This is a genomic window from Candidatus Pedobacter colombiensis (genome assembly GCA_029202485.1).
GTDB classification, from domain to species: Bacteria; Bacteroidota; Bacteroidia; order Sphingobacteriales; family Sphingobacteriaceae; genus Pedobacter; species Pedobacter colombiensis.
In genome coordinates this window covers 2,133,846-2,364,531 of record CP119313.1, presented here as the reverse complement: position 1 = coordinate 2,364,531, position 230,686 = coordinate 2,133,846, and the positions used below count along the sequence as shown (strand labels likewise).

Below are 230,686 nucleotides of genomic sequence, written 5' to 3'. Positions count from 1 at the left end.
AGCGAGTATAAAAATCACTATTAATGAGCTTGTATAAGGGATAGCCTTGATTTGAGCGACCTTTTTGAACAGAATATCAATAACGCCGAAACCTATGAAGACAAAAATTGGATACAACCAATTTAACCCTTCATTTTTCTGTACCGTCTTTTTATATAACGTGAAAAATATAGCGATAAAACCAACTGATAGTCCGGCTATTTTTAAAATGCTGAAATGCTCATTAAATAGAAAATATGCCGCTAAAAGTGGAATAAACAGCGATAGGCGTTGCGCTATATCAGTTTTTACTATTCCAATACTTCTTACTGATCCTGCCAAAAATAAGAACACTACCGGTAATAATACACCCAGAGCAATATAAATGGAATCTATTGGTGCAGATACCAAATCAGTTAAACTTGGCTTGTAGAAGATCAGACTTAAAACTATGGCAAATAGATAGTTCCAGGTTACGGCTTGGGTGATGTTGATTTTGTAACGTTTTGCGAGCTTTAATAATACGGCGACTGTAACACTACAGCAAATACTGAACAGGAGAAATATCATGAATGGTTGTTTAGAAAGATCGTTAATTTATCATTATTAAGCGTGAACTGATCGGCAATGTAGCCATTAATTTGTGGAGCTGGAATACCTGCTGACCAGATTTTGTTTGCACTCAAAATCCGGGCTTCATCCCATAGGTTTGCATCGATAAATTGATGAAGAATATTTGCTCCACCTTCGATAATAACTGATTGAATGTCCATAAGATACAGCTGAAAGGCTATTTTTTGAGGCAGATAATACTGCATATCTTCCATTTGTATATAGTGAATATTATCCTGCACTTCGGTTTTATGTTCATTAAATATAACCGTTTTGGCAAGTTTGTTATAAATGTGATTGCTTTGGGGAACTTGAAGATTGCGGTCTATTAAGATGCGTAAAGGGTTTTTACCTTCCCATTCTCTGGCGTTTAGCTGTGGGTTATCGGCAATTGCGGTCCGTTTTCCAATAAGAACAGCATCTTCTTCGGTACGCCACTTGTGTACAAGTGTTTTAGCCATAGGGCCACTTATCCATTCCTGGGCGCCATTTTTTGGTGCAAAGTAACCATCAGCAGTTTGTGCCCATTTTAAAATGACATATGGTCTCTGTTTGCGAATACGTGTAAAGAAGCGTCGGTTTAACTTGCTACATTCGGCCTCTAAAATACCCGTCACCACTTCAATGCCTGCATTTTTAAGTTTTTGGATCCCCTTGCCATCTACATCTTCAAATGGATCTTTATTACCTATAACAACCTTTTTAAGTTGGTGCTTGACCAACAGATCAGCGCAAGGAGGAGTTTTTCCAAAATGGGCACAAGGTTCGAGACTTACATAAGCTGTAGCATTAGCCAACAGCCTCGCTGCTTGATCTCCATACGCTTCAATAACGGACTTAATCGCATTGACTTCAGCATGTGCCTCCCCAAATTTTCCGTGATAACCTTCGCCAATGATCTTTCCATCGCTAACAATCACACAACCAACAAGCGGGTTTGGGCTTACGCTACCCATGCCCATGCTAGCTAGTTCCAGGCACCTTTGCATATATAACTCATCCGTCATTGAAGCAAAAGTAAGGTATATTGTTTGATTTAATTACTTTTGTGTGGTATGAATTTAAAAGAACTGCTGCAACATTTTACAATAGAACTACAGGACATTTATGGTGCTGAGGAGGTTTCATCCATCTTTTACATCACAACTGATCATATTTCTGGATTTAGTAGAGCCGTTACCATACTTAAGGGAGCTGAACTGCTTTCTGAACAGCAAGAGTCAGCTTATTTAAAGGTTTTAGCTAGATTAAAAACAGGAAAACCAATACAATACATACTTGAAGAGACCGTGTTTTATGGTCTGCCTTTTAAAGTGACTCCGGCAGTATTAATACCAAGGCCTGAAACAGAGGAACTGGTTGAATGGGTAATTGAAAGTAGCGCACTTGCAGAGGTTACAGGTTCTAGTCTACGCATAATAGATATTGGAACTGGGAGTGGCTGTATTGCTGTTTCTTTAAAAAAGTACCTTCCTCTTAGTGAAGTTTCTGCATTAGACGTATCTAAAGAGGCAATTGAAGTAGCTTCGGGTAATGCATCTTTAAATCAAGTAGATGTTAATTTCATTGAAGCCGATATACGTGAATTTAGTACCAGGCAAAAGTTCGATGTGATCGTTAGTAATCCTCCTTATATTACCGAGAAGGAAGAGGAGCAAATGCATCATAATGTATTGGATCATGAGCCACATATGGCTTTATTTGTACCTAACGAAAAGCCGCTGCTATTTTATGAAGCCATTGCAGATTTTGCCTCGGTATCGTTGAGTGATATGGGTTTGTTATTCTTTGAGATTAATGAGCATTATGGTAAGGAAATGATTGATATGCTTAGGTCTAAATCTTTTATTAACATTGAATTAAAAAAAGATATGCAGGGTAAAGACAGAATGATAAAGTGTCAGCGAGCGATTGCGCTTTAAGTTCTTGGATGAAATTCTGTAATTATACCTCTTAGATAATCTCTATCCAAATGGGTGTAGATTTCTGTAGTTGTAATGCTGGAATGGCCTAACATTTCCTGGATAGCTCTTAAATCTGCTCCACCTTCTATCAGATGCGTAGCAAAGGAATGGCGGAAGGTGTGTGGACTGATGCTTTTTTTTAATCCAGACTTTTCTGCAAGTGATTTAATAATACTAAAGACAGAAATACGTGATAGACGTGTACCGCCTCGATTTAAAAAGATATAATCTTCAAAGCCTTTTTTAATTGGAATATGTACTCTCGTTTCATGAAGGTAAATATTGATGTATTTTAGAGCCATCTTCCCTATGGGTACTAAACGCTCTTTATTTCCTTTTCCTGTAACACGTATAAACTCATTCTCTTCAAATACATCAGATATTTTAAGATTAATCAGCTCAGATACCCTTAATCCACATCCATATAGGGTTTCAAGAATGGCTTTATTTCGCATTCCATCAGGTTTTGACGCATCTATCACCTCAATCATAGCATTAATTTCGCGAATATCGATGGTGTCTGGTAAATGACGCGTTAGTCTTGGCGTTTCCAGCTGTGAAGAAGGGTCGGTAGCAATAACCTCTTCCAGCATCAGAAAACTAAAAAAAGATTTTAATCCGGATACTACCCGCGCCTGTGTACTGGCCAGCATACCTAAATCATTAATCCAGGATATGAAAAGCTTTAACTCAGCAGCACTAATGTCTTTTACCTGTGGAGTTTGACCTATAGATTCAAAATATTGAAATAGCTTATTTAAATCTCCAAGATAAGCCTCAATTGAATTTCCGGAAAGGGAACGCTCCAATTTGAGGTAGTTACGATAGGATTGCAGGTAGGGGTTATTAATCACAAAAAAAATTTTATACTCTTAGTTTTTAAGGCTAAGTTTGAAATGATGAAGATACAAATTATTAATGGCCCAAATTTAAACCTTTTAGGACTTCGTGAACCCGGTATTTACGGTAACCAGAGTTTTGATGAATATATTAAAACGCTGCGCGATATGTACAGCATTATTGAAATAGACTATTTTCAAAGTAATGTAGAAGGTGAGCTGATTAATAAATTGCATGAGGTTGGTTTTACTTATGATGGCATTGTGATTAATGCAGGTGGATACACGCATACCTCTGTAGCTATTGCTGATTCGATTGCAGCCATTAAAACTCCTGTGATTGAGGTTCATATATCCAACATTTATGCACGCGAAGAATACCGTCATGTATCGCTTACGGGCAAAAATTGCAAGGGGGTTTTAACAGGTTTTGGTATGGATGGTTATCGTTTAGCTATTGAAAGCTTACTAAAACAGTAATTACAACTGGCTAAAAAACCTGATCTTTTTAATAAAATAGGCCCATATAATGCTGGAAGGGTAGAGTCCGGTATGCTTTAAAAAAGGTATTTGATGATGACCGCGCTTTGCACCATTTTGTTGTAAATCGCATAAGAAATGATAATGCGCTCTATTTATTGCCCATGCAAATTCTGTTTTGCCTTGCAATAAAAAATGTATCCAGGCCACAAAATCTAAGCACATCCTAATAAAGATCCTAAAGTATGCATCACTTATGGGTAGGTTCTTTTGCATTAGAACCAGATTGTTCCTAAAATTAAGGTAGGCTTTATGAGGATTAGCCGCATCTAAGGTGCCACCACCAACATGGTAAACTTCGGCTGCAGGACAATAAATAACTTTATAGCCAAGGTTTTTTAAACGCCAGCAAAGGTCAATCTCCTCCATGTGGGCAAAGAAATCATGATCTAATCCGCCAACTTCTTTCCAGTATTTGCTTTTAATAAACAAGGCTGCTCCGCTGGCCCAAAAAACCTCTACTTGGTCATCATATTGGTTTGTATCACGCTCTATAGTGTCAAATATACGCCCTCTGCAAAAAGGGAAGCCATGCAAATCAAGGTATCCTCCGGCTGCACCGGCATATTCAAACTGAGTTTTATCTTTTTGCCATTTAATTTTAGGCTGTGCAGCAGCTATTTTATCATCCATTTCCATGGCATCAATAACCGGCTGAATCCAGTTCTCAGGTACTTCGACATCGGAATTTAATAGCACGTAATAATCGGCTTCAATTTGATCCAATATTTTACCATAGCCTTCAGCAAAACCGTAATTATGATCGTTAACAATCACTTTAACATCAGGGTAATTTGTCGTTACGAAGGCAATAGAAGCATCAGTGGAGGCGTTATCGCCCACTATAAGCTTTAAATTTGGGTAAACCGATTTTACTATACTGGGTAAAAACTGCTCTAGCAACGCCTTACCATTCCAATTTAAAATTACTACTGCTACACTTGGTATTGTCATTATTCTGCGTTAACTGGTTTGTGTTTCCATCGCCTGTGGCTCCAAAGCCAATAAGCGGGTTCTTCATTAAGAATATCTTCTAATAAGGCAAATTGTAGATTTGTGATTTCATATTCCCTGGTTGCCTTAGGATTAAGACATAACGGAATGCAATCTACTTCGTAATAGCCTCTTTTAATTACTTTAGTTTTAAAATAGAATATAGGCCTGTTGGTTTGTAATGCAATTTTTTCCAATCCCAATAATACAGGTGTTGGCTGATTCATAAAATTGATCCAGTAATGGGCCTCACTGCCTACAGGAGTTTGATCGCCGGCAAAACAAAACATGGTAGGCTCATTTCTAACTGCCGCCAATGATCTTAGTGTCTGACGCATAGAAATAAACTTGTTGCCATATTGGGTACGGATTTTGTAAAACCAGGCATCGAACACCTTATTGCTTAATGGCTTATAAATCACATACTCTGGTTTCGATAATTCAATCCCTAAAGCCAGCATACATAGTTCCCAATTACCATAATGCCCAGTACAAGCTAGCACACTTTCACCTTTATTAAAATATTCCTCAATTTGGTCGAGGTTATTAAATTTTACACGTTTTTTTAGTTCTGAACGGGAGATAGAGCCCATTTTAACGACCTCGACAATAAGATTAATCAGGTACCTAAAATACTTTTTTTCTATGTGCAGGATCTCTGCTTCTGATTTCTCCGGAAAAGCCTTGGAAAGGTTCTCATGAACAACTTGTTTACGGTAAGGATATATATAATAGATGATATAATACCCTAAAGTTGCAAGTGGATATAGCAGCGAAAGGGGCAGAAGGGATAAAAAGTTCAAAAAAAATATTCCTATATAAGAAAAGCTTTTTTTTATCATTAATTTGGCGAATTGAGAATGCAAACATAAAATATCAGATGCAAAGTTCAGCTATATTCCCTCTTTTTTATCTTCCACCAGTTGGCTACTTCTCTGGTTTGAAAGACTTTGATTACAATTTTTTAATAGAGAAAGAAGAGCATTTCCCCAAGCAAACGTATAGAAATCGTACTAGAATATACTCACCCAATGGCCATTTGGATTTAATAATCCCTGTAATCAAGGGTTCAAAGGTTCATACTAAGATTAAAGATGTTAAAATTAGTAATGATTTTAACTGGCAAAGGCTACATTGGAAGAGCTTTGAGAGCTGTTATAGAAACTCAGCTTACTTCGAATTTTATGAAGATGAGTTTTCGAAGTTTTACCATCATAAATTCGAATACTTGTTTGATTTTAACCTTGAGTTATTACAGTGGTTATTTAAGCAACTTAAAAAGGAACCTACGATTGGCTTTACTACCGAATACGTAAAAGAAATAGACCCTGCGTTGGATTTCAGGGCAAAAATCCATTTTAAAAATACCATAAATGATAGTGATTTTAAGCCTTATTTCCAGGTTTTTGATGATAGAGAGGGCTTTAAACCAAACTTAAGTATTGTTGACCTGTTGTTTAATCAAGGTCCGCAAACCAAATCATATCTGTGATGTATGAGTAAATCAGCAAAGCACAAGCGTAAACGTAAGAATTACTCCTTACGAATGGCCGGTTCTAGTCCGGGTATTGTATATATTGATGAGCAAGCTTTAAAGCCAATTATTATCTTTCATACCTATAATGATTATACCTATGAAGTTAAGGAATTGGATAATATTGAAAATCTATCAAGGGTAATTACCAATAGTGAGTTTAATTATTGGATAGAAATTAAAGGCTTAGGATCTTTGGATTTGTTTGAAACCTTGAATAATGATTTTGGAATCAATAGATTGATTTTGGAAGACATTACGACTCCAAATCAAAGACCAAAGCTGGAAGAATACGGTAAATACGATTTTGCAATTAGCAGAATGCTTCATTTTGATGAACAAAAGAATATGGATAATGACCAGGTTTCTTTTATTTTAATGCAAAATACATTGTTTACATTTCAAGAGGGCTATAAAGATTGTTTAGATCCGGTTCGTGCGAGGCTGATCGCAGGGAAAGGAAACATCCGAATTGCAGGCAGCAGCTATTTGATGTATGCAATAATGGATATCATTATTGATACTTATTTTGTGATATTGGGTGCATGGGGGGAAGAACTGGACCTTATAGAGGATCGGTTATTTGATAAACCAGATAGAAGTGTGATGTATGACACCCAACGGGTTAAACGAAATTTGATTAATGTAAGAAGGGTAGTTTGGCCAGAAAGAGATAAATTGAGTGACATACTGAGAAGCGACAGTCTGCTCATCCCTGATCAGACTAAAATGTATATCCGTGATGCTTATGATCATTGCATACAAATTATCGATATGGTAGAGTCATTGAAAGAGATTTCGGCCAGTAATATTGATATGTATCTGTCCATCATCAGCAATAGAATGAATGAGATTATGAAGGTGCTAACCATTATTTCATCTATTTTTATCCCTTTAACTTTTATTGCCGGTATCTATGGGATGAACTTTGCCAGTGCTGATCCTATAACTGGAAAATTATTGCCTCAAAACATGCCAGAACTTTATAAAGAGCATGGCTATTTGTACACCATAATCGTTATGGGCCTAATCGCCATATTACAAATCATATATTTCTGGCGCAAAGGATGGTTTAAATAACAGGGTTATTCTTACATTTGCCACCTTATGCAATCTTTCGAACTCGACAAGACAGATGTATCCAGGATTAGCTACATTTTACTTTAATAAACTAAATATATGCAACCAACAAAACACAATTGGACTAAAGAAGAAATCTCGGCTATTTATCATAAGCCTTTTCTTGACTTAGTTTATGAAGCTGCAACTATACATCGTGAAAATAAAGACTATTCGGAAGTTCAGGTTAGTTCCCTGATCTCTATTAAAACAGGTGGCTGTGCAGAGGATTGTTCTTATTGCCCACAGGCAGCTCGCTATCATACGGACTTAGAAGTTCAACCGCTGATGCAGGTGAGCCAGGTCGTTACTGCTGCTGTAAAAGCAAAAGAGGGGGGAGCATCACGCTTATGTATGGGGGCTGCATGGAGAGAAGTGCGTGACAACCGCGATTTTGATCGCGTTATAGAAATGGTGAAAGCGGTAAACGAGATGGATATGGAAGTTTGCTGTACTCTAGGTATGCTTACGGAAAGTCAGGCTCAAAAGCTAGCGGATGCGGGCTTGTACGCATATAATCATAACATCGATACTTCTGAAGATGACTATAAACGTATCATTTCTACAAGGACTTATGACGACCGCTTAAATACCATTAAAAACGTACGTAAAGCAAAATTAACTGTTTGTAGTGGTGGAATTATTGGTCTGGGTGAAACAACTGAAGATAGGGTTTCTATGCTGCAGACCTTAGCCAATATGGAGGTTCATCCGGAATCTGTTCCGGTAAATGCACTTGTACCTGTAAAAGGTACACCATTAGAAGACCAACCACGTGTTCCAATATGGGATATGGTTAGGATGATTGCTACTGCGCGTATTGTAATGCCTAATTCAGTGGTGCGATTGTCTGCAGGAAGAAATGAAATGAGTACTTTGGAACAGGCGTTTTGCTTTATGGCCGGTGCGAGTTCCATATTTGCAGGTGATAAATTATTGACTACGCCAAATCCAGCTTTTGTAGATGATATGGCCATGTTTGAGTTACTGGGATTAAAAACCAGGGAAGCTTTTAAAAATGGTAGACCGGTAAATACAGTTAACAGAACTGAAGAAGCAACAGCTAATTAATAGCTGTTGTTTTTGTGGCCTTAGAATAAATTATATTTTAATTTTTTCGGATAGCTTAAAAATGTCATAGGCCACCTTTTGAATAAGATCAATTTGCTCAGCAATCATTACTTCGTCCTTTTGATTCTCTATTGATTCGCTAATATTTCTTCTGATTAAAGGAACATTGCTGGTTATCCCCTTATTGGCCTGAAGATTCTCTATAGCCATATTTAATAGGTAATTCGTATTTTGAATGACTGGCTTAAGTGTATCAAAATCAGAAACAACAAAAGCATGTTCTTTCTTATATAAGGAAAGGGTAGCTATATAAGAGGAGAGGTGATGATTTAAAGCAGTAAACTGATGGATTTCGGCCATGGATACCTGTTTACTTTTAGGCTCTGAGAACATACGTTGGAAAAGTGAAGCTAAATTGGCTGTTGTTACGTACACTTCTTTACGGGCAACCTTGTAATTGGTAAGATTTTGAACGCCATTTGTATACAAGAAAACTACTTCTTCAAAATACTTCATATTAGCTTTTAATGTGTCCAGCATTGCTTCTTTAAGCTTTTCATATTCCCAATAAGGGAATAAGGAATAACTGGCCAGTAAGGCAATCCCCGAACCAATAAGCGTATCATAAATACGTTCACGTGCTATGGATAAACTTCCCATCCCTAAAAAATCAAACAACACCAGGATATAGGGAGTCATGAACAGCACACTTACTACATAATTTTTACGTTGAAAGCTATAAGCACCAATCATACAGAAAAGCAGAATAACAAATAAGGTATTTTTATCATGAATATAAAGGAGTATACCCATTCCAATAAATGCACCGACAACGGTTCCTATGATACGCTCGTAATTTCGTTTTTTAGTTAGACTAAAGCCGGGTTTAGAAATTACCAATATGGTAAGCAATATCCAATAACTATGAGAAAATCCTAATAACTTAGCGATAATAAAACCAATAAGCATTACCGTAGCAACACGAAGCGAATGCCTGAAAGTAGATGAACTAAAAGTAATATTATCAAAGAATAACTCAGGATCTAAACTTTGCCTGGTTACAAATTTTTCTACTTCTATTTCTCTGGGCTTTAAATTTTTCTTTTCTTTCTTATTGAAATAGCTATTAATTGTCTTAACCCGCGAAAGAATATTTTCGATATTGACTTCTATGTTTTTTAGCGCAATGATGCCCAATGTATTATACTTGCCTTCAGTATTGTTACTTTCGAGTTGGATAATCTCATTTCTTAATGTTTCTACATCTTCAATAAGGGTGGTTGGTAGGCTAGGAATACCACCTGTTTTTAATGAAAAAGCGATATCATCCAGTTCATCTGCTATTTTTATAATTACGGATTCATAATGCTTTAAAATACCTGTAGAGTCGAACTGTTCATGCAGTTGTTTGTAATTGTAATAGGTTGACATGACTTGCTCAAATAGGTCAACCATATCCACAAACACTAATAGTAAAAACCTTCCTTCAGGTGTAGATTCCCTTACAATTTCCCTGGTTTTAAACAGCACCTCTCGTACATCATCTTGTTTTTCATGTACAAGCACCTGAAGCTGCAGTAAATCAGCATAATTGTCATCATAATCGATATTTTTATGATAAAATTTAGCTTTTGCCCTTAAGAAAAGACTTACTTCATGAATGGAATCACTTAAAGTTTGCTGCACAATGCGATAGGGGCGGATCCTATAAAAAAAATAACTCAAGAGGGTATACCAGATGCTACCAATAAAGATAAGTGCCGATGAAAATAACACCTCTTTCCAGGGCCTAATGTCGTCGATACTTAAAACCATGATGAGTAAAACCGCGGTACCAATAGATGCAGCCCTTAATCCATACAAGAAGAACATGGAGAAAACAAAGCTAAAAAGCACAACTAGAAGCCCGGTGAAATAGATATTGCTATTGGTTAGACCAACTATGATAAATGTCAAAGTGATGAGCCCTGTTGTGATCAGCATCGCATTCCTGCGGTGTATAATTGGTCCTGGTGTATCCACAACACTGGCGCATAACGCACCAAGCGAAAGTGTCATTCCGTACTGAATAAGACCAAACTGAGCGAGAATGAGCGATGGACAAAGAACGCCAAGTGTAATACGTAATCCATCAGCAAAATAAGTACTTAGCAAAAAATCATGAATACTTCTGACGGGGCGATTTAACATACTGCAAATTTATAATTAATGCATACAACTACTTGACCTTTGTTGGTAGTAATATCAGCATTTTTTAGATTTAATTAATTTAAAAGACAAAAAATATTTGCAGCACAAGAGGGTTTAACATAAAATACTACTTAACATAATATTAATTATATAACTTATTTATAAGAGAAGTAGTATATCTAGAATTGCCTCACTTTAGAGACTTAGAACTCTTCAAGCTTACCTTTAAGCTCCTGAACTTTATCTAATCTATTTTTACGTGTATAGATGTCAATTAGTAGTTGCACGGTAGCTTTATCATTTTGATTGACTTCGTGCGCCTGAAGCAATGCGATTTCCGCTCGATTGATATATGACTTGAATTTCTGAATGTTTTCCGCTTTTCCGGATTTAAGTGATTCATTTGCGGAATTTATATAAACCAATCCTAATTGATACAAGGCGTCAAAATAATTCTCATCAATTGCCAACGCCTTATTGTATGCTAATTCTGCAGTGCTATTGTTCGCTTTATTCTGTTGCAGGTAGCCATACAGAAAATAAAGTAGTTTATTATTCGACTCTACTTTGAGAGTTGATTCAATCACACGAATGGCTTCCGCAAATTTTTCATCATCCAGCAGCAGATTGATGTAATCATTGGTTAGAAAAACATTATAAGGATTTACTTTTATGCCATCTTCAAGCGCACGTATAGCTAACTCATGTTCAAATTTTGAAGTATAAATATTGGCCATGTTCTGGAAAACGATTGGATTTTTAATGCCATTTTCCTTTGCCCGTTTAAAATATGCCAAAGCATTATCGAAATACTGAATGTTTTGAGCAGACAAGGCTGTATTTACAGCTAAAGTTGTATCTTTTGGCAAAAAATCACTTACCTCTTTAAGCAACTCATAAGCTGTAGCATAATCACCATTTGCAAAGGCAGCACCACCTTTTTTTTGTTTTCTAATATTGATGTTGTATGCAGCGGCCGCAATTAACCGATAATTCGCCTGAAACTTATCGAGTCTTCTGGCAGAATCTATAGCTTGTGCAGCTAGTGTATAATATCGATCTGCATTTCCCTCATCATTATCAATTATGGAAACGTAAGCGCTTAAATATGCTTTTAATGCCCATGTTTCTGGCCATTTCTTTGTCTTTTTGTCATTTTGAGCAGCATCTGCAGCTTTAACCCCCTCTCCTAGTATACTTAACTGCTTTTTAGCATCCTGCTTAGCATTAATAGCAACTTGCAGTTTACCAACACTGTTACGTGCGATTTGAAGCTGACTTTTTTGGGCAAAAGCAACATTACAACTTATAGAAACGAGAAATACGCTATAAACAAAAGATATCTTACTCATACAAAACATGTTCTTGCTACAAACTTATAAAAAAAAAAGAGGGATAAAAATTACCCCTCTTTTTACTTTAATTATTGCTATTAAATTATTTCTTCAACGCTTCTAATCTTTTGTTGATCGCTTCATAGTTAACCTTGTCATCTTTAAACAGATAAATGATTTTCAGATTCTCCAGTGCATTCGCATTCTTAGGATCTAATTCTAAAGCTGCTTTATAATAAGGAATTGACAAATCAATGAACTTTGTCATCTTAACGCCCATTTCATTAAATTCTTTAGTTTTCTTAACGTCTAAAGCATTTCTTTGCGTTTGGATAGCTAAAGCTTGTTTATAATAGGTATCACCCATTAAATATTGATAAGTCGGGTTTTTAGGATCTTTAGCAATTAGCTTTTGAAGCATTTCCTGAGATTTTGCAATGTCACCTTTTTTAATGTAAAGATCTGTCTCCAGGCCGATAAAATAAGAATCGTCAGGGTATTTTGCTGCTGCTTCTTTTAGAAGGGCCAATCCACCAACACTATCTTTAAGTTTATCAAAAGTAACGTTAATGATCTCAGAATATAATATTTTAGAATCAGGATAGTGCAAGTCTATCGCTTTTTTAAAATTTCTAATCACTTCCGGATAGTTCTGTATTTCTTTAGCAGTTACACCTGCATTGACATACATACTTGTATCATTTGGATTTTTAGTAGTGATTTCGTTAAAGGCTTCCAGTGCTTCAGCAAAGTCTTTCTTTTTGTAAGCAAAGATCGCTCTGTTTCTAATTGCGTTCTCTACATTCACTTTTGCTTGCTCAATATTATCTTTTTCAGAACCTTTTTTATCCAGCTCTTTAGCTTTTGCAATCGACTCTTCAGCTATTTTCTGTTTGGCTTTAGCATTCTTTAAATCAACAGAGTCTATCAAAGCGATCCTTGAGGCAAATAATGCTCTATAAGACCATGCATCAGGTAAATCTTTAGACTTCTCATTCGCTACAGCCAGATCAGCATGAGCCAATCCGCCATTAAGCGCTTTTAAATGGTCCGCTAAGGTTTTGCCTGTAGTTAAGCCTAAAAGATTCCATGCTTTTTTAGCCTCACTAATTTCACTTTTTTGAGCGTTTGCAAATGAGGCAACACCTACAAACAGAATACTTAAAAGTACCTTTTTCATTTTATACTATTTATGTTCAACAATTATTCTTTTTTGTTATTCTTCTTCTTCAGCGGTGGTATCATCAGCATCTCCCCCCTCTTCTTCATCATTCTCAGGAGTATCATCAGTAACTTCATCTTCAGGTTCACCTTCACCTGCCGACTCACCATCTAACACAACATAACTTTCGGTTTCTTCCACTTCCTCGTCTTCATGCTCAATTCTGGCTACAGAAGCAATTTCGTCGTTACCTTTCAGGTTAATCAAACGCACACCTTGAGTTGCACGACCCATTACCCTTAATTCACTTACCACAATTCTGATTACAATACCTGATTTATTGATAATCATTAAATCATCAGCATCAGTAACATTCTTAATGGCAACCAGGTTTCCTGTTTTCTCAGTAACGTTAATAGTTTTAACACCTTTACCACCTCTATTGGTAACGCGATAATCTTCAATGTCCGTACGTTTACCGTAACCTTTTTCCGAAACGACCAATACGGTTGCTCCCGGATCATCCACGGCGATCATACCAACTACTTCATCTTTTTCATGAGCAAGGGTTACACCACGTACACCGGTAGCGGTTCTACCCATTGGTCTAACTTTCTCCTCATTGAAACGAATAGCTCTTCCTGAACGTAAAGCCATTACAATTTCGCTTGAACCTGTAGTTAAGCTTGCTTCTAATAACTGATCACCTTCGTTGATGTTAATTGCATTGATACCATTTACCCTAGGTCTCGAATAAGCCTCTAACGAGGTTTTCTTAATCGTTCCTTTTTTAGTACACATGATGATGTAATTGTTTTCCAGATACTCCTGATCTTTTAAATTCTTAACCTTAATAAAGGCCTTGATTTTTTCTTCTTTAGGAATATTAATGATGTTCTGGATTGCTCTTCCCTTACTTAGTCTCGATCCTTCAGGGATTTCGTAAACCCTTAACCAGAAACAACGACCAGTTTCAGTAAAGAATAACATATAGTTATGGTTAGAAGCAATTAATAAATGCTCTATAAAGTCTTCATTCCTTGAATCACTTCCTTTAGAGCCTTTACCACCTCTACCTTGAGTACGATATTCTGTAGCTGGAGTACGTTTAATATAGCCTTCATGAGAAATGGTAATCACTACCTCTTCATCCTCGATAAAGTCTTCCATGCTCATATCTTCTGCCGAGTGAACAATAGTTGTTCTACGTTCATCGCCATACTTATCTTTCATTTCGGTCAGTTCATCTTTGATGATCTGCATACGTTTACCCTCATCAGCTAAGATAGACTGCAAGTATTCGATAAGTTTCATCAATTCATTGTATTCATCTTTGATCTTATCACGCTCCAGACCTGTTAACCTACGAAGGGTCATATCAAGGATCGCTCTTGCTTGAATATCAGATAAGCCGAATTTTTCCATTAAACCTAGTCTGGCTTCTTCAGGCGTTTCAGAGCTACGGATCAGTTTAATTACCTCATCCAGGTGATCCAATGCAATCAGTAACCCTTCTAATATGTGTGCACGCTTATTAGCTTCAGCAAGTTCAAATTTAGTTCTACGAACCACGACCTCATGTCTGTGCTCCACAAAATAATGGATCAGATCTTTCAGGTTTAATAACTGTGGTCTGCCCTTTACAAGTGCAATGTTATTTACACTAAATGAGGTTTGTAATGCTGTTTGTTTAAACAAGTTGTTTAAAACAATCGAAGCGTTCGCATCACGTTTAATTTCATAAACGATACGGATACCATCTTTATTAGACTCATCCTTGATGTTTGATATACCTTCAATCTTTTTCTCACCAACCAATTCAGCGGTACGCTCAATCATCATCGCTTTATTTACCTGATAAGGTATTTCAGTTACGATAATAGTTTCGCGATCTTTAGTAGCTTCAATTTCAGCTTTAGCACGCATTACAATACGGCCTCTTCCGGTCTCAAATGCTTCCTGAACACCTGTATAACCATAAATGATGGCTCCTGTTGGGAAATCAGGCGCTTTAATATGTTTCATCAATTCGGCTACAGTGATTTCATTGTTATCTATATAGGCTATTGTCGCATTGATCGTCTCTGTGATGTTATGAGGTGGCATATTTGTTGCCATACCTACCGCAATACCTGATGAACCATTAATTAACAGGTTTGGAACTTTCGAAGGAAGCACAGTAGGCTCCTGCAATGAATCATCAAAGTTTAGTTGAAAATCAACGGTATCTTTATTGATGTCAGCAAGCATCTCTTCAGCTATCTTGTGGAAACGCGCCTCAGTATAACGCATTGCAGCTGGAGAGTCACCATCAATTGAACCATAGTTTCCTTGTCCTTCAACCATTAAATAACGTAAACTCCAATCCTGAGCCATCCTTACCATGGTATTGTATACAGACGAATCACCATGTGGGTGATACTTACCTAGTACCTCACCAACAATACGTGCAGATTTTTTATATGGTTTATTGTTTGCTAATCCCAGATCAAGCATCCCGTATAACACACGGCGGTGTACCGGTTTCAATCCATCTCTCACATCAGGCAAAGCCCTTGATACGATAACTGACATTGAATAATCAATGTAAGCGGATCTCATTTGCTCGTCAATATCGATTCTAATTATTTTGTCGTTTTCTTGATTTTCTAAATCTTCTGCCATAAATATTAATGTTCCTTAAGAACGATTTAAAGGTCGTATTCTTATAACCTTGCGAATCTAATAAAAAATGCGCCATAAAGGCGCATTGTGGAAAAATTTTAACGTATAAATCGAGGCTCTATTTGGCCGTTAAGCCCACACAATTCCCTTTTTAAGTTTACTTAGCGTATCTGCTTCTGGGCTGCCCGAAATCGGCTGGTGATTATAGATCCATTTTGCCATTGGAGGCAAGCTCATCAGAATAGATTCTATCCGTCCATTGGTTTCCAGGCCAAATTTAGTACCAGAATCATAAACCAAATTGAACTCAGCATATCTGCTCCTACGCAAATATTGCCATTCCTGTTGCTCAGGTGTATATTGCTGATCACGGTTTCTTTCGATTAATTCTGTATAAGCCGGAATAAACGTATTTCCCACGGCTTCAGAGAAAGTCAGTAACTGATCGAAAGACAAACCTGTATTTTCAGGCTTCAGTCTATCATAAAAAATACCGCCAACGCCCCTGGTTTCATCCCTATGTTTAATAAAGAAATAATCATCAGCATTGGTTTTAAATTTTGGATAAAATGTAGGGTCGAACTGATCGCAGGTTTGCTTTAAAAGATGATGAAAGTACCTTACATCAGTATCAATCACATAATGAGGAGTTAAATCTATACCGCCGCCAAACCAACGGGTCTGCTCATCCATTTCGAAATAACGAATATTCATGTGAATGATCGGTACGAACGGATTAGATGGATGCATTACAATAGAAACACCCGTAGCAAAAAACTCATCATTTTCTACTTTAAATGCCTTTTTAACTGTATCAGGTAGTTTTCCATGTACTGCAGAAAAATTGACACCACCCTTTTCAATTACATTTCCATGTTGCATGATTCGGGTTCTGCCACCACCACCACCTTCCCGGTTCCATATCTCCTCTTCAAATTTTGCCTTTCCATCAGCCAGTTCTAAACTGCTGCAAATCTCATCCTGAATTTTTTGATAGGCCGCTACTACTTGATCTTTAAACATCATTTCAATAAAGCTAAGCTCAAAGTTAACCTTAATAAAAGCTCATCTTCCCTAAAAAATACAGATAGTACATTGTTTTGACACTATACCAGGCGTTAATTACATCCGGCAAATTGCTTTTAAATAAAAAAAGAGGTGAAATCTTTTTTTGATTTACCTCTTTTTTCCCTCGTTTAACGTTTATTTCCTAATGCGCTGGTGGCATTGTTGTAGTGTCTGGCATAGTTTTCATCGTATCCGTCATATTTGTTGTATCAACTGCAGGAGTGATATTTGTGTCAACTTTAAGACTGTCAGAATCACCTGATACACTCTTTGTAGAATTGCATGCGGAAATTGCTAAGCCTAAAAAAATAGCAATAGCAAAGCTTAAAAATAGTTTTCTCATTTGGTTTTGTTTTAAATTCACCAACCTAACAAGTTAACCCCCTTAAAGGTTTTATTAATTTAAAAATCAGTGATGTATTTTTAACTTATCCAGGAGCTCAGGTGAAATGTTTTCAGAATAGGCCCCATAAGCATCTATAATTACCCCCTTTAAATTACCAACCTGAGAAGAAATAGCATAGATGACCGAACTATCGTCAGGGTCAGTCATACCTTCAAAGCGGTAAAACTCATCAATTTCAAATTCTTCCGGCATCAGCTGAATATCTATCGCTTTACACTCAATAAATTCGGCTGAAAGATTAAAATCATACTCATAACCTCGTTTTTCAAGGTCAGCAACTGCGGCGGTGAGGGTGTCATATATGTACATAATCCTAATTTACTAAAAAATTACGTCATCATCCTATATAAAATTTTATAGTTCAATAATCTTTCTGATATTTAAGCATCATGGTTGTATCAGAAAAAACCCTTAAGTGGGTCTTGTGTTTATACCCTCCTTTATTGTTCCAGCGTATCTGGGTTCGTAAATTTCATAAGGGCTTTCGTGGGGTTGATGTAAAGATTGCAAAAAGCGTACTGAACAAGAATTATAACGGTTCTATTTTTGGCGGTACCATTTATGCGGCCACAGATCCGTTTTACGCTTTGTTGTTTGATCAGCTCTTACAAAGGGCAGGATTTAAAGTGCGCGTCTGGCTTAAAAGCGCTTCCATCCAGTATTTAAAACCGGGCAGAGGCAGCTTATATTTTACGATTACAGTTACAGATGATATGTTGAATGAGGCTATAGAGACCTTAAATACCTATGGTAAATTTGTGAAGGCTTACCCGATGGAAGTTACAAATGCACAAGGAGAGCTTTGTGCCACAGTAATGAATGAGGTTTATGTAAGAAGTTTACATCAGGGTGAAGAGCCACGTATCGCTTATTAATGCTTTATAAGGAGTATACAAATGAATATCAGGAAACTAATTTTACAAGGTGAGGGTACGACGTTAGATTTTAAGAAAACAATCACCAGCAATGAAAAGATAGCTAAAAGCCTGGTGGCATTTGCCAATAATAAAGGCGGACAACTGTTGATAGGCGTTGCTGATGACGGTAGCATAAAGGGTGTGAAATCTGAAGACGAGGAGCGCTATATGATTACCAAGTCTGCGCACCAGTTCTGCAAACCGGCTATTGAACCTGAATTTGAGGAAGTGCATGTTGATGGGAAGCTAGTGCTTGTTGTAAACATTGCGCGAAGCGAGACCAAGCCACATTACGCACTTGATGAGCATAAAAAATGGTGGGTATATTACCGCGTAAAAGACAAGAGTTTACTAGCCAGTAAAATCATTGTGGATGTGATTAAAAAGAGTAATGACACTTCGGGGCAACTGATTACCTATACTGAACAAGAAAGGAAACTTTTTGAATACCTTGCGGAAAAAGGCCGGATCACTTTGAAAGAATTTAGCAAACTGACCCGAAGCTCATACAGACAGGCCCAAAAGATCCTGGTTAGTTTAATTCTAAGTGGCGTAATCAGACCTCATTCCTCTGAAAAAGAAGAATATTTCACTACAATTTAAGAGGTGCCATGTCATATTAAACTCATTTCATAATGGCCAATATTATTTTAAACGTTTTAAAGTAGGATTCCAAAATAAACTCTGCCTGAGGGTCGTTAATTCAGCATAAAAAGCCGACTTTTGCCAAAATGTTGAAGAGCTTATACACAAGGTACAAACCTTATTATTCTGATAATTTACGTCTTGCTATGCCAATTGTAGTGTCTCAGTTGGGGCATACATTGGTGCATTTGGCCGATAGTGTGATTGTTGGACATTTTGCAGGAACCATTCAGCTCGCCGCGGTATCTCTGGTAAACAGTTTGTTTATGCTCATTTTGGTTTTGGGACTGGGGATTTCGTACGGACTAACACCTCTGGTTGCACAGGAAAATGGTCGTAAAAATTACGACGAATGTGGTAAACTGCTATCCAATAGTTTGATCATAAACATCCTGACTTCTATATTGCTCTATATTTTTGTGCACTTCGGCACTTTGCTGGCCATTGATCATATAGGTCAATCACCGGAAGTAGTTGCTTATGCGAAGCCTTATCTGGGTTATCTGGCTATATCTATAGTTCCATTAATGATATTCCAGACATTTAAGCAGTTTGCCGAAGGACTTGGTTTTACAAAACAAGCCATGTTCGTTTCCATTTGGGGAAATCTCCTCAATGTTATTTTGGGTGTAATTTTTGTAAAAGGTATGTTTGGTATTGCACCGATGGGTGTTAAGGGTGTTGGATTAAGTACTTTAGTTGATCGTACCTTAATGGCTATCGTGATGTCGATTTATGTACTTCGGTCGAAGTATTTTAAAGAATATACGAGAAGTTTCCGTCTCGGGTTGATAGATAAAGTAAGGAGCCTGAAGATTGCAAAAATCGGTGCTCCTGTTGCTTTACAATACTCATTTGAAATCAGCGCTTTTAGTGGTGCTGCAATATTAATAGGAACCATTGGAGCTGTAGAACAAGCTGCACATCAAGTGGCAATTAATCTGGCCTCTACAACCTATATGATGGCCAGTGGCATTGCTTCTGCTGCTACCATAAAAACCGGAAACAACTTTGGTAAGAAAAACTTTTCAGACCTTAGAAACTCTGCCATTGCCAGTTATCATGTCATATTGGTATTCATGAGCGTTACAGCACTATTGTTTATTTTGGCCAATAACATCTTACCCTACATTTATACCGAAGATATGGCTGTAATAAATATAGCGGCACAGCTCCTGATTATTGCCGGTTTCTTTCAATTATTTGATGGTACGCAGGTTGTAGGTCTGGGTGTTTTAAGAGGTATTGGCGATGTGAATATCCCTACCCTGATTACCTTTATTGCCTATTGGGTTATTGGTATCCCTTTAGGATACCTGCTTGGCATCGTTTTTCATTTAGGTGTCAATGGAATATGGTATGGATTAACTTTTGGATTATTAACTGCCTCCACGCTTTTATTTATTAGATTCCAAAAAAGAACCAGAGTTTTGATTGGTTAAGAAATACCTGTTAACTTATCCCTGTCAAGCATCCGTATTATCTGGATGACTACCTGTTTAACATTTCTAAATAATGTAATCCTTCAGGCGTAAGGGATGCTGAATGTTGTACACGATCTCTTTTTATAGTGATATATCCCATTCGCTCCAGCTCTTCATAGGTTTCCTCCATCCCACCAAGTATTGAAGAGCTAACTTGTTGATCTATAATTTCCAATAGCGATTTAATATCTTCTTTTTCCATGACTTTAAATATTTGGTTATTTAAAGATAGTAAAAACTAAACTTTTATTCTCTCTATTGTCTGTGTTTTATTGGCAGTATTGATTCCTTTTAATTCTACGTATTTTACGTTTGGCAACCAGAACGATCCACCTTCTATTCTCACAAATATGCGGTCAAGTTGAATCTTCTTATTGTTTACTGTAACGTATACATGGTATTTTTTATCCTCAGCTGATTTCACCAAATACATTGGTAGCTTTTTATGCGAAACAAATCTTAGTTCATATCCGCCATCGCCAATAGCTTTAGTCTGGATACCGTAAGCAAATTTTCGTTGGATATAACTCAAATCTTCTTTCTCACCTTTTTCACCATATCTTAGCCAATATACTTTTATAGGTTCTTTTTCATTGATATCTCCATCCCCATCCACATTCAATTCACAAATAATTGTATTTGTATTGGGGTCTCTCTGTAGGTAAAAAAGCTGATTTGTTATCCCTTGTGGAGTAGGAAATTTTAATGGTGAAGGATTTCCGCTTTCAACACTTTGCGCATAAACACTCACATTTAAAAATAAAGCAATAAAAAAGCCAATGAATGATAGACTAGTGTTTGATTTTACAGATTTCATGTTCAAATTTTAATTAAGATCAAATTTAGCTCAAAAACCACCATACCTTAATGATACAGTGGTTATTTTACATTGTTCTTACCTTTATTTAATTCGCTGAATAACTGTTTATAATGTTTTTCAGTTGATATGCGTGTCTTTGTGTATGATAGATCACAAAATAGATGGCTTCCAATCGTGTAAGTTGCCCAAGTCCAGGTAATTCAAAGGTAAGGCATGTTTGGGTAAGGTCCAGATCGGCAATCGCTTTACTTACTTTACTTTTTATAGATTCCAAAGTGTTCAATAATTGTGCTTTATTGTATACTTTCATGTTGGGATTTATAAAATCAGGGGACTGCATCTTTGTGGTAAAGTCTAGAAGAATATCCTCCATCTTTTTTACCGATTGATCCGGTGCTCTATCTGTATCCTTAACAGGGCCATTTAATATGTCAGCAAAACCAGAGTTGGCCATACTAACATGTTGTGCTACCTGCCCAGGAGTCCAGCTTCCTTCAAAAGGAACTTTATTTAACTGCTGTTCATCAAAAGTTGAAATTAGCTGCTGAAATTCTGCTATTGTCCTTTCTAAATCTTTAATAATTTCATTTTTGTTCATGGCTTGATCCTTTAATGGTTTGAAAACTGTAACAATCCTATATAATTTTAGAATAAATTCACCTTGCTTCAATCATAAAAATAAGGCTAATTACGTCAAAAAAGAGGTTACTAACGACAATTGTTAATTTAATGTCATGAATTTAAAAATTCAATAGTGTATCATGTACACTATATGAGAATAACTACGTATATTTGTCCTATTAAATAATGAAACAACAGTTTCTATTTAGGTGTTTTAAATATTCCTGATAGAACTTAAAAGAGAAAACCCGTTCATACAGGTTTATATTTGGTTAGAATAGAGGAGAGCTTGGATGAGTCGCCTCTTTCTTTTTTTATAGACCTTTTGTAATGTATTAATATTTAGAATGCAGCGAATAACATTATCATTGTGAAAATGTATAAGCTATAAAAAAGGGCACATGTTAGAACAACACGCACCCAATTAACGCTTTCACCAATATATACGAAATAATGTTACATATGGTTTTTAATAAGTCAAAAAAAATGTAAAAAATAATCGCGAAGTGGATGATCCCTTGCTATTTCTCTTCTTGCCCGGCTTTAATCATTGCACCCAAAAAAGTTTCAGGAGCCTGTGCACCAGATACAGCCAGCTTTTGATCAAAAATAAAGAAAGGAACACCGGTAATTCCTAAATCCTGAGCTGTCTTCTCGTCATACCTTACTTCATCCGTAAAATCATTACTTTTAAGCATCACTTCCACTTCCAGCGCATTTAATCCACTATCCTTACCAATTTGAAGTAAAACCTCATGATCAGCAATATTTTTACCATCAGTAAAATGAGCTTTAAATAAATTTTCTTCCACCAAGTCTCCCGCCCCATTCTGTTTGGCCAGTTGAATAAGACGGTGTGCATCAAAAGAGTTAGCAATCACCGATTTGTCGAAGTTAAAAGTTAAACCAACTTCGGCTGCGCTTTGTGTAACCTGCTTATGAGTTTCTACAGCCCATTCCCTGCTCCTGCCATAGCGTTCAGCTAAATAATCATAAGCGCTTTTATCCAATAAAGTAGCAGCATGAGGGTCTAGCTCAAAGCTATGCCATTCTATCTCTACATCATCTTTGTGTTCAAACTGAGCCAATGCCATTTCAAACTTTCTCTTGCCTATGTAACAAAATGGACACCTTACATCCGACCAAATATCTACCTTCATTAATTATGTTCTATTTTGTAAATTGTAGTTTGTTTATAGCTTTCTCCAGGCCTTAAAATTGTACTTGGAAAAGCAGGAATATTAATTGCATTTGGATGATGTTGGGTCTCCACACAAAATGCCTCATAAGGATGGTAATCCTTCCCTTCCTTGCCGGCTTTCACATCCAGATATTTTGCAGTGTAAAAATGAGCTACAGGCTCGGTTGTATAAACTGACAGTTTTAGTCCACCGTTTTCTTCATAGGTTTCCGAAGCCAATGTCAATTCACCATAAGGCTTATCCAATACGTAAGTCTGGTCATACCCTTCTGTTGGATCCCAATCCTGTCCTATTGCTTTATCACCCAGAAAATCGTGCATTGTGCCTTCTACGGGAATGAGTTTTCCCGTAACCACATAATTATCATCCTGTTCCAGATAATTGCTCGCAGGCATTCTATGCACGTGCGCCGCTATAGAACCGCCCTGGGGTGCTAAATTAAAATAACTATGATGAGTAAGGTTTATCGCTGTAACCGCATCTGTAAATGCTTTAAAGTCTAAAATCAATTCATTCTCATCAGTAAGCTTAAAGGTAAGCTGTACAGTTAAATTCCCAGGGAAATTCTCCTCACCTGCAGAGCTAACATACTGAAGGGTAACAGTTGGATCAATGGTTGGCAATACTTCCCACATCTTGCGGTCGAAGCCTATATCACCCCCATGCAAGCAGTCGCCTCCTTTAGCCTGCGAAAGCTGATAAGTTACACCATCTATACTAAACCTTCCATCCTTAATACGATTTGCATAACGGCCAATTACAGCGCCTAAATAAGGATAATTATTTAAATATTCTTCGCTGGTATACTGATCTATATCATCAAAGCCCAAAACAATATCCTGCTTGTCTCCATTCTTATTGGCAAATACAAATTTATTTATAATCGCACCATAATTATATATTTTGACATAGGTGCCGTGGATGTTTGTCAGTTCTATGGCTAAAACCTCCTTTTCATCTATAAATTTTCCAGTCTCAATCAGTTTTTTTTCCATCAGAATAAATTCATGTTTTTAATGGTTGATGAGCACCCTAAGTTTTAGTCGCTTTTTTTTCTCGACTGCAAGCTCATGATGGTTCATAAATTGTATATTAGGAGCGTCTGTTATTAACAGAACAATACTATCAATACTTTAACTTAAAACAAAACCAAACTTAAAATATTACAATGAAAGCGGAATTAATTAATAAGTTCTTAGAAAAATATGGACACGAGCCAACTGCAAACTATTTTACCCCTGGTCGTGTAAATCTAATTGGAGAACATATTGATTATAATGGCGGACTCGTGATGCCTTGTGCGGTTACACTTGGAACCTGGTTAAGTCTGGCGCCAAACAACGATAATGTCATCAGATTTAAAAGTCTAAACTTCCCCGAAGAACAAGAATTTGAACTACAGTCCGGTTACACCAAAACCGGCCCCGAATGGTACAATTATCCTCTGGGTGTTTTTAATGAAATCTTAAAAAAATATGAGCTCACTACGGGGTTAGACTTGCTATTTTTTGGCAATATCCCTATTGGATCAGGACTATCTTCTTCTGCCTCTATTGAAGTGGCAATGGCTTACGCATTAAATTCTTATTTCAATTTAGGATACCAAAAGATAGAAATTCCTTTGCTTGCGCAAAAAGTTGAAAACGAATTTATTGGTGTAAACTGTGGTATTATGGATCAGTTTGCTGTTGCCTTTGGAGAAACCGATAAAGCGATTGTATTAAACTGCGATACACTTGATTATAAAATTGTTGACTGCAACCTTGGCGACTATAACCTGGCGATTGTAAATACCAACAAACCACGCAAGCTGGCTGAATCTAAATATAACGAACGAGTTGCCGAATGTCAAACAGCCTTAAAACAGTTAAATCAGGAGATTACGTTAGGTAACCTTTGCGAATTAGATGCTGAGAAATTTGCTTCATACAGTCACCTGATCACAGATCCAATTGTTTTAAAACGTGCAACCCATGTGGTTAAAGAAAATGATCGTGTTAATCTGGCGGCGAAAGCACTTAATGATGGCAACCTGGCAGAATTTGGTCGTTTAATGTATGCCTCCCATCAATCTTTAAAGGATTTATACGAGGTTACAGGTGCCGAACTGGATGCTGTAGTTGAATTCTGTTCAGACTATGAGCATGTAATTGGGGCGCGTATGACGGGTGCCGGATTTGGTGGTTGTGCCATCGCGCTACTTAAAAAAGGTCAGCAAGATGATTTTACTAAAAAACTAACTGATTTTTATGTAGATCGTATCGGTTACCCTGCAACTATTTATATCAGCGAAATTGGTAATGGTGCTTCGGTAATTTAATTTTATTTTTGCGCCATGCAGAAATTAAAATTAGATGATCTGAACCGTGTGAGTATTGAAGCATTTAAAGAGCAGGAAAAACTCCCGGTAGTTGTAGTGCTCGATAATGTACGCAGTATGCACAATATAGGTTCTGTTTTTAGAACGGGTGATGGCTTTGCCGTTGCAGGTATTTATTTATGTGGAATTACTGCACAGCCACCACACAGGGAAATAGAAAAAACGGCATTAGGTGCTACCCAATCAGTAGACTGGAAGCATTTTGACACCACACTTGACGCAGTCGCATCTTTAAGAGCAGACGGTTATATCATTATTGCTATAGAGCAGGCTGCCGGAAGCACCATGTTAAATACATTTAAACCTGCTCCTGATGCTAAATATGCTTTAATTTTTGGCAATGAAGTAAATGGGGTAAGCGACGAAGTAATGGTACAAATAGATGAATGTATTGAAATTCCTCAGTTTGGCACCAAACACTCTTTCAATATTGTAATCTCCGCAGGAATAGTACTGTGGGATTTCTTCGCTAAACTAAGGTTGTAACGCAATATTCAATAAAAAGCGCATTGGCTTTTGACCAATGCGCTAATCTAAATAACACAATCCTATTTTTATGCGTAAGGAATGCCGTCTTTTGATGGTAAACTACTGTGCCCCATTAAATATTGATCTACTTTACGAGCAGCCTCTCTACCTTCAGATATTGCCCAAACCACTAATGATTGTCCGCGACGCATGTCGCCGGCAGCAAATATCTTAGCGATATTGGTTTGATATTTACCTTCTTCAGCTTTCACATTTCCTCTGTTGTCAATTTCTACCCCTAATTTTTCAATTAAGCCTTCTTTTTGTGGATGTAAAAAACCCATAGCCAATAATACCAGCTGGCAAGGCAAACCGCGCTCTGTACCCGGTTTTTCTTTGAAATTCAAAGGACGACCACTAGCATCAATATCCCATTCTACATCAACAACTTTTACAGCTTTAAGATTTCCGTTCTCATCCTTAATAAACTCCTTAGTGTTTACTCCCCAACCCCTTTCGCAACCTTCTTCATGTGAAGAAGTTACTTTAAGCAACATCGGATAAGTCGGCCAAGGCATATTAGCTGTACGGCTTTGTGATGGCATCGGCATAATCTCAAACTGAGTTACCGATTTAGCGCCCTGACGGTTAGATGTACCAATACAATCAGATCCGGTATCACCACCACCAATTACAATTACATCTTTGCCCGTTGCCAGTATATCTTCGTCTTCAACTTTAAAGTTTTTAACTCTTTTGTTTTGTTGCTTTAAAAAGTCCATCGCAAAATGTACTCCTTTAGCATCTCTTCCTTTTACAGGAAGATCACGCGGAATGGTAGAACCACCTGCAAGAATGATCGATTGAAAATCTCTAAGCAAGGTATTCAGCTCCACATTTACACCAACATTGGAATTACATTTAAACACAATGCCTTCTTTTTCTAGCAATGCAATACGACGTTTTACTACATCTTTTTGCAATTTAAAATCAGGAATACCATAGTTTAATAAACCTCCAGGTGTATCATCACGCTCATAAACAACCACCTCATGTCCGGCTTTGTTCAATTGCGCAGCTGCCGCAAGTCCCGCAGGACCAGAGCCAATTACAGCTACTTTTTTACCTGTACGAATCAAAGGTGGTTCAGCTTTAATGTATCCTTTGGCAAACGCAGTTTCAATAATGTGTTTTTCTATTTCTTCGATAGACACAGGTGATTTGTTGATACCTAACACACATGCTGATTCACATGGCGCTGGACAAATCCTGCCTGTAAATTCAGGAAAGTTATTGGTGCTCAACAGAATAGTTGAGGCCAAATGCCAGTCTCCTTTATATACAGCTTCGTTAAACTCTGGTATTACATTGCCAAGCGGGCATCCCGACTGGCAAAATGGTACTCCACAATCCATACATCTCGCTGCCTGTGTATTTACCTGTTCAGCTTCAAAAGCTTCTACAAACTCATTATAATGTTTTAAACGAGTTTTAGCATCTTCTTTTACAGGAGCAGTTCTATCATACTCTAAAAATCCGGTTACTTTTCCCATTATTATATATTTGAATTATTAGTGATGGTCATTATTGTCTTCTTTTTTGTGATCTGGTTTTGCTTACGCTTTTACTTTTTCAGCTCTTTTTTGTAATACAGCTTTGTATTCTTTCGGGAATACTTTAATAAAGTGTGCAGATTGAGTTGCCCAATCATTTAAGATAAACTTAGCTAAATCACTATCTGTAAGCTGGATATGTCTTTTCAACAATACATTAATTCTTAGTTCATCTTGCTCATCAAGCGGATCAAGATCAACCATTTCTTTATTGCATTTGCTGGCAAAATCACCTTTGGCATTATAAACCCAGGCTACACCACCACTCATACCTGCAGCAAAGTTGCTACCGGTACCACCAATCACAAGCACTTCACCACCGGTCATGTACTCACAACCATGGTCGCCCAGTCCTTCAACTACCGCAGTAGCTCCAGAGTTTCTTACCGCAAAACGTTCACCAGCCTGTCCACGTACAAACAGCTCACCGGAAGTTGCACCATACAGTGCTACGTTACCAATAATAATGTTTTGTTCTGGTACATATTTGATTTCACTAAAAGGATAGATAGATAATCTAGCTCCTGAAAGCCCTTTGCCTACATAGTCATTCGCCTCACCCTCCAGTTGTAATGAAATTCCTTTGGTTGCAAAAGCTCCGAAACTTTGTCCTGCTGAACCTTTAAACTTAAAGTTGATGGTATCGGCAGGTAAACCCTGACTTTTGTAAATTTTAGAAACTTCATTAGAAAGCATCGTACCGATCGCACGGTTTGTGTTTTTCAGCTCAAATTCTTTATATATAGGCTCCTTACTGGCTAATGCTGGTTGCGCAGCTTTAATTAAGTCGTGATCCAATACTTCCGACAATCCATGATCTTGCTCTTCTGTTTGATATAAGCTTAAGCCATTGTCCGGAGCTTTATGTAAGATGGCAGAAAGATCAAGATCTTTTAATTTCCAGTCACTTTCTTCAATACGACGTACAGTTAGTGCGTCAGCCTGTCCAACCATTTCCGCTACTGATCTGAAACCAAGTTCAGCCATAGTTTCTCTTAACTCTTCAGCTAAGAAATAGAACAAGTTTACCACATGCTCAGGTTCACCGGTAAATAACTTCCTTAAATTAGGATCTTGTGTTGCTACTCCAACCGGGCAAGTATTTAAATGACACTTACGCATCATGATACAGCCTGATGTTACCAAAGCAGCTGTAGCCACACCCCATTCTTCAGCACCCAATAAAGTGGCAATAGCGATATCTTTACCGGTTTTCAGCTGTCCATCTGTTTGTAGTACTACCCTGCTACGCAAACGATTTTTAACCAAAGTCTGATGTGCTTCAGCTAAACCAAGTTCCCAGGGTAACCCTGCATGTTGTATAGAGGTTAATGGTGAAGCACCTGTACCACCGTCAAATCCGGATACCAGGATCACATCAGCGTGAGCTTTAGCAACACCCGCTGCAATGGTACCTACACCCGCTTTAGAAACCAACTTAACGTTGATTCTTGCTTCACGGTTGGCATTTTTCAAATCGAAGATCAGTTGAGCCAAATCTTCAATCGAATATATATCATGGTGTGGTGGCGGAGAAATCAATCCTACACCCGGCGTAGCATGACGAACCTTTCCAATCCAGTCATCCACTTTTTCACCAGGTAGTTGTCCACCCTCACCAGGTTTAGCACCCTGTGCCATTTTAATCTGCAACTCATCAGCATTGCTCAGGTAGTAACTGGTTACACCAAAACGGGCCGAAGCGATCTGTTTAATCGCGGAGCGCATAGAATCACCATTTGGCAAGAGATCATACCTCAATTCATCTTCACCACCTTCACCGGTATTGCTTTTTCCGCCAATGCGGTTCATAGCAATTGCCAGGGTTGAGTGGGCTTCGTGAGAGATCGAGCCAAAAGACATCGCCCCTGTAGCAAAACGTTTTAATATACCTTCAATCGGTTCAACTTCTTCCAATGGAACAGCAGGACGATTGTAATTAAATTCAAATAAACCTCTTATGGTAAACGCTTGATTCGTTTGTTCATTTACCAGCTTAGAATATTGCTTGTAAATACTGTAGTCCTTTTTACGGGTAGCGTTTTGTAACAAATGAATGGTCTGTGGGTTAAACAAATGCTGCTCGCCCTTACGTTTCCATTTGTAATTACCGCCAGTAGGTAATATTGGGTCAGGACGGTTAGCTAGTTTAAATACCCTATTGTGTTTAATTAAGGTTTCTTTAGCGATTTCATCCAGCCCTAATCCACCAATCCTTGACACAGCACCAGTAAAGTAGTTGTCTACTACATTTTTATGTAAGCCAAGGATTTCAAATATCTGCGCGCCATGGTAAGACTGTAAAGTAGAAATCCCCATTTTAGAGAAGATCTTCAATAAACCATTGTTGATGGCATAGATATAGTTTTGTATTAGTTTTTCAGATTTAGCTTGCAGCTCATCCTGAAAACCTGTAATGGTTTCCAAGGCTAGGTAAGGATTTACCGCTGTTGCGCCAAAACCGATTAAAGTAGCAAAATGATGCACTTCCCAAACATCACCGGCTTCAACAACAATACCTACTGCCCCTCTGTATCCTTTACGGATCAGGTGGTGATGTACTGCAGAAACAGCCAATAAAGAAGGAATAGCAGCATGTTCTGAGTCCAGTGCACGGTCCGACAATACAATTACCTGGAAGCCATCTTCAACGGCATCAACAGCATAACGACAAAGTCTTTCCAGTCCTTTTGCCAAAGCACCCGGATTACCATCTGCTCTGAAATAGGTTTGTAATGTTTTAGATTGAAATACGCCAGTATCAATACTTCTTAGCTTTTCAAGCTCATGGTTGGTTAATATTGGATGTTTAATGCCAACACAGTGACACTGCATTGCATTTTCTTCCAGAATATTTCCATTGTTGCCCATAAAGCCTGCAAGACTCATTACCACTTTTTCCCTGATCGGGTCAATTGGCGGATTGGTAACCTGGGCAAATAGCTGCTTAAAGTAAGATGATAAGTGTTGTGGTTTCTGAGAAAGGACCGCTAATGGAATATCAGTACCCATTGATCCGATTGGTTCCTTGGCATCCCTTGCCATAGGCTTCAAGATCAGGTCCACATCTTCTCTGCTATAACCGAATACCTGCTGATACCTGAATATAGATTCCTGAGATAAACCACTGAATACCAATCTTGGCTCAGGAAGCTCTTCCAGTCTGATTTGGTATTGATTAATCCAGTCGCCATAAGGCCTTCTGCTGCAAACCTGTTGTTTAATTTCCACATCACTGATGATACGGCCCTGCTCCATGTCTACAACAAACATTTTGCCAGGAGTAAGCCTGCCCTTTTCAATGATCTTACTCTGATCAAGTGCAAGTGCACCAGCCTCAGAAGCCATAATTACGTGATCATCTTCAGTAATGGCGTATCTTTGCGGACGTAAGCCGTTTCTATCCAGCGTAGCACCAATCAGGTTACCATCTGTAAAGGAAACTGCTGCTGGCCCATCCCAGGGCTCCATTAAAGTAGCATGGAATTTATAGAATGCTTGTTTCAGTTCATCCATATCTTCGTTACCATCCCATGCTTCCGGGATCAGCATCATCAATACATGCGGCAACGAACGACCTGAATGCAACAATAATTCAACTATATTATCTAAACATCCCGAATCAGAGTTCGACTCATCAATTACTGGAAGTAAAATGTTTAATTCCTCTTGTGTAAAATATGGAGATGCGAATGATTTAACACTTGCTCTAAACCAGTTCAGGTTACCCTGTAAGGTATTAATCTCACCATTATGGGCAATATATCTAAAAGGTTGCGCAAGCCTCCATGAAGGGAATGTATTGGTTGCAAAACGGGAATGCACCAATCCAAACGCCGATACCACGCGCTTATCACTCAATTCAGTAAAGTAAGATCTAACCTGCAATGAAGTAAGCTGACCTTTATATACTATGGTTCTGGAAGAAAAAGATGCGATATAAAATTCACCATTAATACCTTTTACCGTAGTGTTAATGGTTTTAGACAGGTAGTTTTTAAATACGTAAAGTTTACGTTCAAAATCTGCACCTGCTGCAATTTCATAAGGGCGTGCAATAAATACCTGCTCCATTTCAGGTTCTACAGATAAGGCCATATCGCCTATACCTTCGGTGTTGGTCAGCACCTTTCTAAAACCTAAAACTTCAAGGTTAAGCTTCTCCGCTGCCCTGTAAATAATCTCTCTACATTCTTCTCTTGCTTTTACATCTTTGGGTAAAAAAAGCATCCCTACGCCATAGTCACCAGATTCATTTAAGCTGAATCCGATCTTAAGGCATTCATCATACAGGAATTCGTGAGGTATTTGTATCATAATACCCGCACCGTCTCCAGTGTTGATTTCGGCTCCCACTGCCCCGCGGTGATCAAGATTTTCAAGAATGGTTATCGCGTCCGAAATGATTTGTTGCGACTTTCGGCCCTTAATATGAGCAACAAATCCGATGCCGCACGCATCATGTTCAAAACGCTGGTCGTATAACCCTTGGTTATCTTGTGTTAATTCCATAAGTTCCGTTTAATAATAGTTTGGTATAGTGTATTTAGGACACTAAGATACGAATAAATAATGACGAATTGTAATATTTATATATTTTTTAGGATATATACAACATATTTAAAATTAATCACATCAATATTATCATAATGATAAAATACAACGATTGAAATTGCAATATTAATAATCATGTTATTTAGAACAGATTTTCATAAGCTTGCATAAAACCGCCAGATCGCAATATTGCCTGATGCTGCTTGTGAGTATGAATTACAAAACCAGTAAACAAATTCTATCATTTTTTTTTATTCCTTCAATCTATTTATCCTCAATTGATTATGTCTTTTTTACTAAAAAAACTCAAATATTTATGATTTTTCCTTTTGTAGACTAATCTCTTTTGCTACATTTGCAGTGGGCAAGTCTTTTACGATCAGCTCCCTTTGAACTCCCCCAGGGCGGGAACGAAGCAAGGGTAGAAGGTTGTAGCGATGCGATAAAAGGTGCTTGCCCATTTTTTACTTTTTTAAATAAAGTAATTCCAAAACATTTCCCTTATTATTCAAGTTTTCTTAAAAGAGCTCAATGTAATTGCCTACTTTAGGCGAAAATATTTGATAAAATTATACGTTAACCAATTTGCTAATTTAAACAACATGAAATTTTTCATTGATACAGCTAATCTCGACCAAATAAAAGAAGCACAAGATTTAGGTGTTTTAGATGGTGTAACCACTAATCCAAGCCTTATGGCTAAGGAAGGTATTACCGGCGACGCCAATGTAATTGCCCACTATAAAGCGATCTGTGCTATTGTAGATAACAATGTAAGTGCAGAAGTTATTTCAACGACTTATGAGGAAATGATTAAGGAAGGTGAAGCTTTAGCTAAATTAGATCCTAAAATCGTTGTGAAAATTCCGATGATTAAGGATGGCGTAAAAGCAATTAAATATTTATCTTCAAAAGGAATCAGAACCAATTGTACCTTAGTATTCTCTCCTGGACAAGCTTTATTGGCTGCTAAAGCAGGAGCGTCATATGTTTCTCCGTTCTTAGGTCGTTTAGATGACATCTCTACTGATGGCTTGCAATTGATTGAAGATATCAGGCAGATATTTGACAATTACGGATATCCGACTGAAATCTTAGCGGCGTCTATCCGCGGACCATTGCATATCGTTGCTTGTGCTAAATTAGGCGCAGATGTAATTACTGCTCCTTTAGCTGCAATTACTGCATTATTGAAGCATCCTTTAACAGATAGTGGTCTAGCCGCTTTCTTAGCTGACCACGCTAAGGCTGCAGGTAAGTAATATAGTACATAAAAAAACGGGTATCATAAAAATATGATACCCGTTTTTTTATGTACTAATACTTTGTTTATTTAAGCATACCTTCTGATAAGACTTCAAATTTATCTCCAGCCAGCACTGCTTTTACCAGGTCATAATCAATCTGCTCATCAGGAGCAATCAAAATACCTTTCACTCCTGCCCCATTTGCGGCCTCCACATCACGTGGTTTATCGCCAATCATGACAGACTGCGCCGGATCAATGTTATAGGTTGCAATCGCTTCTAATAGCATTCCTGATTTGGGCTTACGGCAATTACAATCTTCAGAAACAGTTGGGTGATGCGGACAATAATAAGCATGTGTAATCAATGCGCCCTGAGCCTCAAAACTGGCGCCCAAAACTTTGTGCATTTCTGCAAGCGTAGCCTCAGTGTATCTTTTTTGTGCAATCCCCCCTTGATTGGTAATGATAATTAAAAGATACCCCTCATCATATAACCTTTTTAATGGAGCAATCTGATAGGTTAATATTTCAAAATCTTCTTGTTTGGTAATGTAATCGTTTATCTCGTGATTCAGAACGCCATCACGGTCTAGAAATATAGCTTTATTCATTTTTACTTTTGTTACTCCTGTTATAAGATTATAATAGTACTTATTTATCCCTTAAAAATGAAATATACAGCTGCAATAAGCAGCACAAATCCAATAAGATGATTGCCGGAAAGGTGAATGTTTTTAAAGAACACCATAGAAAAGATCACAAAAACAATAAGCGTGATCACCTCCTGAATTACCTTTAACTGAACTAAGGAAAAGGGTCCACCAGTTTCCGAAGAACCTATTCTGTTGGCAGGAACCTGAAAACAGTATTCAAAGAAAGCCAAGCCCCAGCTAAGCAAAATAATCACCCATATTGAAGCAGATACATGAGTACTGCCTTTACCAAAAAACTTTAAGTGCCCATACCAGGCCATGGTCATAAATGCATTAGAAAGAAAAAGCAAACCAATTGTTGCGATATATTTCATCATAAAATTCAAAAATCAACTCTGTTTCCTTACGTATTTAGTAAGAATTACAATAGTCTGTCCCTCTATCTTACCTTCAATCTGATCGGTGTTATTCTCTACCAAACGGATGTTTTTAACCACTGTGCCTAGTTTAGCGCTTAACGAAGATCCCTTTACATCTAATGTTTTAATTAAAACAACAGAGTTACCGGCTTCCAGAACAGCACCATTACAGTCTCTATGTACCTCATCTGCACTGCTGCTTTCATCTTCTAATCCTGCTTGTGCCCAGGCTAAAGTCTCATCATCTATGTACATCATCTCCAGACTTTCAGTAGCCCAGCTCTCGTCTTTTAAACGGTGTAACAAACGCCAGGTAATGACCTGCACACCTGGAACAGCACTCCAGATACTTGTTCTCAAACAGTTCAAATGTTTAACATCAAGTTCATCAGTTTTTTCTATCTGTCCTAAGCATTTATCACAAATCATAATACTGTTATCCTCAGTACGACTTGATTGAGGCAAAACCTCATATAACTTTAGAGGTGCTTCGGACTGACATAATTCACATTTGTTCTCGCTTCTTTCTAATAATTGTTGTTCCAAAATATATTCTTTTTGTTAAAAATCAAGATCGTAAAGTTACTTATTTTACCCGCTTTACACCTACTGATATCAAAACATATGCTGCTTTTTTTTGTTTAATACAATGAACAAAACGCAGCATCAAAGAAAAATGTATGAGTAAAAACGTAGCTGAACAACTGGTTGAAATGCTGGTTGACCTGGGTGTAAAAAGAGTTTACGCTGTTACAGGAGATAGTTTAAATTTCTTTAATGATGCGGTAAGAAGAAATGGAAAAATAAAATGGATACACGTAAGACATGAAGAGGTTGGTGCTTATGCCGCTGCTGCTGAAGCAGAACTTGATGGAATTGCCTGTTGCGCTGGCAGCTGTGGGCCAGGACATATTCATTTAATCAATGGTTTATACGACGCTCATCGTTCCCATGTACCTGTCATTGCTATAGCCTCAACCATAAACACAAATGAGTTCGGTATGGATTATTTCCAGGAAACCAATACCATTAAATTATTTGACGATTGCAGCTGCTACAATCAAATAGCCACCACTGCTGCACAAGCACCACGGATGTTTCAAACTGCTATCCAGCATGCTATTCACAAAAAAGGTGTTGCTGTATTTGGTTTACCAGGTGATGTTGCACAGATGCCAGCTGTAGAGAGTGAAACCGCTATGCAGGTATTTAAATGTAAACCAGTAATCAAGCCTTCGGATGAGGAATTGAGAATTTTGGCAGATTGCTTAAATAAAAACAAGAAAATAACTATTTACTGCGGAATTGGCGCCGTCGATGCCCATGATGAAGTTGTTGAATTGGCCAGGACATTGAAAGCACCTGTTGGCTTCTCTTTCCGTGGAAAGATGGGCATACAATATAACAATCCCTATGAAGTTGGCATGACTGGATTATTGGGGCAACCTTCAGCCTATCATAGCATGCACGAATCAGATGTGGTTTTACTACTCGGTACCGATTTTCCTTATCAGAATTTTATGCCTGAGAAGAACCTGATCATACAAATTGACGAAAATCCGGAACGACTAGGCAGGAGGGCAAAGTTACATATGGGTTTATGCGGCGATATCAAGGATAGCATTGCAGCACTCCTACCGCTGTTGAACGAAAAAAAAGTGGATAGCTTTTTAAAGTCTCAGCTCGATTTTTACGAAAAAGTAAAAGAACAACAGCAAACTTATGTTGATGACCATGGTACTGAAGGTAAAATCCAGCCGGAATTTGTAGCGGATACATTGAATCGTTTATGTGCCGAAGATGCCATATTTACGGTTGACACAGGCATGTGCTGCGTTTGGGGGGCGCGTTTTATACACGCCACGGGTAAAAGAAAGATGCTGGGCTCGTTCAATCATGGCTCTATGGCTAATGCCATGCCCATGGCTATTGGTGCGGCATTGGCCCGTCCCGAAAAACAAGTAATTGCACTTTGCGGAGATGGCGGACTTTCAATGCTCCTCGGTGATCTGGCAACCATAAAGCAATATAATTTGCCCATTAAAATTGTTGTATTTAACAACAGATCACTAGGAATGGTAAAGCTAGAGATGGAGGTTGATGGATTACCGGATAATGAAACAGATATGGTTAATCCGGATTTTGCTTTGCTAGCTCAGGCAATGGGTTTTAAAGGTATTACAGTTACCAAACCCGAAGATCTGGCTGCTGCCATTGCAGACGCAATCAGTGAAAGTGGTCCGGTTTTATTAAATGTTTTTACCAATCCAAATGCCCTGGCTATGCCACCAAAAGTAGAATGGAAACAGATAAAAGGCATGACAACATCTATGACGAAATTGATGCTTGGTGGTAACATGGATGAAGTATTTGACACCATTAAATCTAATTACAAACATCTGGGAGAAGTGTTATAGGTAATCAGACAAACAGGCTATTGCGACAACTGCATTTTTACATAGAATGCAGTTCCCTCATCCGCTGTACTGGTAAACCAAATATCTCCTCCTTGCTGAACAATAAAATCTTTACAGAGCACAAGACCGAGCCCTGTTCCCTTTTCATTCATCGTTCCATAACTGGAAGCAATATTTAGACTAAAAATCTCATTTTGTCGTTCCGGAGAAATTCCAATACCGTTATCTTTTATCACCAACACACAATGGCTTTTATCTACAATTGTACTTACCCAAATCTTGCCGTTTATATTGGTGAATTTTACAGCATTATTTAATAAGTTACGCACCACCAAATCAAACATATTTTTGTCAGCCAGAATAGTTGCTTTCTGATCAATATCAACAATTAGCATTATATTCTTTCTGGATGCAATCTGCTCAAACATGCGCAAAGTAGGCAATAGCTGCTCATATATAGCTATTGGTGTTAAGTTCATAGGAGCATGATGAAGCTGTTTTTTTGCCCACTCCAATAAGTTACCCAACAAGTATTGTGCATCAGATAAGGAAGTAGCCAGGTTTTGTTCTACTTCCGACCGTTCTTCGGCATTCAACTCCATTTCATTGATCAATTGAAGGTACTGCTGTAATGAATTCAATGGCGTATTCAAGTCGTGAGCAATGATGGAAAAAAGCTTATCCTTTTCCTTATTCATTGACTCCAGTTTACGTGCTTTTTCTTCTGCTCTTTCTTTTTGAGAACGATAACTTTTACGCAATTGTATAGTGCCGACAGCAATCATTGCACTAACCATAAAGTAAGTAAAAGCGATGTCAGCTAACCATTCCATTCTGCCCGAATAATGCTTCTGTATGCTATCCGGGTAAAAGTATTCGATGCTGAGTACACCAAATACCAATATTAAATTAAATACATACCAGAAGGCTAATTTCTTACGTGGAATGATAAGAAATATAAGGTACAAGCTAACCACAAATAATAGCAGTATGCTTCCTCCGGCACCATCATTATAAAAATAAGCCAACGAAGTTGCAACGTTAATTTGTATTACTGTTAATATAACAGCGAGCTTAGATTTGCCTTTATATCGACTTAGTGCATACAAGCCAATTTGAAGCAACAAAACTACAGCGGAAATTAAAGATGCATGATAAAGTGTGCTTAAAAAATTATAAATAGTGACTATAAAAACAGTAAAGATAACTGTCATCGAAATGGCATGAAATATCCGTGCTTCCAAAGAAAAGCGTTCTGCATCCCCGACCATTCGGAGCCAATTATGCTCCCATTTAAGCTTTAAATATTTAAACATCAATTATCCCTATTGACGCTCTACTTATATAAGGAAAAAGAGACGCGCCTTGAGTTACAAATTAAAGCATAAATGTTGTAAATACATTGTTGATCTGATTAATTATACTAAAAATATAGATTTAATTTGTTGTACCCTATTGTGGGTATATATTTCACATTTCTTAACAAGATTTTAAAAAAATCATAAATAAAGATAAGTATATTGTAACTACCTATTACACTAAAAATCTACCAATGTCATCAAGATCTAAATTAAAGTTTCAGCTGAGAAAAATTCGAAAATTCTTTAGCCTTTTGGGGCCGGGATTAACCACGGGTGCTGCTGATGATGATCCATCGGGTATAGCAACCTATTCTCAAACGGGTGCTCAATTCGGCTATGGTCAGCTATGGACAGCATTGTATATGCTCCCATTTATGACTGCTGTACAGGAAGCTTGCGCCAGAATAGGCCTCGTTACTGGAAAAGGCATAGCAGCAGTGGTAAAACAACATTACAATCGTAAAGTATTGTATGCTGTAGTGGGACTTGTTGTGGTGGCCAATACGATTAATATAGGTGCAGATATTGGTGCCATGGCAGCTGCTGCACAATTGTTAATGCCTGTTGATTTTGTAGTGCTGACCCTACTTTTTACAGCAATAATTTTGACATTAGAAATTTTTACCAATTACAGAGTTTATTCCAGAATATTAAAATGGCTGGCGCTTGCTTTGCTGGCTTATCCCATTACGGTGTTTATTGTGGATCAACCATGGGGTACCGTATTAAAGGCAACAGTTATACCGCATTTTGAATTTTCTTTTGATTTCCTGTTTATCATTACGGGTGTATTTGGAACTACCATCACACCTTATATGTTTTTTTGGCAGGCCTCCCAGGAAGTTGAAGAAGAAAAAGCAAAGGGACTCATCAGAGACGGAAAACCTAGAATTGGTTGGCCGCATATACATGCCATGCGGCAAGATAACAACATAGGGATGATCATTTCCGAATTTACCACCTGGTGCATCCTTTTGGTTGGAGGTACTGTTTTGCATAACAATGGTATAACTGACATCAAAAATGCGGCAGATGCGGCAAAAGCGCTTGAACCGTTGGTTCACTCCTTTCCCAATGCCGGTTATCTGGCTAAACTGATCTTTTCAATCGGCATTATTGGACTTGGTCTGCTTGCTGTGCCGGTATTGTCAGGCTCCGCAGCATATGCAGTAGCAGAAGCTTTTGATTGGAATGCCAGTTTAAATCTTAAACTTAGAAAGGCCCACGGATTTTATGGTGTAATTACCATCGCCACAATAGTTGGATTGATTATCAATTTCATAGGCATCGATCCACTAAAGGCACTGGTTTATACAGCGGTAATCAATGGCGTAGCGGCAGTCCCTTTATTATTTCTAATCGTGAAGATTGCTGCAAGTGACAAAATTATGGGCGAATACAAAAGTGGTGTGCTATCTAAAATATTACTATGGGCAACCTTTATAATTATGGGAGCTGCTGCTGTCGCATTATTCTTTACTTTATAGACTCTTGACACTGATCTATTAAAGTTTTTTAAAGAATGAAACCAGTCCTTCAGCATCTATTTTAAGTACAATGGTTTCATTACCTTTTTTAACTTCAAGAAAGTAATTGTCAGCATCATCAAACTCCTGATTATACAAAACCATGTTGGTATCATTAAACTCATTATCATCAAAAAACAGCACTTTGTCATCTATTTTATAGTCTTTGTACTTATCGTTGATATATTTCTGAGCATTCTCAGGTAAATCCGAAAAGGGTCTATAACTTGTTGTTCCAACAAGGGAATTGTCAGCATCATAAAACGCATTCATAACTTTTCCGTCTTTAGTAAAAGTAGCCCTATCGTAATTGTCCATTCTTACCCACTTGGTTACCGGTATATTTCCAAAATCAGCGGCAAACTTTTGTTTCGATTGATAACTTACTTCTTTACCCTCCAATTTCCTCAATTCCCTTTTGTCCTTCCTTTCCATAGGTTTTCCGGCCGGTCCTTCTTGCTTAAGCATTTTTATTTCTCTCTTTAAAGAATCCTCCTTATTCTGTGCGTAACCGACTGCTGTAAGAAATACTAATGCTGCTGATAAAATTAATAGCTTTTTCATAAGATATTATGTTTTAAATAAATAGGTTACCAAGTTAGCGAATTATCAAAAAAAAATGTTACAAAATCAAGTGTATATGTTGCATAATTCACACATATTCAGCGTGATGATTTAATTTTTCTATTATCCGGCTTTACCTCTATTTTGTTCGTTTTCCTTTGCGATATCATATTCCAGTTCAGGATCTATATTTTCCTGTTCTATCTTTTTCGCTTTTTCCAGCAGTTCTTCACGATGATCTAACAACCAGGCCAGCTGTTTTTTACCATAAGCCAGCCGTGTAAATAATACAAATAATACCGGCACAATAAAAATAGAAATGCAGGATGAGGCCAACATTCCACCCAATACTGTATAACCGATAGTATTGCGCGCCACAGCGCCAGCCCCTGTAGCCAGCACCAATGGCATTACACCTAAAATAAAAGCCATAGAGGTCATTATAATTGGACGTAAGCGTAACCTGACTGCATCTATGGTCGATTTCACCAATTCTTCCCCAAGATCTACCCTCACTTTAGCAAATTCAACAATCAGAATCGCATTTTTGGCAGAAAGACCGATCAAAGTAATTAAACCGATTTGTGCATATACATTATTTGTAAGCCTCGGCACTAAAGTTAGAATCAGAATGGCGCCAAAAGCACTAATCGGTACTGCAAGCATTACTGAGAAGGGAACCGTCCAGCTTTCATATAAGGCGGCCAGGAAAAGGAATACAAAAACAATGGAAAATAGAAAGATGTAAATTGTCGTTGTCCCCGCTCGGATTTCTTCATAACTCAGTCCCGAAAATTCATAGGTATATCCCCTTGGCAGCACTTTTGCAGCAGTCTCTTTCAATACTTCTATGCCCTGTCCGGTACTATAACCTGGTGGTGTTGAACCATCTACTTCTGCTGAACGGAAAATATTGAAATGTGAGATGAGTGGTGTGGTTTCTGTAGGCTCATAACTGATCAGTGTAGCTAAAGGAACCATAGATCCTGAAGAATTTCGGACGTAATATTTATCTACATTTGAAACGAACGCTCTGAAAGTTGTATCAGCCTGAACCACTACGTGATAAGTTCTGTTGTATAAAGTAAAATTATTGACAAACATGCTCCCCATGTAAGCTTGTAGCGTATTGAAAACATCAGATACATTAACACCCATTTTTTCACATTTCAATCTGTCTACAGTTAAATTAAAAGATGGTGTATGTGCCGAGTAATAACTGAAAGCTGTCGAAGTGGCTGGATTTTTATTCAATGCCGCCACAAACTTCTTTACTACAGTTTCGAATTGATGAACATCATCAGTTGTATTACCTTGCTGTATCTGCATACTAAAACCTGCAGCCTGTCCAACGCCACGAATCGGAGGTGGCGGAATCACCACTACATTGGCACCTTTTATGCCCGCAGCAGCAATACGCTTTTTCATCACCGCAATGATACCTGGGATCTGCTGACTTGCTATCTTACGGTCTTCCCAGGGTTTTAACATGCAAAAGATGGTACCATCATTAGAATTAGTCCCCGAACTCAAAATATTTAATCCTGAAAGCGCTGCATAGTGCCCCACTCCCGGAGTGGAACCAACTACTTTCATGAGTTTATTGATCAGTGCTACAGATTCTACTGTTGAAGATGCATCTGGCAGTTGGTAGGTAACGTATAAACGTCCGTCATCTTCACCAGGTATAAAACCGGATGGTTTCTGCTTAAACAAAAAAATCGCTGCAATACAAATAATCACAAGTGCCACCATCACCCAGCCAGCGTATTTTATACATTTTTCTACTCCTTTTGAATAGTGGTCTGTTATTCTGGTAAACCAACTATTAAAATAATAGAAAAGCTTATTGATATTTCTTGATTCTTTATTCACCCTGGTCGGACGTAGCAATAATGTACACAAAGCAGGTGTTAACGATAGCGCTATAAATGCTGAAAGTATTACCGAGATGGCTATAGTGAGCGCAAATTGCTGATAAAGCTTGCCAATGATACCCGGAATAAAGCCAACAGGTAAAAAAACCGCAGCAAGGATCAGTGCAATCGCCACTACCGGTCCTGAGATATCCTGCATTGCCCTATAAGTGGCTTCTTTTGGAGACATTTTTTCTTTATCGATATAATGTTGCACTGCCTCTACCACAATAATAGCATCATCCACTACGATTCCAATAGCTAAAACAAAACCAAACATCGTTAATGTATTCACCGTAAATCCCAGGGGAATAAAAAAGCAAAAGGTGGTTAAAATAGAAACTGGTATTGCCAAAATTGGAATAATGGTAGAACGCCAGTTTTGAAGAAAAAGCAAAACTACTGTTGCCACCAGGCCCAGCGCCATAAACAATGTCTTTACCACCTCTGCAATGGAAACCTTAATAATGGTGATAGACTCAAAAGGTACAGCATAATCCATATCCGCAGGAAATGATTTTTTCAATTCCTTCAATGCGGCATATATATTATCGGCCGTTTCCAAAGCATTACTACCTGGAGTTTGGTAAATCTGTAGAAAAGATGCGCGTTTTCCATCCGCAAACGAATTACTCGAGAAAGTGAATTTACCGAGTACTACCCTTGCCACATCTTTCAAATAGACCAATTGCCCTGTAGCCGGTACAGATTTAACAACTATATTTTCATATTGAGCAGGCTTATTTAACTGTCCTTCCACTAAAATACTCTGCTCCAATATTTGAGAAGATAGTTGCGGAGGTGCACCAACGGATCCAGCTGCCACATAAACATTTTGAGCATTCAATGCATTAATGATATCTTGTGGCATTAAACCATAAGCAGCCATCTTTTGCGGGTTCATCCAAACCCGCATACTAAAATTATCAGTCCGCGTATTGATGTCACCCACTCCTGGCACACGTAGCAAAGCATCTTCGATGAATACATTGGTATAGTTATCCAAAAAAGTGATATCATGCGTGTTTTTAGGTGAAAAAATAGCAACCATCAACAGCATACTTGGATTCCTTGCACGTACAGTCAATCCTAACTGGCTAACGACAGCCGGTATCGAAGGCTTTGCTATAGCCACTCTATTTTGAACATTCAAAGCGGCAATATGAATATTCGTACCCAACTTAAAGGTAACGCTAATGTTCATAGAACCGGTATTTGTATTGGTGCTTTGCATATACTCCATACCTGGAGTCCCATTTACCTGTTCTTCAATCGGCGTAGTCACAGTTTGCTCTACAGTCTGTGCATCAGCGCCGGAATACTGACCTGAAACAGATACTGTCGGCGGAGTAATATTGGGATATTGATCAACTGCAAGATTGAAAAGGCAAATCAACCCAGATATCATCAGTACAATAGATACAACGATGGCAGTTACAGGTCTCTTTATAAATGTATTAGCAATCATTCCCTGTCCGGTTTAGAAAGGTCCTTTGATTTTTTCAATTCATATTCCAACTCCGCATCAATATTTTGAGCCTCAACTTTTTCTGCCTTTTCCATCAGTTCCTTATGATGTTCCTGAAGCCATTGCAACTTTTTCTTCCCGTAAGACAAACGAGTAATGATTACAAACAATACAGGAACAATAAAAATTGCCAGAGTAGTCGCAGCAAGCATGCCTCCAAAAACAGTTAAACCTATAGTACGACGGGCAATTGCGCCCGCCCCACTCGCAAAAACCAGAGGCAATACGCCTAATATAAAGGCCATCGAAGTCATTACAATAGGACGCAAACGAAGGCTAACCGCTTCCTGTACCGATTTAAGTAATTCTTCCCCACGATCTACCCTTACCTTGGCAAATTCTACAATCAGAATTGCGTTCTTAGCTGCCAGGCCTATAAGTGTAATCAAACCAATCTGGGCATACACATTATTAGTCAGTCCTGGCACCAAAGTTAAGGCTAGTATGGCACCGAAAACACCAATTGGTACAGCCAGTAACACAGAAAACGGAACTGACCAGCTTTCATACAATGCAGCGAGAAAAAGGAACACAAAAGTAATGGAGAAAGCAAAAATATAGATCGTTGTAGAACCTGCTTTCATCTCCTCATAACTTAATCCTGAGAACTCATATGTATATCCTTGAGGGAGCACCCTATCAGCCGTTTCCTGCAATGCAGCAATCGTTTGGGGACTGCTATATCCGGGTGCAGATGCCCCGTCTATTTCGGCAGATCGAAAAATGTTAAAATGCGAGATTAACGGAGCTGTTTCTACAGAAGTGTAATTAACAAGTGTCCCTAATGGTAACATCTGTCCAGCCTGATTACGTACATAATATTTATTAACATCTGATATCATTGATCGGTAAGCAGTATCGGCCTGAACCACTACATGATAAGTCCTATTGTATGTCGTAAAATCATTGATGTACAAACTTCCCATAAATGCCTGTATAGTAGTAAATACATCACCAACATCAACCCCCAGTTTTTCACATTTCTGACGATCCACCGTCAGCTTGTAACTGGGCGTTTTAGAAGAATAAAAACTATAAGCATTGGAGATCGCAGGATTTTTATTTGCCTCTTTAACAAATTTATCCACCACCCCCTCAAATGCTTGCAGGTCATCATTTGTATTACGCTGCTCTATCTGAAAATTAAACCCGGTGGTTGCGCCTACTCCCGGGATCGGCGAAGGTTGTATCACTTCAACATTGGCATTTTTAATGCCAGCCGCCTTGATTCGTTTCTGCATTTCCACGATAATGCCCGGCACTACTTCTGTTGATTTATTCCGTTGACTCCAGGGCTTAAGTTGCACATAGATAGTACCCCCATTTGAATTGGTTGCGTTATTGATGACATTCAATCCCGATAAAGCCGCGTAGTGTCCCACCCCTGGTGTCTCTGCCACCACCTTCATCAGCTTTGTCATCACAGCCACAGACTGGCTGGTTGAAGATGCCGGGGGCAGCTGAAAAGTAACGTATAAATTGCCATCGTCCTCAGAAGGAATAAATCCTGATGGTTTATGCCGTAATAAAAAGAAAGCCCCTACGCAAATACAAACCAGGATCACAATAACAAAGCGAAATGCTTTAATGCTCTTTTGTACACCTTTAGTATAATTTGAAGTTACCCGTTCGAACCATTTATTAAACCTGACAAATAATTTGCTCAACCCCTTTGCTTTTTCATCAGGACGGGTAGGTTTTAATAATAAGGAACAAAGTGCAGGAGTAAGTGATAAGGCAATAAATGCAGAAATCATCACCGAAATGGCTATGGTAATCGCAAATTGTTGATACAGCCGCCCCACAATACCTGGAATAAATCCAACAGGAACAAATACGGCCGCCAAAATCAAAGCTATGGCAACTACGGGAGCCGAAATATCCTTCATCGCATAATAGGTCGCTTCCTTCGCCGACATTCCTTTTTTATCGATATAATTCTGGACTGCTTCTACCACAATGATGGCATCATCTACTACGATTCCAATGGCCAAAACAAAGCCAAACATGGTTAAAGTATTGATGGTAAACCCAAGTGGGATAAAGAAACTGAAGGTACCCAGGATAGATACCGGTATAGCCAATACTGGAATAAGTGTGGAACGGAAATTTTGCAGGAATAAAAATACCACTAAAGCTACCAATCCAAGCGTTAACAATAAGGTAGTAACCACATCAGTCATCGATACTTTTACCACAGTGATCGCTTCGAAAGGCACCTTGTAGGTTACGTCAGCTGGGAAAAATTGTTTCAGTTGATTTAATGCAGCATAAACGCCATTAGCAGTCTTTAATGCATTACTCCCTGGTGCCTGATAAATTAACAGGTAGGATGCCCGGTGACCATCCACAAAAGAATTACTGGAAAAAGTGAATTTGCCCAGTTCTACTCTGGCCACATCTTTGAGATAAATCAACTGATTGCTGGCGGGAACATTCTTTACAATGATATTCTCAAACTCAGATACTTTACTCAATCTGCCATTTACCAAAATTCCCAGCTCAAATGTTTGTGTATTTGCTTGTGGTGGCACACCTGCAGAACCTGCCGCAACCTGTACATTTTGCGCATTTAAAGCTGCGATCACATCAGCAGGTGTAATCGAATAAGCCGCCATTTTATCAGGATTCATCCATATACGCATACTGAAATCATCCGTAAACCGGTTGATACTGCCCACCCCTGGAACCCGTAGCAGAGCATCCTGAATAAAGATATTGGTATAATTATCCAGAAAAGTAATGTCATGAGTACCTTTCGGGGCATAAAGAGCCACCATCATCAGCATACTTGGATTTAATGCACGAACAGTGATCCCTAATCTGCTGGCAACCGGAGGAATTAAAGGGGATGCAATACTTACCCTGTTCTGAACATCTAAAGCTGCAATATCAATATTTGTCCCAATATCAAAAGTAACATTCATTGACATTAAGCCATTATTAGTGCTATTACTTTGCATGTACTCCATTCCAGGAGTACCATTAACCTGTTCCTCAATAGGAGTCGCTACAGTCTGTTCAACTGTCTGGGCATCAGCACCGGTGTATTGAGCATTCACTTGCACCACGGGTGGAGTAATATCCGGATATTGATCTATAGGCAAGTTGAGAATACAGATAATACCAATAACGACCAATACAATGGATACTACGATCGCAGTTACTGGTCTTTTGATAAATGTATTAGCGATCATATGAACATCCTATTGGTTAGTATCTTGTTTACTATGATTACCTGTAGAAATTTTTGAACCGTTATGCAAAAATTGAATTCCATCCACTACAATTTTATCCCCGGCGTTAATTCCCGACAAGACAATCACATTTGCACCGATTGTTTGTCCTATTTGTATTTTCTTTTGATAAGCCGCAAGTGCCGGGCCAGTAGCGGTGGCTCTGGTAGCTATAGTATCAATGTGGGATTTTACAGTATCCTGCTGAGCAACAAATACGAAATATTCGCCCATTTGCTCGGTGATAGCTTTGCTTGGAATAAGCATTTGTGGCTTGGTATCCAGATTATGTACTCTTACCACACAACTCATTCCCACTTTAAGTAAATTCTTTGGATTAGGAAAAATAAGCCTGACCAAAATTGATCCTGTCTGAGGATCTACCGCGCGATCAATAAAAGAAATTTTCCCTAAATGCGGATATAGCGTATCATTAGGGAGCAATAGGGTAAAGAGCGAGTCCGGACGATTTGAAGCTTTACCATATTGAATATTTTCAAAATCTACCAGCTGTTTCTCATTCAGGAGAAAATCAACTGCCATCGGATCATTGGTAGAAATCGTATTTAATATCGTTTGACCAACAGTAACCATATTTCCCAATTTCACCTGGCTAATGCCTATAGTTCCTGTATAGGGTGCAGTGATCACTGCATAATTAAGGTTTGTTTTCGCCGTCTTAACCGCTTCTTCGGCTGCCTTCACCTGACTCTGGGCTACTTGAAGTGCAATAATAGCATGATCATACAATTGCTTTGCTACCGCCTTATAATTATTCAGGTAAGTATAGCGATCCGCATCCTGTTGTGCTTGTTTTAAATTATCCACTGCCACTTTTAGATTCGCCACCTGCTGATCGTAAGCAGACTGGTATAATCTTTTATCTATTTCATAAAGTACCTGCCCTCTTTTCACTGCACTGCCATCTTTAAAAAATATACCGGTTATGTAGCCTTGCACTACAGGAAGCAGATTAACCTGATTTAGCGATTGCATCGTACCTGGATAATTGTCGTAATAAACAACTGTTTGTTTTTGTACTTCATATAAGTTAACAGCTACAGGATGAACTGGAGGAGGACTCTTCTTATGGCAAGAGAAAAAACTCATACAACTCACTAAACCTGAGATTAGTATGATTCTATTTATGAAGGTAGATTTATATGTATCCATAATACTATCAATAAGAAATATCGCCCATGGCTGTTTCAATATCTATCTTGCTCGACAATAGCTGGAACAAGGCATTTAAATAGTTTATTTCAGATGTGATCAAATTAGACTCCGCAGTTATCATATTCAAATAAGGAACAATCCCTTGTTTATACTGAAGATCTACGACAAAATAAACACGCCTCGCCATCGCTACATTTTGTTTCAATACCTTTAAGTTATACAAATTACCCTTATAATTGGCCATAGCTGTAGTATATTGAACATAGATACTGGATTTTAAACTCGTCTCATTCCAATCCAGCAGCTTTTCCTGAAGTTTAGATTTCCGTAAATTATTAACCCTAAAAAAGCCTGTAAAGACCGGGATGTTTAATGAAAATCCAAAATAAGAATTCGGATAAGCTGTTGAAAAAAGCTGACTGAAACTATTGTTTTCATATACATAGTTATAATTGTAAAATCCTGATATTGATGGCAAATAATACCATTTATAATAATTCGTTAACTTTTGTTGCAAAGCTTTTGCCGTTTGCAGTTGTTTATATTCAATACGCTTTTCGTATTTTAACTGTTTAGTCGTATCTATTTCAATACTTTTCAACATTGTTACCGTATCAGAAACGATATGAAACTGATCTTCCGGCTTGTAGCCCATTAACTGCTTTAAAAGCGCATACTGAGGGATAATATTTTCATTGGCCTGTTTAAGTTGTGCTTTAGAATTATTCAAAGAAATATTCGCCTGCTGATAATCAGTTTCATCAACTATTCCACCAACATATTGGTGATAAGCATCTGTATAGCTGCGTCCCAGCCTTAAAGTATCTTCCTTTAAAATGTTAACCTGTTCCAAGGTCAGCAATAAAGTATAAAAAGACTTGCTTAACGCAGAAACTAACTGAATCTTAGCACTATCGGTCACTTGACGTGCCTGTTCTACATATAGTTTTGTAGTGCTGGATGCATATAACAATTGAGGGGTAAATATATTCTGTGTGACGCCGGCACCGGGTATTAAAGTATTATAAACTCCTGTCTGTTCCGGGACAATTAAAGGAGGGCCAGTCGGGGCAGTATTCACTAAACTGGTGGGTAACTTAAAATAATGCGTAAAGTTTCCCGTCGCATTAACTTTGGGCCACCAATCTGCTAAATTTATAGCGTTATTAATCCTGGCAATGGTTTGACCAATTAAAGCCTGTTGCACCTGTGGCTGATGTTTTAAGCCATAATCTATACATTGCTGTAATGTAAATGAAGGACTATGATCATCAGGAGTACCTACAAGTAAATTTTGAGCATATCCAAAGGTCAGTTGTAACAGGCAAAACAAGAAAAGAGAGACCCTTAATTTGATTCGCATAGATTTAAATTAAAAGTTTGCCTATAATAACTAGGAGTTAATCCGGTAGTTTTTTTAAACTGGTTCGATAAATGAGCCACACTGCTGTAATTGAGTTGGTATGAAATTTCTTTTAAGGTATAATCTTCATACAGGAGTAATTCTTTTACCCTTTCAATCTTAAGGTTGATGATAAACTGTTTAATGGTTATTCCTTTTACCTCAGAAAATACATTGGCCAGATAGGTGTAATCATACCCCAGTTGATGGCTAATGTATTCACAGCAATTTACTCTTGGTAACATATCCGGATGATGGATTAAATTGATGATCACATTTTTTATCCGCTCTATAAGAATATTTCTCTTATCGTCTAACAGATCAAGACCTGATCCTTGTAGTTTAGCTTTAAATTCCTGACGCTGCTGCAAGGAAATGTTATCCGTCAGCTCAACAAAACCAAAATCTACAGCCGAATACTTCAACTGCATTTCTTTTAATATTTCCTCCACCACAATCCTGCACCGAAAACTAAACATGTGCTTAATATAAAACTTCATAAAGCCATTTATTTGGAAAGTGTTCTATAATTTATAGATAACCTAATGGCATTCAAATTGTTTTAACAACACTAAATTATATTAAATGTGGGTTTTAATTCAGTTCATTCAAACATTCTGAGACATAGTGTGTTTACCTATTTTACCTAACTTATTTTTTCGATCATGAAAACAAAAAGTAAAACCCCAAAAAGCATTGGGGCTGAGAAAACCAAAGCGTCACGAAGACCAAATTATTATTTTCATGCTGATGAAGATTTTCGGGAAGACCGGGACTGGAAAAAAGGCAGTTCTTTTGATGATACTACACAAAATGTCAAGAAAAAAATAGAATCCGAAAATTCAAGCAAAGTATGTTAACTTTACCCCACTATGGGGATTTTTTCTAGTATTTGTGGGTTAATAGCCCTGTCCCCTACACAAAGGAAAAAGGTATGGGAGTGAAACAAGATATAGCAGAACTTGATGACATCATTTTATTTGTCAATAGTTTTTATGGGAGAGTACAGCGAGACGAACTTATTGGGCCGGTATTTAACAATGTTATTCAAGATTGGGAGCCCCATCTTAAAAAAATGTACGCATTCTGGAATGCTGTTTTGTTTGGTGTTCCTGGATTTTCCGGAAATCCATTTGCAAGACATGCCCCTTTACCTATTGATGAAAAACACTTTGAACGCTGGCTATTATTATTCAATGATACCATAGAAAGCCTTTTTGAAGGGGAAATCGCTGAACTTACGAAGAAAAAAGCAGCAACTATGGCAGTTATGTTTATCAGCAAGCTCAATCATATGAAAGGCGGCTCAGGCAGAGTTCTTGTATAATTATTGAATCCTAATTCTGCCTTTCATTACCAAATGAATACTGCAATAATAATTTGAAGGTACTGTCACCTTCATTTTCCACGATTTTCCAGGAAGTATAGGCCTGGAAGTCCAGGCCTTTGTTTCTTCTTCAGTTACATCATGAGGCACTATATCCCGGTTAATCCAGATTATGGTATCTCCTTTATTAACGGTGATATCATCCGGAACAAATTTCATGTCTTTAATTTCCACTGTATATGTTTTTGATTTTCCAGGAGTTGAGCAACTCCAACTCAAGAATAAGCACATAAACAGGAGACAAGCATGATACCTGATCATGTTAATCTACTTAAAGTGCATCTGTACCATCTCGGCGTGAGCCAAATGAGTTTTTAACGTAGGAATAATTTTTTCCAGCAACGCTTTTAATTCAGGATTTTTAGCTGATGGAATTAACAATGTTTCTACAGTTGAAATTACCGCTTTATGATAAGCTACCTCATTATCAATATAGGCTTTATCAAATGCTTTTCCTGATTTTGAAAGCAAAACTTTTTTAGTTTTTTCAGCATCAGCCATTAATTTTTTGCTTACTGAATTGTCTTTAGGGGTTACTTTTAATTTGGTAACCAAGGCAACCGCCTGGTCAATGATCGCTTTGTGGTCAGTTGACATCGTCTCAGCAAACTTAAGAATATCTGCATTTTTAGATTTTGATTTAGCTATGGTGGCATAATTAATATCAACCTGGTTAGCCGTAACGGCAACAGAGGCTACCTCAGGATCTGTCAATTTGGGATGCTGTGCAAGTAATACGGTTGTAAACACCATTGATAGCGCCATCATAATGATGGTAATTCGAACTAGTGATTTAATCATTTTCATGTCTTTAAGTTTTAAGTTTATGGTTTGAATATTAAAGTATCCGCATTTAAAAGGGGTAACAATACTTTATAGCATAACAAAGCCAATGATCAAACTATTGTTCCTCTTTAAACAATAGTAAAGGGAGATGTGTGTGGTAAGCCAATTTTTGAGTAAGGCTGCGATGTAAAATACTCTCAAAAAAACCATAAGCTTTAGGAACTGTGATCACGAGATCGGCATTAATCTTGTCTGCAAATTCCATAATTCCGGTGGCAGTATCTTCATGGTCAGTATAATGATATTCGGGTGTTCCACCATCCCACAGTTTATGAAGATCATGGATCTCTTTAATGGTATCAGGATTAAAACGTGCGCCATCTCGATCTACATTTAAGATGAATAAAGTTGCTCCCAGCGCATCAACAAAACCTTTTATTTCGTATACCGGGGTCGACTCCGTTACCTTTTTCAAGTCGCATGCAAAAACTATCTTCTCAATTTTTTTAAAAACAGCACCAGGTGGTACAATTAATAAGGGCGCAAGACTGTCTTTCGCCAAATCTAAAGTATGGCTACCAATAAGAGCTCTTTCCAGCTTGCTCCTTCCGGTAATCCCCACAACTACAAGACCTGCACGTTGTTGCTGAACCAGCATGTTCACAGCAGCGAGCAAAGTTCTTTCATCACTCTGTATCTTTATTTCTGTTTTAGAAGATACCAGTGGCTGCAACATATTTTTAAGGTTGGTTAACTTCTCCAAACTGTCTTTCGAAGATTCAGTTACTTTTGGAATAACCGGAGCAAAGCCCGTTGGTGGCAATAATACAGCAGCATGCGAATGATACAGCATCAGGTTTGTCGTTTTCAATTGTCTGCTTAATGCCGCTGCATACATACAAGCATTCTGCGCAGCATCCGAAAAATCAGTAAGCACCAACATGTGTTCTACGCCTATAAACTTATCCAACTTTGCTTCAATCGCTGTTTGTAATTCCAGAAATCCCTGATCAGAAATCTTTCTTTCACCACGTTCGACAATCTTCCATACCCCATCCAATGTACGATTCATCATAATCGGTGAAGGTTCATTGGTTACCATTTGTATCTTAAATTGACGGTAATGATCAAATGCAGTAACAATAGCACACAATTCAAGGCTACCTGTCTTGAATATTACAGAAAATGTTTCCATTATATTATCCCTCTTTTAATGAGAATTAAATTCTCTATATCATAAAGCGCGTTATAAAAATGTGAAAGCCTTAAAAATCTAACAAGCTTTGGGTAGAGAACAAATACAGATGACAACAGTTTTATAAAAAAAAACAAACTACTTTTTTTTACAACTGTTCATACCTGTGACTAGAATAAGCTAGTTACCAAAATTGGAGGATAATAAAATGGCATTAGTAAAGTTTAATGAAAAAAACAACAGGGACCTTATGGCCCCTGGGTTTAACAACATTTTTGAATCATTTTTTAACGACTCTTTTATTTCCGATCGGTTAACTTCAAGAGTACCTGCCGTCAACATTAGTGAAACGGACGATCAATATCACATTGAACTAGCCGCTCCAGGCTTAAAAAAAGACGATTTTAAGGTTAGTCTGGACAATGACGTGCTGACTATTTCTGTAGAGAAAAAATCTGAACATACTGAAACCAATAAAAGGTATAACCGGAGAGAATATAGTTACAGCTCATTTGTACGCTCCTTTTCACTCCCGGATACAGCAGACGATGGTAAGATTGAAGCAAGCTATACCGACGGTGTGTTAACGATTAACGCAGCTAAAAGAGAAGAATCCAAAAGGAAAAGTAGGGAAATCAGTATTAAATAAATGAAACTTGCTGAGCACGTTATCCGGCAGATACATGATACGGGACCAATTTCTTTCCATGATTTTATGGAGGCCTGTTTGTATCATCCTGAAATGGGATATTATACATCAAGTCCGGAAATCATTGGAAAGAATGGTGATTTTTACACCAGCGCTACCCTTACGCCTGTATTTGGAGCAATAGTTGCAAAACAGCTTGAAGAAATGTGGGCATATATGGGTAGTACTGCTTTTACCATCGTAGAATATGGTGCAGGAACAGGCGACCTCTGCAGGTCTATCCTCGATCATTTAAAAAATAATGAAAGGATGTATAAAGAGCTGCGCTACTGCATCATTGAAAAAAGTCCCGTAATGTGTAATCAGGAGGCAAAACATTTAACTGAAAAAGTTGAATGGTACAATTCAATTCAAGAAATAAAAGAGATAAATGGTTGCGTGTTATCAAATGAACTGGTAGATAATTTTGCCATTCACCGTGTTGTTATGCAAGATGAGTTGATGGAAGTATTTGTTGATCACCAAAATGGTTTTTCGGAAACACTATATCCGGCAAGTGCTAAACTCAGAAACTATTTCTCAGAATTGAATGTAGATCTACCAAGAGGGTATTGCGCCGAAATTAATTTGCAAGCACTGGATTGGATGGCCGAAATTGCATCCGCACTAAAGAGTGGATATGTGCTTACCATTGATTATGGTTGCCAGAATTCGGAATTATACAAAGCCAGTAAAAGTCAAGGTACCCTCCTCTGCTACCACAAACATGCGGTAAATGATTCGCCCTACGATCATATCGGTGAACAGGATATGACCTGCCACATCAATTTTTCTGCCTTAGCACATTGGGGAGCAAAAAACGGATTAGAATCATGTGGACTTACCAATCAGGGATATTTTTTAATGTCTCTTGGATTTAGAGAGCAACTTATTAAATCTTTTGTTAATGAACGAGATATTTCCAAAGCAGCCTCGCAAGTTGCGGCCATAAGTAATACCCTCTTACTGGATATGGGAAGTAAATATAAAGTACTCATCCAGCAAAAAGGTATACAAGCAGAGAAACTATCCGGACTCGCCTACTGTATCTAAAGGCACAATATTATAAGAAAAGAGTATCTTAGCATAGATAAAATGCTTAACATTAAAGCTTAACAGTTATGAAAAATTCCATTTATCCTTGTCTAACCATCAGAGGTAAAATTGCTGAAGCAGCAGATTTTTATATTCAAACTTTCGGAGAAGGGAAAATCAGTCAAACCTCAGCATTTGTTGTACAAATTGAGTTGAGCGGACAAAAATTTATGTTCCTTAACGATGGTCCCTCTTCAAACCCCAATGCTGCCATTTCATTTATGGTGATCTCAGAAACACCTGAAGAAACAGAAGCATATTGGAATAAGTTGATTGAAGGTGGTAGTATATTTATGCCACTAAACAGCTATGACTGGAGTCCGAAATATGGCTGGGTACAAGACAAATATGGTATCTCCTGGCAATTATATACCGGAAGTAAAGCAGATACACCCCAAAAGTTTTGCCCAACTTTAATGTTTACTGGTGAAAATGCAGGCAAAGCTGAAAGTGCAGTAAACTACTATACACAATTGTTTCCCAACTCCAATATCCAGGGCATCATGAAATATAGTAAGGAAGATAAAGATAATGTTGATTTCGTGAAACATGCGCAATTTAAAATCAATGATTTTATTGCTATGGCCATGGATAGCTCAGCAGAGCATGGTTTTACCTTTAATGATGCCATATCATTGGTTGTAGAATGCGAAACGCAAGAAGAAATTGATAAATATTGGGACTTGTTAACCACCAGTGGAGGTAATGAAGTTGCCTGTGGCTGGTTAACCGATAAATATGGGGTAAGTTGGCAAATCATACCTAAATCGCTCGGGAAATTAGTTACTGATCCGGCCCGGAGCCAAAGGGTAATGGGTGCACTGATGAAAATGAAAAAGCTGGTGATTGCAGATCTGGAAAACGCATAATATAATACAAAACCGCATACCTTAATCTAAGAGGTATGCGGTTTCTATCAAGCTATATTATACATGATTCTCATTTCCTTCCCAGGGTTTTAATGTGCTCATCATTGTCTCATCAAGATACTTGGAATTAAAGTGTTCGTCACTGGAATTGATAAACAATACAGTCCCGCCTGAAATGTTATCGATCACTTCTTTAACCTCGGATTGTGGCACTGCGGGGCATCCCTGACTTCTACCTAATCTACCCAAGGCAGAAATGGTTTGTGGTCCAACATAATTTGCACCGTGTACCACTATTGAACGCTTTCGTGCATTGGTGTTAAAGCCCTCATCCATTCCGTCCAGTCTTAAAGAACGCCCGTGCGTTCCATTGTAAACCTCTCCGGTCACATAAAATCCCAGGCTACTTTTAAAGGACTGGCTGGCATTAGAAAAATTCACGGCCTTATCACCGCCACTACCCTGCCCATGTGCCACCCAGGTATTCAAAACCAGGGCTTTTTTATTAAGGTCTATGATCCATAAACGTTTTTCAGTACTCTTTAAGTCAAAATCTGCAATGGTAACCACAGATTTGTCTCCACCAAGCTTGCCCGAATTTCTAAGGTTATAGAAACCAGTTACGGCTCTTTCAAAAACCTCGATCCTAAGACCGCTAAGGCTCAATTTAGCACTATCATACAATTTACTAATGTAGTTGTTGTAAAGCGAATCGCTGTTTACGGTTTTAGTTGTTTGTACCGCTATTGGTTGTACCGACGCTTTTTGTTCTTCAATCCTTTTCACTGATCTCCAGCCGATTGTGGTCAGCGCCAATAAAATTACACATGGCGTCCACAACCCTAAAATGCATTTTCTCATCCTTTAGAGTTACTTCTTTAAATTTAAAAATAATATTTAAGTAAGAGGTTTATACAGATGTGGTGCTTATGGTTTAAGGTTCAACAGGAACAAATGTAAGTATTTAATTTTACGTAACTAACTATGTGTTTAACAATTACCTTAAAATGACTTAAAAATAGCAGTGGCCGTTAACAACTAATTTCTATCAATAACCTTCAAAAGGCGCTCCAGATCCTGTTCATTGTTATAAAAGTGAAAAGATATCCTTAAGCCTTCGCCACGTGGCGAAACAAGTATATTGGCATCATAAATTCTTTTTATCAATTCAATATCCGCTGGTATGTTAAATATTGTAGAATGTGAAGCCCTTTGGATTACCGCGCTGGAAAGTAAACCTCTATCCGTAAAAGCCTTTTTTGCGATTTCGCCAATAGAACGGAGTCTTTCTTCAATGAAATCAAAACCAACCTCTTCCAATAGCAAAATAGCTTGTTTCAGGCTACCAAAGTTAAGTGTATCCAAATGGCCGGGTTCGAAACAAAGCGACAGCATTTTTTTGTCATTTAAAAATGGTTCTTTAGGTAAAGGATATTTTAATCTATCCTGATATAGATATTTGTACACATTATCCTTAATTAGCATAAATCCATTGCCAAATCCACCCAGCATCCATTTATAAGCACTGCTGATGAGCACGTCCAGGCCTGACTCCTTGAAATTAAACCTTTCTGTACCGCAAAATTGAGTTCCATCACCAACAATGAGCATATCCGGATATTCATTTTTTAATCTTTTCAGGAAATCCAGATCGATTTTAATGCCATTGATATACTGTACCAGACTTATGGCTAATACTGAAGGTTTAAACGCTTCTATTTGAGCTAATATATTTTGTTCAAGGTTTTCATCCAGTGCTGCATAGGCACAACTAAATCCCCTACACTCCACAGGATAATTTACAGATGGATAATCACTTTTGATCAGTAGGAATCTATGGTCACGAGACAATCCATCTAAAAAGGTATTAAATGCAATAGAGAAATTCTGTACAAGGAAAGTGTTTTCCGAGCTGCCCTGGAAGAATCGGGCCACATGCTGCCTTAAGTCCTCAAAAAAAACGTTCTGCTGTATACGAAATTCGCTTCCTAGTTGGATAAACTCTTCATCATTGTCCCGCCTCCACTGCTGTATAGATCTTGATAAAACACCTGTAGCGGCGGTGTTAAGATAGGTATAGTTCTCTAATACGGGGAATTGTGCTGCGATGTTCATTTAACAAATGTAATAGTTGTACATTATTATTTTATTTCAAGAGATAAAAAACATAAAAGTAAAGAGGTTGTTTCTATAACGCACCGACTAAAACGGAAAAGCATCTGAAAATTCAACGTTCTAAATGAATTTCTTTTTAAATTATAATTTTAAAATCATGGAAAAAGTAATGATTTGTTTCGACATGCCTGGTGTTACGGCAGAACAGTATGACCGGGTTTGGAAAGATTTGCAGGCCGCTGGCCATGCCAATCCAAAAGGCTTATTACATCACGCTGCTGCGCCAACTCCAAATAGTTGGATGGTTGTAGATGTTTGGGAATCTGAGGCTGATTTTAAAGAGTTTGGCAAAACATTAATGCCAATTCTTGCCAAAAATGGTTTTTCAGAAGCTGAACCGGCAATAATGCCACTTCACCATATGTATAGTAGTCCACGGGTTCATGAATATGAATCAAAAATCTAAGTAAAAGCTTTAACCCTGCATGTTTTGGTAAATCAGAACATGCAGTATTTATGCTGTCTACTCACACACATATTAGCTGTTGAAACACCAGGTTATATAGTATTCATCTTATTTTGAGCCGGTTGCTCAATATAAGCCTTATTAAACAATAATTTTTAGATCCGTACATGCTTTCGTTTTGTTATATTTCCGTACTAATGGTAAAATCTGATTTAGGTTGAGATTAGCTTAGCGTAAGAAATAGAATATTCTACCACGAATTTAAGGGTATTCATGTAATAATTTTATTTTCTTATTATTTAATTAATATATTGAAATTAATCAATTGAAGATGATGACCTTTTATTTTTTTTATGAAAAAGTATCGCGCATTAGCAATAGGCTTTTCTTTTCTTTTGCTGGCATGTAGTTGCAAAAAAAAAGTCTCTGACAGCCCTGGTTTTCCACCATCTGGGCAGTATTTTTCTGTAGTTGAATCAAGACAATCAGCTGTAAACAACAAACAACTAATCATTAAGAAAATCGATCCCGATGGTAATTTGCTGATTTCGAAACCTGTGACGGAAATAATAACTATTTCTGAGGAAAACATTTTTAGAATTGCGAGCAGTTGGAATGAAATTCAAAAGCTTTTTAATGAAGGTGATAATACTTTTCTATTCGATTATGGTAATAATGTAGTTGATACAATTGTTATTAATTCAACTATAAATTTCGAAAACAATACCATTGTGTTTAATTCAGTCGAATATAACAAGTCCGTTATTCAGCCTGTACTTAGAAATAAGCCTGCACAAAATTCTAAAATATATCAATTAAAATAATCCAATCTAAAGTTATTTAACTAGGGTAAATTTAAATTAAGCTCTTATGATAAAGAAAAGCATCATTACAATACTGTTGTTGACAACAGTATTTAAGGTTGGATTGGCGGACCTGGAACACAGGTATGATGGATTTACCGTCTTTGAAATTCAGGAGACCCAATGATAATGCCCACCACCTGAGCCAGGATATTGTTATTGGCTACAGGAACAACTTCTTTCTTCTTATCATTCAGTTCTTCTGCTCCCGACACCGCATCCATGCCCGAAAATTTATTAGATACAAATGCAGGTTGCGATACAACTGCTGGTTTACCCATTTCATTATTCGTTGCAGCAGCTGCAGCGGGTGCCTGTAACAATGGGATCACTTCTTTATATGCCGGATCGAGCTTTTGTTCAGGTAGCATCATTTTACTATAGCTAGCCAATATATTCCCTGCACTTTCAGTCTCCTTCTGAGGATTCAGTGCAGCAAGGTTTACCACTACACCCGGAATACGTCCGGAACTTAGCGCCAATCCAAAATTCATCCGGTTCAGTAAAGATCCTGTATTGATCCAGTACTGCCCCCTATCAGGAAAACCAGTCGGCGCCTGGTAGTAATAAATCCGCTGCCCCATTCTTGAAATCCAGTTAAACAATTGGTAAGGTTGCTGAATATCCGCATTTATGGCCCGAACGCTACTCATAGCCAACTCAAAAGGCGATTTGGTCTTCTGTCTCAAAGCCTTTGTATCCCAGAATTCAGGCGAATTTACCATAGTAAGCAAAACCTGTCTGATATCTCCATCCTGTGTGGTAAATGTTTTGGCCATTTTCCTGATCAGACTGGCCGGAGGATTATCACTTACAAAACGTACAGCCAGTTTCCTGGAAATAAAATTAGCAGTAGAGGGATGATGAGCCAGCATCTCTAAAAGCGCAACTCCCTCTTCATAGCCACCATTTGCTTCAAAACGCTTTCCCAGCACTACCTTTTCTCCTTTATCATGTCTGGTGGGCGTAAACAAAAAGTCACCCTCATGTACAAAACCCTTAGCGGCGAGGTTGCTTTCTCCAATTTTAGCCACCAGCCCTTTCATTGCACTTCCATAACCTGTACTGCTAATCGGATAAATGGTCCAACCGGTTAGCACCCGGGCAGCCTGTGTAACATCCGATTGGGTGTAACCGCCATCAACACCAAGTGTATGCAGTTCCATCACTTCGCGGGCATAGTTTTCATTCAGTCCCGGCACATTCTTAGGTGGCTCAGCTGCCATCATCATACCCATTGCCGGCTGACTGACCGGGGCCGCCGCACCCTGACTGGTAAAATTGTCCAGGTAATAAAGCATAGCAGGAGATTTTGCTGAAGCGATCAGCAGCTGGTCAAATTTGCCAAGCGCATTTGGTCTGATCACGTCCCTTTCATAAGCAGGTATAAACTGAGCACACTCTCCTTTGGTAAAAGAAACATTAAAATGGTTGAACCAGAAATCTGACATCACTTCCTGCAACTGGTTGTTGGTATATGCAGCCCTTAAAATGTGCTGCGATATAAATTGTTTATACAAGTCCTGATCAGACTTAAGCCCTTTACTGGCCATATAAGCCTGTATCTTCTCATTATAAGCTTTTTTATCTACAGCTTTTCCGACAGAATCTTTACTGATTATGCTGTCCTTCAGCGCCATTTGCACCACTACAAAACCCGGAGGATATTCGCGCAGAACTTCAGTATTGCTCAATTGAATTGCATCATAACCGCTCAGCCTGCCGCGAAGTGCATCATCCGCCAAATTCCCTTCCAACTGTTTATTGAACCAATTTTCAAGTCCCATAGCCACCACCTCATCAACTTGTCCGGGTGTAGCCCCATAGGTAAAACGGTTTAAAAGATGTGCGGCAGCCTGCCGTTTATTTAATCCTGCATGTTTATAAGGAAAGGCAGATTTTGCTCCTGGCTGTTCCTTTTGAAAAGCAGTACAGAAAATAGTCGCGATAAACAGAAATACAAACAAACAGACAACTTTGGCAGACGTTCTCATAACAGTTTATTTTAAGTACAACGTTAAGATCGTCAAAATTTGATAAAGTTTTGAATCCAATGATTATTTATATTGATGGAACAACAACCTTAGGATTACTATAATTATCGATAAACCATTTTAATGCAGGGTTTCTGTTGGTATGCTTATAAGCAACCACCACTTCAGTGTTTACAGGTATATCTTTTAATTCGACAAATGAGACTTTCAAATGGTCGTATTGCCTTTTAAGTGAAAGTGGTAATATCGACACACCAAGCCCCGCTTCTACCAACTGTAGAATGGAATTCACATTATTCGCTTCATGCGTAATATCCGGTGTAAATTGCATTCGTTTACAAATCTCTATTAGCTTATGGTTATAATGAGGCGCAAATTCTTTATTAAAGAAAATGAACGGGCTCTTTTTTAAAAAGTCGGCCAATTCCTTATTTGTATTGAATTTTTGTTCTGAATGCGGAATGACCACTACGAAAGGATCAAAAAATAGGGTCTCCACAATTAGTTTTTCGGAAATAACAGGCGCTCTTAAAATACCTACATCTAATTTCCCTTGCTCCAAAGCTTCTATTTGGATTACAGTTGGCATTTCGAATAATCCCGTTTTTATATAAGGAAATTCTATACGCATTGCTTTTAAAATTTCGGCCAGATGAGATTGATAAACGGAACTGATATAACCAATCTTTAATTCGCCACTGATACTTAAATGAATTTGGCGAACGATATGTTTACTTTCTTCCAATTTGGCGAAAATTGTATCCACCTCATTTTTGAAATATTTCCCGGCATCTGTTAAGGTAACCTGTTTATTGTTACGTGTAAATAATTGTACCTCCAGCTCTTCTTCCAATTCTTTAATCTGGCGACTCAATGGTGGCTGAGAAATGAAGAGCCTCGTGGCTGCTTTTGTAAAATGTAATTCTTCTGCAACAGTTTTGAAATATAAAAGATGTCTGAGTTCCATATGAGCAATACCTATTAAGTATTATCAATTGACAAAATTGATATTTTTCAAATATGGTAAAAGCCATTAGTTTTGACAAACAAAATAACTAAAATATGAAAACAGCATATTCTCAAAAAGCTACTAACGAAGAGGTTAAGGTTCGGTTTGATCATGATGTTGAACGCTTTTCAAATCTTGAAGACGGACAACAAACCACCATCGACGCTCCACTTACCATGGAATTATGCACCGAGGCAGCAAAGTATATTACGCCTCATGCAAAAGAATTGCTTGATATAGGTTGTGGCGCAGGTAATTATACTTTAAAAATGCTTAGTAAAATTCCTGAATTGAATTGTACATTGAATGATTTGAGTATGCCGATGTTAATTAGAGCAAAAGAAAGGGCAGCAGAAAAAACAAATGGCAAGATAACGATCATACAAAATGATATGCGTAACCTTAATTTACCGGATAACCATTTTGATATTGTGTTGGCTGCTGCCACTTTCCACCATTTACGTACCGATGAGGATTGGGAGCTAGTTTTTACCAAAGTCTACAAAGCGCTTAAACCGGGTGGTAGCATCTGGATTTCTGACTTAATTACGCATGACTTCCAGCAGCTGAATAAGCTTTTTCAAGATAAATACAGAGCTTACCTCGAAAAGCTGGGTGGTAAGGAATACGCACAAAAAGTATTTGATTATATTGACTACGAGGATACCCCGCGTTCCTTAAATTATCAGCTTAATTTGTTAAATAAAGTAGGATTTAAAACCACGGAAGTACTGCATAAAAACTCTTGTTTCGCAGCTTTCGGTGGAATAAAGTAACATTTATAATAAGCCTGTTTTAATTAATACATCAGCAATTTCAATGGTTTTTTCTGCGGCGTTACCATTACCCATGTTAGACAAGACCATGATTGCAATTTTTTTATCTGGAAAATACATTGCCTGTGAACTGATACCAAAATCGCCGCCATCCCAAGCCCAAAATGTTCGACCATTATACTTTTCTGTATAAAGACCGAAAGCCTGGTTATTACGTCCATGCGGGAAATTAAGTTTAAGATGCATTAAATCATAAAATTCATTGCCTCCGAATTTCCTAGTGCTAAAGTTTACCTCCCATAAGGCAAAGTCATTAACAGAAGTGACAACACCACTGCCACCATAATGTGGAGAATTTCGCGGGTGCTGCAACCATCCACTCCCTTGGTTGACATGGATACCCTCTTTGTTATAGGCATCTACATATGCTTTGTTGCGCGGGTTATAAGGCGTTACCCTATTAGGGATGATTTCGGTATTATCATCATTGACAAGCGTATGCTTCATACCCAATGGTTCAAACAACTTTAGCCTCGCAAATTCAGAAAATGGCATACCGCTTACCTTTTCAACGATTTTGGTGAGCAGCATAAAATTAACATTGCAATAATCCCATTTCATTCCCGACTTAAAGCTAAGGGTATCATTCGCCAAAGAGGTTCTGATACATTCGTCAATTGTAAAATAATTAAAGGTAACCCAGGATAGACCATTCTTTCTTTGTAACCCCGGATAATCCGGAATACCGCTGGTATTGTATAATAAATGTTTAATACGGATCGTATCATTGTATTTTGCCAGTTCGGGAATAAAACGTTCGGCTGGCGTTTCCAGATCGATTTTTTTATCCATAATCAGCAGCGCAATACAAGCTGCAGTAAATTGCTTGGAGACTGATGCAATATCGAAAGCAGAGCTGCTTGTAATTGGTAAATTGTAGTCAAGGTTGGCAAGGCCATAGTTAGCTGAAAAGATCATTTTATCCCCTTTAACAATGCCAATTGCATAGCCAGGCGATTCGTTTTTATTCCACTTCTCGAAAATATTGTTTACGTCTTTTGCGAGTGATACTCGTGTTTTAACTTGTCCATAGACGGTCAAGACGCAAAATGATAAAACTAACTGCCAGCATAAAATCTTATTCATCGGTTTATTGAAAAACTAAAATACAATATAAGTTTCATTTAAAAAAAGTGAATTTTTCCTTTTATGTTTGGTTCAAAAGAAATCCGAATGAATATAGAAATACACCAAACCGGGGAAACAAGAATAGCAGAAGTTGTTTCTGATGAAACCTTGATAAAAAGCACAGAAGAAGGATTACAGCTATTGGTTGATCTGTACTATCAGGATTTCGACAAAATCATCCTTCAGGAGCAAAACATTAGCGCCGATTTTTTTGACCTGAAAAATGGTATTGCAGGAGAAATCCTTCAAAAATTCTCCAATTACAGGGTACGTCTGGCTATTGTTGGTGATTTCAGCAAATACCAGCGTAAAAGCATTAAAGACTTTATTTATGAAAGTAATAAAGGCAAACAAGTGAATTTTGTAGATAGCGCTGAAGAAGCAATTGCAAGGCTAACACAGTAATCCTATTTTAATCACAAGCCTCATCAATTTAGAAATGGTGTGCGTGCAAGTATAGGACACAGTATAAGACACTTTCATATTACTAACTGTTTGATTATTGGTAAAATCAAGGTTGACACCTGAATTAATTTACCCTTGACTTACCGTTAAGCTACCCTTGGAATACGGTTGCAATACCCCATATGGTATTGCAACCGTATTCCAAGGGTATTGTAAGGGTATTTTAGTACTTGATTTTACCTGTAATTTATCAATAGTCATACTTTTGTCATTATAAATCGTGCTATTGGGCCGATATATTTTAAGCCCTATCTTTAGTAACAAGCTCTTATATAAGTCATTAATTAATAAAATAAATTATGGCAATCACAGAAAATGGCCCAGGTGGTAACCACAAAGGTAAATTAGGTAATATTGTTTACTACATGCTCAATGGTAAAAATGTATCGCGTGAAATTGGTGTAACCACCAAACCACCTACCGAATTGCAGCTAAAATCCAGGCTAGAAACCAAATTGTCCAGTCTGCTACTGCGTCGTTTACTGGATTTTATCAATATCGGATTTGGTGTTGAGGCGATTTCGGCCAGGGACAATGCTTTTAATCAAGCTGTTAAATCCAACAAAAAGAATATCATCATGGGCACCTATCCTAATTTAAAAATTGCCTACGATCAGCTCCTGGTGAGTAAAGGACCACTTAAACCTGTCCAAAACTGTCAGGTGATGCCAACTGAAGCAGGCCTTCAGTACAACTGGGATACCAACCCTGAAATGCCCTGGCCGGAAGCTACAGATCAGGTGATGATGCTGGCTTATTTTCCGAAAAGGGAAAAGGTTTTTTATACACTTTTTGGTAACAGCAGATTATCCGGCAGTGATGTACTGGAAATTCCGCCTAGTTTACAAGGAGAATACATGGAGACCTATATATCGTTTATCGCTGCCAACAGAAAGCAACTGGCAAACAGCACTTATATGGGGAGTTTTAATTCAGACGCTCCTGAAGATTCACAATTAAAATCCTGAACATGGGTATATTAAAATCAGGGATACTAGGTGGCTTTCGCAAGAAACTAGGACCGGCAATTGGCCGCCGCCATATGGGACAGAACCTGATTTCTGCTCTACCTCATAAAAGTACGAAACCGGCAACATCAAAGCAACTTGAAACGCAAGTTAAACTCGGCTTACTGAATGGCTTTTTGAGTACGATAGACAAACTGGTCAATATCGGCTTTAACCAATACGTAAAGCATAATACCGAGGTAAATGCAGCCTTCTCTTACAATTATAAACATGCATTTGTTAAGGATGGAGAAGCATGGCTGATCAACTATCCAAAAATAATATACAGCAGAGGGCATATCGTTGCACCGGAAATGCCGCAGTTGGTAATGGAGGGAGAAAAAATAACCTTTAGGTGGTTGCCACAAAACCAATCGGCCTATTGCCAGTTTACAGATCTGGCCAGTTTTCTGGTGTATTGTCCATCAGAGGGAAGTGCCATTATTTTATTAAACGCGGTTAACAGGTACGCAAAAAGTTATACTATCGAAATACCTGCACATTACTTCAACCAAACCCTACATTGTTACATGAACTTCAATTCGGGCAATGGGAAGATAGTTGGAGATAGTGTTTATGTTGGCGTACTTTAAATAGGAAAGGATCACACAAGTGTGCCCCTCTCCTTTTCTTGTTGCAGAACCGTAATCTCTTTAACTGGAGCCTTACAATTTAAATTTAATCCCCCCATTGACAATAAATCCGTCGACAGGCGCATAAATATCCCTAAAAACAGGATTTGTAATTGATCCGGTATAAATTGTATCAAACTTTGTTTGACGAGTATCTGTTAGATTTTCAAAATTGACGAAAATGGAAAAACGTTCCCATATCTTTTCGATCATTAAGCCAGCTGTCCAATAGCTTTTTCCTACTGTTCCATCATTCAATCTTTGCTTACTAAAGTAATAAGCTTCAGCGCCAATTTTCCATTTATCTTCAATTTCGTACATGAGGATATTGTTTAGGCGGTGTTTAGAAACCAATGGATAAACTGTAGCACTATTATTGGCCTGTTGGTTAACATCTGCAAAGGTGTATCCGATAAATAGTTTGAAATCATCATAAGTAATCTTTGCATTAGTTTCCATGCCTTTGGTGTCCAATCTCCCATTTGGCTGGATATAGGCTAAATCACCCATTGTAGTCGGGGCAAGCAGTATTGGATTATTAATACGGGTGTAAAAGAACATCTGGTTGATACTAAATCCAACTTTATCGTCGAATAAGCTTGTACGGTAGTTCACATCATAATTGGCTCCATAAGAACGTTCAGCTTTTGTGTTTGCTACGTCAATTGGGAGCACATTTCTGAATTGAATACGCTCAGCATCTTCAGTGAATACACTGGGGGCTTTATATCCCAATCCACCACCTAAGCGGGTTGAGAAATGTTCATTGATTTTCCATAAAGCGGAAACCTTAGGTAAAAAGAAAAAACCATAGTCATTATGGTAATCTCCACGAATACCGGATTCAATCGTAAACTTTTCCGTTAGGTTCAAAGTGTTTTGCGCAAAAACACCGAGAGTAGTGTAGTTGTAACTTCTTAATGCAAAATCGCTATTCTTATGCTCTTTAAAATGATCAGAGAGGAGGTTAACACCTAATACCCAATCCGCTCTTTCAGCTTTATGTGAATAATTTGCTTCCGTATAGGTTGATACCTGTAAGCCTGAAAAACGATAATCGGGTAATCCAATAACACGATCATAGTAGCTTATCGAATTACGAAAAACTAACTTTTCTTTATCATTCAATTTATGGCCCAATTCTACTTGTGTACTGTACCGCTGGGTTTTGTTTTCTTCAAAGTAACTATTTGCCGCATTACCATGTCCTTTAATATATTCAAGATCGCCTCCTATTCGCTTTTCAATTGTTGTATTTAGTGCGGCCGAAAGTGTAGTACCTTCATTAAAATAGATGAATAATTTAGGATTCAATGTAAAGCGGTCAAATTTAGGAATAGCAGTTAAGCCAATACCAGATGGATCATAGGCAGTTCCATGATTATAAGCCGCATATATTGTAGCGCCCACTTTTTTAAATTTCTGTGCATAGAAACTACTCAAATCAAGTCCCAAAGCAGAAGTTCCATTCAAAAGAAAATTGAGTTGGCGTTTATCTGTTGGCTTCTTCGAGACAAGATTTACCAAGCCAGCTATAGCCCCACCACCATATAGTGTTGATGATGAACCTTTAATGACTTCTACCTGTTGTAAATCTAAAGGGGCTGTCTGGAGTAAACCCAATCCGCCTGAAAATCCTGAATACAAAGGAAATCCATCGCGAATGATTTGTGTATATTTCCCATCCAGCCCTTGAATACGGATACTGGAATTTCCACTAATTGCAGAAGTTTGTTGTGTTTGAATGCCTGTGCTTTCTGCGAGTAACATACGTATATCGCCGGGTTTCATATTACCCTTTTCTTCTAATTCTTCGCCAGATATCACTTCTATTCTGGTAGGGATATTGGCTATAGTCCTGCTACTTCTTGTTGCTGAAACCATAACTTCGTCAAGCTTTTCGCCATCTTCAGCAGTTTCAAGATTAATCTCCAATGGTACAGCTTGTACCAATGGAAAAATTAAAGTATCTGTTTCGGTTTTAAAACCAACGTAACTGAACTGGATAACCTGCTTGCCGGAGGGTATATTATTTAAGGTAACCAATCCGTCAGCACCCGAAACTGAGCCTATATTTGATCCATATATCTTTACGGTGACTCCGGGGATAATTTGTTTTGTTTTTGCGTCTTTGATGACCGCTTTATAAGTATTTTGGGCATAGACAGCAGCTGTAAAAAACAGTACTGCAATAAGCACAACTAATTTCTTCATGTTGTATTTGTAATTAAGTAATTCCAATAAAATCAGTCTAAAAGAGACTGTAATAAAAATTAACTTAATTTAGGCGGCTGCCAGATTACCGAAAAACTTTGGCTAAGTTCTATAGGAAGATAAATACTACCATGTAGAACCGGTTTTAAAACTACTGCAAAGGTAACAGCCGAACAGACATTTATTGTAAAACCGACGCACGTACCACAAACATAAAATGGTGAACAGCACTTACAGCAGTCTTTTTCATTTTCATCGCAATTCTTCTGCTTCTGCTCTTCTTGATGCCTCTTGTTACCTTCCAAAGCACAACAAGGCACTGTGGTCAGAAAAAGCACGAAAATGGATAATAGGAATGCAAATAGTTTCACGATGTAAAAGTAGGAAATTATTTAAAAATGCAATTCCGAATATTCGGCTTTTACCGCGTAACCTGAGTTAATTACACATTAGAATTTTTTAATGTGGTATAGTTTCTTTAATAGTTAACTATAAAATACTGATATTTAAACTGGCATAAAAAAACCTTTATAAATGCAATACAAAAAAATCAATAATCTGTTAGGTTGGCTTTGTTTCGTTATCGCTTCTACTACCTACATTTTAACCTTAGAGCCTTCCGTAAGTTTTTGGGATTGTGGCGAGTTCATTTCATGCGCTTATCGCTTACAGATAGCCCATCAACCCGGATATCCTGTATTTGCCATGTTAGGTAAAATGTTTTCGCTGTTGTCACTCGGTGATGAAACTAAGGTAGCTTACTTTATGAATATGGGCTCAGCAATAGCTAGTGGTGTAACCATTATGTTTTTGTTCTGGACGATAACTGCACTTGCAAAAAAGCTGCTCCTCAATAAACGCGGTGACGATGTTGATCAGTTAAATCTTATCCTGATTATGGGGTCTGGTCTGGTTGGCGCTTTGGCATTTACCTACACTGATACGTTCTGGTTTTCGGCTGTCGAAACCATCGTATTCGCCTTATCTTCCATGTGTACGGCCATTGTATTCTGGGCAATATTAAAGTGGGAAGCTGTTGCTGATGAGCCCCGGTCTGATAAGTGGCTTGTTTTCATTGCTTACATCATGGGACTGTCCATAGGTATTCATTTACTGAACTTGTTAACTATTCCGGCAATCGCAATGGTGTATTTCTTCCGAAGGAGTAAAAACATCACTGTAAAAAATGGTATTTGGGCTTTCCTAACCGGGGTTGCAATACTGGGTTTTGTACAGTATGGCATCCGGGGATATACTATAAAACTTGCTGCATATTTTGACCTTTTCTTTGTGAATTCACTTGGTTTGAGCTTTGGTACTGGTGCATTTTTCTTTATATTATTACTTGTTGCAGCGATTGTATGGGGTATTGTATATAGCATCCGAAATAAAAAACCAAAGCTTAACCTGGCGCTATTGTGTATTGCCTTCATTTATTTTGGCTATGGTTCATTTGCTTATATCCCTATCAGGGCTGCTGCAAATCCTCATTTGAATAACTCTCATCCTGATAATGCATTTACGCTATATGGTTACCTTAACCGGATCCAATACGGAGAAAATCCACTGTTAACCGGCCCATATTATGATTCGAAAATTATCGAGCAAAAAGAAGGCGACATCATTTACCGAAAAGGAAAAACACAGTATGAAAATGCCGGACGCAAGATTGAGTCGGTTTACGATCGTACTACCTTTTTACCGCGTATGTATAGTACCAGTCCACAGGATGTTCAGTTTTATAAAGCCTGGTTGCAGATTCCTGATGATAAATCTCCAAACTTTGTAGAGAACATGAAATGGATGTTTAGCTGGCAGATGAACCAAATGTATTGGCGATACTTTTTGTGGAATTTTGTGGGGCGTTATAATGACAATGATGGACAAACAGATAGTGGTGGCATTGATGGTAACTGGACAAGCGGTATCTTCGACGGTGGCAGACATCTGCCAAAATCAGTAGTTAATGGCATAACTTATACTCCATTATATGCGTTGCCATTAATTTTAGGTCTGATCGGAGTTTATTATCATATTAAGCGTAAACAGAAAGATGCCCTGGTTGTTTTCTTACTATTCTTTTTCACTGGCTTAGCTATTGTATTGTATGTTAATCAACCTTCAATACAGCCCAGGGAACGGGATTATTCGTACGTAGGTTCCTTTTATGCCTTTGCCATTTGGATAGGACTCAGTGTTATTGCCATTGCAGAGTTCGTCCGTAAATTCATTAATGCTAAAGCTGCCGCTATTGGTTCAACTGTTATTTGTCTTTTGGTGGCACCGGTAGTGTTAGCCAGTAAGGAATGGAAAGACCATGACCGATCCACTAAATGGGTAGCTCGTGATATGGCTTATGACTACCTTATTTCTTGCCCTCCAAATGCGATTTTGTTTACCTATGGTGACAATGATACCTACCCATTATGGTACGCTCAGGAAGTTGAAGGGATAAGGCCTGATGTTCGTACGGTTAACCTGAGTCTTCTGGGCACCGACTGGTATATACATCAAATGCAGCAGAAAATGAACCAATCAGCCCCCTTGCCTATTACTATGCCTTATGACAAGTATAAGGAAGGTGTCAGAGATGTTATTTATTACAATGATCAGAAAATTGCCGGACCTGTAGAGTTAAAAGAGGTATTTGATTTTATCACATCTGATGATAAACAAATCATGATGCAATACCAAAATGGCGAGTATGCTAACTATTTGCCAACTAAAAATTTCAAAATCACTGTAAATCCGGATGAGGTGATCAGAAATGGTGTAATTGCTTCAGACCAGAAAAGCAAGCTGACCAAAAGTATGGAATGGCAATATACCTCTAACTACATTACCAAGGATAATCTTGCCATGTTGGATATATTGGCGCATAACGATTGGAAAAGGCCGATTTGTTTTACCACAACAATGAATAATGAGAACTTTATTGGTTTACAACCCTATTTATATAAAGAAGGTTTTATATATCATTTAATACCGCTTGAAAAAGATACCACAATTCATAATCAGCTGAGCAAAACGAACACCATGGTTATGTACAATAATATCATGAACAAGTTTGAGTTTGGTAATTTTAAAAATGCACGCTATCTGGATCATCAATCGAGATCAGTGTATTATCCGGTAATGACATCAACTTTTGTTGATCTGATGGAAGGTCTTATGCAGGAAGGACGAAATGACCTTGCGCTGAAGGCTCTGCATAAATATGATCAGCAAATGCCTGATATTATACCTTACTATGATTATGCCGGTCAAAAGGTGTTTTTAGCTCAACTGGCGTTTCAATTAAATGATGTTGCTTTTGGTAGCAAGCTGATCAATACTGTTGACAAAGCTGTTGTTGATCAATTGGATTACAATTATCACTTATATACTGAAAATAAAAACAATGTAGATATGCGTGAAATACAGTTCAGTTTTCAATTGCTAAACGCTATGGCTGATTTCACCAAAAAGGGTAAACAAATTGCGCTTTCTAATAAGGTACAGGCACAGCTAAATGATTACATGAAAAAATTTGGCAATTAACCACATTAGAATGTTTTAATGTGGCTAAAAATATGTTTAACACGCTCTATCTTTGAAAAAACTTAAATGGTTTATTTAAAGTAATATTAACATGTATACAGGAACATTAATTGAATTCTTAAATATGGGTGGTGGCGAAATCATGCTTATCCTTGTAGTTATTCTTTTGCTATTTGGCGGTAAAAAATTGCCGGAACTGGCACGTGGATTAGGTCAGGGTCTGAGAGATTTTAAAGATGCTTCTGAAGGTGTGAAAAGAGAAATACACCGCAATATAAACGCTGTAGAGCCTCGGGAAGATTTGAGTCCAAAAGCTGGCGAGCGAACAGCTGAGAGTGGCAAAGCATCTTCTGAAGCTACAGAAAATAACGATTTAAACAAGGGTTCAGCAGCTAAAGAAAGTACGGGGGACAATCCAGGTTAATTACAACCTGATCCCTATGGGGGTTGTCGGCATACTTGTTTTTCCCTTACTGTTTTGCACTTTAAAACTATAATAATAAACATTGCCGGTCTTTACAGTCTTGTCGGTGAATGCTTCTTTATTTGCCGGCAGACTAGCTATTTCCACTGCAGGTTTCCCTTCTTCGGCCCTGAATATCTTTATGGCCCTTAGTTCCTGTCCCATGGGGTTATCCCAATGCAATTCAACGGCATCGCCAGTTCCAAAAGCCTTAACATTGGCCAGGCCACCAGGAATGTCGGCATATAAGGTATAGCCGGCTTCTAAACTTGGGCTACTGCTGTTTTTAAGGGTTTCCCCTACTGTTTTAATGCTGTAAAAATAGCGGTTTCCTTCTTCAATTAAACTATCAGTATAGCAGTTTACAGTTGCAGGAATAACGGACTGGCTTAGTAATACCGCTGCTGTACCTTTTGCTGTACTGTCTAATGGCTCTACATGTCGATACAGTAAATAACCTTGTATAGTAGCCGATTCCCGCCGCATATCCGGCCAGATCACCTGCAGTTTTTGATCATCTGTTTTCCGTACATAAACATCATGTGGAATGGGAAGTTTAGCGCTGCCGGAAGTATAAGCATATACTGCTTCAGTTCTGGGGCTGATGACGTATGAAGTGTTCTGATCGGCCACAGCATAGGCATATACTTCGGAGGTAGCCGTGGCCGGAATGGTATCGATAAATGCAATCCTGCTACTGTCGGTAATAATGGGCAAGCCTAACTGTTCAAAAATCCCTTCGCGACCCCTTGCCCGGTATATGTGGTAAGCCCTGGTGTCTGGTTCCATACGGCTAAAGGTAAGGATGACCTCTTGTCCGTTTTGCCTCAACTGCAGGTTTTGAGGTGGGAAGCGGTTTTCGTTGCTGGCCTTTAAAACTCCTGGAACACGGGGCGATAAAGGAGACGACTCATATACCCCATTCAATCCGATGGTATAATAATAGGTGGTTATGGGGTCTACCAAGTGATCCAGATAAAGGCTGTCCGATGAACCCAGACTGGCTATCTTTTGGTATTTCCCGTCGAATGTTCTGCTCTTATAAATATCCACTGAAGTGATGTTTTGCGTAGCTGGCAGCTTCCAGCTCAGTTTAATGGCTTTTTCTTTTTCTGCAGATATCGCTTTAAAATTGGTTACCGACGGTACAATACTTTTTTCCGGAACATTGAAAGCTCTGATCTCTGGCGATTGCAAACCCGTATTACCTACTGCATCAAAAGGCATCAACACATAAGTGTAAGGCACTTTTTCAACTGCCGTTTTATCAGTAAATGAAATGAAAAGTTTATTGTTGCGACTGATGAACATGGGCGATACATTGATCTCCTGATAACCACTGCGCATGTAATAACCTCTAAATACTTTACAATGGGTCATTTTCCCCTGATCGACGACTTCAAACTCGGCATAAATTCCCTCTTTTGAAGGGTTAATGAGAACTGGTTTAATATCTGTGCTGAATTTTTCACCAGGATAAGTGGTAAATCCTGTGATTTGCCCTTCTGTGGGGGGCGCATTCTTTTGTAGTAATTGCACTTTGTAATTGTAACTAGTCAGGCTATCTGCTGTGGCATCATACCAGGCTGTGCCAATTGCGCTACGCAGGGCATAGTCACCCTGTATTTCGGGAGGAGAAAATTCATTGGTTCGTGCATTGATCCGCTGCCATAGGCTGTCGAGCTTGACCTGTGAAATGGGCGCAAGATCGAGCCCTGCAATTCGCTGCACATTCAACAGCTCAGCTCGCACTTGTTCTACCGTAGCTGGCATACGCAATTCTGCCAAATCTATCCAACCGGCATTGCCTTTCTGGCGCATAATTTTATAACCAGATCCTTTTGGCAGCTTGTCGCCACAAATGATCCAAATACCTGCACGTCCGGGCACTGCTTTTGGATTTTGTCCAAAACTACTGCTAATTACAAAACAGCTTACCAGGATCAGGTTCATTAATTTCATTGATATACTTTTAAATTGTCGCATTACTTTCAGGTTTAAAGGTCTTTATTAGTTACACACGCTACATTTGTATTGTTTTGGCCCAATGAAAACTTCAATGTTTTAGGCGTAATGTATATGCCAGCATCCATACTTCCTCCAAAGCTTTTTTGGCCAACTAAGGGGATCCATTGACTGACCATGTACTTGACTTTCACACCAGCATTTCCACTGACTGAAAAACCACCGGTACTATAGGTTGCGGATGCGGTTAAATGCGCTGAGAGGCCACCAGAGATAGAGGTACCGGTTATGGCATCCAAACCAGCGTTGATCTCACCGTGTGCACCAATCAAGGCCATCAGATTTGGTGAAGGCGAGGTGGCGAAATTACCACCCAAGGTGACCTCAACTCCCAACATAGCATTTAAATAAACAGAAGCAATACCAATATCAAAACCATAGCGTTCATTGATCAGATCATAGCCTCCCGTTAAAAAGAAACCTTTAAAGTTGCTTTGGTTCTGTTGTAACCAACAGATGTTTTCTTTAGCCTTGCTATATTGCGTTACTGTACTGATGTTGCTGTTAGTTAAACTGGAATTGCCAAAAAGCAGGCCGATATTGAAGGTGCCAAAGCCGTTGAAGAATAGCGTGCCTGTATTTAGCGAACCTGCACCAAGAATCAACATGCCCCTGGAGCCATTGGTCACCTGTACATCCCCAGAGAACAAATAGCCGCCAAAATTCACTTCAGACATATGCAGACTGCCTCGCATTTCTTTGGCGTCAAAGTCGTAAACCATCTCTACATTCCCCAATGGCGTACTTACCTGGTCCATTTTCACCTGGTTTCCGCTCACCTGGATATCGCCAAGAACCTCGAAATTATAGATCGGCTTTTCTTTGACCATCGCAGCGGATTTCGGGTCGTTTAAAGGACCTGAAAACTTAAGGGTAGACCAGTCGTTTGTGCCATCTACACGCATCCCGTTTGTTGCATCACTACTAATACTCAAGCTCAGGTCGTTATCCCCTGCCGGCGCTCCTGGCGAACTGCTCGATCCGTCTAACCGCAACTTGTAACCGCTTAGTAAGGTTACAGTACCTTTATCTACCATACCGCTGCCACTAACCGGCTCACCAAAAGAGAAAGTACAAGGCATAGGGTTGATCTTGCCGGGCTCTTGCACCAACCCTTTCATCTTAGTAATGTGTCCTTGCTGTTCTATTTTTGCTGTCTCGTCTCGGTTAAATTGTACATAGCCTTTGCCTTCAAATCCCAGTTTAAAATTACCTGGTTCCATGTCCCATACCGATCCGTTTTTAGTATAAACCAGGTTTAAAGCCATATTGCCAATCCGGGGGACATCAATCTTAGTTTGCCCGGTCAAAGCAAAAGAATTATTATCACTCGTAAAGGACATGGGGAAAAACGTAAACTTCTTGTTGTTGTACAGTTTGAGTCCATTCTGATTATTGGCCAGACTTACAATATTCTCATTGTTGTAACTGATTAGCTGGAAATAATTTACGTCCAGTATAGTAGCTGCAACCTTATTGGCAATTGCAGGCAAAGGAATACTGGCTACAGGCTTGTTCCCGCTGCCCACTGCAGAAAACCGCCAGTGTGCTGCGTGGTCACTTCCACATGCTTCGTCGAAAACCAGACTGGTGTTTTTGGCGTCAATTCCTGTCAGCTGCACTAAACCGCCTCCCAGAGAGATATTTTCGACGTCAAAATCTTTCAGCACAAACAGGTCACTACGCAGGTTAAAGGTTCTGGCTTTTACATCTACAATTCCAGTTTTAACTAAGGTATTGGCAGAAACAATTCCACCCTGTTTGGGGTCAATCTCCCAATCCTTCACCTGTAATTTCCAGGTCTGCAAATCTATCTGTATCGGCTCTGTACCTTTACTTTTCTCAATGCTATTCCCATCCAGCACCAGATTTTTGATGCGGATATCCAACGTTCCTTGTTTGCTGTTGGGAATTTTGGCTTTTACATTGACATCCAGGTTTATCTTTCCAGTTGTAGCAATAAAAGACCCAGAAGGATCTGCTGTAGCCGGAAAGCCTATAAAAGAGAATTTCAAGGCTTTACCTGTCGAATCTGAAAGGTTATAAATATCATAGTTATAATCGGTATTGTAGATTGCCCTAACTGTAGGCAAGCCTGTGCTACTGCGTTCATTTTTATTGAACAAATAGAAAGAAACCGGCACCTTTCTCTGAGCGTCCTGAAAGCTTAAATACGAAGATGGGAAATCAAAAGAGTTATCTACGATACTTACCATGGCGTTTACTGCGCCTCCATTTTGTCCTCCTGTACTCATTTTCTCCAATGTCAGGGGCAGTGGTCTGCCTGTTATATTCTTTGGATTCTTTAAAATCACGTTATATCGGTTCAGGTATTTCATTTTTAAAGTAGCCAGGGCATCCAGCGGTATCGCGTCCAACTCAGGTACATATTCTACCTTTACTGTACTTTTCACCAAGATGACATCGGTAATTCGCACTTTAGTTTTAGGATCAAGAGGTACCAATTTCGACTGGTTAGTACTCAGGTCGACCAGCCCCGTGATTTTGTATTTGGTTATGCCAGACACCTTCAGTTCCTCTATTTTTTCGATGGATAACGGGTATCCCCAGATACCTGAAATTTTGGGTATATCTAATCCTGTTAGTTTAAAATCGGCCACATTTTGTGCCAGTGGAGCTATGTTAATGGTCTTTTTATCCCCATTTACATTAAAAGTGGTATCCAGTATAGCCTGCAAGGTGGCTTTCAGGTTGCCATTCTCTACATTATAAGGGATACCACTGATCACATATCGGCCATTCTTATCCGTTCTTGATTCCAGCAGGGAATACGCCGTTGCGTCAGCTGTGTTATTGTTATAATCTACCTCTGCCTGCCTGTTGTAATCCACGTAAACCCTGGCATTTTGCACAGGCTTGCTGTTCAGCCCCTGTGCCAGGGTTACCAACCCACTTACGGAGAAACCCTGCAACATTTTAACATTGTAAACTATCGGTAGCTTCGATTCCTCATTTTTAAGGTTAAATACCTTGGGAATGTAGCCTCTTCCAGCTATGTCAATGACCTGAATGGTATAGTTGTTTATAGATACATTTTCAAAATCAAAGGAGATGTCGCCATTGCTTTCGTATACCCCTACTTTTGTTGGGTCGTTGTTAATGATTACTTTAAATTTGGTATTCAGTGCCTGGATTTTATTGCCATTATTGTCTACCATAACAAAACGCATACGGTGGTGCCTTTTCAGCATTTTTATGGTTTTGGTGCCATCAAACTCGGTGGGATTATAGCTGACTGTTTCTTCAAAATATGCGGGATCTTTAGGGTAAATGGTCACTTTTTGTACTCCGACAGCTGGTACGGCCATCATGAACAAACCAGAGGCGGTAGTAACCTGGTCAAAAATGGTTCCGTCGCCGCGGGTAGCGAAAGCCGTTACCACCTGATTACTTACTGCATCAACAGTTTTTAAAACCAAACTTTTAGCGGGTTTCATCAACAGGGTATAATAATACTTATTGCCCTTTTCGGTAACCTGCGGACTGATCGCTGCTGGTGTGGTATAACCATCTGCATACACGGTGATGCTTATTTTCTCCTCATTCTTCCATAAAAAATTACTGAACTGATCACTTTTGATCTCAAAATAACCACTGGTATCTATGGTCGTTATAAACCTGTAGGCATTGGTTTTTAAATTATTGAGGCAGATAGTGGCATTTTTGATTCCTTTGCTGCTGCTGGCATCAATCACTCTTCCTGCAATTCTGCTGGAGGAAAGATCAAGGTATACCCCTCTTGAATCATAGCTTTGAGCGCCTTGAGCAACTACAACTGTTCCCAAATAGTCATTTCTACTTACCACTTCGTTCCAGCCGGAATGATAATTGATGGGTAAAGAGACCAGTACCGGTTGAAAACTTCCTCCTCCGTTTTCTGCACCTGGTGTTACCTGCAAAGCATACAGGCTTTCGTTGTTTAGTAACCTTTTTTTACCCAGGTTGATGTAACCTTTATTTCCGCCATCTTTAGTGATGGAAAAAGCCGTATCAATAACCCATTCTACAGGATCATCGAATTTTAAAGCTACCCCATTGGTTCCTTTATAATCGGCTGTGCCTCCAAAATCCGGGCTCAATAATTTCTTTTTAGGGTGACTTATAGACCCTTCTCCATCGGGCGGCGTTACTGATGGGGCTTTGCCCCTAAATACCACCACTTTGGCACCAGTAAGGGCTTCGTTACTTTTGCTGTTGTTCACATAAAAATTGATGCGGTAATCCTGAATTTCATCTACATTGGTTACAATCGTCCCCAGATCAACTGTTTCAAAAGGCTGGACTACAAAACGATCTGGTTTATTGGCCGGACTACCGCCACTGATGGATGCGACTACCGGCAAACCGTCAAGACTAAAATAGCGGTCTACAAAACCGGGAATATCTATGCGAGCTTCCATTGTTCCTTCCAGGGGCTCGAAGGCTGAGGGTCCTTTTAATATTGTTCCTCCTACAGGAGACGTTGCTGATGCGGAAGTGCCGATCTGTACCGTACTTGAGAAGAGGTTGATGCTTTGTGTAATACTTTGTACAGGACTAACGACTATTGGGGCTGCTACTGTGACCGGTTGCGACGCAATCTGTCTGGCCTTTTCTTCGGCCTGCTTTTGCATCGCAGCAATTTCGGCACAGGTAGGCCCAGTTGCCGGTCCTGTTTGTTTCAATACAAGCCCCTCAATAGTCCCCATTTGCATAAAGTTTAAAATGGATACTTCGAAATTTCCTTTTGCATCTGTTCTACCTCTTCCTACCACCAGATTATCTGGCCCTGGTGCCAGGGGAACCGAGGTACTGCCACCACCTCTTGCGTCTTTAAAAACCTGCTGCAGCTCTACCGGATAATTTTGACAATTGGCATTTACACTCTTATCCAGATTTGTTTTAACCCGCATGCTGATTTCGAAAGGCTTGTTGGCATACGGGCGTAATACACCTGGCTGACTTGGCCATTGGTACATCACCTTGCCCTTTACTTTTGCCATAGGTGGCTTTTTAGAAATAATGTTGTAATTGATTGCCTGGTTCAGCGTGTTAGAAGCTGCGGTTTGCAGTTGGTCTGACGAAGGCATAAAGCGCTGCTGCTGTATAGGTGCAGTCAGCTCATCCCTGCGGTTTGCTCCCGTGTCGGGCAGCATGGCCTGAAGGTAATACTCATCCCCCATCTCAAAATTGCAGATCAGCTGTTTGAACTGAACAATGGTCTTTCCATTTGTTGAGACTTGTGTTTTGGCTTCTGCAACCGGGATGTAATTGGCATTTTGCGCTGTTGCTGTTATCTTTTTCCCAGCTTCGTAATAAGGTATATAAGCTGATTTTGCCTTGCGAAACAGTATTACTGGGATACCTGCCGGTAAGCGTGATAAGGTGTCGATAGAACTTTTATCAATCGATAGATTGTTATAGTTAACGGGCACATAACCGGCAGCTCCATTTACTGCGTTAAAATCATTGATGCTTATTTTATCAGGAAAGCCTTTTTTAAGGGTTACTGCAAGGTTATAATTGTAAACCCCGGTACGTACTTCACCAAGCTTTAATGTATCTTGTTGAATTGTAGTTTTGCCATTTGCTGTAGATCTGTTTATTTCGGGTATTTTAACCGGAATGTTATTTTCAAGCATGGCGTAATAGGCACTGTTGATGCGCATCAGGATATATTTATTGCCTTTATCATTTGCTGAAATCGGGATCTGGGCCTTAAAATTACCTTCGGCATCGGTGCTTACCGACACTGATGTTTTAGCTGGGTCAAGATTGACAACTGAAACTGGCTTTCCGTTAACTTGATAAGTTTGTAAGGCAGGTTTAGCCTGATCTACCAGTTGTAGCGTGATGCTGGTGTTATTGGCTCCATAGTAGGTTGTTTTATCAAAGGTATATGCCAGTTTTCCGGTTACATTCAATTGCGTCTGCGCTATTGCAGTCTCTTCCTTAATGAGCCAGGGGCATGATGTTGTTTCGTCAATAATGGTTCCTTTTTTATCGTAAGCAGTGATTTTAAGGGTATACACTTCGCCGGTAAAAAAGCCTTGTGCTCTGGCCTGTATATCGGTAAATTTCAAATTCCCTTTTGGTGCATTGAAGCTATAACTCAACTGAGTCTTTTCACTGCTGCTGTGCAAGTTATTGCTAATTCTTTTAAAAAGGAGTTCATATCTGGCGATGATAACTGGTCCATTAGGGGTATTTATTTGGGTATAATTCGACAATGTGTTTTCGTCCAACTGTCCACTTACCTGCATTCTATCCATCTGCTCTTTCCATAGCCAGCTGAATGACAAATCATTATTCGGCCCCATCAACACTTCTACAGGAGATGGATTATTCTGACAAGTTGGGGAAACCACAAATAAAGCGCCTGCTGTAATGGGCAAATTGGAGGTAATTGTACTTGTGCCATATATAAATGTTGATGCTCCACTTACACCTTTGTTTTTAAACTCTACTTTACCTGTTAAATCTGTAGCTGTAACCCGCCAGGCGTAGTGCTTACCTATCTGTAAAGCAGGTGCAGTTGCACTGTACAAAAAAGATGTGGTGGAAACCATTTGCGAGAAGAAAGGGAAAGAAGTGGCATCGAGCACCTGATTTGGATTTTTAGTGGCATCCGGCATTTCTGCAATTTCCAGTTTATATTGAGTACCAATAGGTACCGTTCCCGGATTGGCCCAGGTAAACACCAGCGTTTGCGGATTTGTTACTGGGGTTTCAGTAGCTGGCATCGGATTAATCAGCACCGGTGCATCCGGATACAGGATGCTGATGTTGCTACATCCCATTGAAACGGCGGTACCAGAAATTGGCCGTCCGCTATTGTAGTCTAAAGCTTGCAGGCACAAGCTGTAATTTCCCTCAGGCAAGCGTGAGGATAACATGAGTTTGTTTTTATCTCCGCCGCTGATATCCAGGTTATCCAGGTCAAAGATATCCTTAAGCGATATTCCATTCAATTGTTTTACTTCTCCACCATTGAGTATAATGGGCTGCGAAGGCATATAATTGGGCTTGGTAGTGATCATTAAACCATTGTCGCCCGTTAGTTTTCCATGTAATTTGAGCTGTACCGGCTGCCTGCTCATATTTTGCAGCACCACGAATACTTTTGAAGCATTGGCTCCTGAATAATCTGAATAATAAGGAGAATATGGCGGTACAATGGTCAGGTTTACATTTACCGAATTCACCACATCTTGTTGGGCGCTGGAGTGATAACCTGAAAACAAGAGCAGCGGCAGCAGTCCTAGTATTTTCAGTGTGATGCTGCGGAATATGACTGATGGTATGGTTCTAAAATTCATAAGTGTGTAGGATTAAAAGCGATGGGTAATGTTCAGATTGGTTCGCGTTTCGTCAAAAGTTGGTGTTAGGTTGTCGGGCGAATTACTTTTCAGATAGCTGAGGGATAAGTTCAGCGCATCCCGTTTACTGATTCGGTAACTGCCGTTTACATTGCCACTAAATATATTCCCGGCATCTATATGGTTGTTCTTTTGCTGCTGATAACTTAGGGCAGTATTTAACAAGGCCTTGCCTTTTAGGAATTGTTTATCTATACCTATGGTTGGCCCGTAAATCTCACTTTTCATAGTTAATAAGTCGGACACAGCATAATTAAAACCTGCATTGAAACTGATTGCCAACTTAGTCAGTGCGAGTTGATAAGATAGATTTCCTGTTTTACTGTTAGTTTCGGTTTGGCCGGCAGTTTTACGATTGAGATCAACCAGCGACTGCAAATTACCGGTTAGTACCAGGCTTTGCGGTATAGATGCGTTGCCAAAACCATAACGGGTAACTATGCTCAGGTTGTGGTTAGTGCGGGCTATCCGAATGGTATCTATGATCGGATTGATCCCCCTGGATTGAGTCAGGCCATAATTGGAATAGCGCAAATCAATACCAAACCTGATCAGGTTATAAGATATTCCGAGCGAACCGATATTTTTATTGGAGGTAGCCAGTTTATCTTTCAGGATATTATCGTGCTGAAATCCCAGACTTCCATTAAGCCTGATTTTATTTTTCAGGATACTAACATCACCGTTTATGGTGTAGTTCTCTACATCTGTTTCAAAATAATAGGCTCCCATGGATTTATAATCCGGATCCACCCTGCGGTATTGCAGTTTAAGGCTGTAGCCTGTTCCACGATAGCCTATACTTGCCTGACCTGCGCTAAGCAATTGGGTACTGGTATTGATCGCCATCAGTCCCTTCAGGAAGTTGACTTTTTTAAACTCTCCTTTACTGCCAATCGTGTCGGCATATAAATCGCGGGTATATAAACTGCCTGAGGCTTCCAGATCCAATAAAATGCGTTTAAATAAAGTCCACCGGCTTGCTATACCTACCACAACATTTTCTGCAGGGCTGATTCCTGAAAGGATTGGTCTTGTTTTAAGCGATGTGGAATCGTCTTTTGCTTTTACCAAAATAAAGTCAAAGTGATTGGCTTCGGTACCAGCACCGAGTTTTACACTGTAGCCCATTCGCTTGTAGGCTGGTGTTTGCGCAAAGGCCAGTGGTTGTATTTCCTCTTCAATAGCTTTGTTGAAACGGCCGTAGATCAGGCCAAAGCGTAATTTTCCGGGATTGAGTTCTACCCCGCCTCCTAAAAAATTAATGCCAGATAAGGTAAAAGGTGAAAATTCGATGTTTCGCCAACCGGCATGGAGGGTAATCCATTTGTACCGCGGGCTCATCCCGTACTGGTTAAATGGCTGTCTGAAACTTCGTTGCTGATCGCTAACGACTACACTAAAGGGAAAATTAACTCCATAAACAGAGAGACTTGGCATCCCGTTAAAAAGATAGGAAAAGCTACGCGCTCTAGGCGCTATGCCGCTGGAAAAATAATTTCCCATGCCTATTCCAAAAGTGCCCTGTATGGCAAATGGTTTCTGCTTAATCAGCTCGTTTAAATCTTGCCCCATACTTATTCGGGGCAAGCATAGGATAAGCACACAAAATAAAATCCGGGTATACGTACTAACCATAGTCACATTATTTTTGAACCTCAAATATAATTTGGGCCAAAAGCAATGTATTGGAAAAATCAGCCAAGTTTTACTGGCAATGCTTAAAGGTTTAAGCTACCAGAGGATATCGTAATCGTGAGAAAAAGTAGGTAGATAGGCAGTAGGTGCCTTGCCTGTAAAATGACGGAATTCATTAATTAAATGGCTCTGATCATAATAGCCAAGGGTATGTAATAAGGTTCTCCAATCTGGATTAGCTCGCTGCAATAGCCAGCGTTTAGCCTGTAAAAACCGGATTACGCGGGCATATTCTTTAGGAGATAGCCCTACTTGTTCAGTAAATCGACGGTTTAAAGTCCGCTCAGAAGAGTTTACATATCCAGCCAATTGTTTAATGTTTAGTTTCCCGGGTTGATTGATCAGTACCTGGGTTGCAGCTTCAATCCGTTTATCAATTGATTTGCTTTTTTTTAGCAATTTCATCAAAAAGACATCTAAAATTGTAAATCTTTGGGCTGTATCTGAGGCCATGCGCAGCTGGTCTGTGATTGTATCAAAGCCTAGAATTATTTCGGGCAGGTGCAAACTATCATCAGTCAGCTCGTGCATGGGTAAACCCCAGAGTGCAGCACAACCGGCAGGTGTGAAAGCAATGACCATTCCAAGTGTAGGGCCTGAAAAAATCTGAGTATAAGGTTGTGTAACCTGTCCTATTAAAGTGCTTTTGGTTCTTTCGATGGATTGGCCGTTGTCTTTTATGCAGCTTATGTCGCCGTTAAGGGAAAGTACCATCAATATTCTTCCGGTACATCCGAAAGGCACAGGCACAGTATCTCCTTTGGCCAGCTGATAGCCAATTTCCCAATAAGAACTGATATAGGGCAATAGTGCCCTACCTGGTCGCTGCTCAATAGTTGCCATAACAGCTACAATTTTAACTAAAATATAAATGCAAAAAAAATCTTAATACACAGACACACAGCGGCTTCTTCTTAAATCCCAAGCTGAGTACCTTTATCGCAATAATGGAAGTTAATACGGTTGTCTTAAATGTCCTTTATTTTTTTAATCAGGATTAAAACTAATTTTCGATGGAGTTGTTATTCGATTGTAAATCAGGCGATGGCCTAGTGTTATGGTTAGGGATTTTTATTGAATTTTAAAACAACTTTTATGAAAAACAAACAACCTAACTTTCTGCAGAATCTATTTCCAAAGAAAGTAATTACTGAAAGTCCAGACAATTATTTGGCAAATGAAAAGGTATCTTCTGGTCATTCGATTCTGAAGAAACTTATGATGTTATCCGTCATTTTATTATTTATCGCACCTCCGGTTTTCGCACAAGACACAGACCTTTTCCCGGATGATGTGACTGTCAAAACTCAACAGGCACCACCAGCCTTACCTGATTATGTGCAACCTCCATGTCCAGGGGATGGATATTACTGGACTCCAGGCTATTGGGCATGGGCAGATGGCTACTATTGGGTACCAGGTGTCTGGGTCCTACCACCGTCTATCGGTTTATTATGGACTCCTGGATATTGGGGCTTTTCTCTTGGCTTTTATGGCTGGCACCCTGGTTACTGGGGACCAACTGTAGGCTATTATGGTGGAATTAACTACGGATTCGGTTACTTTGGTACCGGCTTCTTTGGAGGCAGATGGGAAGGTGGACATTTTATGTATAATACTTCTGTATGGCGTGTAGGCAAAAACATTCACAATACTTATGTAAACAAAGTGAATATGGGCGCCAGGAACCGGGCGAGTTTTAATGGTACCGGAGGAGTGAATTATCGTGCTAATGGTGAGGAAATGAGACGTATGGAAAATCGTACTCCTGCAAGTGAAGAACAACGGAATCACGAAATAAATATGAGCAATGAAAAAGGTCAATTCCATGCTCCAAATACGAGGCCCGCAGTACATAGTATGAGTGCACCTGGAGGTCAAAGATTTGACCAGGGTGGTCATCAAATGAGAATGGGTGGCGGCGGCGGAGGCCGCGGTGGTCGCAGAGGCTAAAGCTGCATTTAAATAAATACAAAAAATCCTCGGATAACTCTGAGGATTTTTTATTTTAAATTGTTTCCACTATCGAAAGAATATTCCCTGCCGGATCTTTAAACCAGGCAATGACGGGTCCCTGGTCGCGAAGAATTCCTCTTTCATCTGTTTTAAGATGCTCTTCATTATAATGTTCAAAACGGACACCTTTTTTTTCGAGCTCGCTAACTGCATTTTCAACATATTGGACGGGAAAATTCAGTACAGTAAATGTTGCTGCCTGATGGTTGGGTTTAGGATAAATCATTACCGGTGATAATCCGTCAATATGCAGCTCCAGTACGCCCATTGGATTGTCTTTAACTTTGAGTCCAAGTATTGATCCGTAAAATTCTTTTGCTTTCTCCAGATTGTCCACTGAAAATGAGCTAAATGCTTTTGATTTTTCTAACATGACTTGTTGTTTTTAGCTTTAATACTACAAGTCAGGATACATAAAGTTTGTATTGATATCAATCTCTATTATTGAAATTTCAATGTTTTTTCGTCATTGGCATTAAAGGCACTATTAATTAATTTTTTGTTATCTTAGAACTTTATTTTAACTAAATAGGCCTCTCTATTATGAAAATTAACGAAAAACTGCTTTATTTCGCTCTTCCTATTCTAATGCTCATTTTTTCTTGCAGTAAAAAAGATAACCAGGTAGAAACACCAGTTGCAAATCCGAAATTGTTTAATGTAAGTTTTAATGTAAGTGGTTTTACAACTGAGGTCACTCCCTTACCTTCTTTTAAGTCTTCTGCTGTGAACAAAACTATGGATCAGGCAGCGGCTAAACTTTCAGATCAAATTACGACACTTGAATATCTGATTTATAATTCCAGTGATCAGTTGCTTAAAGACTCTATTCAAACTAGTAGGTACGCCGATTTTGGAACGATTAACGTGCAATTGCCTGCAGGCAGTTATAAACTTGTTGTGGCTGGAATGAGTGGTTCTTATGATCTCTTAAGCAAAGAGAATATTGCAAACGCATACATCACTAGTATTTTTCCCTATGGCATAGGGGATTGGTTCAAACAAGTGTCTGATTTTAAGGTTACTAATAACGCAGTTAATCAAAGTGTTACCTTGGACAGAGAGGTAGGAAAAATTGGATTTGTACTTACAGACGCACTCCCTAAGGATTTAGCTAAGATATCCTTAAATTTTACATCTTGTACACGGGTAAGATTTTATGGTTCCAGTGATCTTTTAACAGAAATTCAAACTGTTGAATTTCTACTTAAGCCAAGTCAAGAAGGTACATTAAATTTTTCCTCTTCTACATTCGTTATACCAAAGTATAATGGATTTATCACAACTGATGTAAGCATCCGCGCATACAATACTTCGGGAAGCCTGATTGTAGAAAAGATTATTAAAGATGTGGTTGTTGAGAAAAATAAAATGACAACTTTATCCGGTGCGCTATTTACATCTTTAACTTCAAGCACTACAACCACCGTAACTATAAATAGTGACTGGAAGCCTTCAGCTATTGTTACTTTCTAAAAATAAAAAGTACACAATTTGTGAGCTTTTATAGAGCTGGTTGGCGATTCCCGATGATTGTCCGGATTTTTGGAGTTTTCAGCTGTCTGGTTTTTCGGGGAGGTCATTTTGAGGGAAGCTTACACTTTTTTGTCGATTATTAAAATTAGTTGGTTTACTAAAAGTTGTCTAATCAAAACATATATTCCTAATCCGAAAAACAAAACTGAAGCAATTCCAATTGTTTTTATAAAAAGTAGACTTCTTGCTCTGTAACCTGTAAAGTTTTCAGCATTCATAAACATATAAATTCCGCCAACAACAAATAATAAGGAAGAAAATAATGCCTAACGGTTTGCGTGTATGAGAAGTAGCTGATTTAAAAGCACCTCACTTTCAGTTTGGCACTGACTTTTATTAATAGCACTGAACCCACTATTTCTCATACACGCTGTTGGCAGCTGTATTTTCTTCTTTTTTACTAATAGTCTTGTTCATAAATAATTTCATTGTGTATCCGAATCCGAGTCCACCAATTGTCCAAATAACAAGTCCTAATAATAATGTCCACCACGTTATTTCTTGTCCGTCAAAATATGGAAAACCTATTGACATAATCAAAAACATAAAAGCTCCCCAACTTAATCCTGTCCGAATCCAACTTTTTTTATCAAAAGGGTTTGGAATACGCTCGATGTCAATATTCTCGTATCTTTTCGGTTGTTTTTCCAACCATTTTGCTCTTAAACTTTTTCTAAACCAACCCCAAATCGGAAATGTTATGAGAAGAATCAAAAAACTTAATCCGTTAGTCAAACAAGGAATTGTGTTTCCACAATTTTTACAATAAAGTCCAAACCAATTTTTAAATGCTGTTCCGTTTTCTGTCGACCAAATTCTACCATCGTGAAGTGTTTCACAATGAGGACAAGGTACAAGCGTTCTTTCAATTCTTGGTTTGTCAATCGTTTTATCTTCCAAGCTGACTTTAGGTACTCGTTGCCCTAAAATAAGTTCATTAATTGCTAAACCTGGATTCAAAATCCAATGTAGCATCATCCAATTTTTCCAAGTATAAACTTTGTACTTTTCTTTATTAAATACCATTGCGTTCTGTTTATATAACTGCCAACAATTGTTTTTACGAAACTAATGTACAAAAAGTTTCGCTAACTGAAGGTAGCGTACACACACTACGGCATTCTTATGTTACACATTTAATTCAATCCGGTATTGCTATCCGAATTGTACAAGAACTACTTGGTCATGAAAATATAAAAACAACTACGATTTCTACGCCCATCACTGATATTGATAAGAAGCGGACTCCTAGTCCATTGGATTTTCTTTGATTATCCTTGGAAATAGTTTATGTTGGGTTATATTTAGTTTTAAACTGACAGTAATATTGACTGTAAAAACAGTCAAACCTCTGTAAGTGTTTGACTTACAGAGGTTTAATTTTACTCTGGTGATCCCGCTGGGATTCGAACCCAGGACCACTACATTAAAAGTGTAATGCTCTACCAGCTGAGCTACGGAATCATTCCCTTGTTTAAGGGAGTGCAAAAGTATAAAATTTATGCGTATTTCAAACCTTAATAAAGACTTAATTTCAACTTAACGCAGATATTTCCATTAAACGATTGATTTATAGATTGATTTTTTTGTCTATAAATAATACGTTAATCAAGCATGCTCTTCAGTGAATCAAACCATAACTGATTACTTGAATTAATTCCATTATAATCCATCACTGCATATATTACTTGGTTGCCCCCAAATCTGATACGCAATGGCTGCCAGAAGAGACCAAAATTTTTCGCAGAAGAAGCGGGGAAAATTTCATCAAAACCTAGATACACCTCTTCTATGGACTGAAGCTCTATTGTTACATTTTTATCTCCACATACATAAAGTATTCTATCTGTTAAAACAGCATAGCCGGTATGTTGATGTAAAGGTGAAACGAAAGAGAACAAGCCACTAATATACTTTACCCATTTCTTTTTGTTCTCTAATTCGTAATTGTACGCCCAATGAACCCTTCCTTCAAGTATCGTCATAGAATTAGGAATAGTAATCGGCCTCGTATTTATTGCCGAGTTGTTCTGCCAGACCAATCAGAATCCCTTCTGTCCCGCGAATATAGCACAGCCGATATGAGTCTTGATATTGAACAACTTCACCAACGAGTTGGGCGCCATGTTTACTGAGCCGGGATACCATCTCGTCAATGTCTTCGACGGTAAACATGACGCGTAAATAACCCAGTGTGTTCACGGGGGCTGCACGATGGTCTGAAACTATAGCTGGGCTGAGAAATTGCGAAAGCTCCAGACGACTGTGGCCATAAGGGGTAACCATCATGGCAATTTCTACACACTGATCACCCAGTCCCGTAACACGACCAGCCCATTCACCCTCAATAGTGGCCCGCCCCTCAAGCTTTAGGCCTAACTCAATAAAGAAAGGGATGGCGTTGTCGAGCGATTCTACAACAATGCCGACATTGTCCATTCTTATTAATTTGTTATTTGCCATAATTTTTTATCCTTAAATTTAAGATATGTTGTGTTTTCATTACATCTGATTTTTATTTAGGATCCATCCACACAAATTCACAATGGTGGCCATCGAGGTCTTCAAAGCTGTGTTGATACATAAGGTCATAATCGGTAGCTGGATTAGGTATTGTGAAGTACTCCCGGTTTGCTGGACAGCTATAGGTCAAACTTAAGATTATTTAGGACACTTTTTTATTATTTTGATAGAATACCTCATTTGGCGTAAGATCGTCCATTGACCGATGCCTTCGTTCATTGTTATAAAATTCCACATACCGTTTTATACCCTGGAATAATTCCATACCACCGTTAGGTGGGTTAAGATAAATATACTCCTGTTTCAAAGATCTCCAGAATCGCTCAATGAACACATTATCCAAGGCTCTTCCCTTGCCATCCATAGATATACTTACATCACTGTCTTTAAGCGCTTTAGTGAAGATCGGACTGGTGAACTGTGAGCCTTGATCCGTATTAAATATACCAGGTGTACCATGTTCTTCAATGGTTTCAAGCAGTACATCTCTGCACCATTCTACGGTCATGGTATTTGAAATGCTCCATCCGACAATCTTTCGGCTGTACACATCAATAATGGCAAACATATACATGAAGCCTCTGAACATGGGAATATAAGTGATATCAGCCTGCCAAACCTGGCCCGGCCGATCTATTTTCAAGCCTTTCAGCAAATATGGATATTTATGGTGTGCCGCATTAGCCTTGCTCAGGTTCTTTTTAGGATAAATTGTCCGCAGGTTCATCACACGATAAAGACGACGTATACGCTTGTTATTCACATGACATCCCAAATCTTTGTTAAGATACGCAGTCATCCGGTCCACGCCGTAAAACGGGCAGTCAAGAAACTTACGGTCAATCAAATTCATTATCGACTGGTTGAACAGCGACTCGCCTTTAGGCTTGAAATAATAGCAGCTGCGCTGCAAGTTCAGTAGCTTGCACTGACTGGCAATACTCAGCGCCTGGTGCTCCGGGGAAATAAGGCTACGCCTTTCAATCATACTCATTTCCCCAAGACTTTTTTTAGGAAATCAACCTGGATCTGAAGTTCGCCAATCTTGGAGTACAGTTCCTTCTCTTTAGATTCTTCCTTTTCATCTGGTTTCTCTGAACCAAACACCGTATCGGCTTTCTCAAGAAATTCACGCTTCCACGCGGTGATCTGTGTGGGATGGAGACTGTATTTGGACGCAAGTTCTTGCATGGTACTACTTTCCTTAATTGCTTCAAGCACCACTTTGGTCTTGAAAACAGAACTGAATTTTCTACGCTCTTTTTTCATTTTCAACTGTTAAATTTATGAATTTAATCAGCTGTCCAATATTTGGGGAGTATTATAAATAGCTTCACCTCAAATCTTTCAAAAGTAAGTTTAGTACAGTCTTCACCCCAGGAAATGGAAGTGGTAGATGCTTATAAAGAACAGATTGAGCAACTCATTCCCGATGAAAATTTTGCGGCAGTTTTAAATGAAAACCTAGAGGTAATGGTTGAGAATACTATATATAAAGTTACACCTTACGGAACATTTATGATTGAGCAACCTGCTTACACCGGATTCATACAAAGGCTAAATGCTATCCCTTATGAGGAAGATCAAGTACTGGTAGATGATCCATTTTATCAAAACAGAATAAGTGACAATGTCTATCAAATTGAAGAAGGTGTCACACTTATAGATACTTATGAGGCTTCAGTGAACCAAATTGAGAATGTCCTACAGGTACAAGACTATCCGGTTACATATTCGGCAACTTGGCAGTATAGACCTGACGCAGACGCTTGGATTTATGACAACTTACCCACCATAAAATATGGAGGAAAAACATGGCTTGGAAAACTATTTGAGTCTATATTTGGAAGAGAGGAAATACATACCGAAAACTTTGAATCTAAAAGAAGAGTTAGGGTTAATTTTTATAATATGTCATGGGGAGTATATTCATCAATAGGCGTTTCAGTAAAAATGCAGAAAAAAAACTGGATCGGATGGTCTGGGACGAATGCGTCTGAACTCAGAATGGGATGGGATGCTATGGAGTATTACATTGGCTCGTTACCAAGTGCACCATCTGCGCCAATTTCAACTACTCCTCAACGCTTTACCAAATTAGATTTGCCGAAAGTAACAAAAGATTATGTAGAAGTTGATCTTCTGGGATATCCTTTTACCTTTGACAGAAATGAAGCGCTTCAAAAAGGTATAAAGAAAATACACGAGATGTTGCCTACAGTATCAGGACTTAAGCCGAAATCGGAAAGAACAGTTAATTACGCTTATAAAGTTTGGGCGGATTTTGGAAAGAGGAGTATTAGTATTGTTCAGGATAGAGATGAGATTATCGGCTACAATACCGAAAGCTTGTCAAAAGTCTTTGATTGGTCTATTGGTGTTAAAGCGAGCTGGGGTTTTGACGGTCCTCCAACTTTAGGATATGCACCTTTAAAATTCACCATCAGCAGAGCTTCTGTTTTTGGAATAGCTAAATACAACAATGTTTGGAAAGGCGCGAGAATCATTGTAGGTGATTAAATATGCTGATAAATTAATGAAAGATATGAGTAATAAAAACTGGAAATTTATGATACTGTTCACCTTGTCAATAGTATGCCTTCAAAGTAACGTAAGCGCACAGGATGTGAATAGGAAAGGTTATTTTAACAAAACTAAAGTCGGATTTCTTCCCGGCTTAAAAGACCAGCAAGGAGCTGCTTTTAAACAAAGGGGTACAGAAATATCCAGTGTCAACGGGTACTATGTTACACCTAAGCTGGCGCTGGGTGTTGGCGTGGGTATTGCTGCTTATGTAAATCCGACTGTTACGACAATCCCGGTTTACATACAAGCTAATTACGATCTAACCAATGGTAAATCTACTCCCTATTTATTTGGAGGCACGGGTTATTCATTTAGTGTAACCTCTCATACTGGTGGTGGGCTAATGGCTGAGGGTGGATTGGGCTGGAAAATACCTATAAAAACAAGAACCTCGATTAGTCCTGAACTTGGTTATAGGTACCAAAGGGTAAGTTACGATTTTGTAGATGCTCCTGGAAGTATAAAGGATAACCTGAGCTCCATTTCAATAGGCGTTAGTTTACGGTTTTAAACCTTATAGTAAGTCATAAACGGCAACTGAAAGTGGTATTTCGGTTGCCGTTTTTTTTTGCTTCAAATTGGCTATTTTTTAAACTTAGGCGTAATAAGGTTACCTTTAACACTATCAGCAGTTATTTGGGCTCCGTCTATACTGAGTAGGGTATGCGCTGCAAAAACCTTTGCTTTTATGCTATCCAGATAGGCATTAAGGGTTTTAACATCCTCTTTGTGCCGATCACTTTCCCTGCTTTTGCATTCCACTTTTCCGGCTCACAGCATCTGCTGGTAGACACTTCCGAACAGATGCCGTCTACTGTAATTCTTAAAAAGATAAAATAAGGGATCAAGTGGCTGTTGCACAACTAATTATCTTGCAATATATTTTTATATCCACCTTATTATCAAGACATTGCATCACGCAAGGCAAAAAAATATATCAAGAAAAATTATTCATCAATTTCTAATTATCTGATCAGATCCCTGTCGATAATGTGTACCGCCATCTTAAAGAGCAGCTTGATTTTAGCTTCCTCTACAACCTCACCAAGAAGTATTATGGTCAGGAAGGGCAAAAGAGTATTGATCCTGTAGTATTCATGAAGCTCATGCTTGCTGGTTATTTGGAAAATCTCAACAGCGACCGTCGGATCATCAATATGGCGGCAATGCGAATGGATATTCTTTATTTTATAGGCTACGACCTTGAGAGCAACTTTCTTGGCATAGTACTTTGAGTAGAACCCGACAATTTGTATGGGCAAGAGGTGCTCATGAAACTGTTCAAACGGGTTCTTAAGCAATGTATCGATAAAGGTATGGTCGGCGACAGGCTGTTGACAGTGTTTACATCAAGCCGAACGCCTTATTAGACAGTATGGTCGAGCAGTGCAGAGCTATCCCAACAGGACAAGGAATCCGCTCATGACTTCAGAGCGGGCAAGCGAGACCAACAGTGTCTTCCTGAGCTGCTTCCTAAATTAACAGAAACCCTGAAGGAGAACGGATTACAGGTACAGGAGGTCGTAGCTGATGCCGGCTATAGCAGTCTACCGGCACTAAAGGCGATTGAGGATCAGGGATTGATCGGCTATATCCCCAATAACCATAAATTCATCTATCAACGAGAAGGCTTTACCTATCACGCCAACGAAAATTTGTACATCTGCCCCAGAGGTGGTTCATTGACTTACAGCCCCCCCCCCACTGCTACAGGACATAAACATGTATACAAACTAAGTAAACTGGTGTGCAGGGAATGCAGTATGAAGAACGAATGTCCGGTCATGACGGTCAATGGCGGAGTTAATAATGAGATCGTGGGTAAACATTATTATGACCGAATGCAGACGCGAAAGGCAAAGATATTGATGAAAAAGCGCCAAAGTACAGTTGAACCAGTGATTGGAACATTAGTGACTTACCTAGGTATGAAAAAGGTTGGATGCAAGAAACTAGTCGGCGTAAATAAATGCCTGGCTGTAGCCGCAACAGTCTATAACCTCAAAAAAATGTTAAAATATGGCTCCCGAAAAATCTTAAATCAAGCACAAGTACTTGAAAAGAATCTGGAAAAAAGCTGGATCACATTGTTATCACTTAATCAAATGGTATACCCGATATACCGAACTAATATAAAAAGCTATAACTGAAGCTGAAATCAAACTACCTAAAATCTATCTTTTTCATAAAAATAAATGATTTCTTAATACAATGTTGTGCAACAGCCACTTGATCCGTAATAATTGACAGTGATATTGACTGTAAAAACAAAAAAGCCTTGCAATCTGTTGATTTTCAAGGCTTTAATTCTATTCTGGTGATCCCGCTGGGATTCGAACCCAGGACCACTACATTAAAAGTGTAATGCTCTACCAGCTGAGCTACGGAATCATTCCTTTGTTTGAAGGAGTGCAAAAGTATAAAATTTATATGAATTTCAAACCTTAGTAAAGATTTAATTTCAACTTAAGGCAAATTTTCACGCTAAAAGATTGATTTATAGCAAAAAAAAATACTGATATATATCATGATTCTTGAAATTACATCGCAACTAGCAGATTAATTATGGTTTTGCAGAATAATCTGCCACAGTAGCCGAGATTTCTTTTATTATTTTTATGCTGAATGAATGACTGCCCTTCAGCCATCTTTTTATTTCGTCTGGATTGATGTCCAGCGAAATAGCAAGGTCATTTTCTGAAAGACCTTTATCGGCTAAGGTTTTTGCAGTTTTACCGGCAACCTCCAGATTTAGCCGCGTTAATTCCCCTATAGCTGGATTTCCACTCTCTTCCAGCCAGATAGATACAAAATCGTTCTCTTCCATTTATGTTTTGCGTGATTGTTTAAAGTATTCCGGGTCCTCCGTATCATTTGTTCCTTTGGACGGCAAATTTAATGATATTACTTCCATTATTGCAACTACATAGGAAGCTTGCAGCTCAGCTGCATACTGGCTTTTTTAATTTAGCCTTAATTGTTTATTTCAAGACCGTCTCATAAATTTTATTCAATAAGTTTTGTCTCATTTTCGAGTTTCTATGGTTCAGAAGTAAAATAATCCCCCAATTTTTAGCTCTGTTATAACATATAATTGAAGATTGCCCCATAGAATCGCCTGATTTCAAATAAATTGTATTTTTATCATCCGTTACGACGTTCGTGCCCAATCCCATCTCTCTATTTTCATCTTTATAGAAGATATTTTCGGTTATTATTGCAGCTTTGCCTATTGTATTTTCTTTATTTAATACCGCTTTTAAAAATATAATCATATCAGAAGCATTAGATTTCACTAATCCAGCAGGCGCTGTAATATTCCAGTCGAAAAATTCCTGAACACCGCCATTTGGGTTATAGCCTGTAGTAATGTTTTTAATATTAAATTCCTTAGTTAAAGTATTGGTCATTTGCAAAGGGCTTATTATTTTTTCTCCAATAATTTCATTGTAACTCTTTCCATATAGGTTTTCTAATATCTGACCAAGTAATGTATATCCAATTGTAGAATAGCGATATCGTCCATAGTCAATCAATTCACTGCAATTGTTTATAATATCGGTTAATGTCTTTTGTGTTACACTCTTTAATGGCTGTTGTGCATTTAATTTTATAAACTTTCCAAAATCTAAATCGGGTAACCCAGATTGATGAGATGCCAGATCAGATATTTTTATTTTATTAATAAGGTTTTTATGTAATGTATACTCTTGTGGAAGGTAAGTATCGATGTAATCATCCAATTTCACTTTTTTATCAATAACAGCTTGTGCAATTAGATTTGAAGTTAAAATTTTAGTAATCGATGCAATTTCAAATATGGAATTTCTATCAATATTTATTTGACTTTCTTTATTTAACGTACCATAGGAAGTATAATTCTGTTTATTATTATGAATAAAACCAACGCTTATACCTATATCCGGATTATTTTGATAATTCACTTTTATTAATGAATCAATCTTTTTAAAGAAGTCTTGACCAAAAGATAAGTTACTTACGAATAACAGTACTATTAAAAATTTTAATGAAGTTTTCATTGTATCGTGTTTTATGTTAAAAATTATTTCGATACAAATTTGCGGAAGAAATTAGGCCCTTGCGACCGAATAAAAATACTCGTACGCATTTGTTGGAGAAAATGAGTACGAGTATTTAAAACAAGAAGTACGAATAATTGCAAAGCTTTATTCTACAGAGCCTTACGGTAATCTGTCGGGGTGGTTCCTGTGTGTTTTTTAAAAGCGCTATTAAAGGAAGATTTTGAATTAAAGCCCACTTCATATAAAATTTCAAGAATTGTCACCTTACTTTTTGTAACATCTTTTAAAATATCCATAGCACTTTCTATACGATAGGTATTTACAAAATCATAAAAATGCTGCTCTAGTTTATGATTAATCAAAAGAGACAGGTCTCGCACAGGAATTTCAAGGTCATTAGAAATATCTTTGATGGTCAGGGAAGGATTAAGAAATGGCTTCTTTTCTATCATGTAATTCCTTAATTTCAAAAACTCCGCATTAAACTCGCTTTCATTTGCAATAGCTGGCTCACTTTTTCCTTCTTCAGAAATGAGATCCTTTACAAGTTTTAATTTTGAGTCAATATTTCTAAAGAGATCTGGATGATTTAATGCTTTAAACATGTACCAACTAATGATGAGCAGCTCAAATAAGAGCAGTCCGATTTTTAACCATTCAGAAATGTTAGGATACTCAGTAAATTTAAAGATGTTTTTTACTAACGCTATAAAATAGAAGAATGATAGTGCCACCGTAAACTGAAATAACCAATTCAGTGATGCTATACTTGCCCCTGCATAATTTTCAAGATATATTCTTTTTGATTTCCTCAATATCATAAAAGCAGCAATGATATAAAACACAATTTGGACATGTAAAAGAATATGATTAAACTGTATTTCTAACCTACTGCTACTTTTTTCAAGAAAATTAATTTTAGAAGCGAGGTCGACAGCATAAAAACGAGGCAGCAAAACTAAATTTGCTATTAGAAAAGGAATAATATGAATTAAATGTCTGGATCTTAGCTTAAAATCAGAATAGCAGACAGATAAAACATATAAATAAAAAGCTGGGAGCTGTAAGAAAATTAATAAGTTTCTAAACATCCCAATATTTGATAGACCTACGTTTAAAAAGTCGAAGAAATTCCCACTAACATCAATAGCAGTTAAAACTAAAAAAAAAGCAAAAAGACGATTACTTAACTTATGCTCTGTTTTAACCGTCAGCAGGAAGCATGATAGAAATAATGAAATGAACATTACTATTAATGCTACAGCAATTAATAAATTAATTTTATCCATTCATTATGCTTTTATTCATTGCTAATTCCCATTAAGCTTGTTTTTGTGTTGTTGGTAATTTCCTGCGGCTTACCGCAAAGTAAAACCCCTTCAAACAATTGTTTAAAGGGGTTTTACTTTTTGATGATGAATCTGGTGATCCCGCTGGGATTCGAACCCAGGACCACTACATTAAAAGTGTAATGCTCTACCAGCTGAGCTACGGAATCATTTTTCTTTTGAACGTTTACTCTAATCGTTTCCTTTTAAAGTGATGCAAATATAGGGTTACGATAGATATTGTGCAAATAATTAATTGAGAAAGCATATACTACGCTGGTTTTAAGCCAGATTATTTATAATTAGTTATTTTTATCGGCTAATTTGAAGCCTAAAAGCTGTTAATTTCTGAAAAATCAGGAGCAATCTCTTGCCTGTTTAATTGATCTCCCTATCAGAATGACCAAGATTCTTCTCCGGACTCACTACATCACGTACCAATTGTTTCAATTCCTTTATCTCCGGAAAACGCGCTTTCTCCTTCCTGTCAAATACGACAACATCATTAATACTTATAATGTACGCCCCTCCTACTTCCGCAGGCTTCAACAATACGCCCCCAAGCTCATCAGTAAAGGTACTCAACAACTCTTGCGCCATGTAGGCCGCCCTAAGCATCCATCCACATTTTGGACAATACTCAATAGTTATGGTGGGTTTCAATGTCTTCATTCACGAAAAATAAGCAATATCATCACAAGTCCCTAATATATAATCAGATCTTAAATTCTTTGATAACTCTTATTTAATTTTAGTTTGCAGCAGCTTTACTTCATTCTTTAAAAGCTCTATTTCTGCTTGCTGCTCTTTAATTGCGGCTACCAGTACAGGGATCAGATTCTCTGTCTGTACAGTGCTATATTTAGCGATTTTACTGTTGTTCTTGCCAGATGCGTAAACACTTGAAACCTCATACACCATCGCCGGAAATTCAGACTGCACATTACTAGCCATAAACCCGTACTGTTCTCCGGCAGGAAGTTTAAGATACTGGTATTTATTGACGTCATATTTGAAGGTAACAGGCTCCAAATTCTTTAGCTGTTGCGTTGAATTGGAAATTTTGCCTATGTTAACTTTAAGCTCCTGCTCATCAATTTTTTGAGCACTTACAGTTAAACTGCTTGCGCTTAATAAAAGGCCAATTAAAACACCTTTAAAGATTAGATTATTCATAAGATTAAATTATGGTGTAAATACTTATTGGAGCCAGGTATTTTTCATGGTTCCGGTTTCTCTTAGCTTGCTATGCCAGCTAAGTGCCTCTTCCAAAACATGTGGTGTTTGTCCACCACGCTCGCAGGCCCTCTCAAAATAATCAGTCAATCCTGCTTTATAAGCGGGATGTACACAATTTTCGATAATTACGCTCGCCCGTTGCCGCGGTGCCAGTCCACGCAAATCGGCTAAACCTTGTTCTGTAACAATGATATCTACATCATGCTCTGTATGGTCTACATGCGAAACCATCGGAACAATACAGGAAATGGTTTCGGCTTTTGCTGAAGAAGTTGTTACAAAAACACTTAAATATGCATTCCTTGCAAAATCTCCCGAGCCCCCTATTCCATTCATCATGTTTATGCCCGCCACATGAGTAGAATTTACATTGCCATATAAGTCGCATTCCAGCGCCGTGTTAATGGTAATTACGCCCAGACGTCTGATTACCTCTGCAGCATTGCTAATGTCCTGAGGTCGCAAAATTACTTTATCTTTATATCGATCAAAATCACTAAATATTTTATCGTAATAAGCTTCAGAAACGGTGATTGAAGAACCTGAAGCAAAGGTCATTTTCCCTGAATCCAACAGATCAAAAGTACTATCCTGTAACACTTCTGAATACATGGTCAGGTTTTCGAAATCTCCATCCATGAAACCATGCAGTACTGCATTGGCTACTTTACCTATACCTGCCTGTAAGGGAAGTAAGGATTTGCTAAGGTGTCCGGCTTCTACTTCTCTACTGAAGAAAGACACCAGATGCTTTGCAATTGCCTTTGTGGCTTCATCGGGTGGAGCAATCTCGGCAGGACTATCCGTTTTAGAGGTGATTACAATACCTGCAATTTTGGCTGGATCTATTGGAATCGTGGTGCGACCAATACGAGTATCTGCAGAAACTATTGGAATAACAGGCCTCCTCGGGTAAGATCCGGTAGAAAATATATCATGTAAACCACAGACAGAAAATGGTATAGTAGTATTCACCTCAATGATAATTTGATCTGCCAATGCCGCAAATGAAGCCGAATTTCCTACAGATGTTGTAGGTACAATACTACCATCTGCTTCGATCAGCGCAGCTTCGAGTATGGCAATATCTATTTTAGGGAAATTATTAGCCTTTAATAAATTTGCCGTTTCGCCAAGGTGTTGATCTATAAATAAGATCTCGCCCGTATTGATGGCCTTCCTTAATATGGGGTCAACCTGAAAAGGTAAGCGTAGCGAAAGCGCATTTGCAGCCGCCAATGCGCCATCTGTACCCTGCCCCAATGAAGCACCGGTCATAAGCGTAATTTTTAAAGGATCTGTTTTAGCACGCTCTGCTAATGCTATTAAAACCGCTTTGCTGTCTCCTGCCTTTGTAAAGCCACTCGAGGCCACCACCATCTTATCTTTAAATAAAGCTGCGGCTTGTTCAGAAGTAATAATCTTATCTGCAAGTTCGGCTCTCAATATTCTATTCGCGTACATACCTTTGGTTTAATGATCAAAACTACCTGCATTATTTATGATAAAGTTATCACAATATGCCAAATAATTATCATTTTAAGCCACCAAAGTCGATCACTTGCCAGTCGGCTTTACACTTTTATAAATAAAATTATGAATGGAATTTGTAGTGGTTTTTAAATCAGTGGTCAGATACCATATATTGTTGATCCTTTTCCCCGCACTTTGCCCATCCAGTGGAAACCTTGCCTGATCAATGACTTTATTTTGTGAGTTTAAAATGCTGCCGGCAAACTTCATGAGGGTGAAATTAGCCATACTTGTTTCCAGATTGGGTAAAACCTGCGAGGCAAAAACAGGAAAGACTTCTTGTCCCGAACTTTTCAATTTACTGAACAATGCAACCAATACAGACCTTTGTCTTTCAGTTCTTTCATAATCGCCATTACCCACTCCCCTGATCCTTGTATAGGCCACTGCCTGCCTCCCACTTAGTCTCTGAAAACCTGCAGTATTTACATGTATAACTGGTATTTTTTCATAGATAGCCAGTTCGTCCAGGTAATTGTTCAGGTATGAAAGCTCGGGCTCTTTTACATTTACATTTACTCCACCAAGTGCATCGACAATTTTTGCCGCGCTATAAAAATCAACATTCATATAATCTTTAATATCCAGATCAAAGTTTTGGTTGATGGTTTTTATAGCAAGCTGTGGTCCACCAAAGGCATATGCCGCATTGATTTTATCCATGCCATGTCCTTCAATATTCACATAGGTATCCCGCATAATTGACGACATTTTTATTTTTCCGGTTTGCTGATCAATAGAAATCACCATAATTACATCTGAGTTTGCACGATCGTCTTCCGTACGCCTATCGACTGCAAAAAGGGCTATGTTAACCGGTGCATTGGGCAATGCTTTTACCCTATCCATTGTTTTTTGTGATATTCCTAATGCTTCTGGCGTTCTATTCAACTGAACAGCAACGGGCTTATTGGTTATAGGTGCAGCGGTTGCCGCGGAGGTATCTTGTGCTTTTACATGATACGACAATACCATAAGGATAAAGCCCAACCATTGTTTCTTCATCATTTAAAAATTGTGTTAACGGTTTAAGTTGTAAAAACAATCTGCAATATTCCTGCCGTTGTTTTTAAACACCCGTTAAATGCATTTGGAAATTTACCTAAAAATTAATCATCTTTACATAGGCAAACATTATTAATGTGTCTGAAACTGTTCATTAAAACCAAACTATAATATTATGAAAATTTTAAAAGGACTATTATTTTTAATTGTTGGGATTATAATTCTGGCATTAGTCGTTGCACTTTTTGTGAAAAAGGATTACGCTGTTGAGCGCGAAGTCACCATCAACAAGCCTGTAACTGAAGTGTTTGATTACATTAAACACATTAAAAATCAGGACCAGTATAGTGTCTGGAACCGTATTGATCCGGCTGCAAAAAAGACTTACAGTGGGACTGACGGTACTGTTGGTTTTATATCGACCTGGGAGAGCACGAATAAAAATGTAGGTAAAGGTGAGCAAGAGATTACCAATATAACTGAAGGCGACAGAATTGATATGAAACTGCGCTTTAAAGAACCTTTTAATTCTGAGGATGATGCATATATGACCACTCAGTCACTGGGAGAAAACCAAACAAAGGTAAAATGGGGTTTTAAAGGCAGAATGGGTTACCCAATGAACCTTATGCTCCTTTTTATGGATATGGAAAGTATGTTGGGTAAAGATCTGCAAGGTGGTTTAGATACATTAAAAACTACACTAGAGAAACAATAATAAAATGAAAATGGCCGGTAAATACCGGCCATTTTCATTTTATTATTAAAGAATATCTACACAAAAATCAGGAAATTGGTGTTATTATAATTGCTGCTGCAATTTTTGGCCGCAACTAATAAATTTAACATCCTTACTATGAAAATACAATCTGTTAATCCAACTACTGGCGAGCTCATTAAGTCTTATAATGAGGATGCCGAAAGTACGGTTATTCATAAAATCGAACAAACGCACAATGCCTGGTTAAAATGGCGTGAAACTAGTTTTCACGAGCGTTTAACCTTGTTAAATAACCTTGCTGATCAACTGTATAAAGAAAGGGCAAACCTGGCAAACCTGATGGCACTGGAAATGGGAAAACCGATAAAGGATGGTGCTGGTGAGATAGACAAATGTGCCGGTGTCTGCAAATATTACGCAGAGCATGGCGTTAATTTCCTTAAAGATCAACTGATAGCTACTGAGGCTTCGAAAAGTTATGTCAGCTTTCAGCCAATAGGTGTTCTGCTTGCCATTATGCCCTGGAACTTTCCATTCTGGCAAGTTTTTAGATTCCTCGCTCCTGCTTTGATGGCTGGTAATTGTGGATTGCTTAAACACGCATCAAATGTTCCAGGCTGTGCCCTGGCTATAGAAAAGCTTGTAAAGGATGCTGGATTCCCGAATCACATGTTTCAAACACTGATGATCGGGAGTAAAGGTGTAGGTCAGGCTATTGCCCATCCTAATGTAAAAGCAGTTACTTTGACCGGCAGCACTGAAGCCGGAATGAAGGTTGCTGCACAGGCTGCTGCGCTATTGAAAAAAACAGTACTGGAACTTGGTGGTAGCGATCCATATATTGTTTTGGCTGATGCTGACCTGGAAGAGGCTGCTACCATTTGCGTGAGCAGCAGATTGATCAACAATGGTCAAAGCTGTATTGCTGCAAAAAGGTTTATTGTGGTAAAGGAAATTGAAAAAGAGTTTACTAAGCTTTTTATGGAAAAGATGAAGCAGAGAAAATTGGGTAACCCTTTGGATACTGAAAATGATCTGGGCCCAATGGCCAGAGCAGATTTGCGTGATCAACTTCATCAACAAGTATTAAAGAATATAGAAATGGGTGCTAAATGCATACTTGGTGGTCAGATTCCTACATTTAAGAACAATCATGCTTTTTATGAACCAACTATATTAACAGGCATAAAAAAAGGGATGCCTGTTTATAGTGAAGAAATGTTTGGTCCGGTAGCAGCTATTTTAACTGCCCGAGATACGGATGATGCGATTGCACTGGCAAATGACACTTCATTTGGTTTGGGTGCTGCTGTGTTTACTAAAGATGGTTCGCTTGGAGAAGAAATTGCCAGAACAAGGTTACAGGCAGGGTCTTGCTTTGTAAATTCATTGGTAAAGTCCGACCCGCGGTTACCTTTTGGAGGCATCAATCAGTCGGGATATGGTCGTGAACTGGGATCATTTGGAATCCACGAATTTGTAAATATTAAAACGGTTTATGTAAAATAAAATTTCCTTTAATGTTTTCCACCAAGCAATAAGATTGCAGATACTAAAATAGCTGCAGACTTTGGTTGGCATAAGCCTGTAGCAAATCATCTGTAGGGTCAAGGTCGGTTATGAGGCTGCTGATTTGCTGCAGCATGCATACCCGGTAACGCTGTACGGAATTAAGCTTTTCGGAAATACAGGTAATAATCAGCTTTTTAGATGCTTTTATCATCGCCCTTTTAACATATACGATATCCAGGTCAGAGTCGGTAACACCATCAGCTACAGAAATACCGTTGGTACCTAAAAAGCACAAATCAAACTTCATTTCGTTTAAATAACTTATAACCTCCCCACCTGTACACACTTGCGAGTCTTTTGAAAACTCGCCACCTATTAATACTACCTTTATTAAATGATGATCGGCCAGTTGCAACGCTACTGGTGGACTGATGGTAAATATGGTGCAGGAAAGATCAAGCGGCAGCATTCGTACCATTTCAATAATGGTAGTACCACCGCCAGTTAGTACCACCATGCCGTCTTTAATTAAGCCAATTGCCTTACGAGCAATCTCCTTTTTAGCATCAGCTGCATAAACATGGTTTTGCTGAAACGGATAATGGTATGATTTTGATAAGGCTCCGCCGTGCACCTTTACAATCTGGCCGGATTCATCCAACTCGTTCAAATCACGCCTGATGGTATCCTCCGATATATTCAACTCAATCGCCAAATCAGACGACAGTACTTTATTATGCAGGTTTAGTTGTTTAATAATGTGCCAATGGCGTTCTTTTTTAAGCATTTTGAAGGTTTATTTTTTTTTGACAGGATGAAATTGCTTGTTTATGCAGTATTGTAAAATTAAATTAGATAAAACATGCAAAAATTATTTTTTTTTTTACATAACTTTAATAAGTGCTTCATAACTATGCGTTTTTTTGCATGATTTAGTAAAATTATACAGAGTTATATTATTAAAAGAGCACGCAAACAAAAAAACTTAAAACTAGCCAAAACAATTCACGTATGAAAAAAAGTTTACTCTTTTTTTTCCTGTTGTTATCTGGCCTCACCTTGCAAACTTTTGCGCAGGGTCTGACCATTACAGGAAAAGTAACATCCGCCGAAGATGGTGAACCATTGCCGGGTGTAACTGTAAAAGTTAAAGGTACAAGCACCATTGCGGTAACAAATTCTAATGGTATCTATACCATTAAAGCTACCCCCACCCAAACACTGGTGTTTAGCTACATTAGTATGGTTACCCAGGAAATAACTGTAGGCACGCGCACATCTATTTCTTTAAAGCTAGCTACTGATGCCAGCAAACTAAGCGAAGTGGTAATTACATCCTATAACATTGCAAGAGATAAGAAAAGCCTTGGCTACTCTACCCCTACAGTTAAGGGTGATGAAGTATCTCAAACACAACGCGAAGACTTTTTTGGCGGCTTACAAGGCCGTGTGCCAGGCTTGTCTGTTAACAGCACAAATGGTAGCCCGGGTGCTTCAGCACAAATTGTACTACGGGGCTTTGTGTCCATTAGTGGTGACAACAACGCCTTGATTGTAGTAGATGGTGTGCCCATTAACAACACCACGCTAAACCAAACCAATCAGTTGGCTGCAGGCGGGGCAAATCAGAATCAGGATTATTCCAACCGTGCAATGGATATCAACCCTAATGATATTGAGACCTATACCATTATGAAAGGTCCGGAAGCTACCGCCCTTTATGGGAGCGCAGGTGCCAGCGGTGCCATATTAATTACTACCAAAAAAGGCAAAAGCGGCAAGAGTACGGTTACCTATAACAACTCATTCAGGGTTGAACATTTAAACAAATTCCCTGAAATACAACAGGTTTATAACTCAGGCACAAATGGTGTATTTAGTGCAGGCACTTCAAATTTTGAAGGGCCGCGGTTTGTAGCTGGCACACATATATATGATAATATCCGCGCTTTTTATCAAAACGGCTTCGCCCAAAAGCATAATCTTTCTTTTGAAGGTGGCAGTGATAAATTTACCTATCGCTGGTCAAATGAGTATAGCGATACCAAGGGGACCGTGCCAACAACAACCTATACCAGGTTTTCATCGCGCTTAACCGGTACGGCCGAAATATGGCCAATGTTAAAGCTTACCACAACTTTCAACTATATTAACTCTATAAACAACAAAGTAAACAAAGGTCCAAATGGTGAGCTGATGGAGCTATTGCGATTTAGCTCAGCATTTAATATTAAAGATTACCAGGATGCAAATGGAAACCGCATTTTACACTTAGCCAGTATTTATAGCGAGTTTGATAACCCACTATGGGATGTTAACAAAGACCCTAACCAGGATAAAACCAGCCGTATATTGGCTAACACCAATTTCCTGTTTACTCCGGCAAAATGGTTATCAGTTAACGCCATTATTGGAGCTGATATTGCTACTACCAACGGTATACAGGTTTATAACGGGCAATCTTATAAAGGTTCAGGCTCGGCAACCAATCCAACAGGAGGTCAAATCTCACAATACCAAGATTTTGCCAAAATATTTAACGGATCATTAACTGCTACAACCAAACAAAATTTTGGTCAGTTTAATGGTACCTTTATTGTTGGCGCCACCTTTAATGATTTTAACCAAAGCACCACCTCACAGTTAGGCACCCACCTGTATGATCCCAATTTCTATAGCATTAACAATACGGCCGTAACCTTACACCCATTGCTGTATGTTAACCGCTACCGTACGGTAGGTGCTTTTGCACAGGCGGTATTGGGTTATAAATCCTTAATTTACCTTACGTTATCGGGCCGTATAGATGGCAGTTCGAGGTTGGCAACCAGCTTTGATGCCATTACTGGTGTTAAACCTCCTAATCATCCATATTACGCTTACCCTTCAGCCAGTTTGGCCTTTAATTTTACCGATCTGGAAAGTGTAAAGAACGCATTACCATGGTTGGAATATGGTAAACTTCGTGCTTCTTACGCGCTTACCGGTAAAGATCCATGGAGAGTATATGCCTTAGGTACTAACTATGCGGGGGCAGCTACCACCGGTGGCGGTTATGCCTTATCCTACTACGGTGGTAATGCAAGTTTGAAACCTGAAACATCAAAAAACTTTGAAGCAGGTATCGAACTACAATTCTTAAAAAACCGTATTGGTATTGATTTTGACTTTTATAATCTACGCAGTGTAAACCAGATCATCAACCCAAGATTAAGCTATGGTACAGGTTATGTACTTGAACTGCTAAACGGTGGTACGGTACAAAACAGAGGTATGGAAATTCAACTTAAAGGGCAGCCTGTTAGATCAAAAGATTTTAACTGGAATACCACCTTCAACTTTGCACGCAACAGAGGTACAGTGCTTTCAATCGCCAACCAATTCCCTGAGTTATATGATTCTGATACATGGGTAATTGGAAACATACGAAGCGCGGTGGCCCCGGGTTACAGTACAGGTAACCTTACCGGTACCCGTTTTGACCGCAACAAGAACGGCCAAATCCTGATTGATCCTTCATCTGGCCTACCGGCTGTATCTGACGGTACTTTCTACCCAATTGGAGACAGAACCCCGAAATTCACCCTAGGCTGGCAAAACCAGTTAACTTACAAAAGCTTCACCCTTTCATTCCTTTGGGATTTGCGTTATGGCGGCGATGTAGTTAACGGTACCGAATATGAAGCCTATACCAAAGGTATCAGCGTAAAAACCCTTGATAGGGAAACCCCGCGGATAGTTACCGGCGTACTTAAAGACGGGCAAGAAAATACAAATCATCCAACTCCAAATACCATAGCGGTTACACCTTATTCAAACTCTTTGTTCTACAGCACCAACGTATCGCCAGAGATGTTTATCGAGCACAACATTAAAGCTTTAAGGCTGCGTGATATTACCTTAAATTATGATTTTCCCCGGACAATCATTAGCCGCATTGGCTGGATACAAACTTTAGGCATATACTTTACCGTAACCGATGCTTTCTTGTTCAGCAACTACTCTGGTACCGATCCGGAAAGTAATGCAACCACTGCGACATCAGGCGGTATTGGCGGCTACGGCATTGATTATGGTAACGTAGGTAAGCCCATCGCGTTTAACTTAGGTTTAAGAGTTAGATTATAAGAGCAAACAAAAATGAAGAATTTATATAAAACAACAGCAACAATAGTTGCATTACTTGTTACCACAAGTTGCAATAAGTATCTCGATATCAATTCCAATCCAGCAGTACCTCAGTCTGTAAAAGCGGAATTTCTTTTACCCCCCATTGAATTTCAAATGACCAATGGAACTGCACAGGATTACCAGCAAATTTGGAAGGTAACCCAAAATATGGGCGGTACATCTACTGATAACTCATCATTGGTTTGGGAGCAGCATACATCTACCTACCCTTCCAACAGCGATGTGGGCGGTGTAATATGGCGGATGAACTACGCCGATTTAGGCCTTAACCTGCAACACATGATTGATGATGGGATAACCAATCAGAAATACGAATATGTGGCAATAGGTTATGCTATTAAAGCTTGGTCGTTCCAAATGTGTACCGACCTTTACGGGCCAATAATTTTGGATGAGGCCTTTACACCTAATCAGTTAACTTTTCATTATCAGGATCAGCCTGATGTTTATAATAGGGTAAGAGAGTGGTGCTACTTATCGCTTAAATACGCAAAAATGAAAAGTCCACTCAACTATACAACTCAACTGCAAGGACTTACAGGAGACGGCATATACAAAGGCGATATGACCAAATGGCGAAAATTTGTTTACGCATTATTGGCATTGCAATACAGCCATTTAACAAACAAGGCTGAGTTTAAAACTCAATATGCAGATAGCGTATCTAAATTTGTCGATCTTTCCTTTGCTAACGAATCAGAAAGTGCAACTGTATATTTTGCCGCTACAACCAACGTTGATGCGAATCCACTCGGCCCGTCAAAAGCATATATGACCACTAGCAGCAACGGCTGGTATTATGGCCGCCCAACTACCACTATTTTAAACTACTTAACAGGCGGTGTAAGAGGTACGGCAGTGCCTAACTCTTCGTCATCTATTGATCCCCGCTTAAGCCGCCTACTACTCCCACTGGTAAGCACTGCAACACCGCCGGTAATATCTTATATTGCTATCACGCCAACAAAGGGCAGCACTACCAATACGGTACCGGCAGTGTATGGTGCCATACCTGCAGGAGGTACCACCTATCCGGGCAGATATATTTTCACCGACAGGGCCCGATACCCGCTAATGACCTATAGCCAGTTACAGTTCGCTAAAGCCGAGGCCAAATTTATACAGGGTAATAAAGGCGATGCCTATACTGCTTATGTAAACGGCATACGTGGACACATGGATTTTTTCAACCTGTACGGCCGCGCCTCTGCAACTCCTGATCCAGTTATCTCTGCACCTGAAATTAACGCATACATGATATCTTCGGAAGTGGCACAAACCGCCGGCGACCTTAACATTGCCGACATTATGGGCCAAAAATATATTGCACAATGGGGCTGGGCCGGTTTAGAAACCTGGTGCGATTTAAGGAAGTACCATTACAGTCCTGCCGTTTTCAGAACTTATTATCAATTAGCTACCCTTGGTGGACTGGCAGGTGTTAACGCAGGCAAATATGCCTACCGTTTTAGGCCGCGCTATAATTCTGAATATGTATGGAACTCTGCCGAGTTAATCAAATGGGGCGGTTTAACACCAACCTATATGACTCAGGAAACCTGGTTTAGTCAACCGTAATTGTTTTAATGTTAAAAAAATCAAAATGAAACCATCATGTGCAGCAATACACAAACCAAGCTTGCGGGTTCTTGAACACAAAAGCAAAATAGAAACTTGTGAAAAAATGAATAAGTTTTGGTTGCACATGATAGCTTCATCACTCTTAAAAACGAATTTATGCTGATGAAAAAGATATCAATTACATTAGTTTGTACCCTTGCTTTGGCACTTACCATAATTGGCTGCGGAAAAGTTGTACTGGATTATGGTGCCGTTGAAAAACTTTCTGCCGACCAGGCACTGCTAAAAGTCAATTATGTATCCGCTTATGCAGATAACCGGTCTGTTTTTTTTAAAATAAATGGCCAGCGCGTAAGTAACCTGCTCACTGGGCGCACCCCCTTCCCAGGGGGGGGGTATAATACCGGAGGTGCCAACAACTCAAATCTGCTCATCATCAATTCCGGAACGGTAAACTTTTCGGTGATACAGCCGCACAAAATTGATAATGGGCTTGATTCTGTTGTATTATACAGCACAGCTTTCCAGGCAGAGGCTGGTAAAAACTACAATCTGCATATTACAGATACCGCTGCTACAACTAAAAATGTTTTAACACAGCAAGATCTTACCCTGCCCGATAGCTCGGTAGTGCGTTATAAATTTATTAATCTGATGCCTAATGTGTCATCTATAGATTTGTATTATGGTGCTACCAGCGCAACCGCTGCCGATCAAAGTACCGATTCATTAGTGATGGGCAATGTTAATTATCTGCAAATGAGCGACTCTTTCACCTTAAAAGCCGGGGTATTAAAAACCTGGAAAATACGCATTGCCGGTGCTCCAAAAACGGCCGCCACTGTATTGGCTAGTTATTCAAGCACCAGCGTAGTTGCTAATCAGCGGGTATTTACTGCTTTTGCTTGCGGATATAGTGGAAAAGCAACACCGGCACAAAAGCCGTATATCTCGTTCTTCCTTGTCAGGTAAAGATTGGTACCAAAACAATAAAAGATAATACGAGTTGAATATGCTTACTGAAAGAGGATGTATCATTATTAAAAAGATCAACATCCTCTTTCTTTTTATCATGCTCAGCCCCATTATTACCAGGGCGCAACAGCCCCCTTTTGCAGTTTTTCAAATGCCAACACAATGGACTCATGACTTTTTAATGCATAAGCGGGCATTGGAAAATTGTTATTGAATACATGTTGAGTTTCACTGTTCTCAATAGTGATTTTTGACTCATCAATAGCTCCATTTTTGTCGCTTACGGCTTTAATATTTAGGCCAAATTCTTTGGCAAAGAAATGATACATAGGCACGCGTTTGGTAAATCCATAATCATGGTGATCATCGGGCAAGTGTGTGTTTACTACTTTCTCTTGTGCATTGTACAAACCATATACTTTTTTCAGGTAAGGGAATTCTATGGTTGGAACAGTTTGCGTCCAGTCATTTCCATCGGAAATTACAAGTTGTGGCCTTGGTGCAGCCATAGCTGCAATTTCAGCATTGTTGGTTCTGCCACAAGTATGTATAGGCAAGCCGCTCTCGCAGTTGCATCCTCCATAAAAACTGGATGATACCATCACTACCGGACAACTGGCTGTAATACGGTTGTCTAATGCAGCAATTAAAAAAGTTTGTGTACCTCCGCCGGAAGCACCAGTTACACCAACTCGTTTTACATCCGCGTCAGGTAAACTGAGTAAAAAATCAAGTGCTCTGATACTGTTCCAGGTTTGAATAGCCAATGCAAATCCAGTTTTATGGAAATTGTAACTACCACTCTGCTGGACGGATTCACCATAGGAATACATATCATAATCAAAGACAATTGCGCCCATCCTGGCTAGCGTACCACAACGGTATTGCATATCAGGGCGGTATCTGCCACGTTCATCCTGGATAAACTTATCTACTTTATTATAAAAATGACCGTGTGGACTAAGTATTACAGGATGCTGCCCACCGCTAATGGGACGATAAAGCGTACCACATACAAAATATCCGGGGATACTTTCAAATGCTACGTTTTCGGCAGTATAGCCATCCATTTTTCTTTTGTTTCTGTATACAGGGTTCAGTGCATTCCGTTTTGCGGAAAGATTAATTCCCATAGCTTTGAGCATACAGCTTTTCACTTCTTGCTTACGTGCTTCCCAGGCTTTTACATCAGGATAAAGTTTAAGCAATTCTTCCAAACGCTTTGACCCTTCTGAAAACTCTTTCCTGAAATATTCAAAACTGGTAATTTCATAAGTATCCTTATTTTTCTCTTTCCACACCAGATCCAATGGCTTGAGTACATTATCAAGTGTGGCACTTAGATCTGTACGTAATCGCCAATCTGCATAGTTAACTACTTTACCTTTTACAACCTTCGGTTCAAATTCTAAAGTAACATGATATTGCTTTTCAATATCTTTTAGAACCGTTTCAAGTGGTTTTTTAAACACCTCCCTGGATTCCTGTGCAGAGCGCTCTTCTGCAGTTTGCTGGGCATACAAGCTACTTGCAGTGCAACAAAATAGCGCTATGGTAATTATATTTTTTATCATTTGTATATTTTTAAAGTTTTGCACCCTCCTGTAAATTTTTAAAGGCCTCCATTATGGCTTTATGACTTTTTAAGGCATAAACAGGCATTGGAGTATCTTTTGTAAATGCGAGTTGGGCATCGCTCTTTTCTATTGTGATTTTGGATTCATCAATGTCCCCGTTTTTATTACTGATGGCCTTGATGTTTAAGCCAAATTGCTTAGCAAAAAAGTGATACATGGGTACGCGTTTCGTAAAAGCATAATCGTGATGATCATTAGGAAAGTGTGCGTTTTCTATAAACTCTGTTTTTTTATATAAGCCATACATTTTTTTAAGGTATGGAAACTCTATAGTTGGTACTGTTTTGGTCCAGTCGTTTCCATCGCTAATTATCAATTGTGGCTTGGGAGCTACCATGGCCGCGATTTCGGCATTATTGGTTAAGCTGCAAGCGTGTATCCCCAAACCACTTTCACATGGGCACCCACCGTAAAAACTGGATGACACGATAACAACAGGACAGCTAGCCGTAATCCTGTTATCTAAAGCCGCAGCCAGCAGTGTTTGGGTTCCTCCACCGGAAGCACCGGTTATACCAACGCGTTTTGGATCAGCTCCTGGTAATGTCAATAAGAAGTCCAATGCTCTGATACTATTCCAGGTTTGCATAGCCAATGCAAATCCTGTACGGTGATAAGATTTATTGCCAGTCTGAGCTACCGATTCACCCCATGCATACATATCGTAATCGAAAACAATAGCACCCATTTTTGCTAAAGCTGCACAACGATATTGCATATCCGGTCGGTACCTGCCTCGCTCATCTGGAATAGATTTATCTACATTGTTATAAAAATGGCCATGTGGAGAAAGAATAACAGGATATGATCCTTTGCCAGCCGGACGGTATAAAGTACCACATAAAAAGTATCCGGGGATACTTTCTATTGCTACGTTTTCCGCTATATAGCCATCCATTACCCGTCTGGAATGGAATATGGGTTTTAAATCATTTCGCCTGGCATTAAGGTTTATCCCCATGGTTTGCAGCATACAGTCTTTTACAGTCTTTTTTCGAGCTTCCCAGCCTTCTGAATTTGTACAAAGCTTAAGCAGGGCATCCAATTGATTTTTGCCTTCCTCAGCACTCTTTCTAAAATACTCATACCTGGTAATCTGATATGCATCTTTGCCTTTGGCTTGCCAAACCATATCTAAAGGCTTCAAAACATTATCCAGTGTCTCAATAAGGTCAGTCCTGAAACGCCAGTCAGCAAAGTTTACCACTTTATCTTTAGTGTTCTTGCTTTCATAGTCAAGTTTCACATGATACCGTTGTTCAATCTCTTTTAGTACTGTTTCCAACGGTTTTTTATAAACTTCTTCCGGTTGCTGTGCAAGCGCTTTTCCCAAAAGACACCACCCAATGCCCAACAAAACCAAACATTTCTTTTTCATATTCTTTAACGCTTAATAAAATCTAATGTTTTCTACTGTATTTATAGCTACCGGGTGCTCCTTTGCACTCTGTTCTGCTTCTTTTTTGGTCAGATTTGGATTTTGAGGCAATTTCCTTGGGGATAAAACAATGTCAGCATCTTCAGCAGAAAGGCAGTGCTTACCTTCAATGATCAAATTTTTAAATACCACATCAGATACCTTATGAATGGCACCATTTTTTGCTATAGTACCCGCAATAATGCTTTTATTCTCGCTTTTTTGATAGGCTGTATAATTGATAACCTCTACTCCCTTAATATACCCCACACCTCTTTGATCAGCATCCTTATTGTTCTCCTTATCATTGGAAACCTGGAACACGATCAACTGACGCTTGGCATTTCCACCTACAAACTCGGATTTGTTGTCTATGAATTTCACGTTTTCTATCGGTCCCTTTCCTGAGTACAAGGCTAAAGCACGATCTGCATGAACCACATCATTGTTTTGAAAGGTCACATTCCTGGCTCCGAAATAAGGATCTGATCCTATTTTTAAGGCAGATTTAACCGTCCAGAACACGCAGTTTTTTACCATGATATTTTCGCATAGGCTGTGGTCGGCTTTAACAGCAATGGCATCGTCTGAGGTATACATAAATACATCATCAACTGTTACGCCATTGCAGCCATCTGGGTCTGTTCCGTCCTGGTTGGCCAATGAAATATCATTGATGATTTTATAACCTTTCATCGTGATATTTGAAGAATGCAGGATATGAATATTAAAACCACCGGAATCTCTGATAATAACATCGTATATACCTGAATTATTGCAATTTACCATATTACAGACCCTTATTTTTTGTCCGGTTTCCGTTTTGATCTTTGTACCGGCCATTGCAATTACTCCTCTTCCCATAATCCGGGCGCGATCAGCCTCCGGGAAATAGATCAGAGCTCCTCTACCCTCAGTTATTTTTCCGGTTTTGTTATTCCCGTTATCATTGTAGTCAGTCAGATTACCTGAACCTTGAATGATTGCACCGCTTTCCAGATATAGGGTTACGTTTTTACGCATTAAAAATGTACCGGTCAGGTATTTGCCATTTGGCACAAATAAAGTTCCGCCGCCTTTTGAAGAGACCTGATCAATCGCTTTTTGAATTTGGTGAGTTTGCAGTTTGTTCCCTGTATTGTCCTGTACAAAGTCCATCAAATTGGCTACATTCTTATCTCCCAATTTGGGTGCATCTATTTCCGGGGCATCTGCAAAAATGAATAATTTTTCTGCTACGCCCTCTAATTGAAAAATAAGCTTACGCGGTTGAGTGAGGTTAAAAGAAATTTGATTGCCTGACTTTTGAGCGGCAATGTTATAGCTTAGTGGGCTTAAGGTGTATTTTAGAAAGTTCTGAGCAGAGGTAACCACTAATTTTGCTTCGCCGGTAAAAGCAAAGCGTGCATAGCTGATGTCTTTAAATTTCTCTACAAAAACTTCTTTGCCATTTACAGTCAGCGTATAAATATTGCTTTTTTCTGCTCCGGGAATAGTCGTATACAACATTTCCTTGTTTTGGCTAAAGGCATTTGTTGCCAGCAGCAGCAGAAATAAAAATTTAAACTTCTTTATCATCTTTTATTTTTTTAACTACCAATATTTCAATCTTATCTTTTTCCAAACCGTCCGACAGTAGTGTTACAGTGATTTTCCCAGGAATGCCAGTAGATCTAATGACATTCTTTACCGGCACATCTATATACATTGTTCCTTCCATTTGGGCTTGCTTGTCTGTATCTGTAGTAAATGTATCTGGTCCAACTAATGTTGCAGGACCATCTACTTTCCAATGTAATTGAGGGTTTGCGCCAATAACGTGGTGTCCGGCTGCGTCCACCACATCAGCTGTCAGGATGGCAATTTCGTTCTTTGCCGCTTGCAGCTTTAAATGAGATGTGCTGAGTTTTAAACGAGCTGGCGGTCCAGCCATGTAAAGCGTGTCGCACACTTTTAATCCTTTCTTATAGCCCAGGGCAATTAATGTTCCCTTGTTTACCGATACATTTTTAAATACAACACTTTGAAGATTATTGGAATCTGGATACAAAACCCCCAGGTCTTTGCCCTCACTAATTAATCGCACCTGATCGCAATTGGAATCGACTATAATATCCCTTCTACTACCTAAATATCTGGCAGTCCAATTATGTGGATGGATAAAGATCATGGGCTTTTTAGCATGATTGGCCTGATACAAATAATAAACATATTTAGGTACACGATACAGGTCTACCCAACCTTTAGGGTTTAAGTGTAATAAAGGGCTGTTGCGGTATTCCCGGTCGCAACCATGATCGGCATAGCACCAAACTATCAGGTTTGTCATATCAATGCGTTCATCTGCTTTGACTTTATTTTTTATCCTTGCCCTGGCATGTTGCCATTCTTCATTACCAGCATGCTGAGAACTTTCCGGTTCAAAATCTTTGACATCCTTATTATACCAGCCGCGGATAGTACATTGAAGTAAACCTCCAAACTGAACATTCTGATCTGTATTTACCGCATATTTACCTGCTGATGGACCAACAACAGCACGTGCATGAATAATTCTGGTTGTATCTTCTTTTACAGCCCATTCTGAATTTGCCGCATGATCAGTTTCATCGCCCATGCCCCAAAAAAGAATACTTGGGTGGTTACGGTCTCTTCTGATCATTTCCCGTAATTGTTGTTGTTGTACTTCGGTTGAAAAAGGTTTATTTTTAACATTAGGTAAATCTTCGCAAACCATAAGACCCAGGCTGTCACATAAATCATAAACATAAGGATCCTGAGAGTAATGGGTTCCTCTGTAAAAATTCATCTCCAGATTCTTTTTGATGTCCAGCAGATCATTTCTGGACATCCATTTGGGAATTGCATCGCCCAACCAGGGGTATTCCTGATGCCGCATAATTCCTTGTATATTAAGCTCTTTACCGTTTAAGATCAGCCTGTTTTTAGTATAATCCCAGTAAAACCAGCGGAAACCAAAAGTACTTTGGTATATATCTGAAACTTTACCCTCGCTTTGGATTACTGAATGTACTTTATAAATCGATGGAGATGATGGTGACCACAGCATCGGTTTTTTTATGGGAGCTGACTGTTGATCTATTGCCACCAAAGTACCTGGTGCTATGATTTTGCTGGTGACAACTTCTGCAACTATCTCATTTTTAGGATTGGTAATAATGGTCTTTAATCTACACGTTTTAGCTTGCTTAAAATCGTTTTTAATCCATGTCTTTATGTGTACAATTCCCTGTTGATCAGAAACTACAGGTGTGGTAATGAAAGTGCCTCCTTCATGAGTTGCTGAGCCTTGAAAAGGTACATACAATTTATCGGTGACTACCAGTCTTACATCCCTGTAAATTCCACCATACAAATCCCAGTTGCCTGCATCCATGGGCGGAATTGAGAATCCATCACGCTGCTGATTATTTACTGCCACAGTCAATACATTATTACCGGATTGAACAAATCCGGTTAGGTCGAAATAAAAAGAGGTAAATCCGCCCTTATGTTCACCTAATAAATGACCATTAAGCCAGACTTTACAGTATTTTTGTACCCCGTCAAATTCAACAATGATTCTTTTGGATTGCTGTGATTTACTGATTTGTAAATTTCTCTTGTACCATCCCCAGCCTTTCCACCAAAAATCACCATCTTTTGGTGAAGGGTTACGTATAAAGGGATGTTCTTGCCTTGTGGTTTCATATGTGCTCCAGGTATGCGGAATGGCAATATGACTTTCATTTCCGAAAGCTTCACCAGCCTTTTCATCAGCAACATAACTAAAAGTCCATCCTTCGTTAATCAAGCTGGAGGTTCTTGCTGCGATTTCTTTTTTCTGTGCAGCTGCAACGGTAAACAGTAACATTGCACATATGAATAAATGGGTAAATCGCTTCATACTTTCTATTTAACTTCGACTGTTGCGAATGTTGTTTTGATCGCTGCATCACTAAGTGTCAGGCATTTCTTTCCATTAATTTCCAGATTATCAATTTTTACTGCAATCTGATGTGCATCATCTAAACCTTTTATTTCAGATGCTGCAGGGAAAGGTGTATAAAATTTGCAATTGGTAATGGACACATTTTCCATCTTGCCTGCTTTACTGTCTGCATTTCTTTTGTTAATCACGAATTGTATTCCCATCTTTTTAGCATCGGGATAATTGCTTTCAAAACGATTATTTACATACCTTATGTTCTGGTATAAGGCACCGTCAGAACAATACAAAGCCATACCTCTATCAGACATAACTACATCATTATCTTCGAATAAAACATTACTGATTGAAGTCCCTCTTGATTCTGTTCCCACTTTTAAAGAAGATTTTCTGGTTAGGAACACGCAACCTTTAACAGTTATATCCGAAGTTCTATTTACGGGGCCGTCATTTTTAGTCACCTTAATGGCTACATTATCATCGCCTGTATAGGCAAAACAGTTCTCTATGGTCACATGGGATGAGGCATCCGGATCGAAGCCATCTGTATTAGATAGCGTCACATCATTGAGCAGTTTAACTTTTTTAAAGGTCACATTGTCCGAATACATAATCTGTGTATTCCATGAACCCGGGTCGCGCGCTGTTATTCCTTCAATCAGCACATCCTTTGAGGATACGATGAGAAAGATTCTGAATCTGGCATCATCGCCGTATTTATCACGAAGTGCTCTTCCATTTCCATCAATAACCCCCAGCCCTTTTATTTCTACATGATTTGCATCCTGAATTCTGATAAAAGCATTTGGCTTTTGTGTGGTCTGATTTTTTAAGTCTGAAAGCTCATCAGAAGCTTTCCATACAGCTCCTGCGGCCATTAAGATCCTTGAATTAGAGGGAATGGAAAGCTTCCCTGTTTTGTACACCCCCGACGGAAAAAATAAGGTTTGCTTCTTTTGGGCAGCCTGATTGATAGCAGTCTGAATAATGCCGGTATTTATTTTTTCCATATCCAGATGATAGCTGTTTATATTGGCCATTTGCCCTGATAAATCCTGATCTTCAGTTGTTTCTGCAAATAGGAATAATCGTTGATTCTTGTTGATCGTGATTACCAGGTAGGATGCCTCCTTTAATTGAAACGCTAATGTATTGGGCTTTGTCAAGCTCCCTGTGATTTGTTTATTTAAAGGACTAATTACAAAATCACGAATGGTTTCGCTACAAGTTATTTCGATGTTTAGGGCAGTCCTCTGCTTAAAAGAAGCGTAATTTACATCTTTAAATACTGTAGTCTCAAGTGTTGTTCCATTTGCCTTAACAGTAAAAAAACTGTGGTTTGATGGTGCCTGGGCTATACTGTGTATGCTATTCAAAAGAATGATTATCAATAAACTAATTGTCCTCATATTATTCCTCAAAGCTTACGTTTTTAACAAACTCATTAGTTTTAAGTCCTATCTGACTTGCCGACAAACAAATTTTTCCATCTACCTTCAAATTCTTAAACTTTACGCCGTCTATAATGTGGCCGGCATCCAGACCGGTTATTTCTGAAACATTGGAGAAAGTTGGTGCAATTGTGCAATCTTTAATCAGAACATTCTTTATTTGTCCTTTTCCGCTACGGTCTTTTATTTGAAAATGAATGGATTTAAGGTTACTGCTCTGGTAACCCTTTTCGAAATAATTATTGACAAAGCTTATGTTCTCGAATGTGGCGCCGTCATTGCAATACAAGACCATACCTCTATCCGCTTCTACCACATAGTTGTTTTTAAAAGTGATATTACGCATGAACCCACCTTTTGTTTCTGTACCAACTTTTAGTGCTGATTTTTTAGTGATAAATACTGAATTTTGTATGGTAATGTTTTCGCAGTCCTGTAGCAATCCGCCATTGTTAGTCGTTTTTATCGCAATGTTATCATCACTACAATAAGCGAAACAATGATCTATTAATACATTGACAGAAGCATCAGGATCGAAACCATCGGTATTTGCAACATTGCGATCATTTAACATTTTAATATTTCGCAAGGTTACATTTTCTGATTTCAGGATATGGGTGTTCCAGCAAGCGGGATCACGGAGTTCTATACCTTCAATTAGTACATTTTTTGAGTTTCTAATCCGGATCAGGTTGGCGGGTTTACCTAATGCACGTACAATACTTCCGCTGCCATCTATGCAGCCATCCCCCCAGATCTTTACATTTGTGGCATTATCGATCAATAACAACCGTGAGAAAGTCATCCATTCCCCATTATCAGTAAAGTTTGCTTTATCATTTACAAGGTCAGATTCTTTTTTATTGTCATCTGCAGGATAATCTTCACGTTTTTCTGATCCTTTGATCATTGCGCCACCGGCAAGGTAAATTCTTGCATTACTGCTTACTTTAATACTTCCTGTTTTATAGATTCCTGCAGGGAAAAACAAGATCTTTTTCTTTGCAGCGCTTTCATCTAATGCTTTTTGAATGATGGCTGTAGACAGGTTATTACCGGTAGCATCTACTTTATAACTCATGATACTTACTATATCAGAATTCCCTTTACCAACAGCTATCTTTTTAGCAATACTATCTGTGAGCAGAAACAGACGTTGTTTTTTATTGATGGTAATGACATGATACCCTGGTTTTTCTAATACTAAGTGCAAGACATTGCCTTTCATTTGTTGTCCTTTAATATTAGTTTTTGGAGATATTTCCCAATCCTTAACCTGCTCTGTAATGGTAATGGTTACTTCAACAAGTTTTTGATGAGCAAAACGTACGTAATGAATGTCCTTAAATTTTTGGGTAAAAACATTTTGACCGGCTGCATTTGTCTTAAATACATCACTAATTTCAGCAGTTTTTACCAGGGGATAGGTTTCAATAGGGCCATTTGCGCTGGCGCGGGAAATACTTCCCGCTGCCATGCAGATGACTACTAAACTAACATGAACAAAGTTTTTCAGTTTATTTATCATTTCTTGATCTTTTCTTTTTTCTCTTTCTTTTCTTTTACCTCTTTTATTTTTGGTGCTTTTGGTTCAGCGAGTTTTTTTAAAGTGACTGTTGAATAATCCGGCAGCCAGATGACTTCGTCCTGATCAATTGTATAAATGTTCTTTGTTTTCATTTCCTCACCTCTGATCTGGCTATTTGTAGTGGTCAGTTCGATAAATGGATTAATATCTGCCAGGTAATTTTTGAGGCTGGTTAATTTATCCGCTTCCATTCCAGATGCTTCAGGGTAAATTGATTTGATAATTTCATCTAGATTTGGCTTTGCAAATACATTGATGCTTTTATCTGCAACTGGCTTAGTGGATACAATAGCCATTTTTCCATTAACTGGTATGGAACGGATACTTTTTTCTTCTTTGCTTAGCTTTTTATCTACCCCCTTAGTAATATATAGGTCTGCATAGTGCTTACGCAAACTATTTTTAAAGGCTACAGGCAAGGCTGTTTTTTCGATTTGCGTTTTAAGATACATTGCTTTATTAAAGTGATCTATATTGAAATTGTAATCATCAGCTACTAAACGACCTACATTATTAGCCATATGAGATGCAAACAGATTTACCAGTGCACGGAATTCTATACCAGATGCATCAACAGCTTTATTCCTGTCCAGCATATATTTTTCAATAAACGCCTGGTATTCTTCTTTCTTTTTACCAGGCATATCCAACTCATCAACCGTTTCCTTAATCACCTCAGGGAATGTTGTTCCCGATGATGCATATTCTGGATTTTGGACCACTTTCTCTCTTCCACCATTGCTTAATGCTGGCTCCAATATTTCTGCTATGCCATCATTCAGTTCTTCTGCTTTAATGGTAATTGTTCCGGAGCTAAGGTTTGGCGACTGAACAGTGATGGTGATATCTCCTTTTTCTCCTGTTGAACGGATTACATTGGCAACAGGAGCATCGGTATACATGATACCATCCATCTCTTCGTGCTTATTGATATCTGTCGTGTAGTTTTCAGGGCCTACAAGTTTAGCAGGTCCTTTAACTGACCATTTCAATGGATTTGTTGCACCATAAACGTGTACTCCATTTTTATCTGTAATATCTGCAACGATGATGGCTACACTATTCTTTGCGGCTTTGATATTGCTATGTGAAGTTTTTAAGACAATCTTTGCTGGTGCTTCGGCCATTTTTACCGATGTGGCAACCGATTCGCCGTTCTTGTAAGCAACTGCCTTAAGTTCGCCATTTTTAACTTCTACATTTTTGAATACAACTGAATAATAGTTTCCGGGATTGGTATGTTTTACACCCTGACTAACTCCATTCACAAATAATTCTACCTTATCGGCATTGGCATCCACAGTAATGTCCTTCTTCTGTCCAAGGTATTGACTACGCCAAAAATGCGGCATGATAAATACCATAGGCTTTTTGGCATAATTGGCCTGCCATAAATAATAGGCATACTTTGGCTGGCGGTATAAATCAACATAACCTTTAGGGTTAATATGCTTCAATGGTGAATTCAGATATTCTCTATCTGCTCCGTGATCTTCGTACAACCAGGTACATAGGTTTCCGGTTCCCAGACGTCCGCTTTGGATCAACATTTCATGCTGATGTTCTTCTGTTCCGGCATGTTGACTATCTTTTGGTTCCAGATCTTTAACATCTTTATTGTACCAGCCTCGAATTGTACAGCGCAGTAAACTTTCTATGCCCAGATTTTCATCTGAATGGGGTGCATAATCGCCTTGAGAATTATCCAGTACCCTTCTGGCCGTTATAATTCTGGTGGTATCTTCGGTTAGGGTCCATTTTGAATCTGCAGCGTGGTTGGTCTCATTACCCATACTCCAAAGCATGATACTTGGGTGATTGCGATCACGACGGATCATTTCCTTTAGATTCTGCTGCTGAACTTCTTTATTAAACTCCTGATTTTTGATATTTGGCAACTCTTCATCTATGACGATTCCAAATTTATCGGTCAGGTGGTATACCAATGGGTCATTGGGATAGTGAGCGGTACGCATGAAGTTATAATTCAGGTTCTCTGCCATATCACGATAATCCATTTCTGTAATCCATTTTGGAAGTGCATCACCTAACCATGGATATTCCTGATGTCTGTTTCCTCCATGAATAACTACCTTTTTACCATTTACATATAGGAAGTTTTGTTTGTAGTCCCAATGAAACCAGCGGAAACCCAAGGGGCTTTCCATTTTATCCATAAGCGTATTGTTATCATAAACTTCTGAATATACTTTGTATAAGTAAGGGGTTTCGGGCGACCATAGTTTAGGCTGTTTGATGGCAGTACTCAACTGGTCTATCTTTTGCAAACTATCAGCAGGAATGGTAACTGTTTTAGTTAATACCTGCACAACACTACCGGTAGCATCTGCAATTGTTGTTTTAACTACACAGGTTTTAGGCTGTGAAAGGCTGTTTTTAACATAAGTTTGTACCCTTACTATTCCTTCCTTTTCGTTTACTTTTGGTGTGGTAATAAAAGTTCCACCCTCATGACTGGCTGAACCTTGCATTGGAATGTAAACTGGTGATTTGATCACTAATCTCGTATCACGATATATACCGCCATAAACATCAAAGTTTCCGGCACGCATTGGAGGAATGCTGTAGCTATCCAGCAGATTGTTGTTAACGGTTACAGCAAGCAGATTGTCTTCACCAAATTTGATATAGTCGGTTAGATCAAAATCAAATGTTCCGTAACCACCTTTATGATCACCTAAGTATTTACCATTGATGTATACTTTGGAATATTTTTGTACACCATCAAATTCAATAAATATACGTTTGCCTTTTTGCGAAACTGGAATTGTAAAATGCTTTCTGTACCATCCCCAGCCTTTCCACCAATAATCATTGTCTTTATCCGAGGGATTCCTGATAAAAGGATGCACCTCTCCTGTTGTTTCATAGGTACTCCAGGTATGTGGAACGGCAACTGAAGGCCATTTACTATCGTTAAAGGAAGGATTTTCAAAACCACCTTTATCTGCTTTTGTATCCGGAAAATAATTAAAAGTCCAATGCTCATTGATCACTTTGGAGATTCTTGGGGATGTGTTATCCGAAGTTTTTGCATCTTTAACAATGGCCGGATTACCGGTTTGCGCCAGTGCTGTCTGATGCAAACAAGCTGTTGACATCATTGTAAACAGGGAAAACGGGATTAGGTTCTTTCTAATAAACTTCATTGGTCTTAATGATTTAAATTAATTTGAGGTATTCGATTTTAATATGCCCACTTGCTTATGCCAGATAACGGAAGGAACCGTCATTGGGAATTGCTCGCAATTCAGATCATGCAGCACATAATGTGCTACGTCGTCCAATACAATTGCAGGCCTTACGTCTAAGTTTTTAGCACTAATTTTTACATTTTTAAGGATTAAGTTATCGACATGTCTTGCATATAAACCATAGGCAGGACAAGTTCCATAAATATTAAATTCGGGGTATTTATCTCTATTTTCCGGTACATCCTGGTATACATAAGCGGTATCCTGAACAGTCCCATAGTACAGAAAATCACAATTTTCAATTAATAAATTTTTAATTTTTTTGTCGGGCAGTCCACCTATTGCAGAACCTACTCCCGGCCCATTTCGTGCCTCTACATACCCTATATCTGTATTTTTCACATTACGGATGACAATATTTTGCATGGAGCCTACAGGTGCTTTTAAAGGGCCGCCTTCATAAGTTCTTCCGCGATCTCCTAAACGAATGAACAATGGGGTTGAACAGTTGGTGAGCAAGAAGTTTTCGTAAGTCACATGATCTATGTCAGACCCATCAACAGACTCTATAGCAATACCATATCGTGCATTTGCGACTACATTTTTAACGTGTATATTCCTGACGGCTCCATGTGTTTCAGTTCCTATTTTCACAGCATGACAATTTGCATAACGTGCGGTTACCTGGTCTATAGTCACATTTTCAGTAGGTTTTTGCGACATTGCTTTGAAACAAATGACATCATCGCCAGCAATGGCATAAAAGTTTTTAATCTTTACGTCATTACAACTGCTGATGTCAATACCATCTTCATTATGCTGACCGGTATAAGCCCTTACCCGGACGTCGTTAATGGCAATATGATCACAACCTTCATATAGTTGTGTCCAGTTTGCACTTCTAATTAAGCTGATGTCATTTATTTTGACATTGCTGCATTCGACCATTCTGATTAGCCTTGGCCTTTCAAATTCATTGGATTTTCCTGCCCAAGGCCAGCCATCACCATGCGAGAAGCCATCAATGATGCCGCCGCCAGTAATTCCGATATTGTTTTTCTTTTCGGCATATATAAGCTGGAAATGCTCATTTGCCCGAAAATACCTGAAGCTACATTTCTTTTCTGGATAGTCTGACTTGTTTGCCGAGGCCCTTAAAATACTCCCAGCTTGTACAAATAAGGTCACCTGATCTTTAAGTTCCAAAGTACCGGTGACAAAAATACCACCGTGAATAAGTACTGAACCTCCACCTGCTGTGGAGCAATCATCAATAGCTTGCTGAATAGCAACCGTGTTAATGGTTTTATTGTCTCCTTTTGCCTGATATTTTAGTACATCAAAAACTTTACCCTGAATTGCAGCCTGCGTAGGAGCCTTTCCTATCCCTTTAACAATAACCAGGTACATAGAATTACCTGTTGCACCGTTTGGCCCTAAGTTAATCACCTCTCCTTTGTGAAAGGTACGTTTGTATAGACTAAACTTCTCTTTTGTCGAACTTTCAATCTGTGTGTTTGTACTTTCATAAGCTTTTAACCAGGAAGGTTTCAAGTGTATATTTTGGCTGTGTGCAATGTATACTTCGGCATCTCCCAACAATTTAAAGGTTGCCAATACATTGCCGGAAAAACTTTTAGAACCATAGGCAGTCTGGATCCAATCGGCTCCTTGCAAGTATTTTGGCACCTGCATAAGGCTAATACGCTGCACCTCACCATACATCTGCACACCCGGCTTAAGGTTAGCCTGCTCTATCCAATGAGAGGCATTGTAATTATAGGTCCAAACATCCCACAAATCCAGCTTGCTAATCAATCGGGTATCAGCACGCACATCCAGTATAAGGGATAAAAAAAATATTCCAAAAATAAGTCGCTTCATACTTATCAAATTCTTCGTCATCAATTCTTTATTTCTCTCGGTTCTTTATTTAAAACCTGGTTCATCATATTTAGCACCATTTGCGCCGCAACATCATCTTTCCTAAGTCCATACAATCCCTTTTCGCCAAATCCGGCTACCAGTCTACCAGCTGTAAGCAATTGTGATACAATCAATTTCCCTTTTCCCTCTCCAAAACCAATTAATGCTATTGGCACGCGGGTAAGGTTCTTGCCGGCATTTGACAATGGAATAAAGCGCTCTGCAGTTCCATTTTTAGAATCCAGGTAATTTTTATTCAAATCAGTTATTGCAATGGGTGTTTGTAAATTGATAGCTCCTGCCAATGCTGGTGCGTCATCAACCAAAAATTGAACCCGGGCTTTTAGTTTCTTTTGCAGCTCCAGATCATTCGCTTTTGATGAAAACTCATAAAAGCCCTGCAATTCATAGGCGTAATATGGTCCAGTGATAATTTGCTTTTCATCAGCACCCCTACTTAGCCATTGCGTAATGAAAGCACTAGCACTCAAACCATGAAACTCCATATCTGCAGCGGGTACAATTAATCCCCCTCTTAAACCATTCCATATGCGGGTATATTCTTTTGGAATCTTTTCCCACAACATATTGTTGTCTCTATCCGGGTGTATATGGCTTTCGGGTTCTGCAGCCTCGGTGAACTTAAGCGAGATTCCTTTAAATAAGGAATAAGAGTTCACTTTAGGGTCTGTAATTCTTACCACACCCTGTAATGGACCTAATTCGCCAGTTTTTGAAGGATATCCTTGTCCCAATTGTCTATCTCCTACATCCAACAATACAATTGAAGTCCCACTTTCAATAGCCTTTTGAAATGTATTTTTCAGCTGTTGATCACCATTAGCAATCTTTTTCCAACTTTCCAGAGATGCAATAATAAGGTCGGCCGATTCTGTAGCCTTGGATTCCAAAGTTTGAATGTTGAGCTTTTTTAGAAAGGCCTGAAGCTCAGATTCACCTTGAGGAAGCCATACTTTCACATTCTTCAATCCAGCTGGAACTGATACCTGGTAAACTTGAATAGGCCATCTTGAGACTACCGGATATTTAACTCCTTTAGGTAGCTGAAGTAATGAAGCCTTTACCTGATAATTCCCTGGATTTACCGGCATGTTAAGTGTAACATTTACTACCTTTTTGGAATATGGCAATACTTTTTCCTTTATGATTTTATGGTATACTATCCCCTGCTGATCTTCGATACTAATTTGCGCAGATAGTTCAGCAGCATCTTTCTGATCATTAAAAAAATACACCGGAACATTTACCATTTGTGAAGGACTAAAGTTTTTATCCCAAAGTTCCAGGCTCACAGATTGAGGAGAAAATGCAGCCGTTAATTCATTCCAAACTGGTTTCGGTTTTCCATCCTTTAGTTTTTCCATAAACCAGGTATTTCCATCTTCCCAGCTACTCAGCATACAAAAAGGAGCAAATCCGGCAGCACCTATACGGCGCCAGTATTCTGCGACTTTAGCATGTGAAGCTGCATGAAAACTTAATCGCTCTGAAACTGTGTTCTCCCTTCCTAAAAACCTTAGGCAGCTTTCCTTTAAGGCTTTGTATCCCCCAAGTGCACCTTTTTCATCCAGATAATTGCCCCCAAATTCGTCTACTATAATTGCTTTTTCAAACTGATTGGCATGGTCGTAGTACAGGCCCAAATTTTCAAATAAGCTCCACCAATACTTATGGACATGAATCACATCTCTTTCTTCCATGACCAATGCAGGGTAATCTTTTAAGAGCGTGCCCAGCGCATCCCATACTGTCTCCAGTTGTGTGCCTTCTGTTTCATTATATGGGTGTATCAAGACTACTGAAGGATGGCGCATTGCCACATCTAACCAGTTTTTATATTGCTCCAACAAACTTTCCTTGCTCGCAGGCATACCATGGAAAAAACTCCATTCATATTGAACCATCAAGCCATATTTATCGCATAAATCCAATAAGCGTTCCGGAGGTTTACCAAGGTGGAAGCGCAAATAATTTGCACCGTGATCTTTTAATCTTTGTACAATATTTTTCTTGAACCAAAGGGTGTCAAAACCAAGTTCAGTTCCTTCAGCCGATCTTACCCAACGATGCCAAACGACAGTTCCACCTCTCAATTTAGCGGGCGAATTATTCAGATAAAACTGCTTATCCTTAATTGAGAATGATTTGACACCAAAAGGAATGATCTGCTGATCTGATATTTTACCGTCTTCTAAGACCGTCAATTTCAACCGGTATAAATTAGGTTCATCCGGCGACCAACTTTTCAAAATACCGGAAAAATTAAAAAGGATGGAATCTTTTTGACCAGATATACTTACAACTTTACTTATCAAGACTTTATTATCCTCATCTAATACTGATACTTTAGCTAAGTTTGACTTTTTCTTGTCTTTAAAATCTGTGAGGTCAAAATGTATGGCTGCTTTTTTCCTTTCATAATTAATAAAGGGAATAATGCGATCTATCCGTTTACTATTGTGAAAATGCAATACCACATCATCCCAAAGACATGAGGAGACATTAGATCGCCATTGGTCGGCAGGCGGGATAAATGAAGCATCGGTAACCGGAACATTTTTAAGTGATTGTAAGGCAACTTCTAAAGTAAGGGTATTTCCGGGCTTAACATCTCCACTTTTCAATAAATGAAAAGTCGGCGCCATTCCACCATTTTCAGCGCTCACCTTCACACCATTTACATATACCTCCGGCATAAATCTAGCTCCCTTCAATTCGAGTGTTGCATATTTCCAATCTCCTTGTGGCAGGACAACTCTTCGCTTATACCATAGCTTTTCAGTATTCATTTGAGCAGGATCGGCAGCAATACCTGGTACATCAACTGTAGCTGTGTAATTTCTGGAAAAACCCATTTGCCATTTGCCATTAAGTACCATGGGCGGAACAAAATGGGGTTCGGCTGCCCTTATCCATAATGGAGCCATTAAGCTAATCGCTATGAAATAAAAAAAGTGCTTTTTGATACTCATTGCGCTATCATGGTTATAAGTCTATTTAATTCCTTACGATCTACAGTTTCCGTATCTGCAATGGGTTGTCCGATGATGCTTGCTATCCGTCGGGTAAAATCGTAAGGTTTAGAGCCCCTAACTGCTCTTCTTCTGGGCATATACTTAAAACACAACTCTCTGATCAATAAATCATAATACATTTCTTTTTCCAGTTGTACTTTACATTCTGACTTTTCATCAATTCCAGTATTTAAAAGATTCTGATTAGTATTATACTTACCATCAAACTGGCCGCCACTGATATAAAATGCTAATGCTGATTTTAAAAAGGCATTATCGCGATTTACCAGTTGCTGGTGAATAACGGCACTGGCAATAATCTCCTGCAAGTGAGGAGCATTTTTTGGAGCTTGTTTTTGTCCTTCGAGTGCAGCACTTACTGCAAGTTTGGCATCTTGTTCCATTTGAGCCATAGCCTCGTATGGAGTTTTTCTGTTATTCTTTTTCCATCTAATCATAGCGGCTGATAATTCGGCTTTCCCCGCAATCAGGGCGTCTGTATATTCCTTTACGCCAACCATATCCTGGCGGATAAAGGACATCCCTTTTGGTGCATCCGGATTGTCCATAAACATCCAATACCGCTCGGTACCTAAGCCACCAGGAGTTAAACCATCCCCTTGCCAAAACCAGGCTGGTTTTAGTTTTATATTTTCTATCTGGGCTTTGGTTACAAGTTCCATGCTTTTAAGCAGTGCATCAGCTCCATTACCGTAGTATTTTTTCAAAAAAATCAAAGCATTGCTTCTTTCAAACCGTTCTCCTTTGAGTGCAGTACCTACGGTTTGCTGGGTAAGTAAGCGGATAGGATTATTTGGTTCGTCATCGCCCTTGATTTGGAAATCCTGGTACTGTATCCCCGCAAATCCAGATTGATAAATGTTCTGAATCAGTTTCGTAATAAAGGCATGGTCATACCAATACAATGGATGCGGATGTTCTGCATCAAAAACAAGCATATCGTGGATTACCTGAACGCCTTTTGCCTTTAACGAGTCTGCCCAGGGAGCATAATTTGCCACGGGCTGGTCAAAGCCTCCATATTTTACCACTATTGCGCATTCATTTAAAGGAAAATCAAGCTTAGCCAGCACTTTTGCGTCAACATACCAATCCCTTATGCCCAGGAAGAATTTTTTACCCCTTACATCTTGCAAAATATGGTGCAGGTTATTTACATAATCCACAAAATTCTCGTCCGTTGCAGGATAATTGATGCAATCCTTCCATGTTTTCCACTGATTTTCTTTGAGTTTATCTTCGTTTAAGGTCCAGGCTGCTTCGGCATATGCGTTTAAAAATCCATCTAATTCGGGCAATGCTTTCATCATCTGTATGGTAGAGCTGATAAAGAAATCTTTATAAACCGGATTTGTCCATTGCTGATGACCAATCACATCACCTTTTCCTGCAAGCGCAGCCTGCCAGAGATCATTCTGATGTGCGTTTTCAAGATATCGTGTGTAAATACCTTCGGGATTAAAGGTATTTACACGGCCTTTCCAGAATTTATAGGGGATATAATGACTGTAAGACCTTGATATCATCCATTTTATGCCTTTCTTTTTTGCATACTGCATATTCGCTCTCAGTACGCTTACATTCTGTCTTACCTTTTCTAAGGGAATATCTTGTGCATCCTGGTATTTAGTCCCTGTATAATCTACAAAATACATAGGCATGAATTTGAAAGTCCCGAGCGATACTGTATTGAAACCAGCATCAATTATCCGGTCTATTTCTATCTTTACATCATCTTTATAACGACTTTCCATCCATCTTTTACTATCTACGGATGCAATCTTATAGCTTGCTGCTTTATCTACAGACTGGGCAGTAACAGTTCCTGTGCTGACGAAAAGCAGCAATGCCAGAAAGCCCCCGATGGGTCTTGATATGTGATTCATTAATTGTCTTTTACCAATCTAAAGCCTACGTATTCGTACTTACTGCATGGAGAAAAACTACCTCTGTTTGCAATTCGGCAGTATTCTTTAAAGGTATTCCAGGCCTGTCCGCGTATTACACGTGTGGAACCGCTCACCGGACCAAGTGGGTTATCCTTTACTGAGTTTTGATAATAATCTTTACCATACCAATCACTGCACCATTCCCAAACATTACCGATCATATCAAACGTACCCAGACGGTTATCTGCTGTTCCGTTATTATAGACTTTTACACCATTAATTGTGGTATATAATGCTGCATTGTCATTTTTTATAACAGCCCCGGACTCTTTGGTCCCCACTTTCTGAGGCCCGGTAGTACCGGCGTTATCTTTATACCACGCTAACTCATTAAGTCCTATAGTTGCTCTTTTTTCTATTGCTGAAGAATATGCATAAGGTCCTCCACTCAGATAAAATGTATCTAATTTTGCAGTTGGCATATAGGAACCTCCGCGAGCCGCAAATTCCCATTCGGCTTCTGTTGGCAGACGTGCACCTACCCACTTGGCAAAAGCATTTGCATCGTACCATGAAACGTTAACGATGGGTCTGGCCAAACTATCTGCTGTTTTGCCCCATTTAAATGTGGGCTCTACAGGTCTAGGCCATCCTGTAGCATCACAGAACTTTAAATACTGTCCCATGGTTACCTGATATTTACTGATCTTAAAGCTGTTTACAGTAACATCATGGGCCGGTAGTTCGTCGGGCATAAACGACTTCTTAAGATCGTCTCTGGTTGATGAAAAGGTTCCCATGGTGAAAGTTGCCCCAGTCACCGTCAACCAATCAGCGCTTGGAATAACTGTTGATGGATCTGCAAGTGGTGCAACATTGACGTTTGACAGCGAACTACAATCTTCTGTATTAACCGCTTTGTCGCTTTTTTTACATTGCAGAAAGACTACCATTATGGTCGTCATGAGTATTAAATATTTTATCGTTTTCATATTTGAATCTTGAATAAAATGCCGTTAACTGTTAATTGTACCCTTTATTTTGTCCGATGTCAAATACCTGAATCTGGTTGCCTGGAATAGGCATCACAAACTGAAAATCCGCCGGAGGTACTGTTTTTGTATTTTTAAGAAAATCTGCAGTAAATACTACTGTGCCGGCAGGATAAGGCGTTTTGCCGGTTGGGTTAGGATATACACCTGCAGGATAAGCAATTGAATAGGTTGGTACAGGTGACCCCGCCAGCAGTGCTTTGGTATTGTTGGCCAGGGCAGTCATTCCTGAAATAAAAGTTCCGGTACGTTTCATATCAAAAAGGCGTTGCCCTTCATGAGCAAGTTCCAGTCGTCTTTCCAACATCACTATATCTCTGAACTGAATTTTAGTGAAAGACATGTTGTTATATTTTCCGGTGCTTGGACTGGTTGAAAATGCCCGTTGTCTGACCATATTCAAATAGTCATACTGATTTTTGTTTCCATCCTCACTATTCGTAGTTCCAAGCTCATTAAGTACCTCTGCATACATCAACAAAACATCAGCATAGCGTAAAACGGGTAAATTGTTGGCTTTTGCATCCCTTGCTACCGTTGTAGAATCTACATATTTAGCAATATAGGGTACATTATATTTTTGAATACCAAAAGTTCCGTTACTGTTTTTCTTTATATAGTAAGAGAAATACATTTTTAGCCGGTCGTCCTGCGGTTTAAAGTTCGACCATAGATCTGGAGTTGGAGACCAGGCTTTATAACCTGCGGTTTTTAACTGGGTTATTGCCGGATCTGAAATTGATGATGGCAATGCGTTTCTATGCATAAAACTACCTATGTCACCTGAAGCATCACCTATTTGCCATTCGTCATATATCATTTCAGAGCTTCCTTTTTTATTGATATCGAAGTAATCAATGATTTTTGGCACTAAGCTAAAGCGCTTAGAGTTAACTACTTCCTTTAGTTTAGCTTCTGATAAGGTCAAATACTCTGTATTTCTGTTACTAAACGGACCGGCCATAGTTAGGTAAACTTTGGCTAACAACGATTTGGCTGCCCATTTTGATGCCCGTCCCAATTCAAGAGGCGCATCACTACAATTATCTTCTGCAAATTTTAAATCTCTGACAATGAAGTTGTAAATTGTAGCCGCTGGAGATTTAAGCATCTTGGTTTCCTCGATACTACCTACTGAAATGGTATCTAATGGTATATCTCCCCAAAGTTGTACCAAATATAAGTACTCAAGTGCTCTTAAAAATTTAGCTTCGCCAATAATGATGTTCTTATCATTGGCAGTCATAGAACTGATATTTGGCACTTTATTAATGATCACATTTGACTGTGCTATAGATTTATAAAGGGCTACCCAAGAATTATTGATATAGGAATTGAAAGGAGAAAAATTGTAGTTCTGCAATTGCCTTCTTTCGGCTTCTGTATTTGAATATTCATCGTCCATGTCATCTGAGAGCATGTCTGTCATTACAAAGAACATCCTGTTGTGGGCACCAAATTCTGTTGATAATGCGTAATTCGAGTAAAGGCCGGACAAGGCGTCCTCCTTGTTTGCCCAAAAATTACTCGCAGCAATATTGCTGTAAACAGTCTCATCCAAATACTTTTTACAAGAAAAAAGTGAGGAGATCACAATGATCAGGACTAGCCATACGGTTGTTGTATATTTTAATTTCATCGGAATAATTTTTATTTTTTAGTTGTTGGTGAGCTATCATGACTCATGATGGTTCATCAACCATATTATTATAAATACCTAAAAGTTAAGATTCAGACCAAAAAGGAACAATTTACTTGTGGGGTATGATCCATTATCCATACCGGCTCCAACACCATTTTTTCCCATTATACTTACTTCAGGATCATATCCACCATAGTAGTTTGTAAATGTGATTAGGTTGGTTCCACTGGCATATATTCTTAAACTTGATAAGCCGATTCTTTGCATTGTTTTTTTAGGGAGCGTATAGCCGAATGTTATTGTTTTAACACGTAAATAAGAACCGTCTTCTATGTAGTAATCGGACATTGCTGCCGAATAACCTGTTGCATATGCTCTTGGAATAGTATTGCTAGGATTCCCTGCATAACCTGTTTCCGGATTTGGTGCTTTCCAACGATCAAGGGCTTTCGTTAATTGGTTATTGGATCCTGTTAAATCCATTAATTTTGTGTAGCTCGTGTTTAGAATTGAGTTACCATATTGATAAACCATGAATACCGTAAGATCGAAGTTTTTATAAGTGAAATTATTGGTAAAACCACCATTCCATTTAGGTTGTGGATTTCCAAGAATAACCTTATCATCATCATTCAATACCCCATTACCATCTATGTCAAGAAATTTTGGAAAACCAGGCAAGGTCTTAGAGCCTTCCAGCTTTGCTGCCATTGGTGTGGCATCAATCTCTGCTTGTGTTTGAAAGATTCCGTTTGATCGGTATCCCCAAAATACCCCTAGAGGCTCTCCTACCTTGATCAATACTACGTTTCCAAATTTGGTATTGGCTGAGGAATTTGAAATAGAGGATATTTGTTTTGGTCCCCCTAGATCTGTAACCAGGTTTTTGTTATAGGCCGCATTGAATGATGTGGTCCAGGTAAATTTACCCGTTAAATTACGTGTTGTAATGTCAAACTCAACTCCTTTGTTTTCTACGCTACCTATATTTTTAGCTACAGTAGTGTATCCTGATGCACCCGGCAATCCAAAATCAAGTAATAAGTCGTTCGTAATTTTATGATAATAGTCTGCCGTAATCGCTATTCTTCCTTTAAAAAAAGCCATATCCAAACCTGCATCATATTCCTTAGTCTTCTCCCATTTCAAATCCGGATTTGCCAGTTTGTTAATTTTATATCCGGTTTTTTGTGAACCTCCGATGGCTGAAAACTGAGTAGAATATAAGGCTTGCGAAGAATATGCGCTAATTCTGTCACTTCCATTTACACCATAGGTTAAACGAGCTTTTAAATCACTAAATAGGTTTAGACTTTTAATAAAGCTCTCGTTTGAAGCTCTCCATGCAAAGGAGAATGATGGAAAATAACCCCATTTGTTATTATTTCCAAATTTAGAGGAACCATCGGCACGATAGGTTGCAGTAGCCAGATAGCGATCATTAAAATTATAAGTCGCTCTACCAAAAAATGAAAGAAGTTTATATTCTGCAGCACTTGAAGTTACAGAAGGTACACCATTTCCACTACCCAAATTATAGTAAGTAAATACGTCTGTATTAAAATCTGTATTTCTCGCTTTGAAATCATGGCTAAAACTATTTGTGATTTCCTCACCAGCAAGTAAGGTAAAAGAATGCTTGTTTAGCTTTGCAGAATAAGTTAGCGTATTGTCATTGGACCATTTATCAGATTGAGCAAATTGTTCGTAAGCATCACTTACTTTATCTCCTTTAATTGTATTTGGGAAATAATAATCATATAATCGATTAGAAGGGTTGTAAGTACCTCCAGAACGCAAGCTCAGGTTCTTTAAAATATTAAAGACAACAAAACCTCCTACCTGAATATTTCCTTCCTTCCTTTTATTTATCGTCTCTTGTGCATTTGCCAGTGGCGAGGTAGATGTAGGATCACCAGTTTCAGGATCTATATAAAACGAGCCGGAAGGATCCAAAAGTCCCTTCAAATTGGGATTGGTTGCATTTGCTCTTAAGATAGATCCATTATCACCTACCTGTATTCCCTTTTTTATAGTTTGAGAAAGGTTAAGTTTTATACCTGCTTTGATCCATTTATTAAATGAAAAATCAAGGTTACTGCGTAGAGATATTCTGGAAAAGTTAGAGTTTGTAATCAAACCTTTCTGATCAAGATAATTTCCTGACACATAATACTTAACATTATTATCGCCTCCGGTTACATTAATGGTATTGCTAAGCTGGGGTGCTACCTGAAACATCTGGTTCTGCCAATCTATCGTTGTAGGTACAGTATCCGGACGCAATGTATTTGGTGATTTCCCTACAGCTTCATTAGCCTCATTTGCCAGTTCGGCTAATTGGGATGCATTCAAAAGCGGTAATTTCCTCCGTAATTGTTGAAAGCCAAAGTAACTTTGAAAAGCTACTCTTGGCTTACCAGCATCGCCATTCTTTGTAGTCACAAGGATTACCCCGTTAGCCCCTCTGGAACCATATATGGCCGTTGCTCCTGCATCTTTGAGCACTTCTATTGATTTGATATCACTTGGGTTTAAAGAGCCTAAACCTTGATCGGTTGTAAATCCATCTATTACCAATAAGGGCTCATTATCTGCTTTTATAGAGCTTCCACCTCTAACACGTATGGAGATCTCTCCTCCTGGTTCTCCTGAAGTATTTGTAACCAAAACTCCGGCAGCATTTCCCTGAAGCGCTTGCTCCAGAGACGTTACTGGGGTTTTCATGATGTCTTCAGCTGTTATCGAAGATATGGAGGTTGTCAAATCCCGTTTCTTTACTGTACCATAGCCAACAACAACAACATCATTAAGCTGTTGGAGGTCTTCTTCTAATACAACTGCCAGATCCTTCTTTTTATCAGTCAGCGTCACTTCCTTACTTATAAAACCAATTAGCCTAAATACAAGGGTGACGTTACTATTGTCGGCAACTTTTAAAGAGAACTTACCTTTACCATCTGTTTCTACAATCTGTTTGGTTCCTTTAACAATTACATTTACACCAACTAAAGGTTCTCCTTTCTTATCCACAACACTACCTTTAATTGTAATATCAGCAAAAGCCGCGGTAACCTTATCCAGAAAAGAAGGTGCTTTCTCTTTAATAACTACAGTTTTATCCTCAATAGTAAATGTAAGATCAGTTCCTTCTACTAGCGTTTGCATCACTTCTTTAAGATCAATTCCACGAAAGTTTGCATTAATCTTCTTGGTGGCTTTAAACTTGGTAGTAGAAATTAATACATCATAACCGGTTTGATTGCTGATTTCTACAAACACTTTTTCAATTGGTATATTATTCCCAATGAGGGTTAGCTTTTGCCCAAAAGTAGCTGCGCTTACCTGCATTAATGCCGTAATTAATATGATAGCGGTCAACTTCATAATTAAAAACAATTTATAGGTATAGCCGGACGGCGTACACCAAAATTTAGTATAATTTTTATACATTTGATCGTCTGTTAAATTTGCGGATTGCCTGTTTTTCGAAGGACACTGCAATCGCTTGATACCTGAAATTTTTGATTTAATCAATGCGTTTCTAAAGCAGACTAGAGGGTTTCGGTTGCTAACCGGAGCCCTTTATAATTAGCTTAAGAAATTGTTGTTAGCTATGGACCTTCTTTTTGATTTTTCATTTGTTCATTTTGTTAGGTTTAATATTTGGTTAATTTGAGAGTGCTTATTATTTATTCTCTATTGTATTACTTGGTTGGTTAATCCAATTTTATTTTTTTCGTGAAATAGTTACGATATTTCCTTCTACTTTAAATTTAATAAGGTCTGTTCGTTCCAGCATCTTCAAAATCTTAGATACATTCTCATACTTGCTTATTTTTCCAAAAAACAATTCACTTTTTAATTCCGGATCATCATATTTCACAGTAATATTATACCACCTTGATAGCGTTTGCATAATATCTTCAAGGTTCTCGTTGTTAAACAGGAAATAGCCATTTTTCCAGGCTATTTCATAGGAGGTCTCCACTTCATTGATTCTTATTTTTTTGCCATCAAAGTTGGATTGTTGTCCAGGTAGTAAAATCCCTTCTTCTCCTGACGGCACTTTAACACTGACAGCCCCTTCTAGTAGTGTAGTTTTGACATTGGCATCTAAATAAGAATTGATATTAAAATGAGTACCCAACACTTTGACTTCCTGCTGGCGTGTATTCACAATAAAAGGATGTAATTTATCTTTGGATACTTCAAAATAAGCTTCACCAACTAATTCTACTCTTCGTTCTTTAAGTGTTGCAAAACTTGATGGATACTTAAGGGATGATGCTGCATTTAAAAAGACTCTAGAATGATCGGGAAGAACAATTTCAGTCTGTTGTCCATTGGCAGTTTGTAAAGTATTGTATTCAAGAGTTTGATTTGTTCCAGCCTTGATCTCATATATAATTTGACCATCTGCAGTTTTGTGGATATTTACACCCGACTGCTCGGCTAATTTTCCTGTAGCAGCATCAGTGATATATATCTTCTTTCCATTAGATAGCGTTAATGTTGCTCCATTTTTACCGGGTGCAATATCATTGGCGTAGTTGTCTGTACCTTGGCTTACTGTTTGATGGTTATGAAAGAGCACACCAATTCCAATAGCCAGTATAATGGCTACTGCCGCTGCTGAAATAAATATCCAAAGTTTATATGTTTTTTTTGGTTGTTGAATTTCGTGTACCCTTGAAAGCAGGACATCCAACATTCTATCTCTAATAACAAGCGGGCTTTCGGCATACCCCTCAGGTAATTCCAGCAAATCGTCTACACTTTCGTTATACCACGAATCAAACACGGCTAACTCTTCAGGGCTAAGCTTACCGCTTTTCCATTTATGAGCAAGTTCTAATAAATAAGTTTTATCGTGAAACGATTCCATCTTTAGCTGATTTTTCTCTATAGTCAGAAAAATAGTCAGCCACCCTTAGTCAGTTTTAAAATAAATTTAATGAATGATCGTTATTTACTTCCCAACAGCCAAAGTAAAGCTGGAAAAACCATAGTTAAATTGCTACGAATGTCCTTCATTGCCTTAGAGAGGTGGGCTTCTACAGTCTTTTCAGAAATATTCAATTCTTTGGCAATTTGTTTATGGCTCATGCCCTGTTCTCTGCTAAGTGTGAAAACAATGCGACATTTTTCAGGCAAGTGTTGGACGGTGGTTGCAATTTGCGCCATTAATTCTTTTTCGAGCATCAATGTTTCAGCCGATGGTGCGCAAGACTCCAGCCTTAAATCTGTAGCTTTATTCACCTTATTACGCAATCTATATTGCTTGTCCATCACATTAATGATACGATATTTTACAGCAACTGATAGATAGGTAGAGAGGCTGTATTTTAACTCCAGAGATTCTCTTCGCTGCCACAAGCTAAAAAATATATCTTGTACAACTTCTTCAGCTTCAGCAGGATTATCCATACGATTAGCTGCAACTACAAGTAATTTATCCCAGTAACGCAAGTACAATGCAGACAAAGCGGACTCATCCCCTGCTTTAAGCATTGAAACAAGTTCCTGATCGGTCTCTTTACTGTAATCTTTCATGTTGGCATTCTTCCCTGCTATAAAACTACTTAAAATGCGTCGCAATAGTAGTTATTTATTTTGAAAAGTTGCCAATCCTAAATCCGGGTTATCTTATTTGGTAAGCATATGTGCCAAAATTGGCACACATTTTTCGCGGCATGGAGGATAAAAATGACCGTGTTTCCAATAGGCTGATTTGGGTGAAAGGCCCCACCAGAATTCGGCTAATGCCAATGGTTCCATTTTATGGCTAAATGCATATTGCAATAATTTTGGTGCTGCACACTCCCCTGCACCCGCCGGTGGTTTTTTAGCTGCAGTATGCGCAAACGTTTCCAACAGACTTTTTGATTCTCCCATCTTGTTCAAAAAATGATACTGCTGAAAAATTTTATCTTGTAAAGCGGTAGAATAGTTTTTTCTTAACGTTTTTAAGAGATTAATCTCCGAGGAATATGTTTTATCATTAAACGACTCCAAACAACTGATTTCATGATTCATCTGAGTCAATTTTTCCATCCCTACATTTAGAAACCCTCCAGCTGTAAGTCCATCAAAAATTGGTGGCACAAACTTATCGTGATGGTTTTTACCAGCCAGTTTACCTGAAAATGCTGCTAAATACCCGAGAACGCCTTCTTTTGTACGCACAACCAGTACGCCAAACATTTTTCCAATAACCACACCCTCTTCATCGGAAGACAGACCGAAATTATGTTTCCATTCTTGTTGATGCTGCAAATATAGCTGCAACTCACTTGCCGCAAGCAGACAAAGCGGATGTCGTTCGGCAGCTAAAGAAAAGGTAAGTCCATCTGCCAATGCCTCGATTTCTATTGATTCACCGAAAGTACAGAACGCTGAACTTTCATAAACCGGGTTATGCATTTTAGACGTTTTTGTATTTACTAAAAAAGCCTCACGTTTCTGTGAGGCTTTTTGTGATCCCGCTGGGATCATTTTTAAGCGATTTAAGTTGCTTTAAATCAATTATTTAAAATTTCAAAATTCAAATGACCACCAAAATGACCACTGAATGAAATAGTATGATTTGTATCAAAATATAAAAGAACTGGCAGTATCAAATATACTGAAATGACTAGCTAAAACCAAGAAAACATGCATAAAAAAACGCAAGATTTTTAGTCTTGCGTTTACCTTAATGTGATATTCCTATGAATGTTCTTATCTCGACCAAATCCAATGCCATGCATACATCTTCCAATCCCTGATCATCTTTCCTTTTTTTCCTTTCCACCCATTTGCCTGATGGTCTTTATAGAAGTCAAGTGCATCCTTTTTTCTTAACCCGGCTTGTATGAAGTAGATCACAACATAGTCAAGCTGAGGCGGCACCATTACCCCAAAACCATTGTTTCTTAGGGAAGTCATTTTACTTTGTTTTTCTCTAAAAGATCCTGAACGTCTTTCTCATCATAATAGAAAACACCTCCAAGGGGGGTGTATGGAAGTTCTCTTTTGTTTCTCATTGCCTGTAACTTTCCAGGTGAAACATTTAACAGCTTACGAACTTCTTTTGATTTAAGCCATTTTTTTGCACTTAAATGCTGCTGGTTTAACATCGAGCCGATTCCTTCTAAAATATCTACTTTAAATTGGTCAAGATCACCAAGAGTTACTAACTCATGTCTGCTAATTCTTCTTTCTACCTCACTCATCTTTCTGCACTTAAAACTAATATAATACTACCTTACTTCCTTTTCGGTCATATCTGGCCTCATATTTAATATAACCCTGTTCAACCAGATCCCGCAAAACACGGTGATATGTGGCCGGCCCAGCTATTCTTGACAACCCCATAATTTCACTTCGTTTAATCCTTATGGGGCTTTGGTATCCGCTTTCCTTCCAAAACTGTAGCAACGAAACATAAAGGCAAATATGAGTTGGCCCGATCCTGGCATCCTGACTACTTGCCTTAAAAAAATCCCCCAACATTTCCATTTCTTTCATCCCCGGTGCACTTTTAAGGTAGTTCTTTTGGCTTTCGGTTCTTCTTTCAGACTAACCTCTTTTGCCTTATTGGACTTTTTTCCCTTCCCTAACATTTCAGGATTGATTTTCTCGCTATTAACATTAAGGAACTCTACACCCTGCTTCCCTGGTGCTGCCTGAACGAACAGCTTTTGTTTTATCCCGTTCACCATTCCATCAAACTGCACTTTTTCTCCATTATGAAGTTGCTTGATTTGCTCATGCTGTAGAAGCGGATTTGTCAGCTCTTTAACATTGTGAGTATTGAGCGCACCAGCGAGGTCATAACCGGTATTGATTTGTTTTACCCTATGGTTTCCCTGAGCATCTTTGTCGTTAAAATCCATCTGAAGCCATATGTCCTGTTGTCCCTTTTTTTCTGCAGGAAGAAACACCGCCCGGCCAGCCAATAAATTAAACGCTTTTCGTGGGTCAAGAACCATTTCCTCGCTAGGCATACTTATTTTGATATGCTGGTCAGGTTTCGCCTGATCTGTCAGTGAAGCTATATAATTATTAGGCTGAAAAATACCGGAGTTGTCCTTTTTAAAATTGATTGAATAACTGACAATCTTTCCATTCTCAATAAACTGCGAACCGTTGAGATTAAATTCATCCTTTCCTTGTTTCATCTTTAAATCAGCAAGTGGAGTAAGAATTTCCAGGTTTGCCTTTTTTAGAAAATCATTGACATGGCTGTGGTTCTGGGTTGCCTTGACAAAATCAACTCCCGCCTTTACCGGTGTCAGTACAACTAATTTTACAAAGCTCCGCAGTAGCCGAACAATGGCACTTGGATAAAGTTCTCTTAAAAGCTTTCTGCGCTCGGCATTAACCAGCCGCTTGTAAAGTCGTTCATCAACACTTAATTTTCCTTTCGTATTGTTCACCAGGCTGGTATATTCCTGCAATCGTTCCTGTTTATATATACGGTTATTGGCAGTATGGGAAGAGAACAGTGTCGCAAATCTTTGCTCCCTGTCCTTAATGGCCTTTAAACCTGCTTCAAACCTGTTCTCCTTCTCCATAACAATTCTCCTTTAGCTTTTAATTACCTCCTCACTGTTTGCCTACTTTTAGCCTTGGGTTGATTTTGTTTGACTCCCTGATTTTTACCCAATTCTTTCGCATCCTGCGTTATAGCCTGCTCCTGATTTTTTGCTTTCAGATTTGAATGTTCCCTTAACCTTTCTGGATTAAGATTTTCGTCATATCGGTTGATGGAGCCAAAACGCGGATTGGCGTCAATATACTTTTTCGTAGAATTTCCTTTCTTATCGAGGTAGTTGACCATTTGCCGGTTTCCTCTTTCTAGAGAATTTTTTACCTCCGATTTTGATTGGGGATAATTCAGCTCACGGATCGGTTCTTGTGAAAGGGCTTTTTCCAGATCGTAATTAAAATTCTTTTTTGTAAGGAAATCGCCATTCTCATCTTTTTCTGTAAAGTCCAGGTAATGCCAGGCCTTAAAAGTTATTACTTTACCTGCGTCATCTTTTTGTAATGACGGATATTCTCCGGTCTTTTCATTTTTTTTCTGAATAGGCAGGAATTCCTTGTGAACAGAACGCCCATCCAACATGTTGTAAGCCTCTTTCAGAGTGAATGAATTACCATAATAGTTTGTGAACTTTTTTGAAAACTGCTGTCCGTCTTCTTTGGTTAAAGTCAGATCAAAACTATTAAAGTAGTAATTTCCGTTTTCAGCTTTCTCGAAGTTCATTGCACCTTTCACCGCATCTTTTCCATAGGTCTTCTCAAAGGCTTTTTTAAAGATATCCTTGTCTTTAGCAATGCTTTTGACTAAATCTTCTTTAGTAATAATTTCACCAAAACCGCCATAAAAAATCTTATTAACGAGTTTTGCAATTGCTTCCTCTTCCATTGTTTTAATTTTTAAGTGAATTGAAATATTTAAAATTGGCTGGCTCCAACAATAATCTTATTGCTTAGCTTCAGCTGAAGGTGTCTGCCACCTTTTTTTTCCATTAGCTGGATAACCAGCTCTTTTTTATCAGGTATGGTAAATTTCTCTAAAGCAACCACCAGATTTTGTTTCGATTGCTCATGGATCACTGTAGCATTGCCATGAATAAGCACAGGTTTCTGTTCCAGTTCTTGTGAGGCGGTACGTTTGGTTTTCTTTTTGTCACGGATAAAGAAACGCAACTGTGCAATATCGTAGCTGATATTGCTGTTGTTTTGCATCTCCAATTGGTAATAAAGGATATTGTCTTTAATGTAAACTCCACTAAGCTTGATAGACACATTAAACTTACTATCCCGTGGTTTCCTTAATGTGCTTTTCTTTACTGAAACATATTCCGAAGCAGTCAGGATCTTTTGTTGATTATCCTGTGATGAAGTAAAAATAGCAATGGGTTCATAACCCATTGGCTTGTCAGCCAGTTCCAGGTTGAGAGTTGTTGGCTCACTTGAATAGTGGAGCAGGAAAGAATACAGAGAACCATCAGCGGTAATAATGGTCAGGTTAGTCTGTTTAAAACTATCAACACCAGCCTTTAACTGCAAAACATTTTCAACGCCTTTGGCTTTTTGCACCAACACTTCAGAACTTCCGCGATCTACACTTTTGATGGCATAAGGAAAGATCAGGCTGGTTGTTTTCTGGTAAGAAATAGCCAGTTGCAAAGGCTCGATCTTAGATTTACTGCCGGTCTGGAAGGTTGTGAGTTGCGCCTTGCTTTGTAGCGTGAACAGTGCAGCTACCATAATGAATAATACTTTTAGTTTTTTCATGACTGTATAATTTGAATTGGATTAATGTTAATCGGTTAATTGTTTTTGTTGAGCTTTTCATCCAGCAGCATCACCTGGTATCCGGCCTTCACCTGTACTTTCACCAGCTTAACTTTTTTGCTGAGCAGGTTTCGGGTCATTTCTATGCCGGCACTGGCAGCCTGGGCACCTAAAGATGGGTCAAGCGTGGTCATTCCAAACCCCTGAACGGTTCGTTCACCGCCTTGTTTGGCGACATCCCTGCCGATGGCTCCGGGGATATATATTCCCGCAAGACCGTCCATATCGTATACATTCAAGTCTACAGGGAATAGCATGTTTTCATTGCGGATACTGTTAATAGAAATGATAAGTCTTTCACCGCTTAAATTGGCGATCCCAAATACAAACTGATCTTTAGGGATGTATACGCCATTGATATAGACCGCATCTGTTAATCTTAGCTTGACAGTACTACCATTGACCAGGGTCTGTGTTTCATGAACAACCGCCTGAATAGCTATATTTGAAGTGGGTAGAGTTAAATCAGTACCATTATCCAACCCATAGAATCCATTTGCAAGCGTTCGGGCTTGAAATGTTTGCTTACCCGTTAGCATACTCACCGGGTCTGTAGCCTGAGATACCGCTACAGGGTAGACATTCCCTTTGTTGAGTTCAGAGGATTTTCTGATGCGTTGCTGCACGCGGTCAGGATGCTGAATGTCGAGAATACTTTCCAACACCCCGTGGATCTGTTTCATTTCCGGATCTTCATTGCCTGAACTGCTGTTCATCTTACCCATCAATTGCTCAAGCCGGTCTATGTCATTACCCATACCATAATCCTTTACCGTTGTCTTTTTAGGTGTTTCCTGCTGTTTAGCCTCATCAGGTGCTTGTTGCAAAGCAGCCTGCAGTGCATTTAATTTTGCATACACTTTGGTTTCGTTTCGGTCATAGGAATCAACACTGGTATTAAATCCAGATGATTTGTTGGTAGCCAGATTACCGGATGCAGATTGCAGCTCATTTGCTGCATCTTCAGGAAAGCCCATTTCCCGCTCATTGTAATAAGGGTCGTTTTTGAGCTGTTTTGTTCGCTCCAAAGAATCCTTTTCAGCCAGTGTATAGAACCCCATCTTATCCTGAGGGTCTACTTTGTTGTTTGCTACAGGCAGCTCGGCATTAAAACCTTGTTTTAAGCTACTTCCTTTCGCCTGGTTTCCTTTTCCACCACCCAATGTCCAGAACATCAGGGTGAGAAAGGGAAACACCAATACGGGCAATGCAATCAATAGCTTGCGTTGCTTTTCCTTTTTTTGAGTTTGTTGTACCATTTTTAAATTATTTATTGTGATTAATCAATTGCTCCAGCCTTGCTATGCTGTCCATTAGTCCGGGATGGTGTTTAAGAATACTATCGCGCTGCCTTCTCCCGGAATGAGTTGCACTGAGGCTATCCATGTAATTGCGGAACATCAAAATGTTATCGCGTATAGCTTCTTTGCTGTCTTTGGCTCCTGGGTTTACAACCACAGGACGAATGATATTATTCATTCCCGGGATCTTGTATCGAATGCTCCCGATCACTAAACCAATGATATAGGCCAGACTAAAGAGATAAATTCCAATCAGCACAACTTTTTTTGTACGCAGGGATATCTTTTCAGATTGAATGTTCAACCAGTCAGCCAGTCTCCTTTGATAGCCCGACAGCCACCTTTTAACAGGCTGCTCTTTAACAGGGTCGGTTATCTGATAACTTTTCCTGCGTTTAAATAAATTCATCATTGTCGTTGTTTTACGGATACATCATTGTTTTGTGTGATCTTCCAGTTCTCAATCAAAAAGCCATGCGGATTATGATCTGAGCGGCTTACGCTGCGCAGGAACCCTTCTGTGATCAGGTTTCTTCTCACAATGCTGGTGGCGCGGATAATCTCTAATGTTGCCACACAGCGGAACGGGTAAGGGTGATTATCTATATTGATCGCAATACTGTCGATATAAATGCGCTGACTGACGTTGCCCGAAATGATGTTGTTGTAATAGCTTTTTTCCTTCAGATTATCGTATTCGCGTTTGGCAGATTGGTCGGCCATATACATCGCCTTGCCTATGTTTTCCATGATCACTTTGTCATCAGGATCGAGATTGAAAAAATACTGGTGAAAGGTTTTGATATGATCTTTTGCCTCTACCTGAATATTATCTTTTCTTTCAGCAGCAAAGGCTTCAAGTGCTTTGCCATTCGCCAAAACATATACCTTATTTTGCATCGTAAGTACCAGCATAAAGCTTTTATAGATCGCAAAGCAGCAGATCACCACACAGCCTGTAATGACCAGCAGGGAAAACATTCGGATGTGCTTAAATGCGGTATCGATATTTTTTGTTTTCTTAAACATTTTCTTTCTCCTCGTTTGATTATTTATTAATTGTGCTTACACCTATGTCCGGTTATTTCCGCCAAGCTTATCGTGCATGTAGGCACCGGCATGACCGATAGCATTTCCGACACCTCCCGCAGCGCCTTTGCCTGTGGACTGTCCGCTTAAACCCTCGTTAAAGTGTTTGCCCATGTTAGCGATATTACCCGCAGCAGTACCTGCCATTCCCATTGCACTACTTGAAGATGTACTGAAGGTATTTGTGACTTTTTGCTGCAATGCGCCACCACCGGCTGCATGTACGATGTAGTTGGCGACTGTCGGTACAGTAGTATACCCAACGATTCCAATAAGTAGGAAGATCAGATAACCAATATCAGTGGAACTAAAAAAAGTATCACCTGCATCGTTTATCTGGCGGATGTCAAGCCTGATCATATTTTCCTGAATTTTGGCTATAACAGCTCCGAATATATTGGCAACCGGAAGCCAAAGAAAGATGTTGATATACCTTGCCAGCCATACGCTAAGGGTATGCTGAAAACCATCAAAAACGGCAAGCCCAAACACCAGCGGCCCCAAAACGGCCAGTATGATCAACTGAAATGTCCGCAAGGTATCTATACACAGAGAAGCTGCCTCAAATAACACATTCAGCACTTCGCTCATCCATTCTTTAATACTATTGCGGAAGTTGTAGGTTGCTTTGTCCATTGCAAAGCGTACATCATTCCCAACGCCTTCTATCCAGCCTTCATCTTCATCTCCATACGTATATTTATACCATTTTTCACGGCTTCCACTACCGTCAGGGCCAACATACATTTGCCACTTGCTGGTCTTTTTCATCGCTTCTTCTTTTTGTTTCAATAAAACTTTAATCGCATTGTTTGAGCCTTCAACCATTGCCGCAGTGCCGGAAACTGTAGGTTTCATGATGCCATTGATAATGCCGATCACTGCGGGAAACATGAGAATACAAAGGCCGATTGCAAATGGCCTTAACAGCGGATAAAAATCTATGGCTTCGGCATTAGCCAGGTGCTTCCATACCCGGGCAGCGATATACCATAACGCTGCAAAGCCTGCAATCCCCTGAGCAACCCCAATAAGCTGGCTGCATAATGGCAGCATTTCATCGTAGAGCTGTTCCAGCACACCATGCAAGCCATTGATCTCTTGAGCTACCTGGGCAGCACAAATCACCGGAGTAAGCAGTCCCAATACCGCAAGGATTGCGGTTCTCATTATTCTTTTCATATCGTTATTATTTTACTGCGTGAAGTTTTTGTGAATACCTGATATCGTTTTGTTCTTTTTCCCTTTGCAGGGTAAGAACCCCGGTCTGATTATTGAAAGAGCGCAGGAACATTACCTTGTCTTCCATGTCGGCATGTATACCGTCAATTGCTTTTAGGCGTTCATCATCACTCATGCGAAGCTGGCCGGCAGTAACAATCATGGTCAACTCTTCCAGGTTTCGCAGGCTGCTTTTAAACAACCTTTCATACACATTCGCCAGGTAGCTGATCTCATTGGGATTGAATACATCCACTTTTTTGAAATAAGCATAAGCAGCTTTATACTCTTTAACCAGCACGATCTGGTACTCGATGATCTGAACGACCTTGCGGTATTTTCGCACCTGAGGGCTTATGGCATAAAGTCCGTCAAGAAATGTTTTGTGTATGCTGAAATTTCCCTCAGAAATATCTTTGATCGTGCCATAACCGTTGCTGATGATCTGGTAGCCACTTTTAAGGTCGGAAAGGATCTGTTTGAATTGGGCCAGTTTTTCGATGTTGAGCGCAAGCTGTGCCAGCTCATCGGCTTGTGCCTTTGCTTTTACCATACTGCCGGCCATGATCACAGCCAGCAGGCAAATCTTTAATTTTATCATGATCTTATTTTTTGATGTTGTTTAAAATCCTGCTGTTTTCAATAGCAGTTTTGGCATCTGCCCGTGCTACAGCAAGCTGAACTGCACCGCTTCCAAAGTTTTCGGTGAAGGCATAATTTTGCTGCATTTCATTGTACAGCTTGTCTATCCGGGCGATCCGCTCGTCATCTTTCATTTCAAGCTTATTGGATGATGTAACTGCAATCAGCTCATCCAATATTGCTGCACAATCCTTTAACACCCTGTCGAAAACCGTGATCACATAATCCATTTCATTTGGCCCGAGGGTTTTTCGGTCACGAATCGTTTTGTTGTAATTCTTAGTGCTGCTAATGATCCTGGACTGCAAAACGATTATGCTGGCGATTTGCGGGTACTTGCGCACAGTCGGGTTAACGTTTTGGAGAGATGTGAAAAATTCATCATGCAGGTTAAATTCGCCTTTAGCAGCATCACCGATAAAGTTTAATCCTTCTTTAGCGATCTTATAAGTTTTCTGAACATGCGTGATATATACCTGCAGGGCAGCCACCTGTTCGATCAGGTATTTGGTTTGGGTTCTGCTCTGGTCAAATAGTTCTTCCCATGTCTGAGCCTTAGCTTTTGCAGTACTGAACAGGATCAGCAGTAAGAATATTTTGATTGTATTTTTCATGATTGTATTGTCTTGATGCGTATTTACCCTGGTCATGTATGGGAAGTCACAACTGTGATTGTTATTCACCCTGACCATGCCATATTGTTATCTTTTTATTCTTTGCTTTTTTTTCGGCAGGATTAGTTTTGCCTTTAATTGATCCCGCAACTGTTTCGCGGTAGGTAGTTCCTGTAAGGGCGGTTCAAATAATTCAATCGTATGGAAAGGCGCATTTATATTGGGCATCTTAAAACTCAGCGATAGCTGGTCAATTTTAATTTTGCTGTCCTTTATCGTCAAACTGCAAAAACAGGAAACGTAGTTCTCTTCCGGCCCGTTCCATATAGGATACCCGCTTATACTGAACTTGCTTATGGGTTTGTCCAGGGCATGGCCTTTGATTATATTTAGTCCATCAGCCACCTTTTCTGTATAATCGTGGTCTGGATAACTATAGAACTGGCAATACCCGTCCATTCCCATATCTTTAAGAGCATCTATTACTTCTGGTATTTCTTTAAAATCATCCATATCCACAATTATCTAATGCCGTAAAGGCGTTTCACATAGTCCCGCTCGTTTTCAGATTTGGCCCTGTTTAAGCTTAACATCATATTTTGGGTATTAAATTGGCGCAGGTCATCGTAATTTTCATCGACCCGCGAGGCAGCTTCATTAACCAGTTCGAGGCGTTTGGCATCGCTCATCTGTGTTTTCATACTGTTTATCACCAGCATCATCTGGTCTACATTTTTAATTGTTTCGTTCAGGATGCCGGTATATACTTTGCTCATGTACAGGATCTCATCAGCTGTGAAGTGTTTATCTTTTTTGATCAATCCCCATGTTCTTTCAAATTCTTTGACCAATAGGATTTGTTTTCGGGTGATTTCGCCTATACGCTGGTAATAGCTGATCGCAGCCTTAACTCGCCACAACTCGTCAAAATATTGCTGGTATTGCTCGCGTTGCCTGTCTGTCCATTCGCTGATCTCGGTAAGCTTCAGCTTTGACATGGCGTTTTCGATGACCTTTTGTGCATTTTGCAACCAGATCACTTTGTTTTGCTGGCGTTGGATAGCCAGATCCGCTGCCTTGATTGCTTTAATGACTGCCTGACGAATGATCTCCAGGAAAAAGGGAAAAGCCTGAGCCCGCTGCACAGGAAGTACCGTAAAAGCAAGGCAGAATGCCAACACCATATACCGGATGTGTTTTTTAATCGTTTTCATATCATGAGATTTATATTTTGACAAAGACCTCAACTGTTTTAACATCTGGATCGGAGTAGTCTTCCAGGTAAATAGTTTTCTGCAATGGGTCAAAAATCCAATACCGGCAACCTCCGATTTCAATGAGGTGTCCGTTCGAGTGCCAGCCATAAGTGGCAAGGCAGGTTTTTTCACCTAACAACTCCTGGTCCATATAGCTCGAATGGATAACTTTAAACAAGCTTCCAAATGGAACGATTGTTAAAACCTCGGTATACCTGAAATCAGGATCTTGTTTCGGGTATTGTTTGTGATAAGTACCCTTAATAGCATTTAGACTTTGCGCATGTTGGCTGGCATATTTGAATGCCACTTGCAGGATAATTTGTATCCTCTTCCATAAATTTTCCTTTTTCATAACATCACTTTTTTTCTTTACCATTTCTTATATCGGCAGCCATTGCTGCAATGCCTTTGCGGATGTCGCCACCAAATTTCTCTGCATACTCCGTCAGCTTAACTTTTTCAGTTTGCTCAGTGGTGTAGGCCAGATATTCTTCAAGGCTTACCTCTGTACGGTACACTTTGCTCTGCATCCCCCCAAGGCTGATAAATACTTCTTTATATTTTTTTGTAGGATCGTTCGATTTGTTGACGGACAGCACCAATGCCTTTTCTTTTTCAGTAAGACCAAGCAGCTCCTGGATCTGCTCAAACTTGTTTTGGTACTTGCTTTGGTCAAGTAATATCTTGCAGTCAGAATTATTGATGATGGCCTGTTTTACTACAGGAGAGGAAATAATATCCTCCACTTCCTGTGTTACCACGATAGCCTCTCCAAAGAATTTTCTTACTGTTTTAAAGAGGTACTTGATGTACTCAGCGAAACCTTCTTTCATTAATGCTTTCCAGGCTTCTTCGATCAATATCATTTTACGCAAACCTTTCATTTTGCGCATCTTGTTGATAAAAACCTCCATAATAATGATGGTCACGACCGGGAATAAAATCGGGTGATCCTTAATGTTATCGAGCTCAAACACAATAAATCTTTCCTGTAATAGATTGAGATTCTCAGTAGCGTTAAGCAGGTAGTCAAATTCGCCACCTTTGTAGTAAGGACGCAGTACATACAGAAAGTTATTGATGTCAAAATCCTTTTCTTTCACCAAGTCTTGAGCCAGCACCGGCACATAGTCATTTTTCAGGTAGGTATAAAAGCTGTCAAAGCATGGGAAAATATCAGGTTGCTTATCCAGCATCGCATAATAGCCGCTGATGGCATTGGAGAGTGCTACATATTCAGAGCGTTTAAATTCCTCATCATCTTTTTTCCAGAGTGCCAGCAGCAAGGTCTTGATGCTTTCTTTTTTTTCAGTATCAAGCGAATCACCTTCTCCGATATAAAATGGATTAAACCTGATCGGGTTGGCTTCTGAATAGGTGAAGTAATAACCATTGACCATATCACACAATCCTTTGTAAGAGTGCCCTACATCTACCAATACGATATGTGTGCCTTGCTCGTAGTAACTGCGCACCATGTGGTTGGTAAAAAAGGATTTACCGCTTCCGGATGGACCAAGTATAAACTTGTTCCTGTTGGTGCATATGCCCATTTTTATGGGTTCATCGCTGATGTCTACATGAACAGGCTTACCGGTAAGCCGATCACCCAAACGAATACCAAAGGGGCTTAATGAGCTGCGATAGCCTGTTTCCAGGTTCAAAAAGCAGGTGGCCAGTTCAACAAATGTATCGAAGGTGTCGTTCATGGGAAAGTCAGCCGCATTGCCGGGAATCCCAGCCCAGAAGATTTGAGGGGCACCTACGGTTTCCTGTTTGGATACAGCATCCATTTGTGCCAGCGCAGAGGATACCATGTTTTTCAGGTCTTTGAGCTCTTCTTTTTCATCGGTCCATACCAGCACATTAAAATGTGCTTTTACCGGAAGACGTTGCTGGCTGATCGCTTCGTTCAGAAAATCATTGGTCGCATCCCTGGCTATGGTGTTTTCACGGCTGTATGCGGAGAGCGATTGCAAGCGCAGCCGTTTACTCTCCAGCTTTTGAATCGTTTTTTGCGCATCCTCGATAAAAATGTATTGGCTATAAATATGGTTGCAGGGTAGTAGCTGGCCCAATGTGCAGGCAAATCCAACGCTGAATTTTGTTCTATCTGTAGAATACCTATCATAGTTAATCCTACTGCCGCACAATGCTGGCAAGTCGGCAGCATCGCCAAGGGTGTACAACTGGCAATGTTTATCGCCCACCTGTAAGCCTTCATCAAAGGCGATATCCCGCATCACAAAATCATTGCTGTTTTCTGACAGGAAATAATACTGTTCAATTAATCCAAGCTTGCGGCTGTGGCTTCGCAATTCTTTTTCTCTCAGCCGTATTAGCTGCACAAATCCGCTGTCTTCGATGATGCGTTTGAACTGGCCTACGCAATCCAGAAAGTCTTGTAAAAGCTGTGGTTTTAATGTTTCCTGTGGTACAATGGACTTACGCAGCAGGTTGGAGAATAACGAGGTAGTTGCTTTTCTGCCTGCAGGCTTTTTGGTCAATAAGATATAACAGCTATGCTGTAGAAATGGCCGTTCATTAAAAAAACGCTCGCTGCTACGGCTCAAGAAGCTCGTATCTTCTTTCGTAAAGTCAGGTTGATGCTTGCTTTGTACAAACCAATCCTGCTTACAGAAAACGCTGTATTTAGGCAGCACCTTGATCGCTTTGATCCATGCCTGGTGAAAGGCTTCATACTCCTGATCAGAGAGCGTAAATATTTCAGGCAGTTCTGCCTTAAAAGCAACGGTTATATCCCCTTGTTTAGACAGGATGCAGTCATGTTCTACATCCATTATTGGTAAAATTTCATCCAACACTTTTTCCATCACACTTTATTTACACACTATTTATACTCTTCAACCTTGTCCTTACCGTTCACATCTTTTTACTCAGATGCCTTTGCGTTTGCTGCGCCCGGTTCGTTTCTTTTGTGATTGCTTCACCTGATGTCTATTTTTATTTGCATTTTCCTTAATTAGTATCAGTAAACCTGTTTCTTTCCAGGGAATGGTTCTTGCCTGATGGAGTTCTTTTAAAGGCGTATTCATTAATAATTCGGTGACATGACATCCGGTTTTTCTAGCATATCCAACAGGATCAAGTAGTTTCGGTATTGGAATTTCAATAAATAAAAGATCTTTGGGGATGGTGGTCATCTTTTCTGGATCTATTTCTCTAGCCCGATGTGTTTTGGGATCATAAGTAAATACGTACGTATCGCCATCACGATATTGATACTCTTCAATTTCAGAGATACTGATCCCCATTGTCGAAAAGTCATCCTTTGGACGTAAACGATCACAGCGGATGTCCACGTAGAATAAATGACCGGCAATATCAATAGTAGGTAACTTGCCTTTCATTCTCATCGCTAAAACTTCTTGATCTACTATTACCTCAAAGTCTGTTTTGCCTGATACCTCTTGTAAAGTCTTTCCATATTTGGCAGCCATACCAGCGGGATCGAGTTCAACCATATGAGGTACTTGTATCAATTCAATTTCTGGCTTATAAAGGCGATTCCATTCAGGAAGATTTTTTGTTAAAGGGTCATAACTAAAGCCGTAACCCTCTTCATTGTATCGCATGTCAGCAAAAGCTATGGTGTTATCCGGATTACCCGCTTCCTTAAGTTCGCCTTTTTGCACATCCACCAGGAAGGAGGTTCCGTTGATTTCGTGTATAGGTAATTGCGTTTCCATTGCTATTTTGTTTGAACCGATGAGTTCGGTTTGATAAATACTTTTCTGCTGGTTACTTTAATTGATTTTGGAACCATCTTTCGCGCCATCGCTTTCATCAAGCCATGTTCTCCATATTTATTGCTCATTGCATAAATCTGCGTACCTAAAAAAGTCCCTATTGCGGCAATAGTTGCAATGCAGATGTAGGGCGGCAAGCCTATGATATACATGAAGGCGAATAAGATGAGCAACACTATTATCCCGCCTCCTAAATACCAGATGTATTGTGCCCGTAAGCCTTTAAACTGGATGCTTTGGTTTATCCCTTTGTTGATCTGATACACACTGTTTGTCATAGCTTCGATTTTTAAAGCAGGTAATCATGTACCTGGGCAATCACTGCGTAGCGCAGGAAGCGGTTATCTTCGTTGGCCTCTGAAAACTCAGCGTTTTGAAAGATTTCCTGACAGGCATCTATCAGGTTAACCAGCTCATAAGTGAGCACACCAGCCTCACTGAACTTGTTATATTCATCTGGAAATTCTTCTTCCAGTATATTTTTCAGGTATAAGAATTTTGAAGGCCGGAGTTCCGCTGTCATTTCCTGTAGCGCAAGTTCTTCAATGTCGTAAGGCGTTCTGCCTTCTTGGATCAGGCTTTTTACCATCGCCATCGTTACTGCGACCTTATCACTGATATAGGTGGTCAGCGAAAAATTCTCCTGAAGCTTTAACAGCAGTTCAGGGTTATGGCTTACGATGTAATCGTGCAGTTTTTGTTGAAGTATAGCTTCCATTTCCACCAGTTCTATATGCCGAAAAATGAACGGATCACTGTAGCAACTATGACCAAAAACACACAGCTACCAAACCACGCGCTTGCTACTTTGCTCGTGTCGGGATCTCCGTTATTCCACTTCTGATAAACCTTGATTGCCCCGATCAGGCCCAGAATAGCGCCAATAGCATACATCAGATTAGTGCCTGAGTTGAAGTAGCTGCGTACTTCTCTGTTGGCAGCGTCAATGCCGTCATTGCCACCCTGACCATAACTTGTGAGGATAGCCAGTAACAGCAATCCTGTAAGCAATCCTTTTTTTGAAATTCTGTTTGTAGAAATTTCCCTTCTCATCTTTATCCTCTTCATCTTCGTTTCTATTAAAATTTCCTTGTTAAAAAAGGGAGGGCAACCTCCTGAACCACATTCCCCATCCTCACTCTGGCTGCCCTTTCCCTTATGCCCGGTTTCTCCTACATCACCTATGAAACCCTACACCAATTTTTACCGGACAATACTTTAGCGGGGCAGATTATCCCATGCCGCTTCCAGTTCCTCCTCACTAAAATCCGCCCCGCAATTTTCTTTTGCTTTTTCTATAATGAAATTATTCAGGGCATAGCGGTAGCCGGGGCGACTTAACCCGCCAAAGCTTGCAACTCTTGTCTGAAGCTGCTCAAGCAGCTCCTGTTTGGTTGCCTTTTTTCCCGGCTCCAGTATGCTATGCTCTATATCGTACACCGTGCTTTCCAGATGATCCATCAGCTCACCCTGTGAATCTTCAGGCGCATCCTGCGCGTTGTTTTCCAATTCTTCTTCAGGGTATTCTTCATTCCCTTGTCTTGCTGACTTTATCTTTTTGGATAAGTCCTTTCTGAAATACAGCAGGAACACCACTGTATAATAAATCGCGGCCAGTACCACCATCGCTAAGAGGTATTGAGGCCAGGTAATGTTTGTTAGTAGCTCTTTCATGGTTTTATTTTTTTATCGTTTATCACATTGAACGATACAAAGTTGGTGCAGGCTGAAAGGCTTTTTTTACACCGCAGCAGGAGTACCAAAAAAATATTTTCAGGAAATTTTACGGATGAATTTCTTACTCAGAAAGTAGTGTTGTATGCGCCAGATCCCTTGTCATTCAAGCTAAATTGGCGCTGATATACACATGTAGGTAAAGGATGGCTATACAAAAATGCCGGCAGTAAAATTTACACTATGGATGGAGTACCATTTTTTAAAAATTAGGGACTAAAAATTCTCCATTTTTCATTTAGCGCATAAAGCATAAAAAAAGCGGGTGATTTTAACCACCCGCCTCCAAAAGAATATTTAAGCTGATTGCTGTAATTAGAATAAAAGATCAGGATCATCCATTCTTTTGATCAAACTTTCTCTGACAGCATCCAGGTATGCCGTTCTGTTCTTTTTCCTCAGTCGCATACTCTGAAAGGTGCGATAGAAATTGCCGGTCTTTACTTTGAAAGCAATTTCTAAGATGCTTATGATTTGCTGAACCTGACACCTACCACTATTGATAGACCCCCTAGAATGAAGGGCATAAGCCAGTTCGATTAGGTCAGACTTGCTGTCTGTCCATACAACCGCATCTTTCTTTGTATCCGGTGTACTAACCGGAGCGTCAGGACCTCTTTTCAGATATTCGATTTCTCGCCCTAAGAGGTCGTTTACTTTCTCAAAGGCCATGAGCTTTGATAGTACTGCGCTGCTTTTGGTAGAAAAGGTAGTGTCCAGATCAACGCTGTATTGCGGGTATAAAGACTGATGAATGGAACTTCTAAGAAAAAACCGCTCATCTTCCTCTGTATAGCCTAAGTTATAATAACTGTGTAGCAGCTGATGATGGTCAATAAACTCACTGTTTCGGTCGATTATCTTTCGCAAATAAGCTACCAATGTATCGTTATCTCCAATGGGCTTCCGGCTTTCAATAGCAGTTAGTTCACCAAAGTAAATCAGCAGGTGATAAAACCTCGGCTTGATCTCTTTGAAAAAATGGATCTCTTCTTCGATGCTGGTAAACTCATAAACTTTGATAAAGTCCTTTAGCTTGTGCAGTGCATCGTTTACGATCTCAAAACTGTTTCTTGCCTTAAGTGCTTCCCGCTCCGGCCTGATGGTTACCTGATCCAGGGCATGCTCCATCTCATCTTGTAATTGGTTGGCAAATTGTATCATAGCTGTATAGGGTTGATTCTGATTGAGTCAAAGTTGCATTAGGCTATGATTATTAAAAGAATATGCTTGCGGTCCAATTGCTCGAATCACTTCAAAACACAGTTGAAGTATTTCATTTTCAATTGAAGTATTACAAAAGTCACGCAGCAGTGAGAATAGTCTACCGGAATTTATTGAATTTATCTTGCATAATTTTCAGAAAGTTCAAAACAGGGGGGAGATTTCCCCCCTGTTTTGAAAATATCGAAGGAAAAGATATGTTTTGTATATCTCCTCCAATAGATTTACCTATATGAACCTATGGAACTCTACTCGAATTGCTTATGTCGAAGATCAGAAAGGTGTACGGGAGTCCGTCTGTGACTTTCTTGATTCAAAAGGAAATACACATGTGATTTATAGTACAGATAATGGGAATGACCTCATTAATTACCTACATGAAACGGTTCCATTACCAAATATCTGCATCATTGATATATCCATGCCTAAGATGGATGGACTGACACTTCTTAAAAAGATCAGGAAAACATTTGGTAAAAGTCTGCCTTGTCTGATATACACCATGCACCACAACGAGCAAACGATTATGAAGGCTTTACATCTTGGTGCTAATGGATACCTGTCTAAGCAGTATGGCTATGAAGAGCTGTACCAGGCTGTTGTTGCTATTGCAACTACCGGCTTTGCCTACACCAAAGATGCAGATGTCAACATGTTTGAAAGCATAATGAACCATAAAACCAAAGTATTCAACCTTTCGGAAAAAGAAAGGCAGTTCATCAAACACGCGGGGTCTGATCTGTCTTACCCTGAAATTGCAAGGCTTATGAATATAAGTGCCAAGACAGTAGAAAACTATCGAAGCAAGTGTTTTAAAAAACTCAATGTGAGCACCAGGGTCGGCCTGACGCTTGAAGCAATTAAGCTTGGCATCATCAACATTTAACCAATCTAACACATACAGACATGAAACTAATTTATCTACTCAGCACACTGACATTTTTAGCAGCCTGCAATTCACCACAAGAAAAAAACGGTACTGTTAAAAGAACAACCACCTCATCCCGGCAAGAAGTGCCCGGTGATTGTTTTATTCCCCGAGATTCCGCGGACAGGATGACGGCAAGCTACATTGCAAGTTACAGTTCAGAACGACCCGATACATTACTTTCCTGGTCCATAGATGCAGAAGCGTTGCGCCAATACCTTACTGATACTCATATTAAAGAGGTGAAGATCGCACTTGGACATACCTTGCCCTATGTCAATTCAGGTAAATTCGGCATCCCTACGGGTTTCTCATCAACGGCTTTAACTATTGTGGTAACAGGCATAAATGATGCAGGCCATACTGTTTATTACAATTCAAATTATGCCCTTGATCGGGCCAAACCATGTCCGCCAATCTGTTTCTGATTCAACCATGTTATTGAATTTTATCCTTTACGGTGTTTACCTGCTATGCTTGCTGATCGTCATCTGGCTGGGAGCTGTACGCCTGCGAATAATGGAACAACCGGCAAGGATATTCTATGTTTTAATCTTAATCAGTTTTGTTAGTGAGCTTACAGCATCGGGAATTGAATACTTCATAGGCGACAATCATAATGTTTATAATGTCACTGACATTATTCAAATGTTTACAGTCTGCCTGTATTTTACCGCCTGCTTAAAAAAGTGGTGGATAGTCGCGCTTGGCTATTTTTCAATCGCTTTCGGGGTCTATGATTACTTTTGGCTTCAACAGGAAGATCTGATCAACAATTATTTCCTGTTGTGGTGTGGAATTGTCGTGATCAGCCTTTGCTTGTATATGATGGTTTTCTTATCCCATAGAGAGGGGCACGAAAAGCTGACCCGCTTCGCTCATTTCTGGTTTTCGGCAGCTTTGATGTTTTACTGGACAGTTGACCTGCTGAATTCGCAAGTATTCAATTCGGCTGCAGAATTAAATAAAGATTACGCTGCCATGCTTAATGCGATGCATATTGTCACCAATATCATTGCCTATGGAATTATAGGCTTTGGGTTTTGGTGCTTGCCCAAGTTAATTCAGTAAGGAATGTACATACCAGAACGCACCATATTGTTATTTTTTGTTGCTTTTACATTAATCCTGCTTTTGCTTACCGGAGCATTTATCTATATGGTTTATTCGTTCCGCAATCGGAAAAACCAGAGATATGGCACACAGAGTCTTTTGTTAATTGAAGGACAAAAGGACAAAATCAATGAATATGAACGCTGGATTAACGAACTATCCAGGCACCTACACGATGACATTCAGCAACAAGCGGTATTGATCAGCAATGCTTTGAACAGTACTCGAATGAACCTGTTAAAAGTTGCTCCTTCAGCTTTACCAGAACTGGTCGAATCAATCAATAAGATCGATGTCCTCGTTGAAAAGATCACATCCATAAACCAGTCCATTAACCTTGAATATATCCGGTCTCAAAGTTTGTTAAGCCTGGTTAAAGACCAGCTGGTCCTGATCATGGAAGAGACAGATATCGACTATATGGTAGAGTGCGAGATCGAGCCAATTCTAACGGATGAGGTAAAAATCATCCTGTATCGCATTGCCAGCGAAGCCATCAGCAATATTGCTCAACATGCAATGGCTTCAACAATTATCATATCCATTTCAGCAAAAGATGGTTGCTTTTGTATGTCTATTGAAGACAATGGAATAGGCTTGAACCAGGAAAAAATCTACGGAGCGCCAACCTACGGAATCCCCAACATGCGTAGCAGGGCAGCACTTATCAATGCCACACTTGAAATAAAATCCGAAAAATTTAGGGGAACGAAAGTAGTACTCGAAATAAAGGACGTGGTATGAAGGCAGCACACAATCATATCATCATTATCATGGAGTATATTGAAGCTAATCTACATGAAAGCCTTTCTATCGAAAGAATTGCTGAGCAGTTTAATCTTAGCCCCTCAACATTACAAAGACGCTTTAAAAAGCAATACAAAGTGCCCATGCACAAGTTTATTCTGCAACAACGTATGGATAAGGCTATGGAGATGCTAAAAGAAGGAAGCCACAGTATTGCAGATGTGCGGCTAAATGTAGGATATCATGATCCGGCCAATTTTACCACAGCCTTTATAAAGTACTTTCATGTTTCCCCCAGCCATGTTTCAAAAAGTCCAAATGACACAGAATGAAAGTGTCTACAATTTTAGAATTGACATTTTTTCACAACTTTTTGCAACGAAATCACAACTTTTTGACCGGAAATAACAACTTGGCGACTATAGCTTTGTATCACAAAATTATTGTGCTACTCACCAATAATTTAAGCCATGAACAAATCACTTATTGTAAAACTCATTTCTTACTGCTTCATACTGCTGTTCTTATATGCGGTAGCAAATAAGCTAATAGACTACCAAAAATTTACGGTACAAATTGGTCAGTCACCTATATTGACCGGGTATGCTGGTATAATCGCATGGCTTGTTCCAACAATAGAAATTATCATTTCATTGATGCTGTTATTTGATGCTACTCGTGTGACAGGCTTATATGCCAGCTTTAGCTTAATGACCATGTTTACCGCTTACATTATTGTAATCCTGAATTTCGCTGAACGGGTCCCTTGTTCGTGCGGGGGCATACTGGAAAAGATGGGATGGCGCGAGCATTTAGTTTTTAATATCGCATTTGTATTACTGGCCGTAACAGCTATAGTTGTTCAAAGCAAGCACAACCTGCAGGATAGATTAAACCCTATTTAAAATATTTCTTGGCCGAGAAACAGGACTTGCCGAAAACCTGTAACAGAGTAGGCAATCATTCAATTCTAATTACTCATTATTATGAAAAAGCAAATTTTAACATTCGCCATACTGACAACAATTGCAGTAGGCGGAGCTTTAGTAGGTAAAGCGAACACAAAAACAATCGGTGCAAAACCAGCACCGGTAGTAGGAGTATGTACAACCAGTGTACCTTGCCATGCAAGTTCAACACCAAGCTGTACAATTGACAAAGTACAGTACATCGGCTTCGATGCAAATACTGGCTTATGTAGCCGCCCCTTAGCACTTGATTAAAGTTTGATTAACTGAAAGATGGTTACTGACTACGAGAGCTTTAACCATCTTTCTTATTACTTACTCATATGAAAATAATATTTACCCGTCTGCTTCTGATTTTTATATTATCACCTGTACCAATTCTGATACTTTTTATCCGATACCATGCAAAACTAAAAGTGTTGTCTTATGATTTTGAACGTAGGATTCCATTTGAGGTCACTGATATCAAGGGACTTGACTTGAGATTTAACTCCTATTATATTGCCGGCTCATCTGACGAAAATATCTATTTAGGCAACTATACTACTTTGCCACGTTTGCTCCGAACCAATTCGCCATTGACAGATACGCAAACTATTAACATAGACTTACGATATACAACATCACATGGAGTAAGCGACTACAAGATTTATGTAGACAGCATAAACTTTTATGTTTTTTACGGCTTGGAACGTTCGATCCTTAAAGGAAAAACAAATGAATGGAGAGCATCAACTTGGACTATTTCTTGCCCTTTTTTCCAGGAAAGCGTGCCGCTTAACGATAATTCCCTTGTATTTCGTTATGTTAGTTCAAAAACCCAATGTAATGCTTTTCGTAAAGCAACTTATCCGGCAGGAACAATAGAAAATGATACAATATTGATAAAGCAAGTTGACGGACAATATTGTACCAGTGGCAACCTAGAATATAACAAGAATCTGCAATTATTCACCTATTTATATGCCTACCGAAATGAAATAATTGTTATGGACACCAGTTTAAATCTGGTAAGGAAGATAAAAACAATAGACCCGATAGATTCTGCTTTTTTCAACGTTTCAGCTATTCAGTCAAATGGCTCCAGTGTAATTACAACACCTGCACTTTTAGTTAATCCAAAATGTGCAACATGGAAAAATTACCTATTCGTTCATTCAACCCTGATGGGTAAAAAGGAAGATGATACTCAATTTAAATACTCCACCGTAATTGACATCTACGATATTGCAAGGGGGGCTTATGTGTATTCATTTTACTTGCCAAATACGCAGCATAAAAATATCAGCCAGTTTAAAGTAATCAACGGATATGTCTATACGATCCATGATTCTTTTATTTATCGGTACAAAATTCAGCTGCCAACATAGTGCCAGCAACTGAAAATATGTTTACATGTTTGCTTTAGTGATAACCAGCATATTAACCTCACGTTCTTCAATGCTAAATTTGAAACCAAATTTAGCCATATTAACTCTCATCTTTTCGAATGTTAGCCCAGGATCTTTTGTTGAAAAGGAAACTTTCCCTAGATTCTTTGTGAAATCGGTTTCGTCAACAATAGGGTAATCAGTATTTCTAAACTCCCTGACAAGCATAAAATTGATGAGTTGAACCAATGGAACATTATTCATCGACACACCACCTTGCCCATTTTTATCCGTTCCTAATTTGTATTCCACATCACCTTTTTGGTATTCCGGTATCGGCAGCCCATTTCGGGAAATCACAATGCATTTTTTAACCTGCTTTTCCCAGTAGGTTTTTACACCAAATTGTAATTCAATATCGCTAATCATATGCCGTCTGATCACACTGGTAGGAATATTTTTAGATGATGTAAATTGTATGTTATACAAATTTTGCCATTGTTTTTTTCCATCTACGGAAACAACAAGCGCTGCGCTATCAATGTCTTTAAAAACCGTTCTTGCGTTTGGTATAGGAGCCGGAAAATAAGCTGATTTAGTCACAGTATCTGTTTCATAAAAATGCCCATAGAGAATTTGAATAAAAAGCTTTACAGGCAAATTGAAAATTATTCCCATTGAACGTTTGCTTTGTATATTTTCCGTTGCTGTATGAAACACGTAGCCTGGCTGAAGAGCTGGGGAAAACGGAGTTATTAGACAGCTATAAGCTACTTTTGCTCCCACATCTGTCTTAGCTATATTACCATTGATAAACAAAGGCAGCCCTTCAATAACCTTTGCCCAATCTTCATCAAATTGAGTTTCCGTTTTTTTTTCCTGTGCCCAGGCAGATGTAAATAGAAATGCGGGCAACAGTAGTGCAAATATTTTGATTTTCATGATTTTATTGTTTATGTTAAATAGGTCAGTAATTAGTTGTATCCGGGGTTCTGTTTTAAATTTTTATTATTAACAAGTTCCGAATAAGGTATTGGATATAACTGATCTGTACTTTGCCAGTTTTGGCCTTTAAGGGGGGCCAGAATAGCATCGGCTCTATTGGTACGTTTTAAGTCAAGCCATCGATGGCCCCACTCTGAGAATAGTTCCATACGCCTTTCCTTTTCAATAGATAGTAACATTGCTGCTTGTGTTGTCCCAGTTACTCCGGTTAATCCAGCCCTGCCTCTGATGAGGTTCACATCACTTTCTGCGCTGTTCAATCCGGAAATTTTATTCTGCTGCGCTCTTGCTTCGGCTCTGATCAAGTACTGCTCTGCAACTCTGAGTACCATAGAGAACTCTGTGAGTGGAGATGATCCGGCTTTAACTTTATACTTATATGGGTAATGCCAGAAAAAAGTACCACTTGTAAACGTTCCTATCCAATTGGTTTTTCGCTTGTCACCAGGTTCAAAGGCATTAAACAAATTTTCACTCATTACGACCTCTGTTGATGATCCTGGCGCTTGTCTCAGTATAAAGATCTTTCCTTCATTTGTATTTACGCCTAGTATTTGAGGAACGAAAAACTGTAAAATTGCTTCTTTACTGTTGCTTAAGAACACTTTGTTTAGATCGTCCTGAATGAGATCGTAAAGATCCGTCTTTGCGATAAGCTCATTAGAATATTTCTCAGCATTAACCCAATCTTTGTTAAATAAGTAAACACGTGCTAATAAAGCTGTTGCTGCCCATTTATTGGCTCTTGTCCGGTCAGCAGTCGGATAGTTATCTGCTAATTGATCTCTGGCTTCCAGCAGGTCTTTGATTACCTGAACATATATATCCTGCGGATTACTGGCACTTGCAGTAGAGCTAAGCCGATAGTCTGAACTGAGTATCAGCGGCACATTCCCAAATAAGTTGGTCAAATAAAAGTAGCATAGCGCCCTGATAAACTTTGCTTCACCACCCAATTGCTGTTTTGTATTGATAGAAAGTTGTACTGATTTATTAAGACTTTCCAGTACAGAGTTTGCTCCGTAAATAATTTGATATGGATCTTTCCAAAGCCCTGATTGTAAACTTGAATTAGTAGACAAAAGGTTATTTTCAGAAAACTGTTTGGGGAAATCAGATAAAGTGTAGTAATTGGAAAACTCATCAGCAGATCTTCCTGAAAGCAAAGTAACACTGGAAGAGCTACCGCTTGCAAATCCGTTTTCTGACATCATTTTAGCATAAATCCCCCTAACAGCTGCAGTAGCCGTTTCAGTATTGGAAAACACCTCACTGGCTACAATACGATCAATCGGAGGATCAATGCTTAGAAATTTTTTACATGATAGTGTTACCAGTATCAATAACAGCAGGTAGCAGTTTTTATATTGAATGATTTTCATTTCAAATTCTTTTAATGTCCAACTTATAAATTCACTTGGAGGCCGCAGATAATCGTTCGCAGACTTGGCAAGGTTTTTACATTTGCTATTTCTGGATCGCCAGGATATTTTGTGATAGTCAGTAGATTTTGTCCCTGTGCGAATACTCGCAGGTTTTGCAACCTTACCCGCTGTGACCACGATCGGGGAAGCATCCAGGAAAGAGAAACATTTTTTAACCGGACAAAGGATGCATTACTAAACCGGTCGGAATAGTAAAGACTGGAGAACCTGCTTCCAGGGCCATTTGGAGTAAAACTCTGTGAAAATTGCTGAAAACTTGCCATGTCATTAGGCTTTTGCCACCGATCAAGAACATCAACTGTTTGATTCCCCATACTGCCCGGCATTCCCATCTGAGCAGCGGTAAATGGGCTTAGGGCAGTTTTATTTACTACTTGTATAAAAATATCCAACGTTATATTATTTAAGTTGAAACTGTTCTGAATCCCGCCATACCAGTGACTGGTCACAGTCTGCGTTGGTGATATCCTATCACCGACATCCAGTACCCCGTTTCCGTTTACATCTGCAAAATCATACATTCCGGTTTGGGTATTGACACCTTGATAATGATACTTGCGAATGTTATATAAGGATTGGCCAACAGTATACGTATTCGCATAACTTGATCCCTCAATATCAGGATAAGACAAGAGCTTATTCTTTGGTATAGTGAGATTGAAAGCGGTTGTCCATGTAAATGTTTTTGATGAAAGATTGTTTGTTCTTAGTTCAAATTCCCAACCCGTATTTTGGACGGTTGCCGGTAGATTGTACTGGATAGTTGAAAATCCGGTGATATCAGGTAATGTATATCCTACCAACTGGTTTGATGACCTGTTACGATACCAGCTGGCACTAAAAAGTATCCTGTCTTTAAGCAGCCCCAGATCAATTGCAGCCTCTAACTTTTTTGTGATTTCCCAAGAATAATCAGGGTTCCCTAATTGGCTGGGGAATAATCCGCTGCCATCAATGTAGGAATTGGTTGCAGAGTAAGTTTCAAGGTATCCGTAATTAGGAATTTGATCATTTCCGGTACTTCCAAAACTACCCCTGATTTTACCTAGTGATAACATAGGCAATAACTCCTTCGCCATATTTTCATTTGAGAAAATCCATGCAACTCCAATTGCGCCAAAATTTGCATACTGTTTATCAGGGCCGAACCTGCTGGAACCATCACGTCTGCCTGTAATGTTTAGGAAATAAGTCCCGTTGTAGTTATAATTCAAGCGACTAAACACTGCCTGATATTTATACAATGATGAAGATGTAACTGCATTTTTAAACGGTGCTGAACTAATATCTTTTATCAACAGGTCACTTGTATATAATGCTCCAACCAAAAATTCATTTCTTTGAGCGCTTTTCTGAAGCGTTGTACCTACCAAAATATCAATAGTGGACTTTTTAGATTTATATTGATAATTGATCTGAGGCTCAATGTTCCATGTGTCCACACTTGTAAGCGAAAGCAAATTCAGGCCTATTGCATATTCAGAAGGAGGTTGCGCTGCTATTGGGCTGATTACATTTTCCCTGAATTTAATATTGCTGTACCCAAAGCTGCCTTTTATCTTAAGTCCGGGAACAACTTCATAACTGATTTGTCCACTTGATAAAAATATATTGTTATTACTTGTATAAGGCTCGCGGGTAGAGGCCATAGGATTGTTCCAGGTTGGAGCACCCTGATCGTCTAGTCCCCAGTTTAAATTTCCGTCTGCATTATATAATGCAGGGGCATTCGGGGCTAAATTAGTATAAGATGTTAAGTCATATTTTGGTAAAGTGTTCGCCTCCACGTTGTATGAGGAAGAAAAATTAAGACTTAGCTTTCTATCAAAAGACGAATGATTTATGGTTAAAGCACCCGATCCTTTAATATCTGTTAGATTGACAGGAAGAACCGTAGTTTGCCTGCTATAGTTTCCCCTTATTGCAAATTGAGTAAATTCATTTCCTCCGCCAATAGATGTACTAACATTGGTAGAGCTGGCTGTTCCGCCTATCAATTCTTTCTGCCAGTCAGTGTAGCGGTTTTTATCCCAGGTTCCATTAATGTCATAATCTGTAGCTGCAGGTGAAACTCCATCATTTTTAAACGCTTCATTCCTCATTTGAAAGTACTGTTCAGTATTTAAAAGGTTTAGCTTTTTGCTGATTTGCGATATTCCCTGATTAACAATAAATGCAAATTGAGTAGCTCCGGGTTTTGCTTTCTTTGTTGTAATAAGGATCACACCATTGGCACCTCTTGATCCATAGATAGCAGTAGCATCTGCATCTTTTAATACTTCGATACTTTCTATGTCATTTGGGTTAAGTGTGCTGAGCGGATTGGCTACTCCACTAATTCCGATTACGCCTAAATTTTCAAGTGTAAGGCTTGCAGAAGGATAAGGAACCCCATCAATAAGGTACAAAGGATCATTCCCATTATTTCCAGGCTCTGTTCTTAAACTGTTTTGTCCCCTGATCTGTACTTTAAATCCTCCACCATTGATACCGGATGACTGCTCAATGTTTACACCTGGCATACGGCCAATCAGTGCAGCAAGAGGATTGCTTACGGGTTGTTGTGCTATTGTTTTGGCATCTACTCTGGAAATGGAACCAGTGCGCTCTTTCTCTTTTACCGTATAATAACCCGCATTAATCACCATTTCTTCTAATTCATTAGTACTGATTTTTAGTACAATCATTCCAACGTTCTTAGTTACTTTTACTTCTTCCGTACCGTATCCGACAAAGGAAATAACCAATATAGCACCTTCAGGCACATTGATTAAATGGAAAGAACCACTTGCATCAGTTCCTACTGCGTTGTTTGCTCCTTTAATTCTCACAACTGCTCCCGAAAGAGGCATACCCTGATCATCATAGACACGACCACGCACATCAATATTGACAGAACGATCCATGATTCTTTCGCGAAAGGAAGGCTCCTTAGCCTTTAAGAGTACGGATTTATTCTCAATCTTATAAGTAAAGGGCTGATTCTCGAAGCACTTTTCCAATGCTGTTTCAATTGGGCTGTTGGAAATATTAACAGTGATTTTCTGCGACTTCTTGATAAGATCCTGATCGTAAAAAAAATCGTAGCCGCTTTGCCTGCTGATTTCTTTAATGACAGTCGGTAGAGACGCATTTTTAGTGTTCAAAGTGATGGCCTGCCCAAAGCTGTTAGCACTGACCTGCATAATGGTTGCTATTAATAGGATTGTAGTTAATCGCATAATGAGCAATAGTTTATAGATGTACCTTGGGGGCACACCAATTTTGCTAGTATAAAATTTATACATTTGTTCGTCTGGTTAAAGTTGATATGACACAATTCTTATTTACCAATCCAGACATCGACCGGTAGTGTTAGCGCACTGCCGGTTTTGTTTTTAAGGATTGGCTTTACTCTTTCTTCCCTTTTAGTTTGTTACAATAAGTTTCCTCCCTTCAATTTTAAAGTGTACTTTTTCGGTGTATTCCATCATTTTCAGCACTTCTGAAAGATTTTTGTTTCTGGTGATTTTGCCTTGAAAACCAAGGCCCGGATCAAACTTGCTTTGATAAATAATTTCAACATTGTACCACCTGGATACTTTCTTCATAATGCTCTCCAGGTCTTCATTAAAGATGAAGTAGCCCTGTTTCCATGCTATCGCATCATCTATATCCACTTCGTCCACCTGAATAGCCGTACCATTAACCTGTGCCTGTTGGCCGGGCTTAAGTAATTTGCTTCCGCTTGCCGTACTAATTTTTACCGATCCCTCAACCAATGTGGTCTTGATGTTTTTTTCATTTGCATAGGCGGTAACATTAAAGTGTGTACCGAGTACTTCAACCTGCTGATCACCGCTTTTTACAATAAAAGGATGTTGTTTGTCTTTTCTAACCTGGAAGTAACCTTCGCCAACCAGCTCAACCGTTCTATTAACTAATCCTAAAAATGTTGACGGGAATTTAAGCGAGCTGGCAGCGTTTAAGGTTACTAAGGTACCATCCGGTAACTCAACAGTATATTGTCCGCCTGATGGCGTATTGATCATTGAAGTTTCATTACTTTTTCCCTGGGTAGCCGCGATTACAGTTCCATCATTGTAGGTCAATTGAGAGGCTTGTATCACAACACCTGACTTTTTAGCATCCAGGTTGATTGTTTTACCATTAGCCAGTCTTAAAGTAGCCCTGTTGCCACCGGGTAAAACATCATGGTTTACTATCTGGTTGGTCGGAACGCTGCTTTTATCTTTGGAAAAATAAAACGTTACTGAAAGTACAGCCAGCAACGCAGCAGCCGCAGCGTACCAGATATACCTATTTGATTCCCTTTTCGGCTTAATCTTATCCATGACCAGCCTTTCATTTCTTTCAATCGAGAGCTGGTCTTCAGTAGTTATTTTTCCCAAAGATTGATTTTCCAGTGTTGCCTCAATGAGTTGTGCCATTTCAGCATCGCCTTTTTCTGTTAAAAAGTATTGAAGCAGTTCTTCGGCTTCCTGCCTTGAACATTGCTGGTTCAGAAATTTCTGATATAATTGATTAACGTCTTCCATTGTCCAAATAGGGCTTTTGCATACCTATTCGTTTGGAAAGAGAAAACTCTCGGCTTGGGTTGTTTTTATTTTTTGAATAGCCGTTTTATTATCTAGTTGAATATGATTTAGTGTATCTTCTAACTAAACACTTTGCTAAACCCGAATTAGCCTATGAAAAATGAACAACATAAAACTGGAAAAAATTTCACCTCACTTTCGACTAAAGAATGCGAAATTACTTACAAGAATGTCCTCCTTAACTCCAGACAATCCTGGAAGTCAGGAATTTCTCTTGCAGAAATAGAAGATTACGGTAGAGCTATGTCTTTGGCTATCGTTAGTATTGAAGAATTAGTCAAGGCAATAGTATTATTCTTAGATAGCAAAGGTTACAGATTTCGCAAGATAAAAGGAATGCATAGGCTGTTCAAAACTCACCAAATACGGTACTTTATAGCGTTTGCCATGTTTGTTCTATCTATTTTTGGAGATGATTTAATAGACTTCATCCAATCATTTAAAAACAAGTCAACATCTGAGATTGAGGAACTGAAAAAAGTGTTTAGTAACAAAAAGAAATTGAATGAAAAGGCAACCAGATATGTAACGGAAAAATTGTTCCAAATACAAATCGAATTAGCATGGTTTTCAAATGTCGATTCATTAAGACAAAATGGGTTTTATTGTGATCAAAATGAGCTGTTTATCAGCCCTATAGAAGTCAATAAAGAAAGTTATCTGGAAGTATTAAAAAAACTTGAAATAGTACAAAAGGTTGCTAGTCTATTTATTGAATCCGTTAATTCAGATGATCAAAATGTAAAAGAACCACTCGCAACAATGCTGAAATCTTTTGAAGAGAAAGACTACTATAATCGAATTGAGAATCTTCTTCTTTCGCTAAAGAATAAGAACTTATTTGAAGTCTTTTCAGATAAAATAAAAACAGTAGGGTTTATGAAATCTGTTACCAAGTAAGAACTTTACTCAATCTATAGTAATACAGTCGAGGCCACCAACAGCAAAAGCATTTCCGGATGTAAAGCCACCATATCTTCTTTGATGCTTTTCATGGCTTTTGCCATATGGTCTTTAATGGTACTAAGTGATACACCATATTCATTCGCAGCTTGCTCGTAACTATGGCCTTCAAGCTTACACATGGTAAAGATCTTTAACCGTTGTGGGGGGAGTTTGGTAATCGCTGATTGCAATGCCGCGTTAGTTTCCTTAAAGTCAATCAGTTCCTCTAGGTGGTCATACAGTTCAGTTGCCGTATGGATCAAATGCTCTTTCAGCTTTTGATCCCTTGCAGCTTTACGGTAGTAGTCAATAGCAATACTTTTGGTGTTGCGCATCACAATGGAACGGATGGGAACATCGCAATTGAGGCTTGCGCGTTTCTCCCATATTTTTAAAAAGATGTCCTGATGTAATTCTTCCGCAATCTGCTGATCATGTACCAGGTATTTTATCCGGCTGAATACATCCTTTGCAAATAACTTATATAGTTGGTTAAAAGCCGTATGATCCCCTTGCTTTACCTGTTGGAGTAAGCTGCTGTCTGCCGCTATGATTGCTTGTGTGTCCATCAGGTTCAATGTTATTAAGGATGATAGCCAAATTCGAGTTTGAGCACACCGTTAGCGATAACCTCTTCCGGACCCGACCATACCGTTTCTATGGTACTTTTTTCCATGAACCATTTTCCTTTGTCCGGATCGCCTGGCGCTGGTGCCGGAGGCAGCACAATAACCCAGGGCAGCTTGTTTTTGATGGCAATAGCCATCCTTATTCCTATATAGTCACGAAATAAAGGGTCCATTTGAGCCAGCCAGCTACGTTGCTTGTCGTTGATAACAAAATGATTATCCGTCCATGTTGCAAAATTGTTACGCACAGCCAAAACTTCTGCCTGTAGTGCTTGATTTGGCAGCGCATACAACTGATCTTGAATAGATTGTACGCCTGATTGAGAAAGAGGGACTTTGGTCATAGACATTTGTTTTTGTTTACTCCATGTAAATTTCCGAATAATTTTAGCCGTACAACGTAACAATACCGTTACCATAAAACGAACGATACCCAACAACGTTGATTCATTGCCGATATTTAAATAAACATCATATAGTAAGGTATGGCACAAGAGTTTACACAAGAATCACTGGGAACAGCCTTTTTTCCGATCCGGTATAAGGATCTTACATTTCGGCTGATAGCTTGCCTGCTGGCAGCACACATTTTAGTAATGATGGGCGAAGAGCTTTCATCCTTAGAAGCCTTGACGATCTATTCCTATTACCCAACACTTGCGATTAATTATGCGATTGCCCTTTTTCTGGCATGGATCATTAAAGAAATTACGAAGATGCTTGACAAGCGTTACAGTTGGGAAACCAATTTATGGGGACGTTTGGGCTTGCAATTTCTGTTTGGGGTTGTGCTGGTATCGGTCATTTCATTTTTCCTGGTCTTTATCTATTTCCTTTCGTTTCACCAGAACATCATGAAGTCCACCTATCCGCAATACGAATTTCCATTTTCTGTAGCATTGTTTATTATTCTCAACGGCTATTATGTGCTTTATTACTTTTATGACAAAGTCAAATTCCTTTCTTCTTTTACCGGCATAAACAACAAAGTGTACAAGGGATATATCAATGTCCTGGAAGGAAAGGAAACAATATCGCTTGATACTGCTGAAATCGCCTGCATTTTTATTGTCGAGAGTGGTGTGTTATTTAGAACCTGGAGCAAAAAAGATTACTTCAGCGATGACAATCTCGATCAGATTGAAAGCCAGCTTGATCCGGCTGTTTTTTTTCGCATTAACCGCAGGCTTATAGCACACCGTACAGCCTGCAAATCCTACCAGCCCATAGAATATGGCAAGCTGGAAGTAACTATAGAGCCCGTACCGTTGGTCCATACCACCGTAAGCCAAAGAAAAGCAGGTCCTTTTAAAGAATGGATGAAATAATTACCTCTGAAATCAAAATATGCTTCATTGCAAAGGGCCGGAAACTGGCATTTTCCTCAAATTTATTTCTGCACTATTTTGTATTTATAAAAAAAATATGTTATTCGTAGTATCATTTTTAACGAATTGCGTTAGTTAATCTGTTTATTGAAAACCGCGAATTTTACAATAACCGAACAGAGAAACACTACCGCTCACGTATGCGTGGGCTTAGTATTCTTGTTCGGTAGGTGCTTCGCGGTACCTCAATAAACAGTGTGCTATTGTCCCACGCTATTTATCTACAACCTGTCGTGCAGGGACAAACGATGCTAATCAGCATAAATAAATATATTGATTAACAGCATTTTGTGGCTCAAAGAGTATTTTCACTCTTGATAGAAATGACGCAATAAGATTATTGTTGTCAATAATAGTTTTTGAGCAGCCTAATAAGCTGCCTCAACCTAATTCCGGAACGCTAATCAATATAATAACCCCACCGAAATATTCAGTATTAAAAATTCACTACATAACAGGATTAGATCCTATTAGTAGTAAGCAAAAACAGGGGAAGCCGAAAACCAATTTAGAGTAGGCACATTTAATAACCTTATAGATTATGAAACAAAATCTTTTTTTTAAATCAGTATTATCAACTGTTGCTATTTTGTGCAGTTCAGTAATACTGTATGCAGGAAATCCAGTGTTACCTAAAGAAGAACCCGCAGCACCAAAAACAACTATTCGTAACTGGTGTGAAATCAGGGGAGTTTTCGAAAGAGCCACTGATTCTGATGGTAATGCTCTTCTGATTTGCAGAATGGTTGCTGACAATTTTTGCTATTCCATACCTTGCTGGGTGGGAATGCCAATAGGCAATAAACCGCCTACGAAAAGCCCAGTACCACAGGGAGTAAACATTGAGGAAGGTCAAAGCTTTATTGCATATTATGAGAATAATGCTTTGAAAGTTGTGCTTACAGATAAATTAAGCTCCAATGTAACTGAGGACCAGCAAGGGGCTCAAACTGTAATCGTAACTATTGGACAATAACCTTTAATCGCAACCAAAATGAAACAACTAATATATATAGCCTTATTGCTTATTGGCTTTCAGGCGAATGCGCTTACTTCCGATGATTCCACAGCCACAGTTCAATCACAACACTCTAAACGTACTATTAGTGGGGGAACGACAAAAAAAGAGATGGGCGTGAGAGTCTGGATGAAAAGCACAAACAACAAAGTAATTGCGATCAAGTGCAAGAAAAATCCTAATGTTATATGTGCTTATACTGCAAAAGCTGATGATTCTGATGAAGGAATTGACGAAACATTATGCCCTACAACTAGCGCTACTCACATTTCAAATCCATTTTACAGCCAACAATTCCCTAATGCTCAGAAATGTTATCTGGGTATTCCTCAAGTAAATGGAGGTGTAGTGTATTACGAAGTAAATACCATTTCATACGAATGCTCCCAATCTGATGAGTATAACGCTACAATTCATTTCACTCCAGAATTAGATCTTGAATAAATATATTATATCCAAACCCCTGATTAGCTATCAGGGGTTTGCTCAAACTATGAAAAAAATATTACTCAATATAGTGATCATAATGATGACTATATGCTGCTGTTTAGCTGCTCCAACAAAAAAAACATACAGGATGATCCTGATCACCAATATCAACTCCTGCTCGATGTGTAACCATACTACAGCTTCCATTATTACAGACAATACAATGTTTAATAACATTGAGTTTCTGCTTTCTGCCGAAGACGTCACACAGGAACAAGCAAAAGAGTTCCTGACTGAAATGATGAGCAGGCCATGCAAGATAACCTTGGACACAAGGCTTTATGACAAAATAGCTTCATCTATTAGCTTTTTTAAAATGCCACATTTAATAGTGCTAGACACTATGAATAAGGTTCTATTTAAAACTCCGATTGATAGTATACCCTATTATACGGATGTAATTGAAACGTATTCAAATTCTATTTATAAAAATAGTGTAGTATCCAACGATAGGATAAAAAAGATAATTGGATGGCGTACACTTAATAAAGTTGACAACTACTTCATAGTAACAGGTTGGCAGAATAGTGACAAAGTATACATCTATGACAAAACCACAAACAAGCTAGATTCTCTGTATTTCACAAATAATGACGAGATTATTCATAGCTTAATCAAAGCTGGCGATGATCATGATATAGACATGGCTAAAATGAAGGCTGTTTATAAGAAATATCAGCAACCGTATAATCTTATACAGTTCGGAACGGGGGCAATTTCAGGGGAAGATCAAATTTCATCATCCATTGATCTGCAATATATAGATCCAGACAAGCGTTTAGATACGATTCAAAGCGAATGGTTGACCTATGTATATTCATTCAAGCCAGCTACCAAGAAAATGAAAATCTTACCATTAGTAGACTGGGCAAGCGATAGCTTAAAGGGGTATATTTTTGATCAGTATAAGGTAGATTACCAATCATACAGGGAATTAAACGATTCTACGTGGATAATAGGTGGAGAGGAATATATAGAGGAGCCTTATGATATGAAGAATAATCCTATTGTAAACGATTCTACGATGCTATTGATCAACCGACAGCCTAAATCCAATTACAAGCAAGATCAACTATTCTTTTACTTTCATAAGGCAAAAGATGACCCCAAACTAAGATATTCGGGCAAATACATTAAGATTGAGTTCGATTCAATTAGGAGTTTTGCAGGTGAAAAACTGAATGAACCGGGATATATGTGGCAATACGAGTTCAAGTATCCATATTTCTACTATAACGCTGCTCCACTTATTTACAATGATCTGGATAAATCAATATTCGATGTTAGGAAACTCAATAAGAACATTACATGGATTCACGCTTTGGATATTGACCAGAATGTTATCCGAATACTGGTTCAGGAGAAGAAAAACCGGGTTCTATACGTGGTTCTGAAAGATTCGATGAAGATTATCAAAAGACATAATTTCGGTGAAATTCCGAGCAAAAACAATATCGTACTGGAAAAGGAAAACATCTACTACATGAATAAAGAAGGACAGATTATTGAAATGGTTAAATTTTAGCTTATCAAATAAATAAGGTCATCAATCTATTATTGCATTATGAGTAGTGCAATATTGTTTCACAGGCTAAAAAGGAGCTTCCAAATGGAAGTTCCTTTTTTTTCAAAAAGAGAACTTCCCCTGTTTGTATCGCTCTTACTATCCCCCAAAGTAGATAATTATAAAGATTAGGCGAAATAAAACTAAATTTTAGAACTAAAATTGGTCATAAGTAACTGCCAAAGCTATATTTGAGGCATGCAAACCTATTTCTCTCTTGATATAAAAGGAATCTCTTTAGAACTGATTTCAATGAATGTAACAGGTCCCAAACTGTTTCAGGTTTTTACTATGGTCGATGGCAAAAAGAAGCGGTTTCATATGCAGGGGAAGGATGCGGAGAACTTAGCTTTTGTTCATCCTCACGATTGTCCGGATTTTTTATTAAATCTACAGGATGAGATTATCACTAAAATTATTGATCGAAATAAAGCTGATTGATGAACATTTGATATTCTCAATAAAAACTAGAGAGATTTTCCGTATTTCCTAAAAGCTGCTATAAACTGATAGATTAGGAAACCGACAATTATTTTATTAAAAAAGTCTATACACATACTCCAATTTGTTTGATCTACAGAACTCACAAGGAAATCATTTCTGTGGGTCAGGTCAATAAATTGAAAGTAATAGCCGATCAGCCTTAGATCAACCTCATTGCTGTTAAAAATGCGTCCAATGCTAAGTAAGTAAAGAACATAGAAAACGATAGTATTTCCTAAAAACAACAGAAATGGCTTTTTAATTGAAAGGCCATGCCCGTTTGTTACGTTGTTAATACTGAGAATAGCACGATCCCAGGATGAAATTGTTTCTATTTTTCTTAACGCTTCATGAGCTGCAGACTGGATCTTTTGTGCTTCATAATAATTTCCTGTTGATTCAAAAGACTTTTTTAGCTGTAAAAATATTTCATACTGATCCTTGTTGTAATTTTCAGTTCGAGCTTCAGGGTAATGAATGTTTTCAAGAGCTTTAAACTTTTCAAAAGAGATATAGTTCTCTGGCAAGTTACATGCTGTAAAAGTTGTCTTGGCAAATTTTGTCCTGAAAAAAGATACGCTATTAAATCCGGCAAAATCTACATTGTCAAACCAGACCTTATCCAAATTACATCCATGTATTTCAAATCTCGTACCCCGATAATATGTGGCTTTGGGTTTTACATCATACAATGTCAACGCATCGGCAGGAATAAGATCCCTTAGATAAATGCCTCCCACTCGCACCATGTTTATAGCAATCTTACCTTGTGGATTACCGGAAATTGTTAAATCGTCCAATACACAACCGGTGATATTTGCCTTACAAAGTTCTGTGGTCATAAAATTCAAAATTAAGGCTATTTCCATAGGCTTACGATAAACCTCGTCTGATAAGTTTCCCTTAAAATCAATATCTCTACAGTCAATAAGATTAATTCGCTGCTGTTCAGAAATAAAGGTATCAAAGTCCGACACCACCCATTTACGCTCCGCAGTTATAGCCCTAGCATCATAGCTGATTGCACAATGCTTAATGTTGGTTAAAGTTAGACCATCCCTTCCAACTACACAGTTCACAAAGTGCACGCTAAGATTAGCTCTTCCTTCGATAGTGCCGGCAATAATGCAGCCTAGAAAGTTTATGTTGATATTGGGTTCATTTACTCCTTCTACTACGATATCTCTTATGAAACAATTAATAAAAATTACTGATACATTCTTAAATTTATGTGGGTCATTATTCCGAATATTAAGCTCGTTAAAAATGCAGTTTTCATACGTTAACTCAATGCTTGGTTCGCCAGAATATCTCTCTACAATATCATTTCTAAAGATATAGAGGCTTGCTGTATCACAATGGATATTTACTACAGGCTCACCTGGTGTAATTGGTAGTTCAATGGGACTTGCCATGGGGAGAAGTTAATGAATTAATGCAATTCACAAATAATTCCCCCCAAAGCGCTGTTTTCTAAATTGTATGGGTTATTATCCTGTATAAGTATTTCGGTCCATTAACAAGCCCTATGTGATTGGAATGTTTATACCAAAGGTGAGTTGGCCGAAATGTTTACTCGATGGACGAACAGATTGCTAATAAAATCTTTAGGCGGGCAAATGACCCTGCAAAATAAACACTAACTCTTGTGGACTGACCACCTTAAGCCCAAACTTCTTGTTCAACGCTTCTTTAATATTAGGGCTAAATACGGATTTAGAACCAGCACCCTTTGCTTCATCATAAGTACAAAAGTATGTTATCCCACTCGCAATATGTGATGCGACTGAATCTCCGTCACTCCATTCCGCTATTGCTCTGTTAAATTTCTTATCTGACCCGGTATATTGTTCCGCATAAAAAGTCCAGGGTTTTTGCCTATTTTCAGGTATTTTCAGCAAAGAGTTGATAAACCCAAATCCAGCCCCCAAATCTTCAAGATATGTAACAACTTCGCTCCATTTATCTACAAGGCCCATAGGCTCACTATATTCTTTTATATATCTCCATTCTGGTCTGATCTCTAAGTTAACGATTCTCCCAAACCGAAATATTGGCAGAATCTTGAAGCCGCTTTCTATTGCTTTATTTAAGAAATAGCCATCGGTCTCTGTTGTTCCCGGGTGTATTGATGGATCTCCACCCAGACGAATGAACGAATCTCCCGGTTCACTAATAATCTTCCTGTCTTTGGTGAGAATTCTCCTCCTGTTTCCTTTTTCGTTCCTTAGCGTTTCAAGCGTAAAAGCACTCTCAGATATATAAGGAACTATTTGTTTCCATTCGATATAATTCGCAATAATTGCTGCGTGTTCTAGGTTACTTTCAGGTCTTTTACATTTATCCGGCCCCAGTATACTTTCATACACATTACGATCAAAGGTTACACTAATAGGATTAGTTTGTTTCATGTTTTGGTTAATATATGGCATTGAGTATCATTGAAAATGATGTAGTTGCACAACTACAGCTGATGACAGCATGAATTGACTGCCAGGCTGCCCTCACTATTTTACACCTCTAAAACAGGCAATATTAATGTACTAAGACGTTGGTTTATTTTTTCTCTGATTATTTTGAGGTTTTTCTTTGACATAACACCTACAACGACTGTTTTTCTATATAGTTTACCATTACCCAAATGCAATTTTTGATGTTTACTGTAATTGTGCGCATGAGGATTGGAAGGGAAAGGATCTGCATCATTCTGATGAACCCTCCATTTTTGTCCGTCATTCCTAATGTCAGCTTTTTCCAGGTCATCTTCACCTATTGAATCGCTCGGGATAGAAAGATCCAATGTACAAACTGGCATCCCGTATTGAGCAAAATACGTTTTGATAATTTCAACAATATCATTTGTGTTGAACTCATGAAAAAACACTTCTGTTGGCACATCATAATGATCAAGCTCATAGATCAATATTTGCCAGATCAGATCCACATCGATGAAAGAAAATCCTTCTTTGATCAGTTCTTTTCTCGCCAGTTCTGCATGCTGGTGATATTGAAACACCAGCGCTTCTTTCTTTGTCATAATAAACCTCTATTTACCTGTAAAAATGCCTGATCATATCTTCTAAATCAAGCTCACCTAAATGACTGTGTTGGGCATAGGTATCTGCTAAAATTTTATCGTACATCGCAGTGGTGTCCCCATCCACTTTAACCAGCTGCTTTTTCATATTAAGCACATTGAAATTTGCCGATGAAAAAATCTCCAGCATTTCACGATCCAACGGCTTTTTAACAGCATGGGTTAAAATCCATCTGCCTCTGTTCAGGCAGAAAGCCGCATAGTCAACCAACTGAATGAGCGGTTCCTGATGCGAAGATTTGTAATGGGCCTCAGAATTATGTAACAGCCCACCGAGCAATTCTACCCGCTGGGTGGTGTTTGGTTTCTGTCTTCCTTCGTCAATAATGATGTCTACTGGCGAGGGTATGCGATTTTTTGATGTTAAAAAATGCTTGATCCGAAAAAAAAGTATGAACAGGGCGAAATCACTTGTGTCTGTTAATTTGAAATTATCGGCTTTAATCTTCGGATTATTGGAAATCAGCTTATTTCGTGCCATATCTGCCGCTGTCATCGTTTGGATCAACATCGGGTAATTCATGTCATAAAAGATGTTGGCAAAAGATCGGAAGATCTGTTTTCTTAATTCTATATCAACTCCTTTAAACTGGCCTTGTCCATTATAAATATCTTTAAAATGAAATTCATCCGCTCCCAGGTTTGTTTTAAGCTCATTCAATAAATACCCCATTTGATCCGCTGCTTCAATTCTTTGTTCGGGTGTAAGAATCAATGCAAGCCAACTTTTTCTATCGGTACCATCATATATACTCTCAGTTTCATTGCCGGCATTGCCGGTGTCATCAATAAAAATTCCTGTTCTCATGGTTTCAATATACTAAATCTAAACCTATTCCAGGATACTTAGAAATACCGGTATGACTTGATGTCAATAATTGGTGGGCCGTTCCCTTCGGGCCGCGCTTTCCGCTGCAAGTCCTCGCTGCGCTGCGGGCTATCCACTGCAATCGCTAACGGGTCTTGTCAATTTTCTTTAGGCATTCCAGGGCTTTAGTTTTTATAGCATATGAAAGAAAAATAAAAAATAGTGCATTACCGCACGGCATGCCTGTTAACATGATTTACTCAGCCTCAACGATTGTAACCAATCCTGCTTTTTTGCATTTACACTACTTACTTCTTTGCAATTCAACTCTGATTTTCCCTGTTTCCCTTTACAAGAATCGACCCGGCCCCGGCACTTGTGGCGAAGCGAAGCACTGGCCCATCCTCAAACACACTACAAAAGTACGATCTGGCTCCGAACCTCCGAAAGTCTGCGGCACCCCTTAGGGGGCGCCTTGCCTGCTGTTTTTAAAAAAAAATCTCCACCACATGGGAGCCGCCAAAGGCGGCAGTTGTTGGGTGGTCGTATTTTTTTTTAAAAAACTTTCTCCGGTCTCCGCCAGCTCGTGAAGAGGCAGTGGTTTGAAAGAATAGGCCATGCCGCTTTCAAGCCCCACAATGACCGGGGGCCTAGTAGTCGAGTTCCCGCAGTGGCAACAACCGGGTAAATTGACTACCTGAACAGCAAATAGCTCAGTAAGCGCCTGGCATCGGAGAAAGCGGGTTGGTAGACTTGTCCCAATCGTTCGCTACCTGAGTAAAAATAACGTCTGCCGGTATGCTTCCGGTACCGATGAGACCAGGCAGGTCGAAACGTATTCACTAATAATTTAAAGAACAAGTTATGGAGATCCCAAATCACATTTCAGCAATCGCAAAAATCGTGCGTGATGACTGGAAAAAAATCTACTTCGGAGCTGAACCCTACCTCCAGGCAATGGAGCAAATTGACTGTATCGACCAAATGTATTACGAGGATACCGCTGAGCAAATCGTAAGGTATTTTCTAACGAATGCCAGTAGCTGGCGGGGAGAAATCGCCAAGGCTGTAAAAGCGAGACTAAAGGAACTGCTCGGGGAATGATTCCCGGTATAATTAATCACTTACATTAAATTTTTAAAGTTATGGTACATATGATCATTTTATCAGAAGCACGTATTTACGTAGGAACATATGCTAAATACAATGATGGTTCAATTGAAGGAGATTGGTTGGATCTGGACCGGTTCTCAAATATAGAGGAGTTTTACGAGGCCTGTGAGGAGTTACACGCAGATGAAGAAGACCCTGAATATATGTTCCAGGATTACGAAAATATCCCTGAAGGCCTCATCAATGAAAGTTGGTTTTCGTCTAATTTTTTTGAGGTTCGGGACGGTCTTGATCAGCTGGAGGAAAAAGAACTCGAGCCGTTTTTCATTTGGTTTAATAATGGACATTACAACCTTGACTCCGATGACATAGACGATCTGATCTCATCATTTAAGGACGAGTACCAGGGGCAGTATGATAGTGATGAAGATTTTGCAAGGGAATTTGTTGACCTGCGTGATGATCTGTCAGATTTTGCAAGAACATATTTCGACTATGAGGCATACGCCCGCGACCTTTTCTGTGGGGATTACTGGAGTGACAATGGGTATGTATTTTCAAGCAACTGATTGTAAAAAAATCTCTTAGGCGGCCATCTACCGGGTGGCTGCCTTAACCTTAACCATCATTTTCAACAATAAAATCAACGGTATGGAACGTAAAACATTCTCGCCCGAAAGGCTTATGCATATCAGAAGATTGCGTAAAGCCAGAAGATTGTATAAGAAGATACCTCTTTTTGCTTACTACCAAATGCTTCAGGAATATCCCGGTTATGCGCTTTCTGAATTTTGGGAAGACCTGCGTATCAGGCGAAAGCCCAAACCCAAAAGCAAAAAAAGCAATGCAATAAAATATGGTAGATACTGGCGGATTCAAAAGCTTTTAAAGGCTTACGGGGATACAGGTGACATCAACCTGATGGTACAAGCCAAAAAACTACAGGAACGAATTGCAAAGCCCTATCAGGTATTTGTAAAGCTTGGCCGTGAATGTTATGAATTTTCTTTTTCCTGTTATATCCCTTTAGAAAAGATCGAAATGCTAACAAAGCAGTTCAGGGCTTGTAAAACGGTTGAAGAAATCGATACAGTTAACAAGCAGTTTATAGCCTCTATACCCATTTACTAAGCACTAACATTTATTCAAAAAATCATGAAAACACTCAATCAATTCACAAACGTGGACAAAGCTGCGTTACTGCACCAGCTTTTTCCCGAAGAAATACCCTCATTAATAGAGTTCATGCAAGGCATGAGTGAGTCTATTATCGAGAACGAAGAACTCAATAGAGATAAATGGGATAACGGGTTCTTGTCCTTTAATCAGTGGCTGCATTTGGCTAAGGAAACCAATACCAAAATAAAGGAGAACGGCACAAGAATGTGCAAAAGCACAAGGTTGTTTTCCGGGCAACTGTTTGACGGCTCTATCGCTGTCTTTACCAATCACTGCATAGCTGTACTCATTACCACAAAGCAGCACAGCAACCAACGGTTCATTCACGCAGCACATATGCTGTATAGCTTTTAATCAATGAACACCATACTCATTTATCATAACCACCATGAAAAGACTAACCATACTCTCGTTCGGTGCCGGTCAGGATAGCACCTGCATTTTGTACCGTATCATTCGTGATCCCGATTTTAGGCAGCGTTATGTACAGGGTGATTTTATTGTAGTCATGTCTAATACGGGTAACGAACATCCGCATACCTATAGGCACATCCGCTTTATAAAAACACTTTGCAGCGACCATCATATCCCGTTCTTTTTTTTGAACAGCAGCATGGGATACCACCCCAGAACATGGCTATCCCTTATCTACCAGTACCGCAGGAACAACAACATCATGTCATTGATGTTTCCCCGGACGTGTACGGATAACCTGAAGATTAAACCCATCTATAATTTCTTAGACCATTACATCGCCCAAACCTATTACGGATACCAGGGTACTGCCATCCCCAAAGGGAAAAAGTACATCAAGCGATTCAGTAGTGAATATGGCAAGATCAGGATCATTTTAGGTATTGCTGCCGGAGAGGAGAAGCGGATCAAAAAAACAAACAGAAAAACGCTGCTTGCCCGACAGCTTAACCTGTTCCAAAAGCAAAAAAGAACGCAGCCAGTTTGGATGGAAGCTTCGATCCAAAAAGTTTATCCGCTTATCGAACAATCCATGGACAGACAGGCATGCCAGCAATATATCCTGCAAACAGGATGGCCGCTTCCATATCCTTCCAATTGTATGATGTGCCCCTTTATCAGCAAACCTGAATTGCTTTGGCTTTTCAGAAATCTGCCTGCTGAATTTTACAAGTGGGTGGTCTATGAACAAAATAAGAAGAAAAGATTTAATAACAGGACTGTCAATTATGGTGTAAAGGGTGGAAAGACACTCTCTGAAATATTGCAGGAAGCCATAGCCGAGTTCGGACACATGAGTGATCAGGAACTTGACCAATACAAGATGAGCCACGGGCACTGTGTGCAATCGAGTTTTTAACGAAATCATCAATCATTCAACCATCAAAAATAACAAGTATGATAACCACAGCTAAAAAAAGCAAAGGCGCAACATTGTCCAGGACAAAAATTGCAGCCGCCAAAAATGACGTTCAGTCTGGTGACAAAGACAAGTTAGAAAACATTCCGATTGAGCTGATCGACATCAGCCCTTTAAATTACCGGAAGTATTACGATCCTGATGCGCTTGATAAATTTGCAGAAGAGTTGGCAATTCATGGTATTATTTCATCCCTTACCGTTCGGGTAGTAAAAAAAGGAAGGTATGAGCTGGTCGCGGGAGAAAGGCGCTTCAGGGGCGCACAGATTGCCAAGTTAAAACACTTGCCTGCTGTGATCCGAACCCTGACAGATCAGCAGGTCAGAGAAATACAACTTGCCGAAAACCTGCAAAGGGAAAACCCGCATCCTTTACATGAATCCCTTGCTATCGCTCAGATGCAGCAGGATGGACTTAATAATGATGAAATTGCAACCCGCTTGGGCAAGTCCAAAACGTTTGTATACAGCCGGATCAAACTGGCAGCATTGATCGAGCCGATACAGCTGATCTTTCTTGCAAACAAATTTACCATTCAGGAGGCTTTCACCATTGCCGCCATTGATCCCGAATCCCAACAGGAGTTTTTTGATAGCCATTGTAAAGATTGGCAGAAAAAGGACTTTCAACTGTATAACCTATCCGGTATCCTCAATAAGTTCCGCTACAATCTTAAACGGGCACCATTTGAGACAAAGGATAAAAACCTGCTGCCTGAAATCGGTGCATGCACCAAATGCCCGTATAACTCTGCGGTACTGAAAACATTGTTTCCTGAAATGGCTAAAGAAGCGGTATGCACCAATAAAAGCTGCTACCAAAATAAATGTAATGCCCACTTGCAAAGATTGGTATATGATGCCATAGAGCAATATAACCCCGTTGCGATAATAGGCCGGAACTTTTCAGAGTCTGTATGTAGTATTATAACGGCTCATCCGGTAGCCAAGGATCTGCCTGTTTTTGATACAGCAGATGTTACCACTTTTAATCCACCTTCGGTACCTGACCAGGAAGATTATACCGATAACTGGGCTGAAGATGATGATCCCGATAAATTTGAGCAGGAAGAATATGAACATGCGGTTAATGAATATAAAGCTGATTTAGAGGAATACAATCACTTAAAAGAAACGGGTAAGGCAAGCGTTGCGATATTCATTTCTGAGAATGAAGTGAGCTGTATACTTTTTAATACCGAAAAACGGCAGCAAAGATCAGGCAGCACAACAGTCACATCAAAGCAGGTACAGGAGGCGATCAAAAACGGAACCGTAACAGCCGAATTGCTTCAGGGAGAAATGATACGTTTACAAGCTAAAGAAGTAAGGTCTAAACAACTCGACCGTGAAAAGGTGCAGTTGAAATTGCACCAACAGTTTACAGAACAGTTCAGCGTACTGGAAAGTAATGAAAGCCTGACGGCTGCGGACAATTGCGCTGCAAGACTGATCATCTTTAACAGTCTTGACTACTCTACGCAAAGGAAAGTAAAAGAAACGTTGTTCCCTGCTGAGAGTATTCCCAATATGACTGAGCAGGAAGAAATTTACACTGTTCTTTCGACCCTTACCGAGCAGCAGTTTGCCTACCTGATCCGGATGGCTCTTGCCTGTAAATCAGAGAGCAAAACGCCTAACAGTGTATCTGCTTATACGCTGTACCAGGTGGCAGAAAGTTCAGGCACGAACGTTCAGCTCATTGAACAGGAACAACAGGCAATATTGGAAACCCGGGAGTTGAGATTAAACCAAAGGGTAACTGAAATGCAAAAACGATTGGAAAGAATAAATTCCGTAGTGTAAGCATTTAATTAAGGGCGCAGTTTTTTAATTGCGCCTTTTTTCGCAATTTAACAGATCATTCATTTTAAATTACAATGTTATGGGAGCAACAATAGTTATCGGAATCATAGCTGTACTGTTGGGTATAACCATCCGGTACTTCATTGGTCGCAGAAAATTTAACCGCAGGACAATTACCGGCTTACAAGGGTTTAGTTCTTATGAACGAGCGGTAGGCATCACTTTTATTGAAAAGGTCTTTAATCTTATCGGTCTTTTACTCATCCTGGGCGGCCTGTTTTTCCTGGCTGTAGCATGGTACAATCATAGTAATATTAAACCCAGGCAAGAACAGGTTAAACAGCCTTAAATTGAACTTATTGGAGTTTGAATAACCCCAAAAAAGCTTTTGCTATAGTATGTTGTATGTTAAAAAGAAAAGGGATCTGATGATCCCTTTTCTTTTACCCTTTAAATTGCTGAATGTTTTTGAGTTTTTGACCGAATTCTGTTAGTCCGGATTTTTCCATACACCCTTCAACAAGTTCCTTCAGCTCATTAATTGCTGCTTCCGGTACCGCTTCTACAATACCATCCCCATCTTTTACCGTCAGGCCACGCTCTACCACCTGCGATAACAGCAGCACCAGCTTGCGGCTAGGCCGCAAATCAATTTTTACTTTTTCATTCATGCCCGGCATACACAACAGTGTATCGAAAACGAGCTGTAAATTTTTGTTTGTCATGTCTCACATATATTTAATCAACGTCACCCTACAAAACTATCTATTTGTCAGGGTATTCACCTGTTTCATTTTGGAACAGGTAGCCTGCTTCTCAACAGTCCTGTTTATTTTCGTATCACTAACTGAAAGAGAGGCTAAAGATGAGTGAAGAGAATTTCAGCAGGATTACCTGTGCCGATGCGCGTAATTATGATATGGTAGCATATCTTTCTACCCTTGGAATAGAACCGGCCCGGATCAAAGGAAACAACTATTGGTACCATTCTCCATTGCGGGAAGAAAAAACGCCATCATTTAAAATTAACAGGAAGCTTAACCGCTGGTTTGATTTTGGGGATGGTATAGGCGGTAACCTGATTGATTTTGCGATCCGTTACAACAATTGTACTGTAAAAGATTTTTTATTGATGCTGCAAACCGGAAATGCTACCTTTCGGAAACAAGATGATCATTTAAAGCCGAAACCGGATGATCTTCCTATTACCATCCTAAGCGATCATGTCCTAACTTCCCATGCGCTGTTAAACTATTTGACCGAACGGGGAATACCTTACGATATAGCCGAGAAATACTGCTCTGAAGTACGTTATCAGGTGGGCGTTAAAATTTATTATGCCATCGGCTTTAAAAACGATTCCGGAGGCTATGAGTTGCGCAACAAATATTTCAAGGGCAGCAGTTCACCAAAAGACTTTACCACAATACTCAGCGGAGCAAAAGAAGTATCCGTACTAGAGGGCTTTTTTGATTTTCTTTCATATCTGGTGCTGAAGCCCTTAAATCAGGATATGGATTTCGTGATCCTGAATAGCCTAGCCATGTTTGAAAAAGCCCGTTCAGCGATGGAGCAATATGAAGTTATTCACCTGTTCCTGGATAATAATAAAGCGGGAAAAAAATGCTTACGGTACGCAAAATCAATAAGCCGTAGATATATCGATGAAAGTCAACTTTATCCAAACTGTGAAGATCTCAATGATTTCTTAAACCTAAAGCCTTAAAGGTAATGGATAGCTATACACAGCTAATGAAACTGGACTGGATACAAGACTTTAGTTCTGCGAAGGGGTATCCTACTGCGTGAGAACCCGGCAAGATGTCCCGAAGTATCACTTCGGAGGATAAAGGTACCAGCCTCGGAACTCGGCTGGTAGTGTTTTAAGTAATATCATATTGTAAAGTGAAGGAGATAAAGTGATGAGTGAGAACAATAACATTAAGAACAAATGGCTGCATGTACGCTTAAATGATACTGAACATAAGCAGTTGACCGACAATTTTTCAAAGACCACCGAACGAAAATTAAGCCGGTACGCCCGTAAGATCCTGCTTGCTGAACCTGTTACTGTGATCCATAGAAACGGCTCGCTCGATGATCTTATTGCCGTATTGACCAGACTACAAAGCGATCTGAACGGGGTAACCAATAACTATAACCAGATGGTACACAGGCTGCACATGGCCGACAATGCAAGGGAGATCAACGCTTGGATCAAAGGGTATGAAAACGAGAAGAAAAACCTGTTTGCAGCCATCAATGAGATAAAGGTAATCATTACCCAAACTGCTAAACAATGGTTGCGGTAATAGGTTCCGGCTATTCAATCAGGCGCACGTTTCACTACAATGAAAATAAGGTAAACAAGGGAATTGCCGAATGCCTGATGGCGGCAAATTACCCCATAGACCTGGAGCATACTGATGCCCATGAAAGAATAAATATGCTGCTGAAAACAGCTGCTTTACGCCCTGATGTGAAGCGTAAAAGCACCCATATCAGCTTGAATTTTGCACCAGGCGAACAGCTCTCTGACAGCAGGCTGAAAGCTATAGCACAAGAGTACATGGAACAGATTGGCTTTGGTGCCCAACCTTACCTTGTTTACCGCCATGACGATGCAGCACACCCGCATATTCATATCGTCACCACCAAAATAAAAGCCGATGGAGACTTGATCACCACCCAATACATTGGCCGGGATTTGTCAGAACCTGTGCGCAAAAGCATCGAGCAAAAATATGGTTTGGTCAGAGCAGAAGATCATAAAAAGCTGCAATTTTCTTTAAAGCCCGTAGATGCTACCAGAGTGTTCTATGGTGAGCTGCCTACCAGAAAAGCTATTGCAAACGTGTTGGAAAGCGTGTTGCAGGGTTATAAATATACCTCGCTTGCCGAGCTGAATGCTGTTCTCAATCAATATAATATTGGGGCAAGCAGCGGCAATGAAGACTCCAGGATCTATCAGCATAAGGGGCTAATATACCATGTGCTGAATGCCCAGGGTGAGCCAGTGGGTGTACCAGTTAAAGCAAGCTCTTTTCATAACAATCCCGGATTAAAGTTCCTTCAGGAAAGGTATTTAAAGAATGATGTTCACCGACAGCAGCATAAGGAAAAAGTAAAAAATACCATTGACATGCTACTGTTACGCAACCCCAAAATATCACTTGAGCAATTGGTTCAAAAGCTAAAAACTGGAGGTATCCATACCGCTTTACGGCAAAATTCAGATGGTGTTTTATATGGCTTAACCTATGTAGATCACCGCACAAAATGTGTGTTTAACGGCAGCGCATTGGGCAAAAAATACAGCGCAAAAGGCATGATGGAACGACTTGAAAACGCTTTCAATAAAGCCAAAGAGCAAGAACAAAAGCCCCAATTTTTGCCGCCATCTAAAGATCATTCTGCACCTGTAACAGATAAAACCAGGCATGAAAACCCATCAATGCCTGCCGATCAGGGGGAAGAAACCAACAATGAAAAGGGGCTGGTGGAAAGCCTGATGCAGTATGAATACAGCACACAGAATGTGCCTTACGAGTGGAAGAAAAAGAAGAAGAAAAGAAAAAAAAGATAGTAAAAGAGTTAGTGAAAAAGATAAAGGAGGAAATGGATTATGGCACTACAAACAGGCGAAAACGAACAGGCACTTCGCAAAATTATGGACTTTACACGCCTGATTAGCGTGGTGGTATTGCTGCTGCACTGCTATTATTTCTGCTATGCAGCGTTTAAATTATGGGGGCTTTCAATGCCCTTTACAGACACTATTTTAGGCAATATTTACAAGACGGGACTGTTCTCAACCTTCCACAAATCCAAGCTGATCGCTTTGGGGATGCTGGTTATTTCGCTGATTGGTGCCAAGGGTAAAAAGGATGAAAAGTTGAACTATAAAACAGCATTTGCCTACATCATTACAGGGCTATTGGTCTATTTTTCAAGCTGGCTTGCCCTGCAAGCACCCTTATCAGTTGGCGTAAAGGCTGCCTTGTATATCTCTATTACTGCGGTAGGTTTTTTAGTATGTATGACAGGTGGAACATTGCTTTCACGCATCATTAAAGATGCCCTGAAGGACGATATTTTCAACTCCGAAAACGAAACTTTTCCGCAGGAAGAACGGCTGCTGGAAAATGAATTTTCGATTAACCTCCCAGCAGAATACCAATTAAAAAACAAGAAACGCACCAGCTGGATCAACGTCATTAATCCCTTCAGGGGCTTATTGGTATTGGGTACTCCGGGAGCTGGTAAAAGCTATTTTGTGATCCGCCATGTGATCACCCAGCACATCGCCAAAGGTTTTGCACTGTTCGCTTACGACTTCAAATTTCCGGATTTATCCATCATTGTATACAATACCTGGTTAAAGCATCAGCATAAATACAAAGGTAAATCTGCCTGTTATTTTATCAATTTCGATGACCTGACCAGAAGCCATAGGTGCAACCCTTTAGATCCACTATCTATGACAGACATAACCGATGCAGCCGAAAGCGCACGTACTATTTTAATGGGTCTTAACCGGGAATGGATCAAAAAACAAGGTGATTTCTTCGTAGAAAGTCCGATCAATTTCCTGACAGCCATTATCTGGTTCTTGCGCAAATACCAGGGCGGTGAATATTGTACACTACCGCATGTGATCGAATTTATGCAGCTGCCATATGATGATCTGTTTACTGTTTTACGACTTGAAAAAGAGATTGACGTATTGATCAATCCTTTTGTGAATGCCTATATCAATGATGTAATGGAGCAGCTGGAGGGACAGATCGCATCCGGTAAAGTAGCCATTGCACGGCTATCCTCTCCACAATTATATTATGTGCTTTCAGGTAATGATTTTACGCTTGATATTAACAATCCGGATGCTCCAAAACTGGTGTGCTGTGGCAATAATCCGCAGAAAATACAGACTTATGGGGCAGTACTTTCTTTATATGTGAACCGATTGGTTAAGCTGGTGAACCAGAAAGGAAAATTAAAGTCAAGCCTTGTTTTTGATGAATTTCCAACCATCTATCTCAATGGTATCGACAGCCTGATCGCTACAGCCAGAAGCAATAAGGTAGCTACAACTTTAGGTATCCAGGATCTGTCTCAACTCCGTAAAGACTATGGTAAAGAGCAGGCTGACGTGATCATGGGTATCGTGGGCAATATCATTTCAGGCCAGGTTACCGGGGACACCGCAAAGCAATTGAGCGACCGGATCGGGCGCATTATGCAGGATCGACAGAGCCTGTCTATCAACAGCGGTGATACCTCTATCAGTAAAAGTAAGCAACTGGAAGCAGCTGTTCCGGCTTCAAAAATTGCAGCGTTAAGCAGTGGTGACTTTGTGGGGATGATAGCCGACAATCCTGATGAGCGAATCGATTTAAAGGCTTTCCACTGCCAGATTATTAATGATCATGATGCTCTTAAAGCCGAAGAAGAAACCTATAAGCCAATCCCTGTGATCAGGCAAGTAGATAACAGCATGGTACAAAGAAACTATCTTCAGATCAAACAGGAAGTGCAGGATATTGTCGATAGCGAGATCCAAAGAATGAGGCAAAATCCGGCTTTGGAACATTTGATTATCAGAAAGGAATGATATTTTCAGATGATTGCTATGCTTTGGTGTTAATCTTGAACCTCAACACCAGCTGCCGTCATTGGTAAATTGACCTCTATAATACCATTATCTAGCATTGATAAATTAACAACTATCACGTTATTTACATTTCCTATTAGCTGCAATCTCTTTATCAGTAGTTGAGTATCCACATCTTCCGAAACAATATTGCCCTCCAACCGAATGATCAAATTGTATCCAATTTCTTCAATTTTTACTTGATAGCTTTTACTCTTACCGGATAAAAGTGTAAGTATCTGAAGAAGACTAAAGATGTCTTTTTTGGACTGTGATGAAATTATAGAGGACGTTTTAACAATACAATCTATTTGATTTCTAGAACTTTTGTTTATTATTTCGATATATGAACTAATCAATTGTTGCAATGGTAGATCTAAGTTTTTAATGAAGAAAGTACTCTGCTTAAGTTTCTGCAGTTCTTCATCCAGCGATATATACATGTTCGTGCAAGTCTTTTCCCAGTCCTTTGTATTCTCTAATTTAACTAATGCAAAATTGTCTACCATTCTAAATAATACAAATACATCGTCAAGATACCGGGCAAGGTATGCCTCTCTTTCCAATGCGGTGTCAATTGATTCTACTTGTAAAGAATTGATTTGATATAATAAGCTTTCAAGCATTTCATTAAGCTGCATGTTTACAAGGCGCATCTCAATAGATTCTACATCTGCCTTACGAAAACGTTTGTGCGCAGTAATAACAATCAGCAAGATAAATCCCGCAAAAAGTAAAAGAACGGCAGTGCCAAAGAAGAGAACATCGAAAACAAAATTTTGAGGATTAAAGCTTTTTTCCATGACGATATAAGTAGTTAATAAATGCAAATAGTATCAATAGGTTACTTGCAATATTAACAATATCATGGAAAAACCAAATTATTCTTGCCCAATCAGGTGGCATTACGTCACTGTAGTAAAATGTGATTGTACAAGCAGAAAAATAAATCAAAAATGCCAGGATCACATATAATTCATAAATGCGTTGATCATAGCTTTTTAGCCAGACAAAAAAGCCGTAAATAGAGAAGATGACAATAGCTAAAGCTTGTGCAGCTCTGGCCTTAGCAGGGAAAATGCCAGGCTCAAAGCATAAATTAGCGGCCATTGCAATGGTAAGTATTATGCTTACTGATATAAATAGTGGCCGAAATTGCTTAGTTGTTAGGGATTGAGTAAAGTAAAGCGCTATCAATAATAACTCACCAGAGCTATGTATGCCTACAAGCATTGAATTGTTAACCACGAATCCAATGCTTGTAATCATCGAGATCAATTCCCAAACAACATTATAAAAAGCAAGCATTGCGAGAATTCGCAATGCTTTTATATGAAGTCTTTTATAGTTAATGGCAGCAAGGATAGCACCAGGTAAAATAGATACAATTCCTATATATTGTATCAGTTGGTATAGCATTTTATTAGGAGTTTAATGGGTTGGGATTACCACATCTTGGTGGGCACGGGCATGAAAAATCAGCAACAATTGATAATATGTCACTTTCATCCTTTCGGACAGCCGTAATGAATGATTGCATCTTTCCTTCCTTATCAAGCCCAAAATGCACCCTTAACCCTACAGCTTCCTCCTGTTTCATCAAGGTTTGTAATATTTCATTTCCCCAGAACTCACCCTGTATTTGTCCTGGGTTGGTGTCTCTCCATCTTTTTGTTGCTTCGGAGGCCTCATTTATGCTAATTGGGCCGCCTTCTGATCCGTCAAATGCCATTTTTATTTTTTTATTTAAGCGTTAATAAATAGTACTTATTTTATTGTTTTCCCTTGTTGACTTTTTTTGTTTTATGTCTCAATTTTTCAATATAATCAGCAAACGCCACAAGTCCTTTCTCCAGTTTTTCCGGGTCTTCTAAATCGAGTAAGGTTCTAGGCATAACTTTAAGCAGCTCTATTTCGGGCGTTTCAACGATTTTCGCTTCCTGAGAAGTTGCTTTCATCCCTTTTTTGAACATTGGACCTTCTTCTAATAATATCCAATCACCTCCTACATTATAGATCAAACAGATGTTGATAATCAATTCAATTGGAATAGTCCTTTGTTCTTTTTCAATTTTAGAAAGAAGAGATTGCGAAATTCCTAGGGAAGCAGCAAATACCCCTTGCTTGATTTTGAGCACTTCCCGGACAATTCTAATTCTCTGATATAATGCGTATTCCATTTGTTTGAAAATAATTCTATAACTATTAGTTATAACAAATCAGCAGATATTTATGACAACATGGAGAAATTTAGCTGTGTTGTCATAATATTGCTCTACAAATCCACCAATAATATGACAAATATTGCAGGTATCCATATCACAAAAATATTTTTAAAATTATTAGAGAAAGCTGTACTGGCTACACTTTGATACTTTAGAAACTTTTCTTCACCAATCTATTTACCATCCAATTATATATCTATGAAATCACAAAATCACTCTCCTATGTAGTTTAGTTCAACAACAATCCCCTGTTTCCTTAGCAATCTGAGGAATAGGAATTAATTTCATTTATCTCTTTAATTAATCATTTACAACCTTTTAACAAAAACATTCTATGAAAACAATTTTAAGACGATCCGCTTTAACGCTTTTTGTAACCTGTGCCTTCTCGTTTGCATCGAAAGCAACTATTACCTACTATTTTTATTTTACTGGTCAGTATTCATCGTATTCATATGTGAGTTACACTAAGCTAACAACAGACAATGGAGATCAAACTCACACATTATCCTGTAGCTACCCGGGAAACAACAGCTGTTGCTGGCCCTTTATACCGGTGATAAAAAGGTATGGCGTGTCATACTCGTATGATGCTATTCACGACTATGTGATGGCCCAAATTTCTCAGCAAAATGTACAGGGGGAAATTTTGTATGAAGGAAAGCTTCCAGTTAGTTGGAGCATCAATGAGAAAGGTGAAGGTAAGATCTCCATTGACTCTGATGAAGATGTTAAATAAGTAGACTATCTTTTCAATTCTTTAATTCAAAATAAAATCAAACTAAATAAAATTTAAGCCATGAAAAACGTAACGAAAAAACTCTTTCTGCTACTGGTAGTTTCAGTCATAGCATTTGTATCTAAAGCTACAATTACATATAGGCTCAGTATATCCAAGTTGTATGCTGATGGATATGGTTCTGTGTACTATATGAAATCTGTCTTCCCAAGTGGGGATGTTGAACATTTTATGGATTGTGCAGAGCCCGGAAACCTATCATGTTGTTGGCCAACCATACCTGTTATTAAAAAGTCCGGTGTGTTGTACTCTTATGAGGCCATTCATGACTACGTGATGGCTCAAATTTCTCAGCAAAATATGCATGGAGAAATCTTGTATGAAGGAAAGGTTCCGGTTAGTTGGAATGTAACCAATAAGGGTGAGGCTACAATTTCTATTGAATCTGATACTGACAAGGAGTAGATAAAATGAATATCATTCTAACAGTAAATTATTTAAAAACAAGAACCATTTTCATATGGTTCTTGTTTTTTATTCCATTTGTAGGATCGTCACAGTCTGGTCGCCTTAATATCTATATGGACAAGGTAATGAAGACAAATATTAGCTACCATCCTAACCCCAATCAATTCTGTGTTGCAACTGATGGGAAATCCTTATACTGGATTCCATTTGATGAAGGACATTTCATTAAAAAAGAATCTGATGAATTTGATAGGTATTTATTGGGCTTTGTATTCAATCTACAGGATACTTCTCGTTTCCCAAATGCCTCAATGGACACCATTCGAATATTTTTTAAAAAAGCAAATACTGACTACCACATCACAGCATTCATGCAAGAGAATATGAGTGTTACAAAAGACTATCTCATCATCCCTTGTAGCGATCGGCATAGGATTTTCAAAAAAACCACACCTTCTACATACGAAGAAATAGTAGCATTCGAAGCAACCAATACTCATTTAACTCAAACATTCGGATTAGGGAATGATAAGTTTCTAGGAGCAGGACTTTATAATTTCCATCCCAAAGATGATATAGCAAAGTTCAAACTAATTGTTTATGATATCCCTAAGAAAAAAATCGATCAGCAGTTTGCAACCAATGATTATGAAGGTATCGAGTTTACTCATTTACCAAACAGGCTCATAGATTCCCGAAACAAAATAACAGCTGTTGCAAGCACATTGGAATATAAAATACTGTTTTACAATGACCAATTAAGTCTCAAGGATTCGATCAAAAAGAATGTCGTTGATTGGAAACACTTTAACAAGAAAACAGATCCTCAAAAGTATGGTACATATGCAAAAAGTTTAATAACAGATTTTCTTGTTATTGATGATACCGTATCCCGTATTGAAAAAATCTTCTTTCTAAATGATTCATCATTATTAGTATCCTATAAATCGCCTGGAGCATCTAAAACTGATTTACGCTCAATAGATGTTTGGCAGTACAAGCGCAGCTGTAGTTGTTGGATTAACATAGTTTCAGGTCAGGAAATGACATTCTTGAGGAAGCCTACTGATATTGTTTCAAAAGAAACATTCAAACCTAATCTAACTGTAAGCACCCCTGTGCTATTTACCGATTCCATGGTTATTGTAATTACCGTGGGAAATGATGTCCCAGATGAGCCTATGCTTGTTAGTGATTACAGAACAATGATTAATAAAAAATATTTAGACCAGGAGTATTACTACTCCATTTTTATATACAAATGGAAACTAGAATAATAGCCATACTTTTTTTTACACTTAGTTTTTGCCGATCAGTTCTTGCTCAGGAAATGATCGGCATTCCCAATGGTCGCTTTGACATTAGTAAAATGATCGTATATAAACGTGATTTTTCTCCTATTCAGCTACATTCAAATGATCCGGAAAGAAAGATCTATATATTAAAAAACAACAAGTCTTGTTTGAAATGCTTTAGTGAGATAACCAACTATCTCCAGTCTCTTATGAGCCAGACAGATTCAATCAAATTTTGTTCTATCTCTTTATGTGATTCATCGGTATTTCAAATGAAAAACTATATCTATGAGAATAAAACAACTATGGGGATTTTAGATAATCTCTTTGTGTTTTATCCATCAGTAGAAAATACAGAACCCCTCCAAGCGCCCTCAAATTCTATTTTTAACTTGTATAACATAGACATTACACCCGCAATCGTCATGCAATACAAAAACAAATTGGTTCTTGTCCGCTATCAGGAAATGTACCTTGGTTCCAATTTTAGCAAGGCTACTGTTTCATCCGCTTTTTCAAGAGTTTTCCGATAACCTTAATTCTTGAACATCTTGATTAGCATAAGTTCTTCTGGTTAACTGTCTTTAACCAGCTGTAATCTTAAACCATATCGCACATGCATAATCGACTACTTCTTTTCTTCGGGCTTTTCGCCATGAGTATAGTTTGTCGATCGCAAACCTATTCGATAGTGGGCTCTTTGCTGGAACGAGATACATTACCGCTTCACGGAGCCACCATCAGCCTTGTTCAAGATGCAGATTCTAGTAAAAAAAGTACTGTTTCAGATGCTCAGGGTGAATTTTCGTTTACTGGTCTGAAATCTGGACATTACCAGCTAAAAGCAAGTTACATTGGCTTTATTACTCTTGAAAAAGCTATCATAATATTGAATGGATCAATACAGCTAGGAAAAATTATTCTATCCGTTTCAAATAACACATTGGATGAAGTGAGAATTCTGGAACGATCACCCAGAGTTTTGCAAAAAGGAGACACTACCGAGTTCGATGCGAAATCATATTCAGCAAATGCCGATGCAAGTGTAGAAGACCTTATAAAGAAAATGCCAGGCATAGAGGTGTCCAGCTCCACTGCAACAGTCAAGGCGCAAGGCGAAATGGTGGTTAAGATTTTGCTCGATGGCAAGCCTTTCATGGGAAATGATGCGTCCATGGCATTAAAGAATCTGCCAGCAGATATCGTGAGTAAGATCCAAGTGTACGATCAAAGGAGCGAACAATCACAATTTACAGGGTTCTCTGATGGTCAAACTTCAAAAACAATAAACATCGTAACAAAACCTGACCGCAGAAATGGTCAGTTTGGCAAAGCGTATGCGGGATATGGTAGTGATTATAGATATCAAGCCGGTGCAAATATTAACAACTTCAGAGGGCCGCAACGAATATCCATACTTGGGCAATCAAACAACATAAATAATAGCAAGTTCACTGCCGTAGAAGTGCCAGCCAATCGAACGCAAGGCGGAGGTATAGCGACATCAAATGCAGGGGCGATAAACTACACGAACACAATTGGTACCAGCGATCTCACTGCAAGCTATTCATTTGAGAAGAACAATATTGAATTGCAACGGTCTCTATTTAGGGAATATGTTTCTGATTCGGGATTGCAATATAAACAGTCTGATAGAACAACCTCAATTGGCTATGTTCACAAGTTTAACCTTCGATATGATTTGAAAACAGACAGTATGAATTCGGTTCTGATACAACCCATCATTTCCATCCAACAAGGTGATGGCTACGCTCTTTCTGATGCAACTATGGGCGACAATAGCCAATTGCTGACACAGACCACAAATAGTAATCGCTCAACGACTAACGGATACAATATAGCCTCCGATTTCCTATATCGTCATCGTTTCCAAACCCAAAGAAGAACCTTATCTTCAATGCTCAATGTGGGTAGTAACGATAATAGAGGACAGAACACACTTAAAGCCACAAGCATGTTTAGTGATTCAGCTTCTATTGACCAGAGGTCTAATCTTGCCAATTTCGGATGGCATATAAGCGTTAATCCAACCTATACTGAACCTATGGGGGAAAAGGGAATAGTACAAGTCAACTATAATTTTTCACTACAGGATAATACTTCGCAAAAGAATACGTACAACTATTCCAGTACAACAAGTAAGTATGATCTGAAAGATTCCTTATTTACAAATAAGTTCAGAAGCATCACGACTACACAGCAATTCGGCTTAGGTTATAATTTTACCAATGCTAAACTCAATTTATCTCTCGGCTTGTCATACCAAACGCTGATCATAAATAATAAGGAGGAGCAATCTCCTCTACCTGATCTGACAAGAAAATATATCAATATCTTACCTAGCGCAGTAGCAAACTACAAACTAGCTTTAAACAAGAATCTCGCAATCACATATCGCATGACTACTATACAACCCTCTGTTGGGCAATTGCAAAACGTGATAAACAATACTAATCCCATCTTGCTTACTACTGGAAATCCGCAACTGAAACAAGCCTATCAGCATAGTCTTATGACTCGATACAGCATGTCAACAAAAGAAAAATCGCATTCTTTCTTTGCCTCAGCCACGCTAACATACACAGATAAGTACATTACCAATAGTACATACCTGGCAGTGAATGATGTCATTATCGACGGTGAGATCTTACTGAAAAAAGGTGGGCAAATTACAATGCCTGTGAACCTTACTGGAAACTATGTCGTAAATTCCAATGTAACCTATAGCGCACCATTATCTGCTATCAAATCGAACCTAAACAGTAGCATATCCTATAATTATCGAAATAGTCCGGCACTTGTTAACAACCAAATAAATACCTCCAGTTTGCATGCACCGGGTATTTCACTTTCATTGACTAGCAACATCAATGAAAAACTTGATTTCTCACTTGCTTCAAGTGTTTCTTATACCTTAATACATAATGGGTTGCAAGCCAATACAAACAATACTTTCCTTAGTCAAACTAATACTGCAACGCTCTATTGGATGTTTTGGAGGAACTTTGTGTGCCAGACAAGTTTAACGGGGCAGTTTTTTTCTGGTCTTTCTTCTGAATACAATCAAAAATACCTCCTGTGGAATCTTTCTTTAGCTAAAAAGTTCTTGAAGAATGACAGAGGAGAAATACGGCTTTCAGTATTTGATGTGCTTCGGGAAAATAACAGTATTCAGCGCATTGTGACAAATCTATACTTTGAAGACCAGCGGGCACAAGTGTTAATGACCTATTATATGATTACATTTACTTATACCTTTCGTGATTTTAGCGTAAAAAAATAAAACGTGCAAAAAATAGGAGAAAAAAGTGTCCTATTCCGAAAAAATTAGATTAGATAACTCCCGCACATGAGTTAGGGTAAAAGACTTTTAAAATTATATAAACTATGGTAAGTTTAACATGAACACAATTAATAAAAAGATACTTACTCGAAACTCATTAAATCAGATCGTAGTATCTTTTTGATAAAACCAGCGAACTTCTATGACAAAACCAATTTACTTTACCGAGGAGCTAAAAGAACAATGGCGATATGCCTTTGAACAAGCTAGTAATGATCGCGATAGGTATTTAAGCTGGATTAAGGATGAAATTAATATAGTAATTGAGTTAATAAACAGCTTTGATAAAATATACGTATTGGGGGGCTTGGGGGCCAAGCTTTTGAGATCATCTCCCAATTTTTACAACCAGTTTTTGGAAACTTATGATGGACCGGATAAGGAAAAAGTAGAGGATGAAAAACTCATTAAAGACGATACCATTGAGGTCTTGTTGGAATATGCTATGAGTATCGCATCTGCAGGTCCAAATGCAAAAGCCGGGGTCTTACCTACCCAGACCGATATTGATCGAATACAGGAACAACTTGCAAAAATCAAATTTAACATCGGCTTTTATGAAACCGCTGCCGAAAAGCCAGGAAATGGAAATGAATTAGATCATTGGCTGAAATTACGGGTGATGGGCGATGCAATGAATGTCCGAGGAAATGGCTATCATATGCACATTTCAGAGGTTTATAAGGAAACATTTGGGCCACATAATGATTTTTTACAGCAGTATTATGGTTTTGATTTTATAGATCTTTTCGCAGCAATACAGCGCCTTGATGTCTTGGTTGCTTCAAAAATCGCAACCCCATTTGGAGCCTCCTTAGCATATGACAGGTTATTTAACCAGGATGAAATTAAAAAAATCGAGGATGAAAAGGATGAGAATAAAAAGACCGAAATGAAATTCAAGGCCCTTTTTGGTGGTGCAATGGAAAAGGAAGACCTTTTCTCTAAAGAGAATAAATATGGCCCAACAGCAATTGGGTATGATGACATTGAAGCATATAACAGGCTATTTAGGGTAATACCCGAGAACGAAAAACAGGAGAAAATATTCAAACTATTATCACATCAATTCGGGGACGACTCTTTGTTTTTAAAGGGAAAATTTGGTGGATTTCCCCTGGGCGATACAATTATAAAAACGAAACCTCTTGTAATGGTCGGTGACAAAATGTATTGTTTTTCTATCAACCTTGCCTTCAGAAATATTTTTGACATTGCTGCTGAAATATTCCAAGCTGCTGGTGCAACCTATTACGAAAATCGTTTTAAAGGCAACTCGAGCTCTATATCTCGCGACAATTATATTGAGAAAAAGGTAAAAGAACTGTTCGAAAAGATGCTACCCAAGGTTCAATTTTATCATTCCTTAAAGTACAATATTGTTGAAGACGGAATCGCAAAAGAACCCGAGCTTGATGTATTGGGTGCAGGTTCAAATTCTCTTTATATTATTGAAGTTAAAGCGGGAGAATTAAATAAAAAACACCGCAGGGGGGCTCTTCTGGGTTTGAAGGATCGCATTAATGAAACCATAAACGAAGGATCATATCAATGCTATCGTGCAGAGAAGTATATTAATGAAACCGCGTTGCCAACGTTTAAGTATGCAGCAAATAACAAGATCAATACGTTTACAATAGCCAAAGAGAATAACTACAATGTGGTAAAAATATCGGTCATGTACGAACACTACGGTACGGTTGCAGTTAACTTAAAATACTTAATTGATAATGGTATTGTAAGCCCGGATTATAAATGGACTTGGATTGTTTCACTGTATGACTTAATGGTTTTTGCCGACCTCATCCAAAATGAGGAAGATTTCAATGACTATTTAAAAAATCGATTTCAGCTTTATGAACGGGATGATATTGAGTTTGTTGATGAGCTTGATGTATTAGGATTTTTCTTCGAAGACCTGTTTCCACTTAAAGAAAAAAAGGAAGAAGAGAAGATCATGATGATTTCTTACAAAGATGATATTGAAACCTATTATACCCGAGTTGGTGTTGGAATGCCTGGTGTTATTAAGCCAACAAGGAAGATTAATCCCAAAGCGGACTAATTAAGTGGTCATCTTACAAAGACGGCTATATTAAAATATCAGCTAGTAACTCCCATTACAAATGTCCGCATACTTGTTATTCTATTTTATTTATATACAAAAACTGACAAACTTGCTAAATTAACGGGGCATATTGATTACGCCCCGTTAATTTAAATTTAGCTTGCTAATTTTAATTGCCCCTTTTTATTAAATAATTTCTGCCGCGCTATTTGCATGTTTTCACTGATTCTCTGTTTACGAACCCTGCAATAACGTTGTGTAGTACGTACGCTTTTATGACCAAGCATCTTGCTGACATCTTCTAATGGTACACCAAGATTAAGGATAATATCGGCAAAGGTATGACGTGCAAGGTGTGTATTCAATTCCCTGTTGATATTACATATAACACCAATCTCCTTTAAATAACCATTATATCTGACGTTAGAATCAACAGGCATTAAAGCATTTCTCAATCTACATTTTGGGTGATTCTTATATTTCTCAATCAATTGATCGATTACTGGTAAGATTGGCACCATTTCCGAAACTCCTGTTTTTCCTCTGTCTTTAATCAACCATCTTTCTTTTTTGTTGCCAACTAGTACAATGTTGCAAGGGGATAAGTCATATATATCCTGAAAGGCGAATCCTGTAAAACATTGGAATACATAGCAATCACGAACTTCATTTAAACGGGCAATTCCAAAATCTTTATTGTAAATAGAAATAACCTCGTGAAGTTCAAGCGGTGGAATATCCAGCTGATCACCACCACATACGAAATCGGCAATGGGATTGTGAGTAATTAGTTTCTTCTTAACACCTAGCTTAATGATCTGCTTAATTTTCTTGATCTGTTTTTTAGCCGTTAGCTCAGATAAGCATTTTTCAATATCTAAAGTAAGGTAGTCATACATTTCATCAGCAAACATCGGCTCAATGTCTGCAAATGCTATATCAGCTTTCTTGTGTCGGTGTTGGAGGAATGCCACAACTTTTTTCATTGTGCTCTTCCAATGACGGAGAGTACCAGGAGAAGCTTCTTTGACCTGAACCTTTTTCGCAATTCGGGCAATAAATTCATCAAATACCATCAATAGTGTCTGATGCTGTTTGTCAGGCATTACAATAGTCTTTTTATCTTCAATTGCAGATTTTCCTTGGTAAACTCTTTTTACCATCTCAGGAGTCACACTATCAAATTGATGCCATAGTGCATCATAAATTCTTATCAGATCAACTTTGCTACTTTGTATTTTTTCATTGATCTTTCGAAAGTCTTCTTCCTGTTTACTTGCAAGCTTGTTTTTTACATCCCAATTATCAGGATCAATGACGCTCTTTAAAGAAACTTCAGTTTGACAACCGCCAAAAGTGACCCTGATAAACATAGGAGCCTTTCCATGGCTCCTTTTTTTACTCTTGTGAACCCACGGAAGGAGTTCGATTTCATGTTTGATTTTCATCTTTCTGCACTTTAAAATGTTGATAATTAAATAATTAACGACAATTCTTATCTATACTCACGCCTCAAACAATTTCTGTCTGGTGGTCAAATTTATGATTTTAAAATGACCACCAGAATGACCACCAGATAGGATGATTTGAAATGAAACAAAATGATTGATTTTTTATGAAAAACAGCATTTAAAATGCCATTAAATGCAAAAAGGCGCAACTTAGTGCGCCTTTTGTGATCCCGCTGGGATTCGAACCCAGGACCACTACATTAAAAGTGTAATGCTCTACCAGCTGAGCTACGGAATCATCATCTTGTTTGATGAGGGTGCAAAGATAGGATTATTAATTTATTCTACTAAATATTTTTTCAAAAAAACTAACACTCAATTGTAAGCTACTTATTATCAATTACAATTCTTTAAAAAAGCCCCTAAAAGTGTTCAACTGATGCCTAGAATAATTTTAGCAAGTTGGATCATCTCCACATTCCCAGTGTATTTTCCTTGTTCATCTGACAATTTAACGACCTCCGTCCACTCCCCATCCTTTGGATGTGCTTCAGTCATTTTAATCACAATATTCATAGGTTCGGGTCCAGCATCATTTGTAAAATTAGTACCTATGCCAAAAGACATACCAATCTTATCCCGGCAATGAACAGCAATCCGGACTACTTTATCATAGTCCAAGGCGTCAGAGAAAATAATAGTCTTAGATTTTGGATCAATTCCCATTCTTTGATAATGAGCTATTACCTTATTGGCAAACACAATTGGATCTCTACTGTCGTGCCTTACCCCATCAAATAGCTTAGAGAACATCTTATCAAACTGGTTGAAAAATACATCTGTAGTGTAAGTGTCTGACAGGGCAATCCCCAGATCGCCACGGTAAACCTGAACCCAATGCTCCAATCCCATCGCATTGGCCATTTTAAAGCCATACTGTGCGGCATGGAACATAAACCATTCGTGTGCATGTGTACCAATTGGTTTTGTCTGATGGAGCATGGCCATGTGTACATTACTTGTTCCAATAAAAGCGCCTGCGCCATATTTACTTAACGATTGTAATACTAAACGCTGCACCTGGTAAGAATATCTTCGACGTGTACCAAATTCTGCCACTGTTACCCCCAAATCTCTATAGCTTTCTATTTTATGTCTGGTTATATCAATTATATCCTTGTCGCTAATCCTTTTTGCTTTACCCAAAATATAATACAACTCGCATATAATAGACATTAAAGGTACTTCCCATAAAATCGTACGATACCATAAACCTTCAATACTTACTTTCAACTGATCTCCCTCCTGAGCTATGTGTACTTCGCCGGGGTTGAACCGATAACCTTCGAGAAAATCAAGGTATACCGGGTCGAGATATGGACAATTAAGTTGAAGGAATCGTTTCTCATCATTACTCAGTTTTAATAAGGCCATGTTATCTACAGCATTACGTAAAGCTGTAGCGAATCCTGTAGGAAATGTATGGTTACCCCGGTTTATAAATTGATAACGTGCCTTTGCAGCTGGGAATAGACGAATAACTCCTTGTTGCATAGTAATCTTATAAAAATCGTTATCAAGAATGGAGGATAACGGAAAATGTGTAAACATTGAATCCATACAGTTGTCAACCTTGTAAAACCTGTTAACAAATTAACATTCTTTTTCGTAAAATTTAGTGTAAACATTTACAATTTAAAATACAACATAGCTAACCCCGGGTATGCTGGTTTATTATTTCTATAACTTTATTAAACAAATTAAAGATTATCATTTTTGAAATTCTAGCCTTGAACAAAATGAAAAACCTATGCTTTGCTTTGTCAATATCAATGGTCTTAATGGCCTGCGCTCCACACAGAAATCTTGTTTACTTCAGTAACTTCACTGATGTTTCCAGCAGCCAAATAGAAAACATACCTGAGCTTAAGCTCCAGAAAAACGATCAGTTAAGCATGTCGTTGACAAGCTTGAATGCAGAGTATAACGCTTTATTTACTAACTCCACCAATACTACCACAGCTGGTAAGGCGGTATTTAGAATAAACAATAATGGAATGATCACTTTACCATTACTGGGTGATTTAAAGGTTGAAGGACTAACTATTGAACAGGCCCAAAACTTAATTACAATGGAGCTTAAAAAACAGATTAAAAATCCCGTAGTAGATCTTGAACTGGTTAATTTCAAAATCACTGTAATTGGAGAAGTAAACCATCCTGCCTCACTAACTGTCCCGGGGGATCAGGTCAATTTATTAGAAGCATTAGGTATGGCTGGTGACATGACCGTATATGGCAAAAGAGAAAATGTTCTGGTGATCAGGGAAAATAATGGAGTACGCCAAATGACCAGACTCAATCTCAATGATAAAAATACATATAGCTCGCCATTTTTTCGGTTAAAGCAGAATGACATTGTATATGTTGAGCCCGACAAATCAAAAGAGAAAGAATACAATCCTAATGTCCGCGCTGTACCTATCATAACTACTGCAATATCTGCCGTCGTTGTAGTACTAACAGCATTATTTATAAGATAATACGTTGAATTTTAATTGCAAACACATGAACTCTTCAGCCTATCAGAATACGGAAACAGTAGAAAGTTATAAGGCCATTTTACAGATTTTTATAAAAAAATGGTATATCTTCTTACTATGTATAGCGCTGTGCTTGTTAGGGGCCTTTTTGTACCTGCAAACTACAACGCCTCAATATAAAGTAAGCAGTACTTTATATGTACAGGACGATAGAAATAGTGATGGTGTTCAAAAAGGGACTGCATTTAGTGATCTTAACATGTTTAAAACAGATAAAAAGGCATACAATGAAATGGAAGCCTTACGGTCCAGAGAGCTTATTTATGAAACGATAAAAGCACTTTCTCTGGATGTAGCCTATTTCCAAAAAGGCACCCTGAGGGACAAAGAATTATACGGTAATAACTTGCCTATTAAAGTTAAGGTGATTGAAGTGAATGCTACGGGCTATAAAAATTCATTAGAAATAAGTCCGTTAAATGACCATCAATTTATTTTAACAGATAAAGGCCAAAAATTTACAATGCCATATGAAGTGCTAATTCAGAAGCCAGGTTATAAAATAGTTGTCAGTAAAGGACCTGCCATTAAAAAAAATGCTAAGCCTATTACTGTGAAGTTTAAAAATTTGGACCTAATGGCAGAATCGTATAGCTTAGGTGGTTTAAAAATTGCGGCCATTGAAAAAGATGCGAGTACAATTATAATAAGTCTTAATGATAATGTACCCCAAAGAGGTATAGACATACTCACTTACCTTATCGACACCTACAATAAGGAAAATCTAATTAAAAAAAATGCTACAGCAATAAACACAGTCAATTTCATAGATAAAAGATTGAAATACCTAAACAACGATTTAACTAACGTTGAACAGGATGTAGAGAACTACAAACAAAACAATTTGATCACAGATTTAAACATGGATGCGCAAACAAACATTGCAAAATCAAGTGAATATCATCAATTGCTTTCTTCGGCAAACGTACAACTTAATGTCCTGGCATCTCTTGAAAAATATCTCAATAACAATAGTCTAAATCTGGTTCCCAGCTCATTGACCATAAACAACTCCACTTTAAACGAATTAACCAGTAAGTATAATGCAATACAACAGGAAAGGAGTCGCATGTTACGCACTTCTGAAGAAGCTAATCCACTGGTAGAGAACCTGACAGCTCAACTCATCAGTTTAAAATCAAATATTCGCGAAAATCTTCAAAATATAAAAAGCGCCTTAACACTTGAAAGGAACAATTTGCAGGCAACGACTTCTAATTTAAATTATAAAACTCATTTGGTGCCTAAAGTAGAGCGGGGAATACAAGAAAGAAGTAGGGAACAAAGTGTAAAAGCGAATTTATACAATTATCTACTACAAAAAAGAGAAGAAACAACCCTTTTACTTTCAGGAACTGCACCAACTTCTCAAATAGTTGATAAACCAGCTTATAACAGCGCACCTGTATCACCCAAAACTCAATTAATCTACCTTATAGCTGGTATTTTAGGCTGCTTTATACCAGGAATTGTAATTTATGGTCGGTCGACCATGAATAATAAGATCGTAGATGTAAAAGATATCGAATTGATTACAGGAGTGCCCGTTTTAGGGGTATTAAACCATCTTGAAAAGCATGAACCAGTGGTAATTGAACAAAATAGCAGGTCTACAATGTCAGAATTGTTTAGATACATAAGAAGCAACCTGCATTTTATGAACTCTGGGCTACCTGATCAGGTTATATTGGTCACCTCCTGCATGAAGTCAGAAGGAAAGACCTTTTTCTCTATTAATCTGGGTATGACTTTAGCATCGGTAAACAAAAAAGTTGTTTTGCTCGAGTTTGATATGCGGGAGCCACAATTACTTCAAAAAATGCATTTGAGTTCAAAGATTGGCATTACAGATTATTTATTAAGAGATGACATCACCATTGATGAACTCCTTTTAAACTCCAGAAAATACCATAATTTGTTGCTAATTGACTGCGGCCCTGTACCTGGAAACCCTGCCGAATTGATGATGCATCCCAAAATTGGACAAATGTTGGAAGAATTGAAGGAAAGATTTGATTATGTGATTATTGACACTGCTCCTGTTGGACAGGTTGCGGATGCGTTTAGCTTATCTAAATACACAGATTTGAGTATATATCTTGTACGCTATAATTACACTGATAAATTGCAACTTAATATATTGAAAGATATCCTCTATTATAAAAAACTAAATAACCCAATGGTAGTTTTTAATGATGCAAAAATTAATAATAATACAACCTATGGATATGGTGGATATGGATACGGCCTAAGCCTGGAAATATCAAAGAATTAACAAAAATCGTCCCTTATTAATTTGTGAATAAAACTGTCATGTAAGTGATGTAGCGAAGCTGTGCATGTTGGACAATTTCTTACAATAGCCTTTGTAATCTAAAAATTCTTATATGGAAAATCAATTCGGCTCCAGACACCCATGGACCAGACGCTGGTTAGTTGTTTACACCCGTCCGAGATGGGAAAAAAAGGTAGACAAGTTATTAAAAGAACAAGATATAAAATCTTACTGCCCGATTAAACAGGTGACCAATCAATGGGCAGATAGAAAGAAAATTGTTGATTTGCCCCTCTTTAGTGGGTATGTGTTTGTGTGGGTTAGTGAACGTGAGGAGTATAAAGTGAGGCAGACTTTAGGGGTCCTGAATTTCATCTATTATATGGGAAAACCAGCTGTAATTAGAGATAGTGTTATAGAGAGAATTGAAAATCTTATAAACACACATTCTGATTATGAGATCATCAATTCGCAAGAAATAAATCATGGCGACCGCATCCGTATTAAAAGCGGCATTTTTTACAATCAGGAAGGAACGGTTATCAAAGTACATGGTAAAACTGTTTTAATGGTTTTTGATCATCTGAATTGTGCGCTGGTATCAAACGTCCCCCTTGCTGACGTAATGTTGAATATGGCAATATAGCTCAGCTTACGTCCCTAACAGATTTTAAACATTTAATCTTAAACAAATGATTCCTGTAACCAAACCATTTCTTCCTAAGGAAGAGGATTTTAGAGCGTATATTAATAGTATTTGGGAGCGACAATGGCTCACAAACAATGGTCCATTGTTAAATGACTTTGAGTTAAAACTTAAGGAATACTTAGATATAAAACATTTACTATATGTTTGTAATGGCACTTTTGCATTGCAATTGGCCATTAAAGCTTTACAACTTACGGGCGAAATCATCACCACTCCATTTTCTTATGTCGCGACTACAAGTAGTATTGTTTGGGAAGGTTGTAAGCCTGTGTATGTTGACATAGACAATGAAACATTTAACATTGATCCTTCAAAAATTGAAGCGGCTATTACCCCGCGTACTTCTGCTATACTTGCTACGCATGTTTATGGAAATCCATGCGATATAGATATGATCCAGGAAATAGCCGAAAAACACGGATTAAAAGTAATTTATGATGGTGCGCATTGTTTTGGTACCTCCTATAAAAATAAATCGATTTTTGAATATGGGGATATCAGTACAACGAGCTTTCATGCAACCAAATTATTTCATACTATTGAAGGCGGTGCAGTATTTACCAAGGACCCGAATTTATTAAAGGAAATGGCAAGTATGCGCAATTTTGGACACAGTGGACCTGAAACCTATTCTGGTCTTGGTGTTAATGGAAAAAACTGCGAATTCCATGCAGCAATGGGCTTATGCAACCTGGAATCTGTAGATGAAATATTAGAGAAAAGAAAAAGTCTGTCATTGCATTATTTCGACAAGCTAAAGGATTTAAAAGCAAAATTCCCAAAATTAAACACAAGTAAGGATTACAATTATGCTTACTTTCCGGTTCTGTTTGACTCTGAAGAACTTATGTTGAAATGCCTGACGGAGCTGGAACTAAATAAGATATATTGCAGAAGGTACTTCTACCCTTCACTTTCTACATTACCATATGTAGAGAATTCAGTTATGCCTATATGCAATGACGTATCAAGAAGGATAGTTTGTCTGCCACTTTATCACACCTTAACTGTTTCAGATCTGGATTTAATTTGCCGTATTATACTAAGGGTGCAAAACAACCAGAAAGTAAAACCTAAGGTTATAGGTAATTTTGATAGGCTAATAGCCAATAAGCTTGCAACAGTAAATAACGGTCACTCTTATATCCCTAAGTAAGCGGACTTACCATATATCATGAGAACCCATGCGCAAAAAATTATTCTTTATAATTAATACACTTAATGGCGGCGGTGCAGAAAGGGTAATTTCCAATTTATGCAACTATTTTAATAACCGCAGCTTTGACGTAAGCATAATTTGTCTGAATCATACTACTCCTGCCTACTATCTCGCACCGGAAATAAAAGTTTATACATTAGTAGATACAGAACGGAAATCAAACTTCCTATTTAGGATATGGTACAGCGGTTTAACCTTCTTTAAACTGCTTACTTTACTAGTAAGATACAGGCCGAAAATGATCATATCATTTATGACCACTGCTAATTTATGGACAGGTATTACTTGTAACATCCTCGGTATACCGTATATAGTTTCAGAACGAACAACACCAGATGATACGGTAAATAAATTTAATTACGCTCTTAGATGGTTGTCCTATCATATCTATAATAAAGCAAAAATGATTGTTGTACCTTCAAAGGGTATGATTCCCTGTTTCAGAAAGAACAAATCATTTAGAAACCTAAAGAATTTTGAGGTCATCAATAATCCTATAAATCAATTTACCTCCTCAGAAGCTATAGATGTACACAAAAGAAAATTCATCCTTGCAGTTGGTAGGTTAGACGAATTTAAGGGATTTGACCTACTTATTACTGCATTCAAAAGTGTGCAACGTGAGGATGTTGATCTACTAATATCCGGAGAAGGTTGTGATCGTAAAAAACTTGAAGATCAGATCCAAGATTTGAACTTAGCGCACCGGGTAAAATTAATAGGCTTTAAATCAAACTTACAGGATTATTATAAACAAGCTCAATTGTTTGTACTTTCTTCAAGGATTGAAGGCTACCCTAATGTATTGGTCGAAGCCATGAGTTTAGGCTGTGCCTGTGTAGCTACTGACTGTGAATTTGGGCCATCAGATATTATTGAGCATGAAAAAAATGGATTGCTTGTTAAAGCAAATAGCCCTACTCATTTAGCTGAAGCGATAAATCGCGCGTTAGAAGATTCGACACTTAAAGCAAGAATAGCCAATAACGCAAAACTGATTAATTATGCCAATTCTGCGAAGAACACTTCTGGAAAATGGGAAAAGCTAGTCTTACAAAGCACATAAAAGCATCCCAACAACAATTCTGGCATCTTAAAATTGTATTTACTTTTAAATATAAGAATATGAACATTTCATTTTCACCACCGTTTATTGACCAAAATGTAATTAATGAGGTAATGGACACACTAAAATCCGGTTGGATTACTTCTGGACCGAAGGTAAAAGAGTTAGAGAAGGAGATTGCTCGTTTAACAACGTCTAAATCTGTGGTCTGTGTAAACTCATGGACTTCTGGAGCAATCATGATGTTAAAATGGTTTGGGGTAAAGGAAGGTGATGAAGTTATTATACCTGCCTATTCTTACTGTGCTACTGCTTTATGTGTATTGCATTGTGGTGCCACTCCAGTAATGGTAGATATATCGGATGATCTAACTATAGATCCGCAGCGCATAAAACAGGCAATTACCTCAAAAACAAAGGCAGTAATTGCTGTTGATATTGCTGGTTGGCCATGTGATTACAATATGATCAAAGCTTTGCTTAAAAGCCCCAGAGTTAGAAGTTTATTTGTTCCCGAATCAGAAAAACAAAGAAAATTAGGTCGAATACTTTTAATTTCAGATGCGGCCCATTCCATTGGCGCAACGTACATGGGGCATTCTGCAGCAATATGTAGTGATATTACAATATTCTCTTTCCACGCCGTAAAAAATATTACTACGGCAGAAGGCGGCTGCATATGCCTGAATTTACCTGGTAATTTTGATTGTGAAGAAGAGTATAATTTCTTAAAGATATTCTCATTGAATGGCCAGAATAAAGACGCTTATACCAAATCGAAAGGTGGGAACTGGAAGTACGATATTTTATATGAAGGGTTAAAAATCAATATGCCAGATATTTGTGCAGCAATAGGTTTGGCCCAGCTAAAACAATACAAAAGTGTTTTATTACCTGCACGTAAAACCATTGCCTCAAAATATTGCGATGTTTTTAGCAGCTATAGTTGGTTTATTCCACCATCGCTGGAAGATTTTACCAGAGAGAGTTCCTATCATATTTTTCCGTTACGTATAAAGAATATTACGGAAGCACAAAGAGATCAAATTATTGAAGAGATCGTTACACATGGGGTCATTGTAAATGTTCATTTTATCCCTATGCCCATGTTGACTTACTTTAAGCAGACAGGCTACAATATTTCGGACTATCCAAACAGCTATAAGCAATATGCTTGCGAGATCTCATTACCTATTTATCCTAATTTAACAAATGAGGATACCGATTATGTTATTGATGCCGTGATCAGCGCAGTACAATTGCAACTTAAAAACAGCAAACTGCAGCAATTAGCACACGTTGAATAACTTTGACATAAAAATATACACAAAAAAAGCTTTAAGGCCAGTCCCTTCAATTGGGCTGGCCTTAAAGCTTTTTTTGTGTATATTTTGCTACGTCGTTAAGGTTGGAAAGATAATAATATAACCTGGATTTTCAACTTAGCGGTGTCTTAGAATTTAGGGGGTCATGCATGATACATCCCTTTTTTTGTGTTGTGTAAGGCAAAAAGTGCGCTCTGTAAATCAAATAGGAAATTTATGGCTCAATAGTTCATTGTATTTTTCGAGTAGTTTGATATACTTGTTCATCCAGTAATTGACTGGGAATGATTCAGTCGAATTGTCCTCTCCATTCTTAAAATGATTCATATTGCTTGTTATTTCGTTGTCAACACGAGCAAAATCATCCGGAAATTCCTTTGAAAAGTCATACTTAATGGCATTTCCAATCTTACAGATAATCTCAAAACTTAAAGATTCCTGATCGAACCAATTGTATATGGTTCTTCTACTCACATGTAATTTTCTTGATAGCGCACTTATCCCCATATGATCTCTCCTAACAACACGCTCAATTACTTTACCTACATTTAAATCCATAACAAAAATTAATTTAGTTCATAAATTGACGATATTAGAATTTACTGGGATGAATCTTTTGAGTTAATTGATGAGGTAATAGTCTATTTCTTCATATCTCGAGTTCTTACTTTTATAATCGGGTATTATTTCTTTCATCTTCTTAACCATAGCATAATCGTTGTTTAGGTTATTAAGAGATAGCAATTCATCAATTACTTCCTGAACATAACGAATGCTATGACTAATTGTTTTGGATATTTTAATTTTTGGGTGATAAGTAGCGATTGTTTGTTCTTCAACAAGTAGTAATTCTTCGTACAACTTCTCTCCAGGCCTTAATCCTGTAAACATAATCTTAATATCCTTCTCAGGACACAAGCCCGCTAGTTTGATCATATTTCTTGCTAAATCAACTATTTTAACGGGTTCCCCCATGTCAAAGATATAGATCTCTCCCCCATTTCCCATGGCTCCGGCTTGTAATACCAATTGCACTGATTCAGGAATAGTCATAAAATATCTTGTTATTTCTGGATGTGTAACTGTAATAGGTCCACCCCGCTCTATTTGTGCTTTAAATCGAGGTATTACCGAGCCATTAGAGCCTAATACATTGCCAAATCTGGTGGTAATAAATTTAGTCTTGCATTCCACTTTGTTATCTATTGAATCTACTTTATCACTGGATATGGTTAAAGTCTTTTCATTGTTTAATGATTGAATGTACATTTCGGCCAGACGTTTAGATGCACCCATTATATTTGTGGGCCGTACGGCTTTATCTGTAGAAACCATTATAAACTTTTCTACACCTGACTCTATAGCTAAATCTGATATGTTTTTTGTTCCAAATACATTGGTCAATATGGCTTCTGAAGGGTTGTTCTCCATCATTGGCACATGTTTATATGCCGCTGCATGAAAAATGATTTGGGGGTGATATTCATCAAAAATAGCTTTCATTCGGCACTTGTTCTGAATGTTAGCCATCACTATATGTGTTTTTGCATGAGAAAAATTGTCTTCAATCTCTAACTGCAAATCGTGCAGAGGGGTTTCGGCCTGATCACACAGAACAACAAACTCCGGATTAAAGTTTACAATTTGACGGACGATTTCCGATCCTATTGAACCTGCCGCCCCAGTAATTAAAATCCGTTTTCCCCCTATTTCCCTCAAAATATTATTTGTAGTAAGTACAATGGGCTCTCTTTCTAATAAATCTTCTATTTTTAAATCTTTAATTTGATTTGCCGTTAATTTGCCATACAACCATTTATTAGATTGTGGTACAGTAACCACTTTAATACCTAATTCAATGCATTTATCTAAAGTACTTTTTTTGCCATTTATGTTTAAATCATCACTTACAAAAAGTACTTTACTGATATTGAACTTATCTCGTAAGGTTTCTATTGAATTAGAATGATACACTTTTTTTTGTTCGATTTGCTTGTTTAGCTTGTCTTCCTTATCATCCACAAAAGCGATTACATTTAATGCATTGCCCTGACTACCTTCTAAAGCTTTTTTTACTAAAATTGAATCACTACCCGAGCCATATATTAAAATATTCTCTTTCTTATCTGTAGGCTCCAGGGCGCTTATATAAACAAATAAGCTTTTTACAAGAACTCTTAAAATAATTAAGAGCGATGATGATACAAAAAAGTTCATAATCAATACCTCGGGAACCGATTTAGACGGTATCTCGAAGCCTAACGCTAAGCATACATTGCAGATGATGGTAAAGGCAAAATTAGTTAACAATACTGCCATAAATATTCGAATAATATCCAGAGTATTGGAATATCTAATGATACCTGTATGTATGCGCATTCTCATGAATACACAAACAGAAATTAAGCTATATAGCGCTATATAAATAAAGGTATTTGAATAAAACAGCTGTCGATATTCAAACTTATTAATTAACAAGAAAGACATAAAAAGTGTCCAGGATATAATAACTTGATCAATCATCAAAATCAACCAACGCGAATACGTTTTATCGCCGAACATTAGCTTTTTCATAATATTAAAAATTTAAAATATAAACTCAAAATAGCCGCAGGTTAAAATTTTAACTACTGCACGATAAAGAGGAAAGAAATCAATATTAGAATCCTTATCGATTCCAATTTTATTAACCAGATAATGATAGACAGATTTGTTGGTAATATAACGCCAGCTTTTATATTCCAAAAACAAATCCGAGAAACCTGTTTTCCATTTAAATAACGTATCCTCTTTAAAGCCATAACCGCCACCAAGATGAAAGTATTTCATTCCCAATTCCCGCCCCAGAATACTAATTTGATCTGTTAAAAATTTAGCTGGAGAAGTGGAAAGGTATTTAGATGAAGTAGCTATTAAGTGACTTTGCATAATGCCACAGGTACATGTAATAATACTCCCACAAATTACCTTATTGTGAAAATAAACAAGCAAAAGTCTGCAATCAAATTCATCATTATTAACAAGGTCAATGAAGTATTTTTTATTAAAAAAATACTGCTCTTTTGCACCAATCCGTGCCATATTTTCCGTGTAGATATCAAAAAACAAATCGATATCCTCAGGGTTTTTACCTTCCTTTATAATATAGTCATAGCTCCAGGCCTTCTTTATATTGTGTAAAGTGGTTTTCCTGTATTTTTTACGTTGTTCTTCAATAGTTGTGGTTAGATCTATAACTACAGTTCTTCCATTTTTATAAATCCCCCCAAACCTCTCGATTAACAAGTTTTGATTAAAGAATGGATTTAATCTTGAAAAGACTGAAACATTACCCTCCTTCTCCAAAAAATCCAAAAATGATTCTTTAAAATTATTCATCAGATCTTCATCAATATCTTCGAACTTTCGATTCGATATCGGTCCCGGATATCCATACACTGATGCAAGGTCGGAAAAATGAGAGCCTGATATTTCCCTTTTCAATAATGGAAATGCGATATAGTCCTTTCCCTCCTCATAAATAAAAAGAAAAGGATCGCCTCCTTCATCCATAGAATGATAGTGCCAGGTATGATAAAAATCATATTCCGCACAACCTTTTACATAGGCTATCCATTGCTTCTTGTTAAGAATACTAATTAATTTCCTCATAACAACACGAAATTTTAATTTAAATAATAAACAAAACAACAAGCTAATTATCCGTTGTGAACATGTGCTTTGTCAGTACCATTTTGAGTTGATTATTGTGCTTACTAACAGTAACAAATCCCAACTTTTCATAAATGGAAAGTGCTGGAGTATTATCTTCATGTGCAAAAAGAAAAACACTTTCAAGCTTTTTTTCAGAAAACCCGAACTTGAGAATTAGTTTAGTGGCCGACTTTCCTATTCCCCTTCCCCACAATTGTTTTTCCCCTATAAACAGATGAAATTCGCCCTTAGAATCCTTCAAATCTATTAATTGCACATTACCAATGTATTGATCTGTACCATGTAAACAAATCGCAAATCGGCTATCATTCTCTTTATTTAATTTAGTACGAAGCCATTCAGTTTCTTGCTCCAAAGTAAAATCAGCGCTAGGCTTAAATTCTGTATAAACCCATATGTCAGGATCTTTACGCCATTGATAAGAAGTTTTCGCATCCTCTAAACTCAATGGTCTTAAGTAGACAGACTCATTCATAATATATTATTTAAAAGATCATTTATTTAATGGCTTCAACTAACCCTGACCAGGCTGATACATTCTTAAATGCGGCGGTTGGTAAAATTCCTGAAGATTTGCTGAAATACGAGCGTTATACCCTATTACTTGCCGTAGGTGATTATTTAACCCTTCGCCAAACTCGTAACCTAAAAATCTTGGAAAATCAAATTGAGGCTTGAAGAAAGGTCTTGTAAAAGTAAGCGTTAATGCCCGCCTTGGGCCATCAGTATTATTATTTCCTGCAGCATGCCAAATATTGGAATCAAATAAAATAATGCTTCCTTTCTTTGCAATAGCTCTGTCGGCGTGCTCGTAAAAAAAGTCATCTTCAGGTTTATTTTCTTGTCTATGTGATCCAGAAAGAAAATAAGTTGCTCCATTATCAAGGGTATAATCGTCCAATAATACAATCATTTGGATTGCAATTTTAAAATCATCTGTAAAACTCCTAATGTCCCGGTGAACGTTATGAACATAAGCTTTAAAATTTTTAAAATTCAGGACACCACTTATCCCATTTAAGATATAATTACCTTTCAGAAAATGTCTCATTTCTTTATCACAATACATTTGTTCTAAAAAAGGCATACTAAAATTACCTTTTTCCAAAAGGTGATGCAGTGTACCTTCCATATTAGTTTCAATGCCATTTTTAATTTGAATATCTCTCCTCAATAGATAAGCAGGCTCCAGGTCATTAATTATATTATTGATCATTCCTTCATCTACGGCATTCTCATAAATGACCCAACCAAACCGATCAATTGCATTCTCGAAATCACTTATAGTGGCTTCGGAATAAATAAATTTATTTTTCAAAGCATAAAGATTTAATGGTTTAACTTCAATTGATTTCCAATCTTTTAAAAGATATGTGAATATTTTTATTTAATGGGATACTGCGGGACTGCGGTAAAGGGGAAAGTAATCAGCTTTGATATCATCGTTTCGTTCCTTAACAAGGTCGTCGTAGGTAAATGTATCTGATATAAATCCCCAAGTGATATCTTCCAGAAAAAGAGAGGAGAAATAGGATTTAAATTTGAACAATGAGTCTTCCCGACCACCCAAGCCGCCTCCAAGGTGAAAATATCTCTTTCCGAGTTGTCTTCCTATTATACTAATCTCGTCTGTAAGTAATTTACTCGGCGACTGATTTACGTAAGCATTAGAAGTTGCAGATAAATGGTTACGGATTACATTTCCAGCGCACATTATGACGGCCCCGCAAATCATCACATCACCATGATAGATTACAATTAATTTACAGTCTTCTTTGCTTTTGATAAGTTCTGTAAAGTATGCTTCATCATAAAAATAACTCTCTTTGGCTCGCAGTCTAAGCATGTTTTCGGTATACATAACTGTGAATAATTTGATATCGTCCTGGCTGTTCGCTTCTCTGATATCATAAGGCATTTTTCTTAATTGTCTAATTTGCTGCCTTAGTTTTTTCTCATATTTTGCCCGTTGTTCCTCAATAGGAATAGACAGATCCATATATACCGTTCTGCCATTATTCATTACGCCCCCAATTTTTTCTATTAATATTCTTTGATCAATAAATGGATTGAGACGAGAGAAAACGCAAACATATCGACCAGCTTCCATAAAACTTAAAAAAGAGGATTTAAAGTTTTCAAGCAATTGCTCATCGATATCAGAGAATTTCACATTAGAAATCGGACCAGAATATCCATAAACAGATGTCAGATCAAACAAATCTGAATTGGCAATTTTTCTTTTCAATAATGGAAGCGCAATAAAAATATCAGCTTCTTCGTATACAAAAAGAAAAGGTTCACCACTATTCTCTAAAGAATGATAATGCCAGGTGTGATAAAAGTCATAGCTAACAGAATTACTAACATATGAAGTCCACTCTTCTGACTGTTTAAAATTGATTAAATGATATGCCATACAATTGAAAAATTTTAAGACTACACAATCATAACCTTTCTAGTAACCAACATTCATAATTTTAAGCATTTCGGAATTTACCAGGTTCACATCAAATTTCTTTTTAGCAAAGTTCCTTCCATTAATGCCATATAAAATAATATCCTTGGTATGGTTAATATAATACTCCATCCTTGAGGCAAGGATTGGGATATTCTTTATTGGAACTAAAAAACCATTGATACCTGATGGTGAAGCATCTATAGTTTCACGGCATCCAACAGAATTACTGGTAATAATTGCCCTTCCCATTGCCATACCTTCTAAGATGCATCTAGGTATGCCTTCCCCATAATAAGAAGGTAATACGAGAATTGAAGCATCCCTAATATATGACCTGACATCATCTACCTGACCAATGTATTCTATAATGTCGCCCGATTGAATTTCAGCATATAACTCTGTAGTAATTGAATCTATATTGTCATCAAATGAGCCAATGAGTTTAAATTTTACATCTGGAAATTTACTGCGTACTATTTTAGCAGCTTCATAAAACTCTTTAACTCCCTTTGAATTGATTAACCGGGATATCATCAAAAAGCTTATTTGTGAAATTTTAGGTTCAGAGTAGTCATAATGACTTAAATCAACACCCGAACCATTAACGACAAATGCCTGGTGCTTTGCTCCAATGATTTTGGTTTCCAATAATTTGTTATAATCATCTTTGTTCTGAAAAATGACTCGAATTCTTTTGTTTGCGCTTAAACTAAACTTCAATAAAAATTTAGTTATTGTACTGACCAATTTCTTCTTAGCGCCGTTATCTGTAAAGTTGTAACCCAGGCCAGTAAGCATGGGTGTAATACAATTTATTTTACATAGTCTTGCTAAGATCGTTCCATATATTACAGGCTTAAATGTATATGGGAAAAATATATCAGGTTTAATTATTTTAATCAGATTATATAACTTAAAAATATATTTAAGATCAGAAAAAATAGAAACGTTGCTCCCATTTAACGCATTCTCATATACAGTAACATTCATGATTTTTAGTCTTTCCCTTACATGCTGTTGCGAAATTTTCGGAGTAAAAACGTATACATCATTTTTCTTAATGAGCTCCTCAATGAGTTTACCACGAAAATCCAGCAAGGTTCGTGATGAATCACAAGCAATCAATACTTTCTTTCTGTTTTCGGTCATGACAACGGATATAAAAAAGGTCGTTAAACCACAAGGCCACCTGACTTACAGTCAGATGGCCTTGTGGTTAGATATTTTATTTATTTCTATTTATTATAATGTTGCACCGGCTCCTTTAGTTACAATAGATGGAACATCTGCTGCTGCATTAAGGGCTGATTTATATTCATAAGTTGGTGTCCAGTTTGCAAGTGGTGTAGTAATATCATTTTTACCTGATTTTACATATAGATTTGTTTCTGATCCACTAATATATCCCGGAGGATCACCCGCTAAGTTTGTTGAAATTGGTTTAACGCAATTTTCAAAATATTCATTATCGGTACGAACATTTCCACCAGCACGAGCACTGATTGAGTATCCGCTATTGTTTAAGTGATAATTATTAAACAAGTGAACACTTCCATAATTCATTGTTGGTTCTCTTTCTGAAATATTGTTCCAGAAATTATGGTGAAGTGTAACATGCAATTTACCAATATCCTGAGATGCTATTTCTGCATTAATTCCTGCACTAATCAAAACTGATAGATTGTTATTGCTGAATTTATTCCAGGAAACCGTAACATAATCTGAATATCTGGTTATACTAATATCTTTACCATAATATTCCCATCCATGATTACGATCTGCTGAGAATTCACAGTGGTCTACCCAGATATGGTGTGCACCTTCTTTTATCTGAATACCAGCGTTGGTTACATAATTTTTAATTTTAAGGTTTTGAACAATAATATTACTAACTGTATATACCATAAACGATGCGCCTTCTACTGATGCACCAGATAAACCAATGATTGATTTATTTGATTTCACATAGATTGGATCATCTCCAGCTCCTTTAATCGCACCTGATACATAAATAATTTTTGGACCATCTGAACCTACTGCACTCTTTAATGCCTGTAAAGTTGATACTGTAATTTCTGAACCACCTTTACCACCAGTTGTTGTTCCATTTACTGCTGCATAACCAATTAAACCGGTAGCGACTACTCCACTGCCACCACCTGTTGTTGGAGGGGTAACTGTTTCTGGAGGTGTTACTGGCGGTGTAGTTGGATTAGTTGGTGCGGATCCTGTTGTGAAAGTATATTTCCTTCCATTTGTCTTCGGATTTGTATTATCAGATGCAGAGAATATTAAACTGTTTCCCCAATGACTGAATTTACCTTTACCTATAGAACTGATATCAGCATGTTTAGAATGAGCTGCTCCAAGTTCTTTGCCATCTTCAAAAATTCTTAATGTTGAAATGCTTGGTTGAGCATTAGAATCTCCGGTAGTTCCAAAATCGCGGTAAAGCACATAAGCAAAGCCTCCTTCTGCGCTAAGCGCAGACAAATCTAAAGCCGTTTCTGTTGAAGGCACCACCGGCGATATCTCGGTCGGAGTTCCTCCTGTTGTGAAGGTATATTTCCTGCCATTTTTTCTCGGATCTGTATTATCAGATGCAGAGAATATTAAACCATTTCCCCAATGGCTGAATTTACCTTTACCTATTGAGCTGATATCAGCATGTTTAGAATGTGCTGCGCCCAATTCTTTGCCATCTTCAAAAACTCTTAGTTTTGAAATAGTTGGCTGAGCGTTCGAATCTCCAGTAGTACCAAAATCACGGTAAACCGCATATGCAAATCCTCCTTCTGAAGTGGCACCTGATACATCTATTGACGTTGCTGTTGTGCTGGATACAGCCCCCGTTGTATTTTCAATATTATTACTGCCAGACAAGTTATCAGGAACTGCAGGAGCATCCTTCTTGCACTGACTAAACATTAAAATTGTGGATAGTAGTATCCCAAACATAAGTACGCTTGTTAATTTTTTTCTTAATCTTTCCATTAATACATTCTTTTTTAAATACCCCCTTTAAACGGGGAGCCTAAAAAAAAATTGTATCTTAAAAGTTACAGAATAGAAAGAGTAAGAAGTACCCAAAATGGGTAAAAATGTCCACACTTGCAAATCACAGCCGATTTTTAGCAGTTATGACTAGTGTGAAGTAGATTCACAAATATTAAACATCAATATTAAATGACATTAAAATGACATTACACAACAAAATAAAAGTTAAATCCTGGTAGTAAATATGGCGTTTTGATCGGCTGTTTTAATTCTTGAGCGCTTTTTCACCTCCTTATTTGAACAATAGAACATTTTATACCATTCTACAAAGTTATGTACCCCCTCTTTTACTGATACTTTGGGCGTATAGTTTAATTCGTCCTTTAATCTGGAGATATCAGCCCAAGTGTCTGCTACGTCACCATCTTGCATTGGTAGATATTCCTTATTGGCCATAACACCAATATTATGCTCTATTTCATTTATAAACTCTAAAAGACTTACTGGCGCACCCCTTCCTATATTAAATATACTATATGGGGCTTTAGAACTTGCTGGATCTGGCTCAAAGGCGTTCCATATTGCATTATGTACTGCTGGTTTATCTACCAGCTCCACTATGCCTTCAACAATATCATCTATGTAAGTAAAATCCCTGCTCATATTTCCATTATTAAAAACTCTTATTGGCTTGCCCTCCATTATGGCTTTCGCAAAAATAAATAAAGCCATATCAGGCCTACCCCAGGGACCATAAACAGTAAAAAACCTTAAAGCTGTAGTTGGTAAATTAAAAAGATGACTATAAGCATGTGCCATTAACTCATTACTTTTTTTAGATGCGGCATATAAAGAAATCGGATGATCAACATTGTTATTAACAGAAAATGGCATTTTCTTATTTAAACCATAAACACTTGAGGAGCTTGCATACAATAAATGTTTGATTTTTGCATACCTGCAACATTCCAGAATATTCAAAAATCCGTGAATATTTGACTCTAAATAAGCCTCAGGATTTGTTAAACTATATCGTACACCGGCTTGCGCTGCTAAATTACATACAACATCAAAATGATAAGTACTAAATAGATCATGCAGACCTATTTTATCAGTCAGGTCCAGCTTAATAAATGTGTAGTTGTTGTATTTTGTACTTTTTACAGGTGTATTGTATGCAATTAGCTCCTTAGAAATACCACTCTCTTCCAGACGGGCGTATTTTAAATTAACATCATAGTAATCGTTAATTATATCCATCCCAATCACTTCATCCCCTCTTTCTAATAAACGGTTTGCCAAGTGAAAGCCAATAAATCCGGCGGTGCCTGTTACTAAAATTTTCATACGATTAAGGTTTAATAATGAATTAAGATTATTTAAAGCGTTGATTTATGAATATAGAACTATCGTCAAAATTGATAGTTAACTCTTTTTGCCTCTTTTAAAATAGAATTAATGAAGATTTTTGGTGTTCGACTCTTCAGGTACTTCATTCTATCAGGCACTTTATTTATTTCCCTGTCTATTATAAGTGCCTTTATGGCCTGTGACAAGGCCTGAATGTTGTTGACCTCTACTTTAATAATTGATGGAATATCGTCAATACCACCTGCACAAAGTGTAGAAATAACAGCGTCATTTACGGCCATCATTTCAAGTAAAACATTAGGAAATCCCTCTATAATAGAAGAAACAACACATAGTTTTGCTTTTTTAAAATAAGAAACGGGATTATCAATGTGGCCTTTGAGAATTACCCGTCCCTCCAGACCGGTTTCTTTTATTAAATTATGAAGCCGCTCTCGTTCACGACCTTCCCCTAAAATCAATAGTTTTAAATTTTTATACTGACCTGCAATATTTGCAAATGCACGTATTAATATTGAAAAACCCTTTTCAGGAATCAGGCGTCCTGCAGTGCAAATAAAATCTGAATCCTCAAGATTCTCATATAAAGGCTCCTCAGCTTTTTTTAATATCTGATTTAAGTCAATCGGATTTTCTTTAATTAGGATTTTGTCATTTGGAATAAACTTATTTTGTTTCAGCAGTTGATTCCGCATTATTTCTGTCTGACATATGATTAAGTTAACTGCCGGATAACCCAATTTATATGCAATCTGATAACTTAATCTTTTAACGCCGGTGTAACGGGTAAATACGCAAGTGCATTCACGGACAATCAAATTTGATTTTATGTATCCTATACGTTTAAGCAAACCTAAATATGAATTAAGATAAGGATGCGTGCTTATAATTGTATATCCCTTTCTGTAAGGATAAAGTGCTTTTACAAGCATTAAAAACCCAATCAACATTGGCCCCTCTGTTAAATATTGTACGCTTTGTCCTTTAGGTATAAGCAAACGGGAATTAAATAAGCGTTTGAGAAAAATTAAAGGATTATTCGTTACAGCCGCTGCCATACGTAAGATATTTTCTGCCCCGCCAGCATAATTGGACATGGAAATAAATAGTAACTTTTGAGCAGGAGAATTCATTTTAAAAATTATTATGAACGGATTCGTCTTACCATTTTTTTCAAAGGCATGATGGCAGAATACACTTTTCTTTTACCATCCAAAAATATCCTGTCATTCACAAAACTTATAGTATGTAGTCCCATATTATAAGGTGCTTCCGGAGATAATTCAAATTCAGTTTTTTGTGAAAAAGCGTTTTCAGTAAGTCTGGTGATTTTATTAATCATTATCGACCCACCGTAACGGCGGCTTGAATTTTGGGATGGTCTGTAAAGTTCTCCGTCAACAATAAATAAGTTTCCCGCTCCCCTACATTCTTTACTTTCCACAGCTATTGGGTTTGAAACATGTCCGGTAAACTCCCCATCTAATGTATCTGCATAAAAAATATATAATTCATTCTTCTTTTGTGAAATACTGGTAAAAATCCAATACTTATCCTTATAAAATATTAAAGAACTGTCTACATAGGCAGCACCGTCCAATAGAACTCTTTTTTTTTGCAACTGAGTACAACCTTCTGGTTTTAGCTTGTACAGAGCTACTTCCAGGGCCTCAGAAGTTTCTGGTATGCAATAAAAATCTGATGCTTCTCTAAAAATATACGGGTAAGACAAATGAATACCTTCGGGTAAAATCCCAGACACCTTTTCTTTATTTTTAAAGTCAAAATTTTTAATTACTCTAATTTTACCTTTGCCCTCCCAAAAATTCAGCTCCTCGTAATAGATATAAACATCATTACCTATTTTTATTGCAAAAGGATCAGCAGAATAATCTGATCTGTCTTCTTTTAACCATGATATTTTGGAGAGAAGTCCTTTGTTTGAAATCAGACTTTCAGGGGTCTGCCATACATAACCTATATTCCATTTATCAGCTGTGAACAATTTAGCAATCAGATTTATTGTGGATTTGTTTTTTACGGGAGTATACATAATATCCAATTTTAATGCAGTAAGTGCTCTATGAAATATTTTCAGAATCGCAATGATCTTTATATAATTTTTGATATTAACACCATCGGGTAAGGCAGGTAATCACTTTCCAATTTTAATTTTCCGCCAAAACTATCTTTAAATTTATTGATCTGGCAAAGTATTTCATCCTTGGTATCCATGGCATAGCCTCCTAAATCATATTCTATAAAGCCTAGCTTTTTGAAATATTTCATGTCCATGAAATGAAGCAGGCGGTTAGCACGGCCAATAATTGCTCGCGTCTGAGAATCTGCTACATTCCTGAACAAGGAAGCTGAATGAAATAGTCTTACACGTTTTAAACTCTTATCTATAATATAAGAATGCATCACAACTTCTTTTTCGTCATATTCAGCCTTTGTAATGACTAAGTTCTCATCGTAATGGTTGATGCTGTTATTTAAGAGACCCAGGCCTTTTATTTTTGCAAACTGATTGTAAAAATTTTTAAAATGCTCAACGTTCAGTTCTACAGAGGTAGTGATATGTTCTTTTTCGGCTCTTCTGATTTCATAACTCGTATTTTTTTCAAAGCTTGCCAGCAACTGGTTTTCATCTTGAGCTAGATCTACAACTTTTGTAAAAAAATTCTCTCGTTTATAACCTAAGACAGGTTTACGATGAGTACTTTGCTTGTACAGAGTAGTTAAACAGTTCCAGATACTAGGTCTGGAACTGTACCAAACTACTTTGCGGTTTAAAAAACGTGTGACCTTAATTTTAACACAAAGCATAAATAATTGGATAGATTAATTTTTTCTCATTAATAATGCAAGACTCGTAATATTGGAATTAAATTTTGTTGGCCATTGTAAAGCACCCAAAGGTAAAACAACTAAATCAGCGCCTTCTTTAATAAGACGTTCGGTAGCTAAATAAGGACCTGAAATAGTAAAGTTATCAGACCATAAAGGTTTGCCATCGGGATAATAATCATGCAACAAAATAATTCCATTTTTTTTGAGTGATTTTAGCGCTAATGGAATTTCCTTATATACGGTCGCTGCCGAATGATCCCCATCAAGGAATATAAAGTCAAATCTCTCCCGACTATTTTCTAAGTATTTTAACGAATTACCCGTAACAAAGCTCACAATTTCCCCATAATTTAACTCATTTATCATTTGAATGGGCGCATATTTAGTCCCATATTCTATCCATGGTTTTTCTGAAGTCGAATTCACATCCCGGATGTCAAGGGTAGTAAAATTAACAGGATTACCATCCATTTTCTGGTTTTTAAAAAGAGCGGCAGCAATATTAATAGTAGACGCCCCTATATGAGTTCCAATCTCCAGAACAGATGTTGGCCTAAACTTGTTGATGAGATAATATATAGCTCTTCTGTCACCCGGATTCACACCTCCTGATCCATTAGGGACATTAAAAATATCTATTTCTTTTTTTGACTCTTCCCAAAATGTTCGGATCTCATCCGAATTGAAAATATCAGACAAAGACGTATTTTTCTTAGGCATTAAGTTTTCTGTGAAACAATCTACTCCTTTTAGTAAATTGAATTCTTTTAATTCTTTTGTCCTGATTAATGTACGGATGTTAGATTTAACAAAATCCGGCAAAATCTGTCTTAATGTTCGTTTTAGTATCATTTTTCTCAGTTTTGATTTTTATTCCTGTCTCGTTTTTTTTAATGGTTTCTGAACTCCATTTTTTTAATTAAAACATATTTTTAAATGTAAATGACAATCAAAAAAGTACAACGATAAAAGGAAATTAAGCGAATATGGCTTCGGGTCTTAACTTGTTTTTCTGTTTTTTTAACCATTGAGATAACACTAATAATTTCCAAATTTGAGGAGATCGGTTCCATTTTCCGGTCATATGCTCTTGAATAATTTCTTGTGTTCTTTTTACATTTATACCAGGAATACTCTTTAATTCGGATACAGTAAGATGGTCTAAAACATATTCCTTTAACTCATTCCTAAACCAATCTTGAAGTGGCATGGTAAAACCAGCTTTTGGCCTGTTGAAAAAGTTTGCAGGTACAGAGTTAAAAAGAATGTCTTTAATAATTTTCTTCTGTGTTCCGTAATTAAACTTAAAGCTACTAGGCAAACTTCTGCTAAATTCAATTATTCTGTAATCCATAAGCGGAGATCTAGACTCTAAAGAGAAAGCCATAGAAGCTCTATCTACCTTAGTATTGATGTCTTCAACCAGGTATGTTTTAATGTCAAAATCAGAAATGCGTTCCAATAGTGGTTTAGCTGGATTTGTTAATATATGCATGAAGGGATTATTGAGTCCCAGATCTTTTTCCAGCACCCAGGAATTCTCCATGCCACCCAGCATTTTAACATATAAGGTTTCTATATCTTTAAGGGAGATCCCCATAGCGATCAGTTTATGACGATAATTTGGAGAAAGATTAATCACTGAGGCTATAGTTTGTCTGAAGGGCAGAGAAAATCTAAATAATGACTGAATAGTATTAATCCATTTATATCTGTGATATCCAAGGTATCCTTCATCGCCGGCATCGCCACTCAATGCTACCGTTACATGTTTCTTAGTATGTTTGGTTAACAACATCATAGGTATTGCACTAGAGTCTGCAAAGGGCTCATCATAATATTTAGAGTAATTATGAATAAGCTCAATGCCTTCGGCGTAATTACATTCGATAACATGGTGTTCGGTTGATAGATGTTTAGCTACTTTCTCAGCATATATGCTTTCATCAAAGCCTTTTTCATTAAATTTTATAGAGAAAGTTTTAACATGACCCACCATTTGTGAAGCTAAAGCTGCTATTAAAGAAGAATCAATACCTCCTGAAAGGAACACTCCTAAAGGTACATCCGACTGCATTCTTATCTTAACAGCATCATACAATATCCCTCCTAATTTTTCTTTTGCATTCAAATAACTGCCTTCAAACTTATTATCCCATTTATAATCCAGGTCCCAATATTTATCTATTTTTAAAGAACCAGTATAAAGATCATATTTAAAACAGTGTCCTGCCGGAAGCTTTTTAACTTCTTTCCAGATTGATCTGGGCTCCGGAATATACCCCCATATAAAATACTCATTAATAGCCTGTTCATCTACCGTTAAATACCTTCCGGTGTTAATTTGAGATGGCTGGCTTGCAAACTCAAAATCCGTCCCTTTATGATTAAAATAAAATGGTTTCTTTCCAAATCTATCTCTTGCCCCAAAAAGCTCTTTCTTAATAGAATCATAAATGGTAAAGGCAAACATTCCATTAAATTGTTTAACACAATCCGGTCCATATTCCAAATAGGCAGCACAGATAACTTCTGTATCTGATGTGGTATTAAAATGATAGCTTTTCTTTTGTAGATTCGTTTTAATATCTTGATAGTTGTAAATCTCACCGTTAAAAACAATTTTAAGATGTTGATAGGAAAATGGCTGATTAGACCTGGGATCGAGATCTATTATAGATAACCTATTGTGTCCAAGTACAAGGCCTTCAAATTGCTGAAATGCCGAATAATCAGGTCCCCGGAAATTGATTTTAGCCAATTTAGCTTTAATAATCTCATCACTGTATTTAATAGTCGATCCGTATATACCACACATAATTTTATTTGTTATATCTATAATCAGTTAAGCCATTAAGTTCTCATATTTTACAGCCACCTTATCCAAAGCACATTTTTGATAGACATCTTCTTTTATAGCCAAAGAATCCCATTTTTTTGAGCAAGCTTTTAGAATCTGCCTTTTAAAGTCCTCAAGGTTGTCCTGCTCTACAATAAAACCATTAAAGCCATTTCGGATAAGGCCAGAAACGCCCCCAACCCTAAAGGTAACCACTGGTATGCCCACCGATAATGACTCCAATACAACGTTGGGGAAGCCTTCAGTAAATGAACTGAGTACCATAAGATCATGTTTTGTAATGAGACTGTTTACCTCTGTAATTTGACCTGAAAAAAAAATCCGGTTTTCAATCTTTAATGATTTTACATTTGAAATGATTTCGGTTCTTAATGGTCCATCTCCAACAATTGTTAAGGTATAATTTTCAGGTAGTTCTTTGAATATATTAAGTAAGCGGTCAAATCCCTTCTCCTTTGCCAAACGCGCAACAATTATCAATTTCTTTTGAACAGATGAAGTGATTTTTTCTTTAATAAAACCTGTATATAAAACAGGATTTGGAATTATGACAAGTTTTTCATCGGGGATGTCAAATTCCTCAGCAATCGCTTCTTTCATTTCTTTGGATTGACATACAACCACGTGGAATTTTTTATAAGAAAATTGAGTAAAAAGGTTCCAGAATTTTGCTTTTAACCCATCAAAATGTCTCATTTGCTTAGGAATATTAGATGCCCTGGCGATCAGATTAGGTATAGTCACAAATAACGAAACTAATGCAACCAGAATATTTATGTGATCTGTAGTAGAAAATACAGCAAACGGTTTTTCTTTTTTGATTAATTTAAGTAATTTAAAAAATGATAAAGATGCTTTTGAAGTTTTGAGGTCAATGAAATCAACGTCTTCTATATCCATAGAGAAACACTTATCACTTGAATCTAAAAACACAACGCTGACATCATAGAGTTTTTTATTAAATCCTTGCGACAAAATCCAAAAAACACGTTCTGAACCACCAGCTCCAAGTGAAGCCACTATAAAGAATATTTTTTTTTTCATTTTGCGGCGATTCATATTAAAATTCTATCTTCCAATTCACCATTCATTTTCCAATTTATATGGACTTCCGGGTGATTATTCCTAACATTTTCGGTTTCTTCTAAATGTTTATTATTCTTTTGAATTTTCAGATAATGTAGTATACTAAAAAATAAAAAAACCGTTGGACCATCTGCGCTTAAAAGCCAGGCATTATGTGATAAAGAATTAATAGTAACTGCTAAAAAAGAGAGAATCAAACAAATAAGTAAAGCATATTTTTTTTCTCGTGCATGATTAAGAATGCTTTTAAATGCTCCAATTATTTTATAATATAAGGCTATAAGAAGTCCAAAACCAAGAAATGGGCCTAGATAAGTAAAAAACATCACATAAGCGTTATGCGAGGTAATCCCAGATCTAAATACTTGATTACGGTAAATTACGTCGCCCCAGTTTTTTCCATAAAATATAAGACCATAGGGGTATTCTGAATAGATTCTTAAATTCTCTTTAAGAAGTATTGATCTGTTATATTCACCATCGTCCTGCTCATTTTTAACCATAATATTTTCAGCCCCCCTACCTTTGCTATCAAAACTATCTTTCAGTACATATGTATATAATAGTATGCTAGCAAGTACTGCTATACCAATGATGTAAACAGCTTTATACTTATAGTAGATTAACAAAAATATTAAGACCGAACCAATGAATCCGACAAACACGGACCTTTGCATACCCAAAAAAATGAAAATGAGACAAATTGATAGTGCCAAAGCTTTAATTAGCCATCTTTTTTTAAATAAATACGCATAAATAAAAATGAAGGGAGTAAGGGCAGCCAACTGATATCCAAAAGTAAATTGATAAGCTGCTATACCAGAGGGGCTTTGAATGACTTCCTGACCGGCTAACAGTCCTCTTAGGCTATTAATATAACTCTCGTTAAAATGATTAAGTACCATAACAGTTGCGGAAAATGCAAGCAGAGAAAAGAATATCAGAATAGAAAGCCTAAATCTCTCCGAATTTGGGCCAACGAAATAGCTAAAATAAAGTGCGCAAATGAGAATTGATGTTATATTAACAGTGAAGAGTTTATAGTCATCCACCCCTACTATGTAATAAAAGAAAAATGCAAGGGAAAAAATCAGAATTTCTTTGACATACATAAAAGAAGACCCAACTTCTTTAAAAACAAATACCAATGGAAAACCAAACAATATGGGAGCGGGAATTCTAAAGAATTCAGTAAAAAAGACTCCAAATGATAATGCATACAAATACAAAATCATAAATACAACAGTAATAAATTTCATACTTAATTTATTTGATTAATTAATCATCCGTTTTATTCTATTCACAAATAATTCGGCATTATTAATAGTTGTTTTATATAATTCCTGAGCATTTTCTGCTACATGTCTATAAGAACTATAATTGTTTATCAAATCTTCCAATTTCTCTTCCAAATCATTCAAATTCCAACCCACCGGAATATATGTTTCATTCGGTATGTATATATTTGGATATGTTTCCAGGTGTTCCATAGATGGTTTTATTAACAAGGAGCCGGAAATGAGCGTTTCAAAATCACGGTAGCATATTTCTCCCCAGCCAAAAGGGCTGATACTTACCTTAGAATTCCTTAACTCCTGCCAGTATATGTTTTTTGGGACAGGATTGCCTCGTAATGTGTGAAAATTCAGTGTATCAAACATTCTTATTACTTTGTTTCTCTGAAAGGAAATTGCCTGAGCTAAACCATCGGAATTATGTGTGGTGCCGCGAAATATTAAATCAAACTTTCTCTCCTTATCTACTACACTGAATCTATTTGGATAAATATTATAGCTTAAATAATTACTTAACCTTGTCAGTTTATATCCGTATGTTCTGTAATCATTTAAACCAATGTTCCAGCCAACTTTTATTTTGTATAGCTGATCTTTTGAACACTGTTTAAAACCACTAAGTGTTTCTTCAAAATCATTGTTATTTAACCAGATACGTAAATTTCTTCCTTCAGCATAGTAATCAATATTTTTTAGAATCTGTTTTTTCAGAAAGATATCTACAAATTCTATAATCGGAAAATCGCTGGATCCTGTAGAGTCAGCAGCATCAAACCAAATCAGCTTTCCAACAGTTTTCTTAATTCCTATGAGAAAATTTATTAGCTCTTCTTCATTTTTTTCCGTTCTCCTGAAGATATTTTGCCAGCCATCCTCAAAATACCTGGAATGTATAATCAAATAATCTGCATCTTTTAAACCCTCGTTAGTATGGTCAAAATAAAATTCTACTTTTATTCCGCTCTCTTTTAATTGGCTACTCCATTTGTGAAATGGATGTGTTTCTGAATAAAATCTTTTTTGGGGCCAATCGAGAATTTTCAGGCTCTTCATATTTGATATTTAAAGCGATTTTTTATCATTTATGTTTAAGAACAATGCTTTTTATTGTTAGCAAAATGATTTTTATATCAATCCATAAATTGTTGTGATCTATATATTTAAGATTTTGCATAATTTTATACGGAATAATATTTTCTATATAAA

Annotated in this window: 204 protein-coding genes, 4 tRNA genes and 1 other RNA gene (2 of these 209 only partly in view); 75 read left to right on the top strand and 134 right to left on the bottom strand. The window is 38.3% G+C overall.

The features are described from left to right. Together P0Y49_10055 and ribD are read right to left on the bottom strand one after the other, a co-directional pair. Positions 1-549: the 5' portion of a DMT family transporter gene (locus tag P0Y49_10055; protein ID WEK21479.1), read on the bottom strand. The gene continues 309 nt to the left of window position 1, outside the view; only the first 549 of its 858 coding nucleotides appear in the window; the start codon lies at positions 547-549; its stop codon lies beyond the left edge, outside the window. Beyond that, positions 546-1,598: a bifunctional diaminohydroxyphosphoribosylaminopyrimidine deaminase/5-amino-6-(5-phosphoribosylamino)uracil reductase RibD gene (gene ribD, locus P0Y49_10050; GenBank protein WEK21478.1), complete on the bottom strand. Its 1,053-nt coding sequence runs from the start codon at positions 1,596-1,598 to the stop codon at positions 546-548. The genes P0Y49_10055 and ribD overlap by 4 nt, the downstream gene beginning before the upstream one ends. 48 nt (positions 1,599-1,646) lie before the next feature. Here ribD and prmC point away from each other — a divergent pair, with 48 nt between their 5' ends. Continuing rightward, complete coding sequence (prmC, locus tag P0Y49_10045; GenBank protein WEK21477.1) at positions 1,647-2,513, top strand: peptide chain release factor N(5)-glutamine methyltransferase; 867 nt, start codon at positions 1,647-1,649, stop codon at positions 2,511-2,513. Here the strand turns inward: prmC and xerD are convergent. Continuing rightward, positions 2,510-3,409, bottom strand: coding sequence for a site-specific tyrosine recombinase XerD (xerD, locus tag P0Y49_10040; GenBank protein ID WEK21476.1), 900 nt, complete (start codon positions 3,407-3,409; stop codon positions 2,510-2,512). The genes prmC and xerD overlap by 4 nt on opposite strands. Positions 3,410-3,454: 45 nt before the next feature. Here xerD and aroQ point away from each other — a divergent pair, with 45 nt between their 5' ends. Further along, positions 3,455-3,874 (top strand): type II 3-dehydroquinate dehydratase, encoded by a 420-nt coding sequence (aroQ, locus tag P0Y49_10035; protein WEK21786.1) that lies wholly within the window; start codon positions 3,455-3,457, stop codon positions 3,872-3,874. On the opposite strand, the gene P0Y49_10030 is transcribed toward aroQ, so the two are convergent. Then, positions 3,875-4,888: a glycosyltransferase family 2 protein gene (locus P0Y49_10030; GenBank protein ID WEK21475.1), complete on the bottom strand. Its 1,014-nt coding sequence runs from the start codon at positions 4,886-4,888 to the stop codon at positions 3,875-3,877. Beyond that, positions 4,888-5,730: a lysophospholipid acyltransferase family protein gene (locus P0Y49_10025; GenBank protein WEK21474.1), complete on the bottom strand. Its 843-nt coding sequence runs from the start codon at positions 5,728-5,730 to the stop codon at positions 4,888-4,890. Before P0Y49_10025 ends, P0Y49_10030 begins: the two co-directional genes overlap by 1 nt. 77 nt (positions 5,731-5,807) lie before the next feature. Here P0Y49_10025 and P0Y49_10020 point away from each other — a divergent pair, with 77 nt between their 5' ends. The 3 genes from P0Y49_10020 to bioB all read left to right on the top strand — a co-directional run bounded on the left by P0Y49_10020 (position 5,808) and on the right by bioB (position 8,651). Further along, positions 5,808-6,419 (top strand): WbqC family protein, encoded by a 612-nt coding sequence (locus P0Y49_10020; protein ID WEK21473.1) that lies wholly within the window; start codon positions 5,808-5,810, stop codon positions 6,417-6,419. Between the two features lie 3 nt (positions 6,420-6,422). Further along, positions 6,423-7,541, top strand: coding sequence for a magnesium/cobalt transporter CorA (corA, locus tag P0Y49_10015; protein WEK21472.1), 1,119 nt, complete (start codon positions 6,423-6,425; stop codon positions 7,539-7,541). A 99-nt stretch (positions 7,542-7,640) separates the two neighbouring features. Then, positions 7,641-8,651 carry a biotin synthase BioB gene (bioB, locus tag P0Y49_10010; GenBank protein ID WEK21471.1) on the top strand — a complete coding sequence of 337 codons (1,011 nt, stop codon included), beginning with the start codon at positions 7,641-7,643 and terminating at the stop codon, positions 8,649-8,651. 30 nt (positions 8,652-8,681) lie between these two features. Here bioB and P0Y49_10005 read toward each other — a convergent pair whose 3' ends face one another. The 7 genes from P0Y49_10005 to P0Y49_09975 form a co-directional block, all read right to left on the bottom strand. Beyond that, entirely contained in the window at positions 8,682-10,841 is a 2,160-nt protein-coding gene (locus P0Y49_10005; protein ID WEK21470.1) for an FUSC family membrane protein, read from the bottom strand. 203 nt (positions 10,842-11,044) lie between these two features. Continuing rightward, complete coding sequence (locus tag P0Y49_10000) at positions 11,045-12,193, bottom strand: hypothetical protein (protein ID WEK21469.1); 1,149 nt, start codon at positions 12,191-12,193, stop codon at positions 11,045-11,047. An 85-nt stretch (positions 12,194-12,278) separates the two neighbouring features. Then, positions 12,279-13,355, bottom strand: coding sequence for a tetratricopeptide repeat protein (locus tag P0Y49_09995; GenBank protein WEK21468.1), 1,077 nt, complete (start codon positions 13,353-13,355; stop codon positions 12,279-12,281). A gap of 36 nt (positions 13,356-13,391) precedes the next feature. Continuing rightward, positions 13,392-16,001 carry a DNA gyrase subunit A gene (gyrA, locus tag P0Y49_09990; GenBank protein ID WEK21467.1) on the bottom strand — a complete coding sequence of 870 codons (2,610 nt, stop codon included), beginning with the start codon at positions 15,999-16,001 and terminating at the stop codon, positions 13,392-13,394. A 129-nt stretch (positions 16,002-16,130) separates the two neighbouring features. Beyond that, entirely contained in the window at positions 16,131-17,027 is an 897-nt protein-coding gene (gene hemF, locus P0Y49_09985; protein ID WEK21466.1) for an oxygen-dependent coproporphyrinogen oxidase, read from the bottom strand. Positions 17,028-17,211: 184 nt separating this feature from the next. Next, the gene (locus P0Y49_09980) at positions 17,212-17,412 is read right to left on the bottom strand and encodes a coproporphyrinogen III oxidase (GenBank protein WEK21465.1); all 201 of its coding nucleotides are present in this window, start codon (positions 17,410-17,412) and stop codon (positions 17,212-17,214) included. Between the two features lie 66 nt (positions 17,413-17,478). Beyond that, positions 17,479-17,784: a phosphoribosylpyrophosphate synthetase gene (locus P0Y49_09975; GenBank protein WEK21464.1), complete on the bottom strand. Its 306-nt coding sequence runs from the start codon at positions 17,782-17,784 to the stop codon at positions 17,479-17,481. Positions 17,785-17,864: 80 nt separating this feature from the next. Between P0Y49_09975 and P0Y49_09970 the strand changes: the two genes are divergently transcribed. From P0Y49_09970 to P0Y49_09960, 3 genes are all read left to right on the top strand, one after another. Beyond that, positions 17,865-18,350: a YiiD C-terminal domain-containing protein gene (locus P0Y49_09970; protein WEK21463.1), complete on the top strand. Its 486-nt coding sequence runs from the start codon at positions 17,865-17,867 to the stop codon at positions 18,348-18,350. 21 nt (positions 18,351-18,371) lie between these two features. Further along, positions 18,372-18,995, top strand: coding sequence for an ATP-binding protein (locus P0Y49_09965; GenBank protein ID WEK21462.1), 624 nt, complete (start codon positions 18,372-18,374; stop codon positions 18,993-18,995). A gap of 128 nt (positions 18,996-19,123) precedes the next feature. Continuing rightward, positions 19,124-20,479 (top strand): MATE family efflux transporter, encoded by a 1,356-nt coding sequence (locus P0Y49_09960; GenBank protein WEK21461.1) that lies wholly within the window; start codon positions 19,124-19,126, stop codon positions 20,477-20,479. Positions 20,480-20,528: 49 nt separating this feature from the next. Here P0Y49_09960 and P0Y49_09955 read toward each other — a convergent pair whose 3' ends face one another. The 5 genes from P0Y49_09955 to P0Y49_09935 all read right to left on the bottom strand — a co-directional run bounded on the left by P0Y49_09955 (position 20,529) and on the right by P0Y49_09935 (position 24,159). Then, entirely contained in the window at positions 20,529-20,723 is a 195-nt protein-coding gene (locus P0Y49_09955) for a hypothetical protein (protein WEK21460.1), read from the bottom strand. 36 nt (positions 20,724-20,759) lie between these two features. Further along, a complete protein-coding gene (locus P0Y49_09950) occupies positions 20,760-21,338 on the bottom strand; it encodes a DUF4833 domain-containing protein (protein WEK21459.1) in 579 nt (192 codons plus the stop codon). A gap of 88 nt (positions 21,339-21,426) precedes the next feature. Beyond that, positions 21,427-21,939, bottom strand: a complete 513-nt coding sequence (locus tag P0Y49_09945; protein WEK21458.1) for a DinB family protein — start codon at positions 21,937-21,939, stop codon at positions 21,427-21,429. Between the two features lie 544 nt (positions 21,940-22,483). Beyond that, the gene (locus P0Y49_09940) at positions 22,484-23,122 is read right to left on the bottom strand and encodes a DsbA family oxidoreductase (protein WEK21457.1); all 639 of its coding nucleotides are present in this window, start codon (positions 23,120-23,122) and stop codon (positions 22,484-22,486) included. Continuing rightward, positions 23,122-24,159, bottom strand: a complete 1,038-nt coding sequence (locus P0Y49_09935) for a galactose mutarotase (protein WEK21456.1) — start codon at positions 24,157-24,159, stop codon at positions 23,122-23,124. Before P0Y49_09935 ends, P0Y49_09940 begins: the two co-directional genes overlap by 1 nt. Before the next feature lie 173 nt (positions 24,160-24,332). Here P0Y49_09935 and P0Y49_09930 point away from each other — a divergent pair, with 173 nt between their 5' ends. After that, entirely contained in the window at positions 24,333-25,484 is a 1,152-nt protein-coding gene (locus P0Y49_09930) for a galactokinase (protein WEK21455.1), read from the top strand. A 15-nt stretch (positions 25,485-25,499) separates the two neighbouring features. After that, positions 25,500-26,030 (top strand): RNA methyltransferase, encoded by a 531-nt coding sequence (locus P0Y49_09925; protein ID WEK21454.1) that lies wholly within the window; start codon positions 25,500-25,502, stop codon positions 26,028-26,030. A gap of 68 nt (positions 26,031-26,098) precedes the next feature. Here the strand turns inward: P0Y49_09925 and P0Y49_09920 are convergent, their stop codons facing one another. Both P0Y49_09920 and gltB read right to left on the bottom strand, forming a co-directional pair. Continuing rightward, positions 26,099-27,565 carry a glutamate synthase subunit beta gene (locus tag P0Y49_09920; protein WEK21453.1) on the bottom strand — a complete coding sequence of 489 codons (1,467 nt, stop codon included), beginning with the start codon at positions 27,563-27,565 and terminating at the stop codon, positions 26,099-26,101. Between the two features lie 63 nt (positions 27,566-27,628). Beyond that, a complete protein-coding gene (gene gltB / locus P0Y49_09915; GenBank protein ID WEK21452.1) occupies positions 27,629-32,137 on the bottom strand; it encodes a glutamate synthase large subunit in 4,509 nt (1,502 codons plus the stop codon). A 404-nt stretch (positions 32,138-32,541) separates the two neighbouring features. Here gltB and ffs point away from each other — a divergent pair. Then, positions 32,542-32,641: signal recognition particle sRNA small type (gene ffs, locus P0Y49_09910), an RNA gene on the top strand. Positions 32,642-32,781: 140 nt separating this feature from the next. Then, the gene (gene fsa, locus P0Y49_09905) at positions 32,782-33,441 is read left to right on the top strand and encodes a fructose-6-phosphate aldolase (GenBank protein ID WEK21451.1); all 660 of its coding nucleotides are present in this window, start codon (positions 32,782-32,784) and stop codon (positions 33,439-33,441) included. Positions 33,442-33,508: 67 nt separating this feature from the next. On the opposite strand, the gene P0Y49_09900 is transcribed toward fsa, so the two are convergent. From P0Y49_09900 to P0Y49_09890, 3 genes are read right to left on the bottom strand one after another with little or no spacing between them, the layout of a single operon-like run. Next, a complete protein-coding gene (locus tag P0Y49_09900; protein ID WEK21450.1) occupies positions 33,509-34,039 on the bottom strand; it encodes an HAD family hydrolase in 531 nt (176 codons plus the stop codon). A 44-nt stretch (positions 34,040-34,083) separates the two neighbouring features. Then, positions 34,084-34,458, bottom strand: a complete 375-nt coding sequence (locus P0Y49_09895) for a DMT family protein (protein ID WEK21449.1) — start codon at positions 34,456-34,458, stop codon at positions 34,084-34,086. Between the two features lie 12 nt (positions 34,459-34,470). After that, positions 34,471-35,046 (bottom strand): PhnA domain-containing protein, encoded by a 576-nt coding sequence (locus P0Y49_09890; GenBank protein ID WEK21448.1) that lies wholly within the window; start codon positions 35,044-35,046, stop codon positions 34,471-34,473. Positions 35,047-35,180: 134 nt separating this feature from the next. Between P0Y49_09890 and P0Y49_09885 the strand changes: the two genes are divergently transcribed. Beyond that, positions 35,181-36,917: a thiamine pyrophosphate-dependent enzyme gene (locus P0Y49_09885; protein ID WEK21447.1), complete on the top strand. Its 1,737-nt coding sequence runs from the start codon at positions 35,181-35,183 to the stop codon at positions 36,915-36,917. A gap of 17 nt (positions 36,918-36,934) precedes the next feature. Here P0Y49_09885 and P0Y49_09880 read toward each other — a convergent pair whose 3' ends face one another. After that, positions 36,935-38,233, bottom strand: coding sequence for a HAMP domain-containing sensor histidine kinase (locus tag P0Y49_09880; GenBank protein ID WEK21446.1), 1,299 nt, complete (start codon positions 38,231-38,233; stop codon positions 36,935-36,937). Positions 38,234-38,469: 236 nt separating this feature from the next. On the opposite strand from P0Y49_09880, the gene P0Y49_09875 reads away from it, so the two are divergent. Further along, positions 38,470-39,765, top strand: a complete 1,296-nt coding sequence (locus P0Y49_09875) for a divalent metal cation transporter (protein WEK21445.1) — start codon at positions 38,470-38,472, stop codon at positions 39,763-39,765. An 18-nt stretch (positions 39,766-39,783) separates the two neighbouring features. On the opposite strand, the gene P0Y49_09870 is transcribed toward P0Y49_09875, so the two are convergent. The 6 genes from P0Y49_09870 to P0Y49_09845 form a co-directional block, all read right to left on the bottom strand. After that, positions 39,784-40,368: a hypothetical protein gene (locus tag P0Y49_09870; protein WEK21444.1), complete on the bottom strand. Its 585-nt coding sequence runs from the start codon at positions 40,366-40,368 to the stop codon at positions 39,784-39,786. 123 nt (positions 40,369-40,491) lie between these two features. Next, entirely contained in the window at positions 40,492-43,752 is a 3,261-nt protein-coding gene (locus P0Y49_09865; GenBank protein WEK21443.1) for an efflux RND transporter permease subunit, read from the bottom strand. Beyond that, a complete protein-coding gene (locus P0Y49_09860; protein ID WEK21442.1) occupies positions 43,749-47,009 on the bottom strand; it encodes an efflux RND transporter permease subunit in 3,261 nt (1,086 codons plus the stop codon). The genes P0Y49_09865 and P0Y49_09860 overlap by 4 nt, the downstream gene beginning before the upstream one ends. A gap of 9 nt (positions 47,010-47,018) precedes the next feature. Further along, a complete protein-coding gene (locus P0Y49_09855; GenBank protein WEK21441.1) occupies positions 47,019-48,158 on the bottom strand; it encodes an efflux RND transporter periplasmic adaptor subunit in 1,140 nt (379 codons plus the stop codon). Between the two features lie 70 nt (positions 48,159-48,228). Then, complete coding sequence (locus tag P0Y49_09850; GenBank protein WEK21440.1) at positions 48,229-49,587, bottom strand: TolC family protein; 1,359 nt, start codon at positions 49,585-49,587, stop codon at positions 48,229-48,231. Then, positions 49,572-50,126: an AraC family transcriptional regulator gene (locus P0Y49_09845; GenBank protein WEK21439.1), complete on the bottom strand. Its 555-nt coding sequence runs from the start codon at positions 50,124-50,126 to the stop codon at positions 49,572-49,574. The genes P0Y49_09850 and P0Y49_09845 overlap by 16 nt, the downstream gene beginning before the upstream one ends. Before the next feature lie 165 nt (positions 50,127-50,291). Between P0Y49_09845 and P0Y49_09840 the strand changes: the two genes are divergently transcribed. Both P0Y49_09840 and P0Y49_09835 read left to right on the top strand, forming a co-directional pair. After that, on the top strand, positions 50,292-50,486 hold the full coding sequence (locus tag P0Y49_09840) for a hypothetical protein (protein ID WEK21438.1): 195 nt from the start codon (positions 50,292-50,294) through the stop codon (positions 50,484-50,486). 74 nt (positions 50,487-50,560) lie between these two features. Beyond that, a complete protein-coding gene (locus P0Y49_09835; protein ID WEK21437.1) occupies positions 50,561-50,953 on the top strand; it encodes a group III truncated hemoglobin in 393 nt (130 codons plus the stop codon). On the opposite strand, the gene P0Y49_09830 is transcribed toward P0Y49_09835, so the two are convergent. The 3 genes from P0Y49_09830 to P0Y49_09820 form a co-directional block, all read right to left on the bottom strand. Continuing rightward, complete coding sequence (locus P0Y49_09830) at positions 50,954-51,244, bottom strand: plastocyanin/azurin family copper-binding protein (GenBank protein ID WEK21785.1); 291 nt, start codon at positions 51,242-51,244, stop codon at positions 50,954-50,956. Between the two features lie 36 nt (positions 51,245-51,280). Then, positions 51,281-51,814, bottom strand: a complete 534-nt coding sequence (locus P0Y49_09825) for a DUF4142 domain-containing protein (protein ID WEK21436.1) — start codon at positions 51,812-51,814, stop codon at positions 51,281-51,283. A 100-nt stretch (positions 51,815-51,914) separates the two neighbouring features. After that, positions 51,915-52,994 carry a universal stress protein gene (locus P0Y49_09820; protein ID WEK21435.1) on the bottom strand — a complete coding sequence of 360 codons (1,080 nt, stop codon included), beginning with the start codon at positions 52,992-52,994 and terminating at the stop codon, positions 51,915-51,917. 208 nt (positions 52,995-53,202) lie between these two features. Here P0Y49_09820 and P0Y49_09815 point away from each other — a divergent pair, with 208 nt between their 5' ends. The 3 genes from P0Y49_09815 (at position 53,203) to P0Y49_09805 (ending at position 55,646) form a co-directional block, all read left to right on the top strand. After that, positions 53,203-53,643 (top strand): Hsp20/alpha crystallin family protein, encoded by a 441-nt coding sequence (locus P0Y49_09815; GenBank protein WEK21434.1) that lies wholly within the window; start codon positions 53,203-53,205, stop codon positions 53,641-53,643. Continuing rightward, positions 53,644-54,735, top strand: a complete 1,092-nt coding sequence (locus tag P0Y49_09810; protein WEK21433.1) for an SAM-dependent methyltransferase — start codon at positions 53,644-53,646, stop codon at positions 54,733-54,735. Positions 54,736-54,803: 68 nt separating this feature from the next. Then, a complete protein-coding gene (locus P0Y49_09805; GenBank protein ID WEK21432.1) occupies positions 54,804-55,646 on the top strand; it encodes a VOC family protein in 843 nt (280 codons plus the stop codon). 57 nt (positions 55,647-55,703) lie between these two features. Here the strand turns inward: P0Y49_09805 and P0Y49_09800 are convergent, their stop codons facing one another. Beyond that, positions 55,704-56,507 (bottom strand): murein L,D-transpeptidase catalytic domain family protein, encoded by an 804-nt coding sequence (locus tag P0Y49_09800; protein ID WEK21431.1) that lies wholly within the window; start codon positions 56,505-56,507, stop codon positions 55,704-55,706. Between the two features lie 177 nt (positions 56,508-56,684). Continuing rightward, a complete protein-coding gene (locus tag P0Y49_09795; GenBank protein ID WEK21430.1) occupies positions 56,685-57,761 on the bottom strand; it encodes an aminotransferase class V-fold PLP-dependent enzyme in 1,077 nt (358 codons plus the stop codon). Positions 57,762-57,918: 157 nt separating this feature from the next. On the opposite strand from P0Y49_09795, the gene P0Y49_09790 reads away from it, so the two are divergent. Together P0Y49_09790 and P0Y49_09785 are read left to right on the top strand one after the other, a co-directional pair. Next, positions 57,919-58,227 carry a hypothetical protein gene (locus tag P0Y49_09790; protein ID WEK21429.1) on the top strand — a complete coding sequence of 103 codons (309 nt, stop codon included), beginning with the start codon at positions 57,919-57,921 and terminating at the stop codon, positions 58,225-58,227. Positions 58,228-58,580: 353 nt separating this feature from the next. Continuing rightward, positions 58,581-59,051: a hypothetical protein gene (locus tag P0Y49_09785; protein WEK21428.1), complete on the top strand. Its 471-nt coding sequence runs from the start codon at positions 58,581-58,583 to the stop codon at positions 59,049-59,051. A gap of 134 nt (positions 59,052-59,185) precedes the next feature. On the opposite strand, the gene P0Y49_09780 is transcribed toward P0Y49_09785, so the two are convergent. Together P0Y49_09780 and P0Y49_09775 are read right to left on the bottom strand one after the other, a co-directional pair. Then, entirely contained in the window at positions 59,186-61,084 is a 1,899-nt protein-coding gene (locus P0Y49_09780; GenBank protein WEK21427.1) for a DUF1800 domain-containing protein, read from the bottom strand. A gap of 67 nt (positions 61,085-61,151) precedes the next feature. Continuing rightward, positions 61,152-62,051 (bottom strand): LysR family transcriptional regulator, encoded by a 900-nt coding sequence (locus P0Y49_09775; protein ID WEK21426.1) that lies wholly within the window; start codon positions 62,049-62,051, stop codon positions 61,152-61,154. Positions 62,052-62,146: 95 nt separating this feature from the next. Here P0Y49_09775 and P0Y49_09770 point away from each other — a divergent pair, with 95 nt between their 5' ends. Beyond that, a complete protein-coding gene (locus P0Y49_09770) occupies positions 62,147-62,869 on the top strand; it encodes a class I SAM-dependent methyltransferase (GenBank protein ID WEK21425.1) in 723 nt (240 codons plus the stop codon). A 3-nt stretch (positions 62,870-62,872) separates the two neighbouring features. Here the strand turns inward: P0Y49_09770 and P0Y49_09765 are convergent, their stop codons facing one another. Continuing rightward, positions 62,873-64,015: a serine hydrolase gene (locus tag P0Y49_09765; protein ID WEK21424.1), complete on the bottom strand. Its 1,143-nt coding sequence runs from the start codon at positions 64,013-64,015 to the stop codon at positions 62,873-62,875. 87 nt (positions 64,016-64,102) lie between these two features. On the opposite strand from P0Y49_09765, the gene P0Y49_09760 reads away from it, so the two are divergent. The 3 genes from P0Y49_09760 to P0Y49_09750 all read left to right on the top strand — a co-directional run bounded on the left by P0Y49_09760 (position 64,103) and on the right by P0Y49_09750 (position 66,122). After that, entirely contained in the window at positions 64,103-64,462 is a 360-nt protein-coding gene (locus tag P0Y49_09760; GenBank protein ID WEK21423.1) for a DUF4180 domain-containing protein, read from the top strand. A gap of 359 nt (positions 64,463-64,821) precedes the next feature. Further along, on the top strand, positions 64,822-65,490 hold the full coding sequence (locus tag P0Y49_09755) for a DUF6266 family protein (GenBank protein WEK21422.1): 669 nt from the start codon (positions 64,822-64,824) through the stop codon (positions 65,488-65,490). Positions 65,491-65,492: 2 nt separating this feature from the next. Then, positions 65,493-66,122: a DUF6266 family protein gene (locus P0Y49_09750; GenBank protein WEK21421.1), complete on the top strand. Its 630-nt coding sequence runs from the start codon at positions 65,493-65,495 to the stop codon at positions 66,120-66,122. A 72-nt stretch (positions 66,123-66,194) separates the two neighbouring features. Here P0Y49_09750 and P0Y49_09745 read toward each other — a convergent pair whose 3' ends face one another. Continuing rightward, positions 66,195-68,375, bottom strand: a complete 2,181-nt coding sequence (locus P0Y49_09745) for a TonB-dependent receptor (protein WEK21420.1) — start codon at positions 68,373-68,375, stop codon at positions 66,195-66,197. Positions 68,376-68,909: 534 nt separating this feature from the next. Between P0Y49_09745 and P0Y49_09740 the strand changes: the two genes are divergently transcribed. Together P0Y49_09740 and tatA are read left to right on the top strand one after the other, a co-directional pair. Then, positions 68,910-71,915, top strand: a complete 3,006-nt coding sequence (locus tag P0Y49_09740) for a DUF2723 domain-containing protein (GenBank protein ID WEK21419.1) — start codon at positions 68,910-68,912, stop codon at positions 71,913-71,915. Between the two features lie 91 nt (positions 71,916-72,006). Next, on the top strand, positions 72,007-72,339 hold the full coding sequence (tatA, locus tag P0Y49_09735; protein WEK21418.1) for a twin-arginine translocase TatA/TatE family subunit: 333 nt from the start codon (positions 72,007-72,009) through the stop codon (positions 72,337-72,339). On the opposite strand, the gene P0Y49_09730 is transcribed toward tatA, so the two are convergent. The 4 genes from P0Y49_09730 to P0Y49_09715 all read right to left on the bottom strand — a co-directional run bounded on the left by P0Y49_09730 (position 72,340) and on the right by P0Y49_09715 (position 84,323). After that, the gene (locus tag P0Y49_09730) at positions 72,340-74,340 is read right to left on the bottom strand and encodes a hypothetical protein (GenBank protein ID WEK21417.1); all 2,001 of its coding nucleotides are present in this window, start codon (positions 74,338-74,340) and stop codon (positions 72,340-72,342) included. It abuts the gene before it with no gap. Positions 74,341-74,375: 35 nt separating this feature from the next. Next, the gene (locus P0Y49_09725) at positions 74,376-81,722 is read right to left on the bottom strand and encodes a hypothetical protein (GenBank protein ID WEK21416.1); all 7,347 of its coding nucleotides are present in this window, start codon (positions 81,720-81,722) and stop codon (positions 74,376-74,378) included. 12 nt (positions 81,723-81,734) lie between these two features. Further along, positions 81,735-83,357, bottom strand: a complete 1,623-nt coding sequence (locus tag P0Y49_09720) for a hypothetical protein (GenBank protein WEK21415.1) — start codon at positions 83,355-83,357, stop codon at positions 81,735-81,737. Between the two features lie 159 nt (positions 83,358-83,516). Then, complete coding sequence (locus tag P0Y49_09715) at positions 83,517-84,323, bottom strand: helix-turn-helix domain-containing protein (protein ID WEK21414.1); 807 nt, start codon at positions 84,321-84,323, stop codon at positions 83,517-83,519. 252 nt (positions 84,324-84,575) lie between these two features. Between P0Y49_09715 and P0Y49_09710 the strand changes: the two genes are divergently transcribed. Next, the gene (locus P0Y49_09710; protein ID WEK21413.1) at positions 84,576-85,433 is read left to right on the top strand and encodes a YXWGXW repeat-containing protein; all 858 of its coding nucleotides are present in this window, start codon (positions 84,576-84,578) and stop codon (positions 85,431-85,433) included. 55 nt (positions 85,434-85,488) lie between these two features. On the opposite strand, the gene P0Y49_09705 is transcribed toward P0Y49_09710, so the two are convergent. Then, positions 85,489-85,869: a VOC family protein gene (locus tag P0Y49_09705; GenBank protein WEK21412.1), complete on the bottom strand. Its 381-nt coding sequence runs from the start codon at positions 85,867-85,869 to the stop codon at positions 85,489-85,491. A gap of 170 nt (positions 85,870-86,039) precedes the next feature. Between P0Y49_09705 and P0Y49_09700 the strand changes: the two genes are divergently transcribed. Then, a complete protein-coding gene (locus P0Y49_09700) occupies positions 86,040-86,972 on the top strand; it encodes a hypothetical protein (protein WEK21411.1) in 933 nt (310 codons plus the stop codon). A gap of 414 nt (positions 86,973-87,386) precedes the next feature. Here P0Y49_09700 and P0Y49_09695 read toward each other — a convergent pair whose 3' ends face one another. After that, on the bottom strand, positions 87,387-88,058 hold the full coding sequence (locus P0Y49_09695) for a hypothetical protein (GenBank protein WEK21410.1): 672 nt from the start codon (positions 88,056-88,058) through the stop codon (positions 87,387-87,389). Here P0Y49_09695 and P0Y49_09690 point away from each other — a divergent pair. After that, positions 88,058-88,303: a tyrosine-type recombinase/integrase gene (locus tag P0Y49_09690; GenBank protein ID WEK21409.1), complete on the top strand. Its 246-nt coding sequence runs from the start codon at positions 88,058-88,060 to the stop codon at positions 88,301-88,303. The two genes, P0Y49_09695 and P0Y49_09690, sit on opposite strands and share 1 nt — an antisense overlap. Positions 88,304-88,420: 117 nt before the next feature. Here P0Y49_09690 and P0Y49_09685 read toward each other — a convergent pair. The 5 genes from P0Y49_09685 to P0Y49_09665 form a co-directional block, all read right to left on the bottom strand. Further along, positions 88,421-88,496, bottom strand: a tRNA-Lys gene (locus P0Y49_09685). A gap of 140 nt (positions 88,497-88,636) precedes the next feature. Further along, the gene (locus P0Y49_09680; GenBank protein WEK21408.1) at positions 88,637-89,017 is read right to left on the bottom strand and encodes a hypothetical protein; all 381 of its coding nucleotides are present in this window, start codon (positions 89,015-89,017) and stop codon (positions 88,637-88,639) included. A gap of 4 nt (positions 89,018-89,021) precedes the next feature. Next, a complete protein-coding gene (locus P0Y49_09675) occupies positions 89,022-89,495 on the bottom strand; it encodes a VOC family protein (GenBank protein ID WEK21407.1) in 474 nt (157 codons plus the stop codon). Positions 89,496-89,697: 202 nt separating this feature from the next. Next, positions 89,698-90,549, bottom strand: a complete 852-nt coding sequence (locus P0Y49_09670) for an IS3 family transposase (GenBank protein WEK21406.1) — start codon at positions 90,547-90,549, stop codon at positions 89,698-89,700. Next, positions 90,546-90,824, bottom strand: a complete 279-nt coding sequence (locus P0Y49_09665; GenBank protein ID WEK21405.1) for a transposase — start codon at positions 90,822-90,824, stop codon at positions 90,546-90,548. The genes P0Y49_09670 and P0Y49_09665 overlap by 4 nt, the downstream gene beginning before the upstream one ends. A 42-nt stretch (positions 90,825-90,866) precedes the next feature. Here P0Y49_09665 and P0Y49_09660 point away from each other — a divergent pair, with 42 nt between their 5' ends. Both P0Y49_09660 and P0Y49_09655 read left to right on the top strand, forming a co-directional pair. Next, a complete protein-coding gene (locus P0Y49_09660; GenBank protein WEK21404.1) occupies positions 90,867-92,075 on the top strand; it encodes a hypothetical protein in 1,209 nt (402 codons plus the stop codon). A gap of 25 nt (positions 92,076-92,100) precedes the next feature. Next, positions 92,101-92,652: a hypothetical protein gene (locus P0Y49_09655; GenBank protein WEK21403.1), complete on the top strand. Its 552-nt coding sequence runs from the start codon at positions 92,101-92,103 to the stop codon at positions 92,650-92,652. Between the two features lie 454 nt (positions 92,653-93,106). Here the strand turns inward: P0Y49_09655 and P0Y49_09650 are convergent, their stop codons facing one another. After that, the gene (locus tag P0Y49_09650; GenBank protein WEK21402.1) at positions 93,107-93,442 is read right to left on the bottom strand and encodes a hypothetical protein; all 336 of its coding nucleotides are present in this window, start codon (positions 93,440-93,442) and stop codon (positions 93,107-93,109) included. 354 nt (positions 93,443-93,796) lie between these two features. On the opposite strand from P0Y49_09650, the gene P0Y49_09645 reads away from it, so the two are divergent. Further along, positions 93,797-94,291: a transposase gene (locus tag P0Y49_09645; GenBank protein ID WEK21784.1), complete on the top strand. Its 495-nt coding sequence runs from the start codon at positions 93,797-93,799 to the stop codon at positions 94,289-94,291. Between the two features lie 165 nt (positions 94,292-94,456). Here P0Y49_09645 and P0Y49_09640 read toward each other — a convergent pair. The 9 genes from P0Y49_09640 to P0Y49_09600 all read right to left on the bottom strand — a co-directional run bounded on the left by P0Y49_09640 (position 94,457) and on the right by P0Y49_09600 (position 101,292). Continuing rightward, positions 94,457-94,532, bottom strand: a tRNA-Lys gene (locus P0Y49_09640). Between the two features lie 172 nt (positions 94,533-94,704). Further along, positions 94,705-94,968, bottom strand: a complete 264-nt coding sequence (locus P0Y49_09635; protein WEK21401.1) for a hypothetical protein — start codon at positions 94,966-94,968, stop codon at positions 94,705-94,707. Positions 94,969-95,122: 154 nt separating this feature from the next. Further along, on the bottom strand, positions 95,123-96,181 hold the full coding sequence (locus P0Y49_09630; GenBank protein ID WEK21400.1) for a serine hydrolase: 1,059 nt from the start codon (positions 96,179-96,181) through the stop codon (positions 95,123-95,125). A gap of 152 nt (positions 96,182-96,333) precedes the next feature. Continuing rightward, positions 96,334-97,473 carry a helix-turn-helix domain-containing protein gene (locus P0Y49_09625; GenBank protein ID WEK21399.1) on the bottom strand — a complete coding sequence of 380 codons (1,140 nt, stop codon included), beginning with the start codon at positions 97,471-97,473 and terminating at the stop codon, positions 96,334-96,336. A 133-nt stretch (positions 97,474-97,606) separates the two neighbouring features. After that, positions 97,607-97,682, bottom strand: a tRNA-Lys gene (locus P0Y49_09620). Positions 97,683-97,890: 208 nt separating this feature from the next. Beyond that, entirely contained in the window at positions 97,891-98,184 is a 294-nt protein-coding gene (locus P0Y49_09615; GenBank protein ID WEK21398.1) for a SelT/SelW/SelH family protein, read from the bottom strand. A 69-nt stretch (positions 98,185-98,253) separates the two neighbouring features. Further along, positions 98,254-98,688 (bottom strand): tail fiber domain-containing protein, encoded by a 435-nt coding sequence (locus P0Y49_09610; GenBank protein ID WEK21397.1) that lies wholly within the window; start codon positions 98,686-98,688, stop codon positions 98,254-98,256. Positions 98,689-98,712: 24 nt separating this feature from the next. Continuing rightward, positions 98,713-100,215 carry a succinate CoA transferase gene (locus P0Y49_09605; protein WEK21396.1) on the bottom strand — a complete coding sequence of 501 codons (1,503 nt, stop codon included), beginning with the start codon at positions 100,213-100,215 and terminating at the stop codon, positions 98,713-98,715. Between the two features lie 93 nt (positions 100,216-100,308). Then, positions 100,309-101,292 carry an LCP family protein gene (locus P0Y49_09600; GenBank protein ID WEK21395.1) on the bottom strand — a complete coding sequence of 328 codons (984 nt, stop codon included), beginning with the start codon at positions 101,290-101,292 and terminating at the stop codon, positions 100,309-100,311. Positions 101,293-101,464: 172 nt separating this feature from the next. On the opposite strand from P0Y49_09600, the gene P0Y49_09595 reads away from it, so the two are divergent. Both P0Y49_09595 and P0Y49_09590 read left to right on the top strand, forming a co-directional pair. Next, positions 101,465-102,007 (top strand): SRPBCC family protein, encoded by a 543-nt coding sequence (locus P0Y49_09595; protein ID WEK21394.1) that lies wholly within the window; start codon positions 101,465-101,467, stop codon positions 102,005-102,007. A 138-nt stretch (positions 102,008-102,145) separates the two neighbouring features. Next, on the top strand, positions 102,146-103,519 hold the full coding sequence (locus P0Y49_09590) for an NAD-dependent succinate-semialdehyde dehydrogenase (protein ID WEK21393.1): 1,374 nt from the start codon (positions 102,146-102,148) through the stop codon (positions 103,517-103,519). Positions 103,520-103,562: 43 nt separating this feature from the next. Here the strand turns inward: P0Y49_09590 and P0Y49_09585 are convergent, their stop codons facing one another. Further along, the gene (locus P0Y49_09585) at positions 103,563-104,309 is read right to left on the bottom strand and encodes a DeoR/GlpR family DNA-binding transcription regulator (protein WEK21392.1); all 747 of its coding nucleotides are present in this window, start codon (positions 104,307-104,309) and stop codon (positions 103,563-103,565) included. 224 nt (positions 104,310-104,533) lie between these two features. Here P0Y49_09585 and P0Y49_09580 point away from each other — a divergent pair, with 224 nt between their 5' ends. The 3 genes from P0Y49_09580 to P0Y49_09570 all read left to right on the top strand — a co-directional run bounded on the left by P0Y49_09580 (position 104,534) and on the right by P0Y49_09570 (position 110,266). Further along, the gene (locus P0Y49_09580; protein ID WEK21391.1) at positions 104,534-107,650 is read left to right on the top strand and encodes a SusC/RagA family TonB-linked outer membrane protein; all 3,117 of its coding nucleotides are present in this window, start codon (positions 104,534-104,536) and stop codon (positions 107,648-107,650) included. 12 nt (positions 107,651-107,662) lie between these two features. Further along, entirely contained in the window at positions 107,663-109,291 is a 1,629-nt protein-coding gene (locus P0Y49_09575; protein WEK21390.1) for a SusD/RagB family nutrient-binding outer membrane lipoprotein, read from the top strand. A gap of 165 nt (positions 109,292-109,456) precedes the next feature. After that, a complete protein-coding gene (locus tag P0Y49_09570) occupies positions 109,457-110,266 on the top strand; it encodes a DUF4397 domain-containing protein (protein ID WEK21389.1) in 810 nt (269 codons plus the stop codon). Between the two features lie 116 nt (positions 110,267-110,382). Here the strand turns inward: P0Y49_09570 and P0Y49_09565 are convergent, their stop codons facing one another. From P0Y49_09565 to P0Y49_09380, 38 genes are all read right to left on the bottom strand, one after another. Continuing rightward, entirely contained in the window at positions 110,383-111,843 is a 1,461-nt protein-coding gene (locus tag P0Y49_09565; protein WEK21388.1) for an acetylxylan esterase, read from the bottom strand. A 10-nt stretch (positions 111,844-111,853) separates the two neighbouring features. Further along, on the bottom strand, positions 111,854-113,284 hold the full coding sequence (locus tag P0Y49_09560; protein WEK21387.1) for an acetylxylan esterase: 1,431 nt from the start codon (positions 113,282-113,284) through the stop codon (positions 111,854-111,856). A gap of 12 nt (positions 113,285-113,296) precedes the next feature. Beyond that, complete coding sequence (locus P0Y49_09555; GenBank protein ID WEK21386.1) at positions 113,297-114,901, bottom strand: glycosyl hydrolase family 28 protein; 1,605 nt, start codon at positions 114,899-114,901, stop codon at positions 113,297-113,299. Then, the gene (locus tag P0Y49_09550; protein WEK21385.1) at positions 114,885-117,230 is read right to left on the bottom strand and encodes a glycoside hydrolase family 2 TIM barrel-domain containing protein; all 2,346 of its coding nucleotides are present in this window, start codon (positions 117,228-117,230) and stop codon (positions 114,885-114,887) included. The genes P0Y49_09555 and P0Y49_09550 overlap by 17 nt, the downstream gene beginning before the upstream one ends. A 5-nt stretch (positions 117,231-117,235) precedes the next feature. Next, entirely contained in the window at positions 117,236-118,681 is a 1,446-nt protein-coding gene (locus P0Y49_09545) for a glycosyl hydrolase family 28 protein (protein ID WEK21384.1), read from the bottom strand. 1 nt (position 118,682) lies between these two features. Continuing rightward, complete coding sequence (locus P0Y49_09540) at positions 118,683-120,251, bottom strand: glycosyl hydrolase family 28 protein (protein ID WEK21383.1); 1,569 nt, start codon at positions 120,249-120,251, stop codon at positions 118,683-118,685. Next, a complete protein-coding gene (locus P0Y49_09535) occupies positions 120,248-123,481 on the bottom strand; it encodes a glycoside hydrolase family 2 TIM barrel-domain containing protein (protein ID WEK21382.1) in 3,234 nt (1,077 codons plus the stop codon). Before P0Y49_09535 ends, P0Y49_09540 begins: the two co-directional genes overlap by 4 nt. Before the next feature lie 18 nt (positions 123,482-123,499). Next, entirely contained in the window at positions 123,500-125,410 is a 1,911-nt protein-coding gene (locus tag P0Y49_09530; GenBank protein WEK21381.1) for a glycosyl hydrolase family 28 protein, read from the bottom strand. A 20-nt stretch (positions 125,411-125,430) separates the two neighbouring features. Next, complete coding sequence (locus P0Y49_09525) at positions 125,431-128,445, bottom strand: glycoside hydrolase (protein ID WEK21380.1); 3,015 nt, start codon at positions 128,443-128,445, stop codon at positions 125,431-125,433. Beyond that, on the bottom strand, positions 128,442-130,394 hold the full coding sequence (locus P0Y49_09520; protein WEK21379.1) for a hypothetical protein: 1,953 nt from the start codon (positions 130,392-130,394) through the stop codon (positions 128,442-128,444). The genes P0Y49_09525 and P0Y49_09520 overlap by 4 nt, the downstream gene beginning before the upstream one ends. Continuing rightward, complete coding sequence (locus P0Y49_09515; protein ID WEK21378.1) at positions 130,394-131,389, bottom strand: formylglycine-generating enzyme family protein; 996 nt, start codon at positions 131,387-131,389, stop codon at positions 130,394-130,396. Before P0Y49_09515 ends, P0Y49_09520 begins: the two co-directional genes overlap by 1 nt. A gap of 31 nt (positions 131,390-131,420) precedes the next feature. Then, the gene (locus P0Y49_09510; protein ID WEK21377.1) at positions 131,421-133,088 is read right to left on the bottom strand and encodes a RagB/SusD family nutrient uptake outer membrane protein; all 1,668 of its coding nucleotides are present in this window, start codon (positions 133,086-133,088) and stop codon (positions 131,421-131,423) included. A gap of 78 nt (positions 133,089-133,166) precedes the next feature. Next, the gene (locus P0Y49_09505; protein WEK21376.1) at positions 133,167-136,478 is read right to left on the bottom strand and encodes a TonB-dependent receptor; all 3,312 of its coding nucleotides are present in this window, start codon (positions 136,476-136,478) and stop codon (positions 133,167-133,169) included. Between the two features lie 343 nt (positions 136,479-136,821). Beyond that, positions 136,822-137,979, bottom strand: coding sequence for a DUF4974 domain-containing protein (locus P0Y49_09500; GenBank protein ID WEK21375.1), 1,158 nt, complete (start codon positions 137,977-137,979; stop codon positions 136,822-136,824). A gap of 80 nt (positions 137,980-138,059) precedes the next feature. Beyond that, on the bottom strand, positions 138,060-138,692 hold the full coding sequence (locus tag P0Y49_09495) for an RNA polymerase sigma-70 factor (protein WEK21374.1): 633 nt from the start codon (positions 138,690-138,692) through the stop codon (positions 138,060-138,062). Positions 138,693-138,740: 48 nt separating this feature from the next. Further along, positions 138,741-139,589 (bottom strand): hypothetical protein, encoded by an 849-nt coding sequence (locus tag P0Y49_09490; GenBank protein ID WEK21373.1) that lies wholly within the window; start codon positions 139,587-139,589, stop codon positions 138,741-138,743. Positions 139,590-139,814: 225 nt separating this feature from the next. Continuing rightward, positions 139,815-140,021: a hypothetical protein gene (locus P0Y49_09485; protein WEK21372.1), complete on the bottom strand. Its 207-nt coding sequence runs from the start codon at positions 140,019-140,021 to the stop codon at positions 139,815-139,817. Continuing rightward, positions 140,018-140,308 (bottom strand): helix-turn-helix domain-containing protein, encoded by a 291-nt coding sequence (locus P0Y49_09480; protein WEK21371.1) that lies wholly within the window; start codon positions 140,306-140,308, stop codon positions 140,018-140,020. Before P0Y49_09480 ends, P0Y49_09485 begins: the two co-directional genes overlap by 4 nt. A gap of 16 nt (positions 140,309-140,324) precedes the next feature. Next, on the bottom strand, positions 140,325-140,603 hold the full coding sequence (locus P0Y49_09475) for a hypothetical protein (protein ID WEK21370.1): 279 nt from the start codon (positions 140,601-140,603) through the stop codon (positions 140,325-140,327). Continuing rightward, the gene (locus P0Y49_09470) at positions 140,600-141,652 is read right to left on the bottom strand and encodes a hypothetical protein (protein ID WEK21369.1); all 1,053 of its coding nucleotides are present in this window, start codon (positions 141,650-141,652) and stop codon (positions 140,600-140,602) included. The genes P0Y49_09475 and P0Y49_09470 overlap by 4 nt, the downstream gene beginning before the upstream one ends. A 23-nt stretch (positions 141,653-141,675) precedes the next feature. Beyond that, on the bottom strand, positions 141,676-142,509 hold the full coding sequence (locus P0Y49_09465) for a hypothetical protein (protein ID WEK21368.1): 834 nt from the start codon (positions 142,507-142,509) through the stop codon (positions 141,676-141,678). 29 nt (positions 142,510-142,538) lie between these two features. Continuing rightward, a complete protein-coding gene (gene traN, locus P0Y49_09460) occupies positions 142,539-143,384 on the bottom strand; it encodes a conjugative transposon protein TraN (protein ID WEK21367.1) in 846 nt (281 codons plus the stop codon). Between the two features lie 35 nt (positions 143,385-143,419). Further along, positions 143,420-144,703 (bottom strand): conjugative transposon protein TraM, encoded by a 1,284-nt coding sequence (gene traM, locus P0Y49_09455; protein WEK21366.1) that lies wholly within the window; start codon positions 144,701-144,703, stop codon positions 143,420-143,422. Between the two features lie 7 nt (positions 144,704-144,710). Beyond that, positions 144,711-145,157 (bottom strand): hypothetical protein, encoded by a 447-nt coding sequence (locus P0Y49_09450; GenBank protein ID WEK21365.1) that lies wholly within the window; start codon positions 145,155-145,157, stop codon positions 144,711-144,713. Further along, entirely contained in the window at positions 145,154-145,774 is a 621-nt protein-coding gene (gene traK / locus P0Y49_09445; protein WEK21364.1) for a conjugative transposon protein TraK, read from the bottom strand. Before traK ends, P0Y49_09450 begins: the two co-directional genes overlap by 4 nt. A 42-nt stretch (positions 145,775-145,816) precedes the next feature. Beyond that, positions 145,817-147,016, bottom strand: coding sequence for a conjugative transposon protein TraJ (traJ, locus tag P0Y49_09440; GenBank protein ID WEK21363.1), 1,200 nt, complete (start codon positions 147,014-147,016; stop codon positions 145,817-145,819). A gap of 7 nt (positions 147,017-147,023) precedes the next feature. Next, the gene (locus P0Y49_09435) at positions 147,024-147,656 is read right to left on the bottom strand and encodes a TerB family tellurite resistance protein (GenBank protein WEK21362.1); all 633 of its coding nucleotides are present in this window, start codon (positions 147,654-147,656) and stop codon (positions 147,024-147,026) included. A 4-nt stretch (positions 147,657-147,660) separates the two neighbouring features. Beyond that, the gene (locus P0Y49_09430; protein WEK21361.1) at positions 147,661-148,311 is read right to left on the bottom strand and encodes a hypothetical protein; all 651 of its coding nucleotides are present in this window, start codon (positions 148,309-148,311) and stop codon (positions 147,661-147,663) included. Between the two features lie 87 nt (positions 148,312-148,398). After that, the gene (locus P0Y49_09425) at positions 148,399-148,824 is read right to left on the bottom strand and encodes a hypothetical protein (protein WEK21360.1); all 426 of its coding nucleotides are present in this window, start codon (positions 148,822-148,824) and stop codon (positions 148,399-148,401) included. An 8-nt stretch (positions 148,825-148,832) separates the two neighbouring features. Next, positions 148,833-149,525, bottom strand: a complete 693-nt coding sequence (locus P0Y49_09420; protein ID WEK21359.1) for a conjugal transfer protein TraI — start codon at positions 149,523-149,525, stop codon at positions 148,833-148,835. Between the two features lie 10 nt (positions 149,526-149,535). Beyond that, complete coding sequence (locus P0Y49_09415; GenBank protein ID WEK21358.1) at positions 149,536-149,922, bottom strand: hypothetical protein; 387 nt, start codon at positions 149,920-149,922, stop codon at positions 149,536-149,538. Positions 149,923-149,926: 4 nt separating this feature from the next. Then, positions 149,927-152,404 carry a TraG family conjugative transposon ATPase gene (locus P0Y49_09410; protein ID WEK21357.1) on the bottom strand — a complete coding sequence of 826 codons (2,478 nt, stop codon included), beginning with the start codon at positions 152,402-152,404 and terminating at the stop codon, positions 149,927-149,929. 63 nt (positions 152,405-152,467) lie between these two features. Next, positions 152,468-153,280: a hypothetical protein gene (locus P0Y49_09405; protein ID WEK21356.1), complete on the bottom strand. Its 813-nt coding sequence runs from the start codon at positions 153,278-153,280 to the stop codon at positions 152,468-152,470. Positions 153,281-153,282: 2 nt separating this feature from the next. Then, on the bottom strand, positions 153,283-153,618 hold the full coding sequence (locus tag P0Y49_09400; protein WEK21355.1) for a DUF4133 domain-containing protein: 336 nt from the start codon (positions 153,616-153,618) through the stop codon (positions 153,283-153,285). Positions 153,619-153,629: 11 nt separating this feature from the next. Beyond that, a complete protein-coding gene (locus tag P0Y49_09395) occupies positions 153,630-154,058 on the bottom strand; it encodes a hypothetical protein (GenBank protein ID WEK21354.1) in 429 nt (142 codons plus the stop codon). An 11-nt stretch (positions 154,059-154,069) separates the two neighbouring features. Next, positions 154,070-154,393 carry a DUF4134 domain-containing protein gene (locus P0Y49_09390; GenBank protein WEK21783.1) on the bottom strand — a complete coding sequence of 108 codons (324 nt, stop codon included), beginning with the start codon at positions 154,391-154,393 and terminating at the stop codon, positions 154,070-154,072. 165 nt (positions 154,394-154,558) lie between these two features. Continuing rightward, positions 154,559-155,014 carry a hypothetical protein gene (locus P0Y49_09385; protein WEK21353.1) on the bottom strand — a complete coding sequence of 152 codons (456 nt, stop codon included), beginning with the start codon at positions 155,012-155,014 and terminating at the stop codon, positions 154,559-154,561. 375 nt (positions 155,015-155,389) lie between these two features. Continuing rightward, positions 155,390-156,238 carry an RteC domain-containing protein gene (locus tag P0Y49_09380; protein WEK21352.1) on the bottom strand — a complete coding sequence of 283 codons (849 nt, stop codon included), beginning with the start codon at positions 156,236-156,238 and terminating at the stop codon, positions 155,390-155,392. A gap of 292 nt (positions 156,239-156,530) precedes the next feature. On the opposite strand from P0Y49_09380, the gene P0Y49_09375 reads away from it, so the two are divergent. From P0Y49_09375 to P0Y49_09340, 8 genes are all read left to right on the top strand, one after another. Further along, positions 156,531-157,184 carry a response regulator transcription factor gene (locus tag P0Y49_09375; GenBank protein WEK21351.1) on the top strand — a complete coding sequence of 218 codons (654 nt, stop codon included), beginning with the start codon at positions 156,531-156,533 and terminating at the stop codon, positions 157,182-157,184. Positions 157,185-157,204: 20 nt separating this feature from the next. After that, complete coding sequence (locus P0Y49_09370) at positions 157,205-157,654, top strand: hypothetical protein (GenBank protein WEK21350.1); 450 nt, start codon at positions 157,205-157,207, stop codon at positions 157,652-157,654. A gap of 7 nt (positions 157,655-157,661) precedes the next feature. Then, a complete protein-coding gene (locus tag P0Y49_09365) occupies positions 157,662-158,297 on the top strand; it encodes a hypothetical protein (GenBank protein WEK21349.1) in 636 nt (211 codons plus the stop codon). A gap of 3 nt (positions 158,298-158,300) precedes the next feature. After that, positions 158,301-159,083: an ATP-binding protein gene (locus P0Y49_09360; protein WEK21348.1), complete on the top strand. Its 783-nt coding sequence runs from the start codon at positions 158,301-158,303 to the stop codon at positions 159,081-159,083. Continuing rightward, positions 159,080-159,418, top strand: coding sequence for an AraC family transcriptional regulator (locus P0Y49_09355; protein WEK21347.1), 339 nt, complete (start codon positions 159,080-159,082; stop codon positions 159,416-159,418). The genes P0Y49_09360 and P0Y49_09355 overlap by 4 nt, the downstream gene beginning before the upstream one ends. A gap of 138 nt (positions 159,419-159,556) precedes the next feature. Next, complete coding sequence (locus P0Y49_09350; GenBank protein ID WEK21346.1) at positions 159,557-159,991, top strand: hypothetical protein; 435 nt, start codon at positions 159,557-159,559, stop codon at positions 159,989-159,991. 81 nt (positions 159,992-160,072) lie between these two features. After that, positions 160,073-160,309 carry a hypothetical protein gene (locus P0Y49_09345; GenBank protein ID WEK21345.1) on the top strand — a complete coding sequence of 79 codons (237 nt, stop codon included), beginning with the start codon at positions 160,073-160,075 and terminating at the stop codon, positions 160,307-160,309. Positions 160,310-160,377: 68 nt separating this feature from the next. Beyond that, the gene (locus P0Y49_09340) at positions 160,378-161,424 is read left to right on the top strand and encodes a hypothetical protein (protein WEK21344.1); all 1,047 of its coding nucleotides are present in this window, start codon (positions 160,378-160,380) and stop codon (positions 161,422-161,424) included. A gap of 21 nt (positions 161,425-161,445) precedes the next feature. Here the strand turns inward: P0Y49_09340 and P0Y49_09335 are convergent, their stop codons facing one another. The 4 genes from P0Y49_09335 to P0Y49_09320 form a co-directional block, all read right to left on the bottom strand. Beyond that, the gene (locus tag P0Y49_09335; GenBank protein ID WEK21343.1) at positions 161,446-162,366 is read right to left on the bottom strand and encodes a hypothetical protein; all 921 of its coding nucleotides are present in this window, start codon (positions 162,364-162,366) and stop codon (positions 161,446-161,448) included. A gap of 32 nt (positions 162,367-162,398) precedes the next feature. Continuing rightward, complete coding sequence (locus P0Y49_09330; GenBank protein WEK21342.1) at positions 162,399-163,811, bottom strand: RagB/SusD family nutrient uptake outer membrane protein; 1,413 nt, start codon at positions 163,809-163,811, stop codon at positions 162,399-162,401. 23 nt (positions 163,812-163,834) lie between these two features. Continuing rightward, positions 163,835-167,095, bottom strand: a complete 3,261-nt coding sequence (locus tag P0Y49_09325; protein ID WEK21341.1) for a SusC/RagA family TonB-linked outer membrane protein — start codon at positions 167,093-167,095, stop codon at positions 163,835-163,837. 186 nt (positions 167,096-167,281) lie between these two features. Next, positions 167,282-168,412, bottom strand: a complete 1,131-nt coding sequence (locus P0Y49_09320) for a DUF4974 domain-containing protein (protein WEK21340.1) — start codon at positions 168,410-168,412, stop codon at positions 167,282-167,284. Between the two features lie 153 nt (positions 168,413-168,565). Between P0Y49_09320 and P0Y49_09315 the strand changes: the two genes are divergently transcribed. Next, positions 168,566-169,372, top strand: a complete 807-nt coding sequence (locus tag P0Y49_09315) for an AbiV family abortive infection protein (GenBank protein ID WEK21339.1) — start codon at positions 168,566-168,568, stop codon at positions 169,370-169,372. Between the two features lie 14 nt (positions 169,373-169,386). Here P0Y49_09315 and P0Y49_09310 read toward each other — a convergent pair whose 3' ends face one another. Together P0Y49_09310 and P0Y49_09305 are read right to left on the bottom strand one after the other, a co-directional pair. Further along, positions 169,387-169,986 (bottom strand): sigma-70 family RNA polymerase sigma factor, encoded by a 600-nt coding sequence (locus P0Y49_09310; GenBank protein ID WEK21338.1) that lies wholly within the window; start codon positions 169,984-169,986, stop codon positions 169,387-169,389. Between the two features lie 14 nt (positions 169,987-170,000). After that, the gene (locus P0Y49_09305; protein ID WEK21337.1) at positions 170,001-170,390 is read right to left on the bottom strand and encodes a hypothetical protein; all 390 of its coding nucleotides are present in this window, start codon (positions 170,388-170,390) and stop codon (positions 170,001-170,003) included. Positions 170,391-170,531: 141 nt separating this feature from the next. On the opposite strand from P0Y49_09305, the gene P0Y49_09300 reads away from it, so the two are divergent. From P0Y49_09300 to P0Y49_09280, 5 genes are all read left to right on the top strand, one after another. Continuing rightward, positions 170,532-171,374, top strand: coding sequence for a LytTR family DNA-binding domain-containing protein (locus tag P0Y49_09300; GenBank protein WEK21336.1), 843 nt, complete (start codon positions 170,532-170,534; stop codon positions 171,372-171,374). A gap of 601 nt (positions 171,375-171,975) precedes the next feature. Then, the gene (locus P0Y49_09295; GenBank protein ID WEK21335.1) at positions 171,976-172,410 is read left to right on the top strand and encodes a hypothetical protein; all 435 of its coding nucleotides are present in this window, start codon (positions 171,976-171,978) and stop codon (positions 172,408-172,410) included. An 18-nt stretch (positions 172,411-172,428) separates the two neighbouring features. Continuing rightward, a complete protein-coding gene (locus P0Y49_09290; protein WEK21334.1) occupies positions 172,429-172,896 on the top strand; it encodes a hypothetical protein in 468 nt (155 codons plus the stop codon). 49 nt (positions 172,897-172,945) lie between these two features. Continuing rightward, positions 172,946-174,466, top strand: coding sequence for a hypothetical protein (locus tag P0Y49_09285; GenBank protein ID WEK21333.1), 1,521 nt, complete (start codon positions 172,946-172,948; stop codon positions 174,464-174,466). A 237-nt stretch (positions 174,467-174,703) separates the two neighbouring features. Further along, on the top strand, positions 174,704-174,946 hold the full coding sequence (locus tag P0Y49_09280) for a hypothetical protein (protein WEK21332.1): 243 nt from the start codon (positions 174,704-174,706) through the stop codon (positions 174,944-174,946). A 26-nt stretch (positions 174,947-174,972) separates the two neighbouring features. On the opposite strand, the gene P0Y49_09275 is transcribed toward P0Y49_09280, so the two are convergent. From P0Y49_09275 to P0Y49_09260, 4 genes are all read right to left on the bottom strand, one after another. Further along, positions 174,973-176,403 carry a hypothetical protein gene (locus tag P0Y49_09275; protein ID WEK21331.1) on the bottom strand — a complete coding sequence of 477 codons (1,431 nt, stop codon included), beginning with the start codon at positions 176,401-176,403 and terminating at the stop codon, positions 174,973-174,975. Between the two features lie 192 nt (positions 176,404-176,595). Then, complete coding sequence (locus tag P0Y49_09270; GenBank protein ID WEK21330.1) at positions 176,596-177,420, bottom strand: hypothetical protein; 825 nt, start codon at positions 177,418-177,420, stop codon at positions 176,596-176,598. Positions 177,421-177,500: 80 nt separating this feature from the next. Further along, entirely contained in the window at positions 177,501-178,025 is a 525-nt protein-coding gene (locus tag P0Y49_09265; protein WEK21329.1) for a hypothetical protein, read from the bottom strand. A 13-nt stretch (positions 178,026-178,038) separates the two neighbouring features. Beyond that, positions 178,039-178,893, bottom strand: a complete 855-nt coding sequence (locus tag P0Y49_09260) for a DUF3800 domain-containing protein (GenBank protein WEK21328.1) — start codon at positions 178,891-178,893, stop codon at positions 178,039-178,041. 864 nt (positions 178,894-179,757) lie between these two features. Between P0Y49_09260 and P0Y49_09255 the strand changes: the two genes are divergently transcribed. The 7 genes from P0Y49_09255 to P0Y49_09225 all read left to right on the top strand — a co-directional run bounded on the left by P0Y49_09255 (position 179,758) and on the right by P0Y49_09225 (position 184,732). Beyond that, positions 179,758-179,997, top strand: coding sequence for a hypothetical protein (locus P0Y49_09255; protein WEK21327.1), 240 nt, complete (start codon positions 179,758-179,760; stop codon positions 179,995-179,997). A 50-nt stretch (positions 179,998-180,047) separates the two neighbouring features. Beyond that, positions 180,048-180,575 (top strand): antirestriction protein ArdA, encoded by a 528-nt coding sequence (locus tag P0Y49_09250; protein ID WEK21326.1) that lies wholly within the window; start codon positions 180,048-180,050, stop codon positions 180,573-180,575. An 82-nt stretch (positions 180,576-180,657) separates the two neighbouring features. Beyond that, positions 180,658-181,137, top strand: a complete 480-nt coding sequence (locus P0Y49_09245; protein WEK21325.1) for a hypothetical protein — start codon at positions 180,658-180,660, stop codon at positions 181,135-181,137. 24 nt (positions 181,138-181,161) lie between these two features. Then, complete coding sequence (locus P0Y49_09240; GenBank protein WEK21324.1) at positions 181,162-181,539, top strand: hypothetical protein; 378 nt, start codon at positions 181,162-181,164, stop codon at positions 181,537-181,539. A gap of 34 nt (positions 181,540-181,573) precedes the next feature. Further along, a complete protein-coding gene (locus tag P0Y49_09235; protein WEK21323.1) occupies positions 181,574-182,518 on the top strand; it encodes a hypothetical protein in 945 nt (314 codons plus the stop codon). A 38-nt stretch (positions 182,519-182,556) separates the two neighbouring features. Further along, positions 182,557-184,383, top strand: coding sequence for a ParB/RepB/Spo0J family partition protein (locus P0Y49_09230; protein ID WEK21322.1), 1,827 nt, complete (start codon positions 182,557-182,559; stop codon positions 184,381-184,383). A gap of 79 nt (positions 184,384-184,462) precedes the next feature. Continuing rightward, entirely contained in the window at positions 184,463-184,732 is a 270-nt protein-coding gene (locus P0Y49_09225; GenBank protein ID WEK21321.1) for a molybdenum ABC transporter permease, read from the top strand. A 94-nt stretch (positions 184,733-184,826) separates the two neighbouring features. Here P0Y49_09225 and P0Y49_09220 read toward each other — a convergent pair whose 3' ends face one another. Further along, on the bottom strand, positions 184,827-185,108 hold the full coding sequence (locus tag P0Y49_09220) for a hypothetical protein (GenBank protein ID WEK21320.1): 282 nt from the start codon (positions 185,106-185,108) through the stop codon (positions 184,827-184,829). Positions 185,109-185,248: 140 nt separating this feature from the next. Between P0Y49_09220 and P0Y49_09215 the strand changes: the two genes are divergently transcribed. The 4 genes from P0Y49_09215 to mobC all read left to right on the top strand — a co-directional run bounded on the left by P0Y49_09215 (position 185,249) and on the right by mobC (position 189,997). Continuing rightward, positions 185,249-186,109: a toprim domain-containing protein gene (locus P0Y49_09215; protein WEK21319.1), complete on the top strand. Its 861-nt coding sequence runs from the start codon at positions 185,249-185,251 to the stop codon at positions 186,107-186,109. Positions 186,110-186,305: 196 nt separating this feature from the next. Continuing rightward, complete coding sequence (locus P0Y49_09210; GenBank protein ID WEK21318.1) at positions 186,306-186,695, top strand: plasmid mobilization relaxosome protein MobC; 390 nt, start codon at positions 186,306-186,308, stop codon at positions 186,693-186,695. Beyond that, the gene (locus tag P0Y49_09205; protein WEK21317.1) at positions 186,683-187,969 is read left to right on the top strand and encodes a relaxase/mobilization nuclease domain-containing protein; all 1,287 of its coding nucleotides are present in this window, start codon (positions 186,683-186,685) and stop codon (positions 187,967-187,969) included. The genes P0Y49_09210 and P0Y49_09205 overlap by 13 nt, the downstream gene beginning before the upstream one ends. A 39-nt stretch (positions 187,970-188,008) precedes the next feature. Further along, positions 188,009-189,997 (top strand): conjugal transfer protein MobC, encoded by a 1,989-nt coding sequence (gene mobC / locus P0Y49_09200; protein WEK21316.1) that lies wholly within the window; start codon positions 188,009-188,011, stop codon positions 189,995-189,997. Between the two features lie 29 nt (positions 189,998-190,026). On the opposite strand, the gene P0Y49_09195 is transcribed toward mobC, so the two are convergent. The 4 genes from P0Y49_09195 to P0Y49_09180 are packed head-to-tail and all read right to left on the bottom strand — an operon-like array spanning position 190,027 to position 192,216. Further along, positions 190,027-190,839, bottom strand: coding sequence for a hypothetical protein (locus tag P0Y49_09195; GenBank protein ID WEK21315.1), 813 nt, complete (start codon positions 190,837-190,839; stop codon positions 190,027-190,029). Continuing rightward, entirely contained in the window at positions 190,823-191,455 is a 633-nt protein-coding gene (locus P0Y49_09190; GenBank protein WEK21314.1) for a hypothetical protein, read from the bottom strand. Before P0Y49_09190 ends, P0Y49_09195 begins: the two co-directional genes overlap by 17 nt. A 4-nt stretch (positions 191,456-191,459) precedes the next feature. Then, complete coding sequence (locus P0Y49_09185) at positions 191,460-191,768, bottom strand: hypothetical protein (GenBank protein ID WEK21313.1); 309 nt, start codon at positions 191,766-191,768, stop codon at positions 191,460-191,462. A 40-nt stretch (positions 191,769-191,808) separates the two neighbouring features. Beyond that, positions 191,809-192,216 carry a helix-turn-helix transcriptional regulator gene (locus tag P0Y49_09180; GenBank protein WEK21312.1) on the bottom strand — a complete coding sequence of 136 codons (408 nt, stop codon included), beginning with the start codon at positions 192,214-192,216 and terminating at the stop codon, positions 191,809-191,811. A 379-nt stretch (positions 192,217-192,595) separates the two neighbouring features. On the opposite strand from P0Y49_09180, the gene P0Y49_09175 reads away from it, so the two are divergent. The 6 genes from P0Y49_09175 (at position 192,596) to P0Y49_09150 (ending at position 200,192) form a co-directional block, all read left to right on the top strand. Beyond that, positions 192,596-193,000 (top strand): hypothetical protein, encoded by a 405-nt coding sequence (locus tag P0Y49_09175; GenBank protein WEK21311.1) that lies wholly within the window; start codon positions 192,596-192,598, stop codon positions 192,998-193,000. Positions 193,001-193,060: 60 nt separating this feature from the next. Then, positions 193,061-193,465, top strand: a complete 405-nt coding sequence (locus P0Y49_09170) for a hypothetical protein (GenBank protein WEK21310.1) — start codon at positions 193,061-193,063, stop codon at positions 193,463-193,465. Positions 193,466-193,593: 128 nt separating this feature from the next. Beyond that, entirely contained in the window at positions 193,594-194,745 is a 1,152-nt protein-coding gene (locus P0Y49_09165) for a hypothetical protein (GenBank protein ID WEK21309.1), read from the top strand. Continuing rightward, entirely contained in the window at positions 194,730-195,296 is a 567-nt protein-coding gene (locus tag P0Y49_09160; protein ID WEK21308.1) for a hypothetical protein, read from the top strand. The genes P0Y49_09165 and P0Y49_09160 overlap by 16 nt, the downstream gene beginning before the upstream one ends. 83 nt (positions 195,297-195,379) lie before the next feature. Then, on the top strand, positions 195,380-198,067 hold the full coding sequence (locus P0Y49_09155) for an outer membrane beta-barrel protein (protein ID WEK21307.1): 2,688 nt from the start codon (positions 195,380-195,382) through the stop codon (positions 198,065-198,067). Positions 198,068-198,269: 202 nt separating this feature from the next. Continuing rightward, complete coding sequence (locus P0Y49_09150) at positions 198,270-200,192, top strand: hypothetical protein (GenBank protein ID WEK21306.1); 1,923 nt, start codon at positions 198,270-198,272, stop codon at positions 200,190-200,192. A 158-nt stretch (positions 200,193-200,350) separates the two neighbouring features. Here P0Y49_09150 and P0Y49_09145 read toward each other — a convergent pair whose 3' ends face one another. The 3 genes from P0Y49_09145 to pncB all read right to left on the bottom strand — a co-directional run bounded on the left by P0Y49_09145 (position 200,351) and on the right by pncB (position 203,257). Continuing rightward, positions 200,351-201,643, bottom strand: a complete 1,293-nt coding sequence (locus P0Y49_09145; GenBank protein ID WEK21305.1) for a phage integrase SAM-like domain-containing protein — start codon at positions 201,641-201,643, stop codon at positions 200,351-200,353. 228 nt (positions 201,644-201,871) lie between these two features. After that, positions 201,872-201,944: transfer RNA gene (locus P0Y49_09140), tRNA-Lys, on the bottom strand. Positions 201,945-202,078: 134 nt separating this feature from the next. Further along, complete coding sequence (gene pncB, locus P0Y49_09135) at positions 202,079-203,257, bottom strand: nicotinate phosphoribosyltransferase (GenBank protein ID WEK21782.1); 1,179 nt, start codon at positions 203,255-203,257, stop codon at positions 202,079-202,081. Between the two features lie 188 nt (positions 203,258-203,445). On the opposite strand from pncB, the gene P0Y49_09130 reads away from it, so the two are divergent. From P0Y49_09130 to P0Y49_09105, 6 genes are all read left to right on the top strand, one after another. Then, entirely contained in the window at positions 203,446-204,189 is a 744-nt protein-coding gene (locus P0Y49_09130; GenBank protein WEK21304.1) for a polysaccharide biosynthesis/export family protein, read from the top strand. Between the two features lie 25 nt (positions 204,190-204,214). Next, a complete protein-coding gene (locus tag P0Y49_09125; GenBank protein WEK21303.1) occupies positions 204,215-206,524 on the top strand; it encodes a polysaccharide biosynthesis tyrosine autokinase in 2,310 nt (769 codons plus the stop codon). A 112-nt stretch (positions 206,525-206,636) separates the two neighbouring features. Continuing rightward, positions 206,637-207,170, top strand: a complete 534-nt coding sequence (locus P0Y49_09120) for a UpxY family transcription antiterminator (GenBank protein WEK21302.1) — start codon at positions 206,637-206,639, stop codon at positions 207,168-207,170. 46 nt (positions 207,171-207,216) lie between these two features. Continuing rightward, entirely contained in the window at positions 207,217-208,389 is a 1,173-nt protein-coding gene (locus P0Y49_09115) for a DegT/DnrJ/EryC1/StrS family aminotransferase (protein ID WEK21301.1), read from the top strand. Between the two features lie 28 nt (positions 208,390-208,417). Then, entirely contained in the window at positions 208,418-209,518 is a 1,101-nt protein-coding gene (locus P0Y49_09110; protein WEK21300.1) for a glycosyltransferase, read from the top strand. Positions 209,519-209,577: 59 nt separating this feature from the next. Continuing rightward, the gene (locus P0Y49_09105; protein ID WEK21299.1) at positions 209,578-210,825 is read left to right on the top strand and encodes a DegT/DnrJ/EryC1/StrS family aminotransferase; all 1,248 of its coding nucleotides are present in this window, start codon (positions 209,578-209,580) and stop codon (positions 210,823-210,825) included. Positions 210,826-211,044: 219 nt separating this feature from the next. Here P0Y49_09105 and P0Y49_09100 read toward each other — a convergent pair whose 3' ends face one another. The 18 genes from P0Y49_09100 to P0Y49_09015 all read right to left on the bottom strand — a co-directional run. Further along, entirely contained in the window at positions 211,045-211,401 is a 357-nt protein-coding gene (locus tag P0Y49_09100) for a helix-turn-helix domain-containing protein (GenBank protein ID WEK21298.1), read from the bottom strand. 63 nt (positions 211,402-211,464) lie between these two features. Beyond that, the gene (locus P0Y49_09095; protein WEK21297.1) at positions 211,465-213,060 is read right to left on the bottom strand and encodes a nucleoside-diphosphate sugar epimerase/dehydratase; all 1,596 of its coding nucleotides are present in this window, start codon (positions 213,058-213,060) and stop codon (positions 211,465-211,467) included. A 369-nt stretch (positions 213,061-213,429) separates the two neighbouring features. Beyond that, entirely contained in the window at positions 213,430-214,494 is a 1,065-nt protein-coding gene (locus P0Y49_09090) for a GNAT family N-acetyltransferase (protein WEK21296.1), read from the bottom strand. A 43-nt stretch (positions 214,495-214,537) separates the two neighbouring features. Then, positions 214,538-215,032 carry a GNAT family N-acetyltransferase gene (locus P0Y49_09085; protein ID WEK21295.1) on the bottom strand — a complete coding sequence of 165 codons (495 nt, stop codon included), beginning with the start codon at positions 215,030-215,032 and terminating at the stop codon, positions 214,538-214,540. Positions 215,033-215,071: 39 nt separating this feature from the next. Then, entirely contained in the window at positions 215,072-215,875 is an 804-nt protein-coding gene (locus P0Y49_09080) for a phytanoyl-CoA dioxygenase family protein (GenBank protein WEK21294.1), read from the bottom strand. 69 nt (positions 215,876-215,944) lie between these two features. After that, positions 215,945-216,976, bottom strand: a complete 1,032-nt coding sequence (locus P0Y49_09075) for a GNAT family N-acetyltransferase (protein ID WEK21293.1) — start codon at positions 216,974-216,976, stop codon at positions 215,945-215,947. 39 nt (positions 216,977-217,015) lie between these two features. After that, positions 217,016-218,167, bottom strand: a complete 1,152-nt coding sequence (locus P0Y49_09070; GenBank protein WEK21292.1) for a glycosyltransferase family 4 protein — start codon at positions 218,165-218,167, stop codon at positions 217,016-217,018. A gap of 93 nt (positions 218,168-218,260) precedes the next feature. Beyond that, positions 218,261-220,012, bottom strand: coding sequence for a pectate lyase (locus P0Y49_09065; GenBank protein WEK21291.1), 1,752 nt, complete (start codon positions 220,010-220,012; stop codon positions 218,261-218,263). Positions 220,013-220,240: 228 nt separating this feature from the next. Continuing rightward, positions 220,241-221,362, bottom strand: coding sequence for an NAD-dependent epimerase (locus P0Y49_09060; protein WEK21290.1), 1,122 nt, complete (start codon positions 221,360-221,362; stop codon positions 220,241-220,243). 65 nt (positions 221,363-221,427) lie between these two features. Further along, entirely contained in the window at positions 221,428-222,519 is a 1,092-nt protein-coding gene (locus tag P0Y49_09055; GenBank protein ID WEK21289.1) for a glycosyltransferase, read from the bottom strand. Positions 222,520-222,530: 11 nt separating this feature from the next. Next, complete coding sequence (locus tag P0Y49_09050) at positions 222,531-223,439, bottom strand: hypothetical protein (protein WEK21288.1); 909 nt, start codon at positions 223,437-223,439, stop codon at positions 222,531-222,533. Between the two features lie 59 nt (positions 223,440-223,498). Further along, positions 223,499-224,215, bottom strand: a complete 717-nt coding sequence (locus P0Y49_09045; GenBank protein ID WEK21287.1) for a hypothetical protein — start codon at positions 224,213-224,215, stop codon at positions 223,499-223,501. Positions 224,216-224,230: 15 nt separating this feature from the next. Beyond that, the gene (locus P0Y49_09040) at positions 224,231-225,091 is read right to left on the bottom strand and encodes a class I SAM-dependent methyltransferase (GenBank protein WEK21286.1); all 861 of its coding nucleotides are present in this window, start codon (positions 225,089-225,091) and stop codon (positions 224,231-224,233) included. A gap of 124 nt (positions 225,092-225,215) precedes the next feature. After that, positions 225,216-227,057 (bottom strand): asparagine synthase (glutamine-hydrolyzing), encoded by a 1,842-nt coding sequence (asnB, locus tag P0Y49_09035; GenBank protein ID WEK21285.1) that lies wholly within the window; start codon positions 227,055-227,057, stop codon positions 225,216-225,218. A gap of 27 nt (positions 227,058-227,084) precedes the next feature. Continuing rightward, positions 227,085-228,143, bottom strand: coding sequence for a glycosyltransferase (locus P0Y49_09030; GenBank protein WEK21284.1), 1,059 nt, complete (start codon positions 228,141-228,143; stop codon positions 227,085-227,087). Positions 228,144-228,154: 11 nt separating this feature from the next. After that, a complete protein-coding gene (locus P0Y49_09025; protein ID WEK21283.1) occupies positions 228,155-229,444 on the bottom strand; it encodes an O-antigen ligase family protein in 1,290 nt (429 codons plus the stop codon). Between the two features lie 15 nt (positions 229,445-229,459). After that, a complete protein-coding gene (locus P0Y49_09020) occupies positions 229,460-230,533 on the bottom strand; it encodes a glycosyltransferase family 1 protein (GenBank protein WEK21282.1) in 1,074 nt (357 codons plus the stop codon). Positions 230,534-230,558: 25 nt separating this feature from the next. Further along, a protein-coding gene (locus P0Y49_09015; protein WEK21281.1) for a sugar transferase crosses the window boundary here: on the bottom strand, positions 230,559-230,686 show its 3' portion. It continues 475 nt past the right edge of the window; only the last 128 of its 603 coding nucleotides appear in the window; its start codon lies off the right edge, out of view; it ends in the stop codon at positions 230,559-230,561.

Bases quoted from the DNA above. Each gene is read 5' to 3' on its own strand.
- P0Y49_09665 (WEK21405.1), bottom strand. From the start codon at position 90,824: ATGAAAAAAGAGCGTAGAAAATTCAGTTCTGTTTTCAAGACCAAAGTG.
- P0Y49_09710 (WEK21413.1), top strand. From the start codon at position 84,576: ATGAAAAACAAACAACCTAACTTTCTGCAGAATCTATTTCCAAAGAAA.
- P0Y49_09655 (WEK21403.1), top strand. From the start codon at position 92,101: ATGAGTAATAAAAACTGGAAATTTATGATACTGTTCACCTTGTCAATA.
- P0Y49_09240 (WEK21324.1), top strand. From the start codon at position 181,162: ATGAAAACACTCAATCAATTCACAAACGTGGACAAAGCTGCGTTACTG.
- P0Y49_09705 (WEK21412.1), bottom strand. From the start codon at position 85,869: ATGTTAGAAAAATCAAAAGCATTTAGCTCATTTTCAGTGGACAATCTG.
- P0Y49_09195 (WEK21315.1), bottom strand. From the start codon at position 190,839: ATGGAAAAAAGCTTTAATCCTCAAAATTTTGTTTTCGATGTTCTCTTC.
- P0Y49_09830 (WEK21785.1), bottom strand. From the start codon at position 51,244: ATGTGCTTATTCTTGAGTTGGAGTTGCTCAACTCCTGGAAAATCAAAA.
- P0Y49_09105 (WEK21299.1), top strand. From the start codon at position 209,578: ATGAACATTTCATTTTCACCACCGTTTATTGACCAAAATGTAATTAAT.
- P0Y49_09565 (WEK21388.1), bottom strand. From the start codon at position 111,843: ATGATAAAAAATATAATTACCATAGCGCTATTTTGTTGCACTGCAAGT.
- P0Y49_10005 (WEK21470.1), bottom strand. From the start codon at position 10,841: ATGTTAAATCGCCCCGTCAGAAGTATTCATGATTTTTTGCTAAGTACT.
- P0Y49_09815 (WEK21434.1), top strand. From the start codon at position 53,203: ATGGCATTAGTAAAGTTTAATGAAAAAAACAACAGGGACCTTATGGCC.
- P0Y49_09625 (WEK21399.1), bottom strand. From the start codon at position 97,473: ATGGATAAAATTAATTTATTAATTGCTGTAGCATTAATAGTAATGTTC.
- P0Y49_09855 (WEK21441.1), bottom strand. From the start codon at position 48,158: ATGAGTTTTTTCTCTTGCCATAAGAAGAGTCCTCCTCCAGTTCATCCT.
- P0Y49_09590 (WEK21393.1), top strand. From the start codon at position 102,146: ATGAAAATACAATCTGTTAATCCAACTACTGGCGAGCTCATTAAGTCT.
- P0Y49_09285 (WEK21333.1), top strand. From the start codon at position 172,946: ATGAAAAAAATATTACTCAATATAGTGATCATAATGATGACTATATGC.
- P0Y49_09615 (WEK21398.1), bottom strand. From the start codon at position 98,184: ATGAAGACATTGAAACCCACCATAACTATTGAGTATTGTCCAAAATGT.
- P0Y49_09125 (WEK21303.1), top strand. From the start codon at position 204,215: ATGAACTCTTCAGCCTATCAGAATACGGAAACAGTAGAAAGTTATAAG.
- pncB (WEK21782.1), bottom strand. From the start codon at position 203,257: ATGTTTACACATTTTCCGTTATCCTCCATTCTTGATAACGATTTTTAT.
- traJ (WEK21363.1), bottom strand. From the start codon at position 147,016: ATGAAAAGAATAATGAGAACCGCAATCCTTGCGGTATTGGGACTGCTT.
- P0Y49_09340 (WEK21344.1), top strand. From the start codon at position 160,378: ATGAAAATAATATTTACCCGTCTGCTTCTGATTTTTATATTATCACCT.
- P0Y49_09785 (WEK21428.1), top strand. From the start codon at position 58,581: ATGAAAAAGTATCGCGCATTAGCAATAGGCTTTTCTTTTCTTTTGCTG.
- P0Y49_09800 (WEK21431.1), bottom strand. From the start codon at position 56,507: ATGAGAAAATGCATTTTAGGGTTGTGGACGCCATGTGTAATTTTATTG.
- P0Y49_09740 (WEK21419.1), top strand. From the start codon at position 68,910: ATGCAATACAAAAAAATCAATAATCTGTTAGGTTGGCTTTGTTTCGTT.
- P0Y49_09270 (WEK21330.1), bottom strand. From the start codon at position 177,420: ATGCCATATATTAACCAAAACATGAAACAAACTAATCCTATTAGTGTA.
- P0Y49_09370 (WEK21350.1), top strand. From the start codon at position 157,205: ATGAAACTAATTTATCTACTCAGCACACTGACATTTTTAGCAGCCTGC.
- P0Y49_09755 (WEK21422.1), top strand. From the start codon at position 64,822: ATGGCAATCACAGAAAATGGCCCAGGTGGTAACCACAAAGGTAAATTA.
- P0Y49_09520 (WEK21379.1), bottom strand. From the start codon at position 130,394: ATGAATCACATATCAAGACCCATCGGGGGCTTTCTGGCATTGCTGCTT.
- P0Y49_09290 (WEK21334.1), top strand. From the start codon at position 172,429: ATGAAACAACTAATATATATAGCCTTATTGCTTATTGGCTTTCAGGCG.
- P0Y49_09320 (WEK21340.1), bottom strand. From the start codon at position 168,412: ATGGAAGACGTTAATCAATTATATCAGAAATTTCTGAACCAGCAATGT.
- traN (WEK21367.1), bottom strand. From the start codon at position 143,384: ATGAAAAAACTAAAAGTATTATTCATTATGGTAGCTGCACTGTTCACG.
- P0Y49_09325 (WEK21341.1), bottom strand. From the start codon at position 167,095: ATGCGATTAACTACAATCCTATTAATAGCAACCATTATGCAGGTCAGT.
- P0Y49_09215 (WEK21319.1), top strand. From the start codon at position 185,249: ATGAGTGAAGAGAATTTCAGCAGGATTACCTGTGCCGATGCGCGTAAT.
- P0Y49_09420 (WEK21359.1), bottom strand. From the start codon at position 149,525: ATGAAAACGATTAAAAAACACATCCGGTATATGGTGTTGGCATTCTGC.
- P0Y49_09570 (WEK21389.1), top strand. From the start codon at position 109,457: ATGAAAAAGATATCAATTACATTAGTTTGTACCCTTGCTTTGGCACTT.
- P0Y49_09925 (WEK21454.1), top strand. From the start codon at position 25,500: ATGCAGAAATTAAAATTAGATGATCTGAACCGTGTGAGTATTGAAGCA.
- P0Y49_09120 (WEK21302.1), top strand. From the start codon at position 206,637: ATGGAAAATCAATTCGGCTCCAGACACCCATGGACCAGACGCTGGTTA.
- P0Y49_09820 (WEK21435.1), bottom strand. From the start codon at position 52,994: ATGGAAACATTTTCTGTAATATTCAAGACAGGTAGCCTTGAATTGTGT.
- asnB (WEK21285.1), bottom strand. From the start codon at position 227,057: ATGTGTGGTATATACGGATCGACTATTAAATACAGTGATGAGATTATT.
- P0Y49_09970 (WEK21463.1), top strand. From the start codon at position 17,865: ATGGTTGTATCAGAAAAAACCCTTAAGTGGGTCTTGTGTTTATACCCT.
- P0Y49_09955 (WEK21460.1), bottom strand. From the start codon at position 20,723: ATGGAAAAAGAAGATATTAAATCGCTATTGGAAATTATAGATCAACAA.
- P0Y49_09410 (WEK21357.1), bottom strand. From the start codon at position 152,404: ATGGAAAAAGTGTTGGATGAAATTTTACCAATAATGGATGTAGAACAT.
- P0Y49_09485 (WEK21372.1), bottom strand. From the start codon at position 140,021: ATGACTTCCCTAAGAAACAATGGTTTTGGGGTAATGGTGCCGCCTCAG.
- gltB (WEK21452.1), bottom strand. From the start codon at position 32,137: ATGGAATTAACACAAGATAACCAAGGGTTATACGACCAGCGTTTTGAA.
- P0Y49_09350 (WEK21346.1), top strand. From the start codon at position 159,557: ATGAACAAATCACTTATTGTAAAACTCATTTCTTACTGCTTCATACTG.
- P0Y49_09695 (WEK21410.1), bottom strand. From the start codon at position 88,058: ATGGTATTTAATAAAGAAAAGTACAAAGTTTATACTTGGAAAAATTGG.
- aroQ (WEK21786.1), top strand. From the start codon at position 3,455: ATGAAGATACAAATTATTAATGGCCCAAATTTAAACCTTTTAGGACTT.
- P0Y49_09100 (WEK21298.1), bottom strand. From the start codon at position 211,401: ATGGATTTAAATGTAGGTAAAGTAATTGAGCGTGTTGTTAGGAGAGAT.
- P0Y49_09245 (WEK21325.1), top strand. From the start codon at position 180,658: ATGGAACGTAAAACATTCTCGCCCGAAAGGCTTATGCATATCAGAAGA.
- P0Y49_09400 (WEK21355.1), bottom strand. From the start codon at position 153,618: ATGACAAACAGTGTGTATCAGATCAACAAAGGGATAAACCAAAGCATC.
- traK (WEK21364.1), bottom strand. From the start codon at position 145,774: ATGTTTAAGAAAACAAAAAATATCGATACCGCATTTAAGCACATCCGA.
- P0Y49_09540 (WEK21383.1), bottom strand. From the start codon at position 120,251: ATGATAAATAAACTGAAAAACTTTGTTCATGTTAGTTTAGTAGTCATC.
- P0Y49_09805 (WEK21432.1), top strand. From the start codon at position 54,804: ATGAAAAATTCCATTTATCCTTGTCTAACCATCAGAGGTAAAATTGCT.
- P0Y49_09920 (WEK21453.1), bottom strand. From the start codon at position 27,565: ATGGGAAAAGTAACCGGATTTTTAGAGTATGATAGAACTGCTCCTGTA.
- P0Y49_09770 (WEK21425.1), top strand. From the start codon at position 62,147: ATGAAAACAGCATATTCTCAAAAAGCTACTAACGAAGAGGTTAAGGTT.
- P0Y49_09180 (WEK21312.1), bottom strand. From the start codon at position 192,216: ATGGAATACGCATTATATCAGAGAATTAGAATTGTCCGGGAAGTGCTC.
- P0Y49_09545 (WEK21384.1), bottom strand. From the start codon at position 118,681: ATGAGGACAATTAGTTTATTGATAATCATTCTTTTGAATAGCATACAC.
- P0Y49_09295 (WEK21335.1), top strand. From the start codon at position 171,976: ATGAAACAAAATCTTTTTTTTAAATCAGTATTATCAACTGTTGCTATT.
- P0Y49_09150 (WEK21306.1), top strand. From the start codon at position 198,270: ATGACAAAACCAATTTACTTTACCGAGGAGCTAAAAGAACAATGGCGA.
- P0Y49_09300 (WEK21336.1), top strand. From the start codon at position 170,532: ATGGCACAAGAGTTTACACAAGAATCACTGGGAACAGCCTTTTTTCCG.
- P0Y49_09630 (WEK21400.1), bottom strand. From the start codon at position 96,181: ATGAAAACTTCATTAAAATTTTTAATAGTACTGTTATTCGTAAGTAAC.
- P0Y49_09745 (WEK21420.1), bottom strand. From the start codon at position 68,375: ATGAAGAAATTAGTTGTGCTTATTGCAGTACTGTTTTTTACAGCTGCT.
- P0Y49_09115 (WEK21301.1), top strand. From the start codon at position 207,217: ATGATTCCTGTAACCAAACCATTTCTTCCTAAGGAAGAGGATTTTAGA.
- P0Y49_09165 (WEK21309.1), top strand. From the start codon at position 193,594: ATGAAGACAAATATTAGCTACCATCCTAACCCCAATCAATTCTGTGTT.
- tatA (WEK21418.1), top strand. From the start codon at position 72,007: ATGTATACAGGAACATTAATTGAATTCTTAAATATGGGTGGTGGCGAA.
- P0Y49_09475 (WEK21370.1), bottom strand. From the start codon at position 140,603: ATGAAAGAAATGGAAATGTTGGGGGATTTTTTTAAGGCAAGTAGTCAG.
- P0Y49_09225 (WEK21321.1), top strand. From the start codon at position 184,463: ATGGGAGCAACAATAGTTATCGGAATCATAGCTGTACTGTTGGGTATA.
- P0Y49_09185 (WEK21313.1), bottom strand. From the start codon at position 191,768: ATGGCATTTGACGGATCAGAAGGCGGCCCAATTAGCATAAATGAGGCC.
- P0Y49_09505 (WEK21376.1), bottom strand. From the start codon at position 136,478: ATGAAGTTGACCGCTATCATATTAATTACGGCATTAATGCAGGTAAGC.
- P0Y49_09065 (WEK21291.1), bottom strand. From the start codon at position 220,012: ATGGAAAGATTAAGAAAAAAATTAACAAGCGTACTTATGTTTGGGATA.
- P0Y49_09555 (WEK21386.1), bottom strand. From the start codon at position 114,901: ATGATAAAGAAGTTTAAATTTTTATTTCTGCTGCTGCTGGCAACAAAT.
- P0Y49_09760 (WEK21423.1), top strand. From the start codon at position 64,103: ATGAATATAGAAATACACCAAACCGGGGAAACAAGAATAGCAGAAGTT.
- hemF (WEK21466.1), bottom strand. From the start codon at position 17,027: ATGATGTTTAAAGATCAAGTAGTAGCGGCCTATCAAAAAATTCAGGAT.
- P0Y49_09470 (WEK21369.1), bottom strand. From the start codon at position 141,652: ATGGAGAAGGAGAACAGGTTTGAAGCAGGTTTAAAGGCCATTAAGGAC.
- P0Y49_09725 (WEK21416.1), bottom strand. From the start codon at position 81,722: ATGAATTTTAGAACCATACCATCAGTCATATTCCGCAGCATCACACTG.
- P0Y49_09585 (WEK21392.1), bottom strand. From the start codon at position 104,309: ATGCTTAAAAAAGAACGCCATTGGCACATTATTAAACAACTAAACCTG.
- bioB (WEK21471.1), top strand. From the start codon at position 7,641: ATGCAACCAACAAAACACAATTGGACTAAAGAAGAAATCTCGGCTATT.
- P0Y49_09940 (WEK21457.1), bottom strand. From the start codon at position 23,122: ATGAAGGTAGATATTTGGTCGGATGTAAGGTGTCCATTTTGTTACATA.
- P0Y49_09380 (WEK21352.1), bottom strand. From the start codon at position 156,238: ATGATACAATTTGCCAACCAATTACAAGATGAGATGGAGCATGCCCTG.
- P0Y49_09175 (WEK21311.1), top strand. From the start codon at position 192,596: ATGAAAACAATTTTAAGACGATCCGCTTTAACGCTTTTTGTAACCTGT.
- P0Y49_09680 (WEK21408.1), bottom strand. From the start codon at position 89,017: ATGACGATACTTGAAGGAAGGGTTCATTGGGCGTACAATTACGAATTA.
- traM (WEK21366.1), bottom strand. From the start codon at position 144,703: ATGGTACAACAAACTCAAAAAAAGGAAAAGCAACGCAAGCTATTGATT.
- P0Y49_09335 (WEK21343.1), bottom strand. From the start codon at position 162,366: ATGAAAATCAAAATATTTGCACTACTGTTGCCCGCATTTCTATTTACA.
- P0Y49_10030 (WEK21475.1), bottom strand. From the start codon at position 4,888: ATGACAATACCAAGTGTAGCAGTAGTAATTTTAAATTGGAATGGTAAG.
- P0Y49_09360 (WEK21348.1), top strand. From the start codon at position 158,301: ATGTACATACCAGAACGCACCATATTGTTATTTTTTGTTGCTTTTACA.
- P0Y49_09930 (WEK21455.1), top strand. From the start codon at position 24,333: ATGAAAGCGGAATTAATTAATAAGTTCTTAGAAAAATATGGACACGAG.
- P0Y49_09510 (WEK21377.1), bottom strand. From the start codon at position 133,088: ATGAAATTAAAATATACAACAACCGTATGGCTAGTCCTGATCATTGTG.
- P0Y49_10000 (WEK21469.1), bottom strand. From the start codon at position 12,193: ATGAGTAAGATATCTTTTGTTTATAGCGTATTTCTCGTTTCTATAAGT.
- P0Y49_09110 (WEK21300.1), top strand. From the start codon at position 208,418: ATGCGCAAAAAATTATTCTTTATAATTAATACACTTAATGGCGGCGGT.
- P0Y49_09030 (WEK21284.1), bottom strand. From the start codon at position 228,143: ATGAAAAAAAAAATATTCTTTATAGTGGCTTCACTTGGAGCTGGTGGT.
- P0Y49_09865 (WEK21443.1), bottom strand. From the start codon at position 43,752: ATGATTGCTAATACATTTATAAAGAGACCTGTAACTGCCATCGTTGTA.
- P0Y49_09070 (WEK21292.1), bottom strand. From the start codon at position 218,167: ATGACCGAAAACAGAAAGAAAGTATTGATTGCTTGTGATTCATCACGA.
- P0Y49_09330 (WEK21342.1), bottom strand. From the start codon at position 163,811: ATGAAAATCATTCAATATAAAAACTGCTACCTGCTGTTATTGATACTG.
- P0Y49_09490 (WEK21373.1), bottom strand. From the start codon at position 139,589: ATGATCCCAGCGGGATCACAAAAAGCCTCACAGAAACGTGAGGCTTTT.
- P0Y49_09895 (WEK21449.1), bottom strand. From the start codon at position 34,458: ATGATGAAATATATCGCAACAATTGGTTTGCTTTTTCTTTCTAATGCA.
- P0Y49_09720 (WEK21415.1), bottom strand. From the start codon at position 83,357: ATGGGGCAAGATTTAAACGAGCTGATTAAGCAGAAACCATTTGCCATA.
- P0Y49_09390 (WEK21783.1), bottom strand. From the start codon at position 154,393: ATGAGAAGGGAAATTTCTACAAACAGAATTTCAAAAAAAGGATTGCTT.
- P0Y49_09980 (WEK21465.1), bottom strand. From the start codon at position 17,412: ATGAGAAAACTATTTTTAAGCTTTGCTATTGCTATTTTTTTAGGCTTA.
- P0Y49_09375 (WEK21351.1), top strand. From the start codon at position 156,531: ATGAACCTATGGAACTCTACTCGAATTGCTTATGTCGAAGATCAGAAA.
- P0Y49_09090 (WEK21296.1), bottom strand. From the start codon at position 214,494: ATGAGGAAATTAATTAGTATTCTTAACAAGAAGCAATGGATAGCCTAT.
- P0Y49_09060 (WEK21290.1), bottom strand. From the start codon at position 221,362: ATGAAAATTTTAGTAACAGGCACCGCCGGATTTATTGGCTTTCACTTG.
- P0Y49_09205 (WEK21317.1), top strand. From the start codon at position 186,683: ATGGTTGCGGTAATAGGTTCCGGCTATTCAATCAGGCGCACGTTTCAC.
- P0Y49_09945 (WEK21458.1), bottom strand. From the start codon at position 21,939: ATGAACAAAAATGAAATTATTAAAGATTTAGAAAGGACAATAGCAGAA.
- P0Y49_09950 (WEK21459.1), bottom strand. From the start codon at position 21,338: ATGAAATCTGTAAAATCAAACACTAGTCTATCATTCATTGGCTTTTTT.
- P0Y49_09870 (WEK21444.1), bottom strand. From the start codon at position 40,368: ATGAAAAAGCTATTAATTTTATCAGCAGCATTAGTATTTCTTACAGCA.
- P0Y49_09275 (WEK21331.1), bottom strand. From the start codon at position 176,403: ATGGCAAGTCCCATTGAACTACCAATTACACCAGGTGAGCCTGTAGTA.
- P0Y49_09595 (WEK21394.1), top strand. From the start codon at position 101,465: ATGAAAATTTTAAAAGGACTATTATTTTTAATTGTTGGGATTATAATT.
- P0Y49_09055 (WEK21289.1), bottom strand. From the start codon at position 222,519: ATGAATTCTCCTGCTCAAAAGTTACTATTTATTTCCATGTCCAATTAT.
- gyrA (WEK21467.1), bottom strand. From the start codon at position 16,001: ATGGCAGAAGATTTAGAAAATCAAGAAAACGACAAAATAATTAGAATC.
- P0Y49_09900 (WEK21450.1), bottom strand. From the start codon at position 34,039: ATGAATAAAGCTATATTTCTAGACCGTGATGGCGTTCTGAATCACGAG.
- P0Y49_09600 (WEK21395.1), bottom strand. From the start codon at position 101,292: ATGATGAAGAAACAATGGTTGGGCTTTATCCTTATGGTATTGTCGTAT.
- P0Y49_09095 (WEK21297.1), bottom strand. From the start codon at position 213,060: ATGAACTTTTTTGTATCATCATCGCTCTTAATTATTTTAAGAGTTCTT.
- P0Y49_09995 (WEK21468.1), bottom strand. From the start codon at position 13,355: ATGAAAAAGGTACTTTTAAGTATTCTGTTTGTAGGTGTTGCCTCATTT.
- P0Y49_09635 (WEK21401.1), bottom strand. From the start codon at position 94,968: ATGGAAGAGAACGATTTTGTATCTATCTGGCTGGAAGAGAGTGGAAAT.
- P0Y49_09530 (WEK21381.1), bottom strand. From the start codon at position 125,410: ATGAAGCGACTTATTTTTGGAATATTTTTTTTATCCCTTATACTGGAT.
- P0Y49_09935 (WEK21456.1), bottom strand. From the start codon at position 24,159: ATGGAAAAAAAACTGATTGAGACTGGAAAATTTATAGATGAAAAGGAG.
- P0Y49_09190 (WEK21314.1), bottom strand. From the start codon at position 191,455: ATGCTATACCAACTGATACAATATATAGGAATTGTATCTATTTTACCT.
- P0Y49_09730 (WEK21417.1), bottom strand. From the start codon at position 74,340: ATGAAATTAATGAACCTGATCCTGGTAAGCTGTTTTGTAATTAGCAGT.
- P0Y49_09825 (WEK21436.1), bottom strand. From the start codon at position 51,814: ATGATTAAATCACTAGTTCGAATTACCATCATTATGATGGCGCTATCA.
- P0Y49_09780 (WEK21427.1), bottom strand. From the start codon at position 61,084: ATGAGAACGTCTGCCAAAGTTGTCTGTTTGTTTGTATTTCTGTTTATC.
- P0Y49_09430 (WEK21361.1), bottom strand. From the start codon at position 148,311: ATGAAAAATACAATCAAAATATTCTTACTGCTGATCCTGTTCAGTACT.
- P0Y49_09880 (WEK21446.1), bottom strand. From the start codon at position 38,233: ATGTTTAAATATTTAAAGCTTAAATGGGAGCATAATTGGCTCCGAATG.
- P0Y49_09415 (WEK21358.1), bottom strand. From the start codon at position 149,922: ATGAAAAAGGAAAATTTATGGAAGAGGATACAAATTATCCTGCAAGTG.
- P0Y49_09235 (WEK21323.1), top strand. From the start codon at position 181,574: ATGAAAAGACTAACCATACTCTCGTTCGGTGCCGGTCAGGATAGCACC.
- P0Y49_09535 (WEK21382.1), bottom strand. From the start codon at position 123,481: ATGAAGTTTATTAGAAAGAACCTAATCCCGTTTTCCCTGTTTACAATG.
- P0Y49_09810 (WEK21433.1), top strand. From the start codon at position 53,644: ATGAAACTTGCTGAGCACGTTATCCGGCAGATACATGATACGGGACCA.
- P0Y49_09210 (WEK21318.1), top strand. From the start codon at position 186,306: ATGAGTGAGAACAATAACATTAAGAACAAATGGCTGCATGTACGCTTA.
- P0Y49_09075 (WEK21293.1), bottom strand. From the start codon at position 216,976: ATGGCATATCATTTAATCAATTTTAAACAGTCAGAAGAGTGGACTTCA.
- P0Y49_09550 (WEK21385.1), bottom strand. From the start codon at position 117,230: ATGAAGCGATTTACCCATTTATTCATATGTGCAATGTTACTGTTTACC.
- P0Y49_09765 (WEK21424.1), bottom strand. From the start codon at position 64,015: ATGAATAAGATTTTATGCTGGCAGTTAGTTTTATCATTTTGCGTCTTG.
- P0Y49_09515 (WEK21378.1), bottom strand. From the start codon at position 131,389: ATGAAAACGATAAAATATTTAATACTCATGACGACCATAATGGTAGTC.
- P0Y49_09160 (WEK21308.1), top strand. From the start codon at position 194,730: ATGGAAACTAGAATAATAGCCATACTTTTTTTTACACTTAGTTTTTGC.
- P0Y49_09845 (WEK21439.1), bottom strand. From the start codon at position 50,126: ATGAAGTTTTATATTAAGCACATGTTTAGTTTTCGGTGCAGGATTGTG.
- P0Y49_09130 (WEK21304.1), top strand. From the start codon at position 203,446: ATGAAAAACCTATGCTTTGCTTTGTCAATATCAATGGTCTTAATGGCC.
- P0Y49_09280 (WEK21332.1), top strand. From the start codon at position 174,704: ATGCAAACCTATTTCTCTCTTGATATAAAAGGAATCTCTTTAGAACTG.
- P0Y49_09525 (WEK21380.1), bottom strand. From the start codon at position 128,445: ATGAGTATCAAAAAGCACTTTTTTTATTTCATAGCGATTAGCTTAATG.
- fsa (WEK21451.1), top strand. From the start codon at position 32,782: ATGAAATTTTTCATTGATACAGCTAATCTCGACCAAATAAAAGAAGCA.
- P0Y49_09840 (WEK21438.1), top strand. From the start codon at position 50,292: ATGAAAACAAAAAGTAAAACCCCAAAAAGCATTGGGGCTGAGAAAACC.
- P0Y49_09670 (WEK21406.1), bottom strand. From the start codon at position 90,549: ATGAGTATGATTGAAAGGCGTAGCCTTATTTCCCCGGAGCACCAGGCG.
- P0Y49_09480 (WEK21371.1), bottom strand. From the start codon at position 140,308: ATGAGTGAGGTAGAAAGAAGAATTAGCAGACATGAGTTAGTAACTCTT.
- P0Y49_09310 (WEK21338.1), bottom strand. From the start codon at position 169,986: ATGGACACACAAGCAATCATAGCGGCAGACAGCAGCTTACTCCAACAG.
- P0Y49_09860 (WEK21442.1), bottom strand. From the start codon at position 47,009: ATGATCGCTAATACATTTATCAAAAGACCAGTAACTGCGATCGTAGTA.
- P0Y49_09250 (WEK21326.1), top strand. From the start codon at position 180,048: ATGATCATTTTATCAGAAGCACGTATTTACGTAGGAACATATGCTAAA.
- P0Y49_09405 (WEK21356.1), bottom strand. From the start codon at position 153,280: ATGGAAACGCAATTACCTATACACGAAATCAACGGAACCTCCTTCCTG.
- P0Y49_09255 (WEK21327.1), top strand. From the start codon at position 179,758: ATGGAGATCCCAAATCACATTTCAGCAATCGCAAAAATCGTGCGTGAT.
- P0Y49_09170 (WEK21310.1), top strand. From the start codon at position 193,061: ATGAAAAACGTAACGAAAAAACTCTTTCTGCTACTGGTAGTTTCAGTC.
- P0Y49_09315 (WEK21339.1), top strand. From the start codon at position 168,566: ATGAAAAATGAACAACATAAAACTGGAAAAAATTTCACCTCACTTTCG.
- P0Y49_09385 (WEK21353.1), bottom strand. From the start codon at position 155,014: ATGAAAGAGCTACTAACAAACATTACCTGGCCTCAATACCTCTTAGCG.
- P0Y49_09230 (WEK21322.1), top strand. From the start codon at position 182,557: ATGATAACCACAGCTAAAAAAAGCAAAGGCGCAACATTGTCCAGGACA.
- P0Y49_09155 (WEK21307.1), top strand. From the start codon at position 195,380: ATGCATAATCGACTACTTCTTTTCTTCGGGCTTTTCGCCATGAGTATA.
- P0Y49_09265 (WEK21329.1), bottom strand. From the start codon at position 178,025: ATGACAAAGAAAGAAGCGCTGGTGTTTCAATATCACCAGCATGCAGAA.
- P0Y49_09675 (WEK21407.1), bottom strand. From the start codon at position 89,495: ATGGCAAATAACAAATTAATAAGAATGGACAATGTCGGCATTGTTGTA.
- P0Y49_09050 (WEK21288.1), bottom strand. From the start codon at position 223,439: ATGTATACTCCCGTAAAAAACAAATCCACAATAAATCTGATTGCTAAA.
- P0Y49_09835 (WEK21437.1), top strand. From the start codon at position 50,561: ATGGGAGTGAAACAAGATATAGCAGAACTTGATGACATCATTTTATTT.
- prmC (WEK21477.1), top strand. From the start codon at position 1,647: ATGAATTTAAAAGAACTGCTGCAACATTTTACAATAGAACTACAGGAC.
- P0Y49_09045 (WEK21287.1), bottom strand. From the start codon at position 224,215: ATGCTTTGTGTTAAAATTAAGGTCACACGTTTTTTAAACCGCAAAGTA.
- P0Y49_09025 (WEK21283.1), bottom strand. From the start codon at position 229,444: ATGAAATTTATTACTGTTGTATTTATGATTTTGTATTTGTATGCATTA.
- P0Y49_09085 (WEK21295.1), bottom strand. From the start codon at position 215,032: ATGAATGAGTCTGTCTACTTAAGACCATTGAGTTTAGAGGATGCGAAA.
- P0Y49_09305 (WEK21337.1), bottom strand. From the start codon at position 170,390: ATGACCAAAGTCCCTCTTTCTCAATCAGGCGTACAATCTATTCAAGAT.
- P0Y49_09040 (WEK21286.1), bottom strand. From the start codon at position 225,091: ATGATACTAAAACGAACATTAAGACAGATTTTGCCGGATTTTGTTAAA.
- P0Y49_09965 (WEK21462.1), top strand. From the start codon at position 18,372: ATGAATATCAGGAAACTAATTTTACAAGGTGAGGGTACGACGTTAGAT.
- P0Y49_09775 (WEK21426.1), bottom strand. From the start codon at position 62,051: ATGGAACTCAGACATCTTTTATATTTCAAAACTGTTGCAGAAGAATTA.
- P0Y49_09795 (WEK21430.1), bottom strand. From the start codon at position 57,761: ATGAACATCGCAGCACAATTCCCCGTATTAGAGAACTATACCTATCTT.
- P0Y49_09885 (WEK21447.1), top strand. From the start codon at position 35,181: ATGAGTAAAAACGTAGCTGAACAACTGGTTGAAATGCTGGTTGACCTG.
- ribD (WEK21478.1), bottom strand. From the start codon at position 1,598: ATGACGGATGAGTTATATATGCAAAGGTGCCTGGAACTAGCTAGCATG.
- P0Y49_09750 (WEK21421.1), top strand. From the start codon at position 65,493: ATGGGTATATTAAAATCAGGGATACTAGGTGGCTTTCGCAAGAAACTA.
- P0Y49_09605 (WEK21396.1), bottom strand. From the start codon at position 100,215: ATGTACGCGAATAGAATATTGAGAGCCGAACTTGCAGATAAGATTATT.
- P0Y49_09500 (WEK21375.1), bottom strand. From the start codon at position 137,979: ATGGAATCGTTTCACGATAAAACTTATTTATTAGAACTTGCTCATAAA.
- P0Y49_09450 (WEK21365.1), bottom strand. From the start codon at position 145,157: ATGATGAATTTATTTAAACGCAGGAAAAGTTATCAGATAACCGACCCT.
- P0Y49_09875 (WEK21445.1), top strand. From the start codon at position 38,470: ATGTCATCAAGATCTAAATTAAAGTTTCAGCTGAGAAAAATTCGAAAA.
- mobC (WEK21316.1), top strand. From the start codon at position 188,009: ATGGCACTACAAACAGGCGAAAACGAACAGGCACTTCGCAAAATTATG.
- P0Y49_09020 (WEK21282.1), bottom strand. From the start codon at position 230,533: ATGAAGAGCCTGAAAATTCTCGATTGGCCCCAAAAAAGATTTTATTCA.
- P0Y49_09715 (WEK21414.1), bottom strand. From the start codon at position 84,323: ATGGCAACTATTGAGCAGCGACCAGGTAGGGCACTATTGCCCTATATC.
- P0Y49_09220 (WEK21320.1), bottom strand. From the start codon at position 185,108: ATGACAAACAAAAATTTACAGCTCGTTTTCGATACACTGTTGTGTATG.
- P0Y49_09580 (WEK21391.1), top strand. From the start codon at position 104,534: ATGAAAAAAAGTTTACTCTTTTTTTTCCTGTTGTTATCTGGCCTCACC.
- P0Y49_09975 (WEK21464.1), bottom strand. From the start codon at position 17,784: ATGTACATATATGACACCCTCACCGCCGCAGTTGCTGACCTTGAAAAA.
- P0Y49_09700 (WEK21411.1), top strand. From the start codon at position 86,040: ATGAAAATTAACGAAAAACTGCTTTATTTCGCTCTTCCTATTCTAATG.
- P0Y49_10020 (WEK21473.1), top strand. From the start codon at position 5,808: ATGCAAAGTTCAGCTATATTCCCTCTTTTTTATCTTCCACCAGTTGGC.
- P0Y49_09575 (WEK21390.1), top strand. From the start codon at position 107,663: ATGAAGAATTTATATAAAACAACAGCAACAATAGTTGCATTACTTGTT.
- P0Y49_09345 (WEK21345.1), top strand. From the start codon at position 160,073: ATGAAAAAGCAAATTTTAACATTCGCCATACTGACAACAATTGCAGTA.
- P0Y49_09365 (WEK21349.1), top strand. From the start codon at position 157,662: ATGTTATTGAATTTTATCCTTTACGGTGTTTACCTGCTATGCTTGCTG.
- P0Y49_09610 (WEK21397.1), bottom strand. From the start codon at position 98,688: ATGAATAATCTAATCTTTAAAGGTGTTTTAATTGGCCTTTTATTAAGC.
- P0Y49_09850 (WEK21440.1), bottom strand. From the start codon at position 49,587: ATGCGAATCAAATTAAGGGTCTCTCTTTTCTTGTTTTGCCTGTTACAA.
- P0Y49_09960 (WEK21461.1), top strand. From the start codon at position 19,124: ATGTTGAAGAGCTTATACACAAGGTACAAACCTTATTATTCTGATAAT.
- corA (WEK21472.1), top strand. From the start codon at position 6,423: ATGAGTAAATCAGCAAAGCACAAGCGTAAACGTAAGAATTACTCCTTA.
- P0Y49_09145 (WEK21305.1), bottom strand. From the start codon at position 201,643: ATGAAAATCAAACATGAAATCGAACTCCTTCCGTGGGTTCACAAGAGT.
- P0Y49_09435 (WEK21362.1), bottom strand. From the start codon at position 147,656: ATGATAAAATTAAAGATTTGCCTGCTGGCTGTGATCATGGCCGGCAGT.
- P0Y49_09465 (WEK21368.1), bottom strand. From the start codon at position 142,509: ATGGAAGAGGAAGCAATTGCAAAACTCGTTAATAAGATTTTTTATGGC.
- P0Y49_09395 (WEK21354.1), bottom strand. From the start codon at position 154,058: ATGGAAGCTATACTTCAACAAAAACTGCACGATTACATCGTAAGCCAT.
- P0Y49_09355 (WEK21347.1), top strand. From the start codon at position 159,080: ATGAAGGCAGCACACAATCATATCATCATTATCATGGAGTATATTGAA.
- P0Y49_09425 (WEK21360.1), bottom strand. From the start codon at position 148,824: ATGGATGATTTTAAAGAAATACCAGAAGTAATAGATGCTCTTAAAGAT.
- P0Y49_09260 (WEK21328.1), bottom strand. From the start codon at position 178,893: ATGAGAACAGGAATTTTTATTGATGACACCGGCAATGCCGGCAATGAA.
- P0Y49_09790 (WEK21429.1), top strand. From the start codon at position 57,919: ATGGAAAAAGTAATGATTTGTTTCGACATGCCTGGTGTTACGGCAGAA.
- P0Y49_09560 (WEK21387.1), bottom strand. From the start codon at position 113,284: ATGAAAAAGAAATGTTTGGTTTTGTTGGGCATTGGGTGGTGTCTTTTG.